This window comes from Hymenobacter busanensis (genome assembly GCF_008727865.1).
Classification (GTDB): domain Bacteria; phylum Bacteroidota; class Bacteroidia; order Cytophagales; family Hymenobacteraceae; genus Solirubrum; species Solirubrum busanense.
Window position 1 is genome coordinate 574,726 of record NZ_VTWU01000001.1, and the last position, 228,550, is coordinate 803,275.

The following is a 228,550-nucleotide window of genomic DNA, read 5'->3' on the forward strand; positions in this document are numbered from 1 at the left end:
AACGTGGTCATCGAAGCCAAGTTCGGCAAGCAGAGCCGCTACCAGTCCTTGCAGTGGACGGTGTACCCCTCGGGCTGGGTACGCCTCACGGCCAAGTACTTCCCCAAAGACTACGACTTCGCCCTGGCCGGCCTGAGCTTCAGCTACCCCGAAAAGGAGGTGCGCGGCGCTCAGTGGCGCGGCGACGGGCCCTACCGCGTGTGGAAGGACCGCCTGAAGGGCACCAACCTGGGCGTGTGGACCAAAGGCTACAACGACACCAGCACCGGCGAAATGAACGGCACCCGCGGCCCCGAGTACCCCGAGTTCAAGGGCTACTACTCCAACTTCTACTGGCTCACCCTGCAGACCACCGGCCAGCCCTTCACGGTAGTCTGCGACCAGGAAGACGTGTACCTGCGCCTGTTCACGCCGCGCTTCTCGGCCACGCCCTACAACACGGCCCCGGCCTTCCCCAGCGGCCAGCTCTCCTTTATGCACGGCATCACGCCCATCGGCACCAAGTCGCAGAAAGCCGAGAACATGGGCCCGATGGGCAAAACCAACATGTACTACGACTACGGCAAAGACCCCTCGTACGCCAAGGAAATGACCCTGTACTTCGATTTCTCCGGCCAGCAGGCGCAGGAGAAGTCGGTAGGGCAACGCTAGACGCTTAGGGCTTGAATGCAGCAGCGGGTAGTGAACCGATGAGGTTTGCTACCCGCTGTTTGTTTGCGGGTATGAGCTAAATTGCCTTAATTCAAGTTTGAATGTTTTGACATTAAAACAGTAGACTGAATATGAGAAGGGATAAGATGTATGAGCGTTTAAGTTTTTCATCTGATTATACAGTGGAAGATTGGAATGCATTAATCAAAATGGTGTTTAGCGAATATTTTGTTAGTGATGCTCTTTTGAAGAAGAACAAGGAAATTTTAAGGACTGAAATAGTTAATTATGTAAAATTTGTTAATAAGAAAGAATTTATTGATTTGTTTAATTGGATATATAGTGTGTTTAAGGAGTGCATATTGCTTGATAAGAGTGCTTCTGTTAAAATGCTATCAGATTCTTTTAATGAGATAGGTGATACTGATTCTAGATGGATGATGAATGTGTTGACTCAGCCTGATGTATCTCAATTCTCTGAGCGTGACAAAATAGCGTTTTATTTTAAAGCTATGGATGAAGTCTTGGAAGGGTGCTTCAAGCCACGCTTTAAATTGTTTGATAAATTTGTTGCTTTCAAAATAAGGCAAGTAGTTGCTGATAATTCATCTGTGGATTTTGGGAAATTAATAAATGACTTTTCATCTCAGTTCCGCGTTGATGCTGACTTGCTTTTGAAAGATCCTATAGCTTCTATTTCTATAAGCCAATGGAGAAATATTGCTGCACATAAATCTTATGCAATAAATAAAACGGATGTTGTTGTTAAATATGGCAAGCCTAATCAGCGTTCTGTTACACTATCGGTAGAGGATTTCTATAAGGTTTTCTATTGGTCACAGGATGTTTATACAGTTATTCGATTGGCTGAAGTGTTGGTGTATTTAAATTATATGACAGAAGTGGTTGCTGAGTTAGGAGGTAGTGACAAGATTAGAGTTAGGTTCGAAGCGTCCTTATTGAATCTTATTCATAACATGCAAATCGTTGGTTTTGAATTTGTGGCAACAGAAGAGCGTTCAAATCTATTTTGCTTAGTTGTAAAGAGTAAAATAGGATTTAATTTGCAAGATTCATTGTTTCATGCATCACAGTGCTTGGATCAGCTTTGTTGTGCAGTATACGATGATGATTTCGTTCGGGATAATTATCAAAAAACGAAAATAAGTGTCATTGATAGAGAGACAAGTAAAATTGCTTCAGCAATTATGTCTATTGAAACAGCTTTGGAAATGGTCTATGGTAAAATAGATCTTGAGCAGTATCTTGATAAGATGGAATTTGAATTTCCTGATCAGGCTTGAAGATTATTTGAGCCAACATAAAATTTGCTTGTTAACACTGGAGTTTCTTCAGGATGGTTTTGCTGGCTTACACCCCACCATGCCCAAATCCTAAAGCTTTATGCTAAGATCGTAGAATGTTGGCACGGGAAAAATGGTGAACTAGTGGACGCCAAAAGTGCCTAGCACCGCCCCGTGGCGCCGGCCCGTGTAGCGGCCGGCTTCCCCGCTGCTGTTGTAGCGGGGGCCGCGGGGTGCGGCTGCCCGTCCCGATGAACCTGCGCATTGTACTTTCTTCGCTTCTCACCGCCCTGCTGCTGACGGCCTTCCGCGCCGACCAGCCCGCCCCCGTGCAGCTGCAGCGCCTGCGCTGCGAGCTGCTCACCAACCCCGAAGGCATCGACGCCACCGCCCCGCGCCTGAGCTGGGAGCTGAGCGGCCCCGCCCGCGGCCTGGAGCAAACCGCCTACCAGGTGCTGGTGGCCTCCACCCCCGACAAGCTGGCCGCCGACGAGGGCGACCTGTGGAACTCCGGCCAGGTCACGTCGGCCCAATCGGTGCACGTGGCCTACGGCGGGCAGCCGCTGCGCAGCCGCACCCGCTGCTACTGGAAGGTGCGCACCTGGACCACCCAGGGCCCCACGGCCTGGAGCCCGCCCGCCCGCTGGAGCATGGGCCTGCTCAATTACCTCGACTGGAAAGGCCGCTGGATCGGCTTCGACCGCGCCTTTCCCGGCGACGACGAAACCAGCCACGCCCGCCTCTCGGCCCGCTACTTCCGCAAGGAGTTCAAGGCCGACAAGCCCATCCGCCAGGCCACGGCCTACATCATCGGGCTGGGCCTGTACGAGCTGTACCTGAACGGGCAGCGGGTAGGGGAGCAGGTGCTGGCCCCCGGCCCCACCGACTACACCCAGGGCGTGAAGTACAACACCTACGACGTGACCGGCCTGCTGAAATCGGGCGCTAATGCCGTGGGCGCCGTGCTCGGCAACGGCCGCTTCTACGCCATGCGCCAGCACTACAAGCCCTACAAAATCAAGACCTTCGGCTACCCCAAGCTGCTCATGCAGGTGGAAGTAACCTACGCCGACGGCTCGCGCGACGTCGTGAAGACCGACGAGAGCTGGCAGGGCACCGCCGACGGCCCCATCCGCACCAACAACGAGTACGACGGCGAGGAGTACGACGCTACCAAGGAAATGCCCGGCTGGGCCTCGGCCGGCTTCGACGCGAAGAAGTGGCTGCCCGCCGAGCTGGTGCAGGAGCCCGGCGGCGCCTACGAGGCGCAGATGAACGAGAACATGAAGGTGATGGAAACCCTGAAACCGGTGTCCATCAAGCCCCTGGCCGGCGGCAAGTACATCCTCGATATGGGCCAGAACCTGGCCGGCTGGCTGCGCCTGCGCGTGCAAGGCAAAGCCGGCGATAAGGTGACGCTGCGCTTCGCCGAAACCCTGCAGCCCAGCGGCGAGCTGTACGTGCGCAACCTACGCGACGCCCGCGTGACCGACGTGTACACCTTAAAAGGCGGCGCGCCCGAAACCTGGGAGCCGCGCTTCGTCTACCACGGCTTCCGCTACGTGGAAATCAGCGGCTGGCCCGCCGGGCCGGCGCCCACCCTGGCCGATTTCGACGGCCGCGTGGTGTACGACGACATGCCCACCACCGGCGCGCTGACCACCTCCGACGCCACCATCAACCAGGTGTACCGCAACGCCTACTGGGGCATCCGCAGCAACTACAAGGGCATGCCCGTCGACTGCCCGCAGCGCAACGAGCGGCAGCCCTGGCTCGGCGACCGGACGACCGGGGCCTACGGCGAGAGTTTCGTGTTCGACAACTCCCGCCTCTACGCCAAGTGGCTGCACGACATCGAGCAGGCCCAGAAAGCCGACGGCAGCATCCCCGACGTGGCCCCCGCCTTCTGGCGCTACTACGGCGACAACGTGACCTGGCCCGGCACCTACCTCACCGTGGCCGACATGCTCTACCGCCAGTACGGCGACGAGCAGGTGCTGGCCCGCCACTACGACTCCATGCGCCGCTGGCTCCTATATATGGGCCAGAACTACTCCGAAAACGGCCTCGTCACCAAGGACAAGTACGGCGACTGGTGCGTGCCGCCGGAATCGAAAGAACTCATCCACTCCAAAGACCCCGCCCGCAACACCGACGGCGCGCTCATTGCCAGCAGCACTTACTATCATATGCTGGACCTCATGCGCGGCTTCGCCGTGACCTTGAACAAGACCCGGGACGCCGACGAGTACACCCAGCGGATGGCCGCGCTGAAAACGGCCTTCAACCAGAAGTTCCTGAACCCCGAAAGCTGCCAGTACTCGAACAACACAGTGACGGCCAACCTGCTGCCCTTGTCCTACGGCATGGTGCCGCCCGAGGCCGAGGCCAAGGTATTCCAGAACATCGTCGACAAGATACTGGTCGAGAACCAGGGCCACATCAGCACCGGCGTCATCGGTACGCAGTGGCTGATGCGCGGCCTGACCCAGCGCGGCCGCCCCGACGTGGCCCTGCGCCTGGCCGCTAACCGCGACTACCCGAGCTGGGGCTACATGGCCGCCAACGGCGCCACCACCATCTGGGAGCTGTGGAACGGCAACACCGCCGACCCGGCCATGAACTCGCAGAACCACGTGATGCTGCTCGGCGACCTGCTGATCTGGCAGTACGAAAACCTGGCCGGCATCAAGTCCGCCCCCGACGCGCCGGGCTTCCAGCGCCTGGAAATGAAACCCACGCCCACCACCGGCCTGACTTCGGTTTCGGCCTCCTACCAGTCGGTGCGCGGCCTCGTCAAAAGCAGCTGGAAGCAGGAGCCGAAGCGCTTCAGCTGGAACCTGACGGTGCCCGGCAACACCAAGGCGCTGGTCTACCTCCCGGCTAAGGATGTCGAGAAGGTGCAGGAGGGAGGCAAAAAGGCTTCGGCCGCGCCGGGCGTGAAGTTTCTGCGCCAGGAGGGCGACCGGGCCGTGTTTGAAGTCGGCTCGGGGGAGTATGCTTTCGTGGTGAAATGAGCCTGAACGACCAACCCTAGAACGTCATGCTGAGCGAAGCAACGCGAAGTCGAAGTATCTCTCCCGCTTCATCAGGCTCCCTCTCTCCTTTTTCGGAGAGGGGGCCAGGGGGTGAGGCGCACCGTCAGCACGCGAGATGCTTCGGCAAGCTCAGCATGACCCGAAAAGATTATCTAAACAGCTTGAAATACCTGCTGACTAACCTATGAGGTTCAAATCAACTACATACCGAACTGGCCTGCTGGCCCTGACACTGACCTGCATTTCAGGTAGCGGCTGCGTCAGGGCGTCAAGTGCGGCAGTTTCGGGCGGTACGCAGCCGGTTGTGGCTGGCGTTTCTGCGCCCGCACCGGCTCCGGCCAAGTGGTCGGAGCGCATGCTGAACTCGGTGCTGAAGCGCAGCCCGTGGATGGCTGACCCAGCGCAGAAAGACACCTGGGGCTACACGCAGGGGCTGATTATCTACGCCCTGGAGCAGGTGTGGCGCCAAACCAAGGACCCGCAGTACCTGGCCTACATTCAGCGCTACGGCGACAAGATGATTGACGCCCAGGGCCAGATCAAAACCTACAAGCCCGAGGATTTCAACCTCGATAACCTCAACTCGGGCAAGGTGCTCTTCAACCTCTACGCCCAGACCAAGGACGAGAAGTACCGCAAGGCCCTCGACCAGCTGCGCGAGCAGCTCCGCAAGCAGCCCCGCACCAGTGAGGGCGGCTACTGGCACAAGCTCAAATACACCCAGCAGATGTGGCTTGATGGGGCGTACATGGCCAGCCCATTTCTGGCCCAGTACGCGGCTACCTTCAACGAGCCCGCCGCTTTCGACGAAGTTGCCAACCAGCTGATCTTGCTCGAAAAGCACCTGCGCAACCCCCAAACCGGACTTCTCTACCACGGCTGGGATGAAAGTCGGCAGCAGAAATGGGCCAACCCCCAAACCGGCGCCTCGCCCAACGTCTGGGGCCGGGCCATGGGCTGGTACGCCATGGCCCTCGTGGACGTGCTTGACTACTTCCCAGCCAAGCACCCGAAGCGCCAGGAGCTGCTCCAGATTCTGGACCGGCTGGCGGCGGCCGTGGTGAAGTACCAGGACCCCAAATCAGGTTTGTGGTACCAAGTGGTGGACCAGCCTACGCGGCCCGGCAACTACCTGGAAGCTTCGGCGTCGAGCATGTTTGTGTACGCACTAGCGAAGGGTTCCAACCGCGGTTACCTGCCCAAAACCTACCGCGCCGCGGCCGAAAAAGGCTACGCTGGCATCACCGGGCAACTCGTGGAGGTGAAGCCTGACGGGGAAGTAAACCTGCTACAAGTGTGCGAAGTAGCCGGCCTAAGCGCCGACCGGGACGGCAGCTTCGAGTATTACATCAAAGAGCCGATTCGGGTGAATGACCCCAAAGGTACCGGCCCCTTCATCCTGGCCAGCCTGGAGCTGAACAAGTAGCCACGACCATAAAACATACATGAACAAAGTCCTTCCTATACTACTCTTCGGCCTGCTGACTGCGGGCTGCTCGGTGGCGCAGCAAAGCCCCAACGCTGCTAAAAAGAATTCGTGGCAGCGCGCCGTCATCGTCGACGAGTTCATCCAAGAGAAAATGCCCTTCCCGGAAAGCCACGCGGCTACCATTGCCGAGACACCGCAGGGGCTGGTTGCCTCGTGGTTTGGGGGCACCAAGGAGCGGAACCCCGACGTGGGCATCTGGGTGAGCCGGCAGGAAAACGGCCAGTGGACGGCCCCAGTGGAAGTAGCCAACGGCGTGCAGAGCGAAACCCTGCGCTACCCGACCTGGAACCCGGTGCTCTACCAGGTGCCCGGCGGCGAGCTGCTGCTGTTCTACAAAATAGGGCCGAAGCCTTCGGACTGGAAGGGCTGGCTGCGGCGCTCCAAGGACAATGGGCGGACCTGGTCGGCGGCCGAGGCGCTGCCGGAGGGCTACATCGGGCCGGTGAAAAACAAGCCGGTGCTGCTCTCTAACGGCACCCTGCTGAGCCCCACCAGCACCGAGGGCAGCGGCGGCTGGCGCGTGCACCTGGAAGCCTCGAAGGACAACGGCCAGACCTGGACCATGATCGGGCCGATTGACAACGGGCAGACCCAGGGCGCCATTCAGCCCAGCATTCTGACGCACAAGGACGGCCGTCTGCAATTGCTCTGCCGCAGCCGCGACCGGGCTATCCTGGAGTCGTGGTCGTCGGACCAGGGGCAGACCTGGACGCCGCTGGCCAAGACCTCGCTGCCCAACAACAACTCCGGCACCGACGCGGTGACCTTGCAGGACGGGCGCCAGCTGCTGGTCTACAACCACGTTTTACCGCCCGGCACCCTCGCGAAGGGCCCGCGCACCCCGCTGAACGTGGCCGTGTCCAAGGACGGCAAGGAGTGGTACGCGGCGGCCATCCTGGAAGACTCGCCCATCAGCCAGTACTCCTACCCCTCGGTGATTCAGACCAAGGACGGCAAGGTGCATTTCGTGTATACCTGGCGCCGTAAGAGCATCAAGCACGCCGTCATCGACCTGAAAAAGCTGAAGCTGGTGAAAATTGAGAACGGCCAGTGGCCGGCCTTGAAGGGCTACACGGCCCCGACGGGCACGGCGGAAATTACCAAGGACTGACGTCTGGTATGTAGAGACGCATACTTGCGTCTCGTCGTTGAACGGCCGGCTCTGTATAACCAGGCGCGCACCAACAACATGGACGCAACAACATCAGCAACGATTGAGACGCAAGTATGCGTCTCTACAGCCTTTTCCCTCCCATGTTCAAGAAACTCCGTCTTCTCGCCATTGGCCTGCTGCTGACGTCGGCCGCGCAAGCTCAGACCTCGGACGAGCAGTACCGGGAGCCGCTACAGCAGGTGCTCGACGAGATTCAGCAGCGCTACGGGGTGAAAATCCGGCCCGACGCGGCCATGGTGAAGGACAAGTACGTGACCTACGCCCAGTGGCGCTTCCGCCCCGACGTGGACGAGACCCTGCGCAACGTGCTGGGCCCGCTGGATTACCAGGCTGCCAAAACCGGGGACAAAACCTACAAGCTCAAAACCTACCAGTACCACCTCAAAACGCCCGAGGAAGGCGCAGCGCAGCTGCAGGAGCTGGCCGCCCGCTACCACGACCAGGCCAGCTGGGAGCAGCGCAAGGCCGAGCTGCGGAGCTGCATGTGGTCGGCGCTGCGGCTGGCCCCCATGCCGCCCAAGCCCGCCAGCAAGCCCATCGTCACCAACAAGCGCGACTACGACGGTTATTCGGTGGAAAACGTGGCGCTGGAAACCCTGCCCGGCGTGTACATGACCGGCTCCCTGTACCGGCCGCTCAAGCCCAAGGGCAAAATCCCGGTCGTCATCAGCCCCGACGGCCACTTCGGCGACGGGCGCTACCGCCCCGACGCCCAGAAGCGCTGCGCCACGCTGGCCCGCATGGGCGCCATGGTCTACAGCTACGACCTCTTTGCCTGGGGCGAGTCTACCCTGCAGTTTAAGCCCGAGGACCACCGCCGCAGCCTGGCCATGACGGTGCAGGCCCTGAACGGTCTGCGCGCCCTGGACTTTTTGCTCGCCCAGAAAAACGCCGACAAGGACCGCGTGGCCGTTACCGGCGGCTCGGGCGGCGGCAGCCAGACCATGCTGCTCACCGCCCTCGATGACCGCATCAAGGTGAGCGTGCCGGTGGTGATGCTCTCGACCTACCACAGCGGGGGCTGCCCCTGCGAAAGCGGCATGCCGGTGCACCTCTGCGGGGGCGGCACCAACAACGCCGAGCTGGCCGCCATGGCCGCCCCGCGCCCCCTGCTGGCCGTGACCGATGGCGGCGACTGGACCGCCCAGACGCCCGAGGTAGCCATGCCCTACCTGAAAACCATCTACGGCTACTACGGCCAGCCCGACCTGGTGCAAAATGCGCACTTTCCCAAGGAAGGCCACGACTACGGCGCCTCCAAGCGCCAGGCCATGTACCAGTTCATGACCCAGCACCTGGGCCTGAACCCGCGCATGGCCGAAGACGCCGCGGGCCAGCTGGACGAGTCGAAAGTGACCGTGGAGAAGCAGGAGCAGCAGTTGGTGTTCGGCCCGAAAGGGGAGAAGCTGCCGGCTAATGCCATTCACAGCTTCGAGGCCCTGCAGGATTTGTTCAACCAAAACGCGCCGCAAGGGCAGGCTAAGCAATAGAAGGTAGAAGAAAAAAGGTGGTCATGCTGAGCTGGTCGAAGCATCTCTACCGCTGATGTCAGATACTAAAATCAACGAAGCGGTAGAGATGCTTCGACTCCGCTCAGCATGACGTACAAGATTATTGCCGGGCTGCTTGCCTTCGGTATACTGGCGACCCACGCAGTTGCCGCCGATATCTGGGTGGCGCCCACCGGTTCCGACCGCAACCCCGGCACCGCCGACAAGCCGCTGGCCACGCTCAACATGGCCCTGCGCCAGGCCCGCGACCTGCGCCGGCTCCGCGACGCTTCCGTAGCCAATGGCGTGCACATCTGGGTAAAAGGCGGCGAGTACCGGCTGGCCGAGCCCTGGCTGTTTCGCCCCGAGGATGCCGGCACCGCCACGAGCCCGACCATCATCGAAGCCGCGCCCGGGGAGCAGCCGGTGCTCAGCGGCGGCGTGGCCGTGACAGGCTGGAAAAAGGCCACGGCCGCCGTGCCGGGCCTGCCGAAAGCGGCGCAAGGGCAGGTCTGGGTAGCCGACGCGCCGCTGCTAGCCGGCCGTAGCTTCGACTTCCGGCAGCTGTGGGTGAACGGCCGCAAGGCCACCCGCGCCCGCACGGCCACCGACGACAACCTGCCCCGCCTGCTGCGCTGGGACACCGACCAGCGCGAAGCCTGGATTCCGGCTGCGGCGCTGGGCGGCGTGATGCGGGCCGGGCAGCTGGAAATGGTGCTGCACCAGATGTGGGCCGTGAACGTGCTGCGGGTCAAATCCGTGGACGTGCAGGGCAAGGAGGCGCGGGTGACGTTCCACGAGCCCGAAAGCCGGGTGCAGTTTGAGCACCCCTGGCCCCGGCCCATCATCGACGGCAAAAACGGCAGCTCGGCCTTCTACCTGGCCAGTGCCCCGGAGCTGCTCGACCAGCCCGGCGAGTGGTACTACGACCAGGCCCGGCGGCAGGTGCTGTACTGGCCCCGCCCCGGCGAAACCATGAGCAGCGCGCAAGTAACCGTGCCCGCCCTGGAAACCCTGGTGCAGGTGGCCGGAAGCCTAGACGCGCCGGTGAGCCATGTGCAGTTTAAGGGCCTGACCTTCGCCTACACCACCTGGCTGCGCCCCTCCGAGCAGGGCCACGTGCCCCTGCAGGCCGGCATGTATTTGCTCGACGGCTACTCCCTGGCCAAGCCCGGCACCCCCGACAAGGCCGGCCTCGAAAACCAGGCCTGGATTGGCCGCCCGCCCGGCGCCGTGCAGCTCAGCGGGGCCGACCACACCCGCTTCGAGCGCTGCCGCTTCGCGCACCTAGGGGCCGCTGGCCTCGACTACCAGCAGGGCACCCACGACGACGCCATCGTCGGCTGCACCTTCCGCGACGTGGCCGTGAACGGGCTGCAGCTGGGCAAGTTCTCCGACCCCGGCATCGAAACGCACCTGCCTTACAACCCCAAGGACGAGCGGGAAATCTGCACGGGCGAGCTGGTGGAAAACAACCTCTTCACCGACTGCGGCAACGAGGACTGGGGTGCCTGTGGCATCGCGGCCGGCTACGTGCGGCAGACCACCATCCGCCACAACGAAATCAGCCAGGTGCCCTACACCGGCATCAGCCTGGGCTGGGGCTGGACCAAAACCGCCAACGCCATGCAGGGCAATCGGGTGACTCAGAACTACATCCACCACTACGCCCAGCACACCTACGACGTGGCTGGCGTGTACACCCTCTCGGCCCAGCCCGGCACCGTTATCAGCGAAAACCGCATCGACGAAATCGGCCGCGCCGCCTACGTGCACGACCCCGAGCACTGGTTTTACCTCTACCTCGACGAGGGCTCCTCGGGCATCACCGTGCAGGACAACTGGTGCCCGGCCGAGAAGTTCCTGGCCAATGCCAACGGCCCGAACAACGTCTGGAAAAACAACGGCCCGATGGTGGCCGAAGCCATCAAGCAGGCCGCCGGACTGGAAGCTGCTTACCAGGACTTGCGCCGCTGACCGTGCGCCTCACCCCCGGCCCCCTCTCCGAAAAAGGAGAGGCGGAGCCAGTCGACACACAGAACGATCTTATGAGAAGACTTTTTCAACTGCTCCCTCCCAACACGTCCGTCACTCCGCCTCAAGAAAATAGAAAGCCGAAACAAGCCCCCAAGTCGTCCGGCTCCCCCTCTGCTTTTCGGAGAGGGGGCCGGGGGGGGAGGCGCTTCGTCTGGGCCGCGCTGGCGCTGCTGGCCCTCGAAACTGCCCAGGCCCAGCAGGCCGTCCGGGCCACCTGGATCTGGTACCCCGGCGACTACGAAATCTGGCTCAGCAACCAGATGCAGAACCGCCGCACCGAGCGCGGCTCCTTTTTCCCACCCTTCTGGCGCCTCGACAGCCACTACCCGCTCATCGACTTTCACCAGGATTTCGACCTAAAGGAAGCCGAGGACGTGGAGCTGCGCGCCGAAGGCCAGTACAACGTCAAGCTCGATGGCAAGCTCATCACCGGCTACCCCACGCGCCTGACGGTGCCGGCCGGTAAGCACCGCCTGAATATCAAGGTGTACAACCAGGCCAACGTGCCGGCGGTGTTCGTGCGGGGCAAAACCATCGGCACCGACGGCAAGTGGCTGGTGACCTACGAGGATAAGGAGTGGATTGACGCCTCGGGCAAGGTCTCGGACCAGTCGGGCACCACCTGGCTGACGGCCGGCTCCTGGAACTTCGACGAAGCCCAGGCGCTGCCCTCGGCCTTCAAGCTCAAAACCGAGCCGCGCCGGGCCGCCAAAGTCACGCGCAATGCGGACGGCAGTATGCTGGTGGATTTCGGGCGCGAAACCTTCGGCTACGTGCGCCTGCACGGCCTGCAAGGACAGGGGCCGGCTACCCTGTACTTCGGCGAATCGAAGGAGGAGGCGCTGAGCGTGGAGGGCTGCGAGACGCTGGAGCGGATGGACGTAAACCAGTCGCAGAAAGCCGACAAGCTCACAACGCTGACCAAGGCCTTCCGCTTCGTCAACATCCGCCCGGAAAAAGGCGTGACCCTGGATTCGGTGTCCATGCTCTACGAGTACGCGCCGGTGACCGAGCGGGGCCGGTTCAGCTGCTCGGATGAGCAGCTGAACAAGATCTGGGACGTGGCTGCCTACACCATGCACCTGAACACCCGGGAGTTTTTCATTGACGGCATCAAGCGGGACCGGTGGGTATGGTCAGGCGACGCCTACCAGAGCTACCTGATGAACTACTACCTGTACTTCGACACGCCGACGGTACAGCGCACCACCTTCGCCCTGCGCGGCAAGGACCCGGTGACCAGCCACGTGAACACCATCATGGACTACACCTTCTACTGGTTTATCGGCATCTACGACGCCTACCAGTACACCGGCGACAAAACCGTGGTGCAGCAGCTCTACCCGCGCATGCAGAGCCTGATGGACTACTGCCTCTCGCGCCGGAATAAGGACGGCTACATGGAAGGCCTGGCCGGCGACTGGGTGTTCATCGACTGGGCCGACGGGCTGAGCAAGAAGGGCGAAGTCAGCTTCGAGCAGCTGCTTTTGTGCCGCAGCCTGGAAAGCATGGCCCTGTGCGCGAATCTGGTAAACGACCAGGCCGGCGCCCAAAAATACCAGCAGCTGGCCACCGACCTCAAGGCGAAAATCTTCGCCACTTACTGGAACCCCGCCAAAGGGGCGCTGGTGCACAGCCGCGTGAACGGGCAGCCGACGGAAAACGTGACGCGCTACGCCAATATGTTCAGCATCTTTTTCGGCTACCTCTCGCCCGAGCAGCAGCAGCAGGTGAAAAAATCAGTGCTGCTCAACCCGCAGGTGGCCAAAATCACCACGCCCTACATGCGCTTCTACGAGCTGGAAGCCCTGTGCGCCCTGGGCGAGCAGCCCTACGTGCTCCAGGAAATGAAGGCGTACTGGGGCGGCATGCTGGGCGAAGGCGCCACTGCCTTCTGGGAAGAGTACGACCCCTCGAAGAAGGGCACCGAGCACCTGAGCATGTACGGCCGCCCCTTCGGCAAAAGCCTCTGCCACGCCTGGGGCGCCAGCCCGATCTACCTGCTAGGCAAGTACTACCTCGGCGTCAAGCCCCTCTCGGCCGGCTACGCCACCTATGAAGTGGTACCCACGCTCGGCGGCCTGCAGTGGATGGAGGGCTCGGTGCCCACGCCCCAGGGCGACATTGCCGTGCGGGCCACGACCAAGGAGCTGAAAGTGAAAGGCACCACCGGCACCGGGGTTCTACGCTTCAAGAGCAAGAGCAGCCCGAAGTGCAAAGGCGCCAAAATCGAGGCGAAAGGTAACGGCAACTATGAGTTGCCGTTGGAGAAGGGCAAGGAATACGTGGTGACCTACCAGGCGGTCTGATGGAAATCCGGACGATTGTAGAGACGCATATTTGCGTCTCGTCGTTGAACGGCTCGTCGTTGAACGACGACACTGCCCAAACGGCCCGGACCGGGAGACGCAAGTATGCGTCTCTACAGGGCCGCCTCTATACGCTACTCCTCTGGCTGCTCCCGCTGCTGGCCCCCGCTCAGGCCCGCGGCCCCATGTCCATCGTAGAGCTGACCGACTACGACCACCGCCTGCCCCCGCAGAAGCTCCAGGCCCTCGGTCAGCGCTACCCCGACGTGGCCCTGCGCCGCTGGCCAGACGCCAACCACCTCACCCACCTGGTGGCCTACGCCCCCCAAGCCCGTATCCAGGCGCTGCTGCCGGCGCTGAAACAGGCCTACCCGACGGCCCGCGTCAAGGAATACGCCGCCCCGTTCTACCGCTTCGACCGCAACCGCTGCGCCGATAAAACGACGGCGAAACAGTGGGACAACATCATTCTCACCGCCAGCCTGGTGGCCGATACGGCGAAGCAAAACGAGTACCTGCGCTACCACGCCACGCAGTTTGAGCAATGGCCCGAGGTGTCCAACGGCTTCTGCAACGCCAGCTTCCAGCAGCTGCTGGTATTCCGCCGGGGCCGGGAGCTGATGCTGGTCATCAGCATTCCGAAGGGCCAGAGCCTGGACGCGCTCAACCCCAAAACCACCGAAAACAACCCGCGCGTGGACGAGTGGAACCAGCGCATGCGCCAGTACCAGGAAGGCCGCAACGGCGCGGGGCCCGGCGAAGTCTGGGTATTCCTACAGCCCCTGCCTCCACTCGCGGCCAAGCCGAAGCAAGCGGTGAGAAAGTAATCCGCCCTGACAACCGACAACCACCAACTGACAACTCAACATCAATGCTGAAACTAGGAATACTGGGCCTGGGCGAGGGGAGAAGCACCATGTCGGCCGCCCTGCAAAGCGAGAAGTTGGAGCTGCGCGCCATCTGCGACCGGAACGAGGAGCTGTGCCGCCACCGCGTGGCCGAATTCCAGTTCCAGGGCCGCGTCACGCAAGAGTACCAAAACCTTCTCGACGACCCCGAAATCGACCTCATTGCCATCTACACCCCCGACCACCTGCACGCCGAGCACGTCGGGCAGGCATTGCGGGCGGGCAAGCACGTAGTCTGCACCAAGCCTTTCATAGATGATCTGGCGCAGGCCAAAGAGCTGCTGGCGCTGGTGGAGCAGACCGGCAAAAAGGTGTTCGTGGGCCAAAGCTCCCGTTTTTTCGAGCCCATGAAGCGGCAGCGCGCCGACTACGAAGCCGGCCTCATCGGGGAGCTGATAACGGTGGAAAGCTACTACCACGCCGACCACCGCTGGTTTTTCGCCAAAGGTTGGTCCCTGCAGGAGTCGTTTAAGTGGCTCTACGGCGGCCTCAGCCACCCCGTCGACTTCATCCGCTGGTATCTGCCCAACATCGAGGAAGTCATGGGCTACGGCATGCTCAGCTCCAACGGCAAGGAAGGCGGCCTGAAGCACCAGGATACCATGCACTTCATCTTCAAGGCCACCGACGGCCGCGTGGCCCGGGTGAGCGGTGCTTATACCGGCCCGGTCCAGCCCGTCACCCGCGACTCGGAGATGAGCTGCGTGCTGCGCGGCACCGAGGGCGCCAGCCAGGGCGACTACATGGACCTGCGCTACGCCATTACCGACCGCACCGGCGAGGAGCGCATCGTCACCTGGGAGCATAAGCTCAAGCACTACTTCCGCTTCGAGGGCAAAAGCCACCACGCCGGCGAGTACCAGAACTACCTCGAATACTTCGCCGACTCCATCACCGAGAACTTCACCGCCTACCCCGACGTGCGCGAGGGCATCGGCACCATCGCCCTGCTGCAAGCCATGGACCGCTCCCTGCAAACCGGCCGCCCGGTGCGGGTGCAGGAGCTGCTCGACGAGCACGGCCTGGCGCTGTAGTTGGTAGAACAGCTATATCAGACCGTCATGCTGAGCTTGCCGAAGCATCTCTACCGCTTCGTTGAATCGTGCGGTAGAGATGCTTCGGCAAGCTCAGCATGACGGTTACTATCGGAAGTCAGCCCGCGAGATGTCTCGATCCTTGCTTGATGCGCAACATGCTCGACATGACGGCCTGATACTTCGCTCTAATTCCCACCCGAACGAACCCCACCCGCCCGCATGGGAAACAATCTACTCGGCCACCTGAGCCCCTGGGACTACGCCATCGTGGCGGCTTACGTCGTCATCCTCGTGGGCATCGGCTACCGGGCCAGCGCCTCGAAAAAGGAACAGACCGAGGACTCCCAGTTTCTGGCCAGCAAGTCGCTGGGCTGGGCCAGCATCGGCTTCAACATGTGGGGCACCAACGTGGGGCCCAGCATGCTGCTGGCCTTTGCCAGCATCGGCTACAGCACCGGCATCGTGGCGGTGAATTTCGAGTGGTACGCCTTCGTGTTCCTGCTGCTGCTGGCCACCGTGTTTGCCCCGCGCTATTTGGCGGCCCGCGTCAGCACCATGCCGGGCTTTATGGGCCAGCAGTACGGCGGCTCCACCCAGAACATCCTGGCCTGGTACGCGCTGATCAAGATTCTGATTTCCTGGCTGTCGTTGGGGCTGTTCTCAGGCGGGGTGCTGGTGCGCCAGATCCTGGGCATCCCGATGTGGCAGTCGGTTATCGTGTTGGTGCTCTTCGCGGGCTTTTTCACCTTCGCCGGCGGCCTGAAGGCCATTGCCAAGGTCAACGTGTTTCAGATGCTGCTGCTCATCGGCGTTTCGCTCACGCTCACCGTCATCGGCGTGCTGAAAGTGGGCGGGCTGAGCCAGCTCTGGCACAGCGTGCCGGGCCACTACTGGAACCTCGTCCAGCCCTCCTCCGACCCGAAATACCCCTGGTACGCCATCCTGCTGGGCTACCCCGTGTCGGCCGTGGCCTTTTTCTGCACCGACCAGGCCATGGTGCAGTCGGTGCTGGGCGCCCGCAGCCTGGAGCAGGGGCAGCTGGGCGTCAACTTCATCGGCTGGCTCAAGATTCTGTCGCTGCCGTTGTTCATCCTCACCGGCGTGCTCTGCTACGTGCTCTTCCCCAATCTGGCCGACCCCAACCAGGCCTACATGACGATGGTGACGAGCCTGTTCCCCGCCGGCCTCAAGGGCCTGGTCATCGTGGTGCTGATTGCCGTGCTGGTGGGCACCATCAGCTCCTCCCTGAACGCGCTGAGCACCGTCTTCGCCCTCGACGTGTACGCCCGCAACATCAACCCCGAAGCCTCGGAGAAAGACGTGGTGCGCGTCGGCCGCCTCACCGTGCTGGTCGGCTGCGCCTTTGCCGTGCTCATGGCCCTGGCCATCGACGCAGTGAAAGGCCTGAACCTGTTCGACGTGTTCCAGGCCGTGCTCGGCTTCATCGCGCCGCCCCTCTCGGCCGTGTTCCTGCTGACGGTGTTCTGGCCTCGCACCACCCGCCGGGCCGTCAACGCCATCCTGTCGGTTGGCTCGGCGTTCAGCCTGGGCGTGGGCGTGGTCTACCTCTGGATATTGCCCCCGAGCGAGTACGCGTTCTGGCCGCACTACCTGGTCCTCTCGTTCCTGCTCTTCGCGCTGCTGCTCGTGGCCGCCGCCGTCATTTCCCTGCTCGATGGCTCCCACCAGCCCCGTCCCGCCTTTGACCGTACGGCCCTGCCCGCCACCACGCCCCGCGTAAAGCTGCTCTGGGCCGCGCTGGCCGTGGTGATGGTGGCGCTGTATTTGGTGTTCAACGGGCATTGATGTCATGTCGAGCGCAGCGAGACATCTGGGGCAGAATACCAGCGGACGTTTCCACCCAGATGTCTCGCTGCGCTCGACATGACAAAAGCTCCGAAACTTTTTCCGCTCGGTTGAGTTTTGATACCAATCGGTATATTTGCTGCCGATTCCGTTACCTGCCATGTCCAAAGCCGAGCGCACCCGCCAGTTCATCATTGAGCAAACGGCCCCCATCTTCAACAAGCTGGGGTACGCGGGCACGTCGATGAGCGACCTGACAGCCGCCACCGGACTGACCAAGGGTGCCATCTACGGCAACTTCGAGAACAAGGAGGAAGTGGCGCTGGCCGCCTTCGACTACAACCTGGGGCTGGTGCAGGAAGGCCTGCGGGCCGGCCTCCACGGCGGCGCCACGGTGCGCGAGCAGCTGCTGGCCATGCCGCGCTTCTACCGCGAGGCCTACCCGCACTTCTGCCAGCAGGGTGGCTGCCCCATCCTGAACGCGGCCATCGAAACCGACGACGCGCCGCCCACGGCCCTGCGCCAGCGCGTGCAGGCCAGCCTGGCCCGTTGGCACCGGCACGTGGCGCGCCTCATCGAGCAGGGCCAGCAAACCGGCGAAATCCGCCCCGCGGCCGAGGCGGGCCGCTACGCCACGTTGTTCATTGCCCTCACCGAAGGCGGCATCATGGTGGCCAAAGCCACCGGCGACCCGGCTGCCCTTTACACCAGTCTGGCCCACATCGAGCAGCTGATCGAAACCGAGCTGGCAAGCAGCTAACCTTTTTTTGCCTGAAAATATACCATTTGGTATAAAATGCACACCAACCTTTTTCTCCCATGCCTGAGCTAAAACGCGTGGTCATTACGGGCGTCGGGGCGCTGACGCCCATCGGCAACACGGCTGTGGCCTTCGGCCAGGCCCTGCGCGCCGGCGTCAGCGGGGCCGGCCCCATCACCCGCTTCGACGCCACGAAGTTCAAGACCCGCTTTGCCTGCGAAATCAAGGGCTTCGAGCCGCTGGACTTCTTCGAGCGGACCGAGGCGCGCAAGTGCGACCCGTTCACCCAGTACGCCCTGGTGGCCGCCGACGAGGCCATCCGGCACGCCGGGCTGGATTTCGCGGGGCTGAACCGCAACCGCATCGGCGTCATCTGGGGCTCGGGCGTGGGCGGGCTGGGCACCTTGCAGGAGCAGCTGCTGGAGTTTGCCGCCGGTGATGGGACGCCGCGCTTTAACCCGTTTCTGGGCACCAAGATGCTGGTGAACATTGCCGCCGGGCTGATTTCCATCCGCCACGGGTTGCGCGGACTGAACTTCGCCGTGGTCTCGGCCTGCGCCACCTCCACCACGGCCCTGATCGAAGCCTTCAACTACCTGCGCTGGGGCCAGGCCGACGTGCTGATTGCGGGCGGCTCCGAAGCGGCCATCAACGCGGTGGGGGTGGGCAGCTACAACGCCCTGCGTGCCCTTTCCACCCGCAATGACGACCCCGTCACGGCCTCACGGCCCTTCGACGCGGCGCGCGACGGGTTCGTGGTGGGCGAGGGGGCCGGGGCCTTGGTGCTGGAAGAGTACGAGCACGCCCGGCGCCGCGGGGCCACCATTCTGGCCGAGGTAGTCGGCGGGGGCATGGCCGCCGATGCCTACCACCTTACCGGCACCCACCCCGAGGGCGAAGGCGCCACCCTCAGCATGCAGGCGGCCCTGGACGACGCCGGTTTGCACGCGGCCCAAATCGATTACCTGAACGCCCACGCCACTTCCACCGGCCTGGGCGACGCCTCCGAGCTGCGGGCCATTGCCCGGGTATTCGGACCCGCGCCGCACTTGCACATCAGCGCCACCAAGAGCATGACCGGGCACCTGCTGGGCGCGGCCGGGGCGGTGGAGGCCATTGCCTGCGTGCAGGCCGTGCAGCAGGACGTGGTGCCGCCCACCATCAACACCCAACAGGTCGACGCGGAGTTTGCCCACCTGCAGCTCACGCTCGGGCAGGCTGCCTACCGGCCGGTGGAATACGCCATGAGCAACTCCTTCGGCTTCGGCGGACACACGGCCACCCTCATTGTGCGCAAGTACGAAGACCAATAAAGACGACGTGGTTCCGGCTCGTCACGGCGGGCTGCCTGGCCTTCTGATTTCACCCCGGCTGCGGCCGGTATTTCCTTCACTTTTCTCACCGACAACGTCATGAAAACCACCAATCACACTGTGCTCATTACGGGCGGCGGCTCGGGTATCGGGCTGGCCATTGCGCGCCTGCTGAGCGAGCAGGGCAACCAGGTCATCATCACCGGCCGCAACGAGGCCAAGCTGCAGCAGGCCGCCGCCGCGTTGCCCGGTGTCACGCCCATTGCCTTTGACGTAAACGATGCTGCCGCCGTGGCGCAGCGCATCGAGGCCGAGTTTGGCGGGCTAAGCCTGCTCATCAACAATGCCGGGTACGCCGATGCCTACGAGCTGCTGCCCGGCGCCGGCGCGTACGCCATTGCCGAGGCCGAAATCCATACCAACTACCTGGCCATCGTGCGGCTGACCGAGGCGCTGCTGCCGGTGCTGACGCGCCAGCCCGAGGCGGCGGTGGTGAACGTGTCGAGCATCGTGGCGTTTGTGCCCTCGGCCGGCATTCCGACCTACGCGGCCAGCAAGGCGGCGCTGCATTCCTACACCCAGAGCCTGCGCCACACGCTGAGCCAGCACGCGCCCAACGTGAAAGTGTTCGATCTGATGCCGCCGTTGGTGGACACCGAGCTGTCGGCCGGTATCGGCGGGGCCAGCGGCATTGCGCCCCGGCAGGTGGCCGAGGAGCTGCTGACGGCCCTGGCGCAGGACACGTACGAAATCCACGTCGGGCAGACGGCCGGCCTCTACCAACTATTCCACGCCGACCCGGCCCAGGCCTTTGCCACGATGAACAGCAGCCTGCGCGCGGCGGAAGCGCACTAGGTAGCCGTTGGGCGGCCGAACGTGGGCAGCGGGCGGGCCGTAGCTGGTGCACCGACTCCGGCCGTGTTCCGCCCGCTGTTTTTCCGGACGGTTAGTAATGCGAATAATCTTCCACCATTTCCCAGGCAGCTGGATTATGGATTTCGTGGGAGTGGGGCCGCTTCAGAATCTTTGGGCCAAATCGGTACTGATAATACAGAATGATCAGGTCCTCGGTGAATTCCAGACGGTACTCGGTTTCCGTCGACTCCAGGCGGTACTCCGTAGCTGGCAGCAAGTCAATCTGCTCGCAGCACAGCTCCAGCCACAGCTGCAATCGGGTGGCGGTGCGGTTATAAAACTCAATGCCGATGATGGGCTTGGAAAACATAGCTGGCTGAAACTGCAAGATCCGGCGCCTAAAGTAGGGCTCGGGCCCTGAGCAGGGCTATTGCAGCAGCACTTCCACGTCGGCGCGGCGGAACTCCGGCGTCACTAGTAGCTGGGTGACTTTGCCGTTCTGCACGGTGCATTCGACGGTAGTCTGGTAGGGGGCGTGGAGCTTGAAGTGCACGTCCCAGGCGCGGGGCCAGGCGGGCAGCAGGAGGATTTTCCGGTCGTGGGTCTGCAGCAGCATTTCCTGCAGCCCGATCATGCCGGAGCCGCCCCAGTTGTGGTCGGGCGCCCAGTCGTAGCCGGGGCCCCAGAAGGCGGGGAAGCGGCGGCCGGAGTCCTGCAGCTTCTGCACCGTGAGGGCGGCGGCTTCGTCGGTGAGGCCGAGGCAGGCGGCGAAGATGTTGTGCTGCTTCCAGCCGACGTGGGAGCGGAATTTCTGCACGTCCGGGTCGAAGCGGTAGGTGTTCTGGGCCGTTTCCAGATCCGCCTTGCCGATACCGTACAGGCCCCAGGGAAACACTGGGTACAGCTGTGGGCTTTCCACGTTGTTGACCCGCTCCCAGCTTTTGGCAGGTGAAATCAGCCGGTGCCCGTCGATTTCGCGGAAGCTCAGGGCCGGAATGCGGCTGAGCATGGCCGTCCACGCCTTGCGCTGCTGCTCCGAGCCGACTTGCGGCGGCAAAGCCAGCAGGCGGGTCAGCACGGTGCGCAAGCCGGCTACCGTGGCGGTGGAGTTGTAGGCCATCTTGTACGTCTCGGCGCCCGAGCCGGGGTAGAGCACCAGGTGGCCTTCGCCGTCCAGGACTTTGGCGCCGCGCTGCCGGGCCAGCTGCTGGTAGTGCTGGTCGAAGAAGGTCAGGCAGCTTTCGATGAAGGGCAGGTAGGGCTGCACGTCCTGGGCCGCGTACTGCTCCGCGTCGAGCATCATCAGGCAGAATTCCAGCACGGTGTCCCACTCGTATTCCAGCCAGGCGTTGTACTCCAGGCCCCGGTCGAAGCTGGCGGGGCGTTTCCAGTTGTACTCGGCGGGGTTGGGCAGACCGAAGTTTTCGAGCTGCTCGGTAAAGCAGGCGCCGGGGTGCTGCCAGTAGGTCTGGCTGCGCAGCTCGGCGTTTTTGAGGATGCGCAGGTAGAAGTCGAACTGCGGTTTGAGCAGCGCCGCGTCGCCGCTTTTCAGCAGGGGCCAGTACACCAGGCGCTGGTTCTGGGCCGTGTGCGTGCCGCCGCCCCAGTTGCGGAAGTCGGGCGTGAACCGGAGCGTGGAGTCGGTCAGGGCCGGGTCGTAGGTGAACAGGCCGCCGTTGAACTTGGTCGGATACGCGCCGAAAGCGTTGCAGCCGAGCATATAGCGCATCAGCTGGTAATTGCGGCCGGCCTGCCACTCGGGCCGGTTTTCGGCGGCTTGCGTGGGCTGGACGTGGATGAAGCTGCGCTGCCAGAACGCCCGCCACCAGGCCAGCGTCTGCTGCCGGGCGGCTTTGGGGTTCTGGCGGGCGGCTTTGAGCGTCTGCTGCAGCTCCTGCTGCCACTGCTGCAGGCTGGGCGTGTAGCTGGTATGCAGGGCCAGGGTAAGGGCGTGGCGACGGGCGGCGCGGCGGCTTTTCAGCGCGTAGCCGCGGTAGGGCGTGCGTTGGTACTGGCCATCGGTGGTGCCGGCCGGCTGCATGTCCTGGCCCGTCAGCGCGCCGCCGAAAACCAGGTTCTGCAGCGGGTTGTAGAGCTGCGGCTTCACCGCGTCGAGGCCCTGCTGGCGCACGGTCACGTCGAATACCGTTTCGGGGCGGTTCTGGTGGACGAACTCGACCGCGTCGCCCCGGAAGCTAAGGCTGTCGTGGCGGGTTTTGACCTCGCCCTGCGGCGCCCATTTGTAGGAGTTCTGGTTGTTTTCCTTGCCCTTCAGGATGCGGTCCTGGTGCCGCCAGCTTTCGTAGCGGGCCTCGGCCTGCAGCGGCTGGTTGCTGCTCACCTCGACGTGGACGACCGGCCGGAATACGTCGACCCAGATATGGACCTGGGCGGTAGTGTTGCCGTTGGTGCCGGTCAGCGTCACGTCGCCCTGCGGCAGGTTCAGCGTCTGCTGAAAGCTGCCTTGCTCAAACGGGTTCGGGGTGAGGCGCAGGCGGACGCGGCCGAGCTTGAGCAGGCTGTTGTTTTCGTCGAAGGTGCCGCTGCGGGCGGCGAAGAACAGCACGTCCCCGGCTTCGCTCCACACGTTCAGGCCCAGGTCGCCGCCACCGCAGGGCATGGATTCGGCGCTGTTGCGGCTCGGGCTGGTCCAGGTGATGTTGTTGGTGGGCAGTTCGGGGCTCTGGGCGGCGGCCGGGAGGCAGGGGAGTAGCAGCAGGATTGCCCAGGTGCTTTTAGCCCGCCGAGGGCGCAGAAGATTGACGCAGAGGACGCAGAAGCTCAGCGCCTGCAGCGGAAAACCTCCGCGCCCTCGGCGGGCCAAAAAGTCAGCACGAATCCTCATTATTGCGCCCAGTCATCCGTGCGAAACGACGACACCGGCAAGCCTTCGGTGCTGAACAAGGTGGCGCGGGTGAAGTCCTGAAAGGCGTAGCGCACCGCTACCGGCTGCTTCACCGCCTCGGCCGACACCTTCACTACGCTGCCGTCGATGCTGGCTTTGGCGGGAAACCACTTCTGGTCGGCGCCGGCCACCTCGAAGCCCGTCAGCGCCTCGCCGAAGCTGGTCATGCCGTTGGGCGCGTCGCGGAACTTGACCACGGCCGTGCCCTCCTTGATTTCCAGCGACTCATACGCCGGACTCACCGCCCCGAAGCCCTTCCGGCCGTAGGTTTTCTGCAGGGCCAGCAACGCCAGCCGCTGCCCGCCGGGCTCCTTGCGCATCGGGTGGATGCTGGCTTCCTCGCCCACGTCGAGCAGCACGGCCATGGCGGCGTTGGGAATCTGGCTTTCCGCTTTGCGCTGGGCGTCACGAATCAAGGCGGAGTTGAACTTGCCGCCCTTGTTGTAGGGCGGCAGTTGGGTGTAGTTGTAGGGCGCAATCTGGGCGTAGTAGAACGGAAACTCGCCCTGCGCCCACTCCGCGCGCCACTGCTTCACCAGGGCCTGCAGCCGGGCCGGGTACTCGTCGGGGTGCTCGTAGTTCGACTCGCCCTGGTACCACAGGGCCCCGCGGATGCCGTAGCCGACGACCGGGTGCAGCATCCCGTTGTAGAGCGTGGTGGGCGTGCGGTTCACCACCTTGATGGAGTCGGTCCGGGGAGGAATCGGCACGCCCGCGAATTGCCGCAGGGTTTCCTCGCTCAGCCACGCCTCAATGGTGGAGCCCCCGTAGCTGCAGTTGATCAGGCCCACCGGCACGTGCAGCTGCTCCTGCAAGAGCCGCCCGAAGTAGTAGGCCGTGGCGCTGAAATTGGCTACTGCCTCCGGCTCGGCCACCTTCCAGCTGAAGGGCTTGCTGTTGTCCTTGGGCGCGGTGCGCGAGTTGCGCGGCACGTTATAGAGGCGGATGTTCGGGTTGGCCGAACGCAGAATGGCCTCGTTGGAGCCCAGAACCGGCTGCCCTTTGAAGCCCTTCATCGGCATTTCCATGTTCGACTGCCCCCCGCAGAGCCACACCTCGCCCACCAGCACGTTCTGCAGGGTCACCGGCTTGTCGTCGCCGCTGATGGCCAGGGTATAAGGCCCGCCGGCGGCCGGGGTTTTTACCTTCAGCTTCCAGCGCCCCTTGTCGTCGGCCTGGGCCTGGTATTTCTGCTTGGCCCAGGAAGGCGCCACGGTGATTTTGCTGCCCGGTTTGGCCCAGCCCCAGACGGCGCACTCGGCCTGCTGCTGGAAAATCATGTTGTCGGTGAAGATGGAGGGCAGGCGCAGCTCGGCCCGCAGCAGCAGCGGGGCCAGGAGCAGGGCGGCGGAAAGCAGAAGGGGCTTAGTATTCATGCCAAACGGATGGCGGAAAATGAGTTCAGGTAGGGGCTGTCATCCTGAGCCAAAGGCGAAGGACCTTCCTCACAACCTGCACAGACGATAAAGTCCAAGCTTCGACGTGCTGATGGCTGGACGTTGGCGGCTGCGCTTTTCAGTTAGTGCAGGGTTCGGGGAAGGTCCTTCGCTTTGCTCAGGATGACAGATGAAAAGCAAGGTTTACCGGCTCACCGGAATCCACACCTCCATGTCGGCGTGGCCGCGGTTGCCCCAGGCGTAGTAGGGCACCAGCGTCAGCGGCACGGGGGTGGGCTTGCGGGCCGATACCGGGCGGTAGAGCTGCCCGCCCTGCCACTGCGGCCCGGCGGCCAGCAGGCCCTGGCCGGTCAGGCTCATCACCCGGCTGCCCGCTATGGTCAGGGGCGTGGGCGTGAGCTGGGCGTCGGCTGGGATGGTGAGGGCCGACAGCGGCTGACCCGCCGGGAAGTCCCTGGTTTCGAGGCAGTACACGATGGGGCCGCGCTTCACGGCCACCTGGTTGCGGGTTTCCTCCACCAGCGGGTTGGCCTCCACCAGCTGTGCGGGCATGGGCAAGGTCAGCTCCACCTTGTCGCCGGCTTTCCACGGGCGGTTTACTTCGGCGTAGCTGCCCGGCGTCAGCGCCACCGTCTGGGCTTTGCCGTTGATGAGCACCTTGGCGCCTTCGGCCCAGGCCGGCACGCGCAGAAACACGGAAAACGCCGCCTTGGGCGCCTGCTGCACCGTCAGCTGCACCGCGCCGTCCCAGGGGTAATTGGTGGTTTGCCGCAGCTTCACGGCCGCGCCGCTCTTGAGCTTGGTCGTCAGGTCGTTGGCGCCGTACAGGTTCAGCCACAGGCCCCGGTCCGACACACTGTAGGCGTAGTTGCCCACTTCGGCCACGGTGCGCACCACGTTGGGCGGGCAGCAGTTGGAGAGGCTGATGTAGTCGACGCGGTCCTTGCTCCAGCGCTGGTGAAAGGGCAGGGCGTCGGAGTAGGCCAGGGGGTTGGTGTAGAGGAACTTCTTGCCGTCGAGGCTGATGCCGGAGAGGACGCTGTTGTAGAGGGCCGTTTCCATGACGTCGGCGTACTTGGCCTCGCCGGTGAGCTGCAGCATGCGCCAGTTCCAGAGCACGTTGCCGATGTTGGCGCAGGTTTCGCCGTGGGCCGTGTGGTTGGGCAGCTGGTAGTCGCGGCCGTAGGCCTGGTGGATTTTCTGCACCGTATCGGGCTTGTAGGCCGTGCCGTCGGGCGAGACGCCGTCGTACAGCGCCCCGCAGGCCCCGGTCACGTACATCTTGCGGCTGGTCACGTCGTCCCACATCCGGTTCAGCGTGGTCAGCAGCGTGGCGTCGCCGGTTTCGGCGTACACGTCGGCCACCCCGGCGAAGAGGTAGTTGGCGCGTACGGCGTGGCCGCCGGCCTTCTGCATCTGCCGGAAGGGCAGGCGGTCCTGATTGTCGTCGGTGCCGATGTCGGCGGCCAGCCCGCGGATGTCAATCAGCTTTTGGGCCAGCTCCAGGTAGCGCGGGTCCTTGGTGGTGCGGTACATTTCTACCACGCCCATGTAGTGCGAGGGGCAGATGGCGTTGCGGGCCAGCTCGGGCGAGGAGCGTTTGTAAAAGGCGTAGAGGTAATCGGTAGCCTTGCGGGCCAAATCCAGCATCGAGGTCTTGCCGGTGGCGCGGTAGTGCACGCAGGCGGCCGTCATCAGGTGGCCCAGGTTGTAGCTCTCGAAGTTCAGCCGGTCCTGAAACGCGGTGCTCTTGCCCGTATTGATGGCCGCAATGGTGGCCTGGGTGTTCAGGTAGCCGTCGGGCCGCTGGCACTTGGCAATGACCTGGATGGCCTCGTCCATCATCTGGTCGAGCTTCGGGTCCTTGGTCTGGGCGTACGTGGCCGCTACCGATTCCATGAGCTTGTAAAAGTCGCCGTCGTGGAAGGAGGGGCCCATGTGCGTGCCTTTCTCCAGCCCGGCCGCAATTTCAAAGTTGCGGAAGGCGTGGTTGCGCACCGGGTCGTGGTACAAGGCCCACATGGTCGGAATCATCGATTCGCGGCAGACCTGAAACCGTTCCCCCCAGAAGCCCTGCGGCTGCCACTGCACGCTGCCCAGGTCCACATTGCTGAGCTTGGCGTGCTTGCTGGCGGAGGTATTGACGAGGCCCTTGTCCTGGGCCGCCACCGGGCGGGCGGCCACGGCCAGGCCGGTGAGCAGGGCGGCGGTGAGGAGTTTATGGGTGGGGAAATTCATGGATTCGGAAGCTGTAAAAGGCCGTCATGCAGAGCGCAGCGAAGCATCTCGCGTGCTGATGGCAGAGGGTAAAATCAACGAAAAGACTACTATCCGGCGAGATGCTTCGCTGCGCTCTGCATGACGTTCTATTTGGAGTTCGGTTCAGTAGCCGTGCTGACAACCACCGGCCCGAGCAGCCCCGCCGGCAGCAGCGGCCGGGTAGCGGCAGGTGCGGGCGCCGTGGTCAGGCTGGTGCGGCGCTGCTCCGGGGGCAAGGCCGCGTCGCCGATGAGGCGGTTGGCCCAGGTGTTGGTCACGCGGATGCGCAGCTGATTGTCGCCCTTGCGCACGGCGTCGGTGATGTCGAGGCGATAGGGGGCGGTCCAGGCCGTGCCGACGGGCTGGCCGTTCAGCTCCACTTCGGCCAGGTTATTTACCTGCCCGAGTTCGAGGTACACGCGCTGGTCGGGCCGTTTCTTGGCCTTCCAGCGGAAGGACTGCCGGTAGTCGGCGGTGCCGGAGTAGTGGCGGATGGCCGCGTCCGGGTGCTGGCTCCAGTCGGTGAGCTGCACAAACGCCACGGGCTGGGCCGGACCGCCGGCTTTCGGGTCGAACTGCACCTGCCAGGGGCCGCTGAGCGGCTGGGCGGGCGTGGTCGTCAGCCAGTTCGGACCGTTGTGGGCGCTGGTCTGCGAAGTCGGCTGGCGCAGCACCACGAACACCGAGCCGCTGGGCTCCAGGCGCAGCGGCAGCCGGGTGCGGCCGTTTTCCGTCTGCCAGTCCTGCGCGGGCCGGATTTCGCCCGTCACCGCGTCCCACAGCTCCGGCTGCCGCCCGGCCACGCGCAGCGACAGGTCGATGGTCTGCACCGAGTCGAGCTGGTTGGCAATGAAGTAGATATCGAACTGCTCGGCCGTGCGGTGCGTCCAGGCCAGGCCGCGGGCGCGCTGCCCGTTGGCGTAGTTGGCCGTTACGTCGCGGGCCAGGCCCAGCGGCTCGAAGGAGTCGGCGGCGTAGGGGCCGCGCAGCACCCGCCCGGAGCCGGCCGGCGCGGGCAGCCCGGTGGCGGCGGCGGTAGCCTGGGCGGCACCCGCCGCGTAGAGCTGGGCCGTGAGCTGCTGCACCTGCTGGTCGGCCTGCGGATAGCCGCGCAGCTCGGGGCTGCGGCCGGGCTGCCGGCCAAGCAGCACAGTGGCGCCGGCCTGGGCCAGCTCCCGCAGCTTCCGGGCCACGGCGGGCGTCATGGAGGTGCTGTCGGGCCAGAGCGAGGTGGCGCCGGGCACCACCAGCAGACCGTAGCTGGCCCCGCCCGGCAGCTCGATGCGGCCGTCGCGCACCCGGGCCAGGCGCAGCAGCGCGTCGGGGTTAAACGAGTCGTAGGCGTAGCCGTGCAGCGGGTCGACCAGCATGTCGGCGGTGAAGCTATTGGCCGTGGCCGATACCTTTTCGGGCAGCTCGCGCATCGGGGAGCCCGCGTTGGCCAGTCGCTTTTTCTCGCTCTGCACCTTCGCCGCGCCCACGATGCCGGGCAGCGTGCGGGTCAGGCGCTCGGGCAGCAGGGCGCGGCGCGGGGTTTCCTCGCCGTTGAACACCGCCACGTCGACCATCGGGCGGCCGAGCTGCAGCAGCGCCTGGCAGCGGCGTGCGTAGTCGACCCAGGCGCGGCCGGGGCGCCACCAGGTCTGGTCGCGCTGGAAGTACAGGCCCACGCCGTTGAGCGTCATGCCCGGCTGCCGGTCCAGCCAGGGATTGTGGGCGAAAACGTGGTACACCAGCCGGTTGACGCCCAGGGCGTAGTTGCGGTCCTGCACCGCTTTGAGCATGGCCGGGTGTTCGTCCCAGGCCATTTTCAGCTCGGTAAAGGCTTCGGCCTGCACGATGTTCTTGCCGTAGATATGCGCGCCCGAAATGGCGTCGAGCATGTCGTTGGGCTTGTCGTGGGTGGGGCTGCGCAGCCAGAATTCGCCCATCGGCGCGTCGGCGTACTGGTAGTGCAGCAGCCCGTCGCTGACCATCGTGGGCGCCACCGCCTCGGCCGAAATAGTGACGCCCTTGGCCCGGGCCTCGGCGGCCAGGGTGGCGTAGAACTTGTCGCCGATCAGCTCGGCAATGGTCTGGCGCAAATCGAACAGCACCCGCTCCGACACCTCGGCGCTCTGCAGGGGCACGCCGGCCAGCACCGGCAGGTAGGGCAGCAAATCGTAGCCGCGGCGCTGCCGGAACTCGGCGGCGAAGTTCGCGGACCAGTTCTGGGAGCCGCACTCCCAGCTGTCGATGTGCAGGGTTTTGAGCACCCGCCCGGCCAGCTCCGGCCCGCCCTGGCGCAGCGCTTCGCCAAACCAGCTGTCGAACTGCAGCTTCACGGCCGCGGGGTTGAACTTGTCGCACTCCAGGCCCAGGGCCCCGCCGCCGGTGTAGTTGGTGTAGCCGGTGGCGGTGTGGCCCACGCGCAGAATGGTCCAGCGCCCGGCCGGGGGCGTCCAGTTCAGGCGGCCGTCGGCGCCGAGTTTATCGGTGAGGTTGAGCACCTTTTCCAGCGGCACGCACAAGGAATCGGGCAGCTCCCGGGCAGTGCTGCGCGGACTCACGCGCCAGACTTCGCCGTTTTTGCCCTCGTACTGGTTGATGCGCGCTTCCGCTGACAGCCGGATTTCCGACACTTTCAGGGAGGGTTTCCACTTGGCCGCGTCCAGGTCTTCGCCGCCCGGCTCGGAGCCGGCGGGGTCGTAGCGGAAGCGGAAAAAGCGGGCCGTGGTGGTCGGCAGCGCGTGGGTGACGGCGCTGCTGTCCTGCCAGCCGCTGCGCGGCGGCGTCAGGCGCGTGACCGGCCAGAAGGTCTGCCCGTCCTGGCTGGCCTCCACGATGAGCCGGTTGGCCTGGTAGTTATAGCCGTTGGAGCGGATACGCAGGCTGCGGGCGGTAAACGGCTTGTCGAAAGCATATTGCACCCAGCCCGGCTCAGTGAGCTTGAAGCCGTCCTTGTTGCCGGCCACGGTCAGCCGCTCGGGCTTGCCCTCGGCGGCGCTGCTGGTCACGGTGGGCCTGGTCGTGTACGTCGAAACCCCGCCGCCGGTGGGCGTGGGGTAAGCATACACGGCAATGTCGCGGTAGTAGCCTTTCACCGCCGCCGGCTGGGGCAGCTGAATGGTTTGCTTGCGGCCGCCGCTGATGCGCGTTTCGCTGGAAACCACCTTCTGCATGGCCAGCTCGGGCGTAATCCAGGGCCCACCGGCCAGGGCGAATCCGTCGCTCACGTGCATGGCCAGCTTTAGGCCGAGGCGGTCGGCCTCGGTCATGGCATGGCGCACCATCTGCCACCAGCGCGGCGAGAGCTGCTGGGCCGGCGGGTCGATGAGCGGCTTGTCGCCCGCGCCGCGAATGGGCATCAGAAACGCCCCGCCGATGCCGGCTTGCTGCATGGCTTCCAGGTCGGCGGTGAGACCCTCGGGCGTCACCGCCGCGTTCATCCAGTACCAGATAACCCAGGGCCGGGCCGCTTCGGGCGGGTTCTGGAAGGCGGCCTGCAGGTCCTTCGCGGTAGTGGCCGCAGTGGCCGGCGCCGACTGTGCCCAGACTGACGCCGACGGCAGCCAGCTCAGGGCGGGCAGCGTCAGGAGCAGTAGGGACAGGGGAAGGTTGCGCCGGTTTTGCATGGTTTTATGTGCGTTTCGCTAGCACGTCATGCTGAGCAAAGTCGAAGCATCTCTACCGCTTCGTTGAATAAGAAATTACTATCAGTAGAGATGCTTGCCTACGGCGACCTTCGGTTCGACTGCGCGGACACCAGATCAAGCATGACGGCCTGATTTAACTTCGACTGGCTTACACCAGCTTCTTGTTGATGCGGTAGCCGTACTGGCCGAAGAGCAGAATCACCAGGAAGCAGCCCAGCGGGATGAGGTAGCCGATCTGGATATTGTCGCCGCGCATATCGATGAGCGTGCCCATGAGGTAGGGCAGGATGGCCCCGCCCACGATGGACATGACCAGCCAGGACGAGCCGGGCTTGGTGTCGTCGCCGAGGCCGGCAATGCCCAGGGCGAAGATGGTGGGGAACATGATGCTCATGAAGAAGCCGATGCCGCCCAGCGCGTAGATGACGTAGGCCCCGTCGCCGAACACGGCCACCGCGCACAAGGCCACGGCCACCACGGCGTAAATCGACAAGAGCCGCTGCGAGGCCACGTACTTCAGCAGGGCCGTGCCGGCGAAGCGCCCGATCATAAACAGCAGCCCGTACACGGCCAGGTAGTAGCCGGCCGTCTTCTCATCGACGCCGGCGCCCTGCTTGGCCATGCGGATAAAGAAGCTCGTCACGCAGACCTGCGCCCCGACGTAGAAAAACTGCGCCACCACGGCCCAGGTCAGGTGCCGGTGCTTCAGCACGGCGAAGAAGCCGCCGCCCTGGGAGGGTTCGGCTTCGGCGGCTTTTACTTCGGGCAGCTTGCTGAAAAAGAACAGCACCGCCACGGCCACCAGCACCGCGCCCAGCACCAGGTAGGGCAGCTTCACGGCGGCGGCTTCGTGGTTGAGGTAGGCAATGCGCTCGGCCGTGGGCATGGCCGCCAGCTGGGCCTTGCTGTACTCCGTGCCCGAAAGAATCATGTTGGCGCCGATAATCGGGGCCACGAACACGGCCAGGCCGTTGAACGAAGCCGCCAGGTTCAGCCGGCTGGTGCTGCCCTCGGGCGGCCCGAGCACGGCGGCGTAGGGGTTAGCGGCGGTTTCCAGCGTGGTCAGCCCGCAGCCGATGATGAACAGCGCGGTCAGGAACATGCCGTAGGAGCGGGCATCGGCGGCCGGGATGAACAGGAACGCCCCGCCCGCAAAAGCCAGCAAACCCAGGATGATGGTCGTTTTGTAGCCCAGGCGCTTGAGCAGCATCCCAGCCGGAATAGCCATCAGGAAGTAGGCCAGAAACACGGCCGTGTCCACCAGCGTTGACTGCCGGTTATTCAGCTGGCAGGCCTTCTGCAGGTGCGGAATCAGGATGGAATCCAGGCTGTGCGCCATGCCCCAGAGGAAGAAAACGCCCACCACCAGGATGAACGGGAGCAGGTAGGCGCGGGCGCTGGTGGGGCTGCCGGTGACTACCGGCGGCGGGGTGGGAGCGGGGGCAAGGGCCATCGGGCGGAGCGGGTTTGGGTGGGGTAGATGTTGGTCGTCATGCTGAGCCTGCCGAAGCATCTCTACCGCTTCGGTGGATACTACCTGACGAAGCGGTAGAGATGCTTCGGCAGGCTCAGCATGACCGTTTTGGAATGCTAAGGCCGCAGCTTCACCACCAGCAGATGGTCGCAGGCCAGCACCACTTCGCCAAGCTCGTTGAAGATTTCCACGTGCTCGGTCACCTGGCCGTAGCCCGGCTTCTTGCCCGCGGTTTTCTCCGAAATCGTGACTTCCGAGCGGATGGTGTTGCCGATGAACACGGGCTTGATGAAGCGCAGCCGGTCGTAGCCCTTGGAAAAGGCTTCGGGGTTGATTTCCGAGGCCGTCAGCCCGATGCCGATGCTGAACACCATCGTGCCGTGGGCAATGCGCTGGCCGAAGGGCTGCGTCTTGCACCACTCCGCGTCGAGGTGGTGGGGGAAAAAGTCGCCCGTGTGCCCGGCGTGGACCACGAAGTCGGTTTCGGTGAGCGTGCGGCCCAGCGTCACGCGCTTGTCGCCGAGGGTGTAGTCTTCGAAGAAGCTGGATTTGAAGTACATAGGAGGTTGAGCCTGGCCCCGGCCACCATTCCCGGGCAGAGGCAAGGTCGGGTAGCCGCCGTGCGTTCAGGTGTCGCACCGGCGTTGGCTACCGACCTGTTCGTCGTTGTTCCGGGGTGTTCGGGAATGTATTGAGCGGGTAAGATGCGGTAGTAAAGCCGGGCAAGTCTCCTGCTCTCTACCGCTTTTCGCTGGTAATTGCCGCAGAGGCGGAATTAGCTGCGCCAGGGGCGCCGGGCTTCCCGTCACTCGAGGCATAAGCCGCTTCCACCACGGCCATGGTCTTGATGACGTCCTCCACGCTGGTGGGCAAGACGTCGATTTCGCCGTTTTTGAACTGCATCAGGCTGCCCATGGTGCCCATAAAGGCATCCGGAAACCACGAGCCCTCCAGCGCCACGGTGTGCCAGGTCGGGGCTTCACCCTCGCGCAGCAGGCAGTACTCGAACTGGTCGGGCACGCCGTGGGGGTAGTCCATGAGTAGGCCCATGCGGGTTTTGATGGCGCCCTTGGTGCCTTCCCACTTGATGAAGCTTTCCTGGTTATGCGGCCCGAAGGAGTGGTCGTGGTTGGTGTTGATGACCGCGTGCAGCGTGTCGCCGTAATCAAACAGGATGGTGGACCGCGACGAGGACAGGGCCTTGGCCGGGTGCCGGAGCGTCTTGGCCATGACGCGGCTGGGCTCGCCCAGAAAAGAGCGGATCAGGTCGATGTAGTGGATGCTGTGGTACTGGATTTCCAGGCGCGGGTGCACCATCACGTGCGGAAACAGCTCCCAGGGCGTCTCCAAGGTCACGCGCACTTCCATATCGTACAGCTCACCGATGAGGCCCTGGGCCAGCATGTGGCGGGCGGCGGCCACGTAGGGGGCGAAGCGCAGCTGGCAGTTGATAGCGGCCACCAGGCGCTTGCGGCGGCAGACCTCCAGGATTTCCTGGCTTTGCCAGAAATAGTCGCCCATGGGTTTCTGAATGAGCACCCCGGCGCCGTCGGGCAGCTGCTCCAGCGTGGCCACGAACTGCTCGGGCATGATGGTCACGTCGTACACCGCGTCGGCGGGGGCGTGGGCCACGGCTTCGGCTACCGAGTCGTAGACGTGCGGGATGTTCCACTCGGCGGCCAGCTTTTCGGCCCGGGCGCGGGTGCGGTTGGTGATGCCCACGACCTCGAAACCGGCCTTGCGGTAGGCCGGCAAATGGGCGTCGCCCACGATGCCGCCGGCGCCGATGATGACGATGGGCAATGGGCGGGCGGGCCGCTGGGGCTGGTAGGGAATCGGGGTGCCGGCTATGCTAAACATGATCCAGAGCTTTTTCCAGGGCGTTGATTTTGAGTTGGCCGGCCGCCAGCAGCCCGGCTACCGGCTCATCGGTATTAATAGCCCGCAGCACCACCTCGTCGATGACGTGGGCCAGCTGCGCCCAGTTGGCCTTGGCGGGCAGCGTTTCGGCCTGCTCGTGCAGCGCGGCCAGCTTGTGGTAGTAGGGTACCTGGGCGTTAATGTCGGCGTCGTGCCAGGTCGAGAGCCGGCAGCCGATACCGCCTTCCAGCGTCAGGCGCTTGTCGTTTTCCTCACTGAGGGCGAAGCGGATAAAGTCGTAGGCCACGTCCTGATGCCGGCTGCCGGAGCCGATGCCATAGAGCCAGTATACGTTCAGCGAAGCGGAGCGTCCCTGCGGTCCTGCGCCGCGCGGCACGACGGTAATGTCGACCTGGCCGCGCACCGGGCAGGCCTCGTCCACCTCGCACACGGCCGCGAAGCCAAACCAGTTGATCATCAAGGCCGCCTCGCCCCGGGCAAAGGCCTGCCCCGCCCGCACCGACTCGTACTGCATGGACTGCGGGTGAATGGCCGCCGGGTCGCGCAGCAGCTGGCGGTAGAAGCTCAGGCCCGCCCGCGCCGCTTCGGAGTCAATCTGCACCCGGCCCTGCTCGTCGAGCAGCCGGCCGCCGCGCGTCCAGAGCTGCAGGCAGAAGTCGAAGACGGTGTTGTGCCCGTCGGGGTAGCCGGCGGCCACGAAGCCGTACAGCTTCTGCTCCGGGCGGTGGAAAAAGCGGGCCACTTCCTGCAGCTCCGTCCAGGTAGTCGGCGGCTGCAAGGGGCGGCCGTATTGCTGCTGGAAGGCGGCCTGTTCGGCAGGGCTGTCGAACAGGTCCCGGCGGTAAATCAGGCATTCCGGGCCGTCGTGGAAGGGCAGGCCCAGCGTCGTCAGGCCGTAGTCCTGCATCCCCAGCAACGAGGGGCTCCAGCCCTGCGGAAAGTCGGCCGGTGAGTTTTGCCCGATGAGCGGCGCGAGGTCGAGCAGGGCGCCGGCGGCCTGAGCTTCGGGCAGCCAATCGGTGTTGATGTGGGCCACGTCCCAAGCACCGGTTTCGAGGCCCTTATCGGTCAGCAGGCTCTGGTGCAGCGGGTGCAGGTCCATAGCCACGAACTCAGCGGGCAAGGTGCATCCGGAAAGCGCGCAGTAGGCCGCCCAGAGCTTCTGCATGTGGGCTTCGAAGGGCGCGAACTTGCGCACCGCCACGCGGAAGGGCTGTTGCTCAGGCATCTTGGCGGACGTTGCTGGTCATAAATTCCTGCTGCAGGCGGGCATTGTCCTGGCCCAGCTGGGGCGAGCCGACGGGCGAAGTCAGCCGCTCCCCGTCAAGGCGGATGGGGCAGCGGGTGGTCTGGTACTGGTAGCCATCGGTCATGTGCACGGTCTGCGTCATGTCGAGGCCGCGGAAGCCTTCGTGCTGCAGCAGCTTATCCCAGGTCAGTACATTGGCGCACCAGATGTCGGCCGGCTCCAGCACGGCCAGCCAGGCTTCGGTCGTGTTGGTGCGCAGGTGCTGGGCCAGCGTGGCCTTGATTTCGTCGCGCTGCTCGAAGGCTTGTTTCGGGTCGGGGTACGCCAGCAGCGCGGGGCAGCCAAGCAATTCGCCCAGCTTCGGAATCGAGCCCATAGCCAGGGCGAGGTAGCCGTTCTGCGTCTGGTAGATGCCGTAGGGCGCGCCGAGGTAGGCATGGGCGCTGTTGTGGCGGGTGCGCTGGGGCAGCTGCCCGCCGTCGTTGAAGAAGGTGGTCAGCGTCTCGAACTGGAAGTCGATGGCCGATTCGAGCATGCTCACCTGCACCAAACCTCCCTCGCCGCGCAGGCTGCGCCGCACCAGGCAGGCCATCAGCCCCTGCGCCAAATGCGCTCCGGCCAGCATATCCACAATGGACAGGCCCATGGGCACCGGGCCGCTGCCCTCGTTGCCGCTCAGCCAGGTCAGGCCCGAGACGGACTGCAGCAGCAAGTCCTGACCGGGCTTGTCGCGCCAGGGGCCGTCGGGGCCGTAGCCCGATATTTCGCCGTAAACGACGCTGGGATTTTGCGCCCGCACGCTGGCGTAGTCGAAGCCCAGGCGCTCCATCACGCCGGGGCGGTAGTTGTGCATCACTACGTCGGCGCGGCGCACCAGTTCCCAGACCTGGGCGCGGTCGGCTTCGCTTTTGAGGTCGGCGGCGAAGCTTTCTTTGTTGCGGTTGATGGCGTGAAACACCGACGACTCCCCGTTCATGATGACGTTGGAGGTGTACAGGTGGCGGCAGATGTCGCCGGTTTCGGGCCGCTCGATCTTGATGACCCGCGCCCCGAAATCGGCCAGGCGCAGGCCCGCCGAGGGGCCGGAGAGGAACTGGCTGAAATCAACCACTAAATAGTCTTCGAGCGGCTTCATGGGCAATACTTGCTTTAGAACGTTCTGACGTGGCGCCTCACCCCCCGGCCCCCTCTCCGAAAAGGAGAGGGGGAGCCAGACGACTTGGGTTCGGGGCGGAAGACACGAAGTTTCTTGTCGGTGACTGGATTTAGTGGTTAGCTAGCTGAAATTCCCGGTCGATTTCGGCCGTGTGCTGGCCGGGGCGCGGGGCGGCCTGGGGTGAGTACAGCTTCCGGCCGTCGATGCGGATGGGGCAGCGGGTGGTGGTGAGCTGCTGGCCATCGGGCAGCGTCACGTGCTGCTGCATGCCCAGAGCCTGAAAGCCGGGGCTGCTGGTGGCCTGCTGGTAGTTCAGCACCTCGGCGCACCAGATGCCCAGCGGCTCCAGTGTGGCCAGCCACTCCTGCGTGGGCTTTGCGCGCAGGGCGGCGGTTAGGCGTTCGGCAATGTCGTCGCGGAACTCAAACCAGGAAGCCGGCTCCGGATAGGCGTCGAGGATGCCGCAGCCGAGCGTCGCGTCGAGCTGGGGCAGGTTGCCCATGGCCAGGGCCAGGTAGCCGTTCTGGGTGGGGTAGATGCCGTAGGGCGCGCTGAGGTAGGGGTGGGCGGTGCCGCGCACGGCCCCGCGCCGGGGCAGCTGCCCGCCGTCGTTGAAGTGGGTGGTCAGCAGCTCAAACTGCATGTCCAGCACCGATTCCAGCAGGCTGGCTTCCACCAGCACGCTCCGGCCGGTCTTGCCGCGCTTTAGCAGGCCGGCCAGCAGCCCCTGGGCAAAGTGCGAGCCGCAGATAATATCGGCCACGGCAATACCGAAGGGCGTAGGGCCATCCTCCCGGGTGCCGCTCAGCCACGTCAGCCCCGACATCGACTGCACCAGCAGATCCTGCCCCGGCTTGGTGGCCCAGGGGCCGGTCGGGCCGTAGCCCGTCACCACGCCGTAGACGATGCGCGGGTTCAGGGCGCGCACGGAGTCGTAATCGAGGCCGATTTTCTCCATGATGCCCGGCCGGAAGTTGTGGGTCAACACGTCGGCCCGGGCCAGCAGCTGCTTCACGCGGGCCAGGTCCTCGGGGTTTTTCAGGTCGGCCGCGTAGGATTCCTTGTGGCGGTTGATGGTGTGAAACACCAGGCTGGAGCCGTCGACGAACAGGTTTTTGATGGCAATCTGCCGGCCGGCCTCGCCCGCGCCCGGCCGCTCAATTTTGATGACGCGCGCGCCGAGGTCGGCCAGGCGCAGGCCCGCCGAGGGCGCGGCCAGAAACTGGCTGAACTCGATGACGAGCAGACCTTCCAGGGGAAGTGACATGGATTTGGTTGATCGTGTCATGCTGAGCTTGTCGAAGCATCTCTACCGCTTCGTTGAAGTGTGTCTGACGAAGCGGTAGAGATGCTTCGACAAGCTCAGCATGACGTTCCTTTAGGTCGTTCTACTTAGCGTTGCGCAGCAGCTTCGGTGACTTGGGCTTCGGCCGCCTGCATCTGCCGTGACTCGCGGTAAAGCTGATTCAGCTGTTGCAGCAACGCCCGCTCGTCGCCGCCGTGCATCAGGTACTGGCGCACCGGCTCGCCGGCGTGGTCCTGGAAAAACATGTGGCCGTGGTAGCGCGGGCGCAGGAAGGCGCGCTGCAGCGTGGGCAGGGTGGCACGGAAGTAGTCGTGGCTCTGCTGATTCGTATGCGCGTCCTGCCAGGCGGCGAGGTGGCCGGGCTGGCCCCCGTTGTCGAAGTACAGCGTCTGCTGGCAGCCGGGCGAGGCCACGAACTCAGCGTAGGCAGCGGCCACGTCGACGTGCTGACACTTCGCGGAAATAGCCAGGCCGGTGCCGCCGAGGGTGCTGCGCATGGGCGTGCCGCCGGGCTGCAGGCTTACCAGGTCGTGGAAGTGCAGCAGCTGGCGGGCGTAGCCGCGCCGGGCGTAGTTCGAGTAGCCGTAGGCGAAGGGGCAGTAGGCCAGGGAGTCGGTCTGCGTCATGGCCTCGTACACCTGGATGGGGTTGCGCTGGAAGCAGGCCGCATCGACCTTGCTGGCCAGCTCGCGGAACATCTGCAGCGCCTGTACGCCCACGGCTTCGCTCACCACTTCGTCCTCGCGCTGGCAGGGGTCTTCGCCCAGCGAGCAGCAGAACATGTAGAAGCTCATCAGCGTGTCGATGGGAATCAGCGCGAAGGCCACCAAGCCGCGGTCGGCCAGCTGCAGCAGCTCGTCAAACGTCTGCGGAACGGCTAAACCGTGCTTCGCCAGCAGATCGGGGCGGCTGGCGGCTACGGGCGTGGCCGCGTCGATGGGCAGGGCCCACTGGTGGCCGCTGAAGCTGTAGCTTTCGTAGGAGTGGCCTACCGTGTTGGCCTCCTGATCGGCCAGGAAGGCAGCGGGCAGGTGCTCGTCGAGCGGCAGAATGGAGCCGGTGCGGGCGGCGAAACCGGCCCAGGGGTGGTCGATGACCAGCAGATCAAACCGCTCGGCCAGCTGCTGAATGGACTCGTCGGCAAACTGCTGCAGGCTGCGCTTTTCCCAGGTGATGCTCACGTTCGGGTGCAGCTCCGAGAAGCGCTGCGCGGTTGCGGCCATCGGCACGAAGCCGCGGCTGTGGTTCCAGGTAATGCCTTTCAGGTGAATGTGTTCGGCGGACATGGTAGAGCGGTGCGCCTCACCCCCCGGCCCCCTCTCCGAAAAGGGAGAGGGGGAGCCAGACGCAGGTTTCAGCGGCTTTGATGAAATGAATTGTAGGAACTAGCGTAGGGAGCCGGTTGCGCCGGCGGGCGGCGTGGTTTGCCGGGCCGTCGGGGTGGGGAACGGGACGCGGCGGGCCAGCTCGGCGGGCTTTTTCTTTCCATCCACCGGCAGCAGGTAGAAGCTGTAGCGGTAGGGCTTGGAGGGCAGCTGGTACTGCGGAATCGGGGCGGCCTGGTCATCCCAGCTGGTGTTGCCGCCCACGCCCATCTGGGCCAGGTCGAGGTTCAGGCTGATGAAGCCGGCGTCCTTGAGGCGGTTGGTGTGGCGCGCGGTCTGGATGTTCTGCTCGGTGAAGGGCAGCGCCGTCATGCTCAGCAGCGAATCGGCCACCACCAGCAGGCCGCGGCCCTGCTTATCGGCCAGCTGCAGCCAGCGGATGTCGGTGCGGGTGCCGAATTCCTGGGGCACCACGTAGGAGTCGGCGGCCGTGGGCAGCGGGTGCGCGTAAATGCCCGCGTCGATGCCGTAGCGGCGGTCCAGGTAGTTTTCCCAGGGGCCGCGGCCGTAGTAGCTGAGCTGGTCGTAGCTGCGCTTGATACCGCCCTGCAGGCCCACGCGGGGCAGGTTGGGCAGGCCGGCGGCGGGCGTCAGCGCGTAGTCGACTTTGAGCACCCCGTCACCGTTCACCGTGTAAGTCACGCGCACTTTGGTGGTTGCGTCGATGAGGCTATAGGTGCTGGTGAGGCTGGCCAGGCCGGCAGATTTATCCAGGGTCAGGCTTTCGAGCTTGGGCTGAGCCTCAAACCAGGCTTTCAGCTTCTTGGGGGCCTTCCAGCCGCGCCGGTCGTTGTCGGTGAGCGGACGGGTGAAGTGCGGCAGCAGCGGGGCGGCCAGCTGCTCGGCGCCGTTCTGCTGGTAGCTCGTCAGCGCGCCGGTCGTTTTGTCGATGCTCACCTGGAAGCCTTTGCCGCTGACGACGTAGGCTTTGGCGTCCTCGCGCACGGCTACGGCAGGGAAATTCTTGGCGGGCTTCGCGGGCTGGGCCAGGCCGGTCAGGGCCAGCTGGTTAGCGGCTACTTCGTGGCCTTTCGGCGCCCACGCGGTGGCCTCCGGCAAGGTGAACGAAACCGTAGCCAGGTACTCGGCGCCAGCTTTGAGTTTGGGCAGGTAGGGCCGCAGGCTGATAACCGTGTCGCGCTGAGCGGCCAGGCGCAGGCGCGGCAGCGGCTTGGTGGCTACCACGCGGCCGTCCTCGCGCAGGGTCAAGGTCAGCAGGTAGTCGGCGGCCGACTTGCTGGCGTGGCGGTTCTGCACGCGTACCAGCGCCCGGCCGGCGTCCGTCAGCGTGGTTTCCAGCGGCTGATTCACGCGCTTACACTCGTAGAGGGCGGCCTTCGGATTGCCCTCGGAGTCGGTGATGCCCTTGATGGTGAAGTCGTCGTAGTACTTCTCCTGAAAGTCGCCGCCGTAGGCGTAGTAGGCCGTGCCCACGGAGTCGCGCTTCAAGAGGCCCTGGTCGCGGTATTCCCAGATGCAGCCGCCGATGATGCGTTTGGTGCTGCGCCAGGCGTCCCAGAACTCCTTGATGTTGCCGGTGGCGTTGCCCATGGAGTGGGCGTACTCGCAGAAGAAAATGGGCCGGTTGTCGCCGTTTTGCTGATTAGCCAGCAGCTCGGCGGTGAAGATACCGGGGTACATGCGGCTGACCATGTCCACGTAGGCCTGGTCGCGCGGCACCTGGATGCGGTAGGCGTGGTTTTTGGGGTAGCCGGGGTCGGAGGGGCTGATGTAGCCGTCGAGGTGCGGGTCGCCCTGCGCCGGCTCGTAGTGCAGCGGGCGGGTAATGTCGAAGTCGTGCAGCCAGGCGGCCATGGCGGCGTGGTTGGGCCCCCGGCCCGACTCGTTGCCCAGGCTCCAGAACACCACCGAGGGGTGGTTTTTGTCGCGCAGCACCATGCGCATGCTGCGCTCCTGGTAGGCGGCGGTCCAGGCCGGGTCGTTGCTGAGCTTGGCGCCGAGGCCGTGGGTTTCCAGGTTGGCCTCGTCCATGACCAGGATGCCGTACTCGTCGCAGAGGTCGTAGAAGTACGGGTCGTTGGGGTAGTGCGAGGTGCGGATGCAGTTGAAGTTGAACTGCTTGAGCGTCATCACGTCCTTGCGGATATCCTCCCGCGACACGGCCATGCCCTTCGTGGGGTGGTGGTCGTGGCGGTTGACGCCGTAGAGGTAGGTGAGCTTGCCGTTGATGAGCAGCTTACCCGTCTGCTTGTCGAACTCCACGGCGCGGAAGCCCACCTTGCAGCTCTTGCTTTCCAGCACCGCGCCCGCCTTATCGGTCAGCGTCAGCACCAGCGTGTAGAGGTTGGGCGTCTCGTCGCTCCACTTCAGCGGACTGGGAATGGTGGTTTCCAGCAGCCCGAACTTGGCGTTGTCGAGGCGCGGGTACGGCTCGTTGATGATACTTTCGGCGGTGCGCTGCAGCGGCTGCGCCAGGACCGGCTTACCAGCTTTGTCGTAGAGTTGGGCCCGAACTTCGTAGCCCTTCAGGTCGTTGTCGCCGGTGAAGTTTTCCAGGCGGGGCCGAATGCTCAGCGTCGCGTTCTGGTACTGCTTGTCCAGCTTGGCCTGCCAGTGGAAGTCCGCCAGGCGCATCTTGGGCTCGGCCAGCAGCAGCACTTCGCGGTAGATGCCGCTGAGGCGCCAGTGGTCCTGGTCTTCGAGGTAGGAGCCGTCGGACCAGCGCATTACCTGCACCGATACGGTGTTTTCGCCGGCCTGCAGGTAGGGCGTCACGTTGAATTCGGAGGGCAGGCAGCTGTCTTCCGCGTAGCCCAGAAACTTGCCGTTCACCCACACTTTAAAGGCCGAGCTGACCCCGCCGAAGTGCAAAGTCACGTTCATGCTCTGCCAGTCGGCTGGCACCGAAAACGTGCGCTGGTAGGAGCCTACGCCGTTGTAGTCCTGGGGCACGAAGGGCGGGTCGACGGGCCGGAACGGGTACTTGGCCGATTTGTAGATGGGCAGGTCGTAGCCGTTCATCTCCCAGTTCGCGGGCACGGTGAGTTGCTTCCAGCCCTGCACGCGGTTGCGCTGGAAGTCTTTGGGCGCGTCACTGGGCTTCGGCGCGAAGCTGAAGTCCCAGCTGCCGTTGAGCGACATCAGCCGGCCGGATTTCTCGCGGTTGCCCTCCAGCGCGGCGGCCTCGGAGGCGAAGGAATAGGCCGTGGCGCGGGCCCGGTCGCGGTTCAGTTCGGTAATCTGCGGAATCTGCCAGCCGTCGGCCTCGGGGCCGGGGTACACCCGCGGTGGGTGCGACACGCCGGGGAAGAAATACACGCTGGCTTCCTGGGCGTAGGTGGCCGCTGGCAGTAGCAGAGCCGCCGTCACGGCCGCCCAGACGTGGCGCCTCACCCCCCGGCCCCCTCTCCGAAAATGGAGAGGGGGAGCCGGACGATTTTCGCGGCTGCTGGAAGGAGGGAGGTGCTGATTCATCAGGTTGGGTTCTTAGTTGCCGGCTACCGAGGTGGCCGGATTATTCTTGGTGGAAGCGGAGCCGGAGGCGCCGCTTTTCAGGGTAATGCTGGCCGGCTGCAACCCGTCGGCTGTGGCGCGCAGGGTGATGGTGCCGGCCTGCTCCGAGGTCTGCACGATGGCCAGGCACTGGCCGTTGTAGGCCTTGCGCTCCGTCGCCTTGAAGGGCTCCAGGCTGGCCTGGTAGCCGTTGTCGACGCCGGCAATGCTGGCGGGGCCGCTCAGGTCGAACTTCACCTGCTGGGCCGCGTCGGGCACCAGGTTGCCCTGGGCGTCGAGCACGCGCACGGTCACGAAGGAGAGGTCCAGGCCGTCGGCGCGCAGGGCGCTGCGGTCGGCGCTCAGCTCAATTTTGGCGGCCGGGCCGGCGGTGCGGATGGTGCGCGTCAGCACGGTTTGGCCGCCCCGGCGCGAGACTGCCTGCAGGGTGCCGGGCGCGTAGGGCACCCGCCACATCACGTGCAGCTGGTCGGCACCCTTCTTCTTCACGCCCAGCGACTTATCGTTGAGCAGCAGTTCCACCTCGTCGGCCTGGCTGAAGTAGGCCCACACGTCCACCGTTTGGCCAGGGCGCCAGTTCCAGTGGGGCAGCAGGTGCAGCACGGGTTTGGTGGTCCACTCGCTCTGGTAGAGGTAGTAAGCGTCCTTGGGGAAGCCGGCCAAATCGATCAGGCCGAAGTAGGAGCTGCGGGCCGGCCAGGGGTAGGGCAGCGGCTCGCCGAGGTAGTCGAAGCCCGACCATACGAAGGTGCCGGCGATGAACGGGCTGCGCTTGACGGCCAGCCAGGCCGGCTCGTGCGTCGAGCCCCAGTAGGGCCGGGCGTTGTCGTAGGAAGAGGCGGTGAAGTCTGCGTTGCCGGTGGTGAGCTTGGTTTTGCCGTCCAGGGGCCAGACGCGGACGCTGTCGGAGGGCAAATCGTAGTGGCCGCGCGTCTCAAAGGCGGCGGCAATTTCGGTGGCCAGGAAGGGCTTGCCGGGGAAGCTCTGCGGCAGCTTGGGGTAGCCCTCGTGCTTGTAGTTGAAGCTCAGGATGTCGAGCACGCCGCCCTGGCTGATAAAGTTCTTCTCCGGCTCCTGCTCGGTCAGCGCCGAGGTGACGGGCCGGGTCGAATCCAGTCGCTTCACGGTGGCTACCAGCTCCTTGGTGAGCCGCACGCCGGTGCTGTCGAACTGCTCCCGGATTTCGTTGCCGATGCTCCAGACGATGATGCTGGGGTGATTACGGTCGCGCCGCACCATGTCCTGCAAATCCCGCCGGTGCCACTCTTTGAAGTCCTGGTGGTAGTCCTTGCCGTTCTTTTTCTTCTGCCACATGTCGAAGGCCTCGTCCATGACGAGCAGGCCCATCCGGTCGCAGAGGTCCAGCAGCTCCGGGGCGGGCGGGTTGTGCGACATGCGGATGGCGTTGCAGCCCATGCGTTGCAGCAACTGCAGCTGCCGCTCAGCCGCCCGCACGTTGAAAGCCGCCCCCAGCGCGCCGAGGTCGTGGTGCTGATTGACGCCCAGAATCTTCAGCGGCTGCCCGTTCAGCGAAAAGCCCGTCTGCGCGTCGAAGGCAAAGGTGCGCACCCCCAGCGGCGTTTCAACCTCGTCCACGGCCGTTTTGCCCTGCACGAGCCGCGTCTGCACCCGGTACAGGTAGGGCCGCCGCACCGACCAGAGCTGCGGCTTTGGCAGGTTCAGCGTCTGCGTCAGCACGGTGGTCGAGTCGGTCAGCTGCACGTTGTCGGTGGCCTGCCGGGCTACCGTCTTGCCCTGCGCATCCAGCAGCAGCGTTTCCACCCGCACCGGCCCGGCGCCTTTGCCGGCGGCGTTGCGGATAGTCGTCTGCAGGCGCACCGTGGCCGCTTCGGCGCTGACCTGGGGCGTCGTCACGAAGGTGCCCCAGTGGTCCACGGCTACGGCCGAGGTCGTCACCAAGCGCACGTTGCGGTAGATGCCCGAGCCGGAGTACCAGCGCGAGTTGGGCTGGGCCGAGTTGTCGACGCGCACGGCCAGCACGTTGGCCTGCCCGGCGGGCCGCAGGTGCCGGGTCAGCTCGTAGCGGAAGGAAATGTAGCCGTTGGGCCGCTTGCCGAGCAGCTGCCCGTTCAGCCACACCTCGCTGTGCTGATACACCCCGTCAAACTCGATGTACACGCGCTGATTCTGGCCGGCCTTGGTGCTGAACGACTTGCGGTACCAGCCGATGCCCGTCGGCAGGCCGCCGCCCTCCGGTTTAGCCGGATTCAGCGCGTCAAACTTGCCTTCGATGCTCCAGTCGTGGGGCAAGTTGAGCTGCCGCCAGCCCGCGTCGTTGAAGCCGGCTTCCTTGGCCTGGGCTTCGTCGCCGAGGAAGAACTTCCAGCCCTTGTTGAAGTTCTCCACCCCGCGCACCGGCGGCTGGGCCGCATCCGCGGGGCGGGCGACGCTGAGCAACAGGAGCAGCAGAAAGGGCAGGAATGGGCGCATGAGAGGAGCAGAGAGGAGGAAGAAAACTCCCCTCCTTTTTGAAGGAGGGGACGCCACCGCTTTAGCGGTGGCCGGGGTGGTTGCGTCGTTGCTGATGTTGGACCGCAGATGGGCTATGATGATTCGCGGATGACTATGATTCGTGCTACTGTCAGAAGGTTACCGGCTGGCGTCAGCAACGACGCAACCACCCCAGCTTTGGCTTCAGCCAAAGCGTCCCCTCCTTCAAAAAGGAGGGGAGCTTCGGGTGGCTAGTTCGTGGAAGCCTTGGCCTCCTTTTTCTTCTTTTCCGGCGGGGCGATGAACGTCACCGTGCTCTTGCCCAAATCCTTGGAGGTAGCCACGGCAATGCCGCGCTGGTCGGGCTTGTTCACGGCGCAGTAGTAGTGGTATACCACGCCCTTGTACTTCACCACGAAGGACTTGTGGGCAAACAGCTCGTCGTAGGGCTCGGAGGGCTCTACTAGGTTCTGGCCGCTCCAGTCGGTCCAGTGGGTCAGGTCGTAGGAGCAGGCGAAGCGGTTCACCGCGCCTTTGATGCCGGGGTAAAAGGCGCCGAAATAGAACATCACCCACAGGTCCTTATCAATGCCGTCCAGCTTCTGCAGGTAGGCGTCGCCGGTGATGCCCTTGTGGTGGTTCAGCACCGGGTTGCGCCGGTAGCGCGACCAGTGCACCATGTCGTCCGACACGGCCATGCCGATGCGCTCGGCCCCACGCTTGGCGTCCAGGGAGTCCCCGTTGGCATTATAGTACATCACGAAGGGGTGCCCGGTGAGCTTCTGCTTATCCCAGATGACGGAGCTTTTGTAGATGGTGTGATTTTCCCACCAGCGCACGTCCTTGTCGTCGGGGCGCAGGACTGGCTGCGGGAGGCGCTGCCAGGGGTGCACCGTGCTCGGGTCCTTATCGGTGGAGGCAATGCCGATGGAGAGCAGGCCCTTTTCGTAGCCCCGGCTCCGGCCGCCGAAGTACGACATCCAGTACTTGCCCTGGTAGGGCTGCCATTCGTAGGAGCCGCCCCACTTGTAGTCCTGCAGGGCCACGTAGCCGGCCTTCTGGTTGGTGTCCCAGTCGGTGGTGTCGGTGAAGGCCAAGAGCTTGCCCTTGTTTTCCCAGTGCAGCAGGTCCTTGCTCTGCGCCAGCCAGGTTTCGTAGCCCCGGCCGTCGTAGATGATGTAGGTCATGTACCACTGCTTGCCCTTGCGAAACACGCTGGGGCAGTCCATCTTCCGCTGGTTGTCGTCGGTGACGAGCACCAGGCCGTATTTGTGGGGCGTTTTTACCTCCTCGTATACCCGCTGCATCACCTGGGCCGACACATCTTTGGGCTTGGCCGGGGATTGGGCAGAGGCCGCCGTCTGGGCGAGTAAACCGGTGAGTAGCAGGCTGGCAAGTTGGAGTTTCATGCGAACGTGAGGGGTAAAAGCAATACGGAGCGTCATGCTGGGTGAAGTCGAACCGAAGGAAGGCGAAGCCAAGCATCTCTACCGAAGTCGTTGCACGAGTCCAGACGAAGCGGTAGAGGTGCTTCGACAAGCGGACGCTAGATGGGGCATGACGTTCTATTCCAGCTGGGTTGCCACGAAGCGGTACACCCCCGAGCCCACCGCAATGCGCGCCCGGCCGCCCTCCACGCCCAGCAGCTTCAGCTCCGGCTGCTGCGTGAGCGGCTGGCCCGATTCGGTGATGCTGGCAGCTGAAGCAGCCGGCAGGTACACGGTGGCGGTAGTATTGGCCGGGATGGTGCAGGTCAGCTCAAAACCGGCGGCTGTCTTTTGCCACTCGCTGCCGATGAGCCCGTAGGGCGAGAGGTGCGTGGCCCGGGCCGAAGTCACGTCGCCCACCGGCTCGGGACGGATGTCAATCTGGTTGAAAGCTACCGAGCCGGCGGCGGGACGAATGCCAGCCAGGCCGCCGTAGAGCCATTCCTGCAGGTGGCCCAGCATCAGGTGGTTGTTTGATACCGTGGGCAGAGCGGCCCAGCTTTCGGTGAGGGCGGTGGCACCCTGGGCCAGCTGGTAGCCGTAGCCGGGCACGTCGGCGCGGCTGTTCATGGCGTAGATGACGTCGGAGCGGCCCGCGTCTTCCAGCACCCGCAGCACGTAGCGGTAGCCGATGTCGCCGGCGGTCAGCGCGTTGTTGCGGCTCTGGATGTCGCGCACCAGGTTCCCGACGACGGCCGCCTGGTGCTCGGGCGCCACCAGGCCCATGTACACGGCCACGGCGTTAGCGGCCTGGCTGCCGCTGGCGTACTGTTTCGTCTCGGGGTTGAAGAACTTCGCGTTGAAGGCCGTGCGTACCTCGGCGGCCAGCTTGTCGTAGCGGGCGGCGTCCTCTGGCTTGCCGAGCAGGCGGGCAATGCCGGCCAGGGTGGTCAAGTCGTAGTAGTAGATGGCGGTGCCCGTCACGCCCATAGGGGTGAGCTGGGAGACGCCGGGCGGCTTGGGGCCCAGGTCGTACCAGTCGCCGAGACCCTGGCTGAGGATGTGGCCCTGGGCCTTGGTGGCGAGGTAGGCCGCGTAGCGCTGCATCATCGGGTAGCTGCCTTCGAGCACCTGCCGGTCGCCGTACCACTGGTACACGTACCAGGGCAGCAGAATGGCGCTGCTGCCCCACTCGGGCGAGTCGCGGAACATGTCGCCGCCCCACTCGAACTTCACGAACTCGGGCGCAATTTCCGGCACCAGCCCGTTTTCGAGCTGCGCCACCTGCAGATCCTGAATGACCTTGCGGCTGAGGGCGGCAATGTCGTAGCGGTAGCGGATGGAGCTGCCCATCAGGTGATTCTGCTCCTGCCAGCCCAGCTTTTCGCGGTGCGGACAGTCGGTAAATACGCTGGCCATGTTGCTCTTTACCGACCAGTCGATGAGCGTGTTGGTTTGGTTCAGCAGCTCGTTGGAGCAGCTAAAGGCGCCCACTTCGGGCGCCGCGTTGCGGGTGTGCAGCAGGCTCAGGGCCCGCACCACCGGGCGGTTTGTGGGGTTGGTTTCGCCCGCGGGCACACCGCCTTCCAGCTGGGCGTAGCGGAAGCCGTAGTAGCTGAAGCGGGGCCGCCAGGTTTCCACGCCCGCGCCGCGCAGCACGTAGGTGAAGTAGTAGGGGCCGCCGCTGTTTTTCTGGGTCACCAGCCCGCCCGCGGTCAGCAGCTCGGCCGGTGCGAGCCGCACCGTGTCGCCGGCGCGGCCCTGCACTTGCAGCTCCACAATGCCCGAGGCGTTTTGCCCGAAATCGTACACGAACCGGCCCGGCTGGGGCTTGCTGACGCGCCGGGGCTGAAACTGCTCGTGCACCCGCAGCGGCTCGGCCTGCTGGGCGTCCAGCCGCGCCGGACCGTCGACTACCAATACCGGCTTCCAGCCCGCGGCTTTAAAGCGCGGCGCGTCCCAGCCCGGCTGCTCCCGGCGGGCGTCGTAGTCCTCGCCGCCGTAGATGCTGCTGAAGGTCACCGGTCCCGGCGCAGTCTGCCAGCTGGCGTCGCTGACCACGTTGTCCTGCGTGCCGTCCTGGTAGTCGAGCTGCACGCGGCAGAGCAGCTTGGGGTAGCCGAAGGCGGTTTTGAGCTTGCGGTAGCGGCCCTTCACCGGCGGCACGTAGTAGAAGCCGTTGCCGAGCAGCACGCCCACCGCGTTGGCGCCCCGGCGCAGCTGCCCGGTCACGTCGAAAGTCACGTACTGGGCGTGCCGGTCGTACTTGGTCCAGGCCGGGTCGAGGAAATGGTCCCCGACTTTCTGCCCGTTCAGGTGCAGCTCAAACTGCCCTAGCCCGCACACGTAGGCCGTGGCCCGGCGCAGCTTCTTCTTGACGGTAAAACCCTTGCGCAGCAGCGGCAGCACGTTGCCGCCCTGGTACGCGTCCTTTTTGCCGTCGACGGGCAGCACCGTCACGTGCTCGGCGGGCAGCTGCTCGTAGGCAATCCACCGGGCGCCGCGCCAGTCGGCGGCGGTCAGCAGGCCCATCTGCCAGCGGGCCGGCTGGCTCCAGCCGGAGGCCTGCTGCCGCTCGTCCCACACCATCACCTTCCAGTAGTAGGTTTTGGTGGCCTGCAGCGCCGGGCCGGCGTAGGGCACCTGGATGGAGGCGGCCGAAGCGGTTTGCTGCGAGTCCCAGACGTTACCCTGGTTGCGGCTGAGTAGCTTTTCGTCGTCGGCTACCAGCAGGCGGTAGGCGCTCTGCCGGGCGTTGCGGTGGTCGGCCTGCAGCTCCCAGCTCAGGTTCGGGGCCGTTTGCTGCACGCCCAGCGGATTGGGGCGGTAACCGCAGCGCAGGTTGCTCACCGTCGGGGCCCCGGCCACCGCCGCCAGCCCGCTCAGCAGCAGCCCGGCCGATAAGGCCGCGGTGCGCAGAACGGAAGCAACCAGGAGAAACGAACGCATGAGCGGCTGGAGCGGAAATGAATCGAGGCAACACGTGGATTGAACGCATCGGAGTGCCTCTGTACAAAAGTAGCCGCTCGGGCAAACCGCTCTTGCCAGCGTTTGGCAAGTTGTTGTACGATGTTAGCACGGCCGCATTTCCAGCGGTGAATGGTCATACCCGGGCTGGAAATGAGCCGAAGCAGGCATTCATTTCAATGGATTAGAGCTCTGCTAGGTGTCCAGGTTCTGAACAAGCTGGGCAGCCGCAGCTCCTTGGTTTTCATCGGATGTCAGCTTCCTACAAAAAAGCCGCGCTGCCCAGAAAAGCAGCGCGGCCTATTCAGGCAGTTACATCTTGCGGTAGGGCAACTATGCCAGCTCCACCATGGCTTTGATGACGCCGGTTTGGGGGTTGAGCCAGCTGGCAAACTCCTGCTGCACCTTGCTGAATGCCACGCGGTGTGTGATGTAAGTGGTTGGGTCTACCAGTCCTTGTTTCATCGAGGCAATGACGTGCTCAAAGTCTTCGCGGGTGGCATTGCGGCTGCTCATCAAGGTGGCCTCGCGCTTGTGGAACTCGGGGTGCGAAAAGCTGATGTCACCCTTCTGCAGGCCCACCAGCACGAAACGCCCGCCGTGGGCCAGGTACTGAAACGCGTTGTTGATGGCGCGCTGGCTGCCCGTGGCGTCGATGACTACCGTGGGCATGTCGCCGGCGGTGAGGGTGCGCAACTGCTCCAGCACATCGGATGCGGCCGCATCGAGGGTGTGCTCCACGCCGAGTTTCTCGCGGCAGAAATCCAGCCGCTGCTGGTTCAGGTCGAGGGCAATGACGCGGCCGCCGGCAATGCGGGCAAACTCCATCACGCCGAGCCCGATGGGCCCGGCGCCCACCACCAGCACGAACTCGCCGGGGCGCACCCCGGCCCGCCGCACGCCGTGGGCGCCGATGGCCAGCGGCTCTACCAGGGCCAGCTCGTCGTAGCTCAGGCCGTGACCGTGCACCAGCGCAGTGGCCGGTACGGCCAGCAGCTCAGTCATGCCGCCGTCGATGTGCACGCCCGCCACGTTGATGCGGGTGCAGCAGTTGGGCAGGCCGTTGCGGCAGGCCACGCAGGTGCCGCAGTTGAAGTACGGAATGAACGTGACAGCGTCGCCGGGCGCAAACCCTTCGGCGCCGCCGGCATCTACTAGCTCACCGGCCAGCTCGTGACCCAGCACCCGCGGGTAGGCAAAAAATGGCTGGGTGCCTTCGTAGGCGTGCAGGTCGGTGCCGCAAATGCCAATGCGCCGAATCTTGAGCAGTGCGTGCCCGGCTGGTACAGTGGGAGCGGGGCGTTGCTGGTAGGCAAACTGCCCGGGTTCAAGGCAAACAAGCGTGTTCATAGGGTGAAGTTGGGGTGCAGGGCCCGAGCGGGCCGCCGGCGGAGTGGGGTGGAACGACAGCACCGCGGCGTATGGGGCCGCGGTGCTGTGCAAGGGTATCCTGAAAGAAGCGCGGTTAGCGAATCGGGTCGAACGAGCCGTTGGGCCAGCCCATGTTCTGGATCATCGACGGGTTGTTGTCGATGGCCGTTTGCGGGATGGGGAAGTAGTAGTACTCCGGCCGCCAGTTGATGGCGTACTTGGTGTCCAGGTTCTTGAAGGTCAGCGTCAGGTAGTCGGTGTACACCTGATCGAGGTTCAGACCGTCGCGGGTGGTGGCGAAGTTGGCCGGTACGCCGGTCGTCTTCAGGGTGAGCGTCACGCCCGTACGACGCTTGCCGTTCAGCACGCTTTCGAATTTCTTCCAGCGGCGCAGGTCCCAGAACCGCTTGCCTTCGAAGGCAAACTCAATCTGACGCTCGTAGAGTATGGCTTCGAGCATTTCGGCGCGGCTCATACCCGGCTGCAGGCCGTAGTCACCGGTCGATTCGATGCCAGCGCGCTGGCGGATGGCGCGGAGCTGGGTGTAGGCTGTGGCCAGGTCGTTGGCGCCGGCGGCGCTTTCGGCCAGGTTCAGCAGCACTTCAGCGTAGCGAATTTCCATCCAGTCGGTGCCCACAAACTGGGCAGAGCCGGCCGCCACGTTCGGGTCGATGGCTTTGCGGGTGTAGAAACCGGTGTTGCTGGGTTTCGAGCCCTCCACCGAGGTGTTGCCGTTGTAGTAGGTCCACAGCTTATAGCTGGTGTTGCCGTTCAGCGGCCAGGTTACCCCGTTGTAGGCAATGGTCTTGTCGAAACGCGGGTCGCGGTTTTTGTAAAACAGCTGGTCCGTGTACGGGTACTTGGTCGATTCGCCGGGTTTCTTGCCGTCCTTCATCGGGAAGGCTTTCACCATTTCCCAGGTGGGCTGGTGCGAGCCGCCGCCGGTGCCGTTCACGAAGGGCCGGGCCGCGTTGTCGAAGGTGTTGGGCTTGCGGGTTTGGTCGCCGGTGGAGTTGTTGAAGCCCGTGATGAATACGGCTTCTTTGTTGCCCACTTCCTGGAACCAGAGCTGGTCGAAGGAGGCGTGGAGGGCGTAGCCGCCGGCGGTGCACAGGATCTGGGCTTCCTTGCTGGCATTGTACGCGGCCGTCCATTTGGCGGCGTCATCGGTGGGGTTGAACTGCGGGCTGGCGGCGTAGAGCAACGCACGGGCCTTGAGGGCAGCGGCGGCTCCTTTGGTCACGCGGCCCCAGTCGGCGTTGTTGGTCCACTTGGTCGGCAGCGAGGCAATGGCCGCGTCCAGGTCGCTAACAATCTGCGCAAAGGTTTCGGTGGTGGTGTTGCGCGGCAGGTACGCTTTGTCGCGAGCCTCCGGGCCCACCGCGTTCAGCGACGACAGCACCAGCGGTACCCCGCCGTACATGCGCACCAGATCGAAGTAGCGCCAGGCCCGGAAAAAGTACGCCTGGCCTTTCAGGCGCTTCTTGGATTGCTCGTTCGGGATGGTGCCCCGGTCTACGGCCTCCAGAAACATGTTGATGGTCCGCAGCTTTCCGTAGTTGTTCGTCACGTTCAGCCCGGTGCCGAAATCCGTTACGTCGTTGACCTGCAGCGTGCCTTCAAAGAATTTGCTTTCCCCAGCCGATTCGTCCGACAGGTTGCTCAGGTTGATGTTTGCAATGGTGTTGGTGGGGCCCCACGAAGGCAGGTTCTGGTCGTAGATGTAGTCGATGTTCATCTGCGCCAGGGCCGAGTCGGCGAAGATCAAGTCTTCGGTGGTCGAGCCCAGGTTCATCTTATCCAACGCGTCTTCGCAGCCGGTGAGCGAGAGGGCACCCACGGAGCAGGCTACCAGGGCAAGGGTGTATATGCGTTTCATGTCGTGCGAGGGGAAAAACTAGAAGCCAACATTCAGACCCAGCGACAAGGAGCGCAGCGTGGGGTAGGAGTCGAAGCCGCCGGAGAAGGTCTTGTAGTCGTAGGGGTTGTAGAAGTTGATGGGGTTGACGGCGACAAAGAACACTTTTACGCTGCCCATGCCCAAGCGCTGGGCCGTGTTTTCCGACAGGGTGTAGGAAACGTTGGCGTTGCGCATGCCGGCCGAAACGGAGCTGCGGAACCAGAATGCCGAAGCCAGGTCGTACGTGCTCGGGTAGGAGGGCGAGGGGTATTTGGCACCTTGGTTTTCCGCCGACCAGTGGTCAGCCCAGAACGCCGGGCGGTTGGAGGTAGCCGTGGCCTGCTTGCGGGCCGCCGATTCTACCATGGCCTGGCCGCCCCAGGAGAGGCCCATGGTCATCGAAATGGTCAGGCCGCGGAACGACATGCTGGGGTTGAAACCAAAGCCGTAGTGGTTGCTGGCTTTCTTGGTCAGGAATTCCTGGTCGACGTCGGTGATTTTGCCGTCGGGGGCCGTGAAGTTGCCGTTGGCGTCTTTGGGGCCGCGAATGTCCTCGTAGTAGAGCATGCCGGCCTTGGGCACCTCGCCCATGATGGTGTAGCCCTTGTGGCTTTCCAGCCACTGGTCAACTTCCGGCTGCGAGCGGAACATGCCCAGGTAGCGGTAGCCCTGCACGCCCATGTCGGTCGAGCGGCCGGTGGGGTCTTCCCAGGTGCCGATTTTGCCTTTCTCCACGTCCACTTTCAGCTGCTTGTTGTCGCTCCAGCTAAAGAACGTGTTCAGGCGGTACGACCAGTCGTCGGTGATGTGGTCGGCGTAGCCGAGCGAAATTTCGTAGCCGAAGGCGTCGAGCGACGAGAAGTTTTCCGACGGCAGCGTAGCCCCGATCAGCTGCGACACCGACGAGGTCAGCGCCGTGAGCATGTTGCGGCGTTTGTCGTAGAAGCCGTCGGCCGACAGGGAAAGTTTGTTGTTGAGGAACTGCGCGTCGATACCGGCGTTGAACTTGGTATTTTCGTCCCAACGGGCCTGGCGGTTGGCCATGGTGTTGTTGGGCGAGAAAATCAGGCCTTTGTCGTTGTTGCCGTTGAACACGGCGCCTTTGCCGCCCTGCAGGTTGTAGTTCGACTGCCAGTTGTAGGCGCGGGTGGCGTCGCCGCCCAGCAGACCTACCGAGCCCCGGATTTTCAGGAAATCAACGGCGGCAACGTTGTCGTGGAAGAACGATTCTTCCGACATCACCCAGCCCGCCGATACCGAGGGGAAAGCGCCCCAGCGGTACTCCGGCGCGAAGTTCGTCGAGGCATCGTAGCGCAGCGAGCCTTCCAGCAGGTACTTGTTGGCGTAGTTGTAGTTGAAGCGGCCCGCGTAGGAGAGCGTCCCCGATTCGGATTCCGATTCGGAAGTGGTTTGCGTGCCAACCGTGTAGCGCATGTTGGGCAGGCCCCCCACAATGGCGCCGCCGGCAAAGGCCGCTACGTCATCGTAGTGCGTTTCCGACTGCTCGAACAGGGCAATGGCCGACACCTGGTGCTTGCCAAAGGTGCGTTCGTAGGTCAGGTAACCGTTCCACTGGTAGCTGTCGGTGTAGTTCGGGTTGATGCGGACCCGGTCGCCGTTGTCCAGCACTGCGGTGCCGAGAATGTCGCCCCCGTAAATGTGCTTATGCTCGCCCAGCATCGAGTAGCGGTACACGGTGATTTTGGTACCGTACTGCTTGCCGAAGCTGTTGTCCATCGTTTTGCTGTACAGCATGCGGGCCTTCAGGCCTTTCACGAAGGGCAACTCGTATTCGAGGGTGGCGTTGATGTTCAGGCCCGTGTTGCGGGTGGACGTGAAGTTGTCCGAGTTCTGAACCTCGAAAAAGTGGAAGGCGTCGAAGTTGTTGCTGGGGTTGCTGATGGGGTTCAGCAGCACCGGTTTGCCGTCGATGTACGGCGTGCTGAACTGCGGCGTGAGCAGCAAGCTGCGCATGTCGTTTTCCGGGTTTTCGCCGCCCTGCTTGAGGAAGTACATCCGCTTCTGCGCCAGGTCGCCACTCAGCGACAAACCGGCTTTCAGGCCGCGGGCCACGTTCACGTCGGTACTGGCCCGGAACGTCCACTTATTCGAGTTGATGTTGTCGAAGTTGGCGTTCTGGTAGTTGTAGGAAACGCCCGCGAAGTACGTGGCCCGGTCGGAGCCGCCGCTCACGTTGAAAGCGTGGCGCGTTACGATGGCCGGCTTCCAGGCTTCCTCCAGCCAGTTGAAGTTGTTGTTGCGGAAGTGCTCAATCTCGTCGGGCGTGTAGTACGCCGCGTCGGTCACCTTGCCGCCCCGCCCCATGTTGTAGTCGTTCATGTAAATGGCGTGCTGCTCACCGGTCATCATGGTGGGCAGGCGCACGGCGTCGGACGAGCCCACCGAGCCGCTGTAGCTGAGCTTGGGCGGGCCGGCTTTGCCCCGCTTGGTGGCCACCATCACCACACCCTGGTTCGAGCGGGCCCCGTAAATGGCAGCGGCGGCGTCTTTCAGGATGGAAATGGACTCTACCTCCGACTGGTCGAGCAGGTTGAAGTCCTCCTCCGTCCGCACCACGTTGTCGATAACGAACAAGGGGTACTCCGTGCCGCCATCTTTCGAGAAGATCTTCGGATTGCGGACCGTAATATGGCCCGGGTCGCCGGGGCGGCCGGTGCCGCCGCTCACGCTCACGCCCGGCAGCTGGCCCTGAATTGCCGTCGAGAGGCTGCCCACCGGCAACTCCTGAATGGCTTTCATGTCTACCACGGCCACAGCACCGGTCAGGCTCGCTTTCGGCAGCGTGCCGTACCCCACAACCACTACTTCGTTCAGGGCGGAGGTTTCGTCGTCGAGCGCAATGTCGAGGTTGGTGCGGCCGGCCACGGGCACTTCTACCTTCTTATAGCCTACCGAACTGAACACGAGGGTCTCGTTGCCGGTCGGCAGGTTGATGCGGAATACCCCTTCTGCATCGGTGGTGGTGCCGGTGGTAGTGCCTTTCAGCACCACGGTTACGCCCGGAATGGCATTGCCTTTGGCGTCTTTCACCGTGCCCGTTACGTTCACGTTGACGCTAACCGGCGCTGCCGGGTGAGGAGCATCGGCCCAGGCGCCGGCCGTGGCAGCCTGAACCGGACCCGTGCTGATGAGGAACCCGACGAGGGGCACGTAGGCCAACCGCGTTGTGGCCCGCAGGGTAAAAGGTGCGTGTAGAGAGTGGGGCATACGGAGTGGGAAAAAGAAGTCGTTGCAGTGTTATTTGGCAGAACCATCGGCTTCGCGGACCCGCCGCGCTTCCCAGTCCTTCCCGGCTTGTTTCATGTCGATACCGGCTGCCGACAGGTAGTTGTTGATTTTGCCTTTGTACTTGCCAAACCAGGCGTGTTTCTGCTCGGAAGTGCCGGCGTCCATGGCCTTTTCGCGGGCTTCCACCAGCCAGGCCAGAATCTGCGTTTTTTGGGCTTCCGTGAGGTTCGGCAGCATGGCCTGGTAGGCGCGGTAGGTGTTGGGGGTCACGCTGTAGGTCATGCCGTCCTTCACTTTCTCCACCTGCGCCGCCGTGAGGTAGTGGCCCAGCTTGCTGAGGTATTTTTGGTGCAGCTTGTCCACGGCCGCCGCGGCTTTGGCTTCCGCCTGCTTGATTTCTTCGGCGGTGGCGGCATCTTGCGGCTTGGCCTTTAGGGTAGCCAACTGGGCCTTGCGGGCTTTGTCCAACTCGCTCAGCTGCCGGTATTGCCCGGCAATGATGTCCTGTACCTTTCCGGCTTTCTTCGCGTCGGCCTCTCCGAGGGTGGCTACAATTTTTGCCGCTCGCTCGTTGATGGTGCGGGTGTAAGCAGCTTCCGGGGTTTCGGCCGGAGCGGTTTGGGCCGTCGTCAGCGTTGCCGAGGCCAGGGTTAAGAGGCCGATGAGCGGGAGGCTTCGAAGCAAGTGGAACATGCGGAGAAATAATTGCTAGACTGGGAGCAAATTACATCCGTTATTCCAGGCACCTATGCACCTTTTCACCAACTTATTGTACGAAATTACCATGCCTCGACAGGGCTTTTTTACTGTGCTGAGGCAACTTCCTATTGAAAAGCCCGTATATCCACGGTTTTAGCTTGAAATAAGCTTATTAGGTTAATAGAATCCCATTTTCTCACCTAAATCGTTTTTGGGCAAAACAGGCCCCAAACGGTTGCAGCGCTTTTACTGGGCCTGAAAGATGGATTTCACATAAGCCGTGTTGGCCCCGAAGTTCTTCTTCACGTTGCGCGGGTCCGCCGCGTCGCGCGAGCGTTCAATCACCAGCCAGCCCTGCCAGCCCATGTCGGCCAGGGTCTGCTTCACGCGCTTCATGTCCAGGCGGGGGTTGTTCTGCAGCCAAATGCCGTCGTCGTCGGTGCAGTGGATCTGGCAGATGCGCTTGCGGCCGAGGGTGCGCAGCTCCTGGTGCAGGTCGCGGCCGTTCTTGAGCGCGTTGGAGAAGTTGAAGTAGCTCTGCACGTGCTTCGAGCCAATGTCCCGGAGCAGCTGCACCTCACCGGCCGCGTCCAGCGCCGTTTCGATGCCGATGACCACGCCCGCTTTCTGCGCCATCCGGCCCACCACTTTCAGGCGCTCCACAATGGCGGGGCGCAGCTCAGGGTTTTTCACCACGTCGCCCTGGTTGCCCAGGGGCAGAAAACCCACTTTCACGTTCATCTGCACCATCGTGTCGATGCAGTCCTGCACCATGCGCTCATAGGTGGGACGCGTGGCGAAGGACTGGGCGTAGAAGCCCGTCATGGCCAGGGAGCAGATTTCCAGGTTCAGCTCCTTGGCTTTGTCGAGAAACTGCTGGCGGATTTCGGGCTTGCTGAGCTGGCTGTCGAAGGTGTCGCGGTTGCCCAGGCCGCCCATGTCCACCTCCACGCCGTCGGCCCCGATGTCCTTGGTGAGCTGCAGCGCGCCCAGCTTCTGCCGCTTCAGAATCATCAGATCCACCACGGCAATCTTGTAGGTGAGCTTCTTGGGCTTGCCGAAAGCGCCCAGCGGCCGGGGCAGCAGCAGGGTACCGGCCGCCAGCAGCGTGGTGGACAGAAAGGCGCGGCGGGAGAGGGTAGCAGATGGCATGGCAGTGGTGCGAAAGAGCCCTTCGGGTATCGGGTAGAATGCGCAGGCTGAGGCCGCACGGGGTGCGGGCGCAGGCCCGCCAGCGGTTAGCGGCTGAACGACACGCCGCCGGCCGTTTCCGCCGCGGGCTTGTCGGTGCGGAAGGGGCGGGCGGGCAAGCCGCGGTCCGAAAACAGGTTGGGCTGCGAAGCTTCGTGCCAGGCGAAGCGCACCGCCACCGGCCGCGCCACGCCGGGCGCCGACACCAGCACCCGCTTGCCCTTGATGCGGGCCTGCGCGGGCACAAACGCGCCGTCGGCGCCGGCCACCGTGAAACCGGTCAGCGGCTGGCCGTCCTTGCTGACGAGGCGCCCCTGCAGCGGCTGAAAGCTGATTTCGGCGGTCTGACCCTTGGTTTTCAGGCTGCGAAACACCGGCCCGCAGGCGGCTACTTCGCTGCGGCCGTAGGTGTCGTGCAGGGCCAGGTAGGCCAAGCGCCGGCCGATCTGCCACTTGTAGGGCGGGTGAATGTCGTCGAGCTTGGTGACCAGGTCGGTGGTGACGATGAGCCCGGTGCGCGGTACCTGGGCCAGCACGGCCTCCTGCGCCTCCCAAAACAGCGGCAGCGTCTGGGGCGTCAGCGGCTGCTTGGGCTCCTTCGACTCGGAGTACTTGAACGGGGCCAGCTGCACGTAGTAAAACGGCAGGGCGGCATCTTGCCAGGCCCCGCGCCAGCTCTCGATGAGCGTGCGCATTTTGTGGGTGTAAGTGCTGGTTTCGGCCAGAAAGCAGTTCGACTCGCCCTGGTACCAGCAGAAGCCGCGCAGCGCAAACGGCGCCAGCGGCCGGATCATCGGCTCGTAGAACTTGCCCGGGTCGCCGCCCACGGGCTGCGCGTAGTACGAGTCGGCCCGGAAGGCGGTTTCGCTGATCCAGGGCTCGATGCGGCTGCCCGGCACGGCCGAGCTGATGACGCCCACCGGCACGCCTAGCTTCGTTTGCAGCTCCTGAGCGAAAAAGTAAGCCGGCGCCGAGAAGGCGCGCAGCGCCGAATCCTGCGCGATGCTCCAGCCCCGGTGCAGGCTGTCGGGCTTCGCCAGCTCCTTGCGGTTTACCAGGAAAATGCGGATCTGCGGGTTGTGGGCGCGCTCCAGCTCGGTCAGCGGGTTGGGCTCGGGCTGGGGCGGCACGGTCACCTTGCTGTTCTTGCGCATGGTGTACTCCATGTTCGACTGCCCCGAGCACAGCCAGACTTCGCCCACCAGCACGTCGCGCAGCCGAATCACGTTCGTACCGCTGATGGTCAGCTCGGCGCCGGTGCTGCTGGCTTTCATAGACGGCAGCGTCACCCGCCACTGCCCATCGGCCGCGGCCGTGGTGCGCTGCTGCTGGCCGTGGAATTGCACTGTCACCGCCTCACCCGGCGCGGCCGTGCCCCAGATGGGCACCGGCTTTTCGCGCTGCAGCACCATGCCGTGACCCAGTACCCGCGGCAACACCACCCGCGCCTGGGCGGCGGGGGCCGTCAGGGCGAGGAAGGTCAGGAACAATGCGAGCGGGCGGCAGGTCATGGAAACAGTGGGCGGAGGAAAAACGTGGTCAGAAGGAAAGGTTGGCGAGAAAAAAAACGCCAGGCAAAAAGAACGTCATGCTGAGTGGAGTCGAAGCATCTCTACCGCTTCGTTGAATCTTTGCAAACAAAGCGGTAAAGATGCTTCGACTCCGCTCAGCAAGACGGGTTAGTAGCAGGTGTCAGCACGCGAGATGTCTCGGCTTCGCTCGACATGACGGTCTACCGAAGGTGGCTAGGCCTTACGACGGCTTCACGTTCTTCACGGCCACTAGGCTGTTGAGGTACTCCTCGATGTTGGTGTAGCCGTCCTTGCCGCGCACCTGCCGGGCGTCGGCGGGGTCGTTGGGATTGAGCTTGTTCTTTTTCTCGTATTGGTCGGGCATGCCGTCCTTGTCCGAGTCTTGGTAGGGCGTGCCGGCGTAGGTGGGGTAGCCGCCCACCTGGCTGATGTCGGTGATGATGCCCTGCTTGTAGGAGTCGATGGGGAGGCGGCGGTGCTTGAACTGCGTTTCGGGCAGCTTCACATTGGCCGGCACGGTGATTTTGCCGGTGCGCACCTGCTCCACCACCCGGGCGTCGACGGCGTCGCGCTTGGGCAGGGTGGCGCCGGCGTTTTCCAGCACGTAGTCGTAGGCTTTCTGGGCGGGCATGATGGTGATTTGCGGCATGGGCAGCGGCGCATTCACCTTCATGTCGGCCATGTACGGACCGGCGTTGGGCAGCTCTTCCACCTGCACGCCGCCGTCCCAGTTGTCCTTGGTTACCTTCTCGTTGCCCTCCACGATGTTCCCGTTCACGTAGGCGCGGCCGTACACCTGGTACTTCAGCTTGCTGCGGCCCGATTCGGGCTTGAGGATGCGGTGGCCGATGTTGGTGCCCTTCGGCGTGGAGGGGCCGGGCTTGTAGTAGTTGTTGATGATGTTGTAGAGGGCCCGGTAGTCGCCGCCGTCGGTGCTGCGGTGCACCCAGTTGAACATTACGTTGTTGGCGAAGTTGAACACCCCGTTCCAGCCAATCGAGGGGTTGCGGCCCGCGTTATCGGCCCAGAGGTTGCGCATGAAGGTGCAGTTCTCCCCGCCCAGCGTGCTGCCGAAGGCGTGGTTCCAGGTGTCCAGGGACTCCGAGAAAATCGAGTTCTGGATGGTGATGTTCACCGTGCCCAGCTTCTGCTCCGCAATGCCGGTGCTGTCGTTGTACATGTGGCGGTACATCGACATGTTCTCGTCCAGCCCCCACGAAGCCGAGACGTGGTCAATCATGATGTTGCCGATGGGGTTGCCCCCGATGGCGTCGTCGCGGCGGCCCACGTTGGTCTCGCCGCGGCGGAAGCGCATGTAGCGGATAATCACGTCGTGGGTGTTGATCCACACCGACTCGCCGGCCACGCACACCCCGTCGCCGGGCGCCGACTGGCCCGCAATGGTGATGTAGGGCGCCCGGATCATCAGCGGCGACTTCAACCGGATGATGCCGGCCACGTTGAAGACCACCGTACGGGCCCCGCCCTGCTCGCAGGCCTCGCGCAGGGTGCCCGGGCCGCTGTCCTCCAGGCTGGTCACCACGATGACGCGGCCGCCGCGTCCCCCGAAGGAGTACGCCCCGCCGCCCTCGGCGCCGGGGAAGGCCGGGATGGCGGCTTGCGGCAGATCAATCGGGCGGGCCGCCCACGGAATGTAGGGTTTGCCCTCGCGCTGCTCCTTCTGAATGATGGGGTAGGCCTTGTTCCAGGCAATATCCGACTGCCGGCGGGCCTCCTTCATCATGTCGTCGCTGGCCTTTTGGATGTCGGGCGGAATGGAAGGGTACTGCGCCAGTGCAGCCGGCGCGGCGGCGAGCAGTGCGCCCAGGCATAAAAGAGAAGCAGCGGACTTTTTCATGAAGCAGGAAGTCGGGGTTTAATAGCCGCTAAGGTCGCTACCAAACCATCCGAAGCCCTGTATCATTTTTTCGACCCTCTGTAGAATCTTAGCATTCGTGGCGCAACTGCCCAAAAACGGGGCTTCCGCCTCAAAAGCCGGTTGGGGGAAACAGGGTAGGTGCAATTCCTGATCAAGAAAGGATTTGTTGCCCTCGGCCCTGCCTCCCGGGTATGCTAACTTATGCGACCTGCCTGAGCGAGGTTAATTGAAGCACAGTGGCGGCAGTTGCTGGCCCAGGGGTTCCATCCGCCTCGAAATGGCAGAATCTAATGCACCACGCGAATCACGTAGCTGCCTTCGGCTCCGGCAGCATCCTCGCGAAATGCTCCGACCCGGCTTGGACCATAGCCCAGGTTCACCTTCACCCATTCGTCGCGGGCGGGCAACAACTGCAGGATTTCCTGTTGCAGCTGCAGAATGCGAGCGTGCAGGTCGTCTTGTTTTAGGCGCAGCGTGTCGCCCACTTGATCGAAGCTGCCCGTTGCGGGGCGTTGCTCAAATCCGCCGCCCTCCTGGCCCGAGTCAGGCAGTGCAGATGCACTTACCGAGTCGACAGTGGCTTTGCGCAGCTCTTCTTCGGCCTCCAAATAGGCCTGTACTTTTTCTTCGAGCGGGAGGAGAGCGGGGTCGAGGTAATCGAGGTTGGAAGCCATAAGGCGGAAGGAATGGGATGAGAAAGGTCAACGGAGACTTAACCGCGAAGGATGCTGCCTTAAGTAGCAGCAGGGGTAGCGGCACTGCCCGGCGGGCGTTGCCGCCGGCACCGTTCGCTGCAATACTGCACCTCGGCCCAGCAGTTGCGCCATTTGTGGCGGTACTCAAACGGGCGCCCGCAGCTGCGGCACAGCTTGGTGGGCAACTGCCCTTTAACAAGGCGCGAAGGAAGAGCGGCGGCTGGCATGAGGCTGCAAATGAGGAGCGGGAACAGCACCATAACTGCCTGCACCGGCTTGGGGTTGCGTTCTGCTCCGCCAACGCATTGCCCGGTGCGGGCTATCTTGCGGGCATGTCTTCTGCCTCTACGCCGCATCCCGACCCGGTCGGCAATGCCTTGTCTGACTACCTGGCGGGCCAAACTGCCGCCGAACTTACCGTGCACAGCAACGTGACCGAAGACGAGTCGCTGGCCGTGCGCTACTTCTTCCGCACCCTCTGGGAAATGCCCGAACTGGAGCGCACCGCCCTCGACGAATGCCGCGGCCGGGTGCTCGACTTAGGCGCGGGTGCCGGTTGCCACACCCTGGAGTTGCAGCAGCGCGGCTTCACCGTGAAAGCCGTCGATGCGTCGCCGGGCGCGGTAGCCACCATGCAGCAGCGCGGCGTGCTGGAAGTGGCCTGCCACGACCTCCTGCACCTGCCTGAGCCCGGCGACCAGCCCTTCGACACCATTCTGATGATGATGAACGGGCTGGGCCTCGTCGGTTCACTCGACGGCTTGGAGCAGTTTCTGATGCAGGCCCGCGCCCAGCTCGCGCCCAACGGCCAGATTCTGGCCACCAGCAGCGACATCAGCTACTTGTTTGAAGACGAGGACGGCGCGCTGGTTCTCAACCTCAACGGCCCGTATTACGGCGAAGTGGAATACCGATTCAGCTACCAAAACCGCGAAGGCGCGCCCTTCGGTTGGCTGTTTGCCGACCCCACCATCGTGCAGGATTACGCCGAAGCCGCCGGGTACGACGTAGAGTTTCTGGCCGAAGACGACCAGCAGCAGTTCCTGGTGCGCCTTACGCTGCGCAGCTAACGCTCTTCCGGGCGTTGCGTAGAACAACGCCGCTTAGCCGCGGTTTGCCCTCCGATACTTCGTTTGCGCACATGCCCTACACCAAGCAATACCCCATCCGCTGGGCCGACCTCGACCCGAACGGCCACATGCGCCACTCGGCCTACTACGACTACGCCGCCCAGCACCGCCTCGATTACCTCCACGACCACGGCTTTCCGCTCGGCAAGTTCGCCCAACTGGCCATCGGCCCCATTCTCTTTCGCGAAGAAGCCCGCTTCCTGAAGGAAATAAGCCCCAACGAAACCATCAGCGTGGCCGCCGAGCTGGCCGGCCTGAGCGAAGATGGCAGCCGCTGGCGCATCGTGCACACCCTCTACAAGGCCGACGGCCGCGAAGCCGCCGTGGTAACCGTGGACGGCGCGTGGCTGGACTTGCGCCTGCGCAAACTAGCCACCCCGCCTACCGAACTGGCGGAAGCCCTGAGCACCCTGGAACGGCACAGCACCTTCGCGCCCATCGAGCGGCGCCCGAGTGCCGGGGCGTAGCTCTTATATTCCGGGAAGCCGCCAGTACGTAGCAGCCGCAGCCTGCGCTACGCCGCCGACTGGGGTTTGGCTGCGGCCAGGGTTTTGCCAATGCGCGTGAGCTGTTGCTGGTGGTGCAGCACGTGGTCGAGCATGAAATCCAGGGTTTGCTGAATGGTGAGCATGCCCACCCGCGGGTGCTTGAAAATAGCCTGGTTCATCAAGGGGCTGGGGTATTCGTTGAGCAGCCGCTCTAGCTTGCGCCGCGTAGCCGCCCACTGCTGCCGCAGCTCCGCCAATGAGGGAATGGCCGAGTCGGCGGGCATAAGGGCTGCCAGGCGCTCCGGGGCCCGAAATTTCATGCCCGGTAGGCGCAGCAGCACGCGCAGCAGCAGGCTGCGGAACCGGCCTTTGAGGTCGGCGGTGCGCAGGCCTTCCTTCTGTTGCAGCTTGTGCTGAATGTACTGCTCAACGCCCTGCTCGGCCACCACCAAATGCTGCACCACGTGCGCCGCCGACCATTGCCCCGGCGCCGGCACCTGGTGCGACTGGTCGCCGAGGGCTTCGGCGGCGCGCAGTAGTTTTTCGGTGGCGTTTTCAAGCTGTTCGAAGCGCAGATGCAGGCGGTGGTTCATGAGGTGGCGGTAAGCGGGGAAAGCGGAAGGAAAAGGTACAGAAAAAACCACGCCGCTTTGGTGCACGCCACGCGCTGGGCCAAGGCCCGGCGGCTCTTCAGCATCGCGTTACTCCCACCCAAAAGGAAGCAAAACGCCCCGCAACCAGGCTGGATGCGGGGCGTTTTTGTTGGCCGATGCAATCGGCTACTTGCGGTACAGTACCTCTTTCACGGCTTTCACGGTGCGGGCCACGTTGGGCAGGGCCGCCTCGATGAGCGTGGGCGCGTAGGGCAGGGGCACGTCGGCGTTGGTGATGCGGTGCACCGGCGCGTCGAGGTAGTCGAAGGCGTAGCGCTGCACGTTGTAGGCCAGCTCCGAGCTGATGCTGGCCAGCGGCCAGGCCTCTTCTACCACCACCATGCGGTTGGTTTTCTTCACCGATTCCACCAGCGTGGCGTAGTCGATGGGGCGCACCGAACGCAGGTCGATAACCTCGGCTTCGATGCCTTCCTTAGCCAGCTCGTCGGCGGCGGCCAGGGCTACTTTCATCATCTTGCCAAACGACACGATGGTTACGCTCTTGCCCTCGCGCACCACGTTGGCTTTATCGAGGGGCAGGGTGTATTCTTCCTCGGGTACTTCGCCCTTGTCGCCGTACATCAACTCCGATTCCATGAAGATGACCGGATCTGGGTCGCGAATGGCCGATTTCAGCAGGCCTTTGGCGTCGTAGGGCGTGGAGGGCACCACCACTTTCAGGCCGGGGGTGTTGGCGTACCAGTTCTCGAAGTTCTGCGAGTGCTGCGACGAGAGCATACCGGCGTTGCCGGTGGGCCCGCGGAACACAATGGGGCAGCTGTACTGCCCGCCCGACATCGAGTACATCTTCGCGGCGGCGTTGATGACTTGGTCGATTGCCACCAGCGAGAAGTTGAAGGTCATGAACTCGATGATGGGGCGCAGGCCGTTGGTGGCCGCGCCCACGCCGATGCCGGCAAAACCCAGCTCGGCAATGGGCGTGTCGATGACGCGCTCGGCACCGAATTCGTCGAGCATGCCTTGGCTCACTTTGTAAGCGCCGTTGTACTCGGCTACTTCTTCGCCCATCAAAAACACGCTCGGGTCACGGCGCATTTCTTCGGACATGGCTTCGCGCAGGGCTTCCCGGAATTGGATGGTCCGCATTGGTAGTGTCAGAAAAGAAACGTCTGGTCGGAATGAAAAAAGGCCGGTTCGCGCAGGAACCGGCCCGTAAAGCTACAATGCCGGGCGGGAGTGGGCAAACCTATGTTATCGGTTCGAGGTCGAGACGTACTGTAGCTGCATTTACCTTGAGGCCCCATTCGCTCTGGAAGTACAGCGTGAGGTCGTAATCGGGCTTGGCATCTTCATTAAAGTAGACGGTCTCAAATTCGTCCCGAGCGTTGGGAGGCGTGTGGCAAATGTTCGCCAACGCAGCATCCTCGGTGAAAGGATATTCTGGGTCTCGCTCTTTGATATGCAGATACGTAACACCGGTGAAATTCAAACCCAGAATGGACCAAGGGACTCGTTTGGCCCAGAGGCCCTTCGAATTCTGCCATGACAACTTAAGCGTGCCGGTTGTCGGCTCAAAGTGCAGGTGCTCAAAATCGAAGTTGTTGTGCAGGTCGATGTGGCCAGTTTCAGGACTTTCAATGCCGATATAGCTACCGCATATTCTGAAATTGAGGAGTTCCATGGGTTACCGTTCAAGGCTACAGTTTCAACCGTCCCGCTCGCCATTCTTGCAGTGTCGTCTCCGCGCTAAGACCGTTACTTCCTTTTGCAGCTGCTAACTGTTCCAATGTATCTTCCGCTTGGGGATTATGATGCTGAATCAGATAGGCGGCTGCCCATAAGCGCGGGCCGACGCTGGGAGCAGCAAGTAAGTGCACGAGCATAGAAGTGTGGTGCTGGGCTTCCAGCCACCGTAGGGCAGAAATAAGGTGCTTGTAGGCCTTGTTGCACGATTTAGCGTTGCCGGTTTCCGTAGCCTGCGCGTGCGCCTCGGCAGCAGCGGCGAAGGCAGTAAGAGCGGATTCTGGAGTCGTAAATTTCTGCATAGTCACCTACTGCCGTAGCGCCTCCACGAACATCTTGCTGCTGGCGTAGGAGCGAAATTCGAGGTCTTCCACGGCTTTTTGGGCGTAGGTGCGGTCGAGTTGCACCGCCCGGCGCAGGTACTGGCCCACGTCGCCTTCGCGCTGGGCGCGGGCGGCCACCACGGCCAGGCAGTAGTAGGCCATTGGGTCGTTGGGCTTGAGGCCGAGAGCTTCCTGGTAAATCTGGGCGGCGCCATCGTAATTCTCCTTCAGCAGGTAGATAAGGGCGCGGTTCATGGTGTTCTGGTAGGTTTTGCCGCCGAAGGAGAGGCTGCGCAGCGCGTCGTCGGGCTGGCCGATTTCGATTTCGAGGGCGGCTTTGTCGGCAAACACTTTTTCGAGCACCGGCAGCGGGCCGCCGAGCTTCACGGCGTAGTCGTAGTTCTGCAGGGCTTCGAGCCGGTCGCCGGCGCGGTGGTAGGCATCGGCCACGTGGTAAAACATCTGGGCCGTGGGGTTGCGGTGGGCGGCGAGGGTGAAGTTGGTAGCGGCGCGGCGCAGGTACGCCCGGCGCACTTTGTCGCTCACTTCCTTGTCGCTGCGCTGCAGCAGTACCACGGCCAGGTTGTAGTAGGCCTGCCAGTTGCCGGTAGTGGCAATGGCGGTTTCGTAGATGCGCTGCTTTTCGGCCAGCAGCGGCGTGAGCGTGGCCGAGTAGCGCAGCTCCTCGGGTGTGAGGGCGTCGGCCTCCACTTCCTTCTCCATGATCTTCTTCGAGAGCAGGTAGATTTCCGAATCGTAGCGCTTAGGCGCGGTGTACACCACGGCCACCGTGCCGAAACGCATGACGGGGTAGATGTACTGGTCGAGGTAATCGAAGAAGGAAAGCTGGTGCAGCGCCTTTTCTTTCTGCGCCCAGGTGCCGCGGGTGTCGTTGATGATGGTTACTACCGAATCCTGCTGCTCGGGCTTGAGGGCCGAGGCCGCCACCTTGCTTAGCATCAGGTCCCAGCGGCGGTGGTAGGCCTGGGTTTCGAAGCTGACCGAACTGAGCGAGTTCAGGTACGAATCGGTATCGAGGCGCTTTTTGAAATATTTCACCAGCGCCTGCACGCGCTTGTCGGCCAGGCGCTGGTCGCGGGAGTCGAGCGAATCGGGCGAATGGCCGGCCACCACCATCACCTTCTTGGTGTGCTGGTTGGACTCGATGAATTCTTCGAGGGCGGCCACGTTGGTGCCGAGGTAGTTGCGAATGGCGTGCTGGCCCTGGTCGAAGAAAAACGGCAGTACCCGCGTGCCGCCTTGCGCCAGCTCCGCCGATTCGGGCAGCAGCTCCACCGGTTCTGGTTCGCGCACCACCAGCCGCGAGGTCAGCACAATGCCGCGGGCCAGCAGCTGTTCCTGGTCAGACTTCAGCACTTTGCCGCCGGGTTTCAGGCGGCGCACCTGCGGGCGGGCTACCAGCTGGCCGGGGTTTTTGCGCGGGTCGTAGGGGAAAGAAATCGGGCGCCTGATGACGAGCAGGTTGCGGTCCTGTTCGTCGTACACAAACTCGCCCGACAGGAAGCGGAGCGTGCCGAGCGTATCTTCGCGCAAATCGTTCTGGTAACGGTAGCGCAGCGGCAGCTCGTACACCACGCCCTTGTGCAGGTGCTTGGCGGGTACTTTCACCGTCAGCTCGGCCAGCACATTGTCGCCGTTGGCTTCGAGCACCGGCGGCCGCATCGCAACTTGCTGACCTTCCTGGGCAACCCGCAACGTGCGCGGCAGCGTACAAGCCGGTAAGGCGGCCACCGCACAGGCGGTCAGCAGGCGAAAAATTGCGGCGGGGGATTTACTCATGCAAACAAACTCAGACGACAAAATCAGCATCCTAAACGCAAACGGCAGCGGTTTAGACGTGCCTTACGGCGGCGAGATACAGAAAAAAGCTTGACCAACGCCCGCCAACCCCGTATCTTATCAGCCAAATACCCTTGACCCTCACCCGGCTATGAAACGACTCACCGACTTTATTGAGCAGCAAAGCTTCGGCGTGTGCGACACTTTGGGTAAGCGCCTCGGCTTTTCCACCAGCAGCGTCCGCCTCTCCTTCGTGTACGCCTCGTTCTTCACGTTTGGTTCGCCCATTGTGCTGTATTTCGCCCTCGCGTTCTGGATGAACGTGCGCCGCGCCATGCGCCGGCAGCGCAGCACCGTGTGGGACTTGTAGGCGCTGAATTTGAACCTGATTTCAACAAATAGCCCGGTTTGGCCGGGCTATTGTCGTTTCTGGGCCGGTGGCAATGCGTCGAAGGTCTTCCAGCCCCGAACAAAGTAAGCCCATACCAAGCTGCCGTTGTACACACCGGGCCGCTGGGCGGCGCGAAAATGCGGCTGGGCCAGGCGCCGGCGCTGGCGCCAGTACCCGAGCTTCTGCCAGAAATGCCAGTGCGCCTGGGCTACGGCGCGGGCGTCGGCGGTGGCACCTTTCGCCAGAAACTGCGCCGCCGCTACCCAATCGAGCAGCACGCGGCTGATGAAAGCACCCGGCAGTTCGGCCGGCGCAGTGTTTTTGTAGAGCAGCGCCAAGCCGTTGCGGAAGTTGAGGTAGGTTTTGCGCGGGTTCGACTTGTGCAGCGTGCCGCCGCCCACGTGGAAGACCGTGCTGCCGCCGTGGTACCACACCTCGTGCCCCGCGTTCCAGAGTCGCCAGCACAGGTCGATTTCCTCCATGTGGGCGAAAAAAGCCGGTTCCAGCCCGTCGAGCGCGTGCCACGCCGACGCGCGCACCAACATGCAGGCGCCCGAGGCCCAAGCTACGGGCCGCACGTCGTTGTACTGGCCGTGGTCGGTTTCGAGGGTGTCAAACAGGCGGCCGCGGCAGAAGGGGTAGGCGAGGCGGTCGAGGTAGCCGCCGCCGGCGCCGGCGTACTCAAACTCCTGCCGGTGGGCGTGCGCCAGGATTTTGGGCTGCACGGCCGCTATCTGCGGCTGGGCTTCCAGCAACTCGCGCAAGGGGCGCAGCCAACCAGGTGTCACATCCACGTCGGAGTTCAGCAGCACGTAGTATCGAAACTCCGGCAGCTGACGCAGAGCGTGGTTGTAGCCTTCGCAAAAGCCCAGGTTTTCGGGGTGCAACAGCAAGCGCACCTGCGGGTACTGCGCCCGCAGCCACGCCACCGAGTCGTCGGAGGACGCGTTGTCGGCTACGACGATGGCCGCGCCGTCGGCGTGGGCCAGCACCGAGGGCAGAAACTGCTCCAGCCAGCGCCGGCCGTTCCAGTTCAGAATCACCACGGCCACGTCGGCGGCGTAGCTGGAAAGGGCTTCGTTAAACGCCAAATCCGCTCAAATCGAGGCCGGGAATGTTGGGCAGCAGGCCCGCGGTGCGCTGTTGCAGGTGGGCTTTGGCTTTGTCGCCGGCTTCGTCGAGCACCTTGTTGACGGCGGCCACCACCAAATCGGCCAGCATGTCGCGGTCCTGCGGCGTGAGCAGCGACTCGTCGATTTCGAGCTTGAGCAGCTGGCGCTGGCCGTTGGCCGTGGCGCGCACCAGCCCGCCGCCGGCCTCGGCCGTGGCCGTGATGGTGTGCAGCTCGGCCTGGGCCTGCTTCATTTTTTCCTGCAGCTCTTTGACGCGGCCCATCATGCCCATCATGTCAAACATAGCGAAGTCGTTTAGGGGAAAGAAGAATGGAATGGCAGTGTTCCGACGGGAATAATCAGTTGCCGCGACGGAAAACGGCGGGCGTAAAAGTACAGCGTCGCGCTTTGGTAGCGTGAAAAAAGGTCAATGTACTCCGAGCCCCAAACGCGTCATGCGCACTACCGGCGGTTTACCAAATCGGTCTTATCGCAGCAGTGTGACGGTGCCGCGCTGGCTCACGCGCTTGCCGGCTTCGTCTACCACATCGACCTGGTAGGTGAATACCTGCGGCGCGGCCTGCACCCCGTTGATACGACCGTCCCAGCCGTCAGTGGGGTTGGTGCCGCGGAACACTACCACGCCGTTGCGGTCGAATACGGTGAAGGAAACGTTGCGTAGGAACCGGCCCTTGGGCAGCAGCGCATCATTCAGGCCGTCGCCGTTGGGCGTGAAGGCCGTGGGCACCACAATGCGCACTTCCCGCGCTACGGTGGCCACGTTGCTGAACACGGTGAGCGAGCCGCTGCGGGCTTCGAGGCGGTAGCGCAGCAGTTGCGGGTCGGTGGGGCGGCTAACCTCGGATGCTGATGGGGTGCTAGTGGTCAGGGCCGTGCTGCGAATAACCTGGTTGTTGCCATCAAGCAGCAGTAGGCGGTAGGCCCAGGTAGTGCCCTGGCCGGCGGGTTCGGTCCAGCGGAGCTGCACGGCGTTGCCGTTGGGGTCGGTGGCAATGGCACTGGCGTCGAGCACCGGCGGGCACACCGAGGCACTGAACGCCGACGCATTGCCGCACGGGTCGCGAAACTGAGCCGAGTAGCAGGGGGCGTTGGTCAGAGAAACCGCGCCTGGCTGATCGACAATGGGCAGGCGGTTGCCGGTGAGGGTTTGGGGCGCGCTGCTGCCCAGCGTGCGGCGCACCACAAGGCGGTCGGCGGTGTCCTGGGCCGGCTGCAGCAGCGTCAATTCGACGCCGTTGGCAACGTTGAACGTGGCGCTGAGCTGCGGCACGCTTGGTGCGGTGGTAGCTGCCGTGGTTACCGGTTTTACATCGGAAAGCGAGGTAGCGGCACCGACTTTGGCCACAACGCGGTAGCGGTAAGTGCGGCCGCAGGTCACGGCGGCATCCGCGTAGGTAGTGACGCCCGGCGCAAGGCTTACCAGCCGCTGATTGTCGCGCAGTACGTCGTAGCCGCTCACGGCGGAACCCGCGGGAATCGTCCAGCTCAACTCGTTGCGCCGGTCGCCGGGTGTGGCGGTCAGGGCGACGGGGCACAGCGGGTCGGAGGTGTAGAGGGTATTGCCGCAGGCGTCGTTCAACTGCAGGCTGTAGCAGCTGTTGAGCGCCGCGCCGGGCAAGGTAAACGAGGTCGAATCAGCCCGAACCGGCGGGCCTACGGGCGTACCACCCTGCAGCGGCTGGTAGCGGAAATCGGCCTGCAAGCCGGGCGAGGCAATGGCAAAGACGAGGTTGTTGCCGCGCACCACGAGGCGCTGCAGTACCGGCCGTTGGGCTACCGCCGTGGGAATCAGTTGGGGCACCGATACCGTTTCGCACACCGTCAGGTCGGGGTAATTGGCCGTTACGGTTACGGAAATAGCACCGGCCGGAACGGCGTAAACACCGCCGGTGGTGGTGGCGGCGCTGCGCGGGCCGTTGCCCACCTGCACGAAATACTGCACGCCGGGCTGGGGCGGTATCGTCACCAACACCTGGTCGCGGCCGAGGCCGCAGGTAGCCACGGTGAAGGTCGACACGGTAGGGCGGGGGCGCACTTCAAACTCGCGCACGAACAAAATGCCGCCCGTGCCGCCGGGGCTGGTGTTGGGCGTGAGCTGGTGAATGCGCACCCGGCCGGCCGCGTTGGGCACCGTGAGGGTGGTGCTGATGTCGGCCGGCGTGAAGGTGGGGGCGCAGGTGTTGGCGTCGGTCAGCTTGTAGTAGACCTGGGCGGGGTCGAGGGTGCGGCCGCTGGCGTCGCGCAGTTCAATGGAGCTGCCGGCACACAGCACCTGCAGCTCGTGCGTGGTATTGGGCACAAACACCCGAAAGTTGGCGTTGACGCCCGCTACGACCGGGTAGTTGCATTGGGCCTGCGCGGCGGGCAGGGCGGCAAAGCCCAGCATCAGCAGCCAGGCAACAAAGAAGCATTTCACGCCTGCCTGAACGCGCAACAATGGCCAACTGGTGTGCATGGCTTCAAAATACGCTGTGGCGCGCTTTTGTTCCCGCATTAAGCCCACGCGAACTGGCGCACGAAGCGGGCGGCGGCGTGCAAGTCGGGGTAGAGCACCCGGTCGCGGCCGATGAAGGGCACCTCGGCGCGGAAGGCCTCCACCACTTGCTCCAGGACCTCGGAAGTGCGGGCGGGGCGACGCAGGGCCAGGGCCTGCACGGCGTTCAGCAGCTCGATACCCAGCACCTGCTCCGTGTTTTCGATGACGCGCAGGGCCTTGGTGGCCGCGTTCGAGCCCATGCTCACGTGGTCCTCCTGTCCGTTGCTGCTCACGATGCTGTCGACGGATGCCGGAGTACAGAGCTGCTTGCTTTGGCTGACGATGCTGGCGGCGGTGTACTGCGGAATCATCAGGCCGGAGTTCAGGCCCGGTTCGGCCACCAAGAACGGCGGCAGGCCGCGCTGCCCGCTGATGAGCTGGTAGGTGCGGCGCTCGGAAATGGAGCCCAGTTCGGCCACCGAAATGGCGAGGAAATCCAGTGCCAGGGCCAGCGGCTGGCCGTGGAAGTTGCCGCCCGAAAGGATGGCGTCGGTGTCGGGGAAGATGTTGGGGTTGTCGGTAACGGCGTTGCACTCGATTTCGACCACGCCCGCCACGTACCCGACGGCGTCGCGGGAGGCGCCGTGCACCTGGGGCATGCAGCGGAAGGAGTAGGGGTCCTGCACGGCGGTTTTGGGCTGGGCTTGCAGCTCGCTGCCGGCCAGCAGCTCGCGCAAATGCGCCGCTACGGCTAGCTGCCCGGCGTGGGGCCGGATGCGGTGCAGCCGCTCATCAAACGGCTCGGGGCGGCCGTCGAAGGCTTCGAGGGACAGGGCGCCGATGACGTCGGCGGCGCGCAGCAGGTGACGGGCGCGCAGGGTGGTGTGCACGGCGTAGGCCAGCATGAACTGGGTACCGTTGAGCAGGGCCAGGCCTTCCTTGGCTTCGAGGGCAATGGGCTGCCAGCTGAACAGGTGCAGGGCGTCGGCGGCAGCGAGGCGGTAGCCTTCGTACTGCACTTCGCCCATACCGATGAGCGGCAGGCAGAGGTGAGCCAGCGGGGCCAGGTCGCCGCTGGCGCCGAGGGAGCCTTGCTGGTAGACGATGGGCAGGATGCCGCGGTTGTAGAAATCGAGCAGGCGTTGGACGGTGGCTACCTGCACGCCGCTGTGGCCGTAGCTTAGGCTCTGGGCCTTGAGCAGCAGCATCAGGCGAACCAGCTCGGCGGGCACTTCGGCACCGGTGCCGCAGGCGTGCGACATCATCAGGTTGACTTGCAATTGGCCGCGGTCCTGGGGCGAAATGCTGGTGTTGCAGAGGGCGCCGAAGCCGGTGTTGATGCCGTAGACGGGGGCATCGGAGTGGGCCAGCCGGTTGCTTAGGTAGCGGTGGCAGTCGTCGATGCGCTGGCGGGCGTCGTCGGAGAGGCTGAGCCGGGCGGTGCTGGGCAGCAACTGCTCGAGGGTGTCGAGCGTGAGGTGGGTGGCGGGGTGGAGGGCGTAATCGGCAGACATGGGCGGGGAAGGAGCAGGCCGGGGTGGGCGGCCAAACGGGGCTTCGAAACTACTCGTTTTGTGCGGAACGCTTGGCAAGGACTGATACCCATTGCGGCCTGCCGTACACGCATCAAACCTGCACAGGGCCCTGCAAAACCTTTGCTGAGGCGCTTTCTGTCTGTGCTGACGCAGGCAAAACCTGCGGTGGCAGGCATTTTCAGCCGTGGCACCACGCGGTTCTGCTGATTATAAGGCTAAGCCAGCTTTTGCACTTCCGTAGCTGCTTCGGCCAGCGGCAGCATCTGCTCGGTGCCGGAGCGCATGTCGCGCAGCTTCACCTGGCCGGCCGCCCGTTCGTCGGGGCCGGCGAGCAGCAGGTAGCGGATGCCGCGCTTGTCGGCATACTCAAACTGCTTTTTGAGCTTGCTGACTTCGGGGTACAGCTCGGCCGAGAGACCGGCATCGCGCAGGGCCTTGAGCAGGGGCAGCACGGTGGCGCGGCCTTCGTGGTCGAAATTGGCCACCAGGCAGAGCGGCGCGGCAGCTACGTCTTCGGGGAATAGCTTGAGCTCTTCGAGCACGTCGTAGATGCGGTCGACGCCGAACGAGAAGCCCACGCCCGAGAGGCCGGGCAGGCCGAAAGCGCCGGTGAGGTTGTCGTAGCGGCCGCCGCCCGAAATGCTGCCCATCTGCACGTTGTTCACCTTCACTTCAAAGATGCAGCCGGTGTAATAGGAGAGGCCGCGGGCGAGGGTCACGTCGAAATCGAGGCGGGCGAAGTTCTCGAAGCCGAAGTCTTGAAGGTAGCCTTGCACCTGCTCCAGGTCGGCGAGGCCGCGGGCGGGGCCGGCCGTGGCGTCGGCCAGCACGCCGTCGGCCCCGAAGGCCGTGCGCAGCGTGGAGAGCTTTTCATCGAACGAGCCGCCGACTTCGAGATATTGGAACACCTTGTCGATAGCGCCCTGCGAAAAGCCGCGCTCCAGCAGCTCCCGCGTCACGCCGTCGCGCCCGATTTTGTCAAGCTTGTCGATGGCTACAAACAAGTCGGATTCGGTGCCTTCGCCACCCAGAGCCTGGTAAATGCCCGACAGCACGCCGCGGTGGTTGATTTTGATGGTGAAGTCCGTCAGGCCCAGCGTCGACAGCACCTCATCAATCATGAGCACAATCTCGGCTTCGCAGAGCAGCGACGTGGTGCCCACCACGTCGGCGTCGCACTGCACAAACTCGCGGTAACGGCCGCGCTGGGGGCGGTCGGCGCGCCACACGGGCTGAATCTGGTAGCGCTTGAAGGGCAGCGTGAGCTGGCCACGGTTCATGACCACGTAGCGGGCGAAGGGGACGGTGAGGTCGTAGCGCAGGCCCTTTTCGGCCACTTTCGGCAGAATCTTCTTCGAGCCGGCAGCCAAGTCGTCGGCCGACACGTCTTTCGCGAAGTCACCGGAATTCAGTATTTTGAACAGGAGCTGGTCGCCTTCGTCGCCGTATTTGCCGGTGAGTACCGACAGGTTTTCCATGGTAGGAGTTTCGAGCGGAGCGTAGCCGAACTTCTCGAACACGCGGCGCACGACGCCGAAAATATGGTTGCGGCGGGCCACCTGCTGCGGACCAAAGTCGCGGGTGCCTTTCGGGATGCTGGGTTTTTGCATGATGGAACAAAGGTAGCAGCAGCGTGCGGCCCGGCCCAACAACGCTGGCCGCCAATGCCCCCTGGGCATGTCGCGTTTGTCCAATCAAACGGGCCGGGCGGGTTGTACCTTACTAGCTTACTATTGGCTTGGGTGCCTTGGCGGCGCGCAGGCCCAACCGGTAATGGAGCTTCAAAAATTTGCGGCCGCGCCGGCGTTGGCCGATTACGTCGAACATTACTGGGTGATGGAAGACGAGGCGACGCCGGAAGCGCCGGTGATGCACGCAGTGTTGCCGGCCACCATCCAATCGGCCATCGTGGTGTTTGGCGAGCCGTACCAAACCATCACCTTCGACGGCCGCGAAATCCGCGACATTCACCAGGGCCTCGTGCTGGGCCGCGTGACGACCAAGCGGCTGTACCTGCGCCAAACCGGCCGGGTGGGCGTTTTCGGCGTGCGGTTTTGTCCGACGGGGTTCTACAACCTCTTTGGCGTGCCCATGCAGCACGCCACCGATACCACGCTGGAGCTGGACAGCGCCGCCGGGCAATTCGGCCGCGAGCTGACGCGCCGCGTGATGGAGGCCGACTCCCATGCCGCCCGCGTGCAAGTGGCCGAGGAGCTGCTGCTGCGCCAGCTCAGCAAAGTCCATCCCCGCCTCGACGCCATTGATTTCGTGGCTTCCAGCATTGTGCGCCAAAACGGCCTGGTGAGCATGGACGGCCTGTTGCACACCGCCAACCTGGGCGTGCGGCAGCTGGAGCGGCGGTTTCTGGCCAAAGTGGGCACCTCGCCCAAGCTCTACGCCCAAATTGCCCGCTTCGGGCACGTGTTCAAGCTGTTGAAAAACGAGCCCCGCGCCGAGTGGGTGGATGTGGCCTACCGTTGCGGCTACTACGACCAAGCTCACCTCATTCGCGAGTTCCGGCGCTTTACCGGCGAAACACCGGTCGCCTATTTCAGCCACTACGACGCCTTTGCGAAGTTTTTCTGGGCCCGGTAGGCCGCATGTCGCATTCGTGCAATACTTCGGCCCCGGCGCCCTATATCTTTCCTTCACTCCCCCCGCCTTCCGATCCTCGGCGCCCGGTACTGCCGGGCCGGCCTCGCTCCGTGGCCTGCTTGCTCGTTGCTTTTTTCTTGCTCCGTTACCCTTCTTTCTGCGCTATGAAAACGCTTTTGATTTCTGTCCTCCTGGCCCTGGGTGCCAGCGCGGCCACAGCCCAGGCTCCTGCCCGCGGCTACTGGAACCTCGAAACCAACCTGACCACGCGGGATTTCACCGTCGTGCGCTTCTACAACGACGAGCACCAGTTACTGCGCGAAGAACGCCTCGACAACCTGTGCCTCGACCTGAGCCGGGGCACACCGCTCTGCCGGCGCACCGCGCAGCTGCTCAACGGTACCCTGGCTCAAGTGCTGCTCGACCCGAATAGCTCGGAATCGACCTCTATGCTGGCGGTGCAACTGGGCCAAAACCGCCGCATTCAGCGCGTATACGCTGTTCGGTAGAACGGCTGATTCGTAGTTGACCAACACAGAACGGCCCCGCAACACGCAGACCCACCAGTAAGGTAGTCTTGCGTGTTGCGGGGCCGTTGTGGTCAAAAATCCGGCCGTTAGTGCACCACCAGCTTCTGCTGGGCAACGCCTGCTGATGACCGCAGCTCCAGCGTGTACACGCCCGCGCCCTGCCCAGACAAATCAAGAGTTAGGTCATCGGACTGACCGGGCTTTACGGCCTGCGTGAGTACCACGCGGCCCACGGCGTCGCGCACCAGCACGTCGGTTGCGCCCGCGCGCAGCGGTACCCGGAACTGCCCGTCGTGGCTGGGGTTGGGGTAGGCCGGAGCTACTACCGCCAGCTTCGCAGTGCCGGCCGCCAGGGTAGTGCCGGTGTATTTGTGCAGGCCGGTGCCGCCCGCTATTTCGCCGCTTGAGTCGAGGCGCACGCCGCCCGACCAGCCTGCAGTGGGGCTTGCAAAAGCCACCAGCGCGTGGTTTACCGTGCTTTCAATGGCCGTCCAGGTCTGCCCGTCGTTGGTGGAGTACGACGAGCCCGAGCCGCCCGGTAGCCCGCTGAAACCGGTGCTGACGTAGGTGCGCGTGCCGGGCACGGCCGCCAGCCCAATTATGTGGTGCGGGCCGGTGGGGTTCACCGCCGCCCACGTGATGCCACCGTCGGTAGTGCGCTGCAGGTCGCCTTCGTCGCTCATCAACAAGCCGTTGTTGGCGTCGCGGAAGGTCAAGGCTTCGGGAAAGTCGAAGCTGCCAAAGCCCGTGGTGGCCACGTTCCAGGTCAGGCCGGCATCGGTCGAGCGAAAAACGCGGTTTTCGCTGGTTGCAAACCACAAGCTGTTGCCCACTTGCGCAACCACCGGCACCAGCAGGTCCACAAACTCATCGGGCTGCGCGGCCGGAATATTGGCGGCCGGTACCGCCGTCCAAGACGTGCCACCGTTCGAGGTGGTGTATATCTCGATTCGATTATTGGCCGCCTCGCCAATGGCCACGCCGCGGTTGGCGTCGAAGAAGCGCACGTATACCGGATACCCTTCGACAGAAGCAAACTGCCCGGTGGTCGTCGTTTGAACCCAGGTAGCGCCGCTATCGGTGGTTTTCAGGATGCGCCCGGGCGCCACGGGTGCGCTGGGGGCAATGGCGGCCCAGGCCGTGCTGGCGTTCAGGGCGTGGATATCCGAAATGTATTCCGTAGCTGTCAGGCCGGGAAGTACTTGCGCCGACCAGGCCGCGCCCCCGTTTACGGTGCGGGCGTAGGTAGCGGTGCGGTCATTATTGACTTCCACCACCGTCGTCCAGGCCACGTTGGCATCCACCGCCGAAATAGTGAAGTTCAGGTAGGCCGGCGAGGCAAAACTGATGGGCTGGCTGACCCATTGGGCCGTGGCGAGGTAGCTGCTTCCCAGGAAACTCAGCAGCAGTAGGGCTTTTTTCATGCGTAATGTAGCGTGAGGAGAAAAGAAAGATGGGTCAGGAACCCGGGCCGAATGCCGTTGCAAGGAGGGCCAGACCAGCTAAAGAGCCTGCGTCATATAGGAAAGTTGTACAGCTCCCCCGAATATGTGAGGACCAGAACAGCCCAGCCGGCACACCACAGCTACCGACTAACTCCCCGACGAACCTGGTAAAGCACCGACGCGGCCAGCGGGGCTTTCAGCGCCGACCGGATTCCTGCCTCGTGCAGACCGCGGTTGGTCCAGTCGTTGCAGGTGCGCAGGGCGTGGTAGCGGCCGCGGGCCCGGAAGAAAAAGTCGGCGGCGGTGTAGCCGGCCGGGTTGCGCAGCTCCCAGCGCCCCGCCGAGTCGGGCTGAAAGGACTCGGCTACATACCGCACCAGCTGCTGGTATTGGGTCGGCGCAATGCGCAGCATCACCACATGTTCGCCGGGCGTAGGAGCCGCCGGGTAAAAGCCTACGTGCATCAGGGTTTTGGCAGGCAGCAGCGCGCGGGCCACGGTGCCGGGTTTGGGAAATTTCCCGCCGTACGATTCCAGGTAGAATGCTTCGTTGCCCCAGCCGAAACTCACAAACGGACTGGCTCCGAACGCTTGCCCCCACTGCGGCTGCCCCAGCCGGGCCAGCCAATCGGTTCCGGTACGGGCTTCCCGCGCCGGCAGCACCAAGTCGGTGTGGAACCCATTCGACACCACGAAAACGGGAATGCCACCGGGTGTTTCGCGGAAATCGGCATTGCGCGGTACCACAGTGCCAGTGAGCATGAGCACGACAAATGCAACGAAAACCGACATCAGGGCACGAAAACCGAGGACAGGAAGCGACATACAGCGGCACGCATCGAACGGCTTGGCGCGCGTCTTTCATGCCAGTTGACCCGCATACGTAACCCGTCGGTAAGCAATGCGGGGCTGCGGCTTTTCAACCACAACCCCGCAGAAGGTCTTGGACAGCATGCCCCGCGCCACAACCGGCGGGCGAGGCTGCAGAGCCCATGCTAGGAGCGCACTACCGGGCGCTTGGCGTAGCGGCGGGTGTGACCGGCCGTCAGCACGTATTTGGTGGCCTGGCCCACGGCCGTGTGCTTCAGGAAAGGGTTGCTAACCGGCGTACCGGCCAGCGTGCTGGCTGCCACCGGAGCCGACATCGGCACCAAGGCTACCGAACCCAGCGCGAGGCGCGGCTGGCGGGCGTTTACCTGAAATACGGGGCGCAGTTGCTGGTAGCCCAGTACCGTGGTGCGCAGCCGGTATTGGCCGAAAGGCAGGTTGCTGACGCTAAACGAACCGTCGGCGCGGGTGGCTACGCTGCACACATAAGCGTTGTCGCTGGCACGCAGCACAATAACGTTGGCTTGCGGAATGGATTCCTGGGTCTGGCCGTCGAGCAGCTTGCCCGAAATAGTGCCCATTTGGGCGGTTTTGGTACCAGCGGTGAGGTTGAGGGCGGCCAAAAGGGCCAGGCTGAAAAAGAAGAAGCGGGCTACGAGCGTTTTCATGGCTACAGAAAGGTTGGGATGTTGGGGCGGGCCGGGGAGAGGCAGCAGCCGCGGTTCCGCTGCCTGGTTCCAAAATGGCTTGTTGGGCTTGTGCGTCGTGCCGTCCGCTACGGTGGCGAACTGGGCGGCATCAGCCTCGGGGCTGACGGTGGGGGAGCGGTGGGCCTTTCGGGTGGGCCGGTTCGGCACGAAAGAAAGGCGGTGTTGCTGGAAGACGTTGTAAAGATAATGACAGGTACTTTGTGATGCAAGGTACTATCGAATTATTTTTTCTTTTCAACGTTTTTTGCTGCACTTGGCCAAGAAAAGAGGCCAGATTAGCAATTGGAGATGAAGGAAGTGGGAGCTTACGAAGGCAACTTAGGACTATGGCTTGCGGAGAAGCGGTGCGCTAGGCGGCTTTCGGAGTGGTAGATGGAGGCTGAAAAGGAAGCGTTGCCTGGCGTTGCAAAAACTTTTCTGGCAGATGTACCAGGCAGGATGTAGCAACCGTTTCGTCGGCACAAGCATGTTGGTTTTCTGTGTTGCGACGGTGCAAAGGTAGCGGCAGCGTGAAGGGTGCTACAATCGCACAATGATGTGGGACGTCGGGCTCTGCAAAGGCAATGAGGCGGTTACGCGGCTGTAGCCAAGCCAGCCCACCGAAAGAGCCACATGCTTTTCAGTCCGCACGGGAGGCGAATCCTGGGAAACTGTACCATCGCACAACTCGAATGTTGAACAGGAAACTTGTGTCTTGCTTCGGCCTCCTCGAACGGAGCCAGGAAGCAACATCTGCTGCATTGACTACGAAACTATTCGTAGGTTGCGCGTGGTATACATGACTGGTAAAATATTTTGTTGGGTACATGCTCATCGAAGAATTAAGGGTGTGAAAACCCATGTGTCTTTACTTGAGTGGCAGTTGAAATTCGTGAGTCGACTGTGGCGCCTCTTACGAGTTGTATGATGGATGATATGGGCAGAAAGAATTCCGCCAGCGCACCTAGTAGGTACGCTGGCGGAATAGGCATAGTATGAGTAGCCGGTTGCGGAAGGGGTTAGCCGCCGAAACCACCACCACCGCCTTGCGGCTGGTTCTCGATTTTCTTAGGTGGTTTGTTCGAGCCCATGTACCACGAGAAGCCCAGGTAGCCCACGCGCGACTCCCATTTGTTGTAGTTGCTGAACTCGTAGCCCGGGGCGAAGGCAGTGCTGCGCTGGCGTTGCGTATTGAACACATCCGAAACGCGCAGCGTGAGAGCGGCCCGGTCGTTGAAGAGGCGCTGGCGCAGGGCCATGTCGATTGAGCTAACCGGGGCAATGCGGCCTTGCGTGGTGAGGGCTGCGGCCCGGTAGTTGCCAGTCAGCTGCACATCGAGTTTCGGCGTTGGGGTGAAGGAGTTCATCACCCGGGCCGTGCCCGATACCGTGCGGCGGCTCGATTCGGTACCCGTGGCGGCCGTCACGCTGCTCTCAAACAACGAGCCGTTGGCCGTCAGGCGCCACCATTTGGTTACGGGCTGGTTCACCGACAATTCGGCCCCGTAGCTCAGTGCCTGACCAAAATTGGTGTTGTAACTGGCGGTAATCACGGCCCCGCCGCCGTAGAGTTGGGTGGCCGTAGCGTCTACCCGGCGCAGCTGCTGAATGGCGTTGGTGGTTTGGCGGTAAAACAGCGTAGAGCTGATATTAGCTTGGCCCAGTGTCATTTGGTGGCCCAGCTCCAGCGCATTGATGTATTCGGGGCGTAGGGCCGGGTCGCCGATGCGGTAGTAGCGCTGGTCCTGGTAGAGCGGGAAGGCCAGCAGCTGCATGAAGTTGGGGCTGTTCAGGCGGCGCGAGTAGCTCAGCTGCACGCGCTGGTCGGCAGTGGCCAGGGTGCGCGCCAGGGTAGCCGAGGGAAACAGGTTCAGGTACTCCAGCTTGAAGGGGCCTTTGCCGTTTACTACCTCGCCTTGCGTATTGGTGTACTGCACCCGCAGACCCGCCAGAACCCGCCATTTGGCCCATTCCTGCTGGTAGTTCACGTAACCGGCTTGGTTGTACTCGGCAAAATCGTAGGCGTAGGAGCGGTCGGCCAACCGCTCGTAGCTGCGCGTTTCGCCCACTTGGCGCAGAAAGTTATCGGTGCCGTTGTTGTTCTGGCGCTGGGCTTTCAGCCCCGCTTCGAAACGGGCTTTATTGGCCAACGGGTGCACATAATCCACTTGCCCATCCCAGGAACGCAGATCAACGTGGAGGTCCTGCTGCCACTCGCGCAGGTCGGTGCCAGTGGGGCCGCTGGTGTTGCGCTGGGCCACCAGCACGTTGGCATCGAGGTAGGTGAAGCTGGCCGAAGCCGTTAGTTCGCGCCCCTTGTGGGCTTCCCAGGTGCGGCGGTAGTCGAGCGAGGCGTCGTGGTTGTCTACGTTTTCCGACACGCCGAACGTGCTGCCCAACTGACGGTCCGTTTCGCCTGCCGTGCGGAGAGTGGCCAGCTGCATGCCGCCGTTTCTGCTGCGGTTGAAGCCGGGCTGCAGCGTCAGCGTCAGGGTCTGGGCGGGCGTCAGGTTCAAGTCGAAGCCCAGGCGGCCGCTGTAGTTTTTGGCGTGGCGCAGGTTGGTGCCTTCCTGAAAGGTGCTCAACGTCTGGCCTTCCAGCACGGTCTGCTGGTCACTCCACATACGGCTGCGGAAGTTCGCGTCGCGCATGTCTACCGAGCCGAAGACGTTCAGCTTACCGGCACGGCGGTTCAGGCTCAGGCTGCCGTTGTACTTGTCGCGGGTGCCCACGGTAGCGGTGGCTTGGCCGTTCCAGCCGTCTTTCTTCTGCTTTTTCAGGATGATGTTGATGACCCCGCCACCCCCGGCCGCATCGTAGCGGGCCGACGGGTTGGTCACCACTTCCACCTTTTCGATGCTGCTGGCCGGAATCTGCTCCAGGCGGTTGCCGCCGGCCCCGCTGGAAGCCGAGGTCGGCTTGCCGTCCACCAGGATGGTGATGTTGGAGCTGCCGCGCATGCTCACGGTGCCATCGGGCGCCACGGCTACCGAGGGCACATTTTGCAGCACGTTCACGGCCGTGCCGCCCACGCTGCTCAAATCCTTCTCCACGTTAATCACCTTCTTGTCGAGGCTTTCTTCCACCGCCGCCCGCTGGGCCGTCACGGTCACGCCTTTCAATTGGGTTGTCGTGGGTTGCAGGGTTACTGTGCCCAGCGGCAGTTCGGCCGTTTCGCCCGACAGCGTGACGGCGCGGCGCAGCACCCCGTAGCCCAGCACCGAGGCCTTGAGGGCGTAGGAACCGGGCTTCACCGATTCCAGTCGGAAAGCGCCGTTTTCAGCAGTTTGCGCCCCGGTTATCACGGCCGAATCGGGCAGGTGCAGGAGCAGCACGCTGGCAAAAGGCAAGGGCTGGCGGTTGGCCCCGTCGAGCAGCGTGCCCGAAACGACGCCGGAAGCCGGCCTGTTCTGGGCCTGCAAACCCAGCGGAAAGAGCGTCAGCAGGAGGCCAGAGCACAGCAGTGCCCGGTAAGGGAAGGTAGCCAGTACCATACAGTCAGGAAGTGAGGGGTGAAGGAACGGGGCGCACTTCGTCAGCGGACCGCGCATCCGCCAGAGCTTGCCAAGTGGTTCAGTCAGGTGTACAGCCGCTGCCAATGGGCAATACAATGCCCGGGCGCAGTCGGCGCCGATTTTTTGAAGCCAGGAGAAAGGATGTTTCCTCTAAGGTTGATACAAATATAAAGGCAGGTACTTTGCAACGCAAGGTACCTGCTAAGAAAAATATACTGGCAATACCGTGTAAATAGGTATCTATTTGAATTTCAGCAAATAAAAATTGGCTGGCTCAAACATTCCGGCAATAGAATGTTTGAGCCAGCCAAAAAAAGCGCCTATTTTCAGTGTTTTCTATTTCTTATCCGGAGCCGTCACCACTTGGCCGTTACGGAACGTTTTCTTCTGTTGCACGGCCTTGCCATCCGGACCGAAGTAGGACCATACGCCGGTTTCGCGGTTGTTGCGGAATTGGCCGGCTACCTCGGCGGTTCCATCCTCGCGCAGTTGTCGGTAAGGCCCCAGTTTCTGGCCCGACTTCCAAGTGGTTTCGGCGCGCAGCTTTCCTGAGGCGTAAAACTCCTGCTCCAGGCCAGTTGCGCGGCCGTTTTCGAAAGTGACTTTACGCGCCACTTGGCCGTTGGGGTGGTACGTGAGTTGCTCCCCCACGAGCCGGTTGTTCGCGTAAGTTTCTTTCCGCTCCAGCTGCTTGCCGCCGGGAAAAAATGTGCGCCAGGTGCCGGTGCGCACGTTGTTTTTGTATTCCTGCTCTTCGTGCACGCCGCCGGCTTCGTAATAGGTCGTGATTTTCCGGTCGCGGCCCAGGTTGGCGTAGTCCACTTCCTGTTCGGTTTTGCCGGACGGGTAGAGGTACTTGGCTTGACCGGACAGTACGCCGCCTTTGTAGTTCTGCGTGCTTTTGAGGGCCCCGGTTTCGTAGTAGGTTTTTACCAGGCCTTCCAGGTTGGCGGTGCCCGGCGCCAGTTGCTGGGCGCGTTTGGTGAGGTCGTCGCCCAGCGGGTTTTTCACCGGGCGCGTGGCCGCAGTAGCCGGCACGTAGTTGCCTTCGGTTTTGAGTTTGCCCGAGGGGTAATAGCTGCGCATGGTGCCGCGGCCGGTCTTGTCCATCGTCACCTCGGTTTCCAGCTGGCCGTTCTCAAACCACGTTTTGTAGCCGCCGGCCAGCAAGCCGTTGCGGTAAGTGCCTTCGCTCTGTTGCTGGCCACTGGCAAAATAGGTGCGCACCACCCCGTCGGGCTGGCCGTTGCGGTAGCTGATTTCGGCCTGGGGCTTGCCCGACGCATACACCTGGCGCACCACGCCCTGGGGCTGGCCCTTCAGCAAGGTCGTTTCCAGCTTCAACTCGCCCGAGGGGTGGTACATTTTGATGGTGCCCGTGGGCTGGTCGTCTTCGTAGCTGCCTTCCTGCGCCAACTTGCCGCTGGGGTAGTAGGTGCGAAACGGTCCTTGCCGCTGCCCTTCGCGAAACGTCACTTCCAGCCGCCGTTGGCCGGTTTCGAAGTACTCCGTGTAGGCGCTGTCGGCCTTGCCAGCGCGGTAGCTGGTTTGCACCTCCAATTTGCCCGAGCGGTAAAACCGTTTGTAGTTGCCCTCCAGCACGGTGTCGGCTCCCACCAGGGCGTGGTACACCTCGCGTTTTTTCACGTGGGTGGTGTCGTAATACGTAGTCAGTACCCGGGGCCGCTGAGCCCAAGCCGGGGCCGCAGCAACTATCAGCAGCAAAAGCGGCAAGCAAAATCGAATCATGCCTGCAAAAACGCAGAAATTCTGCCAATCGTGCGGGAGCTGTGCATCGGCAACGGTTTTTTGCCCAATCCCGAGGATACAAGCCGGTCAGAAGCCTGCATGCGCCCGTAGCGAAGGGCGTATGTCATAAAAAAAGGAGCCACGGTCGTTAGCCGTGGCTCCACAATGAAAGCTTTGCTGTGGAGTTGCTGAGTGTTACAGCTTCTCCAGTACAATGCTGCTGGCTCCGCCACCGCCGTTGCAAATGCCGGTGACACCGATTTTGCCGCCTTCGTTCTGCATCACGTTCAACAAAGTGGTAACGATGCGCGCCCCCGAAGCTCCCAGCGGGTGGCCCAGGCTCACGGCACCGCCGTACACGTTCACTTTGGTGCTTTCCAGGTTCAACAGCTTGTTGTTGGCCAGCGAAACGACCGAAAAGGCCTCGTTGATTTCGTAGAAATCGACCTGGCTGGCTTCCACACCAGCGTGTTTCAGGGCCTTCGGAATAGCCAGCGACGGAGTCGTGGTAAACCACTCCGGCGCCTGCTCGGCATCGGCAAAGCCCAGCACGCGGGCCATGGGCTTCAGGCCCAGTTCTTCGGCTTTTTCCTTGCTCATCAGCAGCACTGCGGCGGCGCCGTCGTTCAGCGTCGAAGCGTTGGCGGCCGTCACCGTACCATCTTTGGTGAAGGCCGGGCGCAGGCCGGGTACTTTGGCGAAATCGACCTTCAGGTACTCCTCGTCGTCCTCAATAACCGTGGTTTTGCCGCGGCTTTCGATGGTTACGGGTACAATCTCGTCCTTCTTCTTGCCGGCTTTGGCCGCGTTGGCACTCCGCGTGTAGCTCTCGATTGCAAAGGCATCCTGCTCTTCGCGGGTGATGCCCATTTCCTTGGCCGTGTTTTCGGCCGCGTTGCCCATAGCGTAGTCGTGGTACGGGTCCCAGAGGCCGTCCTTCATCAGGCCGTCAATCATTTGCCCGTGCCCGTACTTGGCACCAAACCGGGCCTTGTCGAGGTAGTATGGCACGTTCGACATGCTTTCCATGCCGCCGGCCAGTACCACATCGGCCTGCCCCAGCATAATGGCTTGGGCGGCCATCATAATGGCTTTAGAGCCCGAAGCACACACCTTGTTCACGGTGGTGCACTCCACCTCGTATCCCAAACCGGCTTTCAGGGCCGCTTGGCGGGCCGGGGCTTGGCCCAGGTTGGCCGAAATGACGTTGCCCATGATGACCTGCTGCACGTGTTTCGGCTCAACGCCAGCTTTTTCGAGGGCGCCCTTCAGGGCAATGCCGCCCAGTTCGGTGGCCGACAACGACGCCAAACTGCCGCCGAACGAGCCGATGGGCGTGCGCACAGCCGAAATGACGTAGACTTCTTTGGTTTGCATGGATAGGAGGGAGTGGGAGTTGGGGAAATAGTGCCATTCGGCGCTAAGCCGGTTGGCCTACGCGGCCCGTTGGGCGCTCAAAAGTAACAGGAATTTCTACCTGCCAGACCTGCATCGGGCCATGAGCGTGCGGTACCGTGGTTCGCTTGCACAACTACGAAATTACCACGTTGGTTTGCCAGGCTCGGCGCGTTTGGTTGCTTTGTGCGGCAGCTGCTGCAGGTATTGTTGCTCGTTGGCGCGCAATGCATCGAGCAGTTGCCGGGCTTGCGCTTCGGTTAGGTTCAGCTGCTGCAACTGCTGGCGGCGCGTATTGAGGCGGGCGTCATTCAGTGTCGCACTTTCGGTGCCCGGTCGACCGCTACCATCCTGCGAGGCGTCAGGCTCAGAACCCGTCCCCCGAGTACCGCCCGAAGCATCTCCCTGCGCCGTGCGCTGCGCGTTACCCGACCCTTGGCGAGGTGGCGGATTTTCCAAGTCGCTTTGCCCTGCTGTGGGAGCCGACGAAGAAGCGCCGACTTGCGGCTGTTGCTGGCCCGCGCCGGGCTGTGAAGCTTGCGGCTGACGTGACGGTAACTTCTGCGGGTCGTTTGGGCGGCCCTGGTAACGGCGGATTACCTCGTAATCGTAGCGGGCCCCTGCATTGGTGGGGTCGTCGAGCAGGGCCTGGCGCAACAGCGCGCTGGCTTGAGCCATATCGCCGCGTTCGGCTGCCAGCACGGCCAATTGTTGCCGCGCTACGCTGCGCACCTGCAAGGCCGGGCTCTGTAGCAGGCGGCCGTACGCTTGCCGGGCCTTGGGACTATTTCCAAGGCGAGCATAGGCATGGCCCAGGTTAACCTGCAGTTGGTCGGTGCTGCCGCCAAGTTGAAGTGCCTTTTCATACCAGGCAGCCGCTTCGCCAAAACGGCCGTGTGTATACGCCAGGTGTGCTTGCTGCAGGCTCTGGTTGTAGCTGCGCACCCGCTCAAGCCGGGTCCAGAGGCCGCCACTCAGTAGCAGAGCCAGCAGTGCCATTCGTATCATGGCCGCACCACCTTAATGGTAAAGATTATGTCCAAGGCCAGCAGCAAAAGCGCAGCCGCCAAGGGGTAGGCATAGCGGTTGTCGGCCACAGTTACCGTGCGCACCTGCTGGGTTTGGCCTTCCAGACGGGCCAGCGCCCGTACCAGCGCCGGAAATTCATTGCGCTTTTCCGACACCTCTATATACACGCCGCCCGTCAACTCAGCCAAGCGCCGCAATACCGGAGCTTGCAGGCGCGTCACTGCCGGGCGGCCTTGAGCGTCGCGCACGAAGCCGCTGGCCTGCGGAAGTTTGCTGCCCTCGGCCGTGCCAACGCCCACAGCATACAGGCGCACCCCGCGGCGTACCATCTCGCGAACCGGACCCTCTATTTGATTCCCAAAATCCTCTCCGTCGCTGACCACCACCAGCGCAGTAGCTCGTTGGGAAGAGCCGCTTACCGGTTGCGCAACGGTAGCCAAGCGGGTAAGTGCCAATTGTAGCGGAGCCGCCAAATCGGTGGCTCCGACAGGAACCAGCCTGGTTTGCAGCGTGCCCAGCAGGGTGAGTAGGGCATTTTGGTCGTAGGTGAGGGGGCAATGCACGTACGCTTCCGAACTGAACACGATCAAGCCCATGCGGTCGGCCGGAAAACGTTCGACCAGCTTCGCCAATTCGGCCCGTACCCGCACCAAGCGAGTCGGCGCGACATCCGGGGCATCCATCGACCGCGACAAATCGACCAACAGCCATAAGTCTTTACCCGTGGTGCGTACCGGCTGGGGCATCACGCCGTATGCGGGCCCCAGCAACGCCACCCCCAACAGAGCCAGCGCCGCTGCCCGCAGTAAAAATTTCCAGCCTATCCGCCCGCCCGACTGCCCCAACGGTCGGGCCAAGCGTCTTGTGCGTAGCGCGTAACCAATGTAAAGCACCGCGCCGATGCCAAGTAGCATGGTTTCCCAGAACGTCCATTGGTTGAGCCAAGTAAGCATGTTCTGACGGCGGCAACTAGTGGGTGACGGGAAGGAAACAGCCAAAGATAACAGCCCAGCAAGGCAGGAAGTGAGATTTTTTTTCTGCTACAAACCTTGTTTTCCCGCTCCTGCCTGTATATTTGCTGCCCCGAAGGGCAAGCGGCCCCTCGGAAAATTGCCCTGACTTTGGAGAGATGGGTGAGTGGCTGAAACCAGTAGTTTGCTAAACTGCCGTAGCTCTAAAGGCTACCGGGGGTTCGAATCCCCCTCTCTCCGCCACGGGCTTCCCGTCCTTCGGGAAGCCCGCTTTTTTTACCGGCTTGTCCGTCGGTAGTTTCGGGGTGTAGCGTAGCCCGGTATCGCGCCTGCTTTGGGAGCAGGAGGCCGCAGGTTCGAATCCTGCCACCCCGACCATTGAAAGCCACCTGCCGCAAGCGGGTGGCTTTTGTATTATCGGTATGTACTACATAGCCTATATAGACGCTGGCTCTATGCAAGCAACTGCGCCCGTAAATGCCAATTCCAGCAACACCCCTGCAGCCAGCCACGGGCACGGGCAGTGGTTTTTTGAAAGATCAGGCTTAAGTTTGCAGGCAGATACCAATCATTCGCCTCGTTAGCTCAGTTGGATAGAGCGGCTGCCTTCTAAGCAGTAGGTCAGGAGTTCGAATCTCTTACGGGGTACTAATCCGCCAAAGCTTTTTTGCTTTGGCGGGCTTGTTATAAGGTGTTGCCAAACGCCGTCTAAAGCGCACTAGGAAGCCCGAAAACGGCAAAACTTGTCGGCAAAGCTGGTGGTCGAGTAGTTATTGCAGCCATTCTCACACTGCCTTTCGTTGTGGTGCCGTTGCACAAAATAGGAGGGCTTCTGCTGATGATTGTCGGGAGCAGTCGGTAAAAAACGACTTGCGTTTCAACGTTTGAAAGGCCCTTTGCGTAAGAATTTCCGCCAATGTTGCTACCTTGGGCAACCACAGGCTTGCATTGTAACCTGTCTACTCATTCAACCCCATTCCTCAACTCTTTCTTTCACCCATGAAAAGAATTGTACTTTCCTTGGCGTTGCTAGGAGCTCTTGTGAGCCAAAAAGCAGCGGCACAGGCCTTCTGGACCCCGCAAAACAACGTTTACAACACCGCAACGGGCTTGGGCAATGGCTTCCGCCTGGCTTACGTATCGGTAGGCGTTGCTAACAGCAACGTGGTGTGGGCTGTTGGTGGTGATTTGCCGCCGACTACTACTCCTCCTACCAACTACACCTTCAACAAATGGGCTAAGAGCACCGACGGCGGCGCTACCTGGACCAAAGGTGATCTGCAGATTGGCACCGGCTACACCGTGGGCCAATTCGTTGCCATCGACGCCAACACGGCTTTCGTGATGAGCTACGGTGCTACCACGGGTGGTGGCGAAGTTCGCCGCACGACGGACGGTGGTGCTACCTGGGTAAACCTGAACGGTGCCAACCAAGTGAACTTCACCTTGGCTGGTTCGTTCCCCGATGCCATGACGTTCTTCGACGCCAACAACGGCGTTGTATTCGGTGACCCGCAGCCGGCTGGCACCGGCCCGTTCCAAGTGTACACCACCAGCAACGGCGGCAACACCTGGACGCGCGTGCCCGCTGCCAACCTGCCGACTCCGGCTAACGCTGATGAGTATGCGCTGGTAGGTTCTATCGACCGCATCGGCAGCACCGTGTGGGTGGGTGGCACGAACCAAGGCGGCGGCAACGCCCGCGTGTTCAAGTCGACCGACATGGGCCTGACCTGGACGGCTGGTTCGACTCCCTTCCCGGACATTTCGAACGTAAACTTTACCAATGCCACTAATGGTATGGTATCGAGTGCGCCGGACATTGCTGTTTCCAACAATGGTGGTACTTCGTTTACGCCCGTATCTTACACGGGGCCGTTCTACGGCCAGTACGACGTGGAAGCAGTTCCGGGCGTAGCAGGTACGTTCGTAGCTTCGGGCTACCGCGACCCGCTGACCACCGCCAACGACTACGGTACCGTAATTACGAGAAACAGCGGCCAGACCTGGCGTCAGATTGACTCCACGATTGTGCGTTACGACATCGAAATCGTAAGCGACGCGCTGGGCTACGCCGTGGGTAACAACACCAACCCGGCTGCTGGTCAGAACCCCGGCACCAACCGTGCTGTGTACCGCAACTCGCGTCCCTTCACGCAGGCTATCCTGAGCGCCCGCAACGAGGCCAAGAACACGCTGGCCCTGTCGGTATACCCGAACCCGAGCCGCGACGGTATCTTCACGCTGGAACTGCCCCGCGCCAACCGCGAGCAGAAAGATGTACGAGTATTCGATGCCCTGGGCCGCGAAGTATTCCGTCGTCAGTTGAACGCTACGTCGGCTACCGCAGCCAATGGCTTGCCGCTCGACCTGAGCAGCCTGAAAGCCGGCGTGTACACGCTGGAGCTGACCACGACCGACGGCACCGGCCGTCAGAAATTGGTTATCGAATAATCATTCGACAAATCAACTCTCTAAAAAGACCTGCTGAGCAATCGGCAGGTCTTTTTTGTTTAGACAAAGTGTCGTTACGCTCAGCGGCTACAGCAATTGGTCGGATGATAAATACAGCAAATTTTAACCTCGCTCAACGTAGCAGAGCGGAAAAGCAGGCACACATAGGAAGCCTTTTTAGGAAATTGTGTAAACTGTCAGCAGGCACTATCATGCCTTGGGCTTCAAATGATTTACGGTATGCTCCAACGGTTACTCTTGGGTACAACCTTTGTATTGTCTGTCGCCTTGCAGGTTGGAGCGCAAACTTTTTATCGACACTGGACGCCATTGCCGGGTATCTACAACCCGAGCGCAGGACTTGGAAACGGCTTTCGGGTGAGCTTTGTGTCGGTGGGTGTGGCTAACTCCAATGTGGTCTGGGGCATTGGCGGTGAATTGCCACCTACCACCGCTCCTCCCAGTAGCTATGTGTTTAATAAGTGGGTGCGCAGTACCGATGGCGGCACAACCTGGACAACGGGAAATCTGCAAATCAGTACGGGATATACAGTTGGTCAACTAGTAGCCATAGATGCCCAGACGGCTTTCATGCTGACATATAATGGCATTGGTGGAGGAGGCGAGGTACGCCGCACGACGGACGGCGGCGCCACGTGGGTAAACCTGAACGGCCCAAACCAAATGAACTTCACCTTGGCTGGCTCATGGCCCGACGCCATGACTTTCTTCGACGCCAACAACGGCGTCGTGTTCGGCGACCCGCAACCTAGCGTTACAGGGGCGTTTCAAGTGTATACTACTGCCGATGGCGGCAGTACCTGGACACGTGTGCCCGCGGCCAACCTACCAGCGCCAATCGGTGCTGACGAGTACGCCAATATTGGTTCCATTGCCAAAATCGGCAGCACGGTGTGGGTAGGCGGTACCAACCAAGGCGGCGGAAATGCCCGCGTGTTCAAGTCAACCAATATGGGGCGGACTTGGACGGTCGGCAACACCCCTTTCCCGGATGTACTAAAAATTGCCTTTTCAACACCTACCCATGGGTTAATTGCCAGTGCACCGGATTTGGCATCCACTACCAACGGCGGAACTTCCTTTACGACGGTGGCTTATTCCGGGCCTTTTTACGCACAGTATGATCTTGCCTCTGTGCCGGGCCGCCCCGGCCTCTACGTGGCCACAGGCTACCGCGACCCCCTTACGACGGCTAACGACTACGGCTCCGTCATTACCAGCTCAAGCGGGTTTTTCTGGCGCCAAATCGATTCCACCGCGGTACGTTACGACCTCGATATTGTGAGCGACAATTTGGGCTATGCTGCGGGCAACAACCCAAACTCGGCCGTTGGCAGCCCGCCAGGCGTCCATCGTGCCATGTGGAAGAATACCCAAACCTTCTGGTTTATCTGTGACTTTCTGCCTTCGCGGGTGGGCTCAGCAGCAGCCCGGCGGGAGGTCTACCCCAATCCCAGCTCAAACGGGCAGTTCACAGTGGATCTACCACGAGGCAGTCAAGCTCTCAATGTCTTCGATGCTTTGGGCCGGCAGGTATTAGCCCGGCAACTTGCCGGTTCCGCTGCCGGCATGATACAGGTCGATTTGAGCCGGCAACCGGCTGGAATATACACCCTCCAAATCAGCAGCGAAACGGGCGTGTCCCACCAAAAAATCCAGATTGAGTAGGCCAATGCGGACCTGTTGCCGAAAGCCCGTTTTCCAGTCTGGAAAACGGGCCTTTTTATACGACTTTCCTAGCGTAAAAACGCCCGAAAACGTAGTAGAAAAGGGATGTTTCGGTATCTTCGCGTGTTCTAGCAACAGCTACATTTCAAGTCGCATTCTGCGGCTGAATTTTAAGCGTCACACATGAGCGAAATCCAAGAGAAAAAAGCCCGCAACGAGTACTCCGCGGATAACATCCAGGTGCTCGAAGGGTTGGAAGCCGTGCGCAAGCGCCCGGCCATGTACATCGGCGACATTGGCGTGAAAGGGCTGCACCACCTGGTGTGGGAAGTCGTGGACAACTCCATCGACGAAGCGCTGGCCGGGTACTGCGACACGATTGACGTCACCATCAACGAAGACAACTCCATTACGGTGCGCGACAACGGCCGCGGCATCCCGGTGGATTTTCACCAGAAAGAAGGCCGCTCGGCGCTGGAGGTTGTAATGACCGTGCTGCACGCCGGCGGCAAGTTCGACAAGGACACCTACAAGGTGTCCGGCGGTCTGCACGGCGTGGGCGTGAGCTGCGTGAATGCGCTCAGCAACCTGCTGCGTGTGACCGTGTACAAAAACGGCAAGGTCTACCAGCAGGAGTACGAGCGTGGCGCGCCGATGTACCCGGTAAAGGAAATTGGCGTGACGGAGCAGAACGGCACCCAGGTCGAGTTCTGGCCCGACGACTCCATCTTCACCGACACGGTGTACCGCTACGAAACCGTGGCCACGCGTTTGCGCGAGCTGTCATACCTCAACAAAGGTATCCGCATCAACCTGCTGGACTTGCGCGAGAAGGACGAAGCCGGCGTAGCCCGCGGCGAGCAGTTTTTCTCCGAAGGCGGGCTGGCTGAGTTTGTGCAGTACCTCGACGGCAAAGAGCGCCGCGCCCTGATGCCCGAGCCCATTCACGTGGTGAACGAGCGAGGCAACGTGCCGGTGGAAGTGGCCCTGCAGTACAACGACTCGTACCAGGAACACATTTTCTCCTACGTCAACAACATCAACACCCACGAAGGCGGCACGCACGTGGCCGGCTTCCGCTCGGCCCTCACGCGCACCCTGAAGGCCTACGCCGACAAGTCGGGCAAGCTGGAAAAGGCCAAGGTGGAAATTTCGGGCGAGGATTTCCGCGAAGGACTCACGGCCGTTATTTCGGTGAAAGTGCAAGAGCCGCAGTTTGAAGGCCAGACCAAAACCAAGCTGGGCAACAGCGAGGTGAACGGCGCGGTAAACACGGCAGTAGGCGAAATTCTGGCGCAGTACCTGGAGGAAAACCCCAAGGAAGCCGCTATGATCGTGGAGAAGGTGATTCTGGCCGCTCGGGCCCGCATTGCCGCCAAAAAAGCCCGCGAGATGGTGCAGCGCAAAACCGTGCTCGGCTCCAACTCCTTGCCCGGCAAGCTGGCCGACTGCTCGGAATCGGACCCCGAAATCTGCGAGCTGTACTTGGTGGAAGGGGACTCGGCCGGTGGCACCGCCAAGCAGGGCCGCAACCGGGCTTTCCAAGCCATTCTGCCGTTGCGCGGCAAGATCCTGAACGTGGAGAAGGCGCAAGAGCACCACATCTACGAAAACCAGGAAATCCGGAACATGATTACGGCCCTGGGCGTGAGCTTTGGCGTGCAGGCTGATCTGGAGAAAGGCATTGAGAAGGACGACAAGGCCCTGAACCTCTCGAAGCTGCGTTACCACAAGGTCATCATCATGACCGACGCCGACGTCGACGGTTCGCACATTCGCACCCTGATCCTGACGTTCTTCTTCCGCTACATGCGCGACTTGGTGGACAAAGGCTACGTGTACATTGCCCAGCCGCCGCTCTACCTCGTGAAGAAGGGCAAAGAGGAGCGCTACTGCTGGACCGAAGTGGAACGCCAGGCAGCCGTAGACGAATTGGCTAAAGGCCGCCCCGAATCGGTGGGAATTCAGCGCTACAAAGGCTTGGGCGAAATGAACGCCGAGCAGCTCTGGACCACCACCATGCAGCCCACCACCCGCTCGTTGAAGCAAGTGACGGTGGAATCGGCGGCCGAAGCCGACCACTTGTTCTCCATGCTGATGGGCGACGAAGTGGCCCCGCGCCGCGAGTTCATCGAGAAAAACGCCAAGTATGCCAAGCTGGACGTGTAAGCTCCAGTAACCGAAAAAGCCCGCCGCGTGCGGGCTTTTTTATTGGGCATGCCGAGTAAATCCGGCCGTGAAAACGGTCATGCAGAGCCGCAGGCGAAGCATGACGGGCAAGAACAGATAAGCTACAATGCGACAACTCATTTCTTCCGGTTCGCCGTGGGAAGGGCCGGTGGGCTACTCCCGGGCCGTGCGCGTGGGCAACGTGGTGGAAGTAGCCGGCACCACGGCCATGGACGACGACGTGGTAACCGGTGCCGATGCGTACAGCCAAGCAAAACGGGCTTTGGAGAAGATTGCCGACGCGCTGCACGCCGCCGGCGCCACGATGGAGCACGTCGTGCGCACGCGCATCTTCGTAACCGATATTGCGCAGTGGCCGGAAGTGGGCCGGGCGCACGGCGAAGTGTTCGGAAATATTCGCCCGGCCTCATCCATGCTCGAGGTTCGCGCGTTAATTGATGCACGGCTGCTTGTTGAAATCGAGGCTACCGCCGTTATTTCGTAACTCCACTTTCTCCTGAAGCCGGCGGCCGCCTTGCCTGCCGGTTCTGCTATGAAGATTTTCAAGTCCTCGGACCTCATCCGCAAAAGCAAATACATCAGCCGCGACCTGAGCTGGCTGCGCTTCAACTACCGCGTGCTCGACCAAGTGCGCGACGACAGCCGGTCGTTGTTTGAGCGGCTGCGGTTTCTGAGCATCACGGCTTCGAACCTCGACGAGTTCTTCATGATTCGCGTCGGGTCGCTCTACAACTACCTCGACTACGGCAAGGTGCGCGTCGATTACTCGGGCCTGCGCGAGCTGCCGTTCCGGCGCAAGCTGCTCGACTTCGCCCACCGCTTCGTGCACGACCAGTCGCAGGCGTATCTGCAGGAGCTGCGGCCCAACTTCGCCCGCAACGGCTTCGACATTCTGCGGGTGGATGAGCTGAGCGACGTGGAGCAGAAAAAAGCCGACGGCTACTTCAAAAACACGGTTTTTCCGCTGCTCACGCCGATGGTGTACGACTCGTACCACGGCTTCCCGCTGATGATGAACCAGTCGCTCACGTTTGGCGTGGTCACGCGCATGGGCGAAGGCAACGACATCGGGCAGGAGCGGCTCACCTTCGTGCAGCTGCCGCTGAACTTGTCGCGCTTCTTTGAGCTGCAGCGCAAGGACCGCGTGGTGTTTGTCCCGCTGGAGGAAATCGTGCGCGCCAACCTCGACAAGCTGTTCCGCAACGTGGCCATCGAGTCGGCCACGCTCTTCCGCATCACCCGCAACGGCGACTTCACGCTGGAAGAGTCGGAAGACATCGACGTCGACTTCATCAAGGAAATTCAGCAGGGCCTGAAAACCCGCAAGCGCGGCCGTGTGGTGCGCCTGGAAGTAGAGCCCGGCGCCTCGCCCATGCTCATGCAGGTGCTGCGCGAGCGGTGGCGCATCGACAACGGCAACGTGTTCGTCATCGATTCGCTCATCGATTTGCGCGGCCTCACGCAGATTGTGAAGCACGCCAACTTCCGCGACAAGCTGCCCAAGCTGCCGGCGCCAGTAGCCCCGCTGAGTTTGCCCGACGGGGCCGAAGACAACCTCTTCGAGTTCCTGAAAACCCACGACGTGCTGCTGCACCACCCCTACAACAGCATCGAGCCCGTCGTGCGCCTGCTGGAGCTGGCAGCCGAAGACCCGCACGTGCTGGGTATCAAGCAGACGATTTACCGCCTCGCCGACGACTCGCGCGTGACGGCGGCACTGCTGAAGGCGGCCGAAAACGGCAAGCACGTCTCGGTACTGTTTGAGGTGAAGGCGCGCTTCGACGAGGAGCGCAACATCCGGGAGGGTGCGCGGCTGGAAAAGGCCGGTTGCTTCGTCATCTACGGCGTGAGCAAGTACAAGACGCACACCAAGATGGCCATGATCATCCGTAAGGAAGGCGAGAAGGTAACGCGCTACGTGCACCTGGGCTCGGGCAACTACAACGAGCAAACCTCGCGCCTCTATACCGATGTGAGCCTGCTCACCAGCAACGACGTGTACGGCCACGACGTGTCGGAATTCTTCAATGTGATTACCGGCCACTCGCAGCCCGACGACTACGAATACCTGATTACGGCCCCGCGCGACATGCGCCAGCAGCTCATCCAGCTCATTCGCGACGAGGCCAAAAACGCCAAGCGCGGGCTGCCGTCGGGCATTGTTATCAAAATGAACTCGTTGGAAGACCGCGAGGTCATCGACGAGTTCTACAAAGCCTCGAAGGCGGGTGTGCCCATCCGGCTCATCGTGCGCGGCATTTGCTGCCTGCGCCCCGGCCGGCCCGGCCTGAGCGACAACATCGAAGTGCGCAGCCTCGTGGGCGAGTTTTTGGAGCACACGCGCCTGTTGTACTTCCACCACGGCGGGCACCCCAAGCTCTACGCCGGCTCGGCCGACATGATGGTGCGCTCCTTCGACCGCCGCATCGAGGCCTTGTTCCTGATTGCCAACCCGCAGCTGCAGCGCGAGGCCATCAACATCCTGTACTTCAACCTAAAGGACAACCACAATACCTACCTCATGCGCGAAGACGGTGCCTATGTCAAGCGCATTCCCGCGCCCGACGAGCCTGTGTTCAACGTGCACAAAGAGTTCTACCACAAAACCTTCGATATGGTACCGCCCGAGGCGCTGTTCGAGGAGTACCTGGCCTGCGCCGTGGTGCCCTCGGCGCAGCCCGTCGGCAACGAGCCGGTGTCGCCCTCCGAAGACCTGCTCATCGCCGACGAAGTGCTGGAACTGACCAGCGCCGATATCCTGTCGAGCGAGCCGGCCGTAACGGAGCCATTGGTGCCCGGTCCGGTGCCGCCCGTCACGGAAGCTGAGGTTGAATAATGTGCTGCGCTTCGCGCCAATGTGCGTCGCTTCGCTAATGGGGGAAATGTGCTGATTGGCTGTTCCCAAGACTTTGGCTAAAAAAGAAACGCCCCGCTCGGTATTCCGAACGGGGCGTTTTGCGTGCAAGGTGCGCATTGGCACATTCATCACATAAGCGAAGCGACGCACATTAATCCGTGAGGCTGTTGTTCTGCACCTCGGGCGACGGAATGGGTGTGCCGACGGCGTGCTTGGGCTCGATTTCGTCGAAATACTGCTCGAACAAGGTTTGCAGCATGCCGTCTTTCAGGCCGATGTCGGGCACCACCATCTGGTTGATGCCGGCCCATTCCATGGCCGAGAGGTAAATCTGGCCGGCGGGCACGATGACGTCGGCGCGGTCGGGGTTGAGCATGAGCAGGTTCACGCGCTCGTCCATGCTCATACCGCGCAGCTTGTCGAGGATACCGGCAATGCGGCGGCGCGTGATGACCTGGTCGACGGGCTGCTGGGCGAGGCTGTAGATTTTGTTGATGTTGCCGCCGGTGCCAATGGCGCGCGTGACGTGGTGCTGGCGGGCGTTTTCTTTCACCCACTGCTCCATGCGCTGCCAGGTGTCCTGCAGGCCTTCGCCCGGCTGGCCATTCTGCTGCAGGCGCCGGATGGAACCCACCTCAAACGACTGCGAGGCCACCTTGCGGCGGTCGTGGTAGAGGTTGAACTCGGTGCTGCCGCCGCCCACATCGATGTGCAGGTAGTGGCGCTTGTCCTCCAACTGGTGCATAATCACGCTGTTGATGTAGGCCGCTTCGGCCTGCCCATCGATAATCTGCACCGCAATGCCCAACTCGCGCTGCATGCGCTCGGCAATGGCCGCGCCGTTCTGGGCCGAGCGCATGGCCGAGGTGGCGCACACCAAGTGGTGGGCCACGTCGTGCACTTCCATCAGCAGCTTGAGTGCGTGAATGAACTTGACAAACTTTTCCTCCTTTTCGGGCGAAATGCGGCCGGTGGCAAACACGTCTTCGCCCAGGCGCAAGGGGTAGCGCACGTATTCCACCCGCTTGAGCCGGTAGTGGCCTTCGTACTCTAAAACGGCCGAAATCTGGCAACGAACTGCGTTGGAGCCGATGTCGATAGCGGCCAGTTTGAGCAACGGAAATTCCATAGCGAGGCGGAAGAAGCGGTGAGAAGGCCAGCAAAGATAAAAGGCCGGACGTTAGCCCGGCCTTCTAGGTAGTCGGCATGCCGAACGGTTACTGGTCGATGCGGAAGCCCAGGCCAAACTGCAGCAAGTAGCTTTCTTCCGCCGAATGCTGGACCGATACCGACAAGGCCAGCGTTTCGTAAACCGGCGCGAGGTAAAAGCCGCCGCCGTAGCCGCTGTGCAGCCCACCTGGCGACTTGCCCTGGTAATACACGCGGCCTTGGTCGTAGAAGCCGAAGATGCCGTAGTAGAAGGGCAGGATGGAGGTGTTGGCGTAGCCGAGCGCGAGGCGCAATTCCGAGTTCAGGTACACGCTGGCGTCGCCGGTGAAGCGGTTGCGCAGGTAGCCGCGCAGGTTCTGGCGCTGGCCCAACTGGGTAAACTTGTAGAACGGAATGTCGGCGTCGGTACCGTAGTTTTTGGCGCCGCCGCCCTTCAGCACCAGCGTAACGGGAATGCCCAGGCGGGCGGTGCCGTAGTACTCCGCAAATGCTTCCGTCAGCCCGAAGGTTTTCTTGTTCTGGTTGAGCTGGTGCCAAGTGGTATGCTCGCCAAAAAGGCGCACGCCTTTGCGGGCAAAGGTTTTCCGGTCGCGGAAGTCGAGGTCGAGCAGGGCCGTGCCGCCCACCAACTGCTGGGTGTTGGTGTTGGGAATGGGTACGTCGGGGTTCGGCACAGGCGCGGCTTTCAGCTGGCCGATGTAACTGTTGGCGGCGAAGTCGCTTTCGTACTGCTCGTAGAGGGGACCTACCCGAAAGACACTCTTGGCCCGGAACACGCGTTCGAAGAACACACTCGTTTGGGTACCACGGTAGCGTGCCCGGTAGTACTTGTCGTCGTAGAGGTCGTCGCTCTTGGTCGTGTTGTTGCCGAGCCCGAAGAAGTTGTAGAAGGGAAAGTAGTTGCCGTAGGTAGCACGGGCGCCGAAGTCCCACTTGCCCAGGAGGTAGCGCCAGCGCACGTTGCCGGTTATTTCGCGGTTGCCACCGGTGGTAGCGCGCAAATCGATGCCGTAGCGCACGCGGTAGTCGGGCTTGCGGAAACCCTGCTTCACCCAGTCGAAGCCGGCCGCAATGCCGAAGCCGTCGTTCTGGTTGTAGATGATGGAGCCGCGCGGGGCGTAGCCGTCGTACTCGAATTCCTCGCGGTTGTAGCCGTTCACGCCCAGCCGGTTCGACCGGCGGTCGGCGGTGCCGGAGCCGGCCTGCAGTTCGGTGGTGGGTACGTCGTACACTTCGGTGCGGCCGCCGTTGCCGGAATCGGCAATCTGGTCGCCGCCCTCGCCACCCACGATGCGCACCCGGATGCTGTTTTTCCCGGTGCCGGTGACGCGGAATACGTCTTTGCCGTCGAGGCCGTAGAGGCGGATGTCGCGCGTTTCGCCTTTCACGAAGGTGCGGTCAAAAAACGGCTGGCCTTTCGCCGACCCGTCGTCGTCTTTCTTGCTGACCTGCACGCGCACGTTGCCGTCGCGCAGGCGCTGCACGTCGAACACCTCGGCTTTGTTGGAACCCACCACGTCCACGTCGCGGGCCAGCATCAGGTAGTATTCGTCCAGCGCCTTCGGCAGTTCCTGAATGCGGCTTTTAAGCTTGCGGTTGATGTCGCGGCCCGAAATACCTTCGAGCTCCTTGGGCAGCTGGGCCGTGGCCGAGTCGATGGCCGCGGGTGTGATGCGGCGCTGCAGGTACTGGCCGATCTGGCGCCAATCGTCGCGATTGAGGCTTTGCAGCAGGGCGCGGTCGAGGTGACGGGCGGGCCAGTTCAGGCTTTCCAGGTCGCGGAAATGCGCGCCAAAATCTTCGATGCTGGGCACGGCCCATTCGCGGTTGGCCACCCACGTGAGGGCGCCGTTCCAGAGCGTAAAGGCTTGGTCCCGGTCGCGCGGAATGGGCTCGAATACCGTTTGCTTGCCCCGCTCAAACTCGGCCCACTTCCAGTTGTCCTCGTGCTTGCCGAAGTCGGCAATGAGCATGTCGAAGGCGCGGGCGCGGCCCAGGTTTTGGGCGTCCACGCGGTTGTCGTTGTCTTTGTAGAGCTGGCGGAAGAGGCTAAACGAGCGGCGCACGTCCTTGGCGCCGCCAAAGCCCGGTAGGTTGGGTTTCTGGTCCCAAGGGTCTTCTTCGAGGGTGCCCAGCAGCCCGGCGTACTGCTCGCGGTAGGGCCCAAGCTGCTGGTTGTCGGGCAGCACGAAGAGGCGCGGGCGGGCGTGCAGCACGTCGGTGCGGTCGAGCAGCGACGCGGCCACCAAGGCCGAGTAGGGGTGAGCTGTGGGCGTGATGTCGCGCAGGATATCGGCCGCGAAGGACTGCCGCAGTTCGGGCGGCAGAATGCGCGTCACGTCCTTATCCACCGAGCGGAACGTGTACTCCGAGCTGTCGGCGGCAATCATTTTCAGCGAAGTCGTCTGCCGTCCGCCGCCGCGGCCGGTGGGGCGTAAGCCTCCTTTTTCCGTGTTCAGATCGAGCACCGGCACTTGCACCGGCTGCGTCCAGGAAGAGCGGTAAACCGGCCCGATGAACGGCTTTTGCAGGCCGTGGGCGCGGTAGCGCGGGCCGGGCGTTACGGTTGCTACCGGGCCCTGCGCCGCGTCGGGCTTTGTGGCGGCTACGCCCCGCGGTGCTGTGGGGCACTCGGGAATAAAGGCATTCACTGGCACGTCCTTGAGCTCGGTTTGGCAAGCCGAGCGAAACAAGGTGGCCGAAAAAGCTTCTTTGGTTGCGTCGTTGTTTCGGTCGTCAAAAGTGACCATTGCAGCCTTCACAGTGCCGTCGGCGAAGTAGTCGAGGCGGGTGTAGCCGGCCTGCTTTTCGTTGTAGAGCGACTTGGCGTTGCTACCCACGGGTTCGGTGTGCGCGAAGGAGCCGGCCACGATGTGGTAGTTCTTCTCAAACGGCGTAAGCTGCAGGCTGAAATCGTGCGCGGCGGCGTAAATGGCGTTAGGGTGTTCCTTTAACGTGCCGAGCAATTCTTTTTTAAATGCCTGGTAGCCGGGCGAAGCCATGTCGCGCGGGCTGCCTACGTTCTGGCGGTAGGCGGCGTAAATAGTGCCGAACACGGGCGGCGAGAGGTGCCGCTTGAGCGGCTGGTAGCCGCCGTAGGTGCCGTTGCTCACCACCGGCTGGTGGCCCACCAGCAGCACGTTGCGGCCCTTGGTATCGTCGAGCACGTCCTGAAGCTGCTCCCGAAATTCCTCGGCCGACATCGTTTTGCAGTCGGTGTCGGGGGCTTCGGGGCGGTCGAAGGGGTGCGAAAACCAGGGCGTGTTCAGGGCCACAAGGCGCACGAGCGGCGCCACGTCGATGATTTCGGGGCCGGGGCAGCCGTTGCTGGGAATGAACGCGTTCTGGCCGTCGAGCTGCTTTTCGATGTACTTCTCCAGCCGCCGTACGCTCTTCTGGCCAGAGCGCCCCGAGTTGTTCCAGTCCTTGTCGCCGGGCACAAAATAGATGCGGCCGTTAGGCAGCCCCTTCACCAGACCCACGAGGGCGTTGGCGCGGGCTTCGAGGGAAGCGCGGGTGGTGTCCTGCTTGTCGGAAAGGCCCTCATTGCCCACAATATCGCCCAAGTGGACCACGGTGAAAGGCACTGTTTCCTGCTCCAGGGTGCGGCGCAGGGTGCGCAGGCGCGCCTCGGGCACGGGGCCGGCGGTGTTGCCCAGCAAATACACGTGGTGTGCGGCCGATGCCGCTGTTTGGGCCAGTCCCGGTAAGGAAGCCGTCAGCAGTAAGCCAGCTGCAAGCAGCGGGCGGTAGAAATAGCTCATGCAGGAAAAAGTAGGGGCAGCAACTTCCGCGTTTCGTCTCCGAAACCCGGGTTATCCGCATCCTTACGCTAAAAGCCGCCGATTGGATAACCCGGCTGTAGCAGTTGTACTACTTCCTGATACTTCCGGCGCTTTTTCTGCCCCGAAAGCTGCTTGCTACCGGGCAGATCATCAGCTCATGGTTGCCTGCGCCAGCAAGTCTTTCGCTATCTGCGGCACGCCCACCGTAGCGGGCTGCGCCACAAAATGCACCTGCCCACGGCGCGTTACCGAGGGCTGGCTTGGGTCGATAACGTACAACGGCCGGCCGCTCGGCAAGTAATGCAGGAGACCCGCCGCCGGGTATACCTGCAGCGAGGTGCCAACCACCAGCATGATGTCGGCCGTGGCAGTTTCTTCCATAGCGCGCTCCATCAACGGAACGGCTTCGCCAAACCACACAATGTTGGGCCGGAGCTGATGGCCTTGCTCGCAGGTTTGGCCCAGCTCTATCCGGTCGCCTTCGATGGGGTAGACCAAGTGCTCGAAGCGGGTGCTGCGCGCTTCCTGCAGCTTGCCGTGCAGGTGAATAACGCGCGACGAACCGGCCCGCTCGTGCAAATCATCGACGTTTTGCGTAACAATGACGACTTCGTAAGCTTTTTCCAGCTCTACCAGGGCGTAATGACCGGCATTGGGTTGTGCGGCGCGGGCGGCGGCCCGGCGCTGGTTATAGAAATCCAGTACCAACTCAGGGTTGCGGTGCCAGCCCTCGGGCGAGGCCACATCCTCGATGCGGCGGTTTTCCCACAGGCCATCGGAAGCCCGGAAGGTAGGAATGCCGCTTTCGGCCGAAATGCCAGCGCCCGTAAGCACTACGATTTTCTTCATCGGAAAAGAATATTGACGACGTAAAGCAGCTTACAAACTGCTCAAGCTCGATACGCGGTAACGCGTCTTACGCTAGGTTAGGGCCAGCGTTTCAACTGGTCGGCGCTGAAATTCCACTCCGGCGTTTCCAGCCATTGGGCCGTCGGTTCCACCAAAAACCAGGCGCCCAAGCCCGACGAATGCCGGTTGCGCAGCACGTGCAAATCCTGCGCGGGCATGTAGCTCTGGGCCAGTAGCGCGTAGCGCTGGTGCGTTTTGGGGTGTTCGGCCATGTCGAGCACCAGCACCGCGTGGCCCGGTGTGCCGCCTTTGATGAGCACGTCGCCGGGCTGCATGGCGGCCAGCGCAACCGGGCGCAACTCGCGGCTCAGCGAGAGAGAACCGGCGAAGGTGAATACCTGATCGAAGTAGCGCCGCAACGCGGCGTGGGTAGGCGCTTCCGCAGGCTGCGTGGTGGGCACTACGTCTTCGCCTTGCAGCTGAAACCGCCGGCCGTCCACCCAGTCGCCAAACCACGCGTCGTAGCCGCTGGTGAGGCGAAAATGGATGCGGCGAAAATCCTGGCCGAACAGGTACTCGCCGCGCAGGCGCATCACGGCGTCGGCGCACTGCTGCAAATCCCGCGGGCCGGTGTCAATGTCGAGCACGGCGGCGTGCACCGTTTGCGGGTTTTTGAGCTGGCCGTTGTGCAAGCGCACGGGCGTGTCGGCCGGCCGCAACGGCAGGTAGCGTAGCCATTCACCAAACGAGCCGGCCGGCACCGCCACGCGCTGACAGCCAGCCGGTGGAGCAAACCGCGCCGCCAGTGCCGTTCGGGCGTCGTAGGGGCGAGTCAGCCAGGCGTATTTGAGCGGCTGGGGTGGCGGCGCTGATGATGGTGCCTGAAGCCGCTGCGCAAAGAAGGCGGCTGCGTCGGGCAGCGGAATGCCGGGCCAGGACAGTGTCAGCAAAGCAGATAAGAACAGCGCTTTTTCCATACAGCAAACCCAACGGATAAGTGGCGGCAATTCGTGTTGGAGTCAGCGTCCGGAAGCATTCATATGTTAGTCGGCATCACCTCCGGCAGGCTGCTGCATCCCCGCTACCCGCTGGTTCAGCGTGGCCTTGTGTTGCCGCCAGTCGGGCATGAACTGGTCCATTAGGCCCCAGAAACGGGCGTTGTGCAGCCGCTCGTGCAAATGGGTCAGTTCGTGCACCACCACGTATTCCAGACACGCAGTTGGTTTTTTTATCAACTCCAGATTCAGCCAAATGCGGCGGGCGCGTACGTTGCACGTGCCCCAGCGCGTACGCATCTGCTTCACGCCCCAGGCCTGCGCTTGCGCCCCCACCACCGGCTGCCAGTAGGCCAGCAGCGCCGGAATTTGGGCTTTTAACTGGCTTCGGTACCAAGCAGCCAGTGCTATTTCGCGTTCGGCGGAACTGCTGCCCTCGGGCACATACAGCAGCAGATATTGCTCGTCGAGTTCTACCCGCGAACGGCTGGTGGTCGGCAGCACCCGCAACTCGTAGGGCCGACCCTGGAAGTAATGCGTTTCGCCGGAAGTGTAGGCAAGCCGTGCCGGCTGGGGCAGCGCCGCAATACGCGCTTGGTGCTTGCGAATCCATAACTGCCGCGCCAGCACAAACTCCTCGATGGTGGCAGCAGGCATCCGCAGCGGCGCCGTCACCCGCACCCGGCCATCGGGCGGCGACACGGTGAGGCGCAGCGTCCGAACGGATTTGCGCTGAATTTCGACGGCGACTTCGCCAATCTGAAAGAGGGTGCTCATACAAAAAACGGCCGCGGGTAGGCCGGACGCAGAAAAGCGAAAAAGCCGACGCCAAGTGGAAAATGGTGCGCGGCCCCGGCTGCGCAATGCGCGCCGCAAGTTACGGCTGCTGGGCCCGCCGCAGAAGCTGCCGATTCAGCGCTGGAAAGCCTTGGGTACCCAGAGGGGTAAACGAGCCGTGCCCCAACTGGCTGGTTGAGGCACGGCGTTTTTGGGCGAAATCAACGCAGAATTATTTCTTTTTGGCTTCGGCTTTTTTGGCGGCCGGTTTAGCAGCGGTTTTAGCGGCCGGCTTTTTCTTGGCGGGCGCTTTTTTCTTCGGCTCTGCCCCGTCGGCTGCGGCGGCAGCAGGGGCGGCTTTCCTGGCGCCGAAGCGGCCCCGGGCGGGCTTGTCGGGGGTGGCGTCGGCCAGCTCGATGCAACGCTCCAGGGTCAGTTCCACCGGCTCTTCGCCCTTCGGAATTTTCACGTTTTTGCCGGCGGCCACGATGTACGGCCCGTATTTGCCGTTGACCACCTGTACGTCGGCGCGGCCTTCGCTTTCAAACGACTTGATGAGCTTTTCGGCTTCCTGCTTGCGCTTGGCCAGAATCACCGTCACAGCTTCCTCAGCCGTGACGGTGTGCGGATCCTGGGTTTTGTCGAGCGAGTAAAACTTGCTGTCGTGGCGGATGTAGGGGCCGAAGCGGCCGATGGCGGCCGTCATATCCTTGTCCTCGTATTGGCCCACCACGCGCGGCAGCTTAAACAGCTCCAGCGCGTCTTCCAGCGTCAGGTTTTCAATGAACTGACCTTTGCGCAGGTTGGCATAGGCGGGCTTGGTTTCGCCCTCGGCTTCGCCCAGCTGCACGTAGGGGCCAAAGCGGCCGAGGCGCGCAATAATCTTGTCGCCAGTTTCGGGATGCACACCAATCTCGCGGGTCGTGCCCACGTCGGCGCGCTCCACTTCTTTGCCGCGCTCCACGGTTTCGTGGAAGGTGCCGTAGAAGCCCGAAATCATTTCCTCCCAGCTTTCCAGCCCGTCGGCAATGCGGTCGAATTCGTCTTCCACCTTGGCCGTGAACTGAAAATCGACAATAACCGGGAAGTGCTCCACCAGGAAGTCGTTGACTACCATGGCCGTGTCCGTCGGAAACAGCTTGGCTTTGTCGGCGCCGTAGGTTTCGGTTTTTACTTCGGTTTTCACCTCGCTGCCTTCCAGCGTGAGCTGGTGAAACTTGCGTTCCTTGCCTTCCCGCGTGTCTTTCTCCACGTAGCCGCGCTTCTGAATGGTGCTGATGGTGGGCGCATAGGTCGACGGCCGGCCAATGCCCATTTCCTCCATCTTTTTCACCAGTGACGCTTCGGTGTAGCGCGCCGGCGGCTGCGAGTACCGCTCGGTGGCTGAGAGGCGCTGCAGCGGCAACTGCTGGCCCACCGACAAGGGCGGCAGCCCGCGGGAAAACGACGATTCCGCGTTTTCCTGGCCGTCTTCCTCATCCCGCGACTCGGCGTAGGCTTTCAGGAAACCCTCGAAGGTAATGACCTCGCCCACAGCCGTCAGCGTCGCACCCGGCTGGGTGCTGATGCCGATGGTAGCCGTCGTGCGCTCCACCTGCGCGTCGGCCATTTGCGAGGCCAAGGCACGCTTACGGATGAGGTCGTACAGGCGCTGCTCGGTCGAGTCGGTGCCGGCTTTCAGCAGGGAGAAATCCGTCGGGCGGATGGCTTCGTGCGCTTCCTGGGCCGAGGCGGCTTTGGTTTTGTACTGGCGCGTCTGGGCGTAATCGGCGCCGTAGCTGCTCTCGATTTCGTGCTTGGCGCCCAGCAAGGCTTCCTGCGAGAGGTTCACCGAGTCGGTACGCATGTAGCTGATTTTGCCGGCTTCGTACAGGCGCTGGGCCACGCTCATGGTTTGAGCCACCGAGAAACCCAGTTTGCGCGAGGCTTCCTGCTGCAGCGTCGAAGTGGTGAAAGGCGCTGCCGGGGAACGGCGGCTCGGCTTTTTCTCCAGGTTTTCGATGCTGTAGGTAGCGCCGGCACAAGCCGCCAGAAACGCCTCGGCTTCTTCGCGGGTCTTCAGGCGCTGCGGCAGTTCGGCTTCCAGCACGGCCCCGTTGCCGGCATCAAAGCGGGCCACTACGCGGTAGGCCGAAGCCGTTTTAAACCCGTTGATTTCCCGTTCGCGGTCAACCACCAAGCGCACCGCCACCGATTGCACGCGGCCAGCGGAAAGCCCGGTTTTTACTTTTTTCCAGAGCACCGGGCTCAGCTCAAAACCCACGAGACGGTCGAGCACGCGGCGGGCCTGCTGGGCATTCACCAGGTTCAGGTCGATTTCGCGAGGCGAATCGATGGCGTTGAGAATGGCATTCTTGGTGATTTCGCGGAACACGATGCGCCGCGTTTTCTCGTTGGTCAGGTCCAGCGTTTCGGCCAGGTGCCAAGAAATGGCTTCACCCTCGCGGTCATCGTCACTTGCCAACCACACCACCTCGGCTTCCTTGGCTAGCTTCTTCAGCTGCGAAATGATGTCGCGCTTGTCGGGCGACACCACGTACGTTGGCTTAAAGCCGTTCTTTATATCAATGGCATTGTTGTCTTTCGGCAAATCCCGCACGTGGCCAAAACTGGATTTGACCACAAAGTCTTTCCCCAAGTAGCCTTCGATGGTTTTGGCTTTGGCGGGGGACTCCACAATGACAAGGTTCTTGACCATATAGTAAGCGAGTAGCAGGAGGAGCGAAGGGCGGGGAAACGGAAATGGGGGCGGCGCGCAAGGCCGAGTGCAGGGTTTTCGGCCGCAAAGATGAACGAATAATCCTTCCAGCAGCGGCTGCTACCTATTTTGAATACGCAAGGAGGGGAACATCGGACGCCCCGCTACAGTTTCACCTTCGCCAAACGAGCCAGGACCCGTCGCAAAAATTGCCTGCGTTTTTCCCACGGCTGCCCGTTTCATGCTAACCCTGAATTACTAACTTTGTCGGCTGCGCTTGGCGCCCTGCGGGGCGTTTAGGCGCGGCCCACGTGCCTTCACCCGGCGTCACCGCGCTACTACTTCCTGTCTATGGCTTCTGCGAAGACCAACAAGACCGCTACAAATCAACCTATTACCGATGTCGCCCAGCCGCAGCCCGCAACCAAGCCCTCGGCTTCGGGCAGCAGCCTGCTGAACGGCAACACCCCCGCTACCGACCAAACCCGCAAACGGGGTATTGCCCGCGGCAACGCTCAAATGGCGGCCCCCGACCAGGATTACGTCAACGAGCAGCTCAACCGGGTGCTCTACGCCCTCGATGCGTTTAAGAAAGGCGACATCTCGGTGCGCCTGACCAAGCAGAACGACGACATCTTCGCCGAAATTGCCGAGGCCTACAACTCGATGGTAGAGATGATCGGCGGGGTAGGCGGCGAAGTGTCGCGCATCTCGAAGGTGGCCGGGGTGGAAGGCAACCTGAAAGCGCGGGCCTCGGCCGAAAACGCGACGGGTTTCTGGCGCGACATGATCAACAACATCAACGGCCTGGTGGACTCCATTGCCGTGCCGGTGTTGGAAGTAGGGAAGGTACTGAAGAATATCAGCCGCGGTAACCTCGACGAGTCGTTTCAGATTCCGGTATCGGGCGACTTCAAGGTGATGGCCGAAACCATCAACAAAACCATCGACAACCTGAACGTCTTCGCCGGCGAAGTAACCCGCGTGGCGCAGGAAGTAGGCACCGAAGGCCGCCTCGGCGGCCAGGCCTCGGTACCGAACGTAGGCGGGGTGTGGAAGGACCTGACCGACAACGTAAACACGATGGCCTCGAACTTGACAAGCCAAGTTCGAGACATTGCCAACGTAGCCACCGCCGTTGCGCGCGGTGACTTGTCGCAGAAGATTACGGTAAACGTAAAAGGGGAGCTGCTACAGTTGAAGGAAAACCTCAACCAGATGGTGGACTCCTTGAACCTGTTCGCCGGCGAAGTAACCCGCGTGGCGCTTGAAGTAGGTACGGAGGGTAAACTCGGCGGCCAAGCCTCGGTGCCGAACGTGGCCGGCGTGTGGAAGGACCTGACCGACAACGTAAACAACATGGCCTCGAACCTGACGAGTCAGGTGCGCGACATTGCCAACGTGGCCACCGCCGTAGCCCGCGGCGACCTAAGCCAGAAAATCACCGTCGATGTAAAAGGGGAGCTGCTGCAACTTAAGCAGAACCTGAACCAGATGGTGGACTCGCTGAACCTGTTTGCCGGCGAGGTAACCCGCGTGGCGCAGGAAGTAGGCACCGAAGGCCGCCTCGGCGGCCAAGCCGTGGTACCGAACGTGGCCGGCGTGTGGAAGCAGCTGACGGACAATGTAAACACGATGGCCTCGAACCTGACGAGCCAGGTGCGCGACATTGCCAACGTGGCTACGGCGGTTGCAAAGGGTGACCTGACCCAGAAAATTACGGTTGATGTTAAAGGCGAGCTGCTGCAACTCAAGCAGAACCTCAACCAGATGGTGGACTCGTTGAACCTGTTCGCCGGCGAAGTAACCCGCGTGGCGCTTGAAGTAGGTACCGAAGGTAAATTGGGTGGCCAAGCCGTAGTGCCCGGCGTTGGTGGGGTTTGGAAAGAACTCACCGACAACGTAAACAACATGGCCTCGAACCTGACTTCTCAGGTACGCGACATTGCCAACGTAGCTACCGCTGTTGCCCGCGGCGACTTGTCGCAGAAGATGACGGTAAACGTGAAGGGCGAAATCCTGGAGCTCAAGAACATCTTGAACCAGATGGTGGACTCGCTCAACATCTTCGGTGACGAAGTAACCCGTGTGGCGCGTGAGGTAGGCACCGAAGGAAAGCTCGGCGGTCAAGCTAACGTGCCCCGCGTAGGTGGTACCTGGAAAGAGCTGACGGACAACGTAAACACGATGGCCTCGAACCTGACGAGTCAGGTGCGCGACATTGCCAACGTAGCTACGGCGGTTGCAAAAGGCGACTTGACCCAGAAAATTACGGTTGATGTAAAAGGCGAGCTGCTGGATCTGAAGAACATTCTGAACCAGATGGTGGACTCCCTGAACATCTTCGCCGGCGAAGTAACCCGCGTGGCGCGTGAGGTAGGCACCGAGGGTATTCTGGGGGGCCAAGCCAACGTGCCAAACGTGGGTGGTACCTGGAAGGATTTGACCGACAACGTAAACACGATGGCCTCGAACCTGACTTCTCAGGTACGGGACATTGCCAACGTAGCTACCGCCGTTGCCCGCGGTGACTTGAGTCAGAAAATCACTGTAAATGTGAAAGGTGAGCTTCTCCAGCTAAAGGAGAACTTGAACCAGATGGTGGACTCCCTGAACACGTTTGGTGACGAAGTAACCCGCGTAGCCCGCGAAGTAGGTACCGAAGGAAAGCTCGGCGGCCAAGCCGTAGTGCCCAACGTGCGCGGTACCTGGAAAGACCTCACCGACAACGTAAACTTTATGGCCGCGTCGCTCACCTCGCAGGTGCGCGACATTGCCAACGTAACCACCGCCGTAGCCCGTGGCGACCTGAGCCAGAAGGTGTCGGTAGATGTTAAAGGCGAGCTGCTCGACCTGAAAGACAACATCAACCGCATGGTGGACTCGCTCAACATCTTCGCTGGCGAAGTAACCCGCGTGGCGCAGGAAGTAGGCACCGAAGGCCGCCTCGGTGGTCAGGCCAACGTGCCAAACGTGACCGGCGTGTGGAAGGACTTGACCGACAACGTAAACACGCTGGCGGCCAACCTCACCACCCAGGTACGGGGCATCGTGAAGGTAGTAACCGGGGTATCGAAGGGTGACCTGACCCAGAAGCTGACCCTGGAAGCCCGTGGCGAGGTGGCCGAACTGGCCGACACCATCAACCGCATGGTGGACGACCTGAACCGCTTGGCGCAGGAAGTTAGCCGCGTAGCCCGCGTAGCCGGGGTCGAGGGCAAGCTGACCGAACGTGCGTCGGTAGGTGGCGTGTCGGGTTCGTGGAAAGACATCGTGGACACGCTCAACGACCTGATTGAATCCATTGCCTCGCCGGTACTCGAGGTGTCGCGCGTGGTGCGGGCCATTTCGGAAGGCGACCTGACCCAAAAAGTTGAGGTGCCCACCGCTGGTGACATCTACGCCATGGCCATTGCCTTGAACACGGCCGTGGACTCGCTCAACGAGTTGCTGGCCGAAATCAACGAGTCGTCGCAGGTGGTAGGGACGTCGTCGGAAGAAATGGCACAGAAAGGGCAGGAGATGAGCCGCGTGACGGTTGACGTGGCCCTGGCCATGCAGCAAATGGCCGAAGGCGCGCAGAACCAGGCTTTGAAAACCGACCAGGCCTTCAAGCTGATCGAGGAAATCATGCAGGCCACCAAGGAAACCGCCGGCAAAGCCGATGTGGTGAACAAATCGGCTATCCTGGGTGAGCAAACCTCGCAGCTGGGTCTGAAAACGGTGGCCGAAGTGGTAAAGAACATGGAGGAAATCTCGTCGGCAGCTGCCCAAACAGCCAAGACGATTGACGTACTCTCGGTTCGCTCGCAGGACATCAGCAAGTCGCTGAGCGTGATTACCGACATTGCCGCCCAAACCAACCTGCTGGCCCTGAACGCTGCCATCGAAGCCGCCCGCGCTGGGGAAGCCGGTCGGGGTTTCGCGGTAGTAGCCGAAGAAATTCGCAAGCTGGCCGAAGGCTCCCGCAAATCGGCCAACGAGATTAACGTGCTCGTGGCCGATGTAAGCAAAGACACCGAATCGGCCGCCGCCGCTATTTCGACCATGGAAGGGCGGGTTCTGAAAGGCAAGAACGCCACATTCGAAGCCAGCTCGGCCTTTAAAAACATTGCTACTTCCTCGGGCGAAACGCTCCGCACCTCGCGCGACATTCTCACGGCAACCGACGTGCAGAAAACGTCGATTGGCGACGTGGTGAAGTACGTGGAAGAAGTAGTAGCCATTGCCGAGCAAACGGCCTCGGGCACGCAGCAGGTAGCCAGCACGGCCAAGCAGCTGTCGACCTCGATGCAGGAACTCACGGTGTCGAGCCAAAAGCTGACCGACATTGCCGACGACCTGCAGGTGGGCCTTTCGGCCTTCCAGCTGATGGACCACTTGGCCGAGGAAATGTACTACGAGCCGGTACCGCAACGTGGCAACGGCCTGCGCCGCCTGCAACAGCAAGCAGCCGCAACCCGCGAGGAGGCGCTGCGCGGCAATAGCCGTCAGCCGCTGGCCCGGCCCGGCCGCGTGGGCATAATGCCCAACGGGGACCGGCGCGGTGCCACCCCGGCTCCTGCGGGTCGCAACATGCGGGAGGAAGCCGCTGGCAACCGCCCAACCGCCCGGCCCGGTCGCGTAACTCGGGCCGCCGATGCGGTGAACGAACGAAACGCAGCACCCTCAACAGCTCCCCAGCGGAAGCAGGTGCGGGCAGCAGCGCCGAAACCAGCTGAAACTCCTGTCGCCGCAGCTGCGGCGCCGGCTACCAAGCCCGCCCCGAAGGCAGCCTCTTCTCGCAAGGCAGCGCCTGCCGGCAAGCCCAATCCGGCGCCTAAACCCAAGAAAAAATAATCCGAACTGCATCGTGAGCCGGGCTTGTGCAAGCAAGCCCGGCCGTTGCAACCGTTCTGTAGCGCATGACTGAACAAACCCCGGCACCGGAAAAAAAGACTTCGCGCCCCGAAGCTCCCATTCAGCTGATTGTTTTCCGGCTCGGCAACGAAGAATACGGCATTCGCATCGAGCAAGTGAAGGAGGTAACCATTACCCCTGAAGTTGCCCGCATGCCCAAAACGCCGCCCTTCGTGAAAGGCATTGCCAATTTGCGCGGCGACATCATTGCCATCATCGACTTGGAGGAGCGGTTTAAGCTGCGCCCGGCTGGCCAAAAACTGCCCGACCACAGCTTTACCTTGGCCATCGAAGCCCGCGACTACACCATTGGCATTGTGGTGCGCGAGGTGCCGCAGCCGTTGTCCATCCTCGCTTCCGCCATCGAAAAGGCCCCGGAATTCATCCAGGACCTGAACGTGCACGACAAGTACATCGAAGGCATTGCCCGCACGGAGGGGCGCATCATCATCGTGCTGGACATGCTCAAACTGCTCACCCCCGAGGAAATCATGCAACTCAAGCCCAAGCCGGCATCTTCTGGAACTGCCGAGCGTAAACAGGCCTGATTTTTTCGACCCCAACTCTTTCCTCGTACCCTCATCCGACTCTTATGAAAAACCGCATCCTCATCGTAGACGACTCGTTCTACATGCGCACGATGCTCAAGAACATGCTCACCGACGCCGGGTACGACGTGGTAGGCGAAGCCGCCAACGGCCAACAGGCCCGCGAAATGGCGTTCGAATTCAAGCCCGACCTGATTACGCTTGACGTGATTCTGCCCGATAACACGGGGTTGGAGGTGCTGAAGGATATTCGCCAGGAGCTGCCGGATGTCAAGATTGTGATGTGCAGCGCCGTAGGCCAAGAAATTATCGTCAACGAAGCCCTTGAAAGCGGCGCTTCGGCTTACATCGTGAAGCCGTTTTCGGAAGACAAAGTGCTCGAAATTGTAAGCACCGCCCTGCAGTCCGACGGCGACGAAGCTTCCGCTTAAGCCAATTTTTTTCAGCTGAACCCTGCTTGGCCGCTTCGGCCGCAGGGCTAGCGCTTTTCTTTTGCCGCATTCCGTGCCCGCGTCTTCCGCCCATTTTTCCGTGTTGCTCAGCGACTTGCCCAGCCTGGTTCGGCTGGAGCTTAGCAAGCTGCTGCGCGACGAGGCGAATACGCACGTGGTAGCCTCGTCGCAAGGCGCCGAAGACCTGCTGGTGCAGGCCCGCCGCCACCGGCCCCGCCTGATTATCGTGGGCGAGCAGCGGCTGCTAACCCTGGAGCAGTTGATGAGCCACTACCGGGCTCCGGTGCTGGTCTACGGTGCTACGCCGCCCTGGCCCGGCGCGCTGCGCGAAGCGGCTCGTTGGGGTGTCTACGATTTTCTGACGCCCCTGCTCCCGGCATCGCACCCCAATTACTTTCAGCACCAACGCGAAGTCGTGCGGAAGGTGCGCGGGGCTTTTGCCCAAGCGGCCCCAACCACGCCTGCGTTGGAGTCGCCCGTGTCAGCGCTTTCGCGGCGGGTGGTGGCTACACCCCCGCGCGGGATTGTAGTGGTGGGTGGCTCCACCGGCGGTGCTGCTGCTGTAGAGCAACTCGTGCGCGGCTTGCGCCCCGGGCTGCCCTATACCGTAGTGGTTGCCGTGCATTTGCCTGCGGCCTTCACGGCGTCGTTGGTCGAGCGTCTGCGCCGGGCCTCGGCTTTGCCGGTGGTAGCAGGAACGGCTGGCTTGCGCTTGCACGCTGGTCAAGTGGCGGTAGTGCCGGGCGGCAGCAATATGGTAGTCAAAGGAACTGCAGCAACCGGTTGGCTCCTGCAGCCCAGCTCCGAGCCGGCGGCTTCTTTTGACGAACCCAGCATCGACCTGCTGATGAAATCGGCAGCTGCGGCGGCCGGGCGCCACACCATTGGCGTTGTGCTATCTGGCTTGGGCCGTGATGGTACGCTAGGAGCCCAAGTAGTCCGCCACCACGGTGGGTTGGTGGTAGCTCAGAATGAGGATACCGCAGCAGTGTTTGCCATGCCCAAATCGGTGATTCAGGCTGGCTTGGCCACCGCTACGCTAGCCCTGCCCGATATTGCCCCGTTCTTGAATGCGCACGCGCTTCCCTTGCGGAACCTAGTTGCCACCCGGCTCTTTCCGGTTACCCGTTCGATAAACTGATGAAGTCGCGCGAACAGGAGTACCGGGAAATATTTTTGGCCGAGGCACTGGAAGCCTACGACGCCATGAGCCAGCACATTTCGGTGCTGGAAAAGAAGCCCGACGACGAGGCGGCCCTGCACGAACTCTTCCGGTTGATGCACAACCTGAAGGCCAACGCGCGGGCCATGGGCTTTGCCGAAGTGGGAGAACTGGCCCACCGGATGGAAACCATCTTCGGGCTCATCCGCAGCAAAGAGCGTGCGTTCAGCGGTTCCCTCGTGCCTGTCATGTTTGATGGCGTCGACACGATGGGCAGCATGATTCGGGCGGTAAATGAAAACCAGCCGTTTCCGGATGTAAGTACGCTGCTGGAAAACCTCGACCGCTTGGTGAGCGGGGAAGAACTGCAGGTGGAAACGGCCGTGGTGGTTCCGTCCGATGAAGATGCCAACCGCAAGCTCGAACTCTCGGATCTGGTCTACATCCAGATCAAAAAGCTCGACCACTTGCTCAATCTGGTGGGGGAGTTGATTATCGACCGCGACCGGGTGCTCACGCTTAGCCAGGAAATCGGCGACCCGGCACTAGCCAACGTAGCGGCTCACCTTAGCCGCCTTGCCGACGACCTCCAGTACTCGGTGATGGATGCCCGCTTGGTGGGCGTGGGCACCTTGTTCAATAAATTTCCGCGGGTGGTGCGCGACGTGGCCACCGCCGAGCAAAAGGAAGTAGAGCTGAGCATCAGCGGGCAGGATATTCAGATTGACCGCAACATCCTGCAGATCATAACCGATGCGCTGCTCCACCTAGTGCGCAACGCCATCGGCCACGGCATGGAAACCCCGGCCGAACGCCGCAAAGCCGGCAAAACGCCTGAAGGCCACCTGAGCCTGTCGGCCCAAACCGAGCGCGACGACGTGCTCATTCGCATCAGCGACGACGGCCGCGGCATCGACGTGGAAGCAGTGCGGCGCAAGGCCGTGCAGCGCGGGCAGGTGTCGGCGGAAGTCGCCTCGCGGCTGAGCGAAGGCGAAGTATATGCCTTGCTGTTTGAAGCAGGCTTTTCTACCGCCGACCAAGTGACCGAAATATCGGGCCGGGGAGTGGGGCTCGATGTCGTAAAGCTGGCCATCGACTCGTTGGGCGGCCAGGTGCGGGTAGAATCGCGCCTGGGCGAGGGCACCACCTTTACGCTGGTGCTGCCGACGTCAATTGCCGTGAAAGGTGCGCTGCTGTTTGAATTGGAAGAGCATTCCTACGCGCTGCCGCTCATGCACACCGATTCGGTGGTGTCGCTCTGGCCCGAACACCTGAACATCGTCGGCGGCATGCTGCTGGCCGAAATTCAGGGCGAGAACGTGCCCGTGGTGAGTTTGCGCGAACTGCTTTCCGACACCGACGACACCTTGGTGCCCGCCAGCAAAGACACGCTGGTGGGCCGCCAAGACATCATCATTACCAACTACAACAGCCGCAAACTGGGGCTGATTGTGGACCGGTTCCTGCGCCAGCAGGACATTGTAATTAAGCCCGTGAGCCAGCCGCTGGACATGATTGACTTGTTCGGGGGCGTTACGCTCCTGGGCAGCGGGCAAGTGTGCCTGGTACTGGACGTACCGGCCCTCACGCGTTTATTTTTAGCCCGCCGCCCATGAAACTCGTACCAACCCATTCGGGCTCCTGCTGCCGCACCGCCCGCATGCTTAATTGATTCTGTATGGACCTGCACATGACAGATCTGGAGCGGGACATCATCCGCGAAATACTCAACATCGGCCTGGCAAGGGCTGCCGACTCGTTTGCGGCCATTGCCCAGGAAAAGGTGTTGTTGGAAGTACCCAGCCTCGAGCTGGTGCGCGGCCGTGATATTCTGGAAATGGTGCGCAAGTACCAAGCCGAGCACGTTGCCATTCAGTCCGATATCAAAGGCGACTTCAACGGCACGACCCTGATGTTTTTCTCGGGCCAGCACGTCCAGCGCCTGGCGCGGGTGTGCTTGCGCCAAACGGTGGACGAAACCATCGTGCTTAACGAGATGCAGGAATCGTTGCTGCTGGAAATCAGCAACATCATTACGGGGGCTTTGGTCACGCAATTGGCCAATATCCTGAAAGCCAAAATCTACGGTGCGCCGCCCGTGGCCCCCAAAGGCGACATTGCCAACGCCCTCGACAATCTGCTGCTGAATCACCCGCTGATGCAGCCGCTGATATTCTCGGTGATTACGCAGTTCTCCGATCAAAACAGCAACGTGGAACTCCCGCTGATGCTCTTCTTCGACCGCGAAACCTTCGTGAAAATCCTGGCTATCATTCGCACCTACGACCTCTCGGGCGGCAAGTAAGCCTCCTGTCCCGAATCGGTGAGACCGAAGGCTTGCAGTGGGTCTTCCGTCTCACCGATTTCTTTTTTGCTTTGTTCGTACCGTTCCCGGGCGCTTCAGCGCCTTTCTCACCCTAGACCTTGTCCGCTATGCACGACCCAACGGTTCTGGCCCTTCAGCAAAAAATAGCCTCTTTCGACCCCAACGCCGTGGGCGACACGTCCGGCGGTTTGTTCGGCTTGCCATTCACGCCCGAAGAGGCGCAGGTGGTGGTGGTGCCCGTGCCGTGGGAAGTCACCGTGTCGTACCGCGCCGGCACGGCCCAGGGCCCGGCGGCCATTCACGAAGCCTCGGCGCAGGTAGACCTCTACGACCCGGACCTGCCCGACGCCTGGAAGCTGGGCTTGGCCATGGAAGATGTGGACACCGAATGGGAAGCCGAAAGCTCGCGCCTGCGCAAGCTGGCCGAACAGTACATCGGCTGGCTGGAAGACGGCAAGCCGAGCAAAGGTGCCGCCAACCTGCAAACGGTGCCGGCCAAAGTCACCGAGAGCGGCAAAGCCTTGCTCGAGTGGCTGAAGCAGAAAACCGGCGCGTACCTGGATGCCGGCAAAGGCGTGGTGCTGCTCGGCGGCGACCATAGCACCCCGCTGGGCTACATGCACGCGCTGGCCGAGCGCCACGAGGAGTTTGGCATCCTGCAGATTGACGCCCACTGCGACTTGCGCATCGCCTACGAAGGGTTCGAGTACTCGCACGCGTCCATCATGTACAACGCCCTGCAACTGCCGCAGGTGAAGAAGCTCGTACAGGTAGGCATTCGCGACTTGTGCCAGCAAGAAGCTGATTTGATTGCCCAATCGGGCGGGCGCGTGGTGATGTTCCACCACCGCTTCCTGCGGGAAGAGCAGTTTGCCAAGAAGTCGTGGAAGAAAGTGTGCGGCAAAATCATTGCCCAGCTGCCCCAGAAGGTGTATCTGAGCTTCGACATCGACGGCCTCGACCCCAAGCTGTGCCCCGGCACCGGCACGCCCGTGCCCGGCGGACTGGAGTTTGAGGAAGCTCTATACCTGATTCGGGCCGTGGTGCGCTCGGGCCGCCAGATCATTGGCTGCGACCTGAACGAAGTGGCCCCCGGCGACACCGACTGGAATGGCAACGTGGGCGCCCGCCTGCTCTACCAAATGGCCAACTGGATGGCCGTATCGCAGGGCCGGCTGAAGGCCACCGGCATGGAAACGGAGTAGAAAACGCGGTTGCGGCTGGTATGCTGCAGCCATGTATTCCAGATTTCGTATAGTTGCCCGGCGAGTTTGCGCGACGCAAGCCGCCGGGCTTCTTGTTTTCCTTCACTTCCATTCCTTCCTCGGGTTCTATGGGCTTCCTCCTGAAATTTCTGCTCACAGCCGTCATTACCTACTTGCTGGGCAAGTACCTGCCTGGCGCCCATTTGGCAGGTTTCACCGATGCCATTTTGCTGGTTATCGTGCTGGCCGTGCTGAACGCCGTGCTCAAACCCATCCTCAAAATCATCGGCTTTCCTATCACCATCCTCACGCTGGGCTTGTTCCTGCTCGTCATTAACGCCGCCATCGTGGGGCTGGCAGCCTACATCCTGCCCGGTTTCAAACTCGATGGGTTTGTGGCGGCGCTGTTGTTCAGCATCGTGCTGTCCATCGTCACGGCCATCATCGACTTGGTTATCGACTAACCCTAACAGTTTGCAAACCCGAAGGCCCGGTTCCTGCAGGAACCGGGCCTTCGGGTTTTAGGAGACAAGTTGCCTACGCCGCCAACGCAGCAGCAGCAGCCAGTAGGCCCCGCCTCCTGGTAGCTACACGTGCGCGTTGCGCAGCTGCCACCGGCGGCGCCACCAAAAAACCACGGGTGCCAGCAGGACCAGAGGCCACCCGTAGGCCAGTACCAAGGCCAACCGCAAAAGCACCGACCAGCCTTGCTGAAAAGCCGCCGTAAACTCCGGCGCAACGTCGCGGGTGGGCGATGGTGCCGGCAGCACCTGGTGGTAGCGCAACGTGAGGCTGGCCCAAGCACTTTCTTCGCCCAACTCCTTCAACCGCGCCCGCACGGCCGCTATTTCGCCATTCAATTGCTGGTTCTGCGTCTGAAGCCGCTGGGTTTTGGCCGCATTCTTCGCGTGGGTTAGTTCCTGTTGATTACGCGCCACGGCTTGCTGCTTCACGTCGATAATGACGGCCGCGTTTAGCATGTCAGCCGTTACATCGGCCGAGGCTACGTCCTTGGTTTCGACCTGCCCAAACTGGCTTAACTCGGCCAGAAACGCCAGGTAGTTGGCGGGCGGCACCTTAATGGTCATTTCCTGCTGGTGTTGGCCGTTGGCGCGGCTTTCGTGGGCCGTGCCCAGTACCGCCCGGTGCCGGCGAATCAGCTCGGTGACGCGCTGCGTGGTCTGGTCAAAATCATCAACCATCAGGCTCATCTGGCCGCGGTACACAATGTTGCGAGCTAATTCCGGCGTGGGCAGGGCCACTACAGAACCCGGGTTGTCGGCAAGCGCAGCCGAAGGAATAGCAGCGGCTGAAGAGGTAGCGGGTGATGCTTGAGTGGCTACTTGCGGGCTTTCCGCAGCATCGGCCACTTGGGTTTCACTTGGGGCTTGTCCGCAGGCGGCCAGGCCCAGTCCGAGAAGGACGGGATACAACAGACGTTTCATCGGAAAGGGGAGTGGGGAGAAAGATGAAAGCTGCGCAGCCTTTCTCTTTATCCAAACGCCCGCGGCGGGTAACCCACGAACCGGCAGCAAACAAAAAAGCCCCGCCGGAGGGGCAGGGCTTTTTGCACGGAACTGCAGGAACTACTCCACGCGCTTTATCTGTGCGCCGAGGGCCTGCAGGCGGCCTTCGATGTTCTGATAGCCGCGGTCAATCTGCTCGATGTTGAGAATTTTGCTTTTGCCCTCAGCCGACAGGGCCGCAATCAGCAAGGCCACTCCGGCCCGAATGTCGGGCGAGGTCATGGTGATGCCGCGCAGCGAGCGACGCTTGTCGAGGCCGATGACGATGGCGCGGTGTGGGTCGCAGAGGGTAATCTGCGCGCCCATGTCGATCAGCTTGTCGACAAAGAACAGGCGCGACTCGAACATCTTCTGGTGAATGAGCACCGTGCCTTTGGCCTGGGTAGCCACCACCAGCGCAATGCTCAGCAAGTCGGGCGTGAAACCGGGCCAGGTGTGGTCCGACACCGTCAGGATGGAGCCGTCGAGGTAGGTGGCAATTTCGTACTGGTCCTGCGCCGGCACAAAAATATCGTCGCCACGGAATTCCAGCTTGATGCCCAGCTTGCGGAAGGTGTCGGGAATGAGGCCCAGCTCCGGAATCTGGCAGTCCTTGATGGTAATTTCCGAACCCGTCATGGCCGCGAGGCCGATGAAGGAGCCGATTTCAATCATGTCGGGCAGCATGCGGTGCTCGGTGCCGCCGAGCGAGTCCACGCCTTCGATGACAAGCAAATTGGAGCCGATGCCCTGGATGTTGGCACCCATGCGCACCAGCATTTTGCAGAGCTGCTGCAGGTACGGTTCGCAGGCCGCGTTGTAAATCGACGTCGTGCCTTCGGCCAGCACCGCGCCCATCAGAATGTTGGCCGTGCCGGTTACGGAGGCTTCGTCGAGCAGCATGTAGGCGCCGCGCAGCTTGCCCTGCACCGACATCTTGTAGAAATCGGGGCCTTCCACTTTCAGGTCGCAGCCGAGCTTTTGCAGGCCCCAAAAGTGCGTATCGAGCGGCCGGCGGCCAATTTTGTCGCCGCCCGGCTTGGGCAGCTGGCACTTGCCGAAGCGGCCGAGCATGGGACCCAGAATCATCACCGAGCCGCGCAGCTCGCGGGCCTGTTTGATGAACTCCTCGGTGTCGAGGTACTCGAGGTTTACGGCATCGGCCTGGAAGCGGTAGGTATCGGCCGAAAGGCGCTCCACTTTTACGCCCATGCTACCCAGCAGCTCGATGAGCTTGTTGACGTCGCGGATGTCGGGGATGTTGCTGATCGTGACCGGCTCGGCGGTGAGCAGAACGGCACAAAGGATTTGCAGGGCCTCGTTTTTGGCTCCTTGCGGCACAATCTCGCCGCGCAGCGGTTTCCCGCCGATTACTTCAAATGCTGCAGCCATGCTTACTTATTGCGGCGCTTGTTGCTGTTCACGTCCTCCCTTTTTGCCCCGCCGCTTGTCGCGGCCGCGGTCGTTCTTGCCGCCACCGCCTCCGCGACGTTGTTCCCGGTCGCCGCGCGGCTGCGGCACCACAAAGGCGCCTTGCCGGCTACCGCCCCCGCCGCCTTGGCTGGCCGAGCCGGTCATGGTGTCGAACCCGCCGGCCGCATCGACCTGCGCTTGGTCCAGCGCGATTTTACCGCCCGACAGGTCTTTCAGGTGCTTGATGATGGTCAGATCCTTCGGCACGTCCTTGCTGTGCATACGGTGCAGGAACTTCATCACCCGCCCGATGGTAAGCGCTGCTTGCTCCCGCTCGGTGGCATCCTCCATGGCGGTGGCTTTGGCTACCATTTCCTCCACGTTTTTGCCGTAGGGGCGTAGCTTGGGGCCTTTCACCGGGTAGCCGATGGGCGTGGGCTTGTTGTTGAACTGCTCCAGGCCGGTAAGCGGAAAAGGCGCGTCCACTTCCAGCTTGTTGCCGGTCATGGCGTAGAGGTGGTTCCAGAGCTTGTGCTGGTAGTCCTGTTGCTCGCGCACACCGGGGTTCAGGCGGAACATGAGCTGTACCACCTGGGTGGCGCGCTTGGTGCGCTCGGCGCGGTCTTCCACCGTCAGCAGCATCTGGGCCAGCTGGAAGGTGTTTTGCCCGTACTCCCGAACCAACAGTTCGAGTTGCGGGGAAAGGGTTTCGGTCATTGTCAGAGAGAAAATAGCTCCGGCGGCGGGTGGAATCAACCTACGGGATAGGCGGGAGGCCAGCCGAAGAACCGAGCGGAAAACGGCTCGGCTATTTGCAGGGCTAAATATACGGCAGTTGGCCGGGTTCGATTGGAAAGAGGTAGCGCTAACTTTCCGTTCGCGCATTGGTGCAGCCGTCCGCACGAGCGTCGTTCAACCGTACGCGCACTGAAAGTTAGCTTCGTTGCTCTGCGATGCGCGCTACCCGCGGGCTACAATATTCGCAGCTTGGCGAAGCTCAGCAGCAGTGTCTTTTCGCCCACTTCGTCAAACTGAATGACGGCCTTGGTCTGCCCGGCCTGGGTTTCCATTTTGGTTACCGTGCCGTAGCCGAACTTGGGGTGCTCGACCTTGTTGCCGGCGGCCAGGTTGGTGGTATCGGAGGGCTTGAAATCGGCCGAAGGCACGTAAGCTTTGGCGACGGTCAGGCGGGGCTTCTGCACGGCCACCAAGTTGGAGCGGCGCTCCAAAACCGGCGCAAACGGGCTTTCTTCGGTGCCGTACTTGAAGTCGACGTACGTGGGGTCGATTTCGTCGATAAAGCGGCTTTTCTCGCAACTGCGCAGGTTGCCCCACTGGTAGCGCGAGGTAGCGTAGCTGAGCGTGAGCTTCTTCTCGGCCCGCGTAATGGCCACGTAGAACAGGCGGCGCTCCTCTTCCAAATCGGCCCGCGAGGTAATCATCATTTGGGAAGGGAAGAGGTTTTCTTCCATGCCCACGATGTACACGTTGCGGAACTCCAGGCCCTTGGCCGAGTGAATGGTCATCATCGTCACCGAGTCGCCCTCGTCCTTGGCGTCTTTCAGGTCGGTGTCGGTAACCAGGGCAATGTCTTGCAGGAAGGCGGCCAGCGACTTGTCCTCGCGCTCGGGGTCTTCCACGAAGGCCTTCACGCCGTTCAGCAGTTCCTGGATGTTCTCGTAGCGCGAGAGGCCCTCGATGCTCTTGTCGGCGTAGAGGTCCTCGATCATGCCCGAGTTCTTGGCAATGAACTTGGCCGCTTCGAAGGCGTCGTCCTTGGTCGCTACCACGGCGTAGCTCTTGATCTGGTCGCCGAACTGCTGCACGGCCCCGGCAATGCGGGCGGGCAGAAACTGCTGGGCGTTGCACACCACATCGTAGAGCGTCTCGTTCATCTCGTCGGCCGTCGTGATGATTTTGGCCACCGTGGTGTCGCCGATGCCGCGCTTGGGGTAGTTGATGACGCGCCGCAGGGCTTGCTCGTCGTTGGGGTTTACCGTCAGGCGCAGGTAGGCCACCAAATCCTTGATTTCCTTGCGCTGGTAGAACGACAGGCCCCCGACGATTTTGTACTTGATGTTGAGCTTGCGCAGGGCTTCTTCCATCGCGCGGCTTTGCGCGTTGGTGCGGTACAGGATGGCAAAGTCTTCGTAGGACAGATGGTGGTTCATCTTGTCCTCGTAGATGCTGTTGGCCACTAGCTTGCCTTCCTCGTTGTCCGACGCGGCGCGAATCACCTCAATCTTGGTGCCTTCCTCGTTGTCGGAAAATACGCTTTTGCGCAGCTGGGCCTGGTTGTTCTTGATGACTGAGTTGGCCGCCTTCACGATGTTCTTCGTGCTGCGGTAGTTCTGCTCCAGCTTGAAGATGGCCAGCTCGGGGTAGTCCTTCTCGAAGTTGAGAATGTTCTGGATGTCGGCGCCGCGGAAGGCGTAGATGCTTTGCGCGTCGTCGCCCACCACGCAAATGTTGCGGTTTTTGGCCGCCAACTTTCGCGTAATCAGGTACTGCGAGTAGTTGGTGTCCTGATACTCGTCCACCATCACGTGGTGGAAGATGTTCTGGTACTTGTTGAGCACGTCCACGTGGTCCTTGAAGAGCACGTTGGTTTGGTACAACAAATCGTCGAAGTCCATGGCGCCGGCCTTGAAGCAGCGCTGCTGGTACTGCTGGTAGAGCACCCCAATCTTGGGGCGCAGCGCCGCCTCGTCGTCCTGCCGAATGACGGGGTCCTGCAAGTACTGCTCCACCGAAATCAGTTTGTTTTTGGCGGCCGAAATGCGGCTGAGCACCGTGCTGGGCTTGTAGAGCTTGTCGTCGAGGTCCAGCTCCTTCACAATCTGGGTGATGAGCGTCTTGGTGTCCTGCGTATCGTAGATGGTGAAGTGGCGCGGGTAGCCAATCTTGTCGGCCTCCGAGCGCAGAATGCGGGCGAAAATCGAGTGAAAAGTGCCCATCCAGAGGTTCTTGGCCTCGGGGCCCACCACCTTCTCAATACGAGCACGCATTTCGCGGGCGGCTTTGTTGGTAAACGTCAGGGCCAGTATGTTGAACGGGTCGACGCCCTGTTCCAGTAGGTGAGCAATGCGGTAGGTGAGTACCCGCGTTTTGCCCGAGCCTGCGCCCGCAATAATCATGGCCGGGCCCTCGGTGTGCAACACCGCGCCGCGCTGCGACTCGTTCAGTAGGTTGATATAATCCAGTGCCATTCGGTCTCCTTGAAGCTAGCTCTGCGGCTAAACAACAAAGGTAGGGCGAAAGGTGCGGGGGAAGAAGTACCGCGGCGGCTAATCTGGTTAGTCGGCGGGCTTCTTTGCCACGGGCACCAAACCTCGACTATTTCATCAGGTTTCGGTTCAGGCGCAGGCTTAGTTTCAAAGAGTCTTGGCGCCAGCGCCCCAATAGGCGCAAGGAGTCGGGCTGAACGGCATGGTATACCCAGCGGCGCGGCTCCGCGAAGTCATTGGATTCATTGCGGGCTACCATCAGGAGGGCTTCGTCGGGTCGGGCCGAATCCAGCTCGGTCACAAACCGGTCGCGGCGCGCGGCGTTGCGCAGCACGGCTTGGGCGGCCTGAAAATATGCTCGAGTAGGATAAGCCGAGTCGGCAGGCGCGAGGGGTTGCCAGCGGCCATCGGTCCAACGGGCGGCCTGGATGGTTTCCCAAACGCCCGTGTAGGGAAAAACGGACTTCTGCGAGGCAGCGTATTCGCGGATACCTTGCAGATCCTGAGCAGTTAAACCAATTACTCCCAACGTCAGCAGCACCCCCAAGCCGCGGTATAGCACGCGGCCGCGCTTGCCGAAGCGGGCGGCCGTAGCTGGCAAGGTGCGCAGGGCAGTCGGGCGGTGCGCCACAAAAAACTGCCACATCCGGTCTGCGTCCTGGCTAAGCAGCAGCAGCGCGAAGAACAAGTAACTGCCGGAGCCAATTTTGACGCATACATCGAAGAAGATGTTGACCAGGAACACGTTTAGCATGACCACCGCCGCTATGAACGCGCCCAGTGTTCGGGTACGCCGAAACAGCAGCAGCACGCCTGGCAGCACCTCGCCCCAACCCAGGAATTGTTGATACGCCGCCGAATACCCAAAAAACTGCCAAGCTACACGCATGGGCGTGAGTTCGGCCGGCGGCGTGTCTAGGTTTGCCCACAAGCGCGGAAACTGCGTGCCCAACACCTTTACAAACCCGTATTTCAGCAGCGTAAGGCTCAGAAAGAGGGCCACGACATCGAGCACCACATCCGGCACTACCCAACGCTGCCTGCGCACTACCTGGCCCGCCACCAGCGCAACCCCCGTTACTAAACCCCAGATGATTCCTACTCGCACGGCTGCCCATTCGGCTGGAGTATCACCGCAACTAGACCGCACAGCTTCCGCCGGAGCCACGATGCCGTTGGCTACGGCCAATTCGTAGAGAAAGGGGCTCAGCATCAGCCCCAATGCAACACCAGCGGCGATGGTGTTAAGCAAATGCCACACGGACACGGTGGTAAAAGCAGGAGTAACGCCAGCAGTCATATAGTTTCAGGTCAGGCCAAGCTCAACAATAAATGTATAAGTAATTGCCTATGTTGAAAGTGTTAAAGTCTGCGCCCGGCAACGTGGGCAACGAACTTCGCACAACAAGCTTCTGTTTCACCCCGAACCCCGACGCCGTATCTTTGCGGTCCGCTTTTCGGAACCCATCATGATTGTCATCCAGAATACCATTGTTTCCGACGACGTCCGCGACGAGTTTTTCGTCTGCAACCTGGAGCGCTGCAAGGGCGCCTGCTGCGTGGAAGGCGACCTGGGCGCGCCGCTCGAAGAAGCCGAGCTGAAGATTTTAGAGCAAGAATACGAGAACATCAAGCCCTTCCTGACCCACGCCGGCCGCCACGCCATCGAGGAGCAAGGCCTTTACGTGAAGGATTGGGAAGACGACTACTCCACCACCACCATCGATAACCGGGAGTGCGCCTACGCCCTTTACGACGAGCGGGGCATACTGAAGTGCGGCATCGAGCAGGCTTATCTGGCCGGGGCCACCACCTTCAAAAAGCCCATCAGCTGCCACCTGTACCCCATTCGCATCAGCAAGTACGACGAGTTCGACGCCCTGAACTACGACCGGTGGGACATTTGCAACCCGGCCTGCGCCTTCGGCGCTTCATTGGGCGTGCCGGTGTATAAGTTTCTGAAGGAACCGCTGATTCGCAAGTACGGCCCGGCGTGGTACGGCGAGCTGGTGCATGAAATCGAGAACCCCAAGCCCGCCACGGAAGCGTAAATGAAAGCCGGCTCACCAGCCGGCTTTTTTTGTGGACTCTGGCGCTGCCTTTTTTGGCTCGGTTGGATTCTGGAACTGGTTGGTAGAGTGCAGAAGCCTGTTCATCGACTAAGCAGCAGAAAATGCTTTTGCTGTGGTAAGTTCTGCCTGTCAACGTTTCCCCCCGTTTTCCCATGAAAGCACATTTTCTCCCCGTTGTACTGTTGTTCGGTGCCCTATTGGTTGGTTCCGGGCAGTCCAGCTATGCCCAAACCGACGCCGACACCAAGCACCAAGCCGTGGTGGCCATTTACCCGTTAATGCTGCAGGCGGTGCAAGACCGCAACCTGGGTAACGCCCGCACTCTGTGCATGCAGGCCATTGGCTACGAGCCGCGCGACCCCACGCACCGCTACAACCTGGCCTGTATCGAGTCGTTGGCCGGCAATGCCACTGCGGCCTTTGCGGCCCTCAACCAAGCTACCGCCTTGGGCTATGCCGATGCCCGTAGTCTGCAAACCGACGCCGACCTAGCGGCCGTACGCCCCGACGCCCGATTTGCGGGAATCGTGCAGGCGGCCACGCGCAACGCGGGCGGCGCAGCAACCGCAGCACGTCCGGCTGCTGCGCCGGCTGGGGCATCCACCATTCGGCCGGTAGGGGCCCGCCCGGCAGCGGCTGCGGCAGTCAAACCGCCAGCGTCCCCAGCGGCTCCCAAGTCCGCCGCACTAGGCGCCGCCACGCCTCCCGTGCCGGCCAAAATGATGGGTAACAAACCCGTGGGTCTGTTCTTCATGACTCGGTACTGGATTGCCACCGGCTCCCTGGAAAAGCGCGTGTGGTACTTCGCCCCCGATGGGCGCGTGTACTGGGACCCTACCGGCTTCTCGGCGGCTGAGCTAGCAGCGCACCGCGGCACCAAAGGCACCTATCAGGTCAGCGGCAACCAGATGACCATCAAGTGGTCGGACGGCACGACCACCAAGGGCGAGGTAGAAGCCCAGGCCCGTTCGTTTGGGTGGGATATGGGCCTGTTTTCGGCGGTGAAGCCCTTCACCAGCGCCAACCAGTTGGTCGGCAGCTACGAGGGCGGCGAGTCGGTGAGCAGCGGTAGTGGCTCCATCATTACCTCCAACACCATTCGGCTGAACGCCGACGGCACGTTCTCGCGCGACGGGGTAGCCTCTGTCAAAAGCGTGTCGAGCGAATCCACGGTATCGGGTGGGTCGCAGAGCAAAAACGCCGGCCGCTGGCAGTGGCAGGGCTACTACCTCACCCTCACCGACGGCACCGGCAAAACCACCCGCGGCATCACGTTTCCCTTCGACGACGAGAAAACCAAAGTGTTTCCCGACCGGCTGTACTTCAACGGAACCATGTTCAAGCGGCAGTAAACCGTGGGTGGCGAAACCGCAGGGAGTGTAGAACCGCTGTAACTTGCGGGTATGAAGCACGCTGTATTGACTTGGGCCGTATGCCTGCTGCTGGTAGTTTCGGCCCAAGCCCAGTCGCCCGACGCCGTAGCCAAGCACCAGGCCGTCATTGCCACTTACCCCAACCTGATGCAGGCGCTCCGCTCCGGCGACTACCGGAAGGCGCGCGCGTTGTGTCAGCAGGTCATTGGCTACGAGCCGCGCGACCCGATGCACCGTTACAACCTAGCCTGCATCGAGTCGTTGGCTGGCAACGTCACTGCTGGTTTGGCCGCGCTACAGCAAGCCAATGCGCTGGGCTACGCCGACGTGAACGGCCTGCGCACGGACCCCGATTTGGCGTTGCTTCGTGCCGACAAGCGTTTCGACAGTGTATTGCAGGGCACCACCCGCAATGCGCTTCGCGCTCCGGTGCGCAAGGCATCGACCCCATTGACCCAAGTCCCTAAAGCCCAATCCCCAACCCCGCAGCCGGCAAAAAAACAGTAGGGGGTGGCCGGCGAGAACCACAGGTTACAACTATAAATAACAACGCCCGGCAGAATCCGGCCGGGCGTTGTTGCACTCCAGTAAATCGATTTCTACAGCGTCGAGAAGTCAAATGACTCCAGAAACTTCGTGGTGAAGTTGCCGGCTTTGAAGTCCTCGTTGTCCATCAGCTTCAGGTGGAAGGGAATCGTGGTTTTTACGCCTTCTACCACAAATTCCGACAAGGCGCGCTTCATCTTCACCACGCATTCCTCACGGGTCTGGGCCACGGTGATGAGCTTGGCAATCATCGAGTCGTAGTTCGACGGGATGGTGTAGCCAGCATACACGTGGGTATCCACGCGCACGCCGTGGCCCCCGGGAATGTGCAGCACGGTAATTTTGCCGGGAGAGGGGCGGAAGTCGCGTTGCGGGTCCTCGGCGTTGATGCGGCACTCCATAGCGTGCATCGTGGGCGTGTAGTTTTTGCCCGAAATGGCAATGCCCGCGGCCACCTTAATCTGCTCCTTGATGAGGTCGTAGTTGATGACTTCCTCCGTCACGGGGTGCTCCACCTGAATGCGGGTGTTCATCTCCATGAAGTAGAAGTCACGGTTCTTGTCGACCAGGAACTCGATGGTGCCCACGCCCTCGTAGCTGATGGCGGCAGCACCGGCCACGGCGGCCTTGCCCATCTTCTCGCGCAGCTCCGGCGTCATAAACGGCGACGGGGCTTCTTCCACCAGCTTCTGGTGGCGGCGCTGAATCGAGCAGTCGCGCTCCGACAGGTGGCAAACGGTGCCGAACTGGTCGCCTACAATCTGGATTTCGATGTGGCGGGGCTCCTCCACAAACTTCTCCAGGTACACGCCGTCGTTGCCGAACGCGGCTTTGGCTTCGGTGCGGGCGTCGTTCCAGGCCTTTTCGAACTCATCCTCGGCCCGAATGATGCGCATGCCGCGCCCGCCGCCGCCGGCCGTAGCCTTCAGAATAACGGGGTACTTCATCTTGGCGGCCACCTTGATACCTTCCTGCATCGACGAGAGCAGGCCCTCGGAACCGGGTATGGTGGGCACGCCGGCCTTTTTCATAGTCGCCTTGGCCGAAGCCTTGTCGCCCATGCCGTTGATCATTTCGGGCGAAGCGCCGATGAACTTAATGCCGTTTTCGCGGCAGATGCGCGAGAATTCCGCGTTTTCGCTCAGGAATCCGTAACCAGGGTGAATGGCGTCGGCGTTGGTGATTTCCGCGGCGGCAATCAGGTTCGGAATGTTCAGGTACGAGTCGCGCGAGGCCGGCGGGCCGATGCACACGGCCTCGTCGGCGAAACGTACGTGCAGGCTTTCCTTGTCGGCGGTGGAGTACACGGCCACCGTCTTGATGCCCATTTCGCGGCAGGTACGAATCACGCGGAGCGCAATTTCGCCGCGGTTGGCAATGAGTATTTTCTTGAACATGGTGTGGCTGGGGAAAGGATATCAAGAACCGCCCAAAAGCAGCTGTCATCCTGAGCAACGCGAAAGACCTTCCCCGCTTGGTTACTCGCAGGCGAGTTGTTCACGCGGGAGAAGGTCCTTCGCGTTGCTCAGGATGACAGAAACCACTGTTTCGGCAAGTTTCCGAACAATTACATCGGCTCGATGAGGAACAGCGGCTGGTCGTACTCCACGGGGGAGGCGTTTTCCACCAGCACCTTCACCACGCGGCCGTTCTGCTCCGACTCGATTTCGTTGAAGAGCTTCATGGCTTCGATGATGCAAATCACCTGGCCTTTCTCCACCACGTCGCCCACGCTCACGAAGGGCGGGTTGTCGGGGCTGCCCGAGCGGTAGAATGTACCGATCATCGGCGCCTTGATGGCTTCGGTATTGCTGCTGGCAGCGGCGGGAGCCGCGGCCGGGGCGGCAGCGGGTGCGGCGGCCGGAGCAGCAGCTTGCGGAGCCGGGGAGGCCGCCGCTGCCGGTGCCGGAGCGTGGTGTACGGGCGCGGCGTGGCTCATCACCTGCTTGGTGTTGGGCTCGCGCTGTACCGAAATCTTAAATTCTTCGGTCTCGATGTTGACCTTGTTCAGACCAGACTTGGCAATGAAGTCGATCAGTTCCTGCAGTTCTTTGGCTTTCATGGCGGCGGGGCTAGGCTTCTGCGGCAGCTTATTTGACTCTTTCGACATAGGAGTAGTCGCGGGTGTCCACGCGAATTTTCTGGTCTTGGTCGATGAACAGGGGCACCTGAATGCGGGCGCCGGTTTCTACGGTGGCGGGCTTCAGGGTGTTGGTGGCCGTGTCGCCGCGCAGGCCCGGCTCGGTGTAGGTCACCACCAGTTCCACAAACGATGGCAGTTCGGCCGTGAGGGGCTGCTCGGTTTCGGCGTGGAACAGGATGGTTACTTCCTGGCCTTCCTTCATCAAGTCGGCAAAGGGCACCATGGCTTCGGGCAACACCACTTGTTCAAACGAGGCGTTGTCCATGAAGGTGTAGCCGTAGTCGTCTTTGAACAGGTACTGGTGGGGGCGCTGCTCTACGCGGGCCGTTTCCACTTTCACCCCGGCGTTAAAGGTGTTGTCGAGAACCTTGCCGGTTTTGATGTTGCGCAGCTTGGTGCGCACGAAGGCGGGGCCTTTGCCCGGCTTCACGTGTTGGAATTCGGTGATGACGTGCAACTCGCCGTTGTAGTTGAGCACGAGACCGTTGCGAAAATCCGCGGTGGTGGCCATGTTGGTTGATTTAAGCTGTTGGCTAATAGCTGTTGGCTAATAGCTATGGGGAAAACGATCTGGAATTCGGAAGGAAAAAGCTAATAGCCATCAACGAACAGCTACGAGCGAAACAAAACGTGCCGACCCGGTACTTGGCGGGGCGGCACGTCGGGGGTGCAAGTATAGGAGTTTCCCGCGTCTGGGCCGCCGTGCTTAGGCGTTTTGCGGGCCAGGTTTCGGGTCGTAGGCCCACTTCACGTAGAGCGCACCCCACGTAAAGCCGCCGCCGAAAGCCGCCACAATCAGGTCGTCGCCTTTGCGCAGCCGGCTCTCGTAGTCGGAGAGACACAGCGGAATGGTGGCGTTGGTGGTGTTGCCGTACTTGTGGATGTTCAGCATCACTTTTTCGGGTCCGATACCCACGCGGTTGGCGGTAGCATCGATGATGCGCTTGTTGGCTTGGTGCGGCACCAACCATTTGATGGTGTCGGGCGTAAGGTTGTTGCGCTCGGCCACAGTACCAGCTACGTCGGCCATGCCTTTCACGGCGAACTTGTAGACCGTCGCGCCTTCCTGGTACACAAAATGCTCCCGGTTGGTCACCGTTTCGATGGACGGCGGGCGGCGCGAACCGCCGGCTTTCTGGAACAGGTAGTTCTCACCAATGCCATCGGCGCGCAGCTCTTGGTCGAGGATGCCGTAGCCGTCGGTGCTCGGCTCCAGCATAACGGCGCCGGCGCCATCGCCGAACAGGATGCAGGTCGTGCGGTCGGTGTAGTCGGTAATGGCCGACATTTTATCGGCCCCCACCACGATTACCTTTTTGTAGAGGCCCGCGCGGATGAAGGAAGCCCCGGTGGCCAGCGCAAACAGGAAGCCCGAACACGCAGCCGAAATATCGTAGCTGAAGGCGTTTTTGATGCCCACGCCCTCCGAAATGATGTTGGCTGTGGCCGGGAAGACCATGTCCGGGGTGGTGGTGGCGCAAATCAGCAGCTGCACTTCCTCGGGGCGGGTGCCGGTTTTGTCCAGCAACTGCTGCACGGCCTTGATGGCCATTACCGAGGTGCCCTGGTTTTCACCCTTCAGAATGCGCCGTTCCTTGATGCCGGTGCGGGACTGAATCCACTCGTCGTTGGTTTCCACCAAACGTTCGAGTTCTTCGTTCGTGAGCACGTAGTCGGGTACGTAGGCGCCTACGCCGGTAATGGCAGCGGTCAGCTTCATGCTGGAAGGTAAAAGCGGCAAAAGGAAAGGAAAAGGTGGCGCAAGGTAGCAAAAAGCCCGGCCCGCCGGGGCCGGACTTTGCCCAATGCTTGGGGTAGGTTAGGACTTGAACGTGTCCTTGATCTGGTCGGCAATGCCGGCGTGGGCCATCTGGTAGCCCTGAATCAGCATGTTGCAGATGGCCAGCGGCGTGCTCACGCCGTGGCCGATGATGGCGTTGTCGTTGATGCCCAGAATGGGCGAACCGCCGACCGATTCGTAGTTGAACCGGTCGAAGAAGGGGTCGTGCATGTTGCGGGCGTCGAGCAAATCGTAGATGCTCTCGGCCAGCTTCAGAATCACGTTGCCGGTGTAGCCGTCGCACACAATAACGTCGGCCTTGTCGTTGAACAGGTCGCGACCTTCGATGTTGCCGATAAAGTCGATGTGCGGATTCACCTTCAGCAGCTGATGGGCGGCTTGCAGCAGGGGCGTACCCTTGCCTTCTTCCTCGCCCATGTTCATCAGGCCCACTTTCGGCCGCTCGATGCCCAGCACGTACTGCGCGTACAACGAGCCCAACTCGCCGAACTGCTCCAGCATTTCGGGCTTGCACTCAGCGTTGGCGCCGGCGTCGAGCATGATGCCGTAGCCACCGTGCAGCTTGGGAACGAAGTTGGCAATGGCCGGGCGAATAACCCCGGATACGGGCTTCACCGAGAACATGGCGCCCACGAGCATGGCGCCCGTGTTGCCGGCCGAGCAGAAGGCCTCGACCTCGCCCGCATGCAGCATGCGGTAGCCCACCGCAATGCTCGAATCCTGCTTCTGCTGGTAGGCTTTGGCGGGATGCTCGCCCATCTCAATGATTTGCGAGGCGGCAATGAGTTCAAGCGAAGCAGCGGCGTCGCCGTGGGCCTGCAGAAGGGGCCGCACGGCATCTTCCTGGCCGATGAGCACGATCTGGGCTTTGCCGGCCAGCTTTTCAGCGGCCAGCACGGCACCATCCACGGCAGCTTGGGGGGCAAAGTCGCCTCCCATGGCGTCGAGGGCTATTTTCATGTAAGCGGTGTTCGGGGGAGGGCAGATAGGAAAAAACCGGCGGCCGGGCTGCGGCCGCCGGTCTAGTCGGGGCGGGTCAGGCTATTCTTCGTCGGTAGAAGGAGCGGCCGCGGCTACGGGAGCGTAGTCTTTGATGGCCACTTTGCCGTTGAGGTACAGGTCGCCGTCTACCACGTAAGCGCGGTGACGCAGGTGGGTCTCGCCGGTGGTCTGGCAGGTCGACACAGCCTTCGGGTCGAGCTTGTAGTGGGTGCGGCGCTTGTCGCGGCGGGTGGAGGAAATGCGGCTCTTAGGATGTGCCATGAGTGAAAAACAGGTTGGAAAGCGAAGGAAAAGATTTTCGGCAGAAAAAGCGAAGCGTAGCCGCGCTTAGTTGAGGTTGCGCAGGGCATTCCAGCGCGGGTCGCTGGTATCCTCATCGTCGTCCTCGTCGTCGGTGGCCGTGCCCGAGGAGTAAATGAGCTTGACCTCAGAATCGGGGTTGTCGTCTTCCTCATTCTGGAAGCGCGGGTGCAGCTTCTTCATGGGCAAGGCCAGACCGATGTAGTCGAACAAGTGCTGGGCCAGCGGCAGAACCTGCGTGTCGGGCGTGATTTGCAGCACGTCGTCGTCCAGCTCCTCGGTGTGGTCGCCGTAGCGCACCAGCAACTGGTGCTGCACGTCGATGGGCTGGTCGAACTCGTCGAGGCTCCGGTCGCAAATCAGCTGCACGGTACCGTGAATGTGGATGTCGAGCACCATGCGGCGGTCGTTTTTGTCCAGCTTCACGTCGGCCAGCAGCTTGCCGTCCGGAATCAGGGTCTGGTCGAACTGCTCGAAGAAGGCCTTGTCGAGGTCGAAACCGAAGTCGTGCGTTTTCTCGCTCAGGCTGGCAATCGGCAGATCGTAGCGAAGGTCCTTTTTCACGGGTTGGGGCAAATGCAGGGGGCAAAAGTAGGAAGATTTCCGCGTTTTGCGCAGCGCCTGCGGGTTTGGGATGAGCGGGTTATGCTGTTTTGAGGATGAATTCGGGGCTGATGCCGAGCCGCTCGTAGAGCTTCTTGGCTAGGTCCAGCGTCACGCGACGCTTGCCGCTGAGAATCTGGGAAAGGCGCCCGGCCGGCACTTCCAGCAGCTGCGCTAGGTCCTTTTGCTTGAGGCGCATCTGCTGCCGTTTCAGCTCAATCATGTCGGCCAGGGTGGTCGGCAGATTGGGAATGGGCAGCAAACCCAGCTTGTCCTCGTAGGTGTCAATGGCTACAATCAGCTCCCGAAACTCGGCTTCCAGCTCCGGGTTGCCTTCGAAACCGGCCGCTACCAACGCATCGAGGCGACGCAGGGCTGCTCTGTAATCGGCGGGTTCTTGGAGAGTCATGAAAGCGAGTTAGAAGCTGAGCAGAAGGCCGACCATAGTGGTCGAACTACGCTAAGCGGCTGCAAAGATGGGGTGCGAATTCTGAAAGCACAAACAAAGTTTCGATTTTGAAAAGATTGTTTCGTTCGCAGCAAAAAGCCCGGCACTGTTTTTTACACCAGTGCCGGGCTCGGAGAGGAAACCACAAACTATTTGGCAGCGGCGGCCGTGCGGTTTTTGATCAGGTCGCAGGCCAGGTAGAGGGCCTCGCGGAACGAGGTGGGGTCGGCGGCGAACTTGCCGGCCAGGCCGTAGGCGGTGCCGTGGTCGGGTGAGGTGCGAACGACGGGCAGACCGGCCGTGTAGTTCACGCCGCGCTCGAAGGCGAGGGTTTTGAACGGAATCAGGCCCTGGTCGTGGTAGAGGGCCAGGGTAGCGTCGAACTGCTGGTACTGCCGGGTGCCGAAGAAGCCGTCGGCGGGGTAGGGGCCGTACACGAGGTGGCCTTCGTTGAGAAACTGCTGGATGACGGGCTGCACCAAATCCTGCTCTTCGCGCCCCAGCAGGCCGTTTTCGCCGGCGTGCGGGTTCAGGCCCAGCACGGCCACGCGCGGCTTGGCAATGCCGAAATCGTGACGCAGGGAGTGCAGCAGCATGCGCAGCTTGCCGCTGAGCACTTCGGGCGTGAGGCGAGCGGGCACATCCTTTAGGGCAATATGGCCGGTGGCGGTGGCCACGCGCAACTCGTCGGCCACCAGCAGCATCAGGCTGTCGTTGTGCGGGCTGAAGTGGTGAGCCAGAAACTCGGTGTGGCCGGGAAAATTGAATCCTTCGCCCTGGGTGTTGTCTTTGCTGATGGGCGCGGTAACGAGGCCGTCAAGCAGCCCGGCTTTCATGTCGCGCACGGCAGCCAGCAACGAGAGGCGGGCGGCGCGGCCCGAAGCTTCGGAAGGCTGGCCGGGGGTGAGGGTGAAGTCTTCCTCGTCCCAGCAGGTCACGGCATTGATTTTCCCTTCGACGATGTCGGCGGCTTCGCGCACCTGGCGAAAAGCCATGGGCGTGTGCTGCTTGTCCTGCGGAAAGTCGTCGAACAGCGTGGCAGCGGTGCCGTAGACGACCGGCGTGCAGAAGCGCAGCATGCGTGCATCCTGTAGGGTACGGTAAATGATTTCGGGGCCGATGCCGGCCAGGTCGCCGGTGGTTATGGCTATGCGGGGGAGCATGAGAAGGGGTGGGGGCTTGAGGCGAGCTTGAAGCAGCCAATTAGCTGTTAGCAGATGAACATGGTCGTCATGCTGAGCATGGCGAAGCATCTCTACCGCTTCGTTGAATAGTATCAGGCGAAGCGGTAGAGATGCTTCGACTCCGCTCAGCATGACGGTCTGATATAACCTGACTACGCGCGGCTGGTCAGGAATGTGTAGAGCAGCCGCACGGCGGAGCCGGTGCCGCCTTTGCCGCGGTAGTTGTCGGGGGCGGTGAGGAAGGCCGGGGCAGCAATGTCGAGGTGAATCCACGGGTAGCCTTCGGTGAAGCGTTCCAGGAATTTGCCGGCCGAAATGGCGCCGGCTTCGGCTTTGCCCAGGTTGTTGATGTCGGCAATGTCGCTCTTGATGTGCTCGGCGTACTCGTCCCAGAGCGGAAACTCCACCACGCGCTCGTGGGTGCGGCGGCCGGCGCGGGCCAGCTGCTGCATCACCTCCTCGTCGGCGGTGCCCATGGCTACGATGCCTTCTTTGCCAATGGCGCGGGCGGCCGAGCCGGTGAGCGTGGCGGCGTCGATGACGAGTTCAGGCTGGTATTTCTTGGCGAAGCTCAGCGCATCGGCCAGAATCAGGCGGCCTTCGGCGTCGGTATTGAGCACTTCCACCGTCAGGCCCGAATGCATGGTAATCACGTCGCCGGGGGCCAGGGCGTTGCCGCCGGGGCGGTTGTCGGTGGCGGGCACCAGGGCAATGACGTGCAGCGGCACCTGGTTTTTGGCTAAGGCGTACATCACGCCCGTCATGGCAGCGGCGCCGGCCATGTCGCACTTCATCATGTCCATGCTCGCGGGCGTGGGCTTCAGGCTCAGGCCGCCGGTGTCGAACACCACACCTTTGCCCACGAGCACCACAGGCTTTGCGTTTTTGGCGCCTTCGGGCTTCCACTCCATAATGGTGAAGGTGGGCGGCTCGGGGCTGCCCAGGTTCACGGCCAGCAGGCCGCCCATGCGCAGCGACTCGATGTGGGTGAAGTCGAGGATTTCGGTGGTGAAGCCGGCCCGCTCGCCCGCAGCGGCCATCTGCTCGGCAAATTCGGTGGCATTGAGCTTGTTCTGCGGCATGTTCACCAAGTCGCGGGCCAGGGCCACGCCTTGCAGCAGGTTGTCGAGCTGCTGCACGTCGGCCTCGGCGGCGCCTACGAGCGTCACCTGCTCCAGCGCCGCCGGTTTCTTCGATTTCTCGTCGGTTTTGTAGCCTTCGAACTGGTACGCCGTCAGGTACAGCCCCTCGGCCAGGGGCAGCGCGGCTTGCTTGTCGGCGGTCAGATCAACGATGTGCAGGGCCTTCACTTTAGCTGCGACTAGCTTGGCGTGCAACTGGTGGCCGCTGCGGCGCAGCTGTTCGGCGGTGAGGTCGGCGGTTTTCTTTTCGTTCACCACCACCACGTAGAGCCGATGCGTGTACAGGTTCACGGCAAACAGCTTGCTTTCGGCGGCCAGTTGCTCGTCGGCGTAGCGCTGGGCCGCCTCGGGCAGCAGCGGCACTTCGGGCGGCAGCGACGTAGTGCCAGCGGGCAGAATCACGACGGTATCGGCGGGGCCCTGGGGCAGCGCGGCGGCGGAAGCAAGGTGGAGTGGCATAGGTGTGGGCTAGGGCTTAGGTGGCGCAAGTTATCCGGTTATGCGCAACTGCGGCGTGCGGGGCAATGTGGCTGCGAAGCGGCGTAGGCTTGACCCGGCGGGGCTTTCGTACTTTTGCGGCCTACACTATCGGCGGAATAGCATTCTGCCCACCCGCTCCTTGGACCGCGTCGCCCCCAAAAAACACCTGGGCCAGCACTTTCTGGCCGACCTGAACATTTCCCGCCGCATTGCCGAGTCGCTGCGCCTGCCCGAGGGCGTGCGCCACGTGCTGGAAGTGGGGCCGGGCATGGGCGTGCTCACGCAGTTTTTGCTGGAGCGCACGGCCGACTACGAAACGACGGTCGTGGAAATTGACCGCGAATCGGTGGCGTACCTGAAAGTGCACTTTCCGGGCTTGCAGGGCCGGATTCTGGAGGCCGACTTCCTGAAAATGGACCTGGGCAAGCAGTTCGACGGCGCACCCTTGAGCGTCATCGGCAACTTCCCCTACAACATCAGTTCCCAGATTTACTTCCGCATTCTGGCGCACCGCCAGCAAGTGCGCGAGTCGGTGGGCATGATTCAGAAGGAAGTGGCCGAGCGCATTGCGGCCGGGCCGGGCTCCAAAACCTACGGCATCCTGAGCGTGCTGGTGCAAGCTTGGTACGACGTGGAATTGCTGTTTCTGGTGCCGCCGCACGTGTTTATTCCGCCGCCCAAGGTGCAAAGCGCGGTGCTGCGCCTCACCCGCAACAAGGTCGAAAAGCTCGATTGCGACGAGGTGCTGTTTTTTCGAGTGGTGAAGCAAGCCTTTGCCACGCGCCGCAAAACCCTGCGCAACTGCATGAAAATGTTTGGCCTCTCGGCCGAGGTAACCGCCGACCCGCTCTTCGACAAGCGCGCCGAACAACTCAGTGTGGCCGATTTTGTGGGCCTGACGCAACTCGTGTCGGCCCAGATGCAATCGGCTAACCAGTAGGCGCGTTCGATGCACCGGGGCCACTGGTTTTGGAGGTAGCCGCTGCGCCGCCGTTCCGGATAACAACCACCTGTTTCGGTCATTGCTATGAGTATTTGCCTCGTTATCGACGAAATGCACCCCACGCTCAAAGCCTTGCTCAAGGCCGAGGGCGTGCAGATTGACTACGACCCCGACCTGCTGCCCGCCGAGGTGCCCGCCGCCCTGGCCGAGAAGCCCTACGAAGGCCTCATCGTGCGCAGCAAAGTGCAGGTAACCGCGCAGCTGCTGCGCCACGGCAAGCACCTGCGCTACGTGGCCCGCGCCGGCGCCGGCATCGACAACATCGACATGGCGGCGCTGGATGCGGCGGGCGTGCAGCTTATCAACGCGCCCGAAGGCAACTCCCAGGCCGTGGGCGAGTTTACCGTGGGCCTGCTGCTGGCGCTGCTGCGCAAGGTAGCCGCGGCCGACGCCGAAGTGCGCAACGGGCAATGGCGCCGCGAAGCCAACCGGGGCTACGAGCTGAGTGCCCGCACGGTGGGCATCATCGGCTGCGGCCACATGGGCCAGAGCTTCGCCAGCTGCCTGCGCGGTTTTGGCTGCCAGGTGCTGGGCTTCGACAACGACCCCGCCGTGCAACCCACCGACTACCTGCCGCTGGTGCCGCTGGACGAGCTGCAGCAGCGCGCCGACGTGCTCAGCATCCATATTCCCTACAGCACGGCCAACCACGGCTTCGTGAACGAGGGTCTGTTGCGCGGTTTCCGGCGGCCGCTGTGGCTGCTCAACACGGCCCGCGGCGAAGTGCTCGACCACGCGGCCCTGGCGGCGCTGCTGCAGCAAGGCCACGTGCGCGGCGCCGCCCTCGACGTGCTCGATAACGAACGAATCGGCGCCCTGAAGCCCGAGCAACAAGCCCGATTTGGCTACCTGCGCACGGCACCCAACGTGGTGCTTACCCCGCACGTAGCGGGCTGGACGCACGAGTCTTACCAGCGCATAAACGAGGTGCTGGCCCGTAAAATAGGGGAATTGATGCGCGGCTAGCCTGTGCCTGCCTGTTCGCAGAACGGGCCTCTGCTAGGGCTGGCCTGTATGCCGCAGCTTGCGCACTGTGGGCACCAATTCGTATATTTGCTCTTGCCTGTTCGGGAGAACGGCTGGCACCGCCGGCCGTTCTCCTTGTTTTTTACCTGTTGCCCCTTCCCTCGTCATGGCCGTTAATTATTATACCCCCGAAGGCTTGCAGAAGCTCAAGGACGAACTGCAGGACCTCAAAATCCGCGGCCGCGCCGAAGCTGCCGAGCAGCTGCGCGAGGCCCGCGACAAAGGCGACCTGAGTGAAAACGCCGAATACGATGCCGCCAAAGAAGCCCAGGGCTTGTTGGAGCTGAAAATCTCCAAGCTGGAAGAAGTTATCGGCAACGCCCGCGTTATCGACGACTCCAACTTGGATGCCACCAAGGTGCTCATTCTGAGCAAGGTGAAGCTCAAGAACCTGAAGAACAACATGATTCTCGACTACCTGCTGGTGGCCGAGGAAGAAGCCAACCTGGCCGCCGGCAAAATCTCGGTGAAGTCGCCCATCGGCAAAGGCCTGCTGGGCAAGTCGGCCGGCGACGTGGCCGAAATTACCGTGCCCGCCGGCAAGCTGCAGTTCGAAATCCTGGAAGTAAGCCGCTAGCTGCAGCAGCTATTGGCTGTTAGCTGATGGCCTTTCGCTTGTCAGCCGGCTTTGGTAACACCCCGAAAAGGCTTCTGTGAAAAACAGAAGCCTTTTCGCGTTCTTGGCCGCTCCTAACCGCCAACCGCTAAAAGCCAACCGCCAACATGCCTTCCATCTTTTCCCGCATCGTCTCGGGCGAGCTGCCCGCCTACAAAGTAGCCGAAGACGACCAGCACCTGGCCTTCCTCGACATCACGCCCCTGGTAGAAGGCCACACGCTGGTGATTCCCAAGCGCGAAGTCGATTACATCTTCGACCTGCCCGCCGACGAGCTAGCCGCACTCCACCAGTTTGCCCAGCGCGTAGCCAAGGGCGTGAAGGCGGCCGTGCCGTGCAAGCGCATTGGCGTGGCCGTGATTGGGCTGGAGGTGCCGCACGCCCACATTCACCTGATTCCGATGAACCGGGTATCGGACATGAACTTCGCCAACCCCAAGATTAAGGTGGCCGAAAAACGCATGCAGGAGCTGGCCGAAGCCATTGCCGCCCAAGTGTCAGGCGCCGACGGTGCTTCCGTCAAGGCGGCTTCCAGCCCCGCCCCGCACGCGGCCGAGGGCAAAGCCGCCAAGGCAGGCGGCAAGCAAGATCCTGCCCTCGAACAGTTGGAGCTCCTCACCAAAGACCTGCTTTTCCTGAGCGAGTCGGAGTCGCCGCTGACGGTGGTGAGCTACGACGCGCCAAGTGGTGAGGTGACGCCGAAAGACGTGCTGAAGCTGCTCGACAAGCCTGCCGACACCAAAGTGGACGTGCAGGACCTGATGTTCTTCCTGCGCAACCACACCGCCGACGACGGTGTGCTGGGCAACCCCGACCTGGCCAACCGCTACAAGGCCCTGCAGATGTACCTCAAGCAGGAGCTGGAAAACACGCAAGTGTACCGCGTGGGCACCGGCCCGCAGCTGGAAGCCTACGCGCTGGGCAAAACCAGCACCGGCAAGCTGGCGGGCTTCAAGGTGACGCTGGTGGAAACCTGAGCCCGGTTGGGGCTGGTTTGGAGCGGTTTATGCAGGGTAGGTAGCGGCGCATCGGCGAGCAGCGGGTGAAAACGGCTGACCACGGCACGTAAGAACCGGTAACTCGCGTTGATGCGTACGTCTGCCTCGTTCACCCCTCGCACCCACCGTTATGTTGAAACTTCTTTTGGGCTTGATGCTGCTGGCTTGCAGCACCGCCGGCTTGGCGCAAAACCAGGCCGCCGCCGTACCCGCCCCGGCCGAAACCTCGGTGCCAACGACGGCCGCTGCCCCGGCCCCGGCCAACATCGAAGCCTACGTGCGCGAGCAGACCAAGGGCGGCGAGCTGGATTTCACCAAAATGCTGGCCTCGAAAAAGCAGAGCATGTTTTTGCACGACGGCAACATGTACACCAAGCCCGAATACGCCTTGGTGCTGTGGGGGCTGCGCGTAAAAGCCCTCGGCATCGAATCGGCGGAACGGGCCTGCGCGTTGTACGCGGCCGCCAGCAACCGCCCGCTCACGCCCGCCGAGAAGAAGGCGCTGGTGCAGGGCTTCGACAGCGGCACCCGCGACTAGCTCCCCGTACCTTTCAACGAAAAGCCCCGCCCGATGCATCGGGCGGGGCTTTTCGTTGTTTGGCCTGCGTCGTTTAGCGCGTGGGGCCGCTGTCGACTTTGGCTTCGAGCTGGGCCTGTACCTCCACGGGCAGCTTGCTGAGCAGGTCGTAGCCGGTGGCGTTTTCGATGGCGTCGACGCTCACGCGGTAGCGGGCCCAGTCGGGGTCGATGGTGTTGTCGTTGGGGGTGTCGACGGCAATGAGGCGGGCCTGGCCGGCGGCTACGCGCTGCAGGTCGTTGTCGCCCTGGGGCAGCACTACCAGCACTTTCCAGATGCGCTTGGGCACCGTCACGCGGCCCTGGTCGAGCGTGGTCATGAGGCCATTGGTGCCGGTGCCGCCCTTGCCGTAGCTGCCCATGAGCACATATACCTCGTTGCCGGCGGCCACCAAGTCGCGGCTGTAGTCTTCCAGATGATTCCAGGTGCGCTGGTTGTTGTTGGGCGCCTGCGGAATCATGTTGGTCATCAGAAACGTGCTGGAGTTGTCGTCGAGGTCGAATGAGCGGTCGGCCGAGGGGCAGTTGTGCCCTTTGTCGAAGCCCGAACCCGAGTAGGAATTGCGCGTGACCTGGTACCAGCCGCGGGGCAGGGCCGGGTCGGGGCGAAAATCATCCTGCCGCGGAGCCGCACCCAGCCAGGCTTTGTTCAGGTGCCAGAGTACCCAGTTGGGAATGCCCCGGTCGCGGGAGTAGCTCAGGGTGTACTGGGGCTTCACCATGAGGTAGTTGTTGGGCGACAGGTCGGGGTTCGAGGTGGCGCCGCTGGGGTTGCCGAAAGTGAGCGGGTCGTCGCGGCGGGCGGCGCCGGTGGCCTGAGCCGCCGCGGGCGTGGTGGGCTGTGGGGCGGGCGTAACGGTTTGGGTGGTGGTGGTGACGGTGGAGCCGGCGGGCGGCTTGGTGCCGGCGCGGTAGGGCTCCACGGTGAAGTCGTCGAGGTTTAGCCGGTCGTCGCCGCCGTCGGTTTTGCGGATTTCGAGGCGCAGCGGCCCGGGGCGGTTCACCTGCACCGCCACGGGCAGGCCGGGGCCTTCCACTTTCACCTCGGTGCCGGCGGGCTGCCAGCTGCGGCCGCGGTCGGCAGAGTACCAAAGCTGCCAGCGCACGGCGCCATCCTTGCCGTAGCTGGCGGTGAATACGCGCACCGTGCCGGCGCCGGTGGCCAGGTCGAAGCGCATTTGGGCGCGGCCCTTGCCGCGCAGGCGCAGGGCCTTCTGGCCGTGCTTGTGGTCTTGCTCGGCCGCGCCAATGAGGGCGTCGTCGAGCAGCCACTTGCCCGAGGCCAGTTGCTCTTCGTCGGGGGCATAGCCGCCTTTGCTGCCCGTTTCAAAGGTTTCGAGCAGGGCACGGCCGGCTTGTTGGGCGGGAGCTTCGGCGGCCGGCGGCGCGGGGGCCGACGCGGCGGTGCGGTCGTCGTCGGCGGTGCGCTGGAAGCAGGCGGCTAAGACGCCGGTGGCCAGCAGCAGGCCGGAAAGCAGGGGAGAGGCAGTAAGGCGCATGATGCGGGCAAGATACGGAACGGCGGCGGTGCCCTCATGCAGATGAAAGGCGGTTGGTGCGCGGAAGGAGTATAGTTCGGGTTCCCCAAGCGGTGCTTGCATATTTATCAGCCAAGGCCGCTTTTGCCGCCTACCTTGCTGCCCGAACGCCTCCTTCACCTGCTACCGATGCCCCAACTCTACCCGCGCACCCTGCTGGCCCTGGCCGCCGCCTTGGCCACCACCGCCTGCCAGTCGACCACCGACACGACCTCAATCGAAACGGCCGCTACCGCCGACCAGGCCTTCGAGCGGTACAAAGCCCGCTTCGTGGATTCGCTCTGGTACTACAACCCCACCTGGGCCAGCAGCCAGGGCTACCACCGCTACGACTCAATGCTGGTGCTGCCCACGGCCGGGCGGCGGCAGCTGGAGGCCAAAACCAACGCCCGCTGGCAGCGGGAGCTGGCCGGGTTTAAGGTAGGAGAGCTGTCGGTAAACAACCAGACCGACTACCGCCTGATGGTGAACGAGCTGCGCTCGGAGCAATGGTACGCCGACACGCTACGGCAGTGGGAGTGGAACCCGGCGCTTTACAACGTGAGCGAACCGGTGGCCGACATCCTGAACGGCCGCTACCAACCGCTCGACCACCGCCTGCGCAGCATTTCCATGAAAATCAGCCGGGCGCCGGAGTACTACGAGGCGGCTGAAACCAACCTGAAGAACCCCACCAAGGAGCACCTCACGCTGGGCATCAACCAAAACCGGGGCGGGCTCGACGTATTTGGCAAGGCGCTGGAAGACAGCATTGCCCGCTCGGGGTTGTCGGCACGCGAGAAGGAGGAGTTTCGGGGGCGCATTGCCACTACGCGGCTGGCCATCGAAAACTACATCAGTTTCCTCGACAAGCAGTTGCGGCCCCGCGCCACGCGCAGCTTCCGCATCGGGCCGGAGCTGTTCCGCCAGAAGTTTGCCTACGACATTCAGTCGGCCTACTCGGCCGATGCGGTGTACCAGAAAGCCCTGCGCCACAAGCAGGAACTGCTGCAGGACATGGCCGTGCGCGCCACCCGCCTGTGGCCGAAATACTTCGGCCAGCAAGCCATGCCCGCCGATACGCTGACGCGCATCCGGCAGGTTATCGGCAAGCTCACCCAAACCCACGCTACGCCGGCGGGCTTCGTAGCGGCCGTGCGCCAGCAGATTCCGGCCCTGGTGAAATTCGTGGACGACAAAAAGCTGCTGACCCAGGACCCCTCGAAGCCGCTGGTGGTGCGCGAAACCCCGCTGTACATGCGCGGCTCGGGCGCGTCGGTGTCGGCCCCCGGGCCCTACGACAAGTCGGCCAACACCTACTACAACGTGGAGCCGCTGACCGGCACGCCCGCCGCCCAAGCCGAAAGCTACTTGCGCGAGTACAACCAGTACACGCTGCAGATTCTCAACATTCACGAGGCCATTCCGGGCCACTACACCCAATTGGTGTATTCCAACCAGTCGCCGAGCATCATCAAGGCGGTGCTGGGCAACGGGGCCATGGTGGAGGGCTGGGCCGTGTACGCCGAGCGCATGATGCTGGAAAACGGCTACGGCGGCGGTTCCGACGAAATCTGGCTGATGTGGGACAAGTGGAACATGCGCGTGACGCTCAACACCATTCTCGACCACCAAGTGCAGGCCGGCGCCATCACCGAGCCGCAAGCCGTACAGATGTTGCAACGGGAAGGCTTTCAGGAAGAAGCCGAGGCGCGCAACAAGTGGCTGCGCGCCACCCTCTCGCAGGTGCAGCTCAGCAGCTACTTTACGGGCTACACCGAAATCTACGACCTGCGCGAGGAGCTGAAACGGCAGCAGGGCAAGAGCTTCGATTTGAAAGCCTTCCACGAGCAGTTCCTGAGCTACGGCTCGGCGCCGGTGAAATACATTCGGCAGATGATGCTTCAGAAACAATAAGCCGCTTAAAGCTCCAAAGCCAGCAACGCCCCGCCGGATATTCTCGGCGGGGCGTTTTGCCGATAGAGTAGCCTGCCTGGCGTTGTTTCGGTCACGCGGCTCACTGGGCACATGTGCCGAAAACCGTCGCACCGCGTAGCTTCGCGCCGTGTTTTTCGTGCTTTCCAAAATTCTCGACGCGGCCCTGTCGCCGGCGCTGTGGCTGGTGGCGGTGCTGCTAGCCGCTGTGCTGGCCCGTGGGCCGCGCTGGCGCCGCCGCTGGCTGTGGCTGGCCCTGGGCCTAACCGTGGTGCTGACCAACAACGGCCTGAGCAACCTGGCCATGCGTGCCTGGGAGCTGCCGCCCGTGCGCCTCGCGCAGCTGCACCCCGCCCCCTACGACGCCGCCGTGCTGCTCACCGGCATTACCGAAACCCGCCAGCAGCCCCGCGACCGGGTGTACATCGACCGCGGCGCCGACCGGCTGCTGCACACGCTGTGGCTGTACCGGGCGGGCAAGGTGCGGCGCATCATCATTACCGGCGGTTCGGGCGCGCTCAATCCCGACCCGCGGGCCCGCACCGAAGCCCGCGAGCTGGCCGTGCTGTTGCGCCTGGCCGGCGTACCCGCCCAGGCCATCTGGCTGGAAGAGCGCAGCCGCAACACCCACGAAAACGCCGAGTTTACCCGGCAGCTGCTGCAGGCGCACCCCGAAGTAAAGCGTTTGGTCTTAGTCACCTCCGCCTTTCACATGCGCCGGGCCGCAGGCTGTTTCCACCGCGCCGGGCTGCAGGCTACGCCCTTTCCGGCTACCTACAACTCCGTGCCGCCCGACGCCTCGCCCGGGACCTGGCTGCTGCCCGATGCCGATGCGCTGGTGCGTTGGGGCACGCTGGTGCACGAAATGGTTGGGTATGCTGTGTACCGGCTGCAGGGGTATTGCTAAGTCGATAATTTCCGGTCATCCTGAGCGTGAGCGAAGGGCCTTTTCCGTTAGAACGGATGTCGTTGCAATGACTCGTTCGGCGGAGAAAAGGCTCTTCGCTGCGTTCAGGCTGACAGATAAGAAGGTTTCGGTGTAGGTGCAACTACTCGGCTTTCTTTCGCGCCGTCGGCTGCTTTTCGCCGCCAATCCAGATGCTTTTCTGATTGACAAACTCGCGGATGCCCAGGTGCGACAACTCGCGGCCGTAGCCCGATTTCTTGATGCCGCCGAAGGGCATTTCGGGCGACGAAGCCACCAGCGCATTTACAAACACAGCCCCGGCTTCTACCTGCCGCGCCACCCGTTCGCCGCGCCGTTCGTCGCTCGTCCACACGGCCCCGCCCAGGCCAAAGCGCGAGTCGTTGGCCAGCTCGATGGCGTGCTGCTCGTCGCGGGCGATGAGCACGGAGGCCACCGGGCCAAACAGCTCCTCGTCGTAGGCGGGCATGCCGGGCCGCAGGTTGGTCAGGATCATGGGCGCGAAGCGAGCCGAGCCGGGAGCCGACTGCCCGCCGTACAGCTCCACTTTGGCGCCGAGCTGCACGGAGGCTTCAACTTGCTTGGTGAGGTCGTCGGCGAGGTCGGGGCGGGCGAGGGGGCCGTACTGCGTGTTTTCGTCGAGTGGGTCGCCGCCACGCAGGGCCAGCAGGTGCGTTTTCATCTGCGCAACGAACTCGCGAGCCACGGGCTTCTCCACGATGAAGCGCTTGGCCGCAATGCAGCTCTGCCCGGCGTTGATCATGCGCGCCTGGGCGGCGGTTTTGGCGGCCAGCTCCAGGTCGGCATCGGCCAGCACAATGAAGGCATCGGAGCCGCCCAGCTCCAGCACGGTTTTCTTGATGTTGCGGCCCGCGGCGGCGCCCACCTGGCTGCCGGCGCCTTCGCTGCCCGTGAGCGTAACGGCCTGCACCCGGTCGTCTGCAATCAATGCCGCCACATCTTTCGATTCCAGCAGCAGGGTACGGAAGGCGGCGCGGGGCAGGCCGGCGTCGTGAAATATTTTTTCCAGCGCGAGGGCACACTGCGGCACGTTGGAGGCGTGCTTGAGCAAGCCCACGTTGCCGGCCATGAGGGCCGGCGCGGCAAACCGAATGGCCTGCCAGAAGGGGAAGTTCCACGGCATCACGGCCAGCACCACGCCCAGCGGCTCGTGAGCAATGAAGCTGCGCCGGGCCTGGGTTTCGATGATTTCGTCGGCCAGCATCTGCTCGGCCCGGTCGGCGTAGAAGTCGCAGGTGAGGGCGCATTTCTGTACTTCGCCGCGGCCGTCGCGCAGGGGCTTGCCCATTTCCAGCGCCATGAGGCGGGCCAGCTCGTTTTGCCGCTCGCGCAGCAGGTCGGCGGCGCGGTGCAGCACGGTGGCCCGCTGGGCAAAGGTGGTGCGGCGCCAGGTGCGGGCGGCTTTGTGGGCCTGGGCCACGATGCGCTCCACTTGCGCGGCGGTGTGGGGCTTGAAGCGGCGCAGCAGGCGGCCGGTGTAGGGGTTGAAGGATTCGATGGGCATGAGTTCGGGACCTAAGGCGGAAAAGGTACGCAGGGCCGGGCGGCAGAGATATACGTCTGCGAAAACCATATATAGGGCAAGGCCGTTTGCGTTGCATCCGGTGCAAGAAGGAAGTTGCCGCGTATCGTGTAGTTTTGGGCACTGTCCTGCTTGCACTACCTTCCCCCGGAGCTGTTTCCTCACCACACCCCTTTCTGTGTCTAGCTTGCTAACAGAGCCGCAGCCCACCGCCGCCGAAGAACAGCTCGTCGCCCGATTACGGGCCCACGACGAGTCCGCCATGACGGAGTTCTACGACAAATATTCGTCAGCCCTCTACGGCGTCATTCTGCGCATTGTGCGGCGCGAAGAAGAAGCCGAAGACGTGTTGCAGGAAAGTTTGGTCAAAATCTGGAATTCGTTTCATTCCTACGACGCCTCCAAAGGGCGTTTGTTTACGTGGGTGCTGAACGTGAGCCGGAATTTAGCCATCGACAAAATCCGCTCCCGACAGTACCGCGTAGGTAGTCGTACCCAGCCATTGGATGATAGCCCGGCCGAGCATACCCCCGCGGTAGCCACGTTCCGGCCCGAGCACATTGGCTTGCAGGACATGACGCGCCAGTTGAACCCGGACCAACAGCAAATCATTGACCTGCTGTATTTCGGCGGCTACACCCAGAGTGAAGCGGCCGAGGAACTCAACTTGCCCTTAGGAACCGTGAAGACCCGCGCCCGAGCAGCCCTCAAAGTCCTTTCAAAATTGATCCGGTAGCCGTGAACATCGAGGAATATATCGAATCAGGTCAACTGGAGCTTTATGTGCTACAGCAACTCGCCCCGGCCGAGCAGGCCGAGGTGGAGCAGCTGGCAACGCAATACCCAGAGGTGCGCGCCGAGTTGGCCCGCATCCGCCAAACCCTTGAAGGCTACGCCGAAGCCCATGCCGTGCAGCCTCCCGCCGCCATGCGGGAGCGGGTGCTCGGTGGCTGGCAGCAAGCCATACGCAGCACGGAGCCAATCGTTACGGCTCCGCAACCCGCCCAAGCGCAAACGCCCGCCCAACCCGAAGCCGTAGTGCGCCCCATTTCGGCCGCCGAACCCGCCGAAACCGGCAGCAGCTGGTACCGCTGGCTGGCTGCTGCCGCCGTGGCGCTGCTGGTGCTGAGCGCCGGTGCCAACATGGTGTTTTACAACCGCTGGCGCGACGCCGAGGCCAACTTGCTGGCCATGCAAAGCGACCAGGCCCGCGTGGCGTCTACCATGCAGGTGATGGAAAAACGCCTTGGTGCCCGCACCCAGGAGCTGGCCGTGCTGCGCAACGAACAGTTTGCCCCGGTGGTGCTGAAGGGTGTGCCCGCCGCGCCCGGCGCCCGGGCCCGCGTGCTCTACAACGCCAGCACCCACGCCGTGTACCTTGACGTGAACAACCTGCCCGCCGCCCCTGCCGGCAAGCAGTACCAGCTGTGGGCCCTCGACAAAGGCAAGCCCGTGGATGCCGGCATGCTCACCGCCCGAACCGCCGCCGGCGACAGCCTGCAGCAGATGAAGGACATTGCCAGCGCCCAGGCCTTTGCCATAACGCTGGAAGATGCCGGCGGCCACCCCACGCCCAACCTGTCGGCACTCACCGTGATGGGCCAGATATAAGCCCGGTCCGAATCCCTATCTTTAAAGCCTCCGTCGAGTTATCGGCGGAGGCTTTTTCTCTGGTTTATGCACGGTTCTATCTTCACACTGCTCAAGCGCTACGTCCAAACCCAATACGACCACAGCACCTGGGTGCAGCTGCTGGAAGCCAGCGGGCTGGATTCAGGCGACTTCGACCACAAAACCGTGTATCCCGACGAGCACATGTATGCGCTGGTGGGCAAGGCGGCGGAAATGACCGGCATTCCGGCCGAGACGCTGCAGGAGAAATTTGGCGAGTACCTCGTGCCCGACCTTATGTACATGTACGCCAAGCTGGTGCAGCCCGAGTGGCGGACGATGGAGATGATAGAAAACACCGAAAAGGTGATGCACAAGCGCGTGCGCGAAGAGCACAGCGAAAATGCCCCGCCGGTGCTCGATGTCACCCGCGTGTCGGCCAACGAGCTGCTGATTGAGTACGTGTCGCGGCGGCGCATGGGCGCGTTGGCGGTGGGCATTGTGCGCGGGCTAGCTGTGTACTTCGACGAGGCCGACCAGATTCAGGTAGAGCCCACCACCCGCGAAGACGGGCAGCACGTGCAGATTCGGGTGCGCCGCCGGGCCTGATGTTTTGATTGTGTTGCGGAAGCCGGGCCAATCCGAACCTGCCGGACTTTCGTTTGTTGCGCTGACGTATGGAAAACACCTACTACAACCCGGCCGACCTGGCCAAATTCGGCAACATCACGGAGTGGCAAGCCGACATGGGCAATAAGTTTTTTGCCTACTACGCCGAGGTCTTCAAGGAAGGCGCCCTCACGGAACGCGAAAAGTCGTTGATAGCCCTGGCCGTGGCCCACGCCGTGCAATGCCCTTACTGCATCGACGCCTACACCACCGACTCGCTGCAAAAAGGCGCCGATGAGGCCCAGATGATGGAAGCCGTGCACGTAGCGGCGGCTATCAAAGGCGGCTCGGCCCTGGTGCACGGCGTGCAGATGATGAACAAAGCCAAAGGGCTGAGCATGTAGGGTAGCGGAGCCGGCTGGGTTCGTGTGGAGTTCAGTTCTGCTGAATTTTCCAGGCAAGCCGGCCGACGGAGTTCAACTGGTCAGTGCACTACTTGCCCAACGGGCGCCGCCGCACGCGGCGCTTTCTCTCGTTATGCGGAAAAAAATAGGTCTGGGCGTTGCCGCCGCGTTGCTGCTGACGGCCCTGCCCAGCTGCGGCCACCGCAAACCCGCTTCCGGACCCGATCCGGCCTACGACCGGCTGCTGCGCACCCTCTACCATGCCGACATGCCCACCGTGCAACCGGCCGAGCTGGCGGCGGAGTTGCGCCGGCAGGCCGCGCCCGTGGTGCTGCTCGATACCCGCACGCCGGCTGAGTACGCCGTCAGTCACCTGCAAGGCGCGCGGCTGATCGATGCCGAGCAGTTCAGCCCCGCGGCTGTGCGCGACCTGGCGCGCGACCAAACCGTGGTGGTGTACTGCTCGGTTGGGGCCCGCAGCCAGCGGATCGGGGAAGAGTTGCGAGCATTGGGCTTTCGCGACGTGCGCAACCTCTACGGGGGGCTGTTTGAATGGGTAAACCAGGGGCTGCCCGTGTACGACGCCCACGGCCCCACCCAGCGCGTGCATCCGTATTCGGCCCTGTGGGGCATCTGGCTGAAGCGGGGCGAGGCCGCGTATCGATAAACATAAAGGCCGAAGAAGCCACCGTAAATCCGGGTAGCGGTGCCCAGGGCGTTGTACCTTGCTGGCCGATTCATTGTTTTTGCCGCCTACTTCATGCGCGTCTGCCGTCTTTGTTGGTCTTGGTTTCCGGTAGTGCTGGTGCTGGCGGCCGTAAGCAGTTGCCAGCAACCGAAGCCCGAAACAGCAAGTACCCAACCGGCCCCGGCCTACGCGGCTCGTTTCGATGCCAACTGGGCCCAACACAAGCTCTGGGACGACGGCCTGGCCGAAGTAGCTACCTACGAGGCCGAGCGGGTCATCTACCAAAAGCCGCGGGCTTTTGAGTTGACTATGATTACGGTGAAGGAAGACTTCAACCGGGCCTTCGACGTGAAAACCGACGACTACCAGCGGCCGGATTTGTTTCCGGTGATGAAAGTCAATCAGTTTTGTCGCATTCCGACCGATAACTACCCCTACCACTTTCTCACCTCGCTGTTCTTCCCGCGCGCCGCCCCCGCGCACTTGCACAAGCTCACCACGTCGTCGCAGGAATGGTGCGGCACTACGTTCAAGGCCATTGGCGAAGGCAACGGGTCGGGCTATCAGCTCGCCTTCAATTCTTACTGGGACCAGCAGGGCGTGGGCAGTTACGACCTTCCCAATGGAGTGCTGTTTGAAGATGCGCTGCCTTACACTTTGCGTAGCCTCACGGCCGCTGACACCAGCGCGTTTGAGGCCCCAGTGGTAGAATTACAGCAAACCAGCAAAGCCACCCGGCCGGTGGTGTACCAGGCCCGCATCAGCCAGCAACTGGAAGCCCCGAGCGAAGACGGCAGCCGACGCCAGCGCGTGACGGTGCACCTAGCTCCCGGCAAGGCAAACGAGTACGTATTTGCGGCCGATTATCCGAATTTGTTGCAGGAGCAGCACACTTGGGACGGCCGTACGCTGCGCCTGAAAAGCGTGCGGCGCTTTGCCTACTGGCAGCACTAGCCCAACGGGTCTATCGGCAAAGTTGCCCGCGGAGCTGCCGGTCGGTGGTTTCTGTAATCGAGCCACATGGCAACCGCCACGCCCGCGTATTCCAGAGCTGTCAACCGTAGGTCTTCGTGGTAGGCGGGGGTGCGGTAAGTGGCGTAGGAAAGCGCGGCCAATGCAGCCCATACCGCTGGATACCGCCACCCGGTGAAGCAGCTCAATGCTACCAGCGGAGCCAAATACCACGGATGCACGGTGGTTGCCAGCAGGTAGTAACCGGTCAGTACCAGGAGCGTTGCATGGGGGAGAGTTGACAACGTGGGGCGCCGCTCAGCCCAGGCAAATACCAGCGTGCCCACACCCGCCAGCATGGCCAGCGCCGTGCCGATGCGAGCTATCTGGTTGTAGCCCGTCAGCCAATACCCGAGCTGGCGCAGCAGGTAGTAGAAGCTGGCATTGAACTCAAACGAGTGGAAGTACAGATCGAGGCTGCGGCCGATGTTCTGGGCCAGCTCCAGCGAGGCGAAGGGTAGAAAAAGGGCGACAACTGCCAGCAACAGGCTCAGGCCAACCAGCAGCGCCCGCACCCAACCCAGCCGCCGCAGCAAGAGCGGCAGCACCAGCAACGGCAGCAATTTGGTTGCCACCGCCACGCCCAAGGCCGTTGCGGCGCCCACGAGGCGCCGCGTGACCAGCAGCCAAAGCGCCAGCAGAACTCCGGCAATCAAAACGGCTTCGAAATGCAGATTGCCGACCATCTCGACCACAACCATCGGGTGCAACAGGTACCACAAGGCGCGCTCGGGCGGCCATTGCCAGTGCCGCAGCAGCCGAAGTAAAAGCACGGCGGTACCGAGTTCTGCCAAGCACAGCACGGCGCGGAGCACCAGCAGGAAACCGGTTTCGGAAGCGGGGTACAGCGCGGCGCCCAAGCCGAAAACCGCTTGGCACACCGGCGGGTACACGGAGTAATAATGCGGGGAATTCAGCTGCTGGTAGAGCTGCCGCGTGAGGCTGGGCGGGGCCACCACCTTTCCGCCGCCGGGCTGAAATTCGTCGGGGCGGTGTTGGAACGGGCTTTGGCCAGCCGCTACCAGCACACCGTCCCAACGGAAGCGGTGGAAGTCGTCGGACAAGGCCGGGCGGGCAGGCAGCCACAACAGGCGCAAAACCACGGCCAGCACCAGGCCAGCGCGCAACGACACCTGCCCGCGCAACAGCAGCCCGTACCCCAGCGTGGCCAAGCCCAGCAGGCCCAGCAACTGGCCGGTCTCGGTGCGCGGCGTGGCGTAGGCCAGCAGGGCGGTGGCCGTCAGCAGCAGGGCCGCGCCACCCCAACGCATGGTATTGCTCCACGTCATCAGGCGCGGCGGGCGTGGAGCACCGAATACCACACGATGGCCCCGTAGCCGGTGGCAACCAGCGCGTGAAACGGCACCAGTCCGTAGTTGCCGGTGCGCAATGCCAGCCCGATGCCACCCAGCGCATACAGACACAGCAGCGCCTCGCAGAGGGTAAGCCAGCCCAGGCCACCGGTGCGGTAGCGCCGCCGAATGCGGCCCCGAATGCCGCGGCCAAGCTTCGGGGTGCGCACAAACTCGCTGGCCTGCCCCGCCAGACCCGATAATACGGCGCCCGTGTTGTGCAGTGCCAGCCCCATCGATACCGATAGAAACAGCAGGAACTGCGCGACAAAGCCCAGCGGTGCCCCGCGCCGGCCGCCGCTCCAGCGCCACGAGGCGTGGTAGTACACCATGAGAGGCGCAAACCCGAGCATGAACACCGAAGCAAACTGGAACGCCGGCCGCAGGCGCGCCACGCTTTGCAGCACTACCAAGGGCACACTCAGCAGCGTCATCAGCAGAATGGCCACAAACACGGTGCTGTTGAGCAAGTGAAAAACCGCGTGCCGCTTGGTGGCGGCCGGCACTTGTGGGTCGCGCAGTACCCGGCCTAGGTGCTTGCGGGCGGTTTCGGCCGCGCCCTTGGTCCAGCGGTACTGCTGCGACTTGAGCGCGTCCATCTGCTCGGGCAGCTCGGCGGGCGTCACCACCTGGGGCAGGTACACGAACTGCCAGTTGCGCAGCTGGGCGCGGTAGCTCAGGTCGAGGTCTTCGGTGAGGGTGTCGGTGTGCCAGCCGCCGGCGTCGGCAATGCAGGTGCGGCGCCACACGCCGCCCGTGCCGTTGAAATTGATGAAGTGCCCGCCCTGGCTGCGGCCCGACTGCTCCACCAGAAAGTGGGCGTTTAGGGCAAACGCCTGCAAGCGCGTGAGCAGCGAATCGGTTTCGTTGAGGTGGCCCCAGCGGGTTTGCACCACGCCCACCTCCGGCGAATCGAAATAGGGCAGGGTGCGGCGCAAAAAATCGGGGTCGGGTACGAAGTCGGCGTCGAAAATGGCAATGAACTCGCCATCGGTTTCGTCGAGGCCGTGGCGCAGGGCACCGGCCTTGTACCCCTGGCGGCTGGGGCGCCGCACGTGGCTGATGCGCAGGCCCTGGGCCTGATGCTGCGCTACGCGGGCGGCGGCCAAGGCCACACTTTCGTCGGTGGAGTCGTCGAGCACCTGGATGTGCAACCGGTCGGGCGGGTAATCAAGCGCTGCCGCCGCGTCGATAACGCGCTCCACCACGTTCAGCTCGTTGTATACCGGCAGCTGCACCGTCACGCGGGGCCATTCGGCTGGCGCGGGGGGCGGGGCCTGGGGCTGCTGGCGTGCTTGGGTGGCCAGGCGCGTCAGCTGCCATTGCGTGAGGCTGAACCCGAGAATGAAGGCTAGGCACAGCCCGTAGAGGACCAGCACCAGAATTTCCAGTCCCATCATGCGCGGGTAGTTTGAAGCAGTAGCTCAGCGGTAAGCCGCTGACATACCGGCGGGCTACCCATAGAGCCAGTGGAGGTAGGCAGCATTACAGGTAGCGGAATATCGTCCAGAGAATCTTGTAGCCGGCGCCCAAAGTGCCTTTCACGGTGCCCGATACCTTGGAAAACCCGATGCGGCGGCGGTAGCGAACGGGTACTTCGGTGCAGCGCAGCTTGTGCTGGGCCGCCTTGAGCTGCATTTCCACCGTCCACCCGTAGGTTTTGTCGGCCATCTGCAGCCGCTGTAAAGCATCGGCCCGAATGGCACGAAAGGGGCCCAGATCGGTGAAGTGCACGCCGTAGAGCCTGCGCAAGAGCGAAGTGGCCAGCCAGTTGCCAAAAATCTGCTGCGGCAGCATGGAGCCCGGCTCGCGCTGGCCCAGGGCCCGGGAGCCGATGACGAAGTCGGCTTCCTGGGTAAGCAGAGGCTGCACCAGAGCGGGCAGCTCCTCGGGGTAGTCGGAATAGTCGCCGTCGAGAAACACGATGATGGCCGGTTGCTGGGTGGCGGGGCGGGCGTAGCAGTGGGCCATGCCACGCAGGCAGGCCCAGCCGTAGCCGGGGCGGTCTTCGCGCAATACGGTGGCGCCGGCTTCCGCGGCCGCTTCGGCGGTGTGGTCGGTGCAGGCGTTGGCCACCACAATGATGTCGCGCACCCAGTTGCGGGGAATTTCGGCCAGCACCCGCCCAATGCTGAGTGCTTCGTTGTGGGCCGGAATGATAACGTCGATGAGCGGGAGGGAAGCGGGCGGGGCGGCTGGGGGCATGTACGCGAAAAGAACTGAGCCGCCCGCGGCGGCTAGCAGGGCGGAGGCGCCAAGCGCCGCGGTAAAGTTAAGGGGTTCGGCGCCGGGCCGTGAGGCGGTGCCAGCGCCCGGCGCGGTTGCTGGCAATGAGCTTGGCATCTTCCGACAGGAGCACGTAGATGCCCGAACCGAACACGGCGGCCGGCCCGGCACTCACGGCCCACAGCCAGCTGTTGGTCAGCATCATGTAAACATCGTAGCCCACCACCAGGGCGGGCGGTACGGCGGCCAGCAGGGCCGTGCGGCGCGTGGGGTGGGGCTTTTCGAACAACAGCGCGGCCAAGTAGGCGCACAGCAGCACGGTTTGGTGTACGGCCTCGCCCAGCCAAGGCGGCAGCAGCAACGACAACCCGGTGTAGCGCGACACCGAGCGCAGCACATACGCCACGACCAAGGCCTGAAGAATTGCCAGCGGCAAAAACACAACGGAGCGAAACGGAAGCCGAGCCATGAACGGGGGCGTGGGGTGCCAGAAGAAAACGCTGAAAACCGCGGGGGAGCAACGCCAAGGTACCAGTTGGCGCCAAACTATTTCGGCCTCGCAGACTTATTGCACCGTTGCTGCTTACGCAAACGCGGCGCCCGGCGGATTTACCCTGCCCGTTTTGCCGCGCCAGCCGTACGCTTTTCGTTTGTTCACCGACACTCCCCACCCATGCTTCAGGTAGGCGACCCTGCTCCCGATTTCACCCTGACCACCACCGACGGCACCCCGTTTCGCCTCGCCGACCAGCGCGGCCGCAGCGTAGTGCTGTATTTCTACCCCAAAGACGACACGCCCGGCTGCACCGCCCAGGCCTGCTCGTTTCGCGACCAGTACGAGGAGTTTCAAGACCTCGGCGCGGAGGTGGTAGGCATCAGCTCCGACGACGAAGCTTCGCACCAGAAATTTACCAAGAAGCACCGCCTGCCGTTTCCGCTGCTGGCCGATGCCGGGGGGCAGGTGCGCAAGCTGTACGAAGTGCCGCGTGCCCTGCTGGGGCTGCTGCCCGGCCGCGTCACCTACGTCATCGACCCGGAAGGCACCATCCGCTACATCTTCAACTCCCTGCAGCGGGCCACCGACCACGTGGCCGAAGCCAAAAAGATGCTTCAGCAGCTGCAGCCCCGGTAAAGCCCGGCCTCGTTTGTCCCTGAACGGGAGCGGGCAAAACCTCTCCGAAAGCCCGGCAATACACATTGTCGGGCTTTGGCATTTGATAGGCGAACAAGCGGAATGGGTGCTTTCGGGCCTTACCTTGCACCGGATACCATGCCGCAGCGGCGGCCTCACGCTGGTTTAATGGGAGCTTTACTGACTGATTTATTGCAGCGGGCGCAGCGCAGCCGCCGGGTGGTGGCGCTGCAAACCGGAGGCGGGTTGTTTCTGGGCTATGTGCTTAGCCACAACCCCGACCTAGTGGTGCTGCGCACCATCACCCGCCAAGGCATGCTCACGGGCGTGCGCAGCCTCCATTTACACGAAGTGTCGCAGGTGCATTTCGACGACCAATACGTGCGCCTGATTGAGTTCAAGGAGCACAACCCCGAAGTCGTGTTTGGCTTGCCCAGTGCGCCCGACGGGATGGAAAACCAGTATTTGTCGGTGCCGGTGCTGCTGCAGCGGGCCCAGGAGGTGCGCCAGCTGGTGCAGCTGGTAACCACCACCGACAACGACCCCTACGGCTACGTGGTGCGCGTGACGGAAGACGAATTACTGCTGGAAGCTTACACCCAATTCGGCCAGCCCGATGGCCATTCGGTGCTGCAAGTAGACGACGTGCGCAGCGTGGTGTGGAGCGACGAAGACACGCGTACCATTGAGCTGCTGCTGAAGCAGCGCGCCGCGGGCGAGTAGCTTCGCCGGGCGCTACGAGAAGAAGCGGGCGTGGGCGTTCAGGGCCCGGCAGCAGCCAAAAAGGCCATAGGTGCGTAAGCAGGCAGGCAACCTCCTTGCCTGCCATGCCCCGTATGCTTTTGCTGCTGGCCGCGCTGCTGCTATTGCTGCGCGCCGCTGAGGCCCAGCCCGCTCTCAACGCTACCCTCGACGGGTACACGTATCCGTACCCGGTCAAGTACCTGCCCTTGCGCCTCGAAGGTCAGCGGGTGCGCATGGCGTACATGGATGTGCCGCCCGCCGGCCGCGCCAACGGCCGCACGGTGGTACTGCTGCACGGCAAGAACTTTTTCGGGGCCTATTGGCGCGGCACGGTGCAGGTGCTTGCCAAAGCCGGTTTCCGCGTGGTAGTGCCCGATCAGGTGGGCTTCGGCAAATCCGATAAGCCGGCGCTGCACTATTCGTTTCATCTGCTGGCCCGCAACACCAAGCACCTGCTCGATACCTTGGGCGTCTCCAAAGCCGTGGTAGTGGGCCACAGCATGGGCGGCATGCTGGCCACGCGCTTTGCCATCGAATACCCCGCCGCCACCGAACGGTTGGTGCTCGAAAACCCCATCGGCCTCGAAAACTACCGGCGCGGTGTGCCTTTTCAGTCCGTCGACCAAGCCGAGGCTACCGAGCTGAAAAGCACCGAAGCCAGCATTCGGAAGTACCACGCAACCTATTACCCCAACGGCTACCCCGCCGCCCACGACGAGTGGCTGCTGCCGTTGGCCGCTCAAACCCGCCACCCCGACTTCCCGCTGGTAGCCCGCGCCAACGCCCTGACCTACGACATGATTTACCAGCAGCCCGTGGCCTACGAGTTCGACTGCGTGCGGGTGCCCACGTTGCTCATCATCGGCCAGGCCGACCGCACGGTGGTGGGAAAAGCGCTGGTGAAGGACGAAAAAGTATTAGCCACGCTGGGTCAATACCCGGCGCTGGGCAAGCGCACGGCAGCCCAAATCAACGGCAGCAAGCTGGTGGAGTTGCCGAACGTCGGGCACATCCCGCACCTGGAAGCGGCCGAGCAATTTCACAAGGCGCTGCTGGCGTTTTTATAAAAAAATTTAAGGGCTGTGCCGCAGCTTAGTTAGAGAAATTGAGTCTTTCGTCAGCATATCCACCTTAACCTTTCTTGATTATGAAAGCCAGCTTATTAAGTGTGTTGTTGGTCTTTGAAACCTTGGCAGTGCAAGGCCAATCTCGCAGCCGCATAATGCCACTTTTGCCGGATCCATCACCCGATACCGTGCTCCATCAGCCACCCACGTCTGGAAGCGGCTTAGCAGAACTGCCTAATCGACCATTGCCGCCCGGCACGTATTCCAGCCAGCCGTTTGCGCTGCGCATTTGTGTACCCTCACACGACGGCCGCATGCCTGCATTCGTGCCAAGCGCGCCGAACCGCTGCCACCTGCCAATACAACCCTTAGGTAAGGTGGATTTCGTGCCCGACAAGCAACCGAGACGTCCGCTACCCTAGTATCCGCAGGCTGTCGGCATGAATGAGCGGCGACGCCTGATAACGGCCTTCGCGCGGGCCGTTTTCCAGGTTGAGCACGCCACGCGGGCAGGCGGTGCTGCACATACCGCAGCCCACGCAGGAGGCCCGGATTATTGGTTCCCCGCGCTGGGCATACTGCTTCACGTCGATGCCCATTTCGCACACGTTGGAGCAGTTGCCGCACGAAATGCACTGCCCGCCGTTGGTGCTGATGCGGAAGCGCGAAAAATGTTTTTGCAGCAAGCCCAGGTAGGCCGCCATGGGGCAGCCAAAGCGGCACCATACCCGGTTGCCCAGAATAGGGTAGAAGCCCACCCCAATGACACCCGAAAACACCGAGCCGATGGCAAAGCCGTAGAAGCGGCCCAAGCCCTCGGCGGCGGGCTGCAAGGCCGGTACCCGGCCCGAAGCCGCCAGCCAGAGCAGCACAGTAACCAGCACAATCAGCCCCAGAATGGGGTAGATGAGGCGTACTTCCAAGCGCCAAGCGGCGCGGCTTTTGTCGGAGAGGTGACGGTACGGGTCGCCGGCGGTTTCGGCCAGGCCACCGCAGCCGCACACCCACGAGCAATACCAGCGTTTGCCGAAGAAATAAGTGAGAACGGGCGTGGCCACCAACGACAGTACCGCGCCCCAAAACACCATGAACACGCCCAGGGCCTGCCCATCACGCACCAGATACTCGACGGTGCCCGGGAACAGGTAGTCGTACTTCAGCGGCCAGAAGTAGCTGAAATAGAATTCCGGTTTTTGCAGGGCCAGCAGCAGCCCCGGCAGCAGCCACGCAAACCCTAGCTGGAAGAACACCACCGACGCCGTGCGCACCAGGTGGTAGGGCGAATGGCGGTATTTGTAGCCCGCCCGTGCGCCCATCAGCAGCACGGCCAGCGAGTAGAAGGTGCCGTAGAGAAACCACTGGTCGGCGGGCTTGCGGCGCAGGGTTTGGCTCAGCCCTTCCAGCGGGCGAATAAGGTGCGTGAGGTACTCGGGCCACCAGTACAGCACCACGTAGAAGCCAGTGAGCAGCACACCGGTCAGCCATGCCACTGCGCCGCGGCTGGTACTGCCGCGCCACCACAGGTAATTTTGGTGCACGCCGGCGGGCCGCTGGCCGTATTTGTAGCGGCTCCAGCCAACGGTGCCCAAGCTCAGCAGCGCCAGGCCTACCCAAAACACGGTGTAGCCGGCCTCAGGCGCCGTGGTAAGGCCCGCCGCTGCCAGCGCTAACAGGCCCAGGGCCACAAACGTGAGCCACAACCGCTCCGGCCAATCGGTATCGGGCGGGGTTTGGGTGAGCGAAAGGCTGGAAGCAGGGGCGGCAGAAGCCATGACGGGAGCAGAAAAAACAGCCGGCGCACACCGCGCCAGCAGGGTTAATGATGGTGGTCTTCGTCGGGCTTGCCGAAGAGGTTGGTCAGCGAGCCAACCACGTACAGCGCCGTCCAGCACACGTAGAGCCAGTTGAAGCCGGCCGGGCGGCTATGGCCCAGCAGAACCAGAATCACGTGCGCGGCTGCGCTCATAATCAGTCCGGTTACGGCAATGGTTTGCCACGAATTGAGGGCCGCCGGCACGTAAAGTTTGCGCAGATCGAGTTTGTCCATGACAGCAAGTACGGCAATGCCCACGTCAGCGGGCAAGCAGACGGCTGAGCAAGCCCTTGCGCCGCCGCAACGGCCCTACTCCCACGTCTGGAAACCGCTCCCGAAAAGCCGCGACAAACTGCTCCTCATACTGCGGGAAAAACTCCGGGTCGAAATTGGCGGCCCCCAACTGCTCTACCACTTCCCGCACCGGCGTTTGGGCGCTCAGCCAAGCGGCGCAAGTGTCGTGGCGGAGGCGTACGCCCATGCTGTTAAAGCCCCGCACCGCGTAGGGAGGCGCCGCATCGAAGGCAATGCGCACAGCCTGGGCTCCGACGAAACTTTCCCAGTAAAAGCTTTCCAGACCCGGCTCGGGTGCGGCGGGCACCCGGCCGTAGGTCTGGTATTCAAGGTCGAAGAACTTGGCTGAGTTGAACCACACGCCGCGGCGGTAGGCAGTGGGCTGGCCGCTGAGAGTATGCGCCACGGTTTCGCCCTGCATGCGGCCCGTGTACCACAGCTGCTCTATGGGCACTTCGCCGACGCCGGGCTGGCGGTGCTGGGCGCAGTCGCCGGCGGCGTATACCTCGGGCGCCGAGGTTTGCAGCAGCTCGTCTACCAATATTCCCCGGTCGGTTTCGATGCCCGCGGCGGCGGCCAACGTGGCGTTGGGCCTCACGCCCGTAGCCAAGCCCACCCACTCACACGCTATTTCTTCGCCGGTTCCCGTCACCACGCCCCGCACCCGGCCCTCGGCATCGCCCAAAATTTCGCGTAGCTCGGTAGCGTAGCGCACGTCCACCTGATGCAGCTCCAACTGCCGGTTAACCAAGCGGGCTTCTTCGGGCGGAAGCACCGAGCCCCAGTAATGGGCGTCGCGCACGAGCAGCGTGACGGCAATGCCCCGGCTGCGCAGCATTTCGGCCAGCTCGATGCCAATGAGCCCGCCGCCCACCACCACTGCCTGCCGAATGTGGCGGGTGTCGCGCTCCATACTAGCTAAGTCGGGCAGGCCGTAGAGGCCCTGCACGCCGCGCAATTCCTGGCCGGGCCAATCGACCACGCGGCCGACGGAGCCCGTGGCCAGCAACAACTTGTCGTAGGTCAGCACGGCGCCCGTACCAAGGTGCACTTCGCGGCGGGCCGTGTCGAGCGACGACGCAGTGGCCTGCACCAGTTCCAGGCAGTTTTCCGGCCAGTACCAGTCCTCGTACGGCTTGATGTCCTGCAGCCGCAAATGCCCCATGTACACGTACATAAGTGCCGTGCGGGCGTAGTGGTGGGCGCTTTCATCGGATACCAGCGTAATGCGGGCCTCCGGGCGCAGGTGTCGCACGGTTTGCGCGCAGGTAAGTCCGGTTATGCCGTTGCCAATGATGACCAGGTGCATGAAATTGCTATGAGAAATACGGCCGACTGAATACTGAGTCGGGCCGGGACGCGTAGGAGGGATGGCGCGGGCGCGACTTTCCGGGTTCCGAAACTTTGCACATTTTTTGAGTAGTTGCTCAACTCGGCTCCAGATCCAGTACGTTTGGCGGCTCTACCTACTCCTGCATGACCCATTTTGGATTTGCCCGCTCCTTTTGCCGGCTGATTTTTATTGCCCTGCTGGCCGCCTCGTCGGCTCTTACGCATCGCGCCACTGCCAAAGCCAGCGGGGCGGCACCCGGTTTTGCCGATCAGACCAGCGCGTTCCTGAAAAAATACGTGGCGGCCGACGGAACCGTAGGCTACGCGGCCATTCAGCGCAACCCGGCCGAACTCAAAGCCCTGCTGAAGCGCATCGAAACCTTCGAGGCCAAAAAAGCCCCGGCCGCCGAACGCAAGGCTTTCTACCTGAATGCCTACAACCTGCTCGTTATTGCGGCGGTGGTGGAGCGCTACCCCACGACGTCGGTCATGAAACTGCCCGGTTTTTTCGATACCCAGCGGCATAAAGTAGCAGGCGAAAACATGACCCTCAACGGTCTGGAAGCCAATAAGCTTATGCGCGCCTACAACGACCCGCGCGTGCATTTTGCCCTGGTGTGCGCCGCCAAAGGCTGCCCCAAGCTGACGCCCGAGGCCTACCGGGCCGAGCGCCTCGAAGACCAACTGACCGAGCGGGCCCGGCAGGTGTTGCGCGACCCGCAGTTCATCCGCCGCGACGACGCGGCCGGCAAAGTGCTGCTCTCCGAAATCTTCAAGTGGTATGCCGGCGACTTCAAGGCCGCTGGCAAAACGGCGGTGGGCTACATCAACCGGTTTCTGGCGCAGCCCATCCCGGCCAGCTACAAAGTCGATTATTACCCTTACGACTGGAGCCTGAACGAATAGCGCCTTCACAACGCACCATCGAAGGCTTGCGTAGGTACTCCGACTACTAATCTGTACCACCATGGCCACTCCCCTCAACCTGAATACCGAAGGTACCACCAACGACGAGAACGAACGCATCAAGCGCGACCAAAAAGGCCCGAAGCGCGACGAGCAACAGGAACAGGAGCGCGACTTCCAGCAAATCGTCAACAACAATACCGACGTCGACAAAGACCCCACGGCCTACCGCAGCGCGGGGGCGCACGGCTACAGCCAGCGCGCCGGGCAGAAAGACGACCTGCGCAACCTGCGCATCACCGGTGACGAAACCACCCCGCAGGGCGGCAACTCGCAAAGCACAGCCGGGCAAGGCGCTGGTTTCGAGAACGAAGGCAGCTACGAAAAAGACATGGACCTACGTACCCGCGAACAAAAGTTTGGCGAGGCGGCCCCAAGCGGCGAGCCGAAAACGCCGCGTGATTAACTGCCTGTAATTCACAAAAAAGCCCCGGTTCTGCCCTGAGCCGGGGCTTTTTTGTGAATTTATTTCTGGACTCGTTGGAGGCTGTAGCACTAAACCGATATATTTAGGGACCAGACAGAGCGGGCCAAGCTGTAATCAACCCCAAACGGGTTCATTTGGCTTCTCTAGTCCGCGTCTTTCCCCACCTTTGCCCATTTACCACCCCGCGCTTATGAGTGCTGATTACGAACCCACTAACACCGACGAACAACTGCACGACGAAGAAGAGTCGCTTGATTCGGGCAACCGCAAACTGGCTATTATTGCCGGCGCAGTCCTGCTGCTTGGAGGCTTGGCGTTTGCGTTTGCTCCCGCCGAAAACCGCCAGCGCATTGCCAACGGCCAAATGCCCACGTTTGAGTTGATGGAAGCCAACGTGGTGGGCACCCGCGAGGCAGAAGAAGAGCCGACCGCGACGGAAACGCCTGCGCAGGCCACAGCGTCGGCGGCTACGCCCGTGGCGCAGCCGGTTGCCGTGCGCCCCGCGCCGCGCACTACCCGCCCCGCCCCGGTCGACAATGCCCAGCCGAGCACCCCCGAAGTTGCTGCTGCTCCTGCGCCCGAGCCTGTGGCTGCCGCCCCGGCACCAGCCGTGGAGGAGGCCCCGCGCAACGTAACCATGTCCGGGCGCGTGCTCGACGAAAACGGCAAGCCCCTGGCCGGCGCCACAATATTTGTGAAAGGCACTCGCAAGTTTGCCAGCACCGACCAAAACGGTAACTACTCAGTAGAAGTACCTGCCGGCGAAAACAGCCTCGTGTACGGCTACGGCGGCTACGAAGACCAGGAAGTACGTGCCCGCAGCGGCCAACCTTCCAACGTTACGCTGATTCCCAGCGAAACCGGCCGCCGCCGGAAGCGCTAAGCTTCGAAACCAATAGCAAAGTAAACGGCCGCCCTTACGTTGGTAAGGGCGGCCGTTTGCTTTGCTATTGACAACAGATTCGACTCCGACTATCCCGCAGGCGTGCGGTTGGCGAAACGGTTGCGAAACACCCAGAACACCGGCACACCCAGCGCCACCAGCAGCAGGCCGTAACGCGAATACTCGGCCGTATCGGGCGCGATGAGGAGAATGATGCAGAAGATGGAAGCCAGCAGCACGTAGATGCCCGGCACCAGCGGGTAGCCCCAAGCCCGGTAGGGGCGCGATGCCGTGGGTCGGGTGCGGCGTAGCACGAAAATGCCCACGATGGTGACGACGTAAAACAGGATTACCGAGAACATTACGTAGTTAAGCAGTTGCCCGTAGGAACCACTCAGGCAGAGCAAGCTGGCCCACAGGCACTGCAGCCACAAGGCCCGCGCCGGCACCCCGGCCGCGTTCAGGCGGGCTAGACCGGGGAAAAACAGGCCGTCTTTGGCCATGGCGAAGTAGGCGCGTGCCCCGCTGAGGATGATGCCGTTGTTGGCACCGAACGTGCTAAGCATGATCAGCACGGCCATAACCACGGCCCCAACTGGGCCCAGCACGTGTTCGGCCACGGCCGTTGCCACCCGGTCGTCGGTGGCGTACTGGATGCCGCGGCCGGCAATGGTGGTGGCCTCGGGCGAACCTACCAGCGGCAGGGCTAGCAGGTACACCACGTTCACCAGAATGTAGAGCGCCGTCACGATGGCCGTGCCGGTGGCCATGCTGCGCACCAGCGTCCGCTCCGGATTCACGATTTCCTCGCCCGCAAAGCCGATGTTGTTCCAGGAGTCGGAGGAAAACAGGGAGCCGGTCATGGCCATGCCGATGGCAACCACAAGGCCCGAAATGCTCAGGGGCAGGGGTGCGGCGGAGGCGCCCGGAGCCGGGTAGCGCACGGCCGTCCACATATCGGTAAAGTTGGCTTGCACGGCTTCGGCGTTCAGGCCCAACACCAATCCGCCGATGATGAGCAGTGCCAGAGCAATGAGCTTGGTAGAGCCCAATACGTTCTGAATAAGTTTGCCAGTGCGCACGCCACGGGCGTTGAGCGCCGTAATGGCCACGATGAGAATAATGGCCAGCAGCTGCACGCTGCTGAAAGCAAACGGCCCGAGCTGAAACAGCACGTTTTTGACGCTGAACCAAGGCACGAGCACGCCGGTAAACTTGGCAAAAGCCACGGCCACGGCGGCAATTACGCCGGTCTGGATGACCAGAAAGAGCGTCCAGCCATACAGGAACGCAGTGAGCTTGCCGAAAGCTTCCCGCAGATACACGTACTGCCCGCCCACTTTGGGAAACATCGACGCCAGCTCGCCATAGCTCACGGCCCCGGCCAGCGTGATGACGCCGGTGAGCAGCCACACCACCAGCAGCCAGCCGCTGGAGCCTACCTGCCGGGAAATGTCGGCCGAGACGATGAAGATACCGGAGCCAATCATGCTGCCGGTCACAATCATAATGGCGTCGAAAAGAGTAATGGCGCGTTGAAAATGGCCTTGAGGTTGTGGGTCGCTCATGCGGGCAGGGTAGGATTTTAGCCCGGAAGATAGATGTTTGCCCAGGAACTGAATCAATAAAAAAAGCTCATCGAATGGATGAGCTTTTTGCGAGGGGCAATAGTGAATCGGCTGTCGAATTGCTGGAATCTGAAAACGGCCGGTTGATGCGGTCAGAATTCACTCCGGTCGTACCAGCTTTTCATGCGCCAGGGGTCGTTGCGGTTTTTGCGCACCAGCACCAGGCGTGCCGTGCCGGTGCCGTCGTAGCGGGTGTTGTCGCGCTGCTCGATGCTGAGCGAGAAGCCGCGCTCCACGTAGGCCAGGGTATCGGAGTAGGCCGTGTCGGAAGTGGGCAGGTACTGCGTCCACTGCAGGTTGGCCGTGCGGGCCGCGCGAAAGAGTTTGTAGGTGGTGGTGGCATCCACGTCGCGGTTCCAGCTGCGGTCGGCGTTGGCGGCAAAGTCGCGGTAAGTAAACTGGAAGCGCGGCGTGAGCAGCTGGCCATAGAGCGTTGAGTCGCGCAACTGGTAGGCCGCCCGAAAACGGTCGAAGAAACCGCGCACCGTGGCCGGGTTGCCCAGCAGCTGGTTGGCGTCGGTAATTTCGTCGTCGATGGCCGGGGCAAAGGGGTTACAGGAGGCCATCAGCAGCGTCGTGCCTACTACCGGAACCAGCCGGGAAAGCAGATGAGCAGCATACAAGCGGGGCTTCTGACGCACGAAACAGCAGTTAGTGAGAAGGAAAAGTACGCAACGGCATGAGCTTGCGCAACATTAGCCGGCGACAATATTGCAGCTATTCATCCGCCGCGGTTTCACAACGCGCCCCGTGGGCCTGCTGTTTTGCGGGCAGTTAGTTTCGGATGAAATATTTTTTCGCCTCCGTCCACACCGGCTTGCCCGAGGTGGCCAGGTCTCGCCAGGCGGCTACCTGCCACTCGTTGTTGCGCCGGCGCAGTAGCAGTCGAATGTTGCCTTCGAGCACCTTGTAGCGAAACGCGGTGTCCTGCTGGGCCAGCGTGAGCTGGTACTGCGCCGACACCTCGGCCGAGTCGGTGGTGAACAGCTGGTCGCGGCGGGCGGTGAGCAGCAGCTGGTTTTGGCCGGCGCCCGGCGAGTGGCGCTTCAGGCTGTTGAAGTAATCCAGCTCTTCACGCACGCCCCAGTTGGCAAACAGTGCGGCGCTGGTCGAGCCGGCCGCGGCCGGATCGGGGTAGAAGCGGTATTGCGGGGCAAAGCACCGTTCGTAATTGGCGGGGTTCATGCGCTGCACCGCCGTTACAAAGTTGGTGATGAGCACATCGACGCTGGTGGGCTGCACCCACTCGCCGGGCGCCCCGGCCGGTTCCGGTTCGCGCAAATCGAAGCAGCCCGTGAGCGTGCCCGGCAAGGCACCCAGCAGCATACAGCGGAAGAAAAGGCGGCGGAGCATCGGGCAGGAATTCGCTTATCTTTCCGAAGATACAAGACGGCGCCGTAGCCACTGCCGGCGTCTTATCTTTTGCAACCGCTTGAAGCGCCACCTGGGTTTTCTGCTGCTGATTTGGAGCCTGTCGATTGGCTGGGTACACGGGCAGCGCCGCGCCATAGCCGCGCCGGTGCGACCCCGGCTGCCGGCGCGCAGCCTGCACTGCACCCTGGAGGCCATTACCCCCGATTACCTGGCGTACGAGCCCGTGGTGCTGCGGGTGCGCATTCACAACCGCGCCGATTCGACCCTGACGCTAATCAGTGCCTTGCCCGGCTCCGAGGCCCGGCGCAGCCCGCGGGCTACGTTTTATGTATCGGTAATAGCTCTCGACGGCCCCAAACCCCAACCGGCTCTGGCCGGGGCCGAATTCAGCGGCATTGCGCCGGCCGACTTCGTACTGCTGGGGCCGGGGCAAAGCTTCAACCCGCTGGAGCGTATGACGCGCTTCCCAATGGCGGCTCCATTGGTGTATCCCACGCTGCCGCCGGGGGTGTATGACATTCACTTTCTGTACTCCACCAACGAGCCGGACCCGGCGAAGTGGGGGCTGCCCACTGCACCACGCACAGCGCTCCACGACAGCGCGGCCGTGCGCCTGCAGCGCGTGCCGCGCGTGTTTCTGACCAGCAACACCGTGCGGGTGGTGGTGCGGGCGCAGCCAACCGGGAACCTTGCGCGGCCGTAGCCCGAATAGCTGGCTACCTTTGCCGCCTTCGCGCCACCTTTTTTCTCCGAGCCTGCCGCTGCATGTCGCAACGCCTACTGGTTTTTCTTGCGGGTTTGCTGCTCGTCTCGGCCGTCGTGTCGTGGGTGTACTACCGCCGCACGGTGGCCCGTACGCCCGTCGACCTGTGGGCGCTGGTGCCCGATGACGCGGTGCTGGTGGCCGCCACCCGCGACCATCCTACACTGGTGCGCCACCTGAAGGAAACCCAGCTGTGGGAAAACCTGGCCACGGTGCGCTACTTCCAGCAGGTGGAAGAAAGCGTGACTCTAGCCGATAGCCTGGCCGGCCCCAACAAGCGCAACTCCCTGCTCAACTTTCTGGGCACCAAAACGGTGCTGACCTCGGTGCACGTCACCAGCCCCGAGCAGTTTGACTTGCTGTTTCTGGTGCCGGTAAGCAGCGTGCGGCAGCACCGCCAAGTGCGCACCATCACCGAGGCGCTGGCCAAAGACCCCCGCTTTCGGGTGACGGAGCGCGAGTACCACGGCCAACTGCTGATGCGCGTGGAGCAGCGCGGCACCGGCGCCGGGCTTACCTACTTCAACTACCGCAATACGCTGGTCATGAGTGCCAGCACGAGCCTGGTAGAAGCTGTGGTGCGGCGGGAGGAGCACCCCGGGCAGCCTTCCATTGCCGCCGATTTCAAGGATACCGACTACCTCAAGCTCAAAGACGTAGACGCTACTGTGCTGGTGAATTACCGGCAGCTGCCCGCGTTTCTCGGCGTGTTTTTCCGGCCCGAGCTGCTGCCCGCGTTCCAGCAATTCAGCAGCCTGAGCCGCAACGGCCTGTTGGAAATGAAGCTTACCGGCAACCGGGTGCTGTTCAACGGCTTCTCCAACCCCGAAACCGCGGCCCGCTCGCTGCACCAGCAGTTGCACGGCCAGCCCGCGGCGCGCCTGCGCATGGCCGACGTGCTGAGCCTACGTACCGCCGCGCTCCTGCATTTCGGCTCCAGCCCGGCGGCCCTGCGTGGTGCCGCCCCCGCCGATACGCTGGCCGGCGGCCTGGTCGACAGCGTAGCGGCTTCGTTGGGCACCGAGGCGGCGCTGTGCTACCTTGCTTCGCCCTCGGCGCGGGTGCCGGCGGCGCGGGTGGCTTTGGTGCATAGCCCCAACCCGGCCCGCACGGCGCTGCTGCTCGGCCGCTTGCGGCGGGCCACCAGCGCCAGTCCGTCCTTCGAGCGAGTGGGCGCCTACCAACTCCACCAAGCCGGCGCGCCCGGCTTGGCGTACCGGTTGCTGGGGCCGCTGTTTGCGCGCAGCTCGGCCGAAACCAACACCCCAGGCTCCACCGCCCTGATCGGTGACTACTTGGCTCTGGCCGACGACCCGGCCGCCCTCCGGGCTTTGCTGACGGATGTGGCGGCGGGAGCGGTCTGGAGCCGGTCGCCCACGCAAGTGGCTTTTCTGCAGGAAACCGCGCCGCTGGCTCGCCTCAGCATCGTGCTCGACACCCGCAACAGCTGGAATGTGCTGCTGCGGGCCTTGGGGGAAAGCCGCCGGGCCGGGCTGCTGCGCAACGAAACCCTTTTTCAGCGCTTTCCGCAAGTGGCGCTGCAGTTTGTGCCGCACGATGCGGCCCAGCCCCAGCAAGATGGGCAGTATTACACGCAGCTGGTCCTGCGCCACCCGCCGGTAGGGCCGGCCGTTGCGCGGCCGCAAACCCAAGCCGGGGCCGGCAGCGCCCTGAGTTTTCGGGCCGGCTTGGCGCCCGTGGGCCCGGTACTGGCCGCCCCGGCGGCCAATGGGGCGGCGGGGGTGCTGGTGCAGGACCGCGCCGGGGTGCTCCACTTCGTCACGCCCGACAACACGGTGGCGTGGTCTGATTCGCTGGGGGGCATGCTGCTGGCGCCGCCCATGCCGCTGGTGCGCATTCCGGGCCGGCGACCGGAGCACCTGATGGCTACGGCCCGCCGCGTATTCCTGCTCGATGAGCGGGGCCGCACGGCACCCAATTTTCCCTTCAACCTGCCCGATACGGTGCAGGCCGCACAAATCAGCAGTGCCCCGGCCGCCGATGGCCTGCCGGCGCGGGTGCTGGTGGCCGACCGCTACGCCAACCTCTTCCTTTTCGATGCCAACGGCAACGCCCCGGCCGGCTGGCAGCCCAAACGCCTCGACTTTCCGCTGGCGGCGGCTCCGGTGCTGCTGAGCGTGGGCGGGCGCCAGGTGGTGGTGACGCTGTTGCAAAACGGCTACGTGTACGCCTTCGACGGCTCGGGCACCGCGCTTCCGGGCTTTCCCATCAGTGTGGGCGCCCGCCTGAACAGCCCCGCGTTTGTGGAAAGCGGCCCCACGCTGCGCCGCACCCGGCTGACCGTGGCCAGCCAACACGGTGAGCTGGTGACCTTCACGCTCGATGGCGACATTGTGCAGCGCCGCCGCGTGACCACCTGGAGCCGCACCAGCACCTTCCGCGTGGTGCCTGACCAAGCCGGGCAGCGCTACGTGGTGGTGCGCGACGACGGACAGGGCGTGCTGACGGTGTTTGACCCCAACGGACGGACATTGGTCAGCCAGCGGTTTGTCACGTCGGCCGAAAAACCCGTGCAGTTCTTCGACTTTGGAGCCGGGCGGCAAGTACTCGTACTCACCGAAACCGGCCCCGGCAAAGCCTACCTCTACGACGCCCGCGGCCGCCTGCTCGGCGGCGCTCCGTTCGACAGCCAGGCGCCCACGCTGCAACTGGCCTACGAGGCGGGCACCAATTCCTACCAACTCTACCGCGTGGTGGGCAACGAGTTGAAGCGGCTGGCCCTCAAGCTGGAGGCCGGGCCGTAAGCCCGGCAACGAACGGGCTGGGCAGCGCCTCGATCAGCTGGTAAGCCAGCCTTTGCGGTAGAAGTACACCAGCATGCCAATGGCAATGGCGGCCATGATGAACAGCACAATAGGGTAGCCAAACGGGTCGTAGAGCTCGGGCATGTTCAGGTGGTTGACGCCGCCGTGCGGGTTTTCGCGCGAGAAGTTCATGCCGTAGACGCCCGCAATGAAGCTCAGCGGAATGAACACGGCGCTGATCATGGTCAGCACTTTCATTACCTCGTTCATGCGGTTGCTTTGGTCCGACATGTAGAGGTCTACCAGGCTCGATACCGATTCGCGGTAGCTTTCGGACAGGTCCATGGCCTGGATGGCGTGGTCGTAACAGTCGCGGAAAAAGACCTTCATTTCCTCGGGCACCACTTCGTCATGCAGGCGCAACAGTTCCAGAATCTTGTCGCGCTCGGGGTACACCAGCCGGCGGAAGCGCACGATGTCTTTCTTGATTTGCAGGATGCGGGCCAGCAGCCGCTTCGTAGGGCGCCCCCGAATGATGAGCGTTTCCAGTTCCTCGATATAGTCGCCGATGGCGGCCATGGTGGGGTAGTAGTGGTCAAGCACCACGTCGGTGAGGGCGTAGGCAAGGTAGAGCGGCGGCCGCACCTTAATTTGGCTGAAACCTGAGCGGATGCGCTGGCGCACGGCGTCGAGGCAGTCGTCGTAGTCGTCCTGAAACGAGAGGACGTAGTTGGGGCCGGTGAAGAGCGAGAGTTGGTCGTCGTCGATTTCGAGGTCGGCCGTAAATTCCGTCATGCGCGACACCAGAAACAGGCGGTTGTTGCCGAATACCTCGGCTTTGGCCCGTTGGTAGTCGCCCAGTACGTCCTCCATTTGCAGCGGGTGCAGCTCAAAATCCACCATAATGCGCTGCATCAGGGCCACGTCGTCGTAGCCACGCACGTCAATCCAATGGCGGCGCTCGGGCTGGCTGCGGAAGGTGTGCAGCAGCTCGTCGTAGCTCTGGAACTCGTTCTCGTCGAAACCATTTTCGTCGTAGCTGAACAGAAACAGGCGCGGCTTGAGGGAGCCTTCGCGCGGCGCGAGGGTGCCGGGCCGGGCGCCCACGCCCTGCATGCGGGCCTGGCGGGTCGCGTCGCGGTCGGAAACGGCCGAGGGCTCGGGCGGGGTGGCTTCGGGCGTGGGCACCGCGTCGGAAGTAGGCGGTGCAGCCCGCCAAGGTTCGGAGGTAGCCGGCCCTAGTGCGGTCGGATCGGGGAGGGGCATGAGTTGATGAACGGGAAGGGTAGGACGCCGGCCTAACCCCGGCGCCGTCGTGGCTGGCCAACGCGCAATGCTACGTACTTCGGCCGCAAAAGGCTAGGGATGTCCCTGCGGGATGCATTTCCACCGCGACCAACTCACGCAAAACCGACCTCGACCACGCCCAGTTTGCCGGAGCTGGTGCGGGCACAACCGGCTGCTGCCAGCCGGGCCAGCCGTCCGTTGCCTTGCTATTTTGCCGTACCTTCGCCGGCTCTGCGCCGTTTGCTTTCCGTGCCCGCGTCCTCGTCCTCACCCGTTTTTCGCGAAAACTCCACTGCCGCCCGGCTGCTGCCGGCTGGGCCGGGCCGCTATGCGTGGGAGGTGCGCGAGGGGTTTGCCGAAGCATCGACCAAGGCCTTGGCGTCGGAGCTGTTCCTGTACCAGCAACCCGCGCAACTGGGCGCCAATCCATCGTCCGCAACCGAACTGCTGGCTACCCTCACCGACGCTGACTCAGGCCTCATCGTGGGCTGGTGGCCGTTGCGCCTCGCCCCCGATGGCCGGGCCGTCAGCCTCGACCAAGCACCCTTCGGGGGGCCGGACTTGCTGTCGTCGGCCGTGCCCTTGGCCGTGGTTCGTGCCTGGATTGCCGCTACCGAAGGCGAAATGCGCGCCCGGGGCGCCCGGCACTGTATGCTGCGGCTGCCCGCGCTGGCCTACGCGCCGCCGGCCATAGCGCGCGTGGCCGAGGCCCTGCGGCTAAGCGGCTACCGCACCGTACTGGCCGAGGTCAACAACCATTTGCCATTCGCCGAGGCGTACGAAACGCGGCTGCATCCCTCGGAGCGGCGGCGGCTGCACAAGTGCCAGCGCCACGGCATGCGCGTGGAGCAGGAGCCGCGCCTGCTGCTGCCGTTGGCGTACGCGTTTATGCGTCGCTGCCGGGAAGAGAAAGGCCAGGCCTTGTCGCTCAGCGAAGCCCAGCTGACCGAACTGTTTCAGCGCTTTCCCAACAATTACTTCCTGTTTTCGGTACGCGATGCGGCCGGCGAATGGGCCGCCATGACGGTGGCCGTGCTGGTCGGCAACGGCGTGCTCTATAATTTTTACCCTGCCAGTCCGCTGCACCTCAACGCTTTTAGCCCGGTGGTGCTGTTGAATGCCGGGCTGCACGCTTTTGGGCAAGCCAGCGGCCTGCGTCTGCTCGATTTGGGCACCAGCACCCTGCCCACCGGGCTGAACGAGTCGCTGCTGCGCTTCAAGCGCCATTTGGGCGGCGTGCCCAGCCTGAAACTTACGCTGGAGAAAACGTTGTAGGGCCGTGCTGCGCCGCTCATCCGCCAGCTGCCTATTTTGCGCGCACTTCCCGACTCCCATGCCGTTGCCTGCCGCCGAAGAAGATGCCCAGACGACCAGTCTGCCGCCCGCGGCCGGGCTGGGGCGCTTCGTGCGCGGCTCGTTGGGCTCCGGGGTATCGGTGCTGGCGCGGGCCGGGGGCTCGGTGGTGCTCAACAAGCTGGTGGCCGTGTACGGCGGGCCGGGCGGGCTTACCCTGCTGGCGCACTTCCAGAACCTGATGGCCTTGCTCACCACGCTGCCCAACGACGGCGTGCACGTGGGCATCGTGAAGTATCTGGCACCGCGGCGGCCCGGCTCGGCGGCGTGGCGGGCGTGGCTGTGGGCCGGCGCCCTGCTGAATGCGGCCGTGCTGATGCTGGGGTTTGCAACGCTGCTGCTATTTCGGGGCCGGCTGTTGGCCGTTTTTGAGCCTACTCCGGTTTGGGTAATGGGGCTGATGCTCGGCATAGCGCTGCTCACCGGCCACGCGTATCTGGCCGCAGTGCTGCTGGCCGCGCAACGCCTGCGCGCTTATGTCGGCCTGACGGTGGCGCTGAGCGTAGCCGGGCCGCTGGCCGTTGCGGCGGCTCTTGCGGCCGGGCAGCCGCTTCCGCGGGTGTTGCTGGCTTATTTGATGGGGCAAGGGCTGATGCTGGTGCCGACCCTTCTTACTTGCTGGCGGCTGGGGCTGTTGCGCGGGCGCTGGCAGCGGCCCAGCCGCCCGGTGCTGCTGGCGTCGGGGCGCTTTCTGCTGATGGCGCTGAGCGTACTGCTCTGCAGCAAGGCCGTCGATTTTGCGGTACGCAACCTGCTGATCAGCCGCTACAGCTTGGCCGAAACCGGTTTGTGGCAGGCTGCCGCCAAGCTGTCCGACAACTACACGATGGTGTTTTCGGCCGTGATGGGTGCGGTATACTATCCGCGCCTGGCGGCGCTGGCGCACCAACCCCACGCCCAAAAGGCGTTTGTGCGGAGCGTGTTTGGCCTGCTGGCCGTAGTGCTGGCCGCGGGCCTGGGGCTGCTCTGGCTGCTGCGCGACTGGTTGCTGCCTCTGTTGTTCGATGGTCGCTTTGCCGCAGCCCGCACCCTGCTAGGGCCGCAGCTGGCCGGCGACTGGGCCAAACTGCTCAGCTGGACGCTGCTGTACGGACTGATGGCGCGGGCCCGTGTAGGGCGGTACGTACTGGTGCAAGTAGCGTCGGCGGCAGTGTATGCGGGCTTGTTGGTGGCGTTGCTGCCCAGCCAGGGGCTGATGGGCGCGCAATTGGCCCATGCCTTCCGCTTTGGATTGTTGCTGCTGGCCTGCTTGTTTTACTTCCGGCCGTTGCGGCGCCCGGTTTCCTGATATTGCCGCTGCCTCATGCCTGCTGCTTCTAGTTTCCCTGCTCTGCCGCTTGTCACCATTGTGGCCTTGTGCCACAACCATGCGTCGTTTATAGCCGAGGCCCTCGATTCGGTAGCAGCCCAAACCTACTCTAACCTGGAAGTATGGCTGGTCGACGACGCGAGCACCGACGGCAGCCAAGCCCTGCTCCGGCAATACGCCGATCAGCACCCCGATTGGCATTTGCTGCTGCTGCCCGAAAATGTGGGCAACTGCCGCGCGTTCAATCAGGCCTTTTTTCAAAGCCGCGGCGCCTTTGTCATCGATTTCGCCACCGACGATGTGCTGCTGCCCGAGCGTGTGGCCCGGCAAGTGGCCTTCCTGCAGCAGCAGGGCCCGCGCTGCGGCATGGCCTACCACGACTGTGCCCTCATCGACGCCCAAGGCCGGTACCTTCGCAACTACTACCAGCGCGACGCGGCGGGCCGCATTGTAAAGCCCGTGCCCGCGTCGGGGGAGGTGTTTGCCGAGGTGCTGCGTCGTTACTTCATTTGCACGCCCTCCATGATGATGCGGCGCGAAACGCTGCTGGAGCTGGGCGGCTACGACGAAACGCTGGCTTACGAAGACTTCGATTTCTGGGTGCGCGCCAGCCGCAACTGGGAGTTCCATTTTCAGGACGAACTGCTGACCCGCAGACGGCGGCTGGCGCAGTCGATGTCGAGCCGTGCATACCGGCCCGGCGACCCGTACGTGGCCTCCACCATCCGCACGTGCCGGCGGGCTTTGGCCCTGTGCCAAACCTCCGACGAACGAGCTGCCCTGGCCACCCGCCTGCGCTGGGAGTTGCGGCAGGCTGTGCGTTTTCGGCACCGCGCCGAAGCCTGGCAACTTTACGACTTACTCGCCCAAACAGGCAGCGTTACCCTGCAGGATAAGGCGCTGAGTGTACTTAGTAAATTACTGAAGTAGTTGTGAAGATGTTGTTTTATTATACTATGAAATACAGTGTGTTATTGTTGGTTAGTGCTAATGAGATTGTCTCTTAAAGTTATCTGATGCTGCGGGTAACCTCATACAATTCCACCGGCCCATCCCGATCCAGCAGTTGCCGTTGAGGGTACCAGCTCAGGGCGCTGTCGGCGGAGTAGCGGAGCAGCTTGCGGGTGAGTTCAGGGTTGCTGAGCGTGGCTCGGTTTAGCAGCACATAGGCCCGTTCGCCCGAGGTCAGCGGCACGGAGTCGCGGGCCCAGAAGCGCCGAAACCGAAGCCCGGCCGGCGGCTGGAAACCGTAGTAGAAATCGACGTTGCCAATCAGATAATCGTCGACAAATACCACCCCAGCACGCGGCGCCAGCGGGTGGCGGCGCAGCACCCGGTCCTGCGCAAAGTGCGCCGATACGCTCGGCTTGCTCATGAAGTACAGGGGGCGAATTGCCAAAACCAAACCGATACCGAGTAGGCCCAGCGCCGCGTAGCGCACGGTGCGTGGCCGCAGCCAACCCCTACGCTCGACCAGCGCCAAAGCACCCAACACGGCAGCCCAGCCGAAGTAAAGTACCGCAACGCTACTGCGGTCGAGGCCGGCCAGCAGCAGCAGAGCCGCTGCATAAAGTACCGTGCGGCGTCCGGTTTGCAGCACGTCGCGCAGGCCAAAGGCGGCAGCCACGCACAGCGGCGGCAGCAACGGGGTGAGCATGCGCGGCTGCAGGGTTATGGGGTTGTATTGCGCGAGGGAGGTGCTGCCCAGCCAGTAGCCGGCCAGGGTACTCAAGCCCAGCCCCAGCCAAAAGAAACGCTCATCAGCCGGCGTGCCCGATGAAGGACGCAAGCCCCCCAAAGCCAGCAGCAGCACAAACCCCAGCCCGCTGCCGATGAGAAACAGCAGCGGCTGGTAGCTAATGCGGGCGAGCAGCGCGGCGCGGTTGCCCAGCAGGTAGTTGCCTTCCTTCAGAAACTCGTTGGTGTGCTCGATGAGGTGAATCCGGTAGAGCGCGTCGTGGGTTTGGTATTGGTAGAAAAGCAGATAGAAGCCCAGAAGCACCGCGCCGCTGCCCGCTGCCGCCAGCCAGAAACGCTGGTGTTTTCTTTGAACCAAGTCGAACACAAACAGACCCAGATAAAAAGGGGCGTAGTACACGATGGTTTCCTTGCACAGCAGGGCCGCCAGGTTCAGGACGGCTAAGCACGCTCCCCACAGCCACGGATGCCGGGCTTGGCGCCGTGCCGCGTGCAGCGTGCTGGCGGCCGCCAGGCACGCCAGCATGTTGATGTTGTCGGGGTAGAGGTAGTTGCTCAGGTTCAGCACGAAGTAGTGCAAGCCCAGCAGGAGCACGGCGCCAGCCGCCACCAGCGGTTCGCGGCGTCGGTAGTAAGCCCACAGCAGGGCGCTGCTGCCTAACGTAGCCAACAGCGGCCACAGGGTTGTGCTGATGATGTTCACCCCAAACACGGCGTAGCACAGCGCTACCGGAGCAAAAATCAGCCACCGCTCGTGCAAAGGGTCGTGCAGCAGGCCCTTAGGGTCGGGGCCCAGATGGAACGTGCCGTGCAGCAGCTGGTGGGCGTAGCGGGCGTAGTAGTAATCGTCGAGGGCATAAAGGCCTTCGTGGGTAAACACGAAGTAGGCCAGCGTGAGCAGCACCACGCCGGCAAAGGCAACATCGGCACAGCGGCGGAGCTGGGAAGGAGTAGGCAGATTCACGGCGGCGAAGTTGAAAAGAAATCGGCCACCGGGCTTCTGGAGCCGGAATGAGGAGCCGATGGCCTTACCTTGTAGGCCATGAAGCACGTCCGTATCGGCTCTTGGTTGCGCATCGTGGGGTTGCCCGTGTTGCTGGTGCTGCTCGTGGCCTTCGGTCCCGGCTGCTACTACGAAACCAACGACGACGTCGTCATTACGCTGCTGCTGCGGGGGCGCACGGCCGTGGCCCCGGTCACCAACCTGCACCTCTATTTCCACGGCTGGGCCGCCTTGCTGGCGTGGTTGTATACCCAGTGGCCCGCTGTGCCGTGGTATGGCCTGCTGCTTTACGCCCTGCTGACGCTGGCCCTGGTGTTGCTGTTTGCTTTCCTCGACCGGCTGCTGTTGCGCGCTGTCCCACAGACTCCTTGGCGCACGGCGCTGCTGGTGCTGTTTTTCTTCGCCGCATTCCTCGAGCACGTCCTGTGGTTCAACTACCTGCGGGTGCCCGTGCTGCTGGCGGGCAGCGCTGTGCTGTTTGCGGCGCAGCGGGCCCGAAGCCCGAAGTGGCCGTGGGTAGTGGCCTTTTTGTGTTTGACGGCAGCTTGGGCAATTCGCCCCAGCGGAGCCCTGCTGGGCGTGGTGGCGGTAGCACCGGCTGCGGGGTGGCTGGTCGGCCGAAGAGGACTAGGTATAGCTGCCGTCGCTTTCGGTTTGTGCGTGTCGGGAGCCGCTGTCTTGGCCTTCATAAGCACCCCCGACGCCGCCCGCTACCGCCGCCTCGACGTCCTCAAATCCAACTTCAACGACTACCACCTCACGCGCCCGGCTCCCCGCACCGCGGCCGATAGCCTGGGCGTGAGCATGGTGCAGGAATGGTTATTGGCCGATTCAATCATCGTCAATGAAGCGCTGTTTGCCCGGGCCCTGCCCGTGGACGCGCCGTATTTTGCCACCCATACTGCGCCCGAGAAGCTGTTGATGGTGGTTACCCAGCTTGCCCGCGACTATTTTCTGGTCTTGCTGCTCAACCTCGGGCTCGTTGTCGTTGGGCGACGCCATGCCCAGCCGCCGCCGTACTGGGGGCTACTTCTGACTGGCATACTGGCCTTGTTGCTCGCGCTGGGCATCGGGCTGAAACTGCCGCCCCGGGTAGCCCTGCCGTTGCTGACGTTATTTACCGTGGCCAACGCCGTGGCCGTTTTTCCCACCCTCAGCCTCGACAACTTCCGGCGCCAGTTCGGCGCGGCACTGCTGCTGCCGGGCCTGTTGGCGGTAGGCTTATACGCCTACAAAACCGTGCACCGCGTGCAAGTGCTTCAAGCTGAGCAGCGCAATCGTGCCCAAACGCTGGCCGCCATGCAAGCGCGGCTGCACAGCCGCACGCTGGTAGCCGTGGGGCTTGAAAACGAGTTCAAGTCCCTCTCGCCGTTCCTCAACTACGACCAGAATGCGGTCGGACATTGGCTGCTGCTCAGCGGCTGGCAGAGCCTGGACCCCTCGCAGGCCCAGCTGCGGTACTACTTAACCGGCACCCGCGACCAAGCCGAGGCGTTGCGGCGGCTAGCCCGGCAACCGGGTGTTTATTTTTGGCTGCCTCGCACTGGAGAAGCCGCGGCCGTGTGGCAGCACTACCTGCGCGCCCAAGGACTTTCGCACGATACCGGCCAGCTCCGTAATTTGTACCTCAACCGGTAGGCTTTTCTTCGCCGGATTTCGTATGCAGTATGCAAGTTGGATTTCGGCTGGAATTTCCACCGCTGGAATGCCTACTTTTGGCTTTTCCCCGCCTGCAGCACTTCTTCCTTCGTCCACTCCTTTTTCTCCCATTGCGCATGATTGCCACCATGACTTCCCGCGCGGAAGTACTTCAGCACCTCGAATCCTTTCTCCGAGAGAACATGAGCACGTTCCTCAAGAAAGTCGACGAGAGCTGGCAACCTTCCGACTTCCTGCCCGATTCGCGGCTGGACACGTTTTTCGACGAGGTAAAATTATTGCGCGAGCGGGCCAAAGAACTCAGCTACGACCTGTTGGCCGTGCTCGTTGGCGACACCATCACCGAAGAAGCCTTGCCCAACTACGAGGCTTGGTTTCACCAGCTCGATGACCTGAACCGCGACCCCAACAACGGCTGGGCCCAGTGGATTCGGGGCTGGACGGCCGAAGAGAACCGCCACGGCGACCTGCTCAACCGCTACCTCTACCTCTCCGGCCGCGTGAACATGCGCGAGTTTGAGGTGAGCACCCAGTACCTGATTGCCGACGGCTTCGACCTGGGCACCGCCCACGACCCGTACCGCGCGTTCGTGTACACCAGCTACCAGGAAGCTGCCACCAACCTCTCGCACCGCCGCGTGGGCACCCTGGCCCGCAAAGCCGGCGACGCCTCGCTCTCGAAGCTCTGCGGCATGATTGCCGGCGACGAAGCCCGCCATGCTCGTGTGTACCAGACGTTTGTGGAGAAAATCTTCGAAGTAGACCCGTCGGAAATGATGCTGGCCTTCGAAGACATGATGCGCAAAAAGATTGTGATGCCCGCCCACTACATGCGGGAAATGGGCGTCGAAATCGGCAAAACGTTCGGCCACTTCACCGATGCTGCCCAGCGCCTCGGCGTGTATACCAGCCAGGACTACACCGATATTCTGGAAGGCCTGCTCACTACCTGGAAAATCGACCAGATTACGGGCCTCAACGGCCCCGCCGAAAAAGCCCGCGACTACATCATGGCCCTGCCCAACCGCCTGCGCCGTGTAGCCGACCGCATGCCCGTGCCCAAGCTCGAATACAAGTTCAAATGGATTGAGTAACCGGTCTTGCTCCTAACGCAAAAGCGCCCTGACTTTGCAGCCAGGGCGCTTTTGCGTTTACGCGTAGCGGCGTCGGAAAGTAACAACCCAAGTGCCCGCCCCTGCGGCTACGGTGTGTCTTTATGATTGGCCACCAGCAGGGCCCCTTCTTTCTTGGGCATCACATATTCAATGGTGCGCGTGCCCCCGGATGGCGTGCTGTTGGGGTCGTCGGGCCGGTAGATGGGGAAGCTGCGGATAATGGTGCGGCCGTCGACGCGGAACGAATCGTGGCCTAGGTAGCCGGCCGCCAACGGGCCGTCCAGTTCGGGCAACGTCAGGTTGCGGCGGCCACGGCTCAGAAATTCGTAGCCCATAAGTTGGCCGTAGGAGCCGCTGCCGGCGTCGGTTACAAATACCAGCAACTCGGGGTAGTCGTCGTTGTTGAGGTTGGTTACCACCGCATCCGAAACCGTGCCCTCGATATCGGCGGTGGCAGCGGCCAATTCGCGGCCCAGCCGCTCGGCCCGAAGCGTGAGCTGGCGCTGACTGCCGGTGCCCAGGGTTTGCACGGCAAAGGAATAGTCGCCTCGGCTAAGCTGTTTCTGGAAGCTGACGGCCCGCGCCGGTACCGCGCTGGCCGTGGAAATTGGGTCGGCTACTTCGGTGGCGTTCCGCTGCGAGTCGCAGCCCATAGCCAGGATGGTCGTAGCCAATAGCGGGGCGAATCGCCCAAACGGAGCAAAGAATGACATACGCAACGCACGTGTGGTGGAACAAGCCGGCAAGGCCATTGATAAGAACGACCCCAGCCGAATGAGGTTACAACACCTTGCGGGACTAACCTGAAGCCCAACAAAAAAGCCCGCTGCTGGAGCGGGCTTTTTTGTTGGGGTGAACTGCAGTAAGGATTACTGCTTGGGCGGCGTGGTAGTAGAAGGCGTGCTGCCCGTAGCGGGCATCGTGCCCGGCATCAGCATGTTGTCGGAGTTGAGCGAGTACTCGATGGTACGCGTTTCGCCGGTGGGCGAGGCAGTGCCGTTGGCATCGGCGGCGCCAAAGACCGGGAAGGTGCGCACCAGCTTGTTGCCGCGCACTTCGTACTTATCCTGGCCCATGTAGCCAGTGGCCATGTCGCTGCTCAGGTTTTGGGGGGCTTTCAGCGGAACAAAGCTCTTGTCTTTGAACTCGTAAGCCTCGACACCGCCGTAGGAGCCCGAGCCCGTGCCGCTGGTAAACACGTACAGTTCGGGGTTGCCGTTGCCGTTCAGGTCACCCATCACGGCGTCGGTCACGTTGCCTTTCACGTTCAGGCGCACCGGGTCCGTCACCAACGCGTCGCCGCGGCGGGTCTTGATGGTGAGCTGCTGACCGTTGTCGGCGGTAGTCGATTGGATTTGGAACCGGTACTCGCCCTGGGTTAGGTCGCGGGTGAAGGCCACGTCGGCGGGCGGCGCGGTTTCCACGGTGGTCGAAGCCGTGGAGGTATCTTCGGTCGCGTTACGGGCCGAGTCGCAGCTTGCCATCAGAAAAAGGGCGGCTGCACCGAGCCACCAGGCAGAAGCAGAAGGTTTCATGGAGGTCAAGGGTATGGTGAGGAAGGAAGTGCGCATATAGACAATTTCCTATGCAAACGCCTTTTTTCGCCAGAGGTTACACTCCCGCAAATAAGACTTTATCAGGACACCACCTGCACGCCCTTCCAGAAAGCCACCCGCCCGCGAATATTTTCGGCGGCGGGCTTAGGCTCAGGATAATACCACGCCGCGTCTTTGTTCAGCTCGCCGTTTACCCGCACCGAATAGTAACTGGCGCGGCCTTTCCAGGGGCAGGTGGTGCCCGCAATGCTGTCTTCGAAGTACTCTCGCTTGACGGAATCGGCCGGGAAGTAATGGTTGTTTTCGACGACGACCGTGTCGTTGCTTTCGGCCAGCACCGTGTTGTTCCAAATGGCTTTCATGTAAGGGGGATTGTGTGAAGAAGGTAGGGTGAAGGATGGAGCAACTGCAGCCAACGCGTGAATAGGAGCGGGCCTGATGACCCAAATCAAACTAACCAGCCCCAACGGTTGTTTTCCGATTCAATTCCTCCTGATTATGGCTGTTGGCTTCCGCTTCCGCGACTTCGTGCCCGAAGAGTCTTCCGAAAAAGGCTTCGACACGCTGTTCAAATTATTCATGCAACTGGTCACCATCACGTCCGGCGACGTGGCCGAGGCCCTGTCGTGGCTTAATGAGCTCGACAAGCAGTACGGCCTCACCGACGACGAGTACGGCATGGGCGACTTCATCGAAGACCTCAAGAAGAAAGGCTACATCGACGAAAACGAGCAGCAACTCGGCGAGCTGAAGATTACGGCCAAAACCGAGCGGCAGATTCGGCGCTCCTCGCTGGAGGAAATCTTCGGCAAGCTCAAGCGCGGCACCCAGGGCAACCACCGCACCCCGCACGCCGGCCAGGGCGACGAGCTGACCACCGACCTGCGCGACTACCAGTTCGGCGACACCATCGAGCAGATCGAAATGACCGAGAGCCTGCGCAACGCGCAACTCAACCACGGCCTCGAAGGGCAGTACCTGCTCACCGAAGGCGACCTGGAAGTGCGCGACACCGAGCACAAAACTCAGACGAGCACGGTGCTGATGATTGACATTTCGCACTCGATGATTCTCTACGGCGAGGACCGCATTACCCCCGCCAAAAAGGTGGCCATGGCCCTGGCTGAGCTAGTGAAGCAGAAGTACCCCAAGGACTTCCTCGACATCATCGTGTTCGGCAACGACGCCTGGCAGATCGAGGTGAAAGACTTGCCCTACTTGCAAGTAGGCCCCTACCACACCAACACCGTGGCGGGGTTGGAGCTGGCCATGGACCTGCTGCGCAAGCGCAAAACGGCCAACAAGCAGATTTTCATGATTACCGACGGCAAGCCCACGTGTTTGAAAGAGCCCAACGGCTACTACAAGAACTCGTTCGGCCTCGACCGCAAAGTGGTGAATAAGACCCTGAACCTGGCCGCTGCCGCCCGCCGGCTCAAGATTCCCATCACCACCTTTATGATTGCCTCCGACCCCTATCTGCAGCAGTTCGTGCGCGAGTTCACCGAAATCAACCAGGGCAAAGCCTACTACAGTAGCCTGAAAGGCTTGGGCAACATGATTTTCGAAGACTACAAGCGCAACCGCCGCAAGACGCTCTAGCCTTGCTTCAGCAACGCCGACACCAAGAAAGCCCGCGTTGCTGCGGGCTTTCTTTTTATATAAAAAACGGCGGACTCAAGGTTGAGTCCGCCGTCCAATGCAGCGCAATGTGTTGTTCCCTTAACGCGTGGCTACTGCATTGGCCGCCGAGCCGTCTTCGGGCGTGGCGTTTTTGATGGCGGGTACGGTTTTCAGGTAAGCGTACATGGCCTTGGCTTCGGCGTCGTCCATGATGCTGAACTTGGGCATGGGGTTGCGTAGCGGGCCGCTGGGCGACTGGCCAAACTTGACGGCCTGCACGAACTGTTGCTCGGTCCAGTCGCCAATACCGGTTTCTACATCGGGGGTTATGTTGCGTGAGAGGATGGTTTGCCCGTCTTTAGTCACGAAATGGTTGCCGCCGCCCAGAAACCCTCCCGACTTTTCGGGCTCCATGACGTTGTTGCTCTTAAAGTCCTTTGAATGGCAGTCGTAGCACAGGTAACGGGCCGTGACGAGGTAATGACCTAAAGCCACCTGATCGGTAGCTGCAGGCACCTTAATGACCTTGCTGGGCAGGGGGGTAGGCTTCATCACCGTGTTGGTGAGGGCCTTGGCCAGGAACGACGGTTCTTGCGGGTGCGAAGCTATGGCTTGGGGCTGCACCAGTGCGTTATCGGAGCGCAGGAATGCCACAATGCTGTAGATGTCCTCGTCGGCCATGTGCACGAAGGTGGGCATCACCACCCGGTAGCGTCCCTCACGGCCGATGCCGGTGCGAAACAGGCCGATCAATTCTTCGTCGGTCCACTGGCCAATACCCATTTGGGGATGCTGGGTAATGTTGGCCGAATACAGCTTGCCGAACTCGGCGGGCAAGTCGTCGATGTGGCGGCCGGTCAGACCCCCGGTCTTCTTGTCGAGGTGGCAGTCGGCGCACATCGACATGGCTATTTTCTCGCCCTGTACCACGCGCTCGGGCGTGATGGCCACCTTTTGAGCCGGCAGCTTGGGCGGCTCGTAGCTGGGAATGCCGCGCACCTGCACAAACCCAGCGGCACACACCACCAAGAAAAGCACAGCGGCCAGCGCAATGCCAATGATTTTGAACGCTTTTTTCATTGCGGGGGAGAACTGATGAGCGAAGTAGTGTCTAGTACAAAAGTATGTTTGCTTTGCACCCTTGTCACTCGCATAATCATGTGAGCCCGCCTTCCCTGCAAATGATTCCCGCCAAGCGCTATTTCGCTGCCACGGCCGCCGAACCGTCTTCGGGCGTGGCGTTTTTGATGACCGGCACCGTGCGCAGGTAGGCAAAAATGGCGCGGGCTTCGTCGTCGGTTACCAGCGAGTATTTGGGCATGGGGTAGCGCAACACGCCGTTGGGAGACTTGCCGTACTTCATGGCCTGCGTAAACTGCTCCGCGGTCCAGTCACCGGTGCCGGTTTCCGGGTCGGCCGTGAGGTTGCGGCTGATGATGTCGTGGCCCTCGGCATCCTGCAGCACCGAGCCGCCGCCCATGTAGCCGAAGGACTTCTCGGGGTTCTTGCTATCGGTCTTGAGAATGTCGCCGGAGTGGCAGTCGTAGCACTTGTAGCGCGACGTGACGAGGTAATTGCCGAAGGCCACCGCATCGGCCGGGTTCGGCTGTAGAATGGGCTTGGCGGGCAACTCCGCGGGCTGGATGATGGTGTTAGCCAGTACGTTGCCAAAGAAGCTGGGCTCCTGCACGTGCGAGGTTTGCGACGCTGGCTGCACTTCGGCCTCGCCCGAGCGCAGGAAAGCCACAATGCTCAGCACGTCTTCGTCGGAGAGCCGCTCAAAGCTGGGCATTACCGAGCGGATGCGCCCGTCGGGGCCGATGCCCGTACGCAACAGCGTAACCACCTGCGCATCGGTCCAGCCGCCGATACCGTGGGCTTTGTCGCTGGTGATGTTGGCCGAGTAGAAGCGGCCAAACTGAGCCGGAATATCTTTCAGCTCTTGCCCGCTGAAGCGGCCGGTTTTCTTGTCGAAGTGGCAGGAAGCACAGATGCTCATGGCCAGCCGCCGGCCGTGTTCGATGCGGGCCGGCGTGTAAGCCACCGGCGCCAGCTTCAGCTTGGGCACATCGTAGCTCGGAATGCCCCGAACCTGCACAAACGTGGCGGCGCAGGCGCCCAAAAAAACGAGGCCGGCCACGAGCAGGCCAAGGACGCGCAATACTTTTTTCATAGCTCTTGAGAGAGTAAGCGGTAAGTGGAGCGGGAACAGGGGCAAAAGTACCGGCCTCGGAAATGCGTGTCAGTAGCATAAACATGTGAACTTCAGACCGCCCCGAGCGTACTCGAACCAGCGGCCGGCTTCGGCTGTTAAGCTAACCGGGACCATTCCCCTTCGTATCTGCCCCTTGATGAACCACGAATCTATCCGCACCCTCGGCCAACTGAAAGCCGCTGGGTATCAGCCGCGTTCGGTACGGCAAGAGCTCCGCGACAACCTAATCGACATCCTGCGCCGCCGCGAAAACGCCTTCCCCGGCATCCACGGCTACGAGGAGACGGTGATACCCGACCTGCAGCGTGCCATCCTGTCGATGCACCACATCAATTTGCTAGGCCTGCGCGGCCAGGCCAAGACGCGCATTGCCCGCCAGCTGGTGCAATTGCTCGACGAATACATTCCTGTGGTGGAAGGCTCGGAGCTGAACGACGACCCGCTGCAGCCGCTCTCGCGCTATGCGCGCGACATCGTGGCCGAGCGCGGCGACGATACGCCCATCGCCTGGCTGCACCGCGACGAGCGGTACACCGAGAAGCTGGCCACGCCCGATGTGTCGGTGGCCGACCTCATCGGCGACGCCGACCCCATTAAAGCTGCCACGCTCAAGCTGCCGTACTCCGATGAGCGCGTGATTCACTTTGGCCTGATTCCGCGCGCCCACCGCGGCATCTTCGTCATCAACGAACTGCCCGACTTACAGGCCCGGATTCAGGTGGCGCTGTTTAACATTTTGCAGGAAGGCGACATCCAGATTCGCGGTTTCAAGGTGCGCCTGCCGCTCGATCTGCAGTTTGTCTTCACCGCCAACCCCGAAGACTACACCAACCGCGGCTCCATCGTGACGCCGCTCAAGGACCGCATCGACGCGCAAATCATCACGCACTACCCCAAAACCATCGACATCGGCAAGCGCATTACCCAGCAGGAAGCGCGCCTGACCGACGCCCAGCGCCAACTGGTGACCGGCAACGAAGTGGTGCACGATTTGGTGGAGCAGGTGGCCATCGAGGCCCGCGCCTCTGAGTACGTCGACGCCAAGTCGGGCGTGTCGGCGCGCCTGACCATTTCGGCCTACGAGCAGGTTATTGCCGCGGCCGAGCGCCGGGCCTTGCTGAACGGCGAGACGCAAACCAACGTGCGCATCGGCGACTTTCTGGCTGCCGTGCCCGCCATTACGGGCAAGGTGGAGCTGGTGTACGAGGGCGAGCAGGAGGGAGCCGGCATTGTGGCCGAGAAGCTGATGGGCAAGGCCCTGCGCACCCAGTTTCTGCAGTACTTCCCCGACCCCGAGAAAAGCAAGAAGCAGAAGGACAAGCCCAACCCCTACAAGCCGGTGCAGGACTGGTTTGGCGGCCACACCGTGGATTTGCTCCACGATTCCTCCGACGCCGACTACCGCGCCCTGCTCGATGTGGTGCCCGGCCTGCGCGACTTGGCCAAAGACAGCGTGCCCGCCGAGCTGTTCAAGGACAACCCGTATTTCTGGATGGAGTTTGCCCTGCACGGCATGGCCGAGCTGAGCATGATTTCGCGCAACCGCCTCACGGCCGGCGCGCAGTTCAAAGACCTGCTCAGCTCCATGTTCACCATGCCCACCTTCGGGCAGGACGACGATGACGACGAGGACGAAGACTTCAACCGCAAGCGCCGCCGGCGGTAGGTTGTACTGCATTGCAACGCACAGGGCCTCCCGGCGCAAGCGGGGAGGCCCTGTGTTTTAAGAAGCTAGGTTCATCGAGGAAAGGCGGTGGTTCGGATAGTGAAGAAGCGGGCCGAGCGAAACCCCAAGCAACGAGGCCCAGAGCGTGCGTTGCTTTGCAGCAGTTCTGGTCGGGAAAGCCGGCCAAACAAACCCACACCTTCGTTTCTCCCACCTGCCATGACTGCCTCATTTGCCCGCCGCTTCGCCTGCCTGCTGCTCACCCTCGCGCTTGTTCTGCCCCTAGCTTCGTCGGCGCTGGCAGCCTCGTCGGGCAACGGATTGTTTGGGCGCAGCATGGCTAAGGCGGGCCGCCTGCACCGCCCTGTGTACAAGAAATACCAGCCCGGCTGCCGCTGGATTTTTCAAAAATAAACCCACCCAGGTCGCGCACTTTGCGGTGCGCAAATTCGGCCGCTACTCCGCCCCGCGGCCGGAGCTGCCTGCGGGCAGCAAGCAAAAGCCCCAACACCAAATTGGCGTTGGGGCTTTTCTATTGCAGATGAGCGAGGTTTATGCCTCGTTCACCACCACTTTGTTGATGGTGTCGTTGGGCTTGATCTGGTCAATCACGTCGAGTCCTTCTACCACTTTGCCGAACACGGTGTGCACGCGGTCGAGGTGGGCGGTGTTGTCGCGCGAGTGGCAGATGAAGAACTGCGAGCCGCCGGTGTTGCGGCCAGCATGGGCCATGCTCAGCACGCCGCGGTCGTGGTACTGGTTGCCGCCCGAGGTTTCGCAGTCAATTTTGTAGCCGGGGCCGCCGGTGCCGGGCGTGCCCTTGGCGCCGTCGCGGGTGTTGGGGCAACCGCCCTGAATCACGAAGTTGGGCAGTACGCGGTGAAATTTCAGGCCGTCGTAGTAGCCTTTCTGGGCCAGGTCGATAAAGTTCTTGACGGTGTTGGGTGCGTCATGGTCGAAGAACTCGACTTTCATGACGCCTTTGGCGGTGTGAATCTCAGCGGTTTTCATCGGGAAAAACAGAAAAAGTAGGAGGGAGCCGCCCACGGCAAATGGGCAGACGGCGGGGCAAAAGTAGGTTTTTGTGAACGGGAGCCAATCCGAAGGGTTTCGGCCTTGCGTATAGTCCTGCCGCTATGTAAACAATCCCGTCCACTGGGGACTTGTCCGTAGCAACAACCCACACCACATCTTTCCAACCTTTTCCATGAAGAAAGTCTTCACGACTGCCTCGTTGGCACTGCTGGCCGCCGCAACCCTCGGCCTGAGCAGCTGCGGCGACAACAAAACCACCGAAACCACTTCCACCACCGAAACCAGCACGGCAACCGAGTCGGCTCCCGTGGCCGATTCGGCTGCGGCCAGCAGCGCCACGGGTGGCGTAATGGTGGGCGGGGCCATGATGACGCCCGACAAGGACATCGTGGCCAACGCCCTCGGCTCGGCCGACCACACCACGCTGGTAGCCGCCGTGAAGGCCGCTGGCTTGGTGGAAACGCTGCAGGGCAAAGGGCCCTTCACCGTATTTGCCCCCACCAACGCCGCCTTCAATGCCCTGCCCGCTGGCACTGTCGATGGGCTGCTGAAGCCGGAAAATAAGGCCAAGCTGACCGGTGTGCTTACCTACCACGTAGTGCCCGGCGCCCTGCGCGCCGCCGACCTAAAAGACGGCCAGGAGCTGACCACCGTGCAAGGCGAAAAGCTGAAAGTGGGCATGGCCGATGGCAAAACGACCATTAACGGCGCCACCGTGGAAATTGCCGACGTGATTTCCAGCAACGGCGTGACCCACGTAATCAACCAGGTATTGCTGCCGAAGATGTAATCCGAGCAGCAACGACAAAAAAGCCCGGCTCCCAAGGCCGGGCTTTTTTGCTGCCCAAACGGCCAAACCTTCCGCGGCGTTCGTGCGTCCCTAGTTTTGCCCCACCAACTGCTACTTCGCCATGCGCTTCCGCTTTGCTTTTTTAGTGGCCCTTGTGCCGCTGCTCGCCGCCTGCAACTCCGAGCCCGCCGAAACCGACCCCACCGCCACCGAAGGCGCCTCCATTGCCGATTCCTTGGCCTACGACCCCAACGCCAGTACCGACTCGGCGCGGATGGGCAAGGCGGGCGGTGTGGCGGTGGGTGGCGTGGCCCTCACAGCCGATAAAACCCTGGCCCAGAACGTCGAGGCAACGCCTGCCTTTAGCCGGTTGGCGCAGGCCGCCAAGCAAACCGATTTGGCTGACCGGCTGGCTGGTGAAGGCCCTTACACCATTTTCGCACCCGACAATGCCGCCTTCAACAAGCTACCGTACGGCGCCATGGCTGGCCTGCTCAAGCCCGAAAGCAAAGACAAACTGCAAGGCCTCGTGGGCTACCACATCATTCTGAGCCGCCTGCTGGCCGTAGACCTGCGCGACGGGCAGGAACTGACCACGCTCAACGGCCAGAAAATCAAGATTGGGGTGAACGGCAGCAAGCTGACCGTGAACGGGGCCAATGTAACCACCCCCGACGTGGTGTCGAGCAACGGCATCATCCACGTCATCGACAAAGTGCTGCTGCCCCCGGCCGAATAAATAATAGCTGAAGCTGCAAAACGACAGGCCCGGATTGCGCAATCCGGGCCTGTCGTTTGTATAACCTTACCGCTCGATGCCCGCACCCTCGGACACCCGGCGTGCGAAAGACGTCCAGTCCTCGTCGTGGCGGCGGCGCAGCACGGTGGCGCTCAGGTGGTCGAGGATGATGTTGGCGAAGGGCATCGGCACTCCGTGGGTGCGGGCCTGGTCGAGCACCAGGTTAAGGTCTTTCTCCAGCAGTTGCGGCCCCGCACCCAGGGGCTTGTAATCCTCGGTGGCCACCATGCGCCCGTAGCTTTTGTAGATGGGCGTGTCGAACATGGTGCTGGTGAACATTTCGTAGACCTGCTGCCGGTTCAGGCCACTTTTTTCGGCCAACGTAAAGGCCTCGGCCATGGCTTCGATGGCGGCGCCCAGCATAAAATTGCCGCAGAGCTTCACCACGTTGGCTGCCCCCACGGCCTCGCCAAAATCGTGAATGCCCTGGCTGTACGTTTCCAGCAACGGCCGCACACGCTGCTTGGCTTCGGCGGGGCCCGACATGCACACCCACAGCTTGCCGGCCGCTGCGGCGTCGGGCTTGCCAAACACAGGCGCGGCTACCAGTTGCGCTCCGCGTTCGGAGTGGGCGCGGGCCAGGTCTTCGTTGGTGCCGGGCCCCACGGTGCTGCACGATACGTGCACCGCGTGGGCGGGCAGCGTGCTCAAGATGCCGTCGGGGCCAAAGGTTATTTCTTCCAGGGCCGGTGCGTCGGTAAGCATGGTAAACACCACGTGGGCGTCGCGGGCGGCCTCGGCGGGCGAGGAGGCTTCCTCGGCCCCCAGGTGATGCAGGGCTTCGGTTTTGCCGGAGGTGCGGTTGTACACGCACATTTGATGCCCCGCATTGAGCAGGTGAGTGGCCATGGCGGCACCCATGTGGCCGGTGCCCACAAAACCGATGCGAAGACGCGGTTGCTGTTCCATATTCGCCTGAAACGGATTCGGCGGGCGAGCGGTCAACTTGGTTCTAAAACCAAAGGCGCAGGTTGGGGCAGCAGCTTGGTTTAGCGGCGGTTGTCTTCGCCGGCCAGCATGCTCAGGTAGCTTTCGTAGCGGGGCAGGGCAATCTTGCCTTTCTCCACGGCCTCGTGAATGGCGCAGCCGGGCTCCTCCACGTGGCGGCAATTGTGGTAGCGGCATTGGTTGAGCCGCTCGCGCATTTCGGGGAAGAAGTGCGCCAGCTCCCCGGGCTTGATGTCGACCAGGGCCAGCTCCTTGATGCCGGGTGTGTCGATGAGGTAGGTGCCGGGGCGCACGTCCAGCATTTCGGCGAAAGTGGTGGTGTGCTTGCCCTTGTCGGAATACTCGCTGATATAGTCCGTGCGCAGGTCGAGGTCGGGCACCAGCGCGTTGATGAGCGTGCTTTTGCCCACGCCCGAGTGCCCCGAAAGCAGGGTGGTTTTGCCATCGAGCAGCGCGTCGATGGCGTCGAGGCCGGCGCCGGTTTCGGCCGAGCAGCGCAGCGTGGGGTAGCCGATGCGTTCGTACAGCTTCTGCACCTGCCCGAGGTAATCGAGCAGTTCCTCGTCGTAGAGGTCGATTTTGTTGAAGACCAGCGTGGCCGGAATGCTGTAGGCCTCGGCCGTCACCAGAAACCGGTCGATGAAGCCAAACGAGGTGGCCGGCGAGGCCAGCGTCACCACCAGCAGGGCCTGGTCGAGGTTGGCGGCCACAATGTGCGCGTGCTCGGTTTTGTGCACCGAGCGGCGGATGATGTAGTTGCGTCGCGGCTCAATGTGGTCGATAACACCGGCGCCCTCGGTTTGCTCTTCCACCGAAAACTCCACCACGTCGCCCACGGCCAGCGGGTTGCTCACCTTCAGCCCCTTGTGCTTGAATTTGCCGCGCAACCGGCAGCGGTGCAGCGCCAGCGTGCCATGCTCACGCACGATATACCACGAGCCCGTGGATTTGACGACGGTTCCGGTCATGAGGGAAAAGGGGTTGCGGATGGGGAGGTAACGCCAGTGGAAGTAGTGCCCGGAAGCCACGCGCGAATAGCGTGCAGGATGCGCTGGGTGGCCCCGGCCTGCTCGTGTACGTAGGTGCGGGCCCGGGTCCCAAGCTGCTGTCGTCTGGCGGGTTCGGCCAGCCACGTCGCCAGGTGCTGTTCAAGTTCCGTCGGGTCGTGCACTACCACGGCGCACCCGGAGGCCACCAGGTCGCGGGCCTCGCGGAACTTCTCGTAGCGGGGCCCAAACAGCAGCGGCAGCCCAAAGGCCGCGGCTTCCAGCGTGTTGTGCAGGCCCTTGCCAAAGGCCCCGCCGATGTAGCCCACGTCGCCCACGCGGTACAGCTCCCGCAGCAAACCAATGTTGTCGATGAGCAGCACGCGGGCTTGCGCCACCGTGGCGGGCGTGGCCTGCGAATAGCGCACTACCTGGCCTGGCAGCGCCTGCTCTACTTGCTGCAAATGCGGCTCGTTGATTTCGTGCGGCGCCACGATAAACCGCGCTTCGGTAGCCCAGCGGCGGAAGGCCGGCGCCAGCACTTCCACATCAGGCGGCCACACGCTGCCGGCCACCAGCACGGACGCGTTGTCGGCCACAAAAGCTTCTACCAACGGCAAGTGCTTGGCCGCGGTGGCGGCGGTATCCACCACGGTATCAAAACGGGTGTCGCCCACGGCCGAGGCGTGGGGAATGCCGGCGGTGCGCAGCAAGGCCACGGACGCTTCGTCTTGGGTAAAGATATGCGCGAACTGACCCAGAATGCGGCGAAAAAAACCGCCCCAGGGCTTGAAAAAAGCCTGTTGCGGCCGGAAAATAGCCGACACGCAAATGACCGGTACACCCTGGCGCTTGAGTTCGGCGAGGTGATGGTACCAGAACTCGTACTTCACGAACACGGCCAGCTCGGGCCGCACGGCGGCTACGAAAGCCCGGGCGTTGGCGGCCGTGTCGAGCGGCAGGTAGAACACGTAGTCGGCGCCCGGCCACTGGCGGCGCACCTCGTAGCCCGAGGGCGAGAAAAACGTGAGGACGATGCGGTGCTGCGGGTATTGCCGCCGGAACGCCTCCATCAGCGGCCGCCCTTGCTCAAACTCGCCCAACGACGCGCAGTGGAACCACACCCGCGGCGCGACATCGGCAGCCAGCTGCTGGCTGATGTGGGCCAGCAGGTTGCGGCGGCCGTCGGTCCAGAGCCGGGCTTTGGGCACAAACGGGGCTACCAGCCGCAGCAGCAAGCCGTAGAGGCGCAGGGCAAACGAATACAGAAAAACCAAGGGCGAACAAAGAAAAGCGGGTGGCAAAGGTACGCAGGCCAGCACGCTGCCGCATACCCATCAACGACAACGCCCCAGCCGATATGGCTGGGGCGTTGCGAATACAAGCCTAGAAAAGCGAAACGCTATTGCAGCGCGCCTTGCTTGCTGAGGTAGTTGGCTACGCCTTCGCGGGTGGCGTGCATAGCCTCTTTGCCTTCTTCCCAGTTGGCGGGGCATACTTCGCCGTTTTTCTCGAAGTACTGCAGCGCGTCCACCATGCGAATGGCTTCGTCGATGCTGCGGCCCAGCGGCCCGTCGTTCACCAACTGGTGGCGCACGATGCCGTCTTTGTCGATGAGGAACAAGCCGCGGTACGCCACGGGCGAACCAACGTAGGTCATCTGGCCTTCTTCGTTGTAGTCGTAGTGGCCGCCCAATACGTCGTAGTTCGAAGCAATGGTTTTGGTGGCGTCGGCTACCAGCGGGTAGGCTACGCCTTCGATGCCGCCCTTGTCGCGCGGGGTTTGCAGCCAGGCAAAGTGAGAGAAGTGCGTGTCGGTCGAGCAGCCGACCACGGCAACGCCTTTGGCCTCAAACTCGGCCAGACGGTCCTGGAAAGCAATAATTTCGGTGGGGCAAACGAACGTAAAGTCAGCCGGGTAGAAGTAGAAGATGACGTGCTTCTTGCCCAGGTAGCGGTCAAGCGAAAATTCCTCTTCGAATTCGCCGTCGATAACGGCGGTAGCTTTGAACGAAGGGGCGCGCTTGCCAACGAGAACTGCCATGGTATGTAGGTTGGGGGTGAAAAAAAGAAAGGTGGAAATGCGGAAGGAGAGGAGAATCGGCCCGAATGGCCATGTGTGGGTGGAGGCGCCGCAGCGTCGGGCAACGTCCCGAAAAAGCAGGGGTTACGACTCGGCCCGCACGCCGGTGATGTGCAGCGAAAAGGAGCGGGGCTGGAAGTTCTCGAAGCCGCGGGCCGCGAAAAATTCCTGCAGCAGCCGGTCGAGCTGCGGGTCGCAGTAATCGATGATTTCCTGCGTGTCCTGGCACACCAAGTGGTGGTGGTTGCTGCAGTCGGGGTCGTAGCGGCGGCGGGTGCCGTCGGCATCGGCCACGCGGCGCAGCAAGCCGGCCGCCACAAACGAATCCAAAGCCTTGTACACCGTGCCCAGCGACACCGTGGGGTGGGCCGGTCGCACCTGCCGGAACACCTGCTCAGCCGTGGGGTGGCCCGGCAGCGTCAGCAGGGCTTCCAGAATGGCCAGGCGCTGCTGGGTGGCGCGCAGGCCAGCAGCGGCCAGCCGCTCGCGTAGCTGCTCGGGTTCAGGTAAGGACGTGGAAACGGCGGGTAAGCTCACAGATAAGAATGATTCTCCGATGCAAAGGTAGCTGTTAAAGCTTTTCGCCAGGGAAAAGGTTTCGTTTCTGCGGGCCGTAGGCGCACCTAGCGGCCTTTGAACTCGGGCTTGCGCTTCTCCACAAAAGCCGCCATGCCTTCCTTCTGGTCTTCGGAGGCGAAGGTGAGGTAGAAGTTCTTCCGCTCGAAGTGCAGGCCTTCGTCGAGGTGCGTCTCGAAGGCTCGGTTCACCGATTCCTTGGCCAGCCGCGCCGCCACCGGCGACATTTCGGCAATGCTGGCGGCCAACCGGAACGCTTCTTCCAGGTACTGGCCCACCGGCACCACGCGGTTTACGAGGCCCGCGCGCTCGGCTTCGTGGGCCGAAATCGGGCGGCCCGTCAGCACCATTTCCATGGCGCGGGCCTTGCCCACGGCGCGCGTCAGGCGCTGCGTGCCGCCGGCGCCGGGCATCACCCCAATCTTGATTTCGGGCTGGCCAAACTGCGCCGTTTCCGAGGCCACAATCATGTCGCAGGTCATGCACAGCTCGCAGCCGCCGCCCAGCGCAAAGCCCGATACAGCGGCAATCAGCGGCTTTTTGGTCTTGCGAATCTGGTCCCACACCGAAAACTGATCAACTACCAGCATGTCGATGGCCGAGCGGCCGGCCATCTGTTTGATGTCGGCGCCGGCGGCAAAGGCGCGCTCGTTGCCAGTCAGCACAATCACGCGCACTTGGTCATTGTCATCTAGCTCTTTGAGCGCCGCAGCTACTTCCTGCATCAGCTGCAGGTTCAGCGCGTTCAGCTCTTTGGGGCGGTTCAGCTCAATGAGGGCGACTTGCGGGCGGGCGTCGGGGGTTACGCGAATGAATTCCATGAAGGGGAGGGGAAGAAAAGAAAAGGCAAAACCGGAGCTGTCCGGGCATTAGGCGGCTGGCGCCCGGCTCACAAACTGAAACGTCTGGCGGGTGCGCTGCTCCAGCAACAGCTCACGGCCGTGTGTCAGCTCGCCGATGGCTTCAGGCGTGTAGTTTTTGATGGTATACAGCTCCAGGCCGGTGTTGTAGTAGATGGTAAACTGTTCGCGCAATTGCTCCAGCAGCTTGCGCACGCGGTACTCGTGCCAGTCGGTGCACACCGAAAAGCTGATGGCCGAGTTCTGCATCAGGTTGATTTTGAGCCGTACCTGCGCCAGCGCCCCGAAAATTACCTCCAGGTTTTCCTCCGAAATGAACGTAAGGTCCTTCGACTCGAAGGAAATCAGGCACTGATCGGTCTTGCGGATGTAGGCCGGCACCAGCGGTGCGTGCTTGCAGTCGTGAATCTTGGTGCCCTCGGCCTCGGGGTCGACAAACGACTTGACAAACAGCGGAATGCCGCGCACGGCCAGCGGCTTGATGGTTTTCGGGTGAATCACCGAGGCCCCGTAGTACGCCATTTCGATGGTTTCCTGGTAGCTGATTTCGGGGTAGCGCACCGTGTTCGGGAAAATCTTGGGGTCGGCATTGAGCAGGCCCGCCACGTCCTTCCAGATCGTCACCGACTCGCCGCCGAGGCAGTAGGCCAGAATGGCGGCCGTGTAGTCGGAGCCTTCGCGGCCGAGCGTGGTGGTTTGGCCGCTGCTGGTGCCGCCCAAAAAGCCCTGCGTGAGCACCGGGCCGTGCGGCAGCATGGGCAGCACCTGGTCGCGCAGGTTCCGCTCGGTGGTGGGCCAGTCGACGCGCCCTTCGCGCCAGGTGTGGTCGGTACGAATGAGCGGGCGCACATCGAGCCACTGCGCGCCGGTGGCCGCGGCCACAATGCAGGTGGCCAGCAGCTCGCCGTAGCTCACAATCTGGTCGTACTGCCGGTCGTAGTCGCCTTTGGTTACGTTGCCGAGCCGGTCGCCCAGTTCTTGCAGCAGGGTGTAGAGCGCGCCGCATTCGACTTGGCCTGCGGCATTGCGCGGCGCCTCGGGCAGCAGCTCTTCGGCCACGCCCACGTGAAACTGCCGGAGCGCCTCCAGCGGCTGGGCGTAACATTGGCCCTCGTAGGCGAGCTGAAACAGGTGTTCGAGCGCGTTGGTGGTCTTGCCCATGGCCGATACCACCACCAGCAAAGGCTGGTTGGCGGACTGCCGCCGAAGGATACGGTGCAGGTTGCGAATGGCGGCGGCGTCTTTGACGGAGGCACCGCCGAATTTGTATACGCGAAGCGGAAGCGAAGGCAGCATGGGGTCAAAAGTAGAAAAACGGCCCGCAGATGCGCGCGAAAACCCGTAGTTTTGCCTATCCAGACATTGCCTTTTCCCCTTTCCTTACTGCTGATATGGACAATCACTCCGACCGCCTCGCGCTACCGGTAGGCACTACTCTCGACCGGTTTATCATGCGCAAGCAGGAAGATTTCCCGTACGCTACCGGCGAACTGTCGCAGCTGCTGCGCGACATTGCCCTGGCAGCTAAAATCGTGAACCGCGAAATCAACCGTTCGGGCCTCATCGACATCACCGGCGCCTACGGCCAGCAAAATGTGCAGGGCGAAGAACAGCAGAAGCTCGACGTCATTGCCAACATCCGCTTCATCCGCGCCTTGCGCAACGGCGGCGAAGTCTGCACGGTCATTTCCGAAGAGGAAGAGGACATGATTCAGACCGGCAAAACCCAGGGCAAATACGTGGTGGCCATCGACCCGCTGGACGGCTCGTCGAACATCGACGTAAACGTATCCATCGGCACCATCTTCTCCATCTACCGCCGCCAGTCGCCCATCGGGCAGGAGGGCACCATGGAGGACTGCCTGCAGAAAGGCGTGCACCAAGTGGCCGCGGGCTACGTGATTTACGGCTCCAGCACCATGCTCGTGTACACCACGGGCGCAGGCGTCAACGGCTTCACCTACGAAGCCTCGCTGGGCGAATTTTTCCTCTCGCACCCCAACATCACCACGCCCAAAACCGGCACCATCTACTCCATCAACGAGGGCAGCGCCAACACCTTCTCGGAGGGCGTGAAGCAGTACGTGCAACACTGCAAAGACCAGAATTTCTCGGCCCGCTACATCGGTTCGTTGGTGGCCGATTTCCACCGCAACCTCTTGAAAGGCGGCATTTACATTTACCCCGGCACGGCGAAAAATCCCAACGGCAAGCTGCGCCTGATGTACGAGTGCAACGCCCTCGCCTTTGTGGTAGAGCAAGCCGGCGGCAAAGCCAGCACGGGCCTCAAGCGCATCATGGAAGTCGAGCCGCATGACATGCACGAGCGGTGCCCGCTGTTCATCGGTTCCACCGAACTGGTGGAGAAAGTGGAAGACTTCATCCGCAAAACCGAAACCATCGACGCGGCCCAGGAGGCCTAGTCTCTTCAGACCTGCATTAAAAAAGCCCTGCCGACGTATCAGCAGGGCTTTTTTGTGCCCGGAAGCGGCTAAAGCCTACTCGCTTTTCTTGCGGCTGCGCTTGGGTTTGGTGTCGCCGGCTTCGGGGTTTTCCGAAGCATTGTCGGCGCCAGCCGTTTGGGCCGGTACGGCACCGGCCGTGCTCAGCGTGTCGGTGGTAGCGTCGGTTTCTTCGGCGTGCGCAGCGGCTTCGTCGCCAGCAGCAGCTTCGGCCGATTGGTATTCCAGGCGGTTGCTCACGGCTCCGTACCAAGTCACCAGCTTCTTAATGTCCGACATATACACGCGCTGCCGGTCGTATTCGGGCACTACCTCGCCCATAAACTTGCTCAGCGCCGCGTCGTCCGATTTGCTGGTCACCGGCAATTGCTTGCCGTACTTCTGGTACACGCGGTCAAACACCTCCGTCAGCGGTACGGTGTGGTCGGGGTCTTCCGTGTAGATGGAAATTTCGTGCAGCAGCGACACCTTGTTGCGGGCCGAAGCCACCGAGCGGCGGCTTTGCTCGTCGAGCGTTTCCACCAGCACACCGTTGTGTGCGGGGCGCACCAGGCGGTACAGGCCGCTCATGCCGCTGATGGCGGCAATTTCCCTCAGGTCGTAGGGCATAGGAGAAAAAAGTTGTGAAAGAAAGGCAGGACTACTGCGCAGTGTTGGCGCCGGCCGCTCCCAGTTTAAAGGAAACGGGCAAGCTGGTCAGAATGGGGTAATCGGGTTTCTTGAATTGCAGCAGCTTCACCACGCGTAGGGCTTCCTCGCCGCAGCCACCGCCAATGTTCTTCACCAGCTTCACGCCCGACATCGTGCCGTCGGGGTTCAGCGTGAAGCTCACGATACAGGTGCCTTGAATGCGGTTGCGGCGGGCCATCAACGGGTACTTCAGCTCTTTTTCGATGAAGGCGTACATGGCTTCCTGCCCGCCTTCGTAGTACTGCGCTACAGCAATGGTTTTGCCGATAGTGCCCGCACCGGCTTGGCCAGCACCAGTGCCGGCAACTGGCGTTTGGGCGTCGGCTGGCGTTACGTCGGGCGCTGGGGCACCCGCGGTTTCGGTCTTGGTTTTCACTTTCACTTTCTGCTGCGCCAAGGCCGGCGCGGCAGCAAAGGCTAGCAGGGCCAGGGCCAGCGTGAAGGTGGTTTTTTTCATGGGTGAAAGAGAAAAGAGGGGGGTGGAGAAATCAAGGAATGAGGAAGCCGAGAGCAGGCAATTACAGGGCCAATCTACGCATTCCCCTCCGCTTCCCGTAGCTGCTGATTCACTTCGTCGATGAAGCCGAGGACTTCCTCGCGCCCATCTCGGCCCACGGCCGAGGTAACGAAATGCCGCGGCAGCTCGTCCCAGGTTTCTCGCATCTTTTCCAGGAACGTGCGCACGTTCTGGGCCGTGCGTGAGCCCGACTGCTTGTCGGCCTTGGTGAAGACCAGTACAAAGGGCACGCTCATTTCGCCGAGCATCGTGATGAACTCAAGGTCAACCGCTTGCGGCGGTAGGCGCGAATCGATGAGCACAAAAACGCACGACAAATTGGTGCGTTTTTCCAAATATGCCCGAATCATTTTCGCCCAATTCGCGCGCGATTCTTTGCTCACGCGGGCATACCCATAGCCGGGTAAATCCACCAAATACCATTGCTCATTAATCAGAAAATGATTGATGAGTTGGGTTTTGCCCGGCAAGGAAGAGGTTTTGGCTAAACCCGACCTACCAGTCAGCATATTTATCAGCGAGGATTTTCCCACGTTGGAACGCCCAATGAAGGCGTATTCCGGCAAAGCAGGCTCGGGGCACAAAGCCACTTGGGTATTGCTGCAAATAAAACGGGCGTCGCGAATAACCATATGAAAGGGGCGAAAAAGCGAAATTGCAACCGGCAAAAGTAGGCACAAGCTCGATGACGAACGTGCGTAAGCCAAGGGAGTTCGTGTTATTTTTTTGCCGGTTTTCTTGCAGTTATAATACCGCTTCTATATTTGTGCGGCTCAACGTATCCCCATGCAGGTATTTTGCATCCGGCAATTTCTCTGCTTTTCGCGCCGAAGCACTGTAAAAATAGATTGCACCGGGCGAAGGTCGTATTATAAAATTTCTATCTTTGTCCGCCGCAATCTTCGTTTTTGGGGGTTTGCGCGCGGTTTTAGCCTGACTGCTGCAGTAGCCGACTGCAGTTCTTTTTGCTGAAATCAAACGCCGACAACTAACCTTGAGTCGGGTTTTGAGTATATAGGGACGCTTTTGCCTACCCCCGACTCTTCTTCCCAAGGAGTCTTCATCAAGCGAAACGCCACCACACTCCTTCTCGCAACTCCTTATTTCAAACTCCCCTTCAAATGGACAACTTCGTCAGAAGGTTACTACAGGCTTCTTGCGCAATGGCCCTGACCGCTGCCGTGGCTCAGCCTTCCATGGCGCAGAGCACCCGAAAGCAGCTCAAGACCGCCAACAAATTCTGGGAACAAGAGAACTACCGCGCGGCCATTCCATTCTACGAGCAGGTACTGGCCAAAGAGCCCAACAACGCCCAGGCGCTGTTTCGGGCAGGTATTTCCTACATGTCGTTTGATAAGGAAAAAGCCAGCGACTACATCTACAAAGCCCAGAAGCTCAAGCCGAAGGTTTCGAAAGATGTGGAATACTGGCTTGGTCGTGTCGACCACCTGAACTACAACTTCGACGAGGCCATCACGCACTTCCAGGCGTACAATGCCACGCTGAAGAAGAAAGACACGCGCCGCGCCGATTTGGCCCAGCTGATTCAGCACGCCAAAAACGCCAAAGTGCAGTTCAACTCGCCCAAGGACATCTTCGTGAAGAACCTGGGGCCCACCATCAACTCGGCTTACTCGGAGCACAGCCCCGTTATTTCGTCGGATGACAAGTTGCTGTTGTTTACCTCGCGTTCGGAGAACGTGACCGGGGCCAACGCCAGCGGCGACGACGCCAAGAAAGGCAAAGGCAACGTGGCTTCGGACGGCGAGTACTACGAAGACATCTTCGAGTCGAAGCGCATTAGCGAAGACGAATGGGAGAAACCCCGCTCGCTCTCGGGCGCGCTCAACGGCAAAGGCCACGATGCCTCCATTCAGGTGTTCGACAACGACACCAAGATGCTGATGTACCGCCAGGACGAAAATGGCGACATCTTCTACTCGGAAAAGAGCGGTGCCGACTGGACCGAGCCCAAGAAGCTGAACGGCAACATCAACTCCAAGCAATTTGAGTCGGACGCCTACATCACGCCCGACGGCCTGACCATTTACTTCTCGACCGGGAAGTACTCGGAGGACGGTCGTCTGGACATTTACTACGCGACCCGCCAGCCCGGCGGCGACTGGGGCCCAGCCAAGAGCATCGGCAACGCCATCAACACCAAGTACGACGACGACAGCCCGTACCTGAGCCGTGATGGTAAGACCCTGTACTTCTCGTCGCGCGGCCACAACACGATGGGCGGCTACGACATTTTCAAGTCGGTGTACGACTCGATTGGCAAGAAGTGGGGTGCCGTGGAAAACATGGGCTACCCCGTGAACACGCCCGACGACGATACCTACTACCGTCTGTCGCCCGATGGCTCGTACGCTTACCTATCGTCGTACCGCATTGGTGGCTATGGTGAAAAGGACATCTACACCATCAACTATATCAAGAACGTCACGGTGAAGGGCAAGGTCTTCTCGTCCCGCGACAGCACGACGGTCATTCCGGGTGTAGAACTGGTGTTCAACGGGCAGACGGCCGACAAAACGGCCATCAGCTTCCGCGACGTAACCAAGCCCGACTCAGGCAACTACGCCGTGAATGTGTTGTCGGGCCGTACCTACCAGGTGGCCTTGTCGAAAGACGGCAAGAACATCACGACCGAAGAGTTTGCGGTGCCCATCGTGACCGAGGATTCAGCCACGATTACCAAGAACTTCTACGTGCCGTACGTGGACACCACGAGCATTGCTGGTGCCGGTTTCAAGAAGATTTACTTCGACACCGACAAATACAACCTGCGTCCCGAGTCGGTACGTGAGTTGAACAACATTGCCAGCCTGCTGAAAGCCAACCCTGGCCTGAACATCTCGATTGAAGGCCACTGTGACTCGCGCAACACCGACGAGTACAATATGGTGCTTGGTCAGAACCGCGCCAACTCGGCTTACAACTACCTGAAGAAAAACGGCATCACCGAAACCCGTATGGTAACGGTAAGCTATGGCGAGCGTCGCCCGGCTGCCCCGAATGATTCGCCGGAGAACATGCAGCTTAACCGCCGCGTGGAATTCCAGCCGATTCTAAAGGAAGGCCAGACCTTGCAGGACGTTATGACGGCTCCCGGCGGCGGTGCTTCTACTACGCCGGCCACCGGCACCGGCACTACGACCGGCGCAACGGGTAGCGGTACCAGCACGCGCACTGCCGCGCCGCTGGCCCCTGGCAAAACCAAGATCAAAGCCGCTGACGGCACCAAGGTGAAAACCAAGGTGGACGAAGACAGCGACAAAGTGAAGGTGAAAACCGAAGCTCCGACCGGCGAAAAGAGCAAAACCACCACCAAGAATGGTGAGCTTGACTCAAAAGCCAAAGAAGCTACCGGCGACAAAACCAAGGTGAAAACCAAAAACGACTAGCGCCCATCAGCGCCTGGGTTTGCAAAACGGGTCGGACAGTGTCCGGCCCGTTTTTTTGTTTTAAGTAAGCTGTTCTCGTTGCAGCCTTGTAAACAAGTTCAGCTGCAATTAACCAGCTAGTTAGGGGCGTGTCTGGCCGAGGGCTATGTTGTTCGAGATGCCCGAAACGACGCATTTTCTAACAATATGGCGTGCGGCTCGTTCTATTTGGGCAATTTGCGGCTTCTTTCGCCGTTTGCTTGACCACTCATGAGCGTAGTTCCCTACAAAGACGACCCCACGGGCAAGAAGTCCCAGGTTGCCCACATGTTCAACAGCATTGCGGGCAAGTACGACTTCCTGAACCACTTCCTGAGCGCGGGAACCGATATTTACTGGCGCCGCAAGGCCGTGGGTGAACTGCGGCAACTGCGCCCGGCCCGCATTCTGGATATTGCCACCGGCACCGGCGACTTCGCCTTCGAAACCCTGCGTGTGGGGCCGGAGGTGCAAGTGACCGGCGTGGACATTTCGGAAGGCATGCTGGAAGTGGGGCGGCGCAAGGTGCGCGAGCGGGGCTTGGGCCACCGCATCGAGCTGCAACTGGGCGACTCGGAGAACCTGCCGTTTGACGACAATACGTTTGATGCGGTTACGGCCTCGTTTGGGGTACGTAACTTCGAGAACCTGCCACAGGGCTTAGCCGAAATGCGCCGCGTGCTGCGGCCGGGTGGCAAGCTGGTGATTCTCGAATTTTCGAAGCCGCGCACGTTTCCCTTCAAGCAGGCGTATAACTTTTACTTCCGGCACATTTTGCCGGTGTTTGGCAAACTGATTTCCAAGGACCAATCGGCCTACACGTACCTGCCCGAATCGGTGCAGGCGTTTCCGGACGGCCCCGCTTTTCTGGCCGTTCTTCAGCAGGTTGGTTTTACTTCCCCTCAATGGCAACCGCTCACGTTCGGCATCAGCTCCATCTACACCGCCACCAAATAGCCCGTGCCGCAGGCCTGGGGCTGCTGCTGCTCTTTCTGCTGCCTGGCGCGGCCTCGGCCCAAAAAGGCAGCCAAACCAAAGCCAACCGCGGCAAAGGCGGGCGGGTGAAGTCGGTGACGGTAAACAACCTGCCGGGCTACGACGACCGGTGGTTTCACCCGGGTATCTACATCTCGTTCTACGGGTCGCGCTACCGCCTCGAACACTCGCAAACCTACGTGAGCCGGCTCAACAGCGGCGCGCCGATTACGGCCAACGCGGTGGTTTCGCCGGGTTTCGGGGTGGGCTTCATCGGCGACGTGCGGTTGACGGATTACCTGAACCTGCGCTTCGCGCCGGGCGTGAACCCGCTCTATGAAAACAAGGTAGAGTTTAAAGGAAACAGCACTACTACCGACCCGATTGTGGATCAGGAAGTGAGTACCACGCAGGTGGTATTTCCGCTGCTGCTCAAGTACAAATCGGAACGGCGGCGCAACACGCGGATGTACATGATTGGGGGTGTAAAGCCCAGCATCAACATCGGCCAGCGCAAGCGCGACCCGGCCCGCAGCCTGCTGGAATTGGGTAGTTCGGATATGGCCATCGAATATGGGGTGGGGCTGGATTTGTTTTATCCGTTCTTCAAGTTCGCGCCCGAGCTGCGGTTTTCGCACGGCCTGACCAACCTCATTCAGCCCGGTACCGACCAATACACGCGCAGTTTTCAGCGCGTGCGCAGCAACTCGGTTACGCTGTATCTGAACATCGAATAAGGAGGCAGTTGGCTGGACAAGTAAATGGCTGCTAGTTTCAACGAAAAAACGAATGGTCGTTTACCCATCCAGCCATTTTACCATTCATTACCATGCGCATTGCATTCATCACCGGCGCTTCGTCGGGTATTGGCCGCGCCACGGCCGTGGCGCTGGCCCAGGCGGGGTTTAAGCTGGTAATCACCGGGCGCCGGCGCGAACGGCTCGAAGAGTTGGCCCGGCAGTTGGCAGGTACGCCGGCGCACATCCTCACCTTCGATGTGCGCGACCGGGCCGCCGTAGATGCCGCAGTAGCCAGCTTGCCCGAGGAATTTCGGGCCGTTAACGTGCTGGTGAACAACGCCGGCAACGCCCACGGCTTGGCGCCCATTCAGAGCGGCGACCCAGTGGACTGGGATGCCATGCTCGACAGCAACGTGCGCGGGTTACTGAACGTGACCCACGCGGTGCTGCCCGCCATGCAGGCCAAGCGCAACGGTTTCATCGTCAACATCGGCTCCATTGCCGGACACGAAGCCTACGCCAATGGCAACGTGTACTGCGCCTCTAAAGCCGCCGTGGCGTCGCTCAGCAAAGGCATGCGGCTGGATTTGATTTCTCTCGGCATTCGGGTGGCGGAGGTGAACCCCGGAGCGGTACAAACCGAGTTTTCGGAGGTGCGCTTCAAAGGCGACACCGCCCGCGCCGAGAGCGTGTACCAGGGGTTCGAGCCGCTAAAGCCCGAGGATGTGGCCGAGGTCATTCAGTTCATCGTGACGCGCCCGCCGCACGTAACCATTTCCGAAGTCACGATTCTGGCCGGGGCACAGGCCGCAGCTACCACCATCATCAAACAGCCCGCTTCGTAAGCGGGCTGTTTGCCTTTACACGGGGGCGTTTTGGGCACTCAACTGGCGAAGCACAGAGGCGTTTAACTCGTGCCCGCCCGCGAAACCAATGACCTGCGGGTGTGCTCCGTGCTGGCGTAGCAGTTGCACTTGTTCTGCCACGCGCGAAGCCGATACGTACGCGTCGGTGTCGCCGCAGACATAGGTGATTTTGGGCAGGGTTGTCAGCAAGTTCTGGACGGCGGCTGGGTCGACGTCTTCGGGAAACGAACTGGCCCACAGCACGAGGTGAGCTGGTCGAAATGCGCTTCGTAGCAGCCAACGGCTGAGGGTGGAAGCGCCCTGCGAGAAGCCCAGCAGGGTGACGGGAACCCCAGGCGGGCAGCAGGCCTGCAGCTGGCCCAGCAGCTGATCAAGGTAGCGGGCGTAGTCCTCAATTTCCGTGAGGCGGTCTTCGCGGGTCATCCAAGTCGCGCCCACGCGGCCGCTGGTGCCTTGCAGGTAAAACTTGGAGAGGCCCTCAGGGGCCACCACCACGGTGCCGGGTGCGTGCTCGACTACCGTGCGGAAATGCCGAATGAAATACGCGGCCAGCTGCCCGTAGCCGTGGCACACCACCCACAGCCGTTGGGCCGTGGCCAGGTCGCCAAGCTGATAATAGCGGGCCGTGCGGGGCACCACCAAGCGGTGTTCGTGCGCGTCCATCGGGCAGCGGCGGCTAAACTAGCTGCGGGCCGGCAGCACGTCGGCCATGAACTGGAAGGGCAGCAAGTCGGTGAGGCGACGGAAGCGCCAGATAGTACCGTCGGGGCCCGGCAGCAGCAGCGGAATGGGGTCGGCCTGGCGCTGCTCGAACTCGGCCATTACCTGCCGGCACGCGCCGCACGACGTAACGGCTACAAACTCGCCGCCCTGGGGCCGGGCGGCCACGGCCATGCACCGGATGGTGCGGCCGGGTTGGCTGGCCATGCCGAAGAGCACGGTGCGCTCGGCGCAAAGGCCCGAGGGGTACGCGGCGTTTTCCTGGTTGGCGTTGGAGGCGATGCTGTCGTCGTCGAGCAGCAGCGCGGCACCCACCTGAAAGTGGGAGTAGGGCGAGTACGACAGCGCGGTAGCGGCTTGGGCGGCCTGCCAGCAGCGGGCTTCGGCAGGGGATAGTTCCGCCTCGGTCAGCACGTCGGCAGTGATGGTCAGGTTCAGGGTTTGGGCCATCGAGGGCGCAAATTCAGCGGGGAAAGAAGAACATAAGCCGCCGCAAAGGCAGCCCCCGTTGGGCTACGGGGGACGAAAATAGTACATTTCGGGCGCAATTACACTGCCTGCCCTAGGTTGGTAGCATTGGCCTGACGTTCCAACTTCCAGCCCTGGGCTCTTCGCCCCGACCTTTTCCCCATGACCCGAATTCTGTTGCTCGGTGCCGGCCGCTCCGCTTCTTCCCTGATTCAGTACCTGCTGGGCTACGCCGCCGCCGAAGACTGGAACCTGACCATTGCCGATGTAAACCCCGCGCCGCTGACGGTGCTGCTGGCTCCACACGCTGAACGCGCCCAGGCCGTAGCTTTCGAAATCAGCCAACAGGAGCGCCTGAGTGAGCTGGTAGCGGCTCACGACATTGTTATTTCGATGCTGCCAGCCCTGTTTCACCCGGTGGTAGCCAAAGCCTGTCTGGCGCATGGCAAGCACTTAGCCACTGCCTCCTATGCCACCGACGAAATCCGCGCCTTCGACGCCGCGGCCCGCGCCGCCGGCCTCACCATCCTGATGGAATGTGGCCTCGACCCTGGCCTCGACCACATGTCGGCGCTGCCGGTGATTGAAGAAGTCCGGGCCGCGGGCGGGCAGCTCACGGCGTTCAAATCGTACTGCGGCGGGCTGATGGCGCCCGATTCGGAAGGCGACAACCCGTGGCGGTACAAGTTCACCTGGAACCCGCGCAACGTGGTGCTGGCGGGACAGGGCACGGCCAAGTACATCGAGCACGGCCACCCGCGCTTTATTCCCTACCAGCACCTGTTTCGCCGCGTCGACACGCTGACGGTGCCGGGCTACGGCGCGTTTGAAGGCTATGCCAACCGCGACTCGCTGAGCTACCGCCCGCTTTACGGCCTCGAAACCATTCCCACGATGCTGCGCGGCACCCTGCGGCGGCCCGGCTACTGCGGCGCCTGGGCCGCACTGGTTGGCCTGGGCCTCACCGACGACAGCTACCACCTCGGCAACGCAGCCGAGCAGCCCTGGACCGACGTGCTGGAATCGTTCCTGCCGCCCGCCGCGGCCAACCAAAGCATGCCGGAACGCACGGCCGCGCATCTGGGCCTGGCACCGGACAGCTCCGAAATGCAGCGGCTGGCGTGGCTGGGCTTGTTTGGTCTCGAGCCGGTAGGCCTGCCCGATGCCACGCCGGCGCAACTGCTGGAAAAGCTGCTGACCACCAAATGGCAGCTGCAACCCCACGACCACGACATGATTGTAATGCAGCATCTGTTCGACTATGAGCTGGCCGGCGTGCGGCACCGGCGCACGTCGTCGTTGGTCGTCATCGGCGACGATGCGGTGCACACGGCCATGGCCAAAACCGTGGGCCTGCCACTGGGCATGGCCGTGCGGCGATTGGCGCGCGGGCAGGTGGCGCACCGCGGCGTGGTCATTCCCACGCACGCCGATTTGTACGAGCCCATTCTGGCAGAGCTGGCCGCCGACTACGGCATCAGCTTCGTGGAAAGCGAGGAAACGCTCGGCTAGTTTGCCGCCAGCTGCCCCGAGGTCCTATGAAAGCCTACTTGCGAATGCGCGCCACGGTGCTGGGGCGGCAGTTGGCCGAGCTGGGCTGGCTGCGCCTCGCCTTGCTGGTGCCCATGCTGCTGGCTGCGGTAGGCAATGTGCTGGTGCGGCTAGCAAACCAGCCCGACGCGCATTGGGCCTTGCCGCTGCTGGTATTCGGCCTGGTATGGTCGGCGCACCGCCGGCGGGCCGACCTGGCTTTTCTGCCGGTGGCCGCGCCGCATTTCCGGCGGTGGCTGATGGGCGAATACGCGCTGCTGTCTTTGCCGGCAGCCGCGGTGCTACTGGCCTTTGGGCATTGGGACTCAGCAATGCTGGCGGTGGTACTTGCGCCCCTGGCAGCCTTGGCGAATGCCGCAACCAGCCGCGCCGCGCGGCAGCGAGGGCGCAGCGTGTTCCGAAGCGAGGCATTTGAATGGGTATGCGGCTTTCGGCAGACGGCGGGCTGGGGCGTGTGGGCAGGGCTGCTGGGCGTTTCGACCTGGCAACACCAGCAGCGCATGGTGCCCGCGCTGGCGGTGCTGGTCTGGACGCTGCTGATGGGGATGCTCTACGCCACGCCCGAGCCGGCCCACATGCTGTTGCTGGGCGGGCGTAGCGCCGCGCAGGTGTTGCGGCGCCGGCTGCTGCTGGCCCACGGCTACTACCTGCTGACGGTAGCGCCGCTGCTGGGGCTGATGGCCGGCGGGCAGGCGGGTTGGGCGGGGGCGCTGCTGTTTCTGGCTTGGGGCCTCGTGGTACTCACGATGCTGGTGCTGGCCAAATACGCGTTCTACCCGCAGGCTACGTTCAGCCGCCTTACCCAGGGCGGCGTGGTAGCCTTGGCACTGCTCACCGGTACCCAATCGGTGTACGGGGCACTGCTGCTGGCTTGCTTCGTCGGCTTGGTCTGGAAAAGCCGGCAGCAGCTTGCCACCTTCCGTTTCGACTAGCTGCATGATTCAAATCAACCATTTGCGCAAAGGATTCGGCACCCACGAAGTGCTGCGCGACGTGAGCCTGGTGCTGCGGCCCGGTAGCATCCACGGGCTGGTGGGCGCCAACGGCGCCGGCAAAACCACGCTCATCAACTGCCTCTACGGCCTGACCACCGACTACCGCGGCGAGGTACACGAAACCTCGGGCCTGCCCGTGCGTCCCAATACCGGTCTTTTGCCCTACGAGCCGTGGTTTTACCCCAAGCTCACCGGCCGCGAGTACGTGGAGTTCTGCCTGCAGGTCCGCCGCCAGCCACCTGCCAACCTCGACGCCTGGAACCAGCTGCTGGAACTGCCGCTCGATCAGTATGCCGAGGAGTACTCGGCCGGCATGAAGAAAAAGCTGGCCCTGCTGGCGTTGCTGGTGCAGAACTTCCGCTACCTCATCCTCGACGAACCGTTCAACGGCCTCGACCTGAGTGCCAATCTGTTGCTCAAGGAAATTCTACTGCGGCTGCGGGTGCAGGGCACCGGTATTCTGCTCACGTCGCACCTGCTGAGCGCCCTCACCGAAATAGCCGACGAGATAACCGTGCTCAGCGGCGGCACGGTGCAGCGCCATTACCAAGCCACCGAATTCGGCTCCCTCGCCGACGATTTGCTCGATACCCTGCACCAGCAAAAACTGATGCAACTGCGGGCGTTGCTGCCCTAGCGGCACCACCAACGGCATTTGCTACAGGGCCAGGTAAAATGCGCTCATCAGCTGCTGGAAATCAGCCGAATAGGCATCGGAAGCGGCTGCGTGCAATGCCAGCTCCGTTTCGAGAACCGGCTGTGGCTGCCGGCTAAAAGTGGTGATGTGGCGCAACGCCTTGCTACCGGGCCGGTGGCGCACCACGCGCCGAACGGTAGGGTAGAGGCCGGCCCGACTGGCGTCGCGTTCGAAATGCTGCATTTCGGGCGGAGGCAGCAGCACGGTTAACTGGCCGTTGGCATCCAGAAAGTCGGCGGCGAAACGAGCCAGTTCTGCAAACGTCAGCGTGTCGGTGGCGGTGTGGCGGGCGGTGGTGCGCTGGGCGTCGGGAGAGCGGAGCGACTGGCGGAAAAAGGGCGGGTTGCAGAGGATGTGGTCGAAGGGTGCGGGCTGGGTGGCCGCAAAGCCGGCTAGGCTTTGGGCGTGCACATGCACCCGCGCGGCCCAGGGGCTGGCCGCGGCGTTGCGGGCGGCCTGCGCGGCGGCGGCCGGGGCTAGCTCCACGGCGTCGATGCGGGCCGTGGTATTGCGCTGAGCGGCCATGAGGGCCAGCAAGCCGGTGCCGGTGCCCACGTCGAGGATGCGTGTGGCACGGCCTACCTCGGCCACGGCGCCCAGCACGCAGGCGTCGGTGCACACCTTCATGGCGCACTGGTCCTGCTCGATGCGGAAGTGCTTGAACTGGAAGTAGGAGTTGGCCACGGCGTAAGGGCGCGTTGCACGCGCCCGGTACATTGAACGAGGTTGTATGAGGTGCTGAATTCGGCGCTACAGTAACGCCCGCTGCGCCTCAATCCGCTCGTACCCTTCGTCGATGAGCAAGGGGCCGCGCAGGGCGCTGCGCACGGCCAGCTGGTCGCACCGCTCGTTTTCGGCGTGGCCCGCGTGGCCTTTGATCCACTTAAACTGCACAATGCGCTGCCGGTACACTTTCAGGAAGCGGCGCCACAAATCTTCGTTGGCTTTCTTGCCGAAGTCGGCCTTTTTTTCCCAGCCAAACACCCACTTTTTGTCCACCGATTCCACTACGTACTTCGAGTCGGAGACGACCGTGATGGGAATATCGGGCCGTGTGACGGCCTCCAGGCCCACGATGACGGCCAGCAGCTCCATGCGGTTGTTGGTGGTCAGCCGGAAGCCCTGGGTGAGTTCTTTCTCGTGGGGGCCGTAGCGCAAAATGGTGCCGTAGCCGCCCGGCCCGGGGTTGCCGCGCGAAGAGCCGTCGGTGAAGAGGTAAATCAAAATGAATGTGACGAATGTGAAAATGTGCGTGAAGTGAAAATACACGGATGGAGAAAGGCATTTCTCACACCCAGCCACATTTTCACATTCCGCACATTCAATTAAAAGTTCTGCTTGAAGAGCTTGATGGCAATGGCGAGCAGAATCACGCCGAACACACGGCGCAGGATGTCTTCGCCGGCTTTGCCGAGTTTGCGCTCAATCCAGGCGCTGCTTTTCAGCACCAGGTACACGAACACGAGGTTGACCACGATGCCCACCAGCACGTTGGGTAGCGAAAACACCGCCCTGAGCGAAATCAGCGTCGTCATGGTGCCCGCGCCGACGATGAGCGGAAAAGCCAGCGGCACGACGGCGCCGGAGCCCGAAGCCAGCGGGTTGTGGCGGAAAATCTCCACGCCCAGCACCATTTCCAGCGCAATGAAGAAAATGATGAGCGAGCCGGCCAGGGCAAACGAGGCTAGGTCGACTCCAAACAAGGCCAGAATGCTCTGCCCCAGAAACAGGAAGGCCACCATCAGCACGCCCGCTACCACCGTGGCCACTTCGGCGTTGATGGTACCCTCGCGCTGCCGAATCTGAATGATGATGGGGATGGACCCCAGGATGTCGATGATGGCAAACAGCGTGAGCGTCACCGACGAAATTTGCTTCAGCGAAAACGTGGCTGCGAGGTCGGGCATAGGGCAGAGGCGGGGACGGGGCGCTATTCGGCCGTGAAAAACTGCATCAGCTGGTCGTAGGCTACGTCGGGCAGGGCGGGGAAGTTGGCAATGCGGATGGTGGTTTTGGCCCAGGGGCCGTAGCCGCCGCCCAGCGTGAGGCCCACGGCCGCCGCGCGCCGTTTCACCTCCTCGATGCGGGCGGGCTGGCCCTGCAAACCGATAACGGTAGTGGAACGGGTTTCGGGGTTTTGCACCAAGGGCGTGAACGGGCTGTGTTCCTCGAAAAACTGGTACAGCTTGGCGGCCCGCTCGCGCAGGTGCTGGTCGATGGCCTTGATGGGGGCGCGGTCGAGCAGCACGCGGCAGAGCAGGTAAATGGCCAGCACGTTGGGTGTGTGCGTGGTTTGGTGGTTGAGCATCTTCTCGTGCATGGCCAGCAGCGAGTTGTAGTGCGCCCGGTCGTTGATTTCCTTGGCCCGCGCAATGGCCCGCGGCGAGCAGATGAGCAGCCCCAGCCCGGCCGGCATGCCAAAGCACTTTTGCACCGAGGCAAACCACACATCGGCCTTGATGTGCTTGAGTTGAATGCCACCGAGCGACGAGGTGACGTCGACGGCCAGCAGGGCACCGGTTTGCTGGCAGCGGTTGTAGATGTTGAGCACGGCTCCGTCGCGCAGCTGGGTGGCGGTGCTGGTTTCGTTCTGGGTGATGCATACCACGTCGGCGTCGTCGGGAATCAGCGCGGGGTCGGGCACCTCGTCGAGGCCGAACTGGTGGCCGGTGCTGGCGGGGTGCACGGCCTGGGCATAGTCGAGCCACTTTTCGCCGAACGAGCCGTTGTGCAGGTGGAAGCTGCGCTGCTTGGTCAGGCTCTGCGCCAGCACTTCCCAGCACTCGGTGGCCGAAGAGGTAAAGAAGATGAAGTAGTCCTGCGGAATGTTGAGGCGGGCTTTCAGCTCGCCCACGGTCTGGCGCACCAAGGCCGTAAACCGGTCGCCGCGGTGCGGGGCCGAGAGCCAGCCTTCGTCGTAGGCAGCGGCCAAGTACTGGCGAACGGAGGGATAAACCTGTGAAGGACCGGGAATGAAGGTATACATGGGCAGAAAAGTCTGGAGGAAGGGCCGGCCGGGCCAGCCGCGGCAAAGGTAGACGGCAGATGGGCTACGATGCTTGCCGATGTGCCGGAAACCAAACGACCAACTGCGCCTGTCATTGCGGGCAACGCGCAGCAACGACAGGCGCAGACGACTTGCCAGCAGCTAACCTCAAACCTTGAACCCCACGCGCTTCGGTTTCAGCGACTGGAAATACTGCAGAGCCAGCCGGTAGCTTTCGAGCTTGAAGCCGGCAATGGAACCCACGCAGGCGCGGCCGATGAGGCTGACTTTGCGAAAGTCTTCGCGGGCGGCAATGTTGGAGAGGTGCACTTCCACCACCGGCGCGGCAATGGCGGCCACGGCATCGGCCAGGGCCACGCTGGTGTGGGTGTAGCCGCCCGCATTCAGCACCACACCGGCGTAGGTGTAGCCCACCTCGTGCAGTTTGTCGATCAGCTCGCCCTCGTGGTTGCTTTGGAAATATTCCAGCGTGAGGTCGGGGAAGGTTTCGCGCAGCTCGGGCAGAAACTCTTCGAAGGAGCGGGTGCCGTAGAGGGCGGGTTCGCGGCGGCCGAGCAGGTTCAGGTTCGGACCGTTGAGAATCAGGATTTGCATGGGGCGAAGATGCGCGGTATCACCTAAAGATGTGACGCGCCGTGGCCAAAGTGTGGCTAACTTGCACCTTCATGAACCTCCCCTCTGCCCACCCGCTGCGCCGCGCCGCCGCGCTGTCTTTGCTGCTGACGCTGGCTGTGGCCGGTAGCGGCTGCAAGAAAGTAATCGACGAAATCAAGCCCAAGCTGCCCGAGGCTACCCAGGACGGCAAGCAAACCTACGGCTGTATGCTCGATGGCAAGCTGTGGCTCCCCGCTTCCGACCACACGCTCCTGCCGCCCCTGGATGCCGACCTGACTTCCGGTGGTTTCACCCTGACTGCCTCCGATGACCACAACGACGCGCCGGGTTGGGAAGAATTTACGCTGACGTTGAACACGACCACGTTTGCGCCCGGCACCTACACGCTCAACAACGGCTTTGCGGCTAGCTACTGGTCGCGCGGCAACGACCTGAGCAACATGGAAAGCTTCATGGCCGGCTCGGGCAACCAAGGCACGCTCACCATCACCAAAGTAGAGCCGCGCACCACCACAACCACCGTGCTGGGCAACACCGTCACGTCGCGGTTCACAGTGGTGTCGGGCACGTTTGAGTTTACGGCCACCGGCACCGGCGGCAAAACCATCACGGTGAAAGACGGCCGCTTCGACGTGAAGGCCTATTAGGGGCGCTGGCCCGCCGCTGCGTAGCTTTGCGGGCGTATGGCGTTGCACTGGCATGTGGTTCTGAAACAGTTTGAAGGCTACCTGCGGCTCGAAAAGTCGCTGTCGGGGCATTCTATTGAGGCCTACGTGCGCGACGTGGACAAGCTGCGCCAGTTTCTGGAAATCAACAAGCTGCCTGCCGGGCCGGAAAAAGTCACCACGCGCCTGATTCGCGACTTTCTGGCCTGGCTGGGCGAGTTGGGTTTGTCGGCTGTGTCGCAGGCGCGCACGTTGTCGGGGCTGCGTGCTTTCTACAAGTTTCTGCTCATCGAAGACCTGGCCGTGCAGGACCCCACCGACACGGTGGAGTCGCCGAAGTTGGGGCGCAAACTGCCCGACACGCTCAGCTACGAAGAAGTGGAGTCGTTGCTGAGTGCCATCGACATGAGCACGCCCGAAGGCACCCGCAACCGCGCCATGCTGGAGGTGCTGTATTCCTCGGGCCTGCGCGTGTCGGAACTCATTGGGCTGCGCCTCTCCAACCTCTACCCCGACGAAGGCTTCGTGCGGGTGCTGGGCAAGGGCTCGAAGGAGCGCCTCGTGCCCATCGGCCGCGACGCGCTCAAGCACGTGGCCATATACCTGAGCGCCATTCGTTGCCACCTCGACGTGCAGAAAGGCTCCGAGGACATTGTGTTTCTGAACCGCCGCGGCGGCGCTTTGTCGCGCGTGATGGTGTTCAACATCATCAAGGACACCGCTGCCAAAGCCGGAGTGCGCAAAACCATCAGCCCGCACACGTTCCGCCATTCCTTCGCCACGCACCTCATCGAAGGCGGCGCCGACCTGCGCGCCGTGCAGGAAATGCTGGGCCACGAAAGCATCACGACCACCGAAATCTACACCCACCTCGACCGCGACTACCTGCGGCAGGTCATTACGGCGTTTCACCCGCGCAGCTAAGCGGATTTCCACGCCGGGCTATCAACTTATTGGCGTCGGTACTATATTTTAGTAGAGCTATGCTGCGCCGTCCGCAGCTGGCGCCAGGGTAGGTGAGGCAACGCCCGCGCCGCCTGTTTGGTCACGAGGTCGACTCGGGGAGCGGCTTCGGGGCATGCGCTTCGGTTCCACTTTTTCCTTTCCGCTATGCGTACCGTTCGACTGCTGCTTGTTTTTGTGCTGACCGTGCTCTTGCTGCCCGCCAGCTACGCCCAGAAATCCAAGGCCAAACCCAAGACCACCACCCTGAAAGCCGGCACGCTGGTGGTGCTCGAAACCGCCAACCCCTTGTCGTCGAAAGATGCGCAGGTGGGCCAGAGCGTGTCGTTGCGCGTGAAGTACGACGTGGTGATTGGCGGGCGCACCGTGGTAAAAGCCGGCTCGGCGGGCAGTGCGCAGGTGGTGAGTGCCGAGCAGCGCAAGGGCATGGGCAAAGAGGGCAGCCTCTCCATTCGGCCCACCGTGGTGCAGGCCGTCGACGGGCAGATGATTCCGCTGACTGGCACCGGTGTGGGGCAAAGCGGCGACGACGCCAAGGGCGGCGCCATTGCGCTGGCCGTGGTGGTCAGCCCGCTGTTTCTGCTCAAGAAAGGCAAAGACGCGGTCATTCCGGCCGGCTACGAAATGCAGGCAACCGTGGCCTCGGAAACCATTATCGAATAGGCGGCTGCGTTTACCTGCATTCATCAGAAAGTCAAAAGCCCGGTCCTGCAGGCCGGGCTTTTTTATGCGTATCCGAATGCGTTTTAGACTCAATTAAGCCAGTCGGTGCGGGGTTTTTTCGGCCGCGTAGCAGCGGAGCAGCCAGTCCTGCGCTGCGGTCAGGTCGTCGAAAATCTGCAGCTCGAACTGCGTGCCGAAGGGGCGGCGCGCGGCTACGTCGAGGGAGGCGGCAAAGCCATCGGGTGGGGTGACGTGGGCCACGTAGCGCAAGCCCAGCTCCGCGGCTTGCGGCGCCCAAATCTGCTCCAGCCAGGCTGTCGAGTCGAACCAGGGCCCGGCAATACGGCTGTTGTCGTTGAGCAGGCCGGGGCAGTGGCGTTGGCGCAGCTCCGTGAGGTAGGCCTCGGCGCCCCGCTCGGCGTCGGGCGTGGGCACGTAGCCCTGCCACGTGGCATAGAGCCACTGGTTGGCCGCATCAAACTGAATGGAGCAGTACAGGTGCTCGTCGTCGTTGTACAGATCGTGCAGGCGCATGGCGGGCAGGCAAGAAGCTAAGGGAAACCAGCGGCATTGTTTATTCGCGGCGGGTGGCAAAAAGGTTGGCGGCGGCCCCGACCTTTGCGGCGCATGTCCGTTTTCATTTCCATTCTGCGCCGCCCGTGGCTGCTGGCGGGGCTGGCGTTGCTGCTGCTGTGGCTGCCCTGCGTGCTGCGCGGGCCCGACAGCTACGTGCTCATCGACGATAACCTCGACGCCGAACTGCACGTGCCCTATTTGCTGCACCGCTTCGGGGTGGTATTCGACTACCGCCCCGAAACCGTGGTGCCCGCCATCATGAACGGGCTGCCGCGCGTGGCCCTGCGCCCCGGCCTCAACCTGACTGTGGCCCTGTTTGGCCTGCTCGACCCGCTGCCCGCGTACTGGACCAATCAGCTGCTGGTGCGGCTGGCGGCATTGGCAGGCATGTACTTATTGCTGCGCCGCTACGCTTGGCCCGAACCCGCCAACCGCGGGCTGGCGGCGGCTACCGCGCTGGCCTGGGCCGCCTTGCCAAACTATACCATCTACGGCGTTTCGGCCTTGGGCACACCCTGGCCGCTGTGGGCCGTGCTGAACCTGCGCGCCGGCCGGGCCCGGTGGAGCAGCTGGCTGGTGCTGGTGTTGTTTCCACTGTGGTCAAATATGGTGCTGGCCGGGGCATTCATCGGGGCCGGCCTGGGGGTGGGGCTGCTCGTTGATGCTTTTCGGTTTCGGCAATTCCGCTGGGAAGCGTGGCTGGGCCTGGCGTTGCTTGTTCTGAGCTATGCGGTGGTGGAGTGGCCCTTGCTGCACTCGGTCCTGGTGCAGCCCGCATTTGTGCCTCACCGCGTTGCGTTTCGACCAGCCGATTTGTCGCCAGCGGGCTTCGTGGCAGGACTGCGCAGCACGGTGCAGTTTTTCGCGTTCGGCCAATACCACGCCAGCCGGTTTTTTCGCGGCGTCATTCTGCTGACGGTGGCGCTGGCAACGGCGGAACAGTGGCGGCAAGGCGGGCTGAAGCGGGCAGGAAAGCAGCTGCGGCCGGTGCTGTGGCTGCTGCTGGGGTTGCTGCTGCTGGCCAGCTTCTGCGGTTTCTATCCGCAACTGCTGGCGCCGGTGCAGCGCGTCGCGCCGGGCGCTGGGGCATTCAACCTCACGCGGTTTCACTTTCTCTCGCCCATGCTCTGGTTTGCGGTGCTGGTGCTGGCGTTGCAGCAACTGTCGTCGGCTAAGATGCGGCTGGGCCTGGTGGGTTTGCAGCTGGTGGTGGGCCTCGTCAGCAACCCCGAGTGGGTCAACAACGCGCGCCTCTGGCTGGGCCGCCCAGCGGCGCACGAGCCCACCTGGCGGCAGTACGTGGCGCCCGCGTTGTTCCACCGCATCCGGCTGGATCTGGAGCAGCGCACCGGGCAGCCGGCGGCCGCGTGGCGCGTGGCTTGCTTAGGCTTCGCGCCGGCCGTGGCCCAGCTCAACGACTTCTACACCCTCGATAGCTACCAGAACAACTACCCGCTGCCCTACAAGCGCTGGTTTCGGCCGCTGATAGCCGGTGAGCTGGCCAAGAGCCCCGAACTGCGCCGCTACTTCGACAGCTGGGGCAACCGCTGCTACCTGTTCTCGGCCGAGCTGGGCCGCAACTTCCGCGTGGGCCGCGCGCAGCAGGCCGTGGTGCAGGAGTACCGGTTCGATGCGGCCGCGTTCCGGCAGCTGGGCGGGCGGTTTGTGTTGTCGGCGGCGCGGCTGGCGCGGCCCGAGCATGCCGGCTTGCACCTGCTGCGGCAGTACGACGATGCATCGGCCTACTGGCGGGTGTATCTTTATGAAGCGAAGCCGTAACGGCGCGGCTGGGGCAGGAGCGAGAATGCGTGAATAAACTTTCCGCGCTGCCTCTGGTCCCGTAGCGCCTGTTCACTCGCCCGAAACCCCTAATTTTGGCTCTTTGGCGCGTCAAATGGCAAAAAATACATTCAAACCGGCGAATGGCTCCGTCTCCCGAGCCACCAACGAAGCCCGCCCCGTGCGCAACCAGCCCAAGGCCGAGGTTGCTCCCGAGCCCGTGCGGGAGAGTCGCCGCAATGCGCCGCCGGCTCCCAAAGCCCCCAAACCGCCGCGGCAGCCGCTCAAGCTGCCCAATTTCGGCGGCATGTTCAGCTTTCTGCACGACCGGCGGTTTCAGCTGTTCGCAGGCTTCTTCTTCCTACTGACTTCCCTGTTTCTCACCATTGCCTTCTTCTCGTTCCTGTTCACCGGCCACGCCGACCAAAGCGTCGTCGAAGGCCTGGGCAACACGCCGGTGAAGGAAGCCGGGCAGGAATCGGGCAACTGGCTGGGCCTCACCGGCGCCTGGATGGCGCAGCTGCTCATCTACGAAGGCTTCGGCTTGGGCGCGTTTGCGCTGATTCCGGTGGCGTTTGCCCTCGGCTACAAAATCGTGTTCCGCCGCCTCGACCTCTCTCTGAGCTACGTGCTGGCCTTGTGCCTGTTTGCCATGCTCTGGGTGAGCTTGCTGCTGGGCTACTTGGTGCTGAGCGTGCAAACGCCCACCGACGACCCGCGCACGGCCCACAGCCTAGACTTTCTGAGCGGGCAGGTGGGCTACGAAGCCGCCTTATGGCTCGACAGCCTGCTGGGCTGGGGCACGGTGCTGCTGCTGGCGTTCCTGCTGATTTCCTTCGTGGTGGCCTTTTTCAACGTTACCACCATCAACCTGCCGCGCCGCACCAGCCTGGCCGGGTTGGGAGAAGACGACGAGCCGATTCGCCAACCCGATACGTACGACCGCACCGGCCTCGGGGGCGTGAATCACGGCGCCAACCCCACGGCCTCGCTCGATGGGGACGCAGAGGAGGACGAGCCGATGGGCATGCAGCTGCGCTACACCGGTCCGGTGGCCGAAGTGGCCCCGCCAGCCCCGGTGAAACCCACCGCAACCGAACCCGCTAAACCGCGCCCCAGCGTACCGTTTACGCTCGACGACGACAGCACCGAAACTGACCTCGACCTGCGCCCTGCAGCTTCCGCGGTATCGGCCGCAGGAGCTGCTTCGCTGGCGTTGGGCGGTGCGTCGGGAGCGGCTACCACGGCTGCCAGCACAGCCCTTACGGGGGCGGTGGCTGCCGCAGCGGCCGGTCCCAGTTTCTCTATTGAAGCGCCGGTTGCCGAAGCGCCGGCGGCGCGCGTGCCCACGCCGCTGTCGATGGCCGATTTGGCCGATGACGACGCGCCGCTGCCCAAGCCGGTAGCCAAAGGCCCGGCCTTCGAAGTCGAAATGCCGGAGCCCGAGCTGGAAATCGAAACCGACACGGACGAGCTGGACCCCAACGCCGGCGCCGACGTGGCCGCGGTGGTGGAAGAAGACGAGGACGCTATGCCCAGTGTCAACTACGACCCCACGCTGGATTTGCCGCGCTACCAATACCCCACGCTGGAGCTACTCAACGACTACGGCCAGGCCAAGGCGCAGGTGAGCAAGGAAGAGCTGGAAGCCAACAAAGACCGCATTGTGGAGACGCTGGGCCACTACGGCATCAACATCGCCTCCATCAAAGCCACCATCGGACCCACCGTCACGCTCTACGAAATCGTGCCCGACGCCGGGGTGCGCATCTCCAAGATTAAGAGCCTCGAAGACGACATTGCCCTGAGCCTCGCGGCCCTCGGCATTCGCATCATCGCGCCCATTCCGGGCAAGGGAACCATCGGTATTGAGGTGCCGAACACCAAGAAGGAAATGGTGAGCATCCGCTCGGTTTTCGCCACCGAGAAGTTCGCCAAAACCGAAATGAGCTTGCCGATTGCCTTCGGCCGCACCATCACCAACGAAGTGTTTGTGGCCGACCTGGCCAAGATGCCGCACTTGCTGATGGCCGGTGCCACCGGTCAAGGTAAGTCAGTGGGCCTGAACGTGATTCTGGCCTCGCTGCTCTACAAGCGCCATCCGTCGCAGCTCAAGTTTGTGCTCGTCGACCCCAAAAAGGTGGAACTGAGCATCTTCAACAAGATTGAACGGCACTTCCTGGCCAAGCTGCCCGATACCGAGGAAGCCATCATCACCGACACCAAGAAGGTGGTGAACACGCTCAACTCGCTGTGCATGGAAATGGACCGCCGCTACGACCTGCTGAAGGACGCCGGCTGCCGCAACCTGAGCGAGTACAACCGCAAGTTCACCGAGCGCCGCCTCAACCCCAAGAAGGGCCACCGCTACATGCCCTTCATTGTGCTGGTGATTGACGAGCTGGCCGACCTGATGATGACCGCCGGTAAGGAGGTGGAAACGCCCATTGCCCGCCTCGCGCAGCTGGCCCGGGCCATTGGCATTCACCTGATTGTGGCCACCCAGCGCCCGTCGGTAAACGTAATTACCGGTATCATCAAGGCCAACTTCCCTTGCCGCATCAGCTTCAAGGTGACGAGCAAAATCGACTCGCGCACCATCCTCGATACCGGTGGCGCCGACCAGCTCGTCGGACAAGGTGACATGCTGTTCTCGGCGGGTTCCGACCTGATTCGCGTGCAGTGCGCCTTCATCGACACGCCCGAAGTAGACCGCCTCTGCGACTTTGTGGGCGAGCAGCAAGGCTACTCCGATGCCTACATGCTGCCGGAAGTGGTGGGCGAAAGCGGCAGCGGCAACGGTGGCGGCGACGATTTCGACCCCACCGACCGCGACTCCATGTTTGAGGAAGCCGCCCGCGTGATTGTGTTGCACCAGCAGGGCAGCACCTCGCTTATTCAGCGCAAACTCAAGCTCGGCTACAACCGCGCCGGACGATTAATCGACCAATTGGAACACGCAGGCATCGTTGGACCGTTTGAAGGCAGCAAGGCGCGCGAAGTTTTAATTCCGGACGAATACGCTTTGGAACAGTTGTTGAATAACCTGCCGAAGTAGTTCTCAGTATGGGATACTGCCAGCAGGTGCAACGGCTGCTTTAAACCACTTCCGGCTTCTGCCGTCCATTCCGCGCTCTGGCCCCCGTCCACTCTTTTCTCTCCATGAAAAAATTATTCGCCCTGCTTGCCCTGAGTGCCACCCTCGCGCACGCCGCCCCCGCGCAGCAGGACCCCAAAGCCGCCAAAATTCTTGACCAGATGAGTGCGAAGTACCAGGCCATGAAGGCCTTTAAGGCTTCGTTTACCCAGACGCTGGAAAACCAGACGGCCAAGGTGAAGGAAAACATCAGCGGCGACATCATCGTGAGCGGGCCCAAGTTTCGCCTGAAGCTCAACGGCCAGGAAGTCATCAACAACGGCCAGACGATGTGGACCTACATGAAGTCGGAAAACGAGGTCAATATCTCGGATTACGACCCCGATGACCAGGAAATTTCGCCTTCGCAGATCTATACGCTCTACAAGAAGGGCTACAAATATGCCTACGCCGGCGAATCGAAGGAAGGTGGCGTAGCCTGCGACGTGATTGAGTTGTCGCCGGAAGACCATAACAACCAGGTGTACAAAGTGCGGCTGAACGTGAGCAAGGCCGATAAGTCGGTGAAAAGCTGGAAGATGTTCAAGAAGAACGGCAACCGCTACACCTTCGCTATCAAGAAATTCGAGCCCAACGTGCCCGTCGATGCCAACACGTTCAACTTCGACAAAGCGAAGTACAAAGGCGTGAAGGTGATTGACCTGCGCTAGGTTTCAATTACAGTTATCGTCGGCCCGCTTCTGCGCTTAGCAGGGGCGGGCCGGCTTGTTTTAAAGCTGGAACGTGGTGGATTGCCGCAGTTTCGCAGCAAATACTGCCGCGAAACCCTATTTTGCTGCACGTATGGCGTTCGATGCCTCGTGGATTTATGCAGGAAGATTTTCTCCATTACGTCTGGCAGCATCAGTATTTCGATAAAACGCAGTTGCGCACCGAGCAGGGCGACGACGTGGTGGTGCTGCGTCCCGGATTTCGCAACGCCGATGCCGGCCCCGATTTCCTGAACGCCCGCCTCGTGCTGGGCGACGTGGAATGGAACGGCGCGGTAGAAATTCACTTGTTCGCTTCCGACTGGCACCGCCACCAGCACCAAACCGATAAGAAATACGACCAGGTGGTACTGCACGTGGTGCTGACGGCCGACCAGCCCGTGCACCGCACCGACGGTACCGAAGTGCCCGTGCTGGCCTTGGCGCCGCGCCTGGCGCCTACTTTGCTGGCGGCCTACGAAGCCCTGCTGACTGCGCCGGCGCCTGATTTGCTGCCCTGTGCCGCTGCCTTGCCCACCGTGCCCGAACTGACGCGCCTGATGATGGTGGAGCGGGTGCTGCTGGAGCGCGTGGCCGACAAAGCCGAGCAAGTACAGGACCTGCATGCCCAGACCGGCCACGATTGGGAAATGACGGCTTGGTTGGTGCTGGCTGCGGGCTTTGGCTTCAAGAAAAACACCGAAGCCCTGACGCAGCTGGCGCAGGCCCTGCCGCTGCCCGTGCTGCGCCGCCACCGCCACGGCCTGCGCCAAACCGAGGCACTGCTGTTCGGGCAAGCCGGCCTGCTGCCGCCCGCCGCCGAAGCCCCCGATGCCTACTGTGCCGAGCTGCGGCGAGAGTACGATTTTCTGGCCCATAAATACCAGCTGATGGATTCGGCCCTGCCGGCACATACGTGGAATTTTCTGCGCCTGCGGCCGGCTAATTTTCCCACGGTGCGGCTGGCGCAGCTGGCGGCCGTGCTGCACGCGCAGTCCCGCCTGTTTCAGCCCTTGCTGGATGCGCCCACGGTTGCCACGCTGGAAAAGCTGCTGTTAGTGCCCGTGAGTGAGTATTGGCGCCGCCACTACCGGCCCGGTGTGCCGGCGGCCGGCGCGGTGCCCGCGCTGGGCCGCAGCAGTGCCCACCTGCTCATCAGCAACGTGGTGGTGCCGCTGCGGGTAGCCCACGCCCGCTCGCTCGACAATCAAGCCGCCGTGGAAGCTGCCGTGGACTTGCTGGCGCAACTGCCGCGCGAGCAAAACAGCGTGCTGGCGCCCTACGAGGCCCTGCAGTTTCGCCACCGCACCGCCGCCGACTCGCAAGGGCTGCTGGCCCTGCACCGGGGCTATTGCCAGCCACGCCGCTGCCTGCACTGCGCCATCGGTAGCCGTATTCTGCAACGTAATGTGCCCACTGCCCGGTGAAACTGCTGCTGATTTTTGCGGGCAACGGCTTGGTGCTGCTGGGGCTGTGGCGTTGGCTCCGGGCCCAGCGGCAATTACCCAGTCTGGGGCATTTTGTGGTGCCCGCGTTGGGGCTGCGGCTCTTGTCAGGTAGTATCTCGGCGGCCGTGCCCAGCGCCGATGCGGTTTTTTTTCAGCTTTGGGCCCGCCGGTTTACGCAGCAGCTTTGGGCCGAGCCGAGGGCATGGCTGCGCATGCTCACGCAGGATGAATTTCATTATGCGGGGCAGAGCCTGGTTTACCACGGCCACTCCAATACCCTGTTTCTCATCAAGCTGCTCTCGGCTCTAAACGTGGTAACGGGCGGCTCGCTCTGGCTGAATGCGCTTTACTTTTCTGTAGCCAGTTTTATCGGCTGCTGGTATTTGGTGCGGGTACTAAGCCGGTTGTTTCCGGGCACCCGCGGCGCGGCCATAGTGGGCTTGCTGCTGTGGCCGTCGGCGCTGTACTGGACCACGGGCATCACCAAGGAAAGCCTGCTGCTGGCCAGTGGCGCGGGGTTGCTGGCGGTGGCGCTACGGTTGCTGTACGGGGGGGCGTCGCGCCGAGCGGGGCTGCTGGTAATGGGGGGCTTGCTACTGGCAGTCCTGCAGTTTAAGATGCGCTTCTTCTTCGGCGGTGTGCTGTTGGCGGGTTTGGCCGGGCTGGTAGCGGTGCGCGTGCTCGAATTGCTGGGACTCATGCGCCGCCGCTGGCAACAGACCCTTGTGTTTGCCGCGGTTATCGGGAGCGGGTTGTGGCTGGCCAGTGAAGTCAGTCCCGTTTTCCGGTTCAATAAGTTTGCCAGCCAACTCACCCGCACCTACGCTGGCCTGCGCGAGAAGTCGTACGGCCGTCCATACATCGACCTACCCCACCTGGCACCCACGGCCGAGAGCATGGCCGGCTACGTGCCCAAGGCCGTAGCCAGTGCCTTGTTCCGCCCGTTCATCTGGGAAGGCGACTCACTGTTCTACGGCATATCGGCATTCGAAAACCTGCTGCTCCTGATCATCATGGGCGTGGCGTTGCTCGATGTGATGCGCCGCCGCCAGGGCCCGTTGCCGTTTGCGCTGCTGCTGATGCTCCTGACGTATTGCCTGGCGCTGGCGGCCTTGCTGGGGCTGAGTACGCCCAACCTGGGCACGCTGAGCCGCTACCGCGCCTCGTGGCTCCCGCTGCTGGTGTATGTGCTGCTAAGTCAGCCCACGGTTTCTGACTGGCTGCGGCGCCTGCGGCTCTTCGGCATCCGCTGAAGGGCTGCGGTTGGCTTGGGGCGTGGCGCGGCGTATCTTTGCGGCTTGCTACGGGCGGTTTGGCCCGGGCTTTTGCTATCTGCATGGAAAATCCGGTCATCATTCTGGGCGCCAAGGCGCTCGGTTCCGCCGCCCTCGACGCTTTCACCAGCAACGACGTGGTGGTCTACTGCCTGCTCGACGACGACGCCAAACTCAAAGACACCGAACTCTACGACGTGCCCATCATGGGCGCTACCGACGACGAGCAGTACCTGAACCTGCTGGGCAAGAAGTGCGAGGTGTTTGTGGCCGCCGACGACACCGCCAGCCGCCGCTCGCTCACCAACATGCTGCGCGAGCAGTACGAGCAAGTGCCCGTCAACGCCATCCACCGCGCCGCCAGCGTGTCGGAGCACGCGTGGCTGGGGCACGGCAACCTGGTGTCGGCGGGGGCCGTGGTAGCGGCCGGGGCCAAGCTGGCCAACGGCTGCATCCTGGGTGCCCGGGCCGTGGTCGACAGCAAAGCCGAGCTGGCCGATTTCGTGAACGTGGGTGCCGGGGCCGTCGTCAACAGCGACGTGACGGTGGGCGAGCAGGCTTTCATCGGTTCGGGCGCTGTGCTAGTGGCCGGCGTGAAAATCGGCGCCAAAGCCCGCATCGGCGCTGGTTCTGTAGTCGTGGCCGATGTGCCGGCCGGCCAAACCGTGTTCGGCAACCCCGCCACCAAAGTCTAGAGCTTAGATGGTAGAGTTCAGAACGAAGAAGGCGACTCCGACCTTTCATTGGCGCAGCTAAGTTCTACGTTCTCAAATCTCATTTCTCTACAATGGATTACCGCGTTTTACTTTACTATTGCTACACGCCCATCGAGGACGTCGACGCGTTTCGCGACGAGCACCACCGCCTGTGCCTGCGCCTCGATTTGCGCGGCCGCATCATCGTGGCCGGCGAGGGGCTGAACGGCACCGTGTCGGGCACCGTGGCCAACTGCGAAGCGTACATGCAGGCGGTGAAGGCCGACCCGCGCTTTGCGGCGCTGGAGTTTAAGGTAGATGAGGCGCCGGCCCACACGTTTCAGAAGCTGCACGTGCGCGTGAAGCCCGAAATCGTGCACGCCGATTTGCCCCACATCAAGCCCTACGAGCGCACCGGCACGCACCTCTCGCCAGAGGAGTTCCGCGCCCTGAAAGACCGCGACGACGTGGTGGTGGTGGACGTGCGCTCCGACTACGAGTACAACCTCGGCCGCTTCAAAAACGCAGTGACGCTCGACATTGAGAATTTCCGCGAGTTTCCCGACCGCGTGGAGCGCCTGCGCGAGTTTCAGGACAAGAAAATCCTGACGTACTGCACCGGCGGCATCAAGTGCGAAAAGGCCTCGGCGTTTCTGCTGGAGCAGGGCTTCGAAAACGTGTACCAGCTGCACGGCGGCATCATCAAGTACGGTCTGGAAGCCGGCGGCGAGGATTTTGAGGGCAAATGCTACGTGTTCGACGGCCGCGTGGCCGTGGACGTCAACACCGTAAACCCCTCGGTCATTGCCACCTGCACCGGCTGCGGCCGCCCCGACGAGCGGATGGTGAACTGCGCCAACCCGCACTGCAACGCCCACGTGGTGATGTGCGAAACCTGCGCCGAAGCGCGGCAGGGCGCCTGCTCCGACGCCTGCCAGCAGCACCCCGACAAACGCCCCTACGACGGCACTGGCACCTACCCCAAGCAGAGCAACCACTACAACCCCGAGCAGGGCCTGTACTCGTACCGGGCTCCGGGCAAGTAGCCTATCGGCATAATTTCCCTTGGAACGCCGGCCGGAAAACCAGGCCGGCGTTTCTTTTCAATGGCTTACGGGGCTGCGCTTTCCTGGGGTAGGGCCAGCCGTAGCACATTTGTGCGGCATAACGCGTAATTCGTAACGCAATACCTCGTCACTCCAAACACCTTTCCCCATGGCCATTGCCAACTCCGAGCTGATTCTGAACGCCGATGGTAGCATTTACCACCTGAACCTGCTGCCCGACCACATTTCCGATACCATCATCACCGTCGGCGACCCCGACCGCGTGGCGCAGGTGAGCCGGCATTTCGATTCCATCGAAACCGAAATCAGCAAGCGCGAATTTGTGACGCACGTGGGCTACTACCGCGGCAAACGCCTGACGGTCGTTTCTACCGGCATCGGTACCGATAACCTCGACATCGTGCTCAACGAGCTGGACGCACTGGTAAACATCGACTTCGTCACGCGCCAGCCGCTACCCATCGAAGAGCACATCAAGCTGCGCATCATTCGCATCGGCACCAGCGGCACCATGCAGCCCGATATTCCGGTCGGCTCGCACCTGGTGTCGGAGCACGCCATTGGGCTGGAGTCGCTGATGCAGTTTTACCCGCTGGTGGAAACCGGGGCCGAAGTGGAGTTTGCCACCGCCGTGCAGCAAGCCGTGGGCCTCGACTACCGCCCGTACTGCGTGCTCGGCTCCGATTTGCTGCGCGAGCAGCTGGGCGTGGGCATGATTTCGGGCAACACCGTGACGTGCCCCGGCTTCTACGGTCCGCAGGGCCGCTCCCTGCGCCTCGCGCTGCGCTACCCCGACTTGCTGGAGCGCCTGCGCAGCGTGCAGTACTCGAATGCCGAAGGCACGTTCCGCCTCACCAACTTCGAGATGGAAACGGCCGGCTACTACGCCCTGGGCCGCATGTTGGGCCACGAAGTGGTGTCGCTGAACGCCATAGTGGCCAACCGTGCTACCGGCGAGTTTGCCGAGCGCCCCGACCAAGTGGTAAACGATTTGATTGCCAAAACCCTAGAACGCCTGTAGCCACGGATTCGGGCGGATTACGGATGGATGTCACGGATTTTGTGGAAGGCACATCGGAAGTTTCTATCCAAAGCAAGAGCCACCCGTTTGGGGTGGCTCTTGCTTTTAATGCCTATTGGAAAAGCAGAGTTGAATCGTCCCCTAGATCTGTGACATCCGTCCGTAATTCGTCCGAATCCGTGGTCAGATGATGCCGCCGCCAATGAACAACCGCAAGCAGGCAATGAGAATAGCCACGCCATTGAGAATCAGGCCGGTTCTGCGTTTGCCAAACGCCCCGATGATTAGCCCAATGACAGCCAGAATCAGGATAAACCAATTGGCCCAGCCCAGCAGCGGAAACAAAGCTAGCACGGCCAGCAGGAGCACCACAATGCCCCAAAGCGTGGAAATGATGTTCATGAGGAAAGTGTCAAACGACTAGACAAAGCAGAAAATTTTCGCCAAAAAAGTAGCGAAAACACGCTAACCCAGGCCGCAAGGCAGCGGCCCCCACGCCGGATGAGACGCGGGGGCCGAACAGCTTAGTAGAAGTCGAAGCCGAGTACGGCCCGCAGCGGAATGCTGACGCCGGCCTTGAGCGTGAGGTACTCTTCGTGCACGGCCCACACGGTGGTCTGCACCCGCTTGGCGGTGCCGTCGGCGGTGCGGAAATAGATGTCGAGCTTTCCGTGGTAGTTGTTGCCCAGGGCACACGCCCGCTCCGCGTCGTGGCGCCGGGCAATGCGCTCGGCCGGGGTGGGCAGCACGTCTTCGGAAGAGAAACGCAGCGTCGGAATGGATTCTTTCTCGACGGTTTCGGCAGGTTCGGTGGCGACTTGCATAAGGCTTGAAAAGTCGGTGAGTTCAGGAGGTAGAACAAACAACCGTGCCAAAAAGTATGCCCCTGGGTGAAGCCCCAATGAAGGTTTTACCCCGGAAAAGCGCGGCCTGATTAAGTTACGCTAAAGCCGTCAAAAAGGCCATCGTATCCACACCGTCAGCGTAGTCGCCCACGCTGGGCTGTTGGGCCTTGCCGGCCGGCACGCTGCCCGCCAGCCAGCCATTTACCGACACCACGCACTGGGTTTGCGGGGCCACTTCGGCCAGCTGCTGCTCCAGGTCGGCCGCGTCGGCGTATTCGCTGTAGTGCAGCACCGAAATAGGGGAGACGAGCTGCATGCTTTCGGTCAGCAGCAGAAAACCCGAATCAAAGTGCGGAACGCGGTTGACCAGCAGCAGGCTTTTCTGGTAGTCGTAGTTGTTGTTGTAGCGGTGGTGGTCGAGCACGTGCGCCCAGGGCTGCAGCGAATCGAGCAGCGGCGTGAAATCGTAGCCGGCCGGCACCAGCAGCTTCGACACGTTGCGGCAGCCTAAACCGTAGTATTGGAAGATATCGGCCCCGAACGCCGCCAGGTCTTCGCGCGGCTCCAGGCCGGCCAGCACGCCCAGGCTGGAGCGGTTGCGCCGAATCAGGTGGGGCTTTTTGCTGAAGTAGTATTCGAAGTAGCGGGCGGTATTGTCGGAGCCGGTGGCAATGAAGGCGTCGGCCTCGCGCAACAGCTCCACAAACTGCAGCCGATTGGCAAAGCGCGGCTCGATGCGCAACAGCTCATCGGCCACCCAGCGCAGCAGAATGTTGTCGTCGGCCGAGAGCTTGGCCAGCAGCGTGTGGCCGCTCAGCAGCACGCACAGCAGGTCGTGAAAGCCCACCATGGGAATATTGCC

At 62.5% G+C, this 228,550-nt stretch carries 190 protein-coding genes and 3 tRNA genes (2 of these 193 running past the window's edge); 88 read left to right on the forward strand and 105 right to left on the reverse strand.

Translation table 11 applies throughout. The features are described 5' to 3' along the window. The 14 genes from F0P96_RS02400 to F0P96_RS02465 form a co-directional block, all read left to right on the forward strand. Window positions 1-651, forward strand: partial view of a glycoside hydrolase family 2 protein gene (locus F0P96_RS02400; protein WP_151077138.1) — the 3' portion only. It extends 2,169 nt beyond the left edge of the window; the window shows 651 of its 2,820 coding nt (coding positions 2,170-2,820); its start codon lies off the left edge, out of view; its stop codon occupies window positions 649-651. A gap of 182 nt (window positions 652-833) precedes the next feature. After that, the gene (locus tag F0P96_RS02405; RefSeq protein ID WP_201743886.1) at window positions 834-1,955 is read left to right on the forward strand and encodes a hypothetical protein; all 1,122 of its coding nucleotides are present in this window, start codon (window positions 834-836) and stop codon (window positions 1,953-1,955) included. Between the two features lie 251 nt (window positions 1,956-2,206). Further along, window positions 2,207-4,972: an alpha-L-rhamnosidase gene (locus F0P96_RS02410; protein ID WP_151077140.1), complete on the forward strand. Its 2,766-nt coding sequence runs from the start codon at window positions 2,207-2,209 to the stop codon at window positions 4,970-4,972. Between the two features lie 325 nt (window positions 4,973-5,297). Beyond that, window positions 5,298-6,419: a glycoside hydrolase family 88/105 protein gene (locus F0P96_RS02415; protein ID WP_235917356.1), complete on the forward strand. Its 1,122-nt coding sequence runs from the start codon at window positions 5,298-5,300 to the stop codon at window positions 6,417-6,419. A 19-nt stretch (window positions 6,420-6,438) separates the two neighbouring features. Further along, window positions 6,439-7,593: a sialidase family protein gene (locus F0P96_RS02420; protein WP_151077142.1), complete on the forward strand. Its 1,155-nt coding sequence runs from the start codon at window positions 6,439-6,441 to the stop codon at window positions 7,591-7,593. A gap of 143 nt (window positions 7,594-7,736) precedes the next feature. Next, the gene (locus tag F0P96_RS02425) at window positions 7,737-9,146 is read left to right on the forward strand and encodes an alpha/beta hydrolase family protein (protein ID WP_151077143.1); all 1,410 of its coding nucleotides are present in this window, start codon (window positions 7,737-7,739) and stop codon (window positions 9,144-9,146) included. A gap of 108 nt (window positions 9,147-9,254) precedes the next feature. Beyond that, window positions 9,255-11,123, forward strand: a complete 1,869-nt coding sequence (locus F0P96_RS02430) for a right-handed parallel beta-helix repeat-containing protein (protein ID WP_151077144.1) — start codon at window positions 9,255-9,257, stop codon at window positions 11,121-11,123. 71 nt (window positions 11,124-11,194) lie between these two features. Further along, a complete protein-coding gene (locus F0P96_RS02435; RefSeq protein ID WP_151077145.1) occupies window positions 11,195-13,492 on the forward strand; it encodes an alpha-L-rhamnosidase-related protein in 2,298 nt (765 codons plus the stop codon). Continuing rightward, window positions 13,492-14,319 carry an L-rhamnose mutarotase gene (locus tag F0P96_RS02440; protein WP_201743884.1) on the forward strand — a complete coding sequence of 276 codons (828 nt, stop codon included), beginning with the start codon at window positions 13,492-13,494 and terminating at the stop codon, window positions 14,317-14,319. Before F0P96_RS02435 ends, F0P96_RS02440 begins: the two co-directional genes overlap by 1 nt. 44 nt (window positions 14,320-14,363) lie before the next feature. Continuing rightward, on the forward strand, window positions 14,364-15,434 hold the full coding sequence (locus F0P96_RS02445) for a Gfo/Idh/MocA family protein (protein WP_151077146.1): 1,071 nt from the start codon (window positions 14,364-14,366) through the stop codon (window positions 15,432-15,434). Window positions 15,435-15,656: 222 nt separating this feature from the next. Continuing rightward, complete coding sequence (locus F0P96_RS02450) at window positions 15,657-17,243, forward strand: SLC5 family protein (protein ID WP_151077147.1); 1,587 nt, start codon at window positions 15,657-15,659, stop codon at window positions 17,241-17,243. Window positions 17,244-17,403: 160 nt separating this feature from the next. After that, window positions 17,404-18,003, forward strand: a complete 600-nt coding sequence (locus F0P96_RS02455; protein ID WP_151077148.1) for a TetR/AcrR family transcriptional regulator — start codon at window positions 17,404-17,406, stop codon at window positions 18,001-18,003. Window positions 18,004-18,062: 59 nt separating this feature from the next. Beyond that, window positions 18,063-19,316, forward strand: coding sequence for a beta-ketoacyl-ACP synthase II (fabF, locus tag F0P96_RS02460; RefSeq protein ID WP_151077149.1), 1,254 nt, complete (start codon window positions 18,063-18,065; stop codon window positions 19,314-19,316). 99 nt (window positions 19,317-19,415) lie between these two features. Continuing rightward, a complete protein-coding gene (locus tag F0P96_RS02465; protein ID WP_151077150.1) occupies window positions 19,416-20,171 on the forward strand; it encodes an SDR family oxidoreductase in 756 nt (251 codons plus the stop codon). A 91-nt stretch (window positions 20,172-20,262) separates the two neighbouring features. Here F0P96_RS02465 and F0P96_RS02470 read toward each other — a convergent pair whose 3' ends face one another. From F0P96_RS02470 to F0P96_RS21370, 25 genes are all read right to left on the reverse strand, one after another. Further along, a complete protein-coding gene (locus F0P96_RS02470) occupies window positions 20,263-20,541 on the reverse strand; it encodes a hypothetical protein (protein ID WP_151077151.1) in 279 nt (92 codons plus the stop codon). A gap of 57 nt (window positions 20,542-20,598) precedes the next feature. Next, window positions 20,599-23,016 carry a DUF5703 domain-containing protein gene (locus tag F0P96_RS02475; protein ID WP_235917357.1) on the reverse strand — a complete coding sequence of 806 codons (2,418 nt, stop codon included), beginning with the start codon at window positions 23,014-23,016 and terminating at the stop codon, window positions 20,599-20,601. Further along, window positions 23,016-24,452, reverse strand: a complete 1,437-nt coding sequence (locus F0P96_RS02480; protein ID WP_151077152.1) for a sialate O-acetylesterase — start codon at window positions 24,450-24,452, stop codon at window positions 23,016-23,018. The genes F0P96_RS02475 and F0P96_RS02480 overlap by 1 nt, the downstream gene beginning before the upstream one ends. Before the next feature lie 204 nt (window positions 24,453-24,656). Next, window positions 24,657-26,711 (reverse strand): aceric acid hydrolase, encoded by a 2,055-nt coding sequence (locus F0P96_RS02485; RefSeq protein ID WP_151077153.1) that lies wholly within the window; start codon window positions 26,709-26,711, stop codon window positions 24,657-24,659. Between the two features lie 128 nt (window positions 26,712-26,839). After that, complete coding sequence (locus F0P96_RS02490; protein WP_151077154.1) at window positions 26,840-30,346, reverse strand: glycosyl hydrolase; 3,507 nt, start codon at window positions 30,344-30,346, stop codon at window positions 26,840-26,842. Window positions 30,347-30,515: 169 nt separating this feature from the next. Next, the gene (gene fucP, locus F0P96_RS02495) at window positions 30,516-31,820 is read right to left on the reverse strand and encodes an L-fucose:H+ symporter permease (protein WP_151077155.1); all 1,305 of its coding nucleotides are present in this window, start codon (window positions 31,818-31,820) and stop codon (window positions 30,516-30,518) included. 137 nt (window positions 31,821-31,957) lie between these two features. Further along, window positions 31,958-32,401, reverse strand: coding sequence for a MaoC/PaaZ C-terminal domain-containing protein (locus F0P96_RS02500; protein ID WP_151077156.1), 444 nt, complete (start codon window positions 32,399-32,401; stop codon window positions 31,958-31,960). Between the two features lie 178 nt (window positions 32,402-32,579). Beyond that, entirely contained in the window at window positions 32,580-33,701 is a 1,122-nt protein-coding gene (locus F0P96_RS02505; RefSeq protein ID WP_151077157.1) for a Gfo/Idh/MocA family protein, read from the reverse strand. Next, complete coding sequence (locus F0P96_RS02510) at window positions 33,694-34,950, reverse strand: extracellular solute-binding protein (protein ID WP_151077158.1); 1,257 nt, start codon at window positions 34,948-34,950, stop codon at window positions 33,694-33,696. Before F0P96_RS02510 ends, F0P96_RS02505 begins: the two co-directional genes overlap by 8 nt. Next, complete coding sequence (locus F0P96_RS02515; RefSeq protein ID WP_151077159.1) at window positions 34,943-36,106, reverse strand: CaiB/BaiF CoA transferase family protein; 1,164 nt, start codon at window positions 36,104-36,106, stop codon at window positions 34,943-34,945. Before F0P96_RS02515 ends, F0P96_RS02510 begins: the two co-directional genes overlap by 8 nt. A 130-nt stretch (window positions 36,107-36,236) precedes the next feature. Then, window positions 36,237-37,394: a CaiB/BaiF CoA transferase family protein gene (locus tag F0P96_RS02520; protein ID WP_151077160.1), complete on the reverse strand. Its 1,158-nt coding sequence runs from the start codon at window positions 37,392-37,394 to the stop codon at window positions 36,237-36,239. Between the two features lie 125 nt (window positions 37,395-37,519). Next, window positions 37,520-38,719, reverse strand: a complete 1,200-nt coding sequence (locus F0P96_RS02525; RefSeq protein ID WP_151077161.1) for an ABC transporter substrate-binding protein — start codon at window positions 38,717-38,719, stop codon at window positions 37,520-37,522. Window positions 38,720-38,818: 99 nt separating this feature from the next. Further along, window positions 38,819-42,148: a glycoside hydrolase family 2 TIM barrel-domain containing protein gene (locus tag F0P96_RS02530; protein WP_201743882.1), complete on the reverse strand. Its 3,330-nt coding sequence runs from the start codon at window positions 42,146-42,148 to the stop codon at window positions 38,819-38,821. A 117-nt stretch (window positions 42,149-42,265) separates the two neighbouring features. Then, the gene (gene galB, locus F0P96_RS02535; protein WP_151077163.1) at window positions 42,266-44,743 is read right to left on the reverse strand and encodes a beta-galactosidase GalB; all 2,478 of its coding nucleotides are present in this window, start codon (window positions 44,741-44,743) and stop codon (window positions 42,266-42,268) included. 251 nt (window positions 44,744-44,994) lie between these two features. Beyond that, a complete protein-coding gene (locus F0P96_RS02540) occupies window positions 44,995-46,152 on the reverse strand; it encodes a glycosylase (protein ID WP_151077164.1) in 1,158 nt (385 codons plus the stop codon). Window positions 46,153-46,308: 156 nt separating this feature from the next. Further along, window positions 46,309-49,119: a family 78 glycoside hydrolase catalytic domain gene (locus F0P96_RS02545; RefSeq protein WP_151077165.1), complete on the reverse strand. Its 2,811-nt coding sequence runs from the start codon at window positions 49,117-49,119 to the stop codon at window positions 46,309-46,311. Window positions 49,120-49,470: 351 nt separating this feature from the next. Next, the gene (locus F0P96_RS02550) at window positions 49,471-50,487 is read right to left on the reverse strand and encodes a zinc-binding alcohol dehydrogenase family protein (RefSeq protein WP_151077166.1); all 1,017 of its coding nucleotides are present in this window, start codon (window positions 50,485-50,487) and stop codon (window positions 49,471-49,473) included. A 115-nt stretch (window positions 50,488-50,602) separates the two neighbouring features. After that, entirely contained in the window at window positions 50,603-52,387 is a 1,785-nt protein-coding gene (locus F0P96_RS02555) for a RagB/SusD family nutrient uptake outer membrane protein (protein ID WP_151077167.1), read from the reverse strand. 18 nt (window positions 52,388-52,405) lie between these two features. Continuing rightward, window positions 52,406-55,636 carry a SusC/RagA family TonB-linked outer membrane protein gene (locus F0P96_RS02560; protein ID WP_151077168.1) on the reverse strand — a complete coding sequence of 1,077 codons (3,231 nt, stop codon included), beginning with the start codon at window positions 55,634-55,636 and terminating at the stop codon, window positions 52,406-52,408. A gap of 30 nt (window positions 55,637-55,666) precedes the next feature. Then, entirely contained in the window at window positions 55,667-56,350 is a 684-nt protein-coding gene (locus F0P96_RS02565; protein WP_151077169.1) for a DUF3826 domain-containing protein, read from the reverse strand. A 252-nt stretch (window positions 56,351-56,602) separates the two neighbouring features. Then, window positions 56,603-57,508 (reverse strand): sugar phosphate isomerase/epimerase family protein, encoded by a 906-nt coding sequence (locus F0P96_RS02570; protein WP_151077170.1) that lies wholly within the window; start codon window positions 57,506-57,508, stop codon window positions 56,603-56,605. A gap of 86 nt (window positions 57,509-57,594) precedes the next feature. After that, window positions 57,595-59,058 (reverse strand): sialate O-acetylesterase, encoded by a 1,464-nt coding sequence (locus tag F0P96_RS02575; protein WP_151077171.1) that lies wholly within the window; start codon window positions 59,056-59,058, stop codon window positions 57,595-57,597. A gap of 241 nt (window positions 59,059-59,299) precedes the next feature. Beyond that, on the reverse strand, window positions 59,300-60,937 hold the full coding sequence (locus F0P96_RS02580; RefSeq protein WP_151077172.1) for a pectate lyase family protein: 1,638 nt from the start codon (window positions 60,935-60,937) through the stop codon (window positions 59,300-59,302). Between the two features lie 308 nt (window positions 60,938-61,245). Continuing rightward, a complete protein-coding gene (locus F0P96_RS02585; RefSeq protein ID WP_151077173.1) occupies window positions 61,246-61,632 on the reverse strand; it encodes a hypothetical protein in 387 nt (128 codons plus the stop codon). Window positions 61,633-61,691: 59 nt separating this feature from the next. Then, window positions 61,692-62,009 (reverse strand): DUF2256 domain-containing protein, encoded by a 318-nt coding sequence (locus F0P96_RS21370; protein WP_338074382.1) that lies wholly within the window; start codon window positions 62,007-62,009, stop codon window positions 61,692-61,694. Here F0P96_RS21370 and F0P96_RS02595 point away from each other — a divergent pair. Both F0P96_RS02595 and F0P96_RS02600 read left to right on the forward strand, forming a co-directional pair. Continuing rightward, window positions 61,986-62,723, forward strand: coding sequence for a class I SAM-dependent methyltransferase (locus F0P96_RS02595; RefSeq protein WP_151077175.1), 738 nt, complete (start codon window positions 61,986-61,988; stop codon window positions 62,721-62,723). The two genes, F0P96_RS21370 and F0P96_RS02595, sit on opposite strands and share 24 nt — an antisense overlap. Window positions 62,724-62,794: 71 nt before the next feature. Further along, window positions 62,795-63,250 (forward strand): acyl-CoA thioesterase, encoded by a 456-nt coding sequence (locus F0P96_RS02600; protein ID WP_151077632.1) that lies wholly within the window; start codon window positions 62,795-62,797, stop codon window positions 63,248-63,250. A gap of 47 nt (window positions 63,251-63,297) precedes the next feature. Here F0P96_RS02600 and F0P96_RS02605 read toward each other — a convergent pair whose 3' ends face one another. From F0P96_RS02605 to F0P96_RS02625, 5 genes are all read right to left on the reverse strand, one after another. Beyond that, window positions 63,298-63,864, reverse strand: a complete 567-nt coding sequence (locus tag F0P96_RS02605) for a DinB family protein (protein WP_151077176.1) — start codon at window positions 63,862-63,864, stop codon at window positions 63,298-63,300. A gap of 186 nt (window positions 63,865-64,050) precedes the next feature. After that, window positions 64,051-65,031, reverse strand: a complete 981-nt coding sequence (locus F0P96_RS02610; protein WP_151077177.1) for a pyruvate dehydrogenase complex E1 component subunit beta — start codon at window positions 65,029-65,031, stop codon at window positions 64,051-64,053. 100 nt (window positions 65,032-65,131) lie between these two features. Beyond that, complete coding sequence (locus F0P96_RS02615; RefSeq protein ID WP_151077178.1) at window positions 65,132-65,566, reverse strand: hypothetical protein; 435 nt, start codon at window positions 65,564-65,566, stop codon at window positions 65,132-65,134. A 16-nt stretch (window positions 65,567-65,582) separates the two neighbouring features. Then, window positions 65,583-65,930 (reverse strand): hypothetical protein, encoded by a 348-nt coding sequence (locus tag F0P96_RS02620; protein WP_151077179.1) that lies wholly within the window; start codon window positions 65,928-65,930, stop codon window positions 65,583-65,585. Window positions 65,931-65,936: 6 nt separating this feature from the next. Further along, window positions 65,937-67,751 (reverse strand): tetratricopeptide repeat protein, encoded by a 1,815-nt coding sequence (locus F0P96_RS02625; RefSeq protein WP_151077180.1) that lies wholly within the window; start codon window positions 67,749-67,751, stop codon window positions 65,937-65,939. 151 nt (window positions 67,752-67,902) lie between these two features. Here F0P96_RS02625 and F0P96_RS02630 point away from each other — a divergent pair, with 151 nt between their 5' ends. After that, on the forward strand, window positions 67,903-68,121 hold the full coding sequence (locus F0P96_RS02630) for a PspC domain-containing protein (RefSeq protein ID WP_151077181.1): 219 nt from the start codon (window positions 67,903-67,905) through the stop codon (window positions 68,119-68,121). Window positions 68,122-68,168: 47 nt separating this feature from the next. Here the strand turns inward: F0P96_RS02630 and F0P96_RS02635 are convergent, their stop codons facing one another. From F0P96_RS02635 to hisS, 5 genes are all read right to left on the reverse strand, one after another. Continuing rightward, complete coding sequence (locus tag F0P96_RS02635; RefSeq protein ID WP_235917358.1) at window positions 68,169-69,233, reverse strand: glycosyltransferase family 2 protein; 1,065 nt, start codon at window positions 69,231-69,233, stop codon at window positions 68,169-68,171. After that, window positions 69,223-69,558 (reverse strand): YbaB/EbfC family nucleoid-associated protein, encoded by a 336-nt coding sequence (locus tag F0P96_RS02640; RefSeq protein WP_151077182.1) that lies wholly within the window; start codon window positions 69,556-69,558, stop codon window positions 69,223-69,225. The genes F0P96_RS02635 and F0P96_RS02640 overlap by 11 nt, the downstream gene beginning before the upstream one ends. A 183-nt stretch (window positions 69,559-69,741) precedes the next feature. Beyond that, window positions 69,742-71,691 carry a T9SS type B sorting domain-containing protein gene (locus tag F0P96_RS02645; protein ID WP_151077183.1) on the reverse strand — a complete coding sequence of 650 codons (1,950 nt, stop codon included), beginning with the start codon at window positions 71,689-71,691 and terminating at the stop codon, window positions 69,742-69,744. Window positions 71,692-71,768: 77 nt separating this feature from the next. Then, the gene (hutH, locus tag F0P96_RS02650) at window positions 71,769-73,265 is read right to left on the reverse strand and encodes a histidine ammonia-lyase (protein ID WP_151077184.1); all 1,497 of its coding nucleotides are present in this window, start codon (window positions 73,263-73,265) and stop codon (window positions 71,769-71,771) included. 236 nt (window positions 73,266-73,501) lie between these two features. Continuing rightward, the gene (hisS, locus tag F0P96_RS02655; protein WP_151077185.1) at window positions 73,502-74,896 is read right to left on the reverse strand and encodes a histidine--tRNA ligase; all 1,395 of its coding nucleotides are present in this window, start codon (window positions 74,894-74,896) and stop codon (window positions 73,502-73,504) included. Between the two features lie 163 nt (window positions 74,897-75,059). Here hisS and F0P96_RS02660 point away from each other — a divergent pair, with 163 nt between their 5' ends. Together F0P96_RS02660 and F0P96_RS02665 are read left to right on the forward strand one after the other, a co-directional pair. Then, entirely contained in the window at window positions 75,060-75,881 is an 822-nt protein-coding gene (locus F0P96_RS02660; RefSeq protein WP_160620016.1) for a helix-turn-helix domain-containing protein, read from the forward strand. A 164-nt stretch (window positions 75,882-76,045) separates the two neighbouring features. Beyond that, window positions 76,046-76,390 (forward strand): hypothetical protein, encoded by a 345-nt coding sequence (locus tag F0P96_RS02665; RefSeq protein ID WP_151077187.1) that lies wholly within the window; start codon window positions 76,046-76,048, stop codon window positions 76,388-76,390. A 107-nt stretch (window positions 76,391-76,497) separates the two neighbouring features. Here F0P96_RS02665 and F0P96_RS02670 read toward each other — a convergent pair whose 3' ends face one another. The 8 genes from F0P96_RS02670 to F0P96_RS02705 all read right to left on the reverse strand — a co-directional run bounded on the left by F0P96_RS02670 (window position 76,498) and on the right by F0P96_RS02705 (window position 88,013). Continuing rightward, window positions 76,498-77,835, reverse strand: a complete 1,338-nt coding sequence (locus F0P96_RS02670; protein WP_151077188.1) for a T9SS type A sorting domain-containing protein — start codon at window positions 77,833-77,835, stop codon at window positions 76,498-76,500. A gap of 161 nt (window positions 77,836-77,996) precedes the next feature. Next, window positions 77,997-78,680, reverse strand: a complete 684-nt coding sequence (locus tag F0P96_RS02675) for a TIGR02117 family protein (protein ID WP_151077189.1) — start codon at window positions 78,678-78,680, stop codon at window positions 77,997-77,999. A gap of 170 nt (window positions 78,681-78,850) precedes the next feature. Beyond that, a complete protein-coding gene (locus F0P96_RS02680) occupies window positions 78,851-79,351 on the reverse strand; it encodes a carboxypeptidase regulatory-like domain-containing protein (RefSeq protein WP_151077190.1) in 501 nt (166 codons plus the stop codon). 1,040 nt (window positions 79,352-80,391) lie between these two features. Then, the gene (locus tag F0P96_RS02685) at window positions 80,392-82,866 is read right to left on the reverse strand and encodes a TonB-dependent receptor (protein WP_160620014.1); all 2,475 of its coding nucleotides are present in this window, start codon (window positions 82,864-82,866) and stop codon (window positions 80,392-80,394) included. A gap of 357 nt (window positions 82,867-83,223) precedes the next feature. Beyond that, complete coding sequence (locus F0P96_RS02690) at window positions 83,224-84,636, reverse strand: toxin-antitoxin system YwqK family antitoxin (RefSeq protein ID WP_151077192.1); 1,413 nt, start codon at window positions 84,634-84,636, stop codon at window positions 83,224-83,226. Window positions 84,637-84,831: 195 nt separating this feature from the next. Next, window positions 84,832-86,013, reverse strand: a complete 1,182-nt coding sequence (locus F0P96_RS02695) for an acetyl-CoA C-acyltransferase (protein ID WP_151077193.1) — start codon at window positions 86,011-86,013, stop codon at window positions 84,832-84,834. 162 nt (window positions 86,014-86,175) lie between these two features. Continuing rightward, window positions 86,176-87,030, reverse strand: coding sequence for a tetratricopeptide repeat protein (locus F0P96_RS02700; protein ID WP_151077194.1), 855 nt, complete (start codon window positions 87,028-87,030; stop codon window positions 86,176-86,178). Window positions 87,031-87,035: 5 nt separating this feature from the next. Then, the gene (locus F0P96_RS02705) at window positions 87,036-88,013 is read right to left on the reverse strand and encodes a vWA domain-containing protein (RefSeq protein WP_151077195.1); all 978 of its coding nucleotides are present in this window, start codon (window positions 88,011-88,013) and stop codon (window positions 87,036-87,038) included. 170 nt (window positions 88,014-88,183) lie between these two features. Between F0P96_RS02705 and F0P96_RS02710 the strand changes: the two genes are divergently transcribed. The 8 genes from F0P96_RS02710 (at window position 88,184) to ppk1 (ending at window position 97,200) form a co-directional block, all read left to right on the forward strand. Then, a tRNA-Ser gene (locus F0P96_RS02710) sits at window positions 88,184-88,274 on the forward strand. Window positions 88,275-88,332: 58 nt separating this feature from the next. Beyond that, window positions 88,333-88,409, forward strand: a tRNA-Pro gene (locus tag F0P96_RS02715). A gap of 196 nt (window positions 88,410-88,605) precedes the next feature. Next, window positions 88,606-88,679 (forward strand) — tRNA-Arg (locus F0P96_RS02720). Window positions 88,680-89,030: 351 nt separating this feature from the next. Then, window positions 89,031-90,485 carry a T9SS type A sorting domain-containing protein gene (locus tag F0P96_RS02725; protein ID WP_151077196.1) on the forward strand — a complete coding sequence of 485 codons (1,455 nt, stop codon included), beginning with the start codon at window positions 89,031-89,033 and terminating at the stop codon, window positions 90,483-90,485. A gap of 240 nt (window positions 90,486-90,725) precedes the next feature. Then, window positions 90,726-92,174, forward strand: a complete 1,449-nt coding sequence (locus tag F0P96_RS02730) for a T9SS type A sorting domain-containing protein (protein ID WP_160620008.1) — start codon at window positions 90,726-90,728, stop codon at window positions 92,172-92,174. A gap of 183 nt (window positions 92,175-92,357) precedes the next feature. After that, window positions 92,358-94,343 (forward strand): DNA topoisomerase (ATP-hydrolyzing) subunit B, encoded by a 1,986-nt coding sequence (gyrB, locus tag F0P96_RS02735; RefSeq protein WP_151077198.1) that lies wholly within the window; start codon window positions 92,358-92,360, stop codon window positions 94,341-94,343. Window positions 94,344-94,470: 127 nt separating this feature from the next. After that, window positions 94,471-94,848, forward strand: coding sequence for a RidA family protein (locus F0P96_RS02740; RefSeq protein WP_151077199.1), 378 nt, complete (start codon window positions 94,471-94,473; stop codon window positions 94,846-94,848). Window positions 94,849-94,896: 48 nt separating this feature from the next. Beyond that, the gene (gene ppk1, locus F0P96_RS02745; protein ID WP_151077200.1) at window positions 94,897-97,200 is read left to right on the forward strand and encodes a polyphosphate kinase 1; all 2,304 of its coding nucleotides are present in this window, start codon (window positions 94,897-94,899) and stop codon (window positions 97,198-97,200) included. Window positions 97,201-97,372: 172 nt separating this feature from the next. On the opposite strand, the gene F0P96_RS02750 is transcribed toward ppk1, so the two are convergent. The 6 genes from F0P96_RS02750 to topA all read right to left on the reverse strand — a co-directional run bounded on the left by F0P96_RS02750 (window position 97,373) and on the right by topA (window position 107,495). After that, complete coding sequence (locus tag F0P96_RS02750; protein WP_151077201.1) at window positions 97,373-98,350, reverse strand: Ppx/GppA phosphatase family protein; 978 nt, start codon at window positions 98,348-98,350, stop codon at window positions 97,373-97,375. Between the two features lie 88 nt (window positions 98,351-98,438). Beyond that, on the reverse strand, window positions 98,439-102,155 hold the full coding sequence (locus F0P96_RS02755; protein WP_151077202.1) for a ShlB/FhaC/HecB family protein: 3,717 nt from the start codon (window positions 102,153-102,155) through the stop codon (window positions 98,439-98,441). 171 nt (window positions 102,156-102,326) lie between these two features. Beyond that, a complete protein-coding gene (locus F0P96_RS02760; RefSeq protein ID WP_151077203.1) occupies window positions 102,327-103,025 on the reverse strand; it encodes an SIR2 family NAD-dependent protein deacylase in 699 nt (232 codons plus the stop codon). Window positions 103,026-103,102: 77 nt separating this feature from the next. Further along, a complete protein-coding gene (locus F0P96_RS02765) occupies window positions 103,103-103,975 on the reverse strand; it encodes a DUF4846 domain-containing protein (RefSeq protein ID WP_160620006.1) in 873 nt (290 codons plus the stop codon). A gap of 93 nt (window positions 103,976-104,068) precedes the next feature. Continuing rightward, window positions 104,069-104,797: a M48 family metallopeptidase gene (locus F0P96_RS02770; protein WP_151077205.1), complete on the reverse strand. Its 729-nt coding sequence runs from the start codon at window positions 104,795-104,797 to the stop codon at window positions 104,069-104,071. A 232-nt stretch (window positions 104,798-105,029) separates the two neighbouring features. Beyond that, window positions 105,030-107,495: a type I DNA topoisomerase gene (gene topA / locus F0P96_RS02775; RefSeq protein WP_151077206.1), complete on the reverse strand. Its 2,466-nt coding sequence runs from the start codon at window positions 107,493-107,495 to the stop codon at window positions 105,030-105,032. A 351-nt stretch (window positions 107,496-107,846) separates the two neighbouring features. Here topA and F0P96_RS02780 point away from each other — a divergent pair, with 351 nt between their 5' ends. The 8 genes from F0P96_RS02780 to F0P96_RS02815 all read left to right on the forward strand — a co-directional run bounded on the left by F0P96_RS02780 (window position 107,847) and on the right by F0P96_RS02815 (window position 118,551). Further along, entirely contained in the window at window positions 107,847-112,334 is a 4,488-nt protein-coding gene (locus tag F0P96_RS02780; RefSeq protein ID WP_235917359.1) for a methyl-accepting chemotaxis protein, read from the forward strand. Between the two features lie 65 nt (window positions 112,335-112,399). Beyond that, window positions 112,400-112,942, forward strand: coding sequence for a chemotaxis protein CheW (locus F0P96_RS02785; protein ID WP_151077207.1), 543 nt, complete (start codon window positions 112,400-112,402; stop codon window positions 112,940-112,942). A gap of 44 nt (window positions 112,943-112,986) precedes the next feature. Beyond that, window positions 112,987-113,373, forward strand: coding sequence for a response regulator (locus F0P96_RS02790; RefSeq protein WP_151077208.1), 387 nt, complete (start codon window positions 112,987-112,989; stop codon window positions 113,371-113,373). Between the two features lie 73 nt (window positions 113,374-113,446). Continuing rightward, complete coding sequence (locus tag F0P96_RS02795; protein WP_151077209.1) at window positions 113,447-114,535, forward strand: CheB methylesterase domain-containing protein; 1,089 nt, start codon at window positions 113,447-113,449, stop codon at window positions 114,533-114,535. Beyond that, window positions 114,535-116,172 (forward strand): chemotaxis protein CheA, encoded by a 1,638-nt coding sequence (locus F0P96_RS02800; RefSeq protein ID WP_151077210.1) that lies wholly within the window; start codon window positions 114,535-114,537, stop codon window positions 116,170-116,172. The genes F0P96_RS02795 and F0P96_RS02800 overlap by 1 nt, the downstream gene beginning before the upstream one ends. A 62-nt stretch (window positions 116,173-116,234) precedes the next feature. Continuing rightward, on the forward strand, window positions 116,235-116,861 hold the full coding sequence (locus tag F0P96_RS02805) for a chemotaxis protein CheC (RefSeq protein ID WP_235917360.1): 627 nt from the start codon (window positions 116,235-116,237) through the stop codon (window positions 116,859-116,861). A gap of 128 nt (window positions 116,862-116,989) precedes the next feature. Continuing rightward, window positions 116,990-118,087 carry an agmatinase family protein gene (locus F0P96_RS02810; RefSeq protein ID WP_201743881.1) on the forward strand — a complete coding sequence of 366 codons (1,098 nt, stop codon included), beginning with the start codon at window positions 116,990-116,992 and terminating at the stop codon, window positions 118,085-118,087. Window positions 118,088-118,215: 128 nt separating this feature from the next. Then, window positions 118,216-118,551: a phage holin family protein gene (locus F0P96_RS02815; protein WP_151077211.1), complete on the forward strand. Its 336-nt coding sequence runs from the start codon at window positions 118,216-118,218 to the stop codon at window positions 118,549-118,551. Between the two features lie 123 nt (window positions 118,552-118,674). On the opposite strand, the gene F0P96_RS02820 is transcribed toward F0P96_RS02815, so the two are convergent. The 5 genes from F0P96_RS02820 to F0P96_RS02840 all read right to left on the reverse strand — a co-directional run bounded on the left by F0P96_RS02820 (window position 118,675) and on the right by F0P96_RS02840 (window position 125,532). After that, complete coding sequence (locus tag F0P96_RS02820) at window positions 118,675-119,532, reverse strand: DUF4349 domain-containing protein (protein WP_151077212.1); 858 nt, start codon at window positions 119,530-119,532, stop codon at window positions 118,675-118,677. A 141-nt stretch (window positions 119,533-119,673) separates the two neighbouring features. After that, window positions 119,674-120,984 carry a UDP-N-acetylglucosamine 1-carboxyvinyltransferase gene (gene murA, locus F0P96_RS02825; RefSeq protein ID WP_151077213.1) on the reverse strand — a complete coding sequence of 437 codons (1,311 nt, stop codon included), beginning with the start codon at window positions 120,982-120,984 and terminating at the stop codon, window positions 119,674-119,676. 6 nt (window positions 120,985-120,990) lie between these two features. Further along, window positions 120,991-121,722, reverse strand: a complete 732-nt coding sequence (locus F0P96_RS02830) for a DUF4290 domain-containing protein (RefSeq protein WP_160620004.1) — start codon at window positions 121,720-121,722, stop codon at window positions 120,991-120,993. A 254-nt stretch (window positions 121,723-121,976) separates the two neighbouring features. Then, window positions 121,977-124,208 (reverse strand): ATP-dependent helicase, encoded by a 2,232-nt coding sequence (locus F0P96_RS02835; protein WP_151077636.1) that lies wholly within the window; start codon window positions 124,206-124,208, stop codon window positions 121,977-121,979. Between the two features lie 133 nt (window positions 124,209-124,341). Beyond that, a complete protein-coding gene (locus F0P96_RS02840; protein WP_151077215.1) occupies window positions 124,342-125,532 on the reverse strand; it encodes a hypothetical protein in 1,191 nt (396 codons plus the stop codon). 169 nt (window positions 125,533-125,701) lie between these two features. Between F0P96_RS02840 and F0P96_RS02845 the strand changes: the two genes are divergently transcribed. The 3 genes from F0P96_RS02845 to F0P96_RS02855 all read left to right on the forward strand — a co-directional run bounded on the left by F0P96_RS02845 (window position 125,702) and on the right by F0P96_RS02855 (window position 128,184). After that, window positions 125,702-126,283, forward strand: coding sequence for a DUF3109 family protein (locus tag F0P96_RS02845; RefSeq protein WP_151077216.1), 582 nt, complete (start codon window positions 125,702-125,704; stop codon window positions 126,281-126,283). Window positions 126,284-126,456: 173 nt separating this feature from the next. After that, window positions 126,457-127,656 carry a TPR end-of-group domain-containing protein gene (locus tag F0P96_RS02850; protein ID WP_151077217.1) on the forward strand — a complete coding sequence of 400 codons (1,200 nt, stop codon included), beginning with the start codon at window positions 126,457-126,459 and terminating at the stop codon, window positions 127,654-127,656. A gap of 51 nt (window positions 127,657-127,707) precedes the next feature. Further along, window positions 127,708-128,184, forward strand: a complete 477-nt coding sequence (locus F0P96_RS02855; protein ID WP_151077218.1) for a TPR end-of-group domain-containing protein — start codon at window positions 127,708-127,710, stop codon at window positions 128,182-128,184. A 92-nt stretch (window positions 128,185-128,276) separates the two neighbouring features. Here the strand turns inward: F0P96_RS02855 and accC are convergent, their stop codons facing one another. The 10 genes from accC to F0P96_RS02905 form a co-directional block, all read right to left on the reverse strand. Then, the gene (accC, locus tag F0P96_RS02860; protein ID WP_151077219.1) at window positions 128,277-129,620 is read right to left on the reverse strand and encodes an acetyl-CoA carboxylase biotin carboxylase subunit; all 1,344 of its coding nucleotides are present in this window, start codon (window positions 129,618-129,620) and stop codon (window positions 128,277-128,279) included. 170 nt (window positions 129,621-129,790) lie between these two features. Next, window positions 129,791-130,285, reverse strand: coding sequence for an acetyl-CoA carboxylase biotin carboxyl carrier protein (gene accB, locus F0P96_RS02865; protein WP_151077220.1), 495 nt, complete (start codon window positions 130,283-130,285; stop codon window positions 129,791-129,793). A 28-nt stretch (window positions 130,286-130,313) separates the two neighbouring features. Then, complete coding sequence (efp, locus tag F0P96_RS02870) at window positions 130,314-130,877, reverse strand: elongation factor P (RefSeq protein WP_151077221.1); 564 nt, start codon at window positions 130,875-130,877, stop codon at window positions 130,314-130,316. A gap of 195 nt (window positions 130,878-131,072) precedes the next feature. Beyond that, window positions 131,073-132,086: a beta-ketoacyl-ACP synthase III gene (locus tag F0P96_RS02875; protein WP_151077222.1), complete on the reverse strand. Its 1,014-nt coding sequence runs from the start codon at window positions 132,084-132,086 to the stop codon at window positions 131,073-131,075. Window positions 132,087-132,185: 99 nt separating this feature from the next. Next, complete coding sequence (gene plsX / locus F0P96_RS02880; RefSeq protein WP_151077223.1) at window positions 132,186-133,127, reverse strand: phosphate acyltransferase PlsX; 942 nt, start codon at window positions 133,125-133,127, stop codon at window positions 132,186-132,188. 81 nt (window positions 133,128-133,208) lie between these two features. Then, window positions 133,209-133,430: a 50S ribosomal protein L32 gene (rpmF, locus tag F0P96_RS02885; protein ID WP_151077224.1), complete on the reverse strand. Its 222-nt coding sequence runs from the start codon at window positions 133,428-133,430 to the stop codon at window positions 133,209-133,211. Between the two features lie 66 nt (window positions 133,431-133,496). Next, entirely contained in the window at window positions 133,497-134,033 is a 537-nt protein-coding gene (locus F0P96_RS02890) for a YceD family protein (RefSeq protein WP_151077225.1), read from the reverse strand. A gap of 79 nt (window positions 134,034-134,112) precedes the next feature. Beyond that, window positions 134,113-134,481: a helix-turn-helix domain-containing protein gene (locus tag F0P96_RS02895; protein ID WP_151077226.1), complete on the reverse strand. Its 369-nt coding sequence runs from the start codon at window positions 134,479-134,481 to the stop codon at window positions 134,113-134,115. Window positions 134,482-134,669: 188 nt separating this feature from the next. Next, window positions 134,670-135,683 (reverse strand): 4-hydroxythreonine-4-phosphate dehydrogenase PdxA, encoded by a 1,014-nt coding sequence (gene pdxA, locus F0P96_RS02900; RefSeq protein ID WP_151077227.1) that lies wholly within the window; start codon window positions 135,681-135,683, stop codon window positions 134,670-134,672. A gap of 173 nt (window positions 135,684-135,856) precedes the next feature. Then, window positions 135,857-137,305 (reverse strand): leucyl aminopeptidase family protein, encoded by a 1,449-nt coding sequence (locus F0P96_RS02905; RefSeq protein ID WP_151077228.1) that lies wholly within the window; start codon window positions 137,303-137,305, stop codon window positions 135,857-135,859. Between the two features lie 160 nt (window positions 137,306-137,465). Between F0P96_RS02905 and rsmA the strand changes: the two genes are divergently transcribed. From rsmA to F0P96_RS02930, 5 genes are all read left to right on the forward strand, one after another. Then, window positions 137,466-138,266: a 16S rRNA (adenine(1518)-N(6)/adenine(1519)-N(6))-dimethyltransferase RsmA gene (gene rsmA, locus F0P96_RS02910; protein WP_201743880.1), complete on the forward strand. Its 801-nt coding sequence runs from the start codon at window positions 137,466-137,468 to the stop codon at window positions 138,264-138,266. An 87-nt stretch (window positions 138,267-138,353) separates the two neighbouring features. Further along, window positions 138,354-139,295: an NAD(P)-dependent oxidoreductase gene (locus F0P96_RS02915; RefSeq protein ID WP_151077230.1), complete on the forward strand. Its 942-nt coding sequence runs from the start codon at window positions 138,354-138,356 to the stop codon at window positions 139,293-139,295. A gap of 166 nt (window positions 139,296-139,461) precedes the next feature. Next, window positions 139,462-139,932 carry a transcription elongation factor GreA gene (gene greA, locus F0P96_RS02920; protein ID WP_151077231.1) on the forward strand — a complete coding sequence of 157 codons (471 nt, stop codon included), beginning with the start codon at window positions 139,462-139,464 and terminating at the stop codon, window positions 139,930-139,932. A gap of 146 nt (window positions 139,933-140,078) precedes the next feature. Further along, complete coding sequence (locus tag F0P96_RS21375) at window positions 140,079-140,948, forward strand: nuclease A inhibitor family protein (RefSeq protein WP_160620002.1); 870 nt, start codon at window positions 140,079-140,081, stop codon at window positions 140,946-140,948. A 151-nt stretch (window positions 140,949-141,099) separates the two neighbouring features. After that, on the forward strand, window positions 141,100-141,507 hold the full coding sequence (locus F0P96_RS02930) for a hypothetical protein (protein WP_151077232.1): 408 nt from the start codon (window positions 141,100-141,102) through the stop codon (window positions 141,505-141,507). 73 nt (window positions 141,508-141,580) lie between these two features. On the opposite strand, the gene F0P96_RS02935 is transcribed toward F0P96_RS02930, so the two are convergent. After that, window positions 141,581-143,044: a DNA/RNA non-specific endonuclease gene (locus F0P96_RS02935; RefSeq protein WP_151077233.1), complete on the reverse strand. Its 1,464-nt coding sequence runs from the start codon at window positions 143,042-143,044 to the stop codon at window positions 141,581-141,583. 168 nt (window positions 143,045-143,212) lie between these two features. Between F0P96_RS02935 and F0P96_RS02940 the strand changes: the two genes are divergently transcribed. After that, window positions 143,213-144,979, forward strand: coding sequence for a DUF885 domain-containing protein (locus tag F0P96_RS02940; RefSeq protein ID WP_151077234.1), 1,767 nt, complete (start codon window positions 143,213-143,215; stop codon window positions 144,977-144,979). Window positions 144,980-145,136: 157 nt separating this feature from the next. Further along, window positions 145,137-145,904, forward strand: coding sequence for a YdcF family protein (locus F0P96_RS02945; RefSeq protein WP_151077235.1), 768 nt, complete (start codon window positions 145,137-145,139; stop codon window positions 145,902-145,904). A gap of 142 nt (window positions 145,905-146,046) precedes the next feature. Here F0P96_RS02945 and F0P96_RS02950 read toward each other — a convergent pair whose 3' ends face one another. Continuing rightward, window positions 146,047-147,447, reverse strand: coding sequence for an NAD-dependent succinate-semialdehyde dehydrogenase (locus F0P96_RS02950; protein WP_151077236.1), 1,401 nt, complete (start codon window positions 147,445-147,447; stop codon window positions 146,047-146,049). Window positions 147,448-147,643: 196 nt separating this feature from the next. Between F0P96_RS02950 and F0P96_RS02955 the strand changes: the two genes are divergently transcribed. The 6 genes from F0P96_RS02955 (at window position 147,644) to F0P96_RS02980 (ending at window position 151,731) form a co-directional block, all read left to right on the forward strand. Continuing rightward, complete coding sequence (locus tag F0P96_RS02955) at window positions 147,644-148,201, forward strand: RNA polymerase sigma factor (protein ID WP_235917362.1); 558 nt, start codon at window positions 147,644-147,646, stop codon at window positions 148,199-148,201. Between the two features lie 2 nt (window positions 148,202-148,203). After that, the gene (locus F0P96_RS02960; RefSeq protein ID WP_167291147.1) at window positions 148,204-149,076 is read left to right on the forward strand and encodes an anti-sigma factor; all 873 of its coding nucleotides are present in this window, start codon (window positions 148,204-148,206) and stop codon (window positions 149,074-149,076) included. Between the two features lie 66 nt (window positions 149,077-149,142). Then, window positions 149,143-149,685 (forward strand): heme NO-binding domain-containing protein, encoded by a 543-nt coding sequence (locus F0P96_RS02965; protein ID WP_151077238.1) that lies wholly within the window; start codon window positions 149,143-149,145, stop codon window positions 149,683-149,685. A 68-nt stretch (window positions 149,686-149,753) separates the two neighbouring features. Further along, window positions 149,754-150,089 carry an arsenosugar biosynthesis-associated peroxidase-like protein gene (locus tag F0P96_RS02970; protein ID WP_151077239.1) on the forward strand — a complete coding sequence of 112 codons (336 nt, stop codon included), beginning with the start codon at window positions 149,754-149,756 and terminating at the stop codon, window positions 150,087-150,089. A gap of 133 nt (window positions 150,090-150,222) precedes the next feature. Further along, window positions 150,223-150,756: a rhodanese-like domain-containing protein gene (locus F0P96_RS02975; RefSeq protein WP_235917363.1), complete on the forward strand. Its 534-nt coding sequence runs from the start codon at window positions 150,223-150,225 to the stop codon at window positions 150,754-150,756. Between the two features lie 93 nt (window positions 150,757-150,849). Next, window positions 150,850-151,731: a hypothetical protein gene (locus F0P96_RS02980; protein ID WP_151077240.1), complete on the forward strand. Its 882-nt coding sequence runs from the start codon at window positions 150,850-150,852 to the stop codon at window positions 151,729-151,731. Here the strand turns inward: F0P96_RS02980 and F0P96_RS02985 are convergent. The 4 genes from F0P96_RS02985 to F0P96_RS03000 all read right to left on the reverse strand — a co-directional run bounded on the left by F0P96_RS02985 (window position 151,728) and on the right by F0P96_RS03000 (window position 155,835). Next, window positions 151,728-153,077, reverse strand: a complete 1,350-nt coding sequence (locus tag F0P96_RS02985) for an MptA/MptB family glycosyltransferase (protein ID WP_151077241.1) — start codon at window positions 153,075-153,077, stop codon at window positions 151,728-151,730. The genes F0P96_RS02980 and F0P96_RS02985 overlap by 4 nt on opposite strands. Beyond that, the gene (locus tag F0P96_RS02990) at window positions 153,077-154,540 is read right to left on the reverse strand and encodes a cellulose synthase family protein (protein ID WP_151077242.1); all 1,464 of its coding nucleotides are present in this window, start codon (window positions 154,538-154,540) and stop codon (window positions 153,077-153,079) included. Before F0P96_RS02990 ends, F0P96_RS02985 begins: the two co-directional genes overlap by 1 nt. 85 nt (window positions 154,541-154,625) lie before the next feature. Then, window positions 154,626-155,345, reverse strand: coding sequence for a glycosyltransferase family 2 protein (locus F0P96_RS02995; protein WP_151077243.1), 720 nt, complete (start codon window positions 155,343-155,345; stop codon window positions 154,626-154,628). A 67-nt stretch (window positions 155,346-155,412) separates the two neighbouring features. Then, on the reverse strand, window positions 155,413-155,835 hold the full coding sequence (locus tag F0P96_RS03000) for a hypothetical protein (RefSeq protein WP_151077244.1): 423 nt from the start codon (window positions 155,833-155,835) through the stop codon (window positions 155,413-155,415). Between the two features lie 204 nt (window positions 155,836-156,039). On the opposite strand from F0P96_RS03000, the gene F0P96_RS03005 reads away from it, so the two are divergent. The 3 genes from F0P96_RS03005 (at window position 156,040) to F0P96_RS03015 (ending at window position 158,309) form a co-directional block, all read left to right on the forward strand. Further along, window positions 156,040-156,498: a peroxiredoxin gene (locus F0P96_RS03005; protein ID WP_151077245.1), complete on the forward strand. Its 459-nt coding sequence runs from the start codon at window positions 156,040-156,042 to the stop codon at window positions 156,496-156,498. A 168-nt stretch (window positions 156,499-156,666) separates the two neighbouring features. Continuing rightward, a complete protein-coding gene (locus tag F0P96_RS03010; RefSeq protein ID WP_151077246.1) occupies window positions 156,667-157,221 on the forward strand; it encodes a hypothetical protein in 555 nt (184 codons plus the stop codon). Window positions 157,222-157,325: 104 nt separating this feature from the next. Continuing rightward, entirely contained in the window at window positions 157,326-158,309 is a 984-nt protein-coding gene (locus F0P96_RS03015) for an alpha/beta fold hydrolase (protein ID WP_151077247.1), read from the forward strand. Window positions 158,310-158,722: 413 nt separating this feature from the next. On the opposite strand, the gene F0P96_RS03020 is transcribed toward F0P96_RS03015, so the two are convergent. Genes F0P96_RS03020 through F0P96_RS03030 form a run of 3 tightly spaced genes read right to left on the reverse strand, consistent with a single transcriptional unit; the run spans window position 158,723 to window position 161,725 of the window. Beyond that, entirely contained in the window at window positions 158,723-160,081 is a 1,359-nt protein-coding gene (locus F0P96_RS03020; protein WP_151077248.1) for a 4Fe-4S binding protein, read from the reverse strand. A gap of 44 nt (window positions 160,082-160,125) precedes the next feature. Next, window positions 160,126-160,356 carry a hypothetical protein gene (locus F0P96_RS03025; protein WP_151077249.1) on the reverse strand — a complete coding sequence of 77 codons (231 nt, stop codon included), beginning with the start codon at window positions 160,354-160,356 and terminating at the stop codon, window positions 160,126-160,128. A 25-nt stretch (window positions 160,357-160,381) separates the two neighbouring features. Next, complete coding sequence (locus tag F0P96_RS03030; protein ID WP_151077250.1) at window positions 160,382-161,725, reverse strand: NAD(P)/FAD-dependent oxidoreductase; 1,344 nt, start codon at window positions 161,723-161,725, stop codon at window positions 160,382-160,384. Between the two features lie 167 nt (window positions 161,726-161,892). Between F0P96_RS03030 and F0P96_RS03035 the strand changes: the two genes are divergently transcribed. From F0P96_RS03035 to F0P96_RS03045, 3 genes are all read left to right on the forward strand, one after another. Further along, window positions 161,893-162,654, forward strand: coding sequence for a DUF547 domain-containing protein (locus F0P96_RS03035; RefSeq protein ID WP_151077251.1), 762 nt, complete (start codon window positions 161,893-161,895; stop codon window positions 162,652-162,654). Between the two features lie 61 nt (window positions 162,655-162,715). Further along, the gene (locus tag F0P96_RS03040) at window positions 162,716-163,120 is read left to right on the forward strand and encodes a hypothetical protein (RefSeq protein WP_151077252.1); all 405 of its coding nucleotides are present in this window, start codon (window positions 162,716-162,718) and stop codon (window positions 163,118-163,120) included. Between the two features lie 211 nt (window positions 163,121-163,331). Then, window positions 163,332-164,024: a carboxypeptidase-like regulatory domain-containing protein gene (locus tag F0P96_RS03045; protein WP_151077253.1), complete on the forward strand. Its 693-nt coding sequence runs from the start codon at window positions 163,332-163,334 to the stop codon at window positions 164,022-164,024. A gap of 89 nt (window positions 164,025-164,113) precedes the next feature. Here F0P96_RS03045 and F0P96_RS03050 read toward each other — a convergent pair whose 3' ends face one another. The 3 genes from F0P96_RS03050 to F0P96_RS03060 all read right to left on the reverse strand — a co-directional run bounded on the left by F0P96_RS03050 (window position 164,114) and on the right by F0P96_RS03060 (window position 167,005). Beyond that, window positions 164,114-165,592 carry an APC family permease gene (locus F0P96_RS03050; protein WP_151077254.1) on the reverse strand — a complete coding sequence of 493 codons (1,479 nt, stop codon included), beginning with the start codon at window positions 165,590-165,592 and terminating at the stop codon, window positions 164,114-164,116. Between the two features lie 152 nt (window positions 165,593-165,744). Then, entirely contained in the window at window positions 165,745-166,293 is a 549-nt protein-coding gene (locus F0P96_RS03055) for a hypothetical protein (RefSeq protein ID WP_151077255.1), read from the reverse strand. Between the two features lie 133 nt (window positions 166,294-166,426). Next, entirely contained in the window at window positions 166,427-167,005 is a 579-nt protein-coding gene (locus F0P96_RS03060) for a hypothetical protein (protein WP_151077256.1), read from the reverse strand. A gap of 79 nt (window positions 167,006-167,084) precedes the next feature. On the opposite strand from F0P96_RS03060, the gene F0P96_RS03065 reads away from it, so the two are divergent. Then, the gene (locus F0P96_RS03065) at window positions 167,085-167,729 is read left to right on the forward strand and encodes a hypothetical protein (RefSeq protein WP_151077257.1); all 645 of its coding nucleotides are present in this window, start codon (window positions 167,085-167,087) and stop codon (window positions 167,727-167,729) included. 62 nt (window positions 167,730-167,791) lie between these two features. After that, window positions 167,792-170,554 (forward strand): hypothetical protein, encoded by a 2,763-nt coding sequence (locus F0P96_RS03070; RefSeq protein WP_151077258.1) that lies wholly within the window; start codon window positions 167,792-167,794, stop codon window positions 170,552-170,554. Between the two features lie 33 nt (window positions 170,555-170,587). Here F0P96_RS03070 and corA read toward each other — a convergent pair whose 3' ends face one another. Beyond that, a complete protein-coding gene (gene corA / locus F0P96_RS03075) occupies window positions 170,588-171,820 on the reverse strand; it encodes a magnesium/cobalt transporter CorA (protein ID WP_151077259.1) in 1,233 nt (410 codons plus the stop codon). Window positions 171,821-172,090: 270 nt separating this feature from the next. On the opposite strand from corA, the gene F0P96_RS03080 reads away from it, so the two are divergent. The 3 genes from F0P96_RS03080 to F0P96_RS03090 are packed head-to-tail and all read left to right on the forward strand — an operon-like array spanning window position 172,091 to window position 175,433. Then, complete coding sequence (locus tag F0P96_RS03080) at window positions 172,091-173,116, forward strand: GNAT family N-acetyltransferase (protein ID WP_160620000.1); 1,026 nt, start codon at window positions 172,091-172,093, stop codon at window positions 173,114-173,116. 58 nt (window positions 173,117-173,174) lie between these two features. Next, window positions 173,175-174,482: an MATE family efflux transporter gene (locus F0P96_RS03085; RefSeq protein WP_151077261.1), complete on the forward strand. Its 1,308-nt coding sequence runs from the start codon at window positions 173,175-173,177 to the stop codon at window positions 174,480-174,482. Window positions 174,483-174,497: 15 nt separating this feature from the next. Further along, entirely contained in the window at window positions 174,498-175,433 is a 936-nt protein-coding gene (locus F0P96_RS03090) for a glycosyltransferase family 2 protein (protein ID WP_151077262.1), read from the forward strand. Between the two features lie 79 nt (window positions 175,434-175,512). Here the strand turns inward: F0P96_RS03090 and F0P96_RS03095 are convergent, their stop codons facing one another. Next, the gene (locus F0P96_RS03095) at window positions 175,513-177,165 is read right to left on the reverse strand and encodes a glycosyltransferase family 39 protein (protein ID WP_160619998.1); all 1,653 of its coding nucleotides are present in this window, start codon (window positions 177,163-177,165) and stop codon (window positions 175,513-175,515) included. A gap of 78 nt (window positions 177,166-177,243) precedes the next feature. Between F0P96_RS03095 and F0P96_RS20850 the strand changes: the two genes are divergently transcribed. After that, window positions 177,244-178,842 carry a hypothetical protein gene (locus tag F0P96_RS20850; RefSeq protein ID WP_160619996.1) on the forward strand — a complete coding sequence of 533 codons (1,599 nt, stop codon included), beginning with the start codon at window positions 177,244-177,246 and terminating at the stop codon, window positions 178,840-178,842. 137 nt (window positions 178,843-178,979) lie between these two features. After that, window positions 178,980-179,957, forward strand: coding sequence for an acyl-ACP desaturase (locus F0P96_RS03100; protein ID WP_151077264.1), 978 nt, complete (start codon window positions 178,980-178,982; stop codon window positions 179,955-179,957). Between the two features lie 107 nt (window positions 179,958-180,064). Here F0P96_RS03100 and F0P96_RS03105 read toward each other — a convergent pair whose 3' ends face one another. The 3 genes from F0P96_RS03105 to F0P96_RS03115 form a co-directional block, all read right to left on the reverse strand. Further along, complete coding sequence (locus F0P96_RS03105) at window positions 180,065-180,691, reverse strand: hypothetical protein (protein ID WP_151077265.1); 627 nt, start codon at window positions 180,689-180,691, stop codon at window positions 180,065-180,067. A 156-nt stretch (window positions 180,692-180,847) separates the two neighbouring features. Continuing rightward, window positions 180,848-181,513: a PliI family lysozyme inhibitor of I-type lysozyme gene (locus tag F0P96_RS03110; protein ID WP_160619994.1), complete on the reverse strand. Its 666-nt coding sequence runs from the start codon at window positions 181,511-181,513 to the stop codon at window positions 180,848-180,850. A gap of 101 nt (window positions 181,514-181,614) precedes the next feature. Next, entirely contained in the window at window positions 181,615-181,896 is a 282-nt protein-coding gene (locus F0P96_RS03115) for a DUF427 domain-containing protein (protein ID WP_151077267.1), read from the reverse strand. Between the two features lie 136 nt (window positions 181,897-182,032). Here F0P96_RS03115 and F0P96_RS03120 point away from each other — a divergent pair, with 136 nt between their 5' ends. Continuing rightward, window positions 182,033-183,136: a vWA domain-containing protein gene (locus tag F0P96_RS03120; RefSeq protein WP_151077268.1), complete on the forward strand. Its 1,104-nt coding sequence runs from the start codon at window positions 182,033-182,035 to the stop codon at window positions 183,134-183,136. A 120-nt stretch (window positions 183,137-183,256) separates the two neighbouring features. On the opposite strand, the gene F0P96_RS03125 is transcribed toward F0P96_RS03120, so the two are convergent. Then, window positions 183,257-184,237 (reverse strand): c-type cytochrome, encoded by a 981-nt coding sequence (locus F0P96_RS03125; RefSeq protein ID WP_151077269.1) that lies wholly within the window; start codon window positions 184,235-184,237, stop codon window positions 183,257-183,259. Window positions 184,238-184,355: 118 nt separating this feature from the next. Then, window positions 184,356-185,330 carry a c-type cytochrome gene (locus tag F0P96_RS03130; protein ID WP_151077270.1) on the reverse strand — a complete coding sequence of 325 codons (975 nt, stop codon included), beginning with the start codon at window positions 185,328-185,330 and terminating at the stop codon, window positions 184,356-184,358. Between the two features lie 178 nt (window positions 185,331-185,508). On the opposite strand from F0P96_RS03130, the gene F0P96_RS03135 reads away from it, so the two are divergent. Both F0P96_RS03135 and F0P96_RS03140 read left to right on the forward strand, forming a co-directional pair. Beyond that, window positions 185,509-187,038, forward strand: a complete 1,530-nt coding sequence (locus F0P96_RS03135) for a sigma 54-interacting transcriptional regulator (RefSeq protein WP_151077271.1) — start codon at window positions 185,509-185,511, stop codon at window positions 187,036-187,038. 219 nt (window positions 187,039-187,257) lie between these two features. Next, on the forward strand, window positions 187,258-187,452 hold the full coding sequence (locus F0P96_RS03140) for a hypothetical protein (RefSeq protein WP_151077272.1): 195 nt from the start codon (window positions 187,258-187,260) through the stop codon (window positions 187,450-187,452). A 138-nt stretch (window positions 187,453-187,590) separates the two neighbouring features. Here F0P96_RS03140 and F0P96_RS03145 read toward each other — a convergent pair whose 3' ends face one another. Beyond that, on the reverse strand, window positions 187,591-188,049 hold the full coding sequence (locus F0P96_RS03145) for a peptidylprolyl isomerase (RefSeq protein ID WP_151077273.1): 459 nt from the start codon (window positions 188,047-188,049) through the stop codon (window positions 187,591-187,593). Window positions 188,050-188,245: 196 nt separating this feature from the next. Here F0P96_RS03145 and F0P96_RS03150 point away from each other — a divergent pair, with 196 nt between their 5' ends. Both F0P96_RS03150 and F0P96_RS03155 read left to right on the forward strand, forming a co-directional pair. Continuing rightward, on the forward strand, window positions 188,246-188,863 hold the full coding sequence (locus F0P96_RS03150; protein WP_151077274.1) for a fasciclin domain-containing protein: 618 nt from the start codon (window positions 188,246-188,248) through the stop codon (window positions 188,861-188,863). Window positions 188,864-188,984: 121 nt separating this feature from the next. Continuing rightward, a complete protein-coding gene (locus F0P96_RS03155) occupies window positions 188,985-189,602 on the forward strand; it encodes a fasciclin domain-containing protein (RefSeq protein WP_151077275.1) in 618 nt (205 codons plus the stop codon). Between the two features lie 66 nt (window positions 189,603-189,668). Here the strand turns inward: F0P96_RS03155 and F0P96_RS03160 are convergent, their stop codons facing one another. From F0P96_RS03160 to F0P96_RS03190, 7 genes are all read right to left on the reverse strand, one after another. Then, on the reverse strand, window positions 189,669-190,571 hold the full coding sequence (locus F0P96_RS03160) for an NAD(P)-dependent oxidoreductase (protein ID WP_151077276.1): 903 nt from the start codon (window positions 190,569-190,571) through the stop codon (window positions 189,669-189,671). An 80-nt stretch (window positions 190,572-190,651) separates the two neighbouring features. Further along, window positions 190,652-191,578 (reverse strand): ribosome small subunit-dependent GTPase A, encoded by a 927-nt coding sequence (rsgA, locus tag F0P96_RS03165; RefSeq protein ID WP_151077277.1) that lies wholly within the window; start codon window positions 191,576-191,578, stop codon window positions 190,652-190,654. Further along, the gene (locus tag F0P96_RS03170) at window positions 191,575-192,873 is read right to left on the reverse strand and encodes a 3-deoxy-D-manno-octulosonic acid transferase (protein ID WP_151077278.1); all 1,299 of its coding nucleotides are present in this window, start codon (window positions 192,871-192,873) and stop codon (window positions 191,575-191,577) included. Before F0P96_RS03170 ends, rsgA begins: the two co-directional genes overlap by 4 nt. 125 nt (window positions 192,874-192,998) lie before the next feature. Then, a complete protein-coding gene (locus tag F0P96_RS03175) occupies window positions 192,999-193,640 on the reverse strand; it encodes a peroxiredoxin (protein WP_151077279.1) in 642 nt (213 codons plus the stop codon). A gap of 123 nt (window positions 193,641-193,763) precedes the next feature. Beyond that, the gene (locus F0P96_RS03180; protein ID WP_151077280.1) at window positions 193,764-194,216 is read right to left on the reverse strand and encodes a Fur family transcriptional regulator; all 453 of its coding nucleotides are present in this window, start codon (window positions 194,214-194,216) and stop codon (window positions 193,764-193,766) included. A gap of 86 nt (window positions 194,217-194,302) precedes the next feature. Continuing rightward, entirely contained in the window at window positions 194,303-195,076 is a 774-nt protein-coding gene (locus F0P96_RS03185) for an enoyl-CoA hydratase-related protein (RefSeq protein ID WP_151077281.1), read from the reverse strand. Window positions 195,077-195,124: 48 nt separating this feature from the next. After that, a complete protein-coding gene (locus F0P96_RS03190) occupies window positions 195,125-196,411 on the reverse strand; it encodes an aspartate kinase (protein WP_151077282.1) in 1,287 nt (428 codons plus the stop codon). A 95-nt stretch (window positions 196,412-196,506) separates the two neighbouring features. On the opposite strand from F0P96_RS03190, the gene fbp reads away from it, so the two are divergent. Continuing rightward, window positions 196,507-197,538 (forward strand): class 1 fructose-bisphosphatase, encoded by a 1,032-nt coding sequence (gene fbp / locus F0P96_RS03195; protein WP_151077283.1) that lies wholly within the window; start codon window positions 196,507-196,509, stop codon window positions 197,536-197,538. A gap of 75 nt (window positions 197,539-197,613) precedes the next feature. Here the strand turns inward: fbp and F0P96_RS03200 are convergent, their stop codons facing one another. The 3 genes from F0P96_RS03200 to yihA form a co-directional block, all read right to left on the reverse strand. Next, window positions 197,614-198,186 (reverse strand): DUF5606 family protein, encoded by a 573-nt coding sequence (locus tag F0P96_RS03200; RefSeq protein WP_151077284.1) that lies wholly within the window; start codon window positions 198,184-198,186, stop codon window positions 197,614-197,616. A 31-nt stretch (window positions 198,187-198,217) separates the two neighbouring features. Then, window positions 198,218-198,724: an energy transducer TonB gene (locus tag F0P96_RS03205; RefSeq protein WP_151077285.1), complete on the reverse strand. Its 507-nt coding sequence runs from the start codon at window positions 198,722-198,724 to the stop codon at window positions 198,218-198,220. A gap of 74 nt (window positions 198,725-198,798) precedes the next feature. After that, entirely contained in the window at window positions 198,799-199,416 is a 618-nt protein-coding gene (gene yihA / locus F0P96_RS03210) for a ribosome biogenesis GTP-binding protein YihA/YsxC (RefSeq protein WP_151077286.1), read from the reverse strand. Between the two features lie 531 nt (window positions 199,417-199,947). On the opposite strand from yihA, the gene F0P96_RS03215 reads away from it, so the two are divergent. From F0P96_RS03215 to F0P96_RS03230, 4 genes are all read left to right on the forward strand, one after another. Beyond that, the gene (locus F0P96_RS03215; protein WP_235917364.1) at window positions 199,948-202,194 is read left to right on the forward strand and encodes an OmpA family protein; all 2,247 of its coding nucleotides are present in this window, start codon (window positions 199,948-199,950) and stop codon (window positions 202,192-202,194) included. Between the two features lie 249 nt (window positions 202,195-202,443). Further along, a complete protein-coding gene (gene ubiE, locus F0P96_RS03220; protein WP_151077287.1) occupies window positions 202,444-203,169 on the forward strand; it encodes a bifunctional demethylmenaquinone methyltransferase/2-methoxy-6-polyprenyl-1,4-benzoquinol methylase UbiE in 726 nt (241 codons plus the stop codon). Further along, window positions 203,118-203,924: a type IX secretion/gliding motility protein PorT/SprT gene (porT, locus tag F0P96_RS03225; RefSeq protein WP_151077288.1), complete on the forward strand. Its 807-nt coding sequence runs from the start codon at window positions 203,118-203,120 to the stop codon at window positions 203,922-203,924. The genes ubiE and porT overlap by 52 nt, the downstream gene beginning before the upstream one ends. A gap of 92 nt (window positions 203,925-204,016) precedes the next feature. After that, window positions 204,017-204,772, forward strand: coding sequence for an SDR family NAD(P)-dependent oxidoreductase (locus tag F0P96_RS03230; protein ID WP_151077289.1), 756 nt, complete (start codon window positions 204,017-204,019; stop codon window positions 204,770-204,772). 15 nt (window positions 204,773-204,787) lie between these two features. Here F0P96_RS03230 and F0P96_RS03235 read toward each other — a convergent pair whose 3' ends face one another. Then, entirely contained in the window at window positions 204,788-205,456 is a 669-nt protein-coding gene (locus F0P96_RS03235) for an alpha/beta hydrolase (RefSeq protein ID WP_151077290.1), read from the reverse strand. An 18-nt stretch (window positions 205,457-205,474) separates the two neighbouring features. Further along, on the reverse strand, window positions 205,475-205,963 hold the full coding sequence (locus F0P96_RS03240; RefSeq protein WP_151077291.1) for a cytidine deaminase: 489 nt from the start codon (window positions 205,961-205,963) through the stop codon (window positions 205,475-205,477). Between the two features lie 180 nt (window positions 205,964-206,143). On the opposite strand from F0P96_RS03240, the gene F0P96_RS03245 reads away from it, so the two are divergent. Genes F0P96_RS03245 through F0P96_RS03255 form a run of 3 tightly spaced genes read left to right on the forward strand, consistent with a single transcriptional unit; the run spans window position 206,144 to window position 209,164 of the window. Further along, window positions 206,144-207,493, forward strand: a complete 1,350-nt coding sequence (locus F0P96_RS03245) for a saccharopine dehydrogenase C-terminal domain-containing protein (protein ID WP_151077292.1) — start codon at window positions 206,144-206,146, stop codon at window positions 207,491-207,493. A gap of 26 nt (window positions 207,494-207,519) precedes the next feature. Then, window positions 207,520-208,464, forward strand: a complete 945-nt coding sequence (locus F0P96_RS03250; protein ID WP_151077293.1) for a hypothetical protein — start codon at window positions 207,520-207,522, stop codon at window positions 208,462-208,464. 4 nt (window positions 208,465-208,468) lie between these two features. Further along, complete coding sequence (locus F0P96_RS03255) at window positions 208,469-209,164, forward strand: ATP-binding cassette domain-containing protein (protein WP_151077294.1); 696 nt, start codon at window positions 208,469-208,471, stop codon at window positions 209,162-209,164. Window positions 209,165-209,185: 21 nt separating this feature from the next. Here the strand turns inward: F0P96_RS03255 and F0P96_RS03260 are convergent, their stop codons facing one another. From F0P96_RS03260 to aroQ, 5 genes are all read right to left on the reverse strand, one after another. Next, window positions 209,186-209,908: a tRNA1(Val) (adenine(37)-N6)-methyltransferase gene (locus F0P96_RS03260; protein ID WP_235917365.1), complete on the reverse strand. Its 723-nt coding sequence runs from the start codon at window positions 209,906-209,908 to the stop codon at window positions 209,186-209,188. 66 nt (window positions 209,909-209,974) lie between these two features. Continuing rightward, the gene (gene rnhA, locus F0P96_RS03265) at window positions 209,975-210,448 is read right to left on the reverse strand and encodes a ribonuclease HI (RefSeq protein WP_151077296.1); all 474 of its coding nucleotides are present in this window, start codon (window positions 210,446-210,448) and stop codon (window positions 209,975-209,977) included. A gap of 101 nt (window positions 210,449-210,549) precedes the next feature. Continuing rightward, window positions 210,550-211,131, reverse strand: coding sequence for a MarC family protein (locus tag F0P96_RS03270; RefSeq protein WP_151077297.1), 582 nt, complete (start codon window positions 211,129-211,131; stop codon window positions 210,550-210,552). Window positions 211,132-211,154: 23 nt separating this feature from the next. Then, on the reverse strand, window positions 211,155-212,210 hold the full coding sequence (locus tag F0P96_RS03275) for an aminotransferase class V-fold PLP-dependent enzyme (RefSeq protein WP_151077298.1): 1,056 nt from the start codon (window positions 212,208-212,210) through the stop codon (window positions 211,155-211,157). A gap of 168 nt (window positions 212,211-212,378) precedes the next feature. Then, the gene (gene aroQ, locus F0P96_RS03280; protein ID WP_151077299.1) at window positions 212,379-212,825 is read right to left on the reverse strand and encodes a type II 3-dehydroquinate dehydratase; all 447 of its coding nucleotides are present in this window, start codon (window positions 212,823-212,825) and stop codon (window positions 212,379-212,381) included. A 71-nt stretch (window positions 212,826-212,896) separates the two neighbouring features. On the opposite strand from aroQ, the gene F0P96_RS03285 reads away from it, so the two are divergent. The 3 genes from F0P96_RS03285 to F0P96_RS03295 all read left to right on the forward strand — a co-directional run bounded on the left by F0P96_RS03285 (window position 212,897) and on the right by F0P96_RS03295 (window position 215,137). Continuing rightward, window positions 212,897-213,493: a Riean_0653 family protein gene (locus F0P96_RS03285; protein ID WP_151077300.1), complete on the forward strand. Its 597-nt coding sequence runs from the start codon at window positions 212,897-212,899 to the stop codon at window positions 213,491-213,493. A 36-nt stretch (window positions 213,494-213,529) separates the two neighbouring features. Beyond that, window positions 213,530-214,435 carry a site-specific tyrosine recombinase XerD gene (gene xerD, locus F0P96_RS03290; RefSeq protein WP_201743879.1) on the forward strand — a complete coding sequence of 302 codons (906 nt, stop codon included), beginning with the start codon at window positions 213,530-213,532 and terminating at the stop codon, window positions 214,433-214,435. Window positions 214,436-214,621: 186 nt separating this feature from the next. After that, on the forward strand, window positions 214,622-215,137 hold the full coding sequence (locus tag F0P96_RS03295) for a hypothetical protein (protein ID WP_151077301.1): 516 nt from the start codon (window positions 214,622-214,624) through the stop codon (window positions 215,135-215,137). Between the two features lie 93 nt (window positions 215,138-215,230). Here the strand turns inward: F0P96_RS03295 and F0P96_RS03300 are convergent, their stop codons facing one another. After that, window positions 215,231-215,671: a hypothetical protein gene (locus F0P96_RS03300; protein WP_151077302.1), complete on the reverse strand. Its 441-nt coding sequence runs from the start codon at window positions 215,669-215,671 to the stop codon at window positions 215,231-215,233. A gap of 93 nt (window positions 215,672-215,764) precedes the next feature. Here F0P96_RS03300 and F0P96_RS03305 point away from each other — a divergent pair, with 93 nt between their 5' ends. The 8 genes from F0P96_RS03305 (at window position 215,765) to F0P96_RS03340 (ending at window position 226,843) form a co-directional block, all read left to right on the forward strand. Next, window positions 215,765-217,492: a DUF6044 family protein gene (locus F0P96_RS03305; protein ID WP_151077303.1), complete on the forward strand. Its 1,728-nt coding sequence runs from the start codon at window positions 215,765-215,767 to the stop codon at window positions 217,490-217,492. A gap of 181 nt (window positions 217,493-217,673) precedes the next feature. Beyond that, the gene (locus F0P96_RS03310; protein WP_160619992.1) at window positions 217,674-220,550 is read left to right on the forward strand and encodes an FtsK/SpoIIIE family DNA translocase; all 2,877 of its coding nucleotides are present in this window, start codon (window positions 217,674-217,676) and stop codon (window positions 220,548-220,550) included. A 104-nt stretch (window positions 220,551-220,654) separates the two neighbouring features. Then, entirely contained in the window at window positions 220,655-221,299 is a 645-nt protein-coding gene (lolA1, locus tag F0P96_RS03315; protein WP_151077305.1) for an outer membrane lipoprotein periplasmic chaperone LolA1, read from the forward strand. A gap of 143 nt (window positions 221,300-221,442) precedes the next feature. Beyond that, complete coding sequence (locus F0P96_RS03320) at window positions 221,443-222,765, forward strand: DUF2851 family protein (RefSeq protein ID WP_151077306.1); 1,323 nt, start codon at window positions 221,443-221,445, stop codon at window positions 222,763-222,765. Continuing rightward, entirely contained in the window at window positions 222,762-224,039 is a 1,278-nt protein-coding gene (locus F0P96_RS03325; protein WP_151077307.1) for a hypothetical protein, read from the forward strand. Before F0P96_RS03320 ends, F0P96_RS03325 begins: the two co-directional genes overlap by 4 nt. A gap of 83 nt (window positions 224,040-224,122) precedes the next feature. Next, window positions 224,123-224,755, forward strand: coding sequence for a NeuD/PglB/VioB family sugar acetyltransferase (locus tag F0P96_RS03330; RefSeq protein ID WP_151077308.1), 633 nt, complete (start codon window positions 224,123-224,125; stop codon window positions 224,753-224,755). 92 nt (window positions 224,756-224,847) lie between these two features. Next, complete coding sequence (gene trhO, locus F0P96_RS03335) at window positions 224,848-225,801, forward strand: oxygen-dependent tRNA uridine(34) hydroxylase TrhO (protein ID WP_151077309.1); 954 nt, start codon at window positions 224,848-224,850, stop codon at window positions 225,799-225,801. A gap of 169 nt (window positions 225,802-225,970) precedes the next feature. After that, window positions 225,971-226,843, forward strand: coding sequence for a nucleoside phosphorylase (locus F0P96_RS03340; protein ID WP_151077310.1), 873 nt, complete (start codon window positions 225,971-225,973; stop codon window positions 226,841-226,843). A gap of 183 nt (window positions 226,844-227,026) precedes the next feature. On the opposite strand, the gene F0P96_RS03345 is transcribed toward F0P96_RS03340, so the two are convergent. The 3 genes from F0P96_RS03345 to F0P96_RS03355 form a co-directional block, all read right to left on the reverse strand. Further along, the gene (locus tag F0P96_RS03345) at window positions 227,027-227,245 is read right to left on the reverse strand and encodes a hypothetical protein (protein ID WP_151077311.1); all 219 of its coding nucleotides are present in this window, start codon (window positions 227,243-227,245) and stop codon (window positions 227,027-227,029) included. Window positions 227,246-227,367: 122 nt separating this feature from the next. Further along, window positions 227,368-227,667, reverse strand: coding sequence for a hypothetical protein (locus tag F0P96_RS03350; protein ID WP_151077312.1), 300 nt, complete (start codon window positions 227,665-227,667; stop codon window positions 227,368-227,370). A 115-nt stretch (window positions 227,668-227,782) separates the two neighbouring features. Beyond that, window positions 227,783-228,550: the 3' portion of an aldehyde dehydrogenase family protein gene (locus F0P96_RS03355; RefSeq protein ID WP_151077313.1), read on the reverse strand. 249 nt of this gene lie beyond the right edge of the window; only the last 768 of its 1,017 coding nucleotides appear in the window; the start codon falls outside the window, past its right edge; the stop codon is at window positions 227,783-227,785.

What these genes read in the sequence shown, in the direction of transcription:
- efp (WP_151077221.1), bottom strand. Translation starts at nt 130,877, where the DNA reads ATGGCCACCACCGCGGATTTTCGCAACGGTCTCGTGCTCAACTACAAC.
- F0P96_RS02690 (WP_151077192.1), bottom strand. Translation starts at nt 84,636, where the DNA reads ATGATTCGATTTTGCTTGCCGCTTTTGCTGCTGATAGTTGCTGCGGCC.
- F0P96_RS02830 (WP_160620004.1), bottom strand. Translation starts at nt 121,722, where the DNA reads ATGACCGAAACCCTTTCCCCGCAACTCGAACTGTTGGTTCGGGAGTAC.
- F0P96_RS02695 (WP_151077193.1), bottom strand. Translation starts at nt 86,013, where the DNA reads ATGCAAACCAAAGAAGTCTACGTCATTTCGGCTGTGCGCACGCCCATC.
- F0P96_RS03100 (WP_151077264.1), top strand. Translation starts at nt 178,980, where the DNA reads ATGATTGCCACCATGACTTCCCGCGCGGAAGTACTTCAGCACCTCGAA.
- F0P96_RS02600 (WP_151077632.1), top strand. Translation starts at nt 62,795, where the DNA reads ATGCCCTACACCAAGCAATACCCCATCCGCTGGGCCGACCTCGACCCG.
- F0P96_RS03060 (WP_151077256.1), bottom strand. Translation starts at nt 167,005, where the DNA reads ATGCTCCGCCGCCTTTTCTTCCGCTGTATGCTGCTGGGTGCCTTGCCG.
- F0P96_RS02640 (WP_151077182.1), bottom strand. Translation starts at nt 69,558, where the DNA reads ATGTTTGACATGATGGGCATGATGGGCCGCGTCAAAGAGCTGCAGGAA.
- F0P96_RS02845 (WP_151077216.1), top strand. Translation starts at nt 125,702, where the DNA reads ATGATTGTCATCCAGAATACCATTGTTTCCGACGACGTCCGCGACGAG.
- F0P96_RS02570 (WP_151077170.1), bottom strand. Translation starts at nt 57,508, where the DNA reads ATGCCATCTGCTACCCTCTCCCGCCGCGCCTTTCTGTCCACCACGCTG.
- F0P96_RS02850 (WP_151077217.1), top strand. Translation starts at nt 126,457, where the DNA reads ATGAAAGCACATTTTCTCCCCGTTGTACTGTTGTTCGGTGCCCTATTG.
- F0P96_RS03110 (WP_160619994.1), bottom strand. Translation starts at nt 181,513, where the DNA reads ATGAAACCTTCTGCTTCTGCCTGGTGGCTCGGTGCAGCCGCCCTTTTT.
- F0P96_RS02800 (WP_151077210.1), top strand. Translation starts at nt 114,535, where the DNA reads ATGAAGTCGCGCGAACAGGAGTACCGGGAAATATTTTTGGCCGAGGCA.
- F0P96_RS02815 (WP_151077211.1), top strand. Translation starts at nt 118,216, where the DNA reads ATGGGCTTCCTCCTGAAATTTCTGCTCACAGCCGTCATTACCTACTTG.
- F0P96_RS03045 (WP_151077253.1), top strand. Translation starts at nt 163,332, where the DNA reads ATGAGTGCTGATTACGAACCCACTAACACCGACGAACAACTGCACGAC.
- F0P96_RS02625 (WP_151077180.1), bottom strand. Translation starts at nt 67,751, where the DNA reads ATGAGTAAATCCCCCGCCGCAATTTTTCGCCTGCTGACCGCCTGTGCG.
- F0P96_RS03205 (WP_151077285.1), bottom strand. Translation starts at nt 198,724, where the DNA reads ATGAAAAAAACCACCTTCACGCTGGCCCTGGCCCTGCTAGCCTTTGCT.
- ubiE (WP_151077287.1), top strand. Translation starts at nt 202,444, where the DNA reads ATGAGCGTAGTTCCCTACAAAGACGACCCCACGGGCAAGAAGTCCCAG.
- F0P96_RS03350 (WP_151077312.1), bottom strand. Translation starts at nt 227,667, where the DNA reads ATGCAAGTCGCCACCGAACCTGCCGAAACCGTCGAGAAAGAATCCATT.
- F0P96_RS02995 (WP_151077243.1), bottom strand. Translation starts at nt 155,345, where the DNA reads ATGCCCCCAGCCGCCCCGCCCGCTTCCCTCCCGCTCATCGACGTTATC.
- F0P96_RS03250 (WP_151077293.1), top strand. Translation starts at nt 207,520, where the DNA reads ATGAAAGCCTACTTGCGAATGCGCGCCACGGTGCTGGGGCGGCAGTTG.
- F0P96_RS02685 (WP_160620014.1), bottom strand. Translation starts at nt 82,866, where the DNA reads ATGGTACTGGCTACCTTCCCTTACCGGGCACTGCTGTGCTCTGGCCTC.
- F0P96_RS03230 (WP_151077289.1), top strand. Translation starts at nt 204,017, where the DNA reads ATGCGCATTGCATTCATCACCGGCGCTTCGTCGGGTATTGGCCGCGCC.
- F0P96_RS03275 (WP_151077298.1), bottom strand. Translation starts at nt 212,210, where the DNA reads ATGTATACCTTCATTCCCGGTCCTTCACAGGTTTATCCCTCCGTTCGC.
- F0P96_RS02965 (WP_151077238.1), top strand. Translation starts at nt 149,143, where the DNA reads ATGCACGGTTCTATCTTCACACTGCTCAAGCGCTACGTCCAAACCCAA.
- F0P96_RS02660 (WP_160620016.1), top strand. Translation starts at nt 75,060, where the DNA reads ATGGAGCTTCAAAAATTTGCGGCCGCGCCGGCGTTGGCCGATTACGTC.
- F0P96_RS02510 (WP_151077158.1), bottom strand. Translation starts at nt 34,950, where the DNA reads ATGCCTGAGCAACAGCCCTTCCGCGTGGCGGTGCGCAAGTTCGCGCCC.
- F0P96_RS03025 (WP_151077249.1), bottom strand. Translation starts at nt 160,356, where the DNA reads ATGGACAAACTCGATCTGCGCAAACTTTACGTGCCGGCGGCCCTCAAT.
- F0P96_RS03175 (WP_151077279.1), bottom strand. Translation starts at nt 193,640, where the DNA reads ATGGCAGTTCTCGTTGGCAAGCGCGCCCCTTCGTTCAAAGCTACCGCC.
- F0P96_RS03155 (WP_151077275.1), top strand. Translation starts at nt 188,985, where the DNA reads ATGCGCTTCCGCTTTGCTTTTTTAGTGGCCCTTGTGCCGCTGCTCGCC.
- F0P96_RS02450 (WP_151077147.1), top strand. Translation starts at nt 15,657, where the DNA reads ATGGGAAACAATCTACTCGGCCACCTGAGCCCCTGGGACTACGCCATC.
- F0P96_RS02555 (WP_151077167.1), bottom strand. Translation starts at nt 52,387, where the DNA reads ATGAAACGCATATACACCCTTGCCCTGGTAGCCTGCTCCGTGGGTGCC.
- F0P96_RS03120 (WP_151077268.1), top strand. Translation starts at nt 182,033, where the DNA reads ATGGCTGTTGGCTTCCGCTTCCGCGACTTCGTGCCCGAAGAGTCTTCC.
- F0P96_RS03330 (WP_151077308.1), top strand. Translation starts at nt 224,123, where the DNA reads ATGGAAAATCCGGTCATCATTCTGGGCGCCAAGGCGCTCGGTTCCGCC.
- F0P96_RS02455 (WP_151077148.1), top strand. Translation starts at nt 17,404, where the DNA reads ATGTCCAAAGCCGAGCGCACCCGCCAGTTCATCATTGAGCAAACGGCC.
- F0P96_RS02895 (WP_151077226.1), bottom strand. Translation starts at nt 134,481, where the DNA reads ATGACTCTCCAAGAACCCGCCGATTACAGAGCAGCCCTGCGTCGCCTC.
- F0P96_RS03190 (WP_151077282.1), bottom strand. Translation starts at nt 196,411, where the DNA reads ATGCTGCCTTCGCTTCCGCTTCGCGTATACAAATTCGGCGGTGCCTCC.
- F0P96_RS02810 (WP_201743881.1), top strand. Translation starts at nt 116,990, where the DNA reads ATGCACGACCCAACGGTTCTGGCCCTTCAGCAAAAAATAGCCTCTTTC.
- ppk1 (WP_151077200.1), top strand. Translation starts at nt 94,897, where the DNA reads ATGAAGATTTTCAAGTCCTCGGACCTCATCCGCAAAAGCAAATACATC.
- pdxA (WP_151077227.1), bottom strand. Translation starts at nt 135,683, where the DNA reads ATGCTCCCCCGCATAGCCATAACCACCGGCGACCTGGCCGGCATCGGC.
- F0P96_RS02410 (WP_151077140.1), top strand. Translation starts at nt 2,207, where the DNA reads ATGAACCTGCGCATTGTACTTTCTTCGCTTCTCACCGCCCTGCTGCTG.
- F0P96_RS02480 (WP_151077152.1), bottom strand. Translation starts at nt 24,452, where the DNA reads ATGAATACTAAGCCCCTTCTGCTTTCCGCCGCCCTGCTCCTGGCCCCG.
- F0P96_RS02520 (WP_151077160.1), bottom strand. Translation starts at nt 37,394, where the DNA reads ATGTCACTTCCCCTGGAAGGTCTGCTCGTCATCGAGTTCAGCCAGTTT.
- F0P96_RS02665 (WP_151077187.1), top strand. Translation starts at nt 76,046, where the DNA reads ATGAAAACGCTTTTGATTTCTGTCCTCCTGGCCCTGGGTGCCAGCGCG.
- F0P96_RS02560 (WP_151077168.1), bottom strand. Translation starts at nt 55,636, where the DNA reads ATGCCCCACTCTCTACACGCACCTTTTACCCTGCGGGCCACAACGCGG.
- F0P96_RS03305 (WP_151077303.1), top strand. Translation starts at nt 215,765, where the DNA reads ATGTCCGTTTTCATTTCCATTCTGCGCCGCCCGTGGCTGCTGGCGGGG.
- F0P96_RS02725 (WP_151077196.1), top strand. Translation starts at nt 89,031, where the DNA reads ATGAAAAGAATTGTACTTTCCTTGGCGTTGCTAGGAGCTCTTGTGAGC.
- F0P96_RS02435 (WP_151077145.1), top strand. Translation starts at nt 11,195, where the DNA reads ATGAGAAGACTTTTTCAACTGCTCCCTCCCAACACGTCCGTCACTCCG.
- F0P96_RS02670 (WP_151077188.1), bottom strand. Translation starts at nt 77,835, where the DNA reads ATGAAAAAAGCCCTACTGCTGCTGAGTTTCCTGGGAAGCAGCTACCTC.
- F0P96_RS03160 (WP_151077276.1), bottom strand. Translation starts at nt 190,571, where the DNA reads ATGGAACAGCAACCGCGTCTTCGCATCGGTTTTGTGGGCACCGGCCAC.
- F0P96_RS03345 (WP_151077311.1), bottom strand. Translation starts at nt 227,245, where the DNA reads ATGAACATCATTTCCACGCTTTGGGGCATTGTGGTGCTCCTGCTGGCC.
- topA (WP_151077206.1), bottom strand. Translation starts at nt 107,495, where the DNA reads ATGGTCAAGAACCTTGTCATTGTGGAGTCCCCCGCCAAAGCCAAAACC.
- F0P96_RS02475 (WP_235917357.1), bottom strand. Translation starts at nt 23,016, where the DNA reads ATGAGGATTCGTGCTGACTTTTTGGCCCGCCGAGGGCGCGGAGGTTTT.
- F0P96_RS02770 (WP_151077205.1), bottom strand. Translation starts at nt 104,797, where the DNA reads ATGAGCACCCTCTTTCAGATTGGCGAAGTCGCCGTCGAAATTCAGCGC.
- trhO (WP_151077309.1), top strand. Translation starts at nt 224,848, where the DNA reads ATGGATTACCGCGTTTTACTTTACTATTGCTACACGCCCATCGAGGAC.
- F0P96_RS02485 (WP_151077153.1), bottom strand. Translation starts at nt 26,711, where the DNA reads ATGAATTTCCCCACCCATAAACTCCTCACCGCCGCCCTGCTCACCGGC.
- aroQ (WP_151077299.1), bottom strand. Translation starts at nt 212,825, where the DNA reads ATGCAAATCCTGATTCTCAACGGTCCGAACCTGAACCTGCTCGGCCGC.
- F0P96_RS03035 (WP_151077251.1), top strand. Translation starts at nt 161,893, where the DNA reads ATGACCCATTTTGGATTTGCCCGCTCCTTTTGCCGGCTGATTTTTATT.
- F0P96_RS02820 (WP_151077212.1), bottom strand. Translation starts at nt 119,532, where the DNA reads ATGAAACGTCTGTTGTATCCCGTCCTTCTCGGACTGGGCCTGGCCGCC.
- F0P96_RS02425 (WP_151077143.1), top strand. Translation starts at nt 7,737, where the DNA reads ATGTTCAAGAAACTCCGTCTTCTCGCCATTGGCCTGCTGCTGACGTCG.
- F0P96_RS02550 (WP_151077166.1), bottom strand. Translation starts at nt 50,487, where the DNA reads ATGAACACGCTTGTTTGCCTTGAACCCGGGCAGTTTGCCTACCAGCAA.
- F0P96_RS02525 (WP_151077161.1), bottom strand. Translation starts at nt 38,719, where the DNA reads ATGTCCGCCGAACACATTCACCTGAAAGGCATTACCTGGAACCACAGC.
- F0P96_RS02875 (WP_151077222.1), bottom strand. Translation starts at nt 132,086, where the DNA reads ATGAAGCTGACCGCTGCCATTACCGGCGTAGGCGCCTACGTACCCGAC.
- fucP (WP_151077155.1), bottom strand. Translation starts at nt 31,820, where the DNA reads ATGGCCCTTGCCCCCGCTCCCACCCCGCCGCCGGTAGTCACCGGCAGC.
- plsX (WP_151077223.1), bottom strand. Translation starts at nt 133,127, where the DNA reads ATGAAAATAGCCCTCGACGCCATGGGAGGCGACTTTGCCCCCCAAGCT.
- F0P96_RS02505 (WP_151077157.1), bottom strand. Translation starts at nt 33,701, where the DNA reads ATGTTTAGCATAGCCGGCACCCCGATTCCCTACCAGCCCCAGCGGCCC.
- F0P96_RS02545 (WP_151077165.1), bottom strand. Translation starts at nt 49,119, where the DNA reads ATGCGTTCGTTTCTCCTGGTTGCTTCCGTTCTGCGCACCGCGGCCTTA.
- F0P96_RS20850 (WP_160619996.1), top strand. Translation starts at nt 177,244, where the DNA reads ATGAAGCACGTCCGTATCGGCTCTTGGTTGCGCATCGTGGGGTTGCCC.
- F0P96_RS03020 (WP_151077248.1), bottom strand. Translation starts at nt 160,081, where the DNA reads ATGGCTTCTGCCGCCCCTGCTTCCAGCCTTTCGCTCACCCAAACCCCG.
- F0P96_RS02915 (WP_151077230.1), top strand. Translation starts at nt 138,354, where the DNA reads ATGAGTATTTGCCTCGTTATCGACGAAATGCACCCCACGCTCAAAGCC.
- F0P96_RS03245 (WP_151077292.1), top strand. Translation starts at nt 206,144, where the DNA reads ATGACCCGAATTCTGTTGCTCGGTGCCGGCCGCTCCGCTTCTTCCCTG.
- F0P96_RS03030 (WP_151077250.1), bottom strand. Translation starts at nt 161,725, where the DNA reads ATGCACCTGGTCATCATTGGCAACGGCATAACCGGACTTACCTGCGCG.
- rsgA (WP_151077277.1), bottom strand. Translation starts at nt 191,578, where the DNA reads ATGACCGGAACCGTCGTCAAATCCACGGGCTCGTGGTATATCGTGCGT.
- F0P96_RS02630 (WP_151077181.1), top strand. Translation starts at nt 67,903, where the DNA reads ATGAAACGACTCACCGACTTTATTGAGCAGCAAAGCTTCGGCGTGTGC.
- F0P96_RS02445 (WP_151077146.1), top strand. Translation starts at nt 14,364, where the DNA reads ATGCTGAAACTAGGAATACTGGGCCTGGGCGAGGGGAGAAGCACCATG.
- F0P96_RS02985 (WP_151077241.1), bottom strand. Translation starts at nt 153,077, where the DNA reads ATGACGTGGAGCAATACCATGCGTTGGGGTGGCGCGGCCCTGCTGCTG.
- porT (WP_151077288.1), top strand. Translation starts at nt 203,118, where the DNA reads ATGGCAACCGCTCACGTTCGGCATCAGCTCCATCTACACCGCCACCAA.
- F0P96_RS02675 (WP_151077189.1), bottom strand. Translation starts at nt 78,680, where the DNA reads ATGTCGCTTCCTGTCCTCGGTTTTCGTGCCCTGATGTCGGTTTTCGTT.
- hutH (WP_151077184.1), bottom strand. Translation starts at nt 73,265, where the DNA reads ATGTCTGCCGATTACGCCCTCCACCCCGCCACCCACCTCACGCTCGAC.
- F0P96_RS02440 (WP_201743884.1), top strand. Translation starts at nt 13,492, where the DNA reads ATGGAAATCCGGACGATTGTAGAGACGCATATTTGCGTCTCGTCGTTG.
- F0P96_RS02790 (WP_151077208.1), top strand. Translation starts at nt 112,987, where the DNA reads ATGAAAAACCGCATCCTCATCGTAGACGACTCGTTCTACATGCGCACG.
- F0P96_RS02785 (WP_151077207.1), top strand. Translation starts at nt 112,400, where the DNA reads ATGACTGAACAAACCCCGGCACCGGAAAAAAAGACTTCGCGCCCCGAA.
- F0P96_RS03340 (WP_151077310.1), top strand. Translation starts at nt 225,971, where the DNA reads ATGGCCATTGCCAACTCCGAGCTGATTCTGAACGCCGATGGTAGCATT.
- F0P96_RS02595 (WP_151077175.1), top strand. Translation starts at nt 61,986, where the DNA reads ATGTCTTCTGCCTCTACGCCGCATCCCGACCCGGTCGGCAATGCCTTG.
- F0P96_RS03040 (WP_151077252.1), top strand. Translation starts at nt 162,716, where the DNA reads ATGGCCACTCCCCTCAACCTGAATACCGAAGGTACCACCAACGACGAG.
- F0P96_RS03215 (WP_235917364.1), top strand. Translation starts at nt 199,948, where the DNA reads ATGGCCCTGACCGCTGCCGTGGCTCAGCCTTCCATGGCGCAGAGCACC.
- F0P96_RS03185 (WP_151077281.1), bottom strand. Translation starts at nt 195,076, where the DNA reads ATGGAATTCATTCGCGTAACCCCCGACGCCCGCCCGCAAGTCGCCCTC.
- F0P96_RS02700 (WP_151077194.1), bottom strand. Translation starts at nt 87,030, where the DNA reads ATGGCACTGCTGGCTCTGCTACTGAGTGGCGGCCTCTGGACCCGGCTT.
- yihA (WP_151077286.1), bottom strand. Translation starts at nt 199,416, where the DNA reads ATGGTTATTCGCGACGCCCGTTTTATTTGCAGCAATACCCAAGTGGCT.
- F0P96_RS03145 (WP_151077273.1), bottom strand. Translation starts at nt 188,049, where the DNA reads ATGAAAACCGCTGAGATTCACACCGCCAAAGGCGTCATGAAAGTCGAG.
- lolA1 (WP_151077305.1), top strand. Translation starts at nt 220,655, where the DNA reads ATGAAAAAATTATTCGCCCTGCTTGCCCTGAGTGCCACCCTCGCGCAC.
- F0P96_RS03000 (WP_151077244.1), bottom strand. Translation starts at nt 155,835, where the DNA reads ATGGCTCGGCTTCCGTTTCGCTCCGTTGTGTTTTTGCCGCTGGCAATT.
- F0P96_RS02680 (WP_151077190.1), bottom strand. Translation starts at nt 79,351, where the DNA reads ATGAAAACGCTCGTAGCCCGCTTCTTCTTTTTCAGCCTGGCCCTTTTG.
- F0P96_RS02740 (WP_151077199.1), top strand. Translation starts at nt 94,471, where the DNA reads ATGCGACAACTCATTTCTTCCGGTTCGCCGTGGGAAGGGCCGGTGGGC.
- F0P96_RS03090 (WP_151077262.1), top strand. Translation starts at nt 174,498, where the DNA reads ATGCCTGCTGCTTCTAGTTTCCCTGCTCTGCCGCTTGTCACCATTGTG.
- F0P96_RS02615 (WP_151077178.1), bottom strand. Translation starts at nt 65,566, where the DNA reads ATGGAACTCCTCAATTTCAGAATATGCGGTAGCTATATCGGCATTGAA.
- F0P96_RS03150 (WP_151077274.1), top strand. Translation starts at nt 188,246, where the DNA reads ATGAAGAAAGTCTTCACGACTGCCTCGTTGGCACTGCTGGCCGCCGCA.
- fbp (WP_151077283.1), top strand. Translation starts at nt 196,507, where the DNA reads ATGGACAATCACTCCGACCGCCTCGCGCTACCGGTAGGCACTACTCTC.
- F0P96_RS03125 (WP_151077269.1), bottom strand. Translation starts at nt 184,237, where the DNA reads ATGAAAAAAGCGTTCAAAATCATTGGCATTGCGCTGGCCGCTGTGCTT.
- F0P96_RS02465 (WP_151077150.1), top strand. Translation starts at nt 19,416, where the DNA reads ATGAAAACCACCAATCACACTGTGCTCATTACGGGCGGCGGCTCGGGT.
- F0P96_RS02780 (WP_235917359.1), top strand. Translation starts at nt 107,847, where the DNA reads ATGGCTTCTGCGAAGACCAACAAGACCGCTACAAATCAACCTATTACC.
- F0P96_RS02585 (WP_151077173.1), bottom strand. Translation starts at nt 61,632, where the DNA reads ATGGCTTCCAACCTCGATTACCTCGACCCCGCTCTCCTCCCGCTCGAA.
- F0P96_RS02730 (WP_160620008.1), top strand. Translation starts at nt 90,726, where the DNA reads ATGCTCCAACGGTTACTCTTGGGTACAACCTTTGTATTGTCTGTCGCC.
- F0P96_RS02620 (WP_151077179.1), bottom strand. Translation starts at nt 65,930, where the DNA reads ATGCAGAAATTTACGACTCCAGAATCCGCTCTTACTGCCTTCGCCGCT.
- F0P96_RS03320 (WP_151077306.1), top strand. Translation starts at nt 221,443, where the DNA reads ATGCCTCGTGGATTTATGCAGGAAGATTTTCTCCATTACGTCTGGCAG.
- F0P96_RS21375 (WP_160620002.1), top strand. Translation starts at nt 140,079, where the DNA reads ATGCCTTCCATCTTTTCCCGCATCGTCTCGGGCGAGCTGCCCGCCTAC.
- F0P96_RS03295 (WP_151077301.1), top strand. Translation starts at nt 214,622, where the DNA reads ATGCGTACCGTTCGACTGCTGCTTGTTTTTGTGCTGACCGTGCTCTTG.
- F0P96_RS02935 (WP_151077233.1), bottom strand. Translation starts at nt 143,044, where the DNA reads ATGCGCCTTACTGCCTCTCCCCTGCTTTCCGGCCTGCTGCTGGCCACC.
- F0P96_RS02760 (WP_151077203.1), bottom strand. Translation starts at nt 103,025, where the DNA reads ATGAAGAAAATCGTAGTGCTTACGGGCGCTGGCATTTCGGCCGAAAGC.
- F0P96_RS02420 (WP_151077142.1), top strand. Translation starts at nt 6,439, where the DNA reads ATGAACAAAGTCCTTCCTATACTACTCTTCGGCCTGCTGACTGCGGGC.
- gyrB (WP_151077198.1), top strand. Translation starts at nt 92,358, where the DNA reads ATGAGCGAAATCCAAGAGAAAAAAGCCCGCAACGAGTACTCCGCGGAT.
- F0P96_RS02565 (WP_151077169.1), bottom strand. Translation starts at nt 56,350, where the DNA reads ATGTTCCACTTGCTTCGAAGCCTCCCGCTCATCGGCCTCTTAACCCTG.
- galB (WP_151077163.1), bottom strand. Translation starts at nt 44,743, where the DNA reads ATGCGCCCATTCCTGCCCTTTCTGCTGCTCCTGTTGCTCAGCGTCGCC.
- F0P96_RS02940 (WP_151077234.1), top strand. Translation starts at nt 143,213, where the DNA reads ATGCCCCAACTCTACCCGCGCACCCTGCTGGCCCTGGCCGCCGCCTTG.
- F0P96_RS03300 (WP_151077302.1), bottom strand. Translation starts at nt 215,671, where the DNA reads ATGCGCCTGCACGATCTGTACAACGACGACGAGCACCTGTACTGCTCC.
- F0P96_RS02840 (WP_151077215.1), bottom strand. Translation starts at nt 125,532, where the DNA reads ATGACTGCTGGCGTTACTCCTGCTTTTACCACCGTGTCCGTGTGGCAT.
- F0P96_RS02610 (WP_151077177.1), bottom strand. Translation starts at nt 65,031, where the DNA reads ATGCGGACCATCCAATTCCGGGAAGCCCTGCGCGAAGCCATGTCCGAA.
- F0P96_RS03010 (WP_151077246.1), top strand. Translation starts at nt 156,667, where the DNA reads ATGGGAGCTTTACTGACTGATTTATTGCAGCGGGCGCAGCGCAGCCGC.
- F0P96_RS02990 (WP_151077242.1), bottom strand. Translation starts at nt 154,540, where the DNA reads ATGATGGGACTGGAAATTCTGGTGCTGGTCCTCTACGGGCTGTGCCTA.
- F0P96_RS21370 (WP_338074382.1), bottom strand. Translation starts at nt 62,009, where the DNA reads ATGCGGCGTAGAGGCAGAAGACATGCCCGCAAGATAGCCCGCACCGGG.
- greA (WP_151077231.1), top strand. Translation starts at nt 139,462, where the DNA reads ATGGCCGTTAATTATTATACCCCCGAAGGCTTGCAGAAGCTCAAGGAC.
- F0P96_RS03270 (WP_151077297.1), bottom strand. Translation starts at nt 211,131, where the DNA reads ATGCCCGACCTCGCAGCCACGTTTTCGCTGAAGCAAATTTCGTCGGTG.
- F0P96_RS03200 (WP_151077284.1), bottom strand. Translation starts at nt 198,186, where the DNA reads ATGCCCTACGACCTGAGGGAAATTGCCGCCATCAGCGGCATGAGCGGC.
- F0P96_RS03135 (WP_151077271.1), top strand. Translation starts at nt 185,509, where the DNA reads ATGAACCACGAATCTATCCGCACCCTCGGCCAACTGAAAGCCGCTGGG.
- F0P96_RS02930 (WP_151077232.1), top strand. Translation starts at nt 141,100, where the DNA reads ATGTTGAAACTTCTTTTGGGCTTGATGCTGCTGGCTTGCAGCACCGCC.
- F0P96_RS03140 (WP_151077272.1), top strand. Translation starts at nt 187,258, where the DNA reads ATGACTGCCTCATTTGCCCGCCGCTTCGCCTGCCTGCTGCTCACCCTC.
- F0P96_RS02605 (WP_151077176.1), bottom strand. Translation starts at nt 63,864, where the DNA reads ATGAACCACCGCCTGCATCTGCGCTTCGAACAGCTTGAAAACGCCACC.
- rpmF (WP_151077224.1), bottom strand. Translation starts at nt 133,430, where the DNA reads ATGGCACATCCTAAGAGCCGCATTTCCTCCACCCGCCGCGACAAGCGC.
- F0P96_RS03240 (WP_151077291.1), bottom strand. Translation starts at nt 205,963, where the DNA reads ATGGCCCAAACCCTGAACCTGACCATCACTGCCGACGTGCTGACCGAG.
- hisS (WP_151077185.1), bottom strand. Translation starts at nt 74,896, where the DNA reads ATGCAAAAACCCAGCATCCCGAAAGGCACCCGCGACTTTGGTCCGCAG.
- F0P96_RS02515 (WP_151077159.1), bottom strand. Translation starts at nt 36,106, where the DNA reads ATGAAGCCGCTCGAAGACTATTTAGTGGTTGATTTCAGCCAGTTCCTC.
- accC (WP_151077219.1), bottom strand. Translation starts at nt 129,620, where the DNA reads ATGTTCAAGAAAATACTCATTGCCAACCGCGGCGAAATTGCGCTCCGC.
- F0P96_RS02540 (WP_151077164.1), bottom strand. Translation starts at nt 46,152, where the DNA reads ATGAAACTCCAACTTGCCAGCCTGCTACTCACCGGTTTACTCGCCCAG.
- F0P96_RS02575 (WP_151077171.1), bottom strand. Translation starts at nt 59,058, where the DNA reads ATGACCTGCCGCCCGCTCGCATTGTTCCTGACCTTCCTCGCCCTGACG.
- F0P96_RS02980 (WP_151077240.1), top strand. Translation starts at nt 150,850, where the DNA reads ATGCGCGTCTGCCGTCTTTGTTGGTCTTGGTTTCCGGTAGTGCTGGTG.
- F0P96_RS03050 (WP_151077254.1), bottom strand. Translation starts at nt 165,592, where the DNA reads ATGAGCGACCCACAACCTCAAGGCCATTTTCAACGCGCCATTACTCTT.
- F0P96_RS02705 (WP_151077195.1), bottom strand. Translation starts at nt 88,013, where the DNA reads ATGCTTACTTGGCTCAACCAATGGACGTTCTGGGAAACCATGCTACTT.
- F0P96_RS02755 (WP_151077202.1), bottom strand. Translation starts at nt 102,155, where the DNA reads ATGAGCTATTTCTACCGCCCGCTGCTTGCAGCTGGCTTACTGCTGACG.
- F0P96_RS02805 (WP_235917360.1), top strand. Translation starts at nt 116,235, where the DNA reads ATGGACCTGCACATGACAGATCTGGAGCGGGACATCATCCGCGAAATA.
- F0P96_RS03085 (WP_151077261.1), top strand. Translation starts at nt 173,175, where the DNA reads ATGCCGTTGCCTGCCGCCGAAGAAGATGCCCAGACGACCAGTCTGCCG.
- F0P96_RS02970 (WP_151077239.1), top strand. Translation starts at nt 149,754, where the DNA reads ATGGAAAACACCTACTACAACCCGGCCGACCTGGCCAAATTCGGCAAC.
- F0P96_RS02855 (WP_151077218.1), top strand. Translation starts at nt 127,708, where the DNA reads ATGAAGCACGCTGTATTGACTTGGGCCGTATGCCTGCTGCTGGTAGTT.
- xerD (WP_201743879.1), top strand. Translation starts at nt 213,530, where the DNA reads ATGGCGTTGCACTGGCATGTGGTTCTGAAACAGTTTGAAGGCTACCTG.
- F0P96_RS02580 (WP_151077172.1), bottom strand. Translation starts at nt 60,937, where the DNA reads ATGAAAAAGTCCGCTGCTTCTCTTTTATGCCTGGGCGCACTGCTCGCC.
- F0P96_RS02750 (WP_151077201.1), bottom strand. Translation starts at nt 98,350, where the DNA reads ATGGAATTTCCGTTGCTCAAACTGGCCGCTATCGACATCGGCTCCAAC.
- F0P96_RS03070 (WP_151077258.1), top strand. Translation starts at nt 167,792, where the DNA reads ATGTCGCAACGCCTACTGGTTTTTCTTGCGGGTTTGCTGCTCGTCTCG.
- F0P96_RS02975 (WP_235917363.1), top strand. Translation starts at nt 150,223, where the DNA reads ATGCGGAAAAAAATAGGTCTGGGCGTTGCCGCCGCGTTGCTGCTGACG.
- F0P96_RS02905 (WP_151077228.1), bottom strand. Translation starts at nt 137,305, where the DNA reads ATGCCACTCCACCTTGCTTCCGCCGCCGCGCTGCCCCAGGGCCCCGCC.
- murA (WP_151077213.1), bottom strand. Translation starts at nt 120,984, where the DNA reads ATGGCTGCAGCATTTGAAGTAATCGGCGGGAAACCGCTGCGCGGCGAG.
- corA (WP_151077259.1), bottom strand. Translation starts at nt 171,820, where the DNA reads ATGCCCCTCCCCGATCCGACCGCACTAGGGCCGGCTACCTCCGAACCT.
- F0P96_RS03255 (WP_151077294.1), top strand. Translation starts at nt 208,469, where the DNA reads ATGATTCAAATCAACCATTTGCGCAAAGGATTCGGCACCCACGAAGTG.
- F0P96_RS02490 (WP_151077154.1), bottom strand. Translation starts at nt 30,346, where the DNA reads ATGCAAAACCGGCGCAACCTTCCCCTGTCCCTACTGCTCCTGACGCTG.
- F0P96_RS02430 (WP_151077144.1), top strand. Translation starts at nt 9,255, where the DNA reads ATGACGTACAAGATTATTGCCGGGCTGCTTGCCTTCGGTATACTGGCG.
- F0P96_RS03235 (WP_151077290.1), bottom strand. Translation starts at nt 205,456, where the DNA reads ATGGACGCGCACGAACACCGCTTGGTGGTGCCCCGCACGGCCCGCTAT.
- fabF (WP_151077149.1), top strand. Translation starts at nt 18,063, where the DNA reads ATGCCTGAGCTAAAACGCGTGGTCATTACGGGCGTCGGGGCGCTGACG.
- F0P96_RS03130 (WP_151077270.1), bottom strand. Translation starts at nt 185,330, where the DNA reads ATGAAAAAAGTATTGCGCGTCCTTGGCCTGCTCGTGGCCGGCCTCGTT.
- F0P96_RS02950 (WP_151077236.1), bottom strand. Translation starts at nt 147,447, where the DNA reads ATGCCCATCGAATCCTTCAACCCCTACACCGGCCGCCTGCTGCGCCGC.
- F0P96_RS03285 (WP_151077300.1), top strand. Translation starts at nt 212,897, where the DNA reads ATGAACCTCCCCTCTGCCCACCCGCTGCGCCGCGCCGCCGCGCTGTCT.
- F0P96_RS03115 (WP_151077267.1), bottom strand. Translation starts at nt 181,896, where the DNA reads ATGAAAGCCATTTGGAACAACACGGTGCTGGCCGAAAGCAACGACACG.
- accB (WP_151077220.1), bottom strand. Translation starts at nt 130,285, where the DNA reads ATGAAAGCCAAAGAACTGCAGGAACTGATCGACTTCATTGCCAAGTCT.
- F0P96_RS02500 (WP_151077156.1), bottom strand. Translation starts at nt 32,401, where the DNA reads ATGTACTTCAAATCCAGCTTCTTCGAAGACTACACCCTCGGCGACAAG.
- F0P96_RS02470 (WP_151077151.1), bottom strand. Translation starts at nt 20,541, where the DNA reads ATGTTTTCCAAGCCCATCATCGGCATTGAGTTTTATAACCGCACCGCC.
- F0P96_RS03015 (WP_151077247.1), top strand. Translation starts at nt 157,326, where the DNA reads ATGCCCCGTATGCTTTTGCTGCTGGCCGCGCTGCTGCTATTGCTGCGC.
- F0P96_RS03105 (WP_151077265.1), bottom strand. Translation starts at nt 180,691, where the DNA reads ATGTCATTCTTTGCTCCGTTTGGGCGATTCGCCCCGCTATTGGCTACG.
- F0P96_RS03005 (WP_151077245.1), top strand. Translation starts at nt 156,040, where the DNA reads ATGCTTCAGGTAGGCGACCCTGCTCCCGATTTCACCCTGACCACCACC.